We start from the raw sequence: 230,686 nt of genomic DNA on the forward strand, positions 1-230,686 counted from the left end.
CTTTTCTTACGTAATGGGAAGCGACTTTTTGTATGTCCATATTGACGCCAAAAGAATTTATTGCGGTACGCAGCTGTTTTCCGATGTAGCAGTGTCGTTTATTTTCAATGTGTTTTTTGCGGTAAGAAAATCATCAAATTGAAAGGGGATGAAAATTAATAGTTGACTCAAGCAACTGTTTCGATTACGATTGAAAAAAGTTGCTTATGTCAATCTTTTGGAGGAGGTTCATCAATTTGGAAACAAAACGTGTTTTGGCATTCAGACAATTTAATAGATTTTATACAGATATTTTGGGTTTTCTAAATGAACATATTTATGACAGTCCATTCTCTTTAACGGAAACCAGGATTTTATACGAAATTTATAATACGCCCGATTGTACAGCAAAAATCATTCAAGAAAGGTTAGACCTTGACAGAGGATATGTAAGCAGAATTATCAGAAAATTCGAAGAAGAAGGCTTCATATACAAGCAAAAATGCAGAGAAGACGGACGCAACCATTTCCTTTATGTCACCGAGTCAGGGAAAAGTATTTATAAAAGTCTGGAGAAAAAAGCCAATCAGCAAGTTGAATATATCCTTGAACGCATAGACAAAGAGGAACAAGAAAAACTTGTACATTCAATGGAAACCATTCAAAACATTTTGCAGCATTCTTTTTATGATAAAGAATCTCCGATTTCAATAAGAGACTATTATACTTCAGAGGATGTCAAAAACATAATTGAGAAACAGCGATTATTTTATGCCGAATCCCATGGCTGGAATGAAACATTTTTATCCTATCTTCACGATACGTTTAAAGCGGATATTGAAAAAATATGGGTGGCAGAAAGCGGGAATCAATTTGCGGGTTGTATCGGCTTAGTGAATGACGATGAAAAAACTGGACAGTTAAGGTGGTTCTTAGTCGATCCGTCTTTTCAAAGAAAAGGTGTCGGCAGCCGTCTGATTAAGGCACTTGTTCAATATTGTAAAGAAAATGGATACGAGCGTATATTTCTTTGGACGGTAAGAGACATGTCAACAGCCCGGCCATTGTATAAAAAGAATGGATTCGAAATTACAGAAATTCATGAAGAAAAACGTTTATGGGGATCAAATTTAATAGAAGAGCGTTGGGATTTGGAATTATAAAGTGAGGGGGATAGGATGCGAATAAAATATCACTATGCATGGATCATTGTGTTTGTCACTTTTTTTACCTTTTTAGCAGTTCAAGGCGCGCGTCTTTCATTTGGAGCTTTTGTTGAACCATGGGAAAAAGATTTTTCTATGAATAGAGGAACAATCTCGCTTATTTCCACTCTGAGTTTTATCATATATGGCATATCTCAGCCCATAATAGGGAGGCTGGTTGATAAATTAGGTCCTCGAATGATTTTGTCAGTCAGCACTTTCTTGGTTGGGATTAGCTTTATATTGACTTCTTTTGTGAATCATCCATGGCAGTTATTTATCCTTTACGGAATTGTTATCTCCGTCGGTGTCGGAGGGGCATCCAATGTAGCCGCAACAGTTGTTGTTACAAATTGGTTTAATAAAAAACGCGGACTTGCTTTTGGAATTATGGAAGCAGGGTTTGGCGCGGGTCAGATGCTTCTTGTTCCCGGCTCTCTCATTTTGATTCAATGGTTTAACTGGAAGTTAACTGTAGTGATTTTGGGTCTGCTTTTAATGGTTATTGTGTTTCCTGTCATACTGTTATTTTTACGGAATCATCCCGGCGAGATGGGGTTATCTCCTATGGGCGGTTTTATGAAAGCAGAAGCTGAAAGTGAACAGCATACGGCCCGCTTTTCTGTTTGGACAGTGTTTTGCAAGAAACAATTCTGGTTTTTAATATTACCTTTTGCTATATGCGGTTTTACAACTACAGGGCTGATGGATACTCACCTTATCCCTTTTTCTCATGACCATGGATTTTCAACAAGTGTAACCAGTGCTGCAGTTAGTGTATTGGCGGGATTTAATATTTTGGGGATCATTATTTCAGGAATTGCGGCAGACCGTTGGAGCAGTAAAAAGATGCTTATTCTTTTATATGTCATACGCGCATTATCAATTTGTATCCTGTTATATAGTCATCATCCGGTCATATTACTTATTTTTGCCACCCTGTTTGGACTAGTTGATTTTGCAACTGTAGCTCCTACTCAAATGTTAGCCACGCAATATTTTAAACAATATTCAGTTGGTTTTATTTTAGGATGGTTATTCCTGAGCCATCAGATAGGATCAGCGCTGGGAGCTTATGTACCAGGTTTTCTCTATAGTGAAATGGGTAACTATGATCTTTCTTTTTATTTCTCAATTATTATTTTGTTGGGAGCGGCAATATTTACTTTCTTACTGCCTGAAACGGTGAAAATAAAAAAAGAGCAAAAACCGAAGACCGATTCAGCTTCAAATGAAACAGTATCCCAGCGTGTGAATAACCCGTGAATGTCCGAATCCTCTCAGCCGCATTAAAAATACCAAGGGTTTTGAGTCCCTTGGTATTTTTTGTCATTTTATGACGAAGTAAACTTCTGACTTACTTAGTGGCTGTCGTTCCAGTTTTTCTCTATAAATGTATTCGCAGGCTGTAAGTTGGTTTTGTTCGCAATTTCAATGACAGCGGGAACCACGGAAGGGTCTGTTTTGGAGAAGTTAGGAATCCGCGGATCTAACCGGAAAAAGCGATCTCCCAGCAGATTCGCGCTGACCATGGATTCATAGTAGCCATTTCCGCCGGAGATCATCTGAAGAAATGGCAGTAAAGGTTCATTAGGCGACCTGTCCAAAAGGACTCCCCAATTTGGAGGAAGGTTCTTCAGGTTTTCGGGACGTATGTTATCCGCACTTACCATTCCCCATCCTCTCGTATCTCTTCTTAACCGAGTCGGGGCTTCACCTGTACCGATGGATAGCGCCGCAATTTGATCCAATGGCACGTTGGCTTTACCAACCGCAAACGCGATACTGGCCGTACTGGGGTTCGTTGCCACTACATATCCGTCCACGTAGTTTTGATAGGCTCGCTGCGTCGCGGGGGCACCGCTGCTCCGCAGTATGACATCACTCACTTTCTCATTTAAATAGGGAGAGCCGGGAAAGTTGTGAAATAATACGGGCGTCCAACGATCCAGTGCTGGGGAGTATAATTTGAATGAAGGGACAACAATTCGTTTTCTTAGATCTTTAAGGCGAAGGCCTGGCGGGAAAAAGTTTCGTACCGCTTTAATAAAACCGGAATACGGTAATTGTTGATTGAAAACAGGTCCGCCCGGCCGGGACGTGCTGAATGCGGGCAGGATTTCATCCTCAAAATACTGAAGTGTTTCCTTCGGAGATCTTCCGCTTGCTAATGCAAGGGCAGTAAATGAACCGATTGAATTTCCCGCAAATACATGGGTTCGACTTATTAATGCTGGATTTTCTTCAGCCAGTCTGTTCAATAGTTGTAAACTTAAAGCACCTAAGGTACCGCCCCCGTCAAAGGTCATGATCCGATATTTTGCCAAAGCTGATTTCTCCTTTCTGATGAAAACTATCATCCAGTATATGTTCAAACAGAGTCTATTGTATGGATGAATGAATATCTTCTTATCTTAAATTACCAATCCAGCGAGTCGGGAAAGAATACGTTTTTTATTTAAAGAGGTTTTTTCCGGGAAGAAGGAGAATTATTTAAAAATAAAAGGGGGAAAACACTTGAATACGATTGACCTTATTATTTTAAATTTTGAAGAAGTAAGACGGCGAAGCATCAAGTTATGGACAGCTATACCTGAGGAAAAAATGGACTGGCGCCCGGATTCCGAAGCAATGTCGTGTAAGGAAATGATAAGACATGTATTAGAAGCGGAATTTCTTTATCATCACATTTTACTAAAACAAATGAATGAGTCTTCAGAGGAATCTAAAAACCCGTATGAATCAAAAACGTTTACCACAGTAACCGAAGAATTAGAATTTGCAAAACCGTATCGGGCCGAGTTTTTGACATTCATCAAATCGTTAAACGAAACAGATTTAACAAATATAAAGATTGACAGGTCTGATGTTGGATATATTCGCGAACTAGGAGACATGTTATTAAGAATCGCTTACCATGAGTCCGTACATACCGGTCAGCTTTTAGACTATCTCAGAACTGCTGAAGTGGACAGGCCTTTAATTTGGGACTAGTTAAATGATTGAGTTTTACACAGGAAAGGGAAATAATGGAATATAAACCGATTAATTTCCAAGAGAAATTAGCTGCGTTCCAAGATCAATGGTCTCCAAAAGTAATCGCTGAAATGAATGATTATCAATTTAAACTTGTTAAGGTACAAGGGGATTTTGTTTGGCATAAGCATGACGAAACAGATGAAGTCTTCATTGTCATTAAGGGTAATTTAATCACTGAATTTCGTGATGGAGAAGTAAAATTAAATGAAGGTGAAATGTTTGTCATTCCGAAAAATGTTGAACATAAACCTTATGCAGAATCAGAGTGTAACATTTTGCTTGTGGAACCTAAAGGTGTTGTGAATACCGGGCAGGAATTAACTGATCAAACAGCTGAAAATGATGTCTGGGTCTAGCCTGTAACAAAAAAACGATCAAAACTCCGAAAGATTGAATGACGATTAGAGAAAATGATCAGGAAAACCAATTAAGAATGATTTAAGGTTAAATATTGAAAAAATTTGTTGATATTATAATACATTTTTTGGAAATGTAATCATTTTATAAGGAGTTTTCTAATTGCGTTGGAGTAAATGGTTCAATATTTTTTGCATAGCAGCATTGGGATCAATATATGGCTATAAATTGTTTACTAACCAAGAAGTCAGTACGGCTCGTTTGATCATAGCTGCTGCAATTATCTTGTGGAACATTGTCGGACTTTTTAGCAAAGAACCAGTAAAACAAACACAGCAAGCAAACTAAAAGTCAAAAACACAAAAAATTGGTAGAGAAGGATGCTGCAGCGCGCAGCATCCTTTTTCGCAGTCTCCCTTTTTACGCTGCTTAATATAATCGTCAAAATCATTCAAGCATCCAGAATCTGTTTGTATCGATAAATCAAAATTGCCCTAAAATGTGCCGGTTCATCATAATACCAGTCCAAGCTGCAGTTATTTATTTACATAGTATGTAAAGATTAAAAAATGAGAGAAGGAGTGGCGTAATGTATTATAACGAAGGTGAAGATCAACAGTACGTTCAGAAGAAAAAGCCATACAACGAAGCCTGTGACCTTGGCCATGATTTTGATATGGCGGACGACGAAGCAAGAGCGGAAGCAGCAAGAGAAGCAGAAGCGAGAGCCAGAGCGGAAGAGGCAATAGCAAGAGCGGAAGAAGCAAGAGCCAGAGCAGCAGAAGCGGCAAGAGCAACAGCAGAAGCAAAGGTAAAAGCGGCAAAATTAGCAGCAAAAGCGAAATGTAAAAAACGTCATAAGAAAGAGAAAAAACAGGATTGCAAACGTAAGCACAAGAAGAAAAAATAAGAGCTTTTCATCATGTAAAAGATAAGATTCAATGTGTATTGATGTTATCCGTACAGGGGTGCAAAAACGATAAAGAATAAGATTCTTGTCGGGGAATCAAGCAGAAAGATTGCTCAGCCGGTGTCTCAGCAGAACCACGAATGGCAGGGCAAACATAATGTTCTATGGACTTCCATAGTTTGGTCGGGATATCACGCCCAATAAATGTAAGTGCCTATCATGATAAAAAAGGCAGGAGAGACAAGAGTTTCGGCAGCTTGCCGCTCTTGTCTTTTTTTTTGTTTTTATATCATCTTCGCATATATGTATCTATTTTTAAATTTGCAGAACATCTGTCTAAGAATTTGTCCAATTCCTACATATACTGGTATCGGAATCAAATGCTTATTGGGAGTGAAATAGATGGGATCAGCACAGTTAACGGGACGCGTCATCTTCAAAGGGGACCCCGGCTATACAGAGGCGGTTAAGAATTGGAACCCTTATGTTGATGTCTGTCCGCTTGTCTTTGTTTTTGCACAAAATTCATACGATGTAAGTAATGCTATTAAATGGGCTCGTGAGAAGAATGTGCCTATGCGTGTCAGAAGCGGCCGCCATGCTCTGGATAAAAATCTTTCCACGGTAAGTGATGGGATTGTTATTGATGTGAGCGACATGAATAAAGTTTTCTTAGATGAAAAAAACGCGGTAGCAACCGTTCAAACCGGCATTCACGTCGGCCCGCTTGTAAAAGGTTTAGCTCGGGAAGGTTTTATGGCCCCGTTCGGAGACAGTCCAACCGTCGGAATCGGAGGAATCACAATGGGAGGCGGATTTGGAGTGCTTTCCCGATCGATCGGCCTGATAAGCGATAACCTTCTCGCACTGAAAATGGTAGATGCCAAAGGCAGGATTATTCAAGCAAATCAATCCCGCAATGAAGATTTACTGTGGGCTTCCAGAGGCGGCGGGGGAGGCAATTTCGGATATAACACCCAATATACGTTCAAAGTTCACCGTGCCCCTAAAACCGCAACCGTCTTTAATATTATTTGGCCGTGGGAACAGTTAGAAACGGTATTTAAAGCGTGGCAAAAATGGGCGCCGTTTACAGACGAACGATTAGGATGCTACCTTGAGATTTACAGCAAAGTAAATGGCTTGTGCCATGTGGAAGGATTGTTCCTCGGTTCAAAACCAGAGCTGGTTCAATTATTAAAACCTTTATTAAATGCCGGAACGCCGGCACAAACAGTAATCAAAACACTATACTACCCGGATTGTATAGATTTCTTAGATCCTGACGAACCGATTCCCGGCAGATCTGATCAGAGTGTTAAATTCTCCTCGGCGTGGGCGCTCAATCTTTGGCCGGAAGAACCTATTGCAGTAATGAGACAATTTTTAGAAAAAGCGACCGGGACAGAAACCAATTTCTTTTTTATCAATTGGGGCGGCGCGATAAGCAGAGTTCCAAGCAGTGAAACAGCCTTCTATTGGCGCCGGCCATTGTTTTATACGGAATGGACGGCCAGTTGGAAAAATAAATCACAAGAAGCTTCGAATCTTGCATCAGTTGAAAGAGTGCGTCAGCTGATGAAACCATATGTAACAGGTTCATATGTGAATGTTCCGGATCAAAATATCGAGAACTTCGGGAAAGCATATTATGGCTCAAACTTTGCAAGGCTTCAAAGAATAAAGGCGAAATACGATCCCGAAAATGTATTCCGTTTTCCGCAAAGCATCCCGCCATCGTATAAATAGTTTGATCGTTTTGGGAAACAAAATAAAATGCTGCGTTTGCATTCTGTTGGAACACACCAGAACATTCAGGTGTGTTTTTATTGTTGCTTTCATTTCTGAAATGTGGTTATTCACTTATACCCCAGTGCGGATTCCAAACGATTTCCCATAAGTGTCCATCGGGGTCTTGGAAGTGACCGGCATATCCGCCCCAAACATTATCATGAGCGGGATCAGTTATCGTTGCTCCTGCCTGTTTTGCCTGTTCCATGACTTTATCGACTTCAGCTTTACTGCTGACGTTATGTCCTCATGTAAATTCCGCAGTACTTGGAACAGTTAACGTAACGTTTGATTCATGTGCGATGTTTTTGCGGTCCCAAAGGGCAAGTTTCAGTCCCGTTTGCAAGTCAAAAAAAGCAGCTGCGCCATGTTCAAATTCTGTACAGGCTATTCCTTCTGTAGGCAGACCCAAGCCATCCTGATAGAAGTGCAGCGATTTTTCTAAAGTGTCTGCGCCTAAAGTAATTACTGTAATCCGCGGCTTCATAGCAATCATTGATTAAGAGCAATATAAAGTATTGGACATTTTCATCGAAAATATTTTGACATTTCAGTAAAGAACCTATATATTCATATATGAGCACATAATCATATACAGTTATTTTTGTGTCCATGTTAGAATGCTTCATAACAGAAAAGAAATAATAAATGCAGTGTATGAGATAAGGAGGAGATTTGTATGGGTCACAATCACAATCACGCTGGCGGATCCAATAAGAAGGTTTTATTGATCTCTTTTATCGTGATTACAGGTTATATGATAGTAGAAGCGATAGGCGGATTTTTAACCAATAGTTTAGCGCTTTTATCAGATGCAGGCCATATGCTGAGTGATTCAATCTCATTAATGGTTGCTCTGATTGCTTTTAAATTGGCCGAAAAAAAGGCAAGTCATCATAAGACATTCGGCTACAAACGATTTGAGATTCTCGCAGCTGTGATAAACGGTGTTGCATTAATAGTGATTTCCCTTTATATCATTTATGAAGCAATCAAACGTTTCTCTCATCCGCCGGAGGTAGCAACAACCGGCATGCTGACGATTAGTATCATCGGGTTAGCTGTAAATATATTGGTCGCTTGGATTATGCTGAACGGCGGAGATACAAAGAATAACCTGAACATAAGAGGGGCTTACTTACATGTGATAAGTGACATGCTCGGATCTGTAGGTGCCATACTGGCTGCGATCCTTATCATCTTCTTCGGGTGGAGCTGGGCAGATCCAGCGGCCAGTGTCATTGTGGCTATTCTTGTTCTGAGAAGCGGTTACCATGTGACGAAAGACTCCATTCACGTATTAATGGAAGGAGCTCCGGAAAATATCGATGTCACTGACATCATTCATACAATTGAAGAGACAGAAGGAATTCAAAGCATTCATGATTTGCACATATGGTCTATCACAAGCGGATTGAATGCTCTTTCCTGCCACGCTGTTGTTAACGATCAACTGACCATTTCAGAAAGCGAAAGTATTTTACGCAAAATTGAACATGAACTTGGAGATAAAGGCATTACACATGTAACCATTCAAATGGAAACAGCAGCGCATAATCACGACAATACGATTCTTTGTCAGGCTCAAACTGAGAATCCGCGTGACCATCATCATCATTAATAGGGGACTCACTTTGTCTTCTGACAATTAAGATAAAACCGGAGGGGGGATTCATATGTACGACACGATAGTAATCGGAGCTGGTCAGGCAGGAATCTCAGTAGGATATTATCTAAAGAAGTCGAAACAAAAGTTTATCATTTTGGATAAAAGTCATGAAGTGGGAGAAAGCTGGAAAAACCGGTATGACTCATTGGTTTTATTTACTTCTCGAATGTACAGCTCTTTGCCTGGAATGCAGCTTGAAGGAGACAAGCATGGACTCCCTTCAAAAAATGAAATTGCTGCTTATCTGAAAAAATATGTTGAAAGATTTGAAATCCCAATCCAATTACGGACAGAAGTAATAAGTGTCCAAAAATTAAAGAACTATTTCTTAATAAAAACAAACCGGGAAGAATATCAAACGAAGAATCTTGTGATGGCCGCAGGTCCTTTTCATACCCCTAACATTCCATCAATATCAAGGGATGTAGCCGATCATATTCATCAATTACATTCTTCACAATATAAACATTCAAAACAACTGGCGCCTGGGAATGTACTGGTAGTCGGCGGCGGGAATAGCGGAGCTCAGATAGCTGTTGAATTATCCAAAGAAAGAGTTACATATTTGGCTTGCAGTAATAAACCGGTTTATTTCCCTTTATGGATTGGAAAAAGAAGCATCTTTTGGTGGTTTGATAAATTAGGAGTTTTACATGCAAGTCATACATCAATATTAGGCAAGTTCATTCAAAAGAAAGGCGACCCCATATTTGGGTATGAATTAAAACATGCGATAAGACAGAAGAAGATTATCTTAAAACAAAGAGTCATAGCCGGAAAGCAAAATGAAATCATTTTTAAAGACTCATCTTCATTAGAAGTAAACAATATCATTTGGGCAACTGGTTTTAAGAATCCGCTTTGTTGGATGAAAATAGAAGGTGTTTTGGATAAGGAAGGCCGAATTATACATCACCGGGGTGTTTCAGCTGTGGAAGGATTGTACTTTATTGGTTTGCCTTGGCAGCATAGGCGAGGTTCAGCGCTGCTTCAAGGTGTAGGAAATGATGCTGAATACATTGTAAAACAAATGAACGGCGGATAGACTGAGGAGAGCAGTAACTTATGTGTTTACTGCTCTTTTTTGTGTTGGATAAGTCCAGTTATGTGACTGTGTAAAGCCGAAAAAATCTTTTGGCTTAATTAATAAGAAGATCCCTGACTCATTGATTGTGCAACATTCTGACGTACTTCCCGAGCTAACTGCGCGGCACGTAAGGAAGCCTGCCAAATAGCCGGACTCACTGCAGATTGACTGATGGATAATGCCTGTTGTGTGGCTGGAACCATTGGTCTTAGGAGATTTTCCGCCTCGTCTACAGATGACGCGTATTGGTGACCGGCTGCTCTTCGCAGGTCTGCTATCGCTGCGGGGAAGTTTGACCATAGACGAAGTATTGAATTCATGCAGCCAACCATAAGAGGAAAATGAGGAGCCCGGCCTTGTCCGGAGGCGAGAAGCTCTGCCGCGCCTAGAGCGGAATAAACGTGATAGCTCAACGGAGTAAGATATTTCGCGTGTACAATATGAAGTTCTCGTAATCCCCAAGTGTCTGGAAGAAATCTGAATTCTGAACTCATACCGCATCCCAGGGCGAGTGCTCTGCTGACAGCCTGCAAGTGTTTCACTACCGCAGCCATTGATTGTTGAAAGGAGGATGAGTGTATTGGAATTTGTTGAATCGCAGATAAATGGCTTCGCATTTTATGATTTGCCTGACTTAAATCAGGCTGCTGTCTGTAATCATATACATAATACGGATAATAATAATAATACATATCTATACTCCCTTTATGAATGACTTTTAGGAGCAGGATATGCACCCAGATTGTTTTTGATAAGGGCATGTGCCTAAATGAAGCCATTAAATGTTGTTGCGACTGAACTGCACATAGAAAGCGTGCTTCACTCCTCGTTCAGACTCTCTAATTTAATTCTTTCAAGCAAAAGTCGAAATAGCCCAAATAACAAGCCAGAAAACACACTATCTCTTGGTTGTCGGGACTGGTGAGTGCATACCCCGGGCAGGTTCAAGTTTCTCGGCTGCAACAGTGTTATCAAGAGTTGCAGACCTTTGGTATTTTTTATGCAAACGAATTTTGTGGCCAAAACGTTTCTGCTAACTTAAGTCTTTTAGGCTGAACAAGGGAATATCTTAGTGTGGCACACTCTCATTACAAAAAGCATAGGATAATATCACAAAAATTTAAAATTGCGGGGATGAAAAATGTATTATATACCTTTTTCGCATCAATGTTATTATTGTGTGAATGTACCGATGTATAGCGATGGAAGATCTGTTTATTGGACTGTTCCAAATAACTATGATCCTTCATACGAAGATAGAAACCTTCTCTTGAAAGATTATGGACCAAAACCATTTGTCGTGAATATCAATAAAGCCGCAAAACAAAACAATACGTTCCGTACGGCCCTATGGACAGGAAAGCATTTTCAAATTACTTTGATGAGTCTTGGTATTGGAGAAGATATCGGTTTGGAGATCCATCCTCACGTAGATCAATTCTTACGGATTGAGCAAGGCCGAGGGATAGTTAAAATGGGCAAGAGTAAAAATAATTTAAGTTTCCGAAGAAATGTCTATGATGATTATGCCATTGTTGTCCCTGCCGGCACTTGGCACAATGTTATTAATACGGGTAATACGCCGTTAAAACTATATTCAATTTATGCTCCTCCCAACCATCCGTTCGGTACAGTTCATGTGACAAAGGCAGATGCAGCGGCTGCGGAAGATTAGTATAGGATTCCAGAGGACTTTGCTGCTGCAAAGACTATAGAAAAATGATATTGGGACAGCATGATGAAATGGCTGAAACACAAAATATTAACGTTTCAGCTTGTCATAGTGCAGTTGATGCGATGCTTTATTCCACAACTTTTCAACAGCAAATGTGGTTTTTTGTCTGATCATTTTAATTGATTGGCAGTCAGTGAAAATAGACAATCCACAGGGAATATGTAATAAATTTATCCTTGCTCCTCCTAATAAGCGGCTTAACTGCCAAGTTTCTGTTTCTCTTCAAACCATTTGCGAAGCTGATGAATATGAGCTTGATGATATCTATTATGGTCTGCCATATGCCAAATTCCCCATTGAATGGTTGCTTGTTTTTCTGCTTCATAATCTACTGTATGATTCAGCTGATCGTCAGTTAACTGATAACAAACAGACTTAAACATGCTGAATACTTCTTCATAATCAGTGAGAATTTGTTTTAATGAAACACCGGAAATGAAAGGGATCTTATTGTTCTGATCTAACATTGGTCCATACTTCTCTTCAAGCTGCTTTGGTATCGGTTCACCCTTTATTCTGAATATCCAGTTGAGATCAACATATGCTAAGTGTCTTATTAGCTGAGCTGTACTATTGTATGTTTGATTTGGTCCTTTATAATCGATCTCCTGCTGTGACATGTCTGACACAATGGATATTAAGCGGCTGTAATTTTCATTAACGGCAGAATACAGCATTCCCACAAGATGATCCATGTGCATTTCACCTTTTAGATCTAAAATCATTACCCCCACCTCATTAGCACAATTTTTATATTTAGTTTGCCTTATTACTCTTATTTGTCAAGTTATCCGGGGAATGGGCCGCTGTAAGACGAAGCTATGAAGCAGGCTCTCTTTGCCTGCTTTTTTTGTGTGTCGGTCTTTACATCTGACATGTTGAGTTGTCTGAAACTGTACCTTTTTAAATGTCAGACGGTGTTATATGATACTCTGCAGATATTCAAGAATATGTACTTGGAGGACATTCTCATGCGAAATTTTAATGTTGCTATCCCTACGCCTTTTCATGAAGATGAAAGTTTATATTTAGAAGGATTTGATGCTATTGTCGAACATTTGAAAAACAGCGGTATCCATTCGTTACTCATATGCGGCACGACTGGTGAACAGCATTCACTCAGCATAGATGAGCGTCTTCAGATCATTGAGTATGTTAATCAGCGAAAATTTGAAGATGTTGAACTGATGTTCGGTGTTTCAGCCGTAAGAACCAGTGATGCCGTCAAACTGATGAAACACATCGAGAAAACCAATATTGATTCTGTACTGATTGGTTTTCCTCCTTATATAAGACCGACACAGCAGCAAGCCGTTTATTACGTTGACGAACTTCTCAGTCATACCTCTAAAGAGGCTGTGCTTTATAATAACCCAGGACGGACCGGTTTTAATCTGAGTGAGCAAGCGCTTAAAGACTTAATAAGCCGGCATCCCGGCATAAGGGGGCTGAAAGAAGGAGGAGACGTTCTGCGTCATAAACAAACAGAGTTCCCTGATCACTTTATTTTGTTTGCGGCAGGAGACGTTGAATTTCCGAAGATGCTGAGTAACGGGTGTAACGGTCTGTCAAGCATGGCCGGAAATGTCTATCCTGAAGAAATCAGAGAAAGCTTCAGCAGCTTATCAGAAGATAAACCGATTAATCTGGATCGAATAAACGATCTGATTGCTGAAGTGACAAATCATCATACTGTCATGAATATAAAAAATCACTATAAGAAGATTGGGATTCAAGCAGGCAGCTGCCGGTCACCCATTATATAAGAAATGTTCCGTCGCGGATAAGTGAAAAATGTGATCAGCGCGCTTTCTGTACGGGGATTAGGCTTAATAAGCAAGTTATGCAATAGTGTTATTAGCGGGGGCGTAAGCATTGTTTAACTTTACATAAGGGAACCCTTATGGTATGGTGATTATTGCTAATATTGACAAGAAAGAGGTGAAAGCAATGATAACGATTTATGGAATTTTGTATGGCGAAAATGCAAAAATTGGAAACATCTTGGCGGATAAAGGGAGCAGTCTGTCCTTTTTTAAGCCAAATCGCCATATAAAAACAGTTATCGGTGCTTTTTCTCTATGTCAAATAAACGATAATCCAATGACATAATGTCCTTGTTTATTTGTGCATGATGTTATTTAAGCGTAACACCGATAATTGTGTCGGTGTTTTTTTGTGCTTGATTTTAAAAAAGGTTAGATGATCACTCCCTTCTATTTACTCAAACAAACCAGAGTTTTATGGAAGGATGAGAAAACATGCAACAAAAAAACAAGTATATAAGAATTCAAGAGTTCCTGAAGCGAAATAAATTTCCTGATTTTAGAATGAATCAAATCAAAAATGCTGTGTTCAAAGGGAGAATAAATCATTTTAATGAAATAACGGTTCTTCCTAAATCCTTGAGAAAATTGTTAATGAATGAGTTTGGAGAGTCAATTTTAAATATTGCTGCTTTAAAAGTGCAGCATTCTGAGCAAGTAACAAAAGTCTTATTTAAAATTTCAGGAGACGAAAAAATAGAAACGGTCAATATGAAATATAAAGCTGGCTGGGAGTCATTTTGTATATCCTCGCAGTGCGGCTGTCATTTTGGCTGTACATTTTGTGCAACAGGAGATATTGGTTTAAAACGCAGCTTAACATCAGATGAAATGACTGACCAAATTTTGTACTTTCACTTAAAAGGACATTCAATTGATAGTATTTCTTTTATGGGAATGGGAGAAGCATTAGCTAATATACAAGTGTTTGATGCTTTACATGTGCTTACAAATCCGGAGTTGTTTGCTTTAAGCCCTCGCAGGTTATCTATTTCGACCATAGGTATTATTCCGGGCATTAAAAAAATCACTCAGGATTATCCGCAGGTCAACCTGACGTTTTCATTACATTCTCCTTTTAATGAACAGCGAAGCAAGTTAATGCCGATTAATGAACGCTTCCCGTTATTGGAGGTAATGGACACATTAGATGAGCATATACGTGTGACCTCAAGAAAAGTTTATATTGCTTATATTATGCTGCCGGGAGTTAATGATTCTATTGATCATGCGAATGAAGTAGTAAATCTTTTAAGAAGCAGATATAAGAGAGGGAACTTGTTCCATGTAAACATCATTAGATATAACCCGACTGTTAGTTCATCTATGAGATTTGAAGAAGTAAATGAGAAACAAGTTGTAAACTTCTATAAAAAATTAAAGTCAGCAGGAATTAACGTGACCGTCAGAAGTCAATTTGGCATTGATATAGATGCTGCTTGCGGACAATTATATGGAAATTATCAAAAAAATAAGAACCAATAAATCAGGTGCAGAACTCGGTTTGACTTCATATTATTTCATTTGATAACATAAAATGGTTATCATGATTGAAAAAAAGATACCCGTTTTATAAAAAAAGGAGTCATAACGTTGCTGAAAAGGTTTTTTCTTGTTTTTCTTACGCTGATAATGTCTATATTTGCTGTATTCGCGGCTGCTGAAGAGTCTCCCGGCGATCGTGTCATTTCCTTTGACGAGCCTATGATTTTATTGATCTCACTCGGAATCATCTTATGTTTGTTCATTCCGCCATTCGTCATGTCCTTTTTTGGCAGTTTGGTTGTGAGAATCATATCCGGAGTCTATCAATGTTTTATCGTCCTCACGTTTGCGGGGCTCATTCCGATTGGATTTCTGATTCCCAATGGCTTTTTGACAATTCTTGCTGCCGTCCTGGGAACTTTGGTCAGTTCAGCGAGTGTGGCCGTGACCTTATTCGTTGGCAGGACAGAGAACACAAGTAAACTTTCATAAGCGGTTTTGACAACAATAACCCGCGTTCCAAAAACACCAAGTGTCACAAACCCTTGGTGTTTTTTAATTCCGGAAGAAAAGAAGGTATAATGGGCGGGGAAGAGGTGTCAACCAATGAAAATAACCAGAGAAACATTAGAAAAACAGCAAATTTGGATATATGGTGTGACTCTTGTGATCGGAGGAATAGCGGGGATCGCCGGGAAAGATTCAGGACTTCGCTGGGGATGGACGATATCACCGCTTATCGCTGTTCTCATGTATGCCATGTTTGCCCAAATCCCATTCTTGAAGCTGAGGGAAGCCATGTCAAACCTCAAGTTTATGGCGGCTTTACTGATCGGTAATTTCTTAGCTGTACCTGTCGTCGTCTGGGGATTGACTGCCATTTTTCCTCAACCTCGTCCTATATTATTAGGAGTTTGTTTGGTATTGCTCACACCTTGTATTGATTACGTCATCGTCTTCACTCAGCTCGGCAAAGGAAATGAGAGATTAGTACTGGCTTCCACGCCGGTTTTGTTCGCCGTTCAGATGGTATTGCTTCCGTTATATTTGTGGCTGTTTATCGGGAAAGAAGTGATAGGGGCTGTTCATGCGGGACCGTTTCTGGAAGCATTCTTATGTTTAATAGTGGGACCGCTGCTGGCGGCAGTGATGACACAATTGTGGGCTGATAAGAAGCCGGCTGGAGAAAAGATGTTAGAGTGGACGGCGTGGCTGCCTGTTCCTTTTATGGCTCTGGTCTTACTGGCGGTCGTCGCCACACAAATCGGCAAGGTCATCAGTGATGCTGGCATCATTATACGTGTGATTCCGATCTATCTGTTATTCCTGCTCATTATGCCGTTTGTCTCCCGGTTTATCGCATATGCGTTCCGTCTGGATACAGGCGAAGGAAGAGCATTGATCTTCAGCACGGGCACAAGAAATTCTCTCGCAGTCCTTCCGTTAGCACTGGCCTTGCCGGATGCTTGGGCCTCATTAGCCGCCGCTGTTATCGTCACACAGACGATCGTTGAATTGATAGGCGAGTTGGTTTATATAAAAGCGGTGCCCGGCTGGCTGCTGAAATAAAAAATAATCTGAACAGAAAAAAACATACCAATAGATATTGGTATGTTTTTTATGTGAATTATAAAGTTGAAATATCAATGACAAAACGGTAGCGGACATCGCTTTGGAGAACCCGTTCGTACGCTTCGTCGACTTGATTGGCGGGTATCACTTCAATTTTAGGAGCAATGCCGTGCTCGGCGGCGAAATCAAGCATCTCCTGAGTCTGCGGAATACCGCCGACGAGTGAACCCGCAATGCTGCGGCGGCCCGTGATTAAGGAGAACACACTGTATGAGTCCGGCTTGGCTGGCGCTCCCACATTTACCAATGTACCGTCAATTCGAAGCAGAGATAAGTAGGCATCTACGTCAAGGTTCGCGGATACTGTATTTAAAATAAGATCAAATCGTCCGGCCAGCTCAGTAAATGTATCCGGATCGCTTGTTGCAAAGTAGTGATCGGCTCCAAATTCAAGCGCTTCGTCTTTTTTGTTCATTGAGCGGCTGAGGACGGTGACCTCTGCGCCTAAAGCGTGCGCAAATTGAACGGCTAAATGTCCGAGCCCGCCCATTCCGACAATCGCCACTTTTTTGCCGGGGCCGGCATTCCAGTGTTTCAGCGGAGAATAGGTGGTAATGCCCGCGCACAATAGCGGGCTGGCAGCATCCAAATCCAGCTGATCCGGAATCCGGACAACGAATCTGTCAGTGACAACTATTTTCTGGCTGTAGCCGCCGTACGTAGGGTTTCCGTCGTAGTCCAGGTTATTATAAGTTTGAACAACGCCTTTTGTGCAATATTGTTCGTCTCCGTTAAGGCAGTATTCACATTCCCCGCAGGAGTCTACAAAACAGCCGACACCCACACGGTCGCCGACGGCAAATGTGGTGACTTCTTCACCCACGGCTTCCACAACTCCGGCAATTTCGTGCCCGGGAACCATCGGAAAGATTCCGCCGCCCCATTCATCGAATGCGCTGTGGATGTCTGAGTGACAAATCCCGCTGTACTTAATATCAATCAGGATATCGTGCGGCCGTAATGCTCTTCTTTCAATCGTCGTTCGCTCAAATTTAGCTTTTGCATGCGGAGCGCTTAATACACGAGTCGGATGATTATTACACATGGTTATCTTCCTTTCCAAGATAAAATGATGAATCCTCTGTTCGATTTTACTTTAAATGTTAAAGCGGACTTTAAGTCAAGGAGTTTGGTTTATTTTTTTATGAAATGATATTCTATAATGGCACGCTTATGAAAGGTTTGAAGGACGGGTGATAAGAATATGAAGATTGCGCAGGCTGCAAAGCAGGTTGAGTTATCAGCCGCAACGCTTAGGTATTATGAAAGTATAGGACTGATTCCTCCGGTAAAACGCGATGAAAGCGGCATCCGCGATTATGACGAAGATGATGTGAATTGGATTCAATTTATAAAATGCATGAGAAGTGCCGGGCTGTCGATTGAGGCGCTGATTGAATATACCGCTTTATTTATTGAAGGAGCCGATCATACGATTGAACCCCGAAAAAACATCCTGATAAATGAAAGGAAAAGGCTGACGGAGAAACAGAGGGAAATTGATGAAACCATAAAACGATTAAACAGGAAGATTGAGGATTACGAAGATATCCTTGAAAATGAAGCGAAACTTAAAAACAGATTGAAAGCTGAATGTATTTCTGAATGAAGAGAAGGTGTCCCGGACGCCGGGCCGCATGAAATGTACCAAGGGAAACGAGCCTTGGTTTTTTTATTTTCTAAAGAGAGGAAACAAAACAGCTTTTTCTATCATATCAATCATTACTTATCCTTTTTTCAGCTTGACTTTTTTACTGCAGACTTTTAAAGTGTGAAATGTTGCTTAGACTGTGATTAGCGACTTTAATGCTGAAAAGAGGTGGTTTACCCAGATGAACAATAAAAAGAACCCTTGGGCGTTATTGCCTTTAGTCTTATTCGTAGGGCTTTTTGTCGGCTCTGGTCTGGTGACCGGAGATTTTTATAAATTGCCGATCTTGATTGCCGCGATCATTGCGTCAGCTTTTGCGCTGTTATTTAACCGGAAGAAATCGCTCAATCAAAAAATAGAATGGTTCGCTTCCGGTGCGGGACATCCTGATATTATCATTATGGTTATGATTTTTATATTGGCAGGTGCCTTTGCTTCAGCGGCTGAAGCGATGGGGGCGGTGCATTCAACTGTCAATCTTGCTTTGAGCGTTATTCCGCAGCAGTTTTTGCTGCCGGGGCTGTTTATCATTGCTTGTTTTATTTCTATATCGATGGGAACATCAATGGGCACGATTGCGGCGGTTGCGCCGATCAGCGCGGGTTTGAGCGGCGAGCTTGGCATCTCCGCCGCGATTCCGATTGCGGCTGTGGTCGGCGGAGCTATGTTCGGAGATAATCTTTCTTTTATTTCCGATACGACCATCGCGGCAGTCCGGACGCAAAAAACACAAATGATGGATAAATTCAAAACGAACTTTCTGATTGTTTTGCCCGCTGCCATTGTGACTGTTATTATCTTATTTTTTATTCCGGCAGGCCACGCCGTCCATACGGGTGCTGAATCTTACAACTGGATTAAGGTGCTTCCTTATATCGCCGTGTTGGTTTTTGCGTTAATCGGTATTAATGTGATGGCTGTCATATTCGGCGGATTGATTTTGACGGGAATCATAGGGTTAGCGTGCGGCAGCCTGACGTTTGATTCTTATTTTAAGGCGATTACGGATGGAATTGCCGGAATGAGCGATCTGATCATCCTGTCCATGCTGATCGGCGGGATGGTCGGCGTGATGAAACAAAACGGCGGGATCGACTTTTTACTGGAGTTCATCACGAAACGAATCCGTTCGAAAAAAGGAGCCGAAGCCGGCATTGCCGGACTGGTCAGCGTGACGAATCTGGCTGCGGCCAATAATACGATCTCGATTATCGCAGCCGGGCCGATTGCAAAGAATATCGCTGATAAATTCAACATCGACAACAGAAAATCGGCAAGTATTCTGGATATTTTTTCGTGTATGATTCAAGGATTGATTCCTTACGGCGCGCAGCTGTTATCAGCCGGGAAATTCGGGAATATTTCACCCGTCAGCATCCTGCCATACTCTTTTTATCCCGTTTTAATCGGAATCTGCGGTATCGCCGCCATCATATTTGGACTGCCGAAATTCACAAGAAATACGAAATAAAAAAAGGCGCCGTTCGGCGCCTTTTTTCTTTCATGACAGCCAAGCATTTCTCAAAAGCTGTACGCCCTGTGTGATCTGATCCGTATCGAGATGGGCGAAACCTAGCTTTATGATCGGCGGTTCGGGTTTTTCGGCAACGAAATAAACGGCGGTAGGATATACCTTCACTCCGTACTGAAAAGCGCGTTCGATTAATGTTTCTTCTGTATAATTCAGGTGAACTCTCACCAATATATACAATCCCGACTGCTCGCCGATGATCGTCACATGATCGCCGAACTGCTGCTTTACATGTGAAATCAAGTGCTGCATTTTTCGCCTGTAAACAATGCGCATGCGCTTAATATGGCGGGTCCATTCACCGGCCTTCATCAATTCAGCCATGGTCAGCTGGTTAAGCGAAGAAGCGGTGCTTTCGAAATGAATAAACCGTTTTTTATACCGGTGCAAAAGGCGCTGCGGCAAAATCATATAGCTTATGCGGATGCCCGGAAGAAAGGATTTTGAGAAATTCCCTAAATAAATCACCCGGTCTGATTGAATGGAAGCAAGAGCGGGAAACGGCTGCTGTGTATAACGGAATTCACTGTCATAATCATCCTCAAGAATATAACCCTCTCTATGATTCACCCAATTGATCAGAGTTTGGCGCTGCTGAATGGACATGCTTACGCCGTAAGGGCTGTGATGGGATGGGGTCACATAGATTAATTTTTCCTTCATTGCATGTAATTGAGAAAAATCAGCTCCGTTTTCATAGACAGGCATCGTTTCCAGAGAAAGCCCGTGAAATTGAAATGCCGCTCTGGCACCGTCAAATCCGGGGTCTTCAACGATCATTCCCGAAAAATCCTCTTTCAGAATCCGGCTGAGATATATCAGCATCTGCTGGGTGCTGCTGCCGATGATAATGGAATCCGCATCTGTTTTCACTCCGCGGGATTCCAAGAGATAAGCGGCAATTTGTTCACGCAGGTCTCTCTCGCCGAACGGTTCACCGTACAGAAAGCTTTTCTCTGATGTCAAAACTTGATTGTATAATTTTCTCCATGTTTTCAGAGGAAAATGCTTTTGATCGACGGCCCCGGCGCGAAAATCAATCAGGACCGGCTGAGTTGATTCGGTTTTTTCAGCGTAAACAACATCGTTTTCTTTTTGAAATATAGAAGGTTCTACTTCATTTGCAAAATAACCTTTGCGTGTTTCTCCGCGAATGTATCCCTCCGCTAAAAGAAGATCATAAGCCATCAGCGTTGTATTGCGGCTTACCCGCAGAGAATCTGCCAGCTCCCGAATTGAAGGCAGCCGCTCATCTGCCTGAATATTTCCCTGCTCAATCAATGTTTTAAATTGCTCGTAAATTTGTTTGTATTTCGGGGTGTCGCTCCCGAAAGCGAAAATCATATTTTTCATCAGATGTTCTCCTCTGACATGTATATTTATTGGAAACTGTACCTTTTTAAATGTCAGTTGATATCTTATTATAGCGGAAAGCGCTTTATCAATCCATGTTCAGAGAGGAGAGTTTTGTATGTATATTCCCGCTCCATTTCAGCTGAGTGAAGCTGAAGCGTGCGATGTAATCAAAGAGTATGGTTTCGCAGCATTGTTTTCAACGGCGGAAGGCATGCCGTATGCAACCCACCTGCCATTGATGATGAGTAAGAATAACGAATGCTTATACGGTCATTTTGCATTGCCGAACCCCCAATGGAAAGAGATTGATGGCCAAAACGTGTTAGCCGTTTTTCAAGGGCCTCATTGTTATATCTCGCCTAAATGGTATGAGACGAATCAGGCTGTTCCCACTTGGAATTATGTGGCGGTTCATGTTTACGGAGAGGCGGAACTTTTGGATGAGGAAGAAACCGTGCAGTCGATGAGTGATCTCGTATTGAAATACGAAAGCCCCGACAGCCCGTACAAATTAGAGGATGTCGATGCGAAATTGCTGGCAGGCATGAACAAAGGGGTAAAAGGCTTTAAAATCAAAGTCAGCAAAATAGAGGGGAAAGCAAAGCTGAGTCAAAATCATTCAGCTGCAAGACAAGGGCTGGTCGTACAACAGCTCAAACAGATTCCTCATACAAACGAACAGCTCATTTCCGGCTTGATGGAAGAAAACATCAAACGGATCACTGCGAACAACTGACAAGCATATTAAAAACATACCGGCAGCATGCGGTATGTTTTTTCAGGTTATGAAGCTTTTCTCAGGATGAATAACGACTCAAACAGCACATAAATCAACGGCGCCATTAAAATGAAGAAAGAATGAAAAATAGCATACGGTATGAGTAAGTAAACGATAAGTTTCAATAGAATGGTAGACGGTTTATTGAATGTCCAACGGTTCTTCAAGATATCAGTCATACAAGCTAAAACAAGGCCGACCGTCAAATATCCGGCTGCTATGTACAGATAAATAAAAAGGTAAAACGGGTAAGAAGACAACGGCGGTGTGTCCTCTTGTGTCATTTTTAAACTCACGTAAAAGACTAATAAAAAGCAAACGGACGAAACGAGAGCTAACAAAAGGTGTTTATATAAATACTTCTTCATGTGTTCACCTGCCTATGGCGCAATTATTTCTTAACATATTATGACATGGTTTTACCGCTGCTGAAAGAATTGGAAGTCCGGCTATTTTGAGCGAGGCGTAAAGAATCAATATCATCTTTTCATGAATCCGGATTTATTGTTCGGATGGATGTAAAGAAGAATACACCAAAAAAAGCTGTCAGCTTGGTCCTGACGGCTTATTTTTGGTGAAAGGCTTATTTCTCCGTGGTGAAATAAAGCAATGCTATGACCGGAAAAGCGATTCCAATCCATAATGTGATACTCCACCCGCCTGAGGCGTATGCCCATCCTCCGATTGATGATCCTATAGCACCGCCCAGAAAGAAGATTGCCATAAATAATCCGTTTAATCGGCTGCGAAATTCAGGTGCCAACGAAAAAATGGCACGCTGACTGAGTACGAGATTGGCAGATACCCCCATATCCAACAGGATAGCTGCGGCCACCAGAACTGCTATTCCGACGGGGGAGCTGCTCTGAATCATGAGCGGGAGTAATAAAGAAACGATGACAACACCGAGAGCGATTCCGGTGGCAAGCCGGGTCAAGCCGCGATCAGCCAGACGGCCGCCTATCGGTGCAGCCGCTGCACCCGCAATGCCCGCTAATGCATACAGCGCGATTGCCTTTTGAGAAAAATGAAAAGCAGGGCCGGACAATAATAAAGGTACAGTCGTCCAGAACAAGCTGAAAGCTCCAAATACAAACGCATGATAAATGGCACGGCGGCGTAGGACCGGTGTTGTGCGCAGCAGCTTCCACATTGAACCGAGTAAGACGGTGTAGCTTGTGTTTGCTGTTGGTTTTCTGGCAGGAAGCACTTTTGATAAGACGATTGCCAGGACAACACTTAACGCGGCGGATAAAGCAAATATGGCATTCCACCCCCATATATCAGCGACCAGGCTGGATATCGGACGTGAAAGCATAATACCGAGCAGCAGGCCGCTCATCACATTGCCGACAACCCGGCCGCGTGCGGCGTCTGGCGCAAGGTATGATGCGAACGGAACTAGCACTTGGGCTGCAATTGATCCCAGTCCGATGAAAAACGCAGCAGCTAAAAACAGTGTTCCATGCTTTGCAAATGCTGTCAGTGTCAAAGCGGCTGCGCTTAGAAGGAGCGATACAACGACAAGTTTTTTGTTTTCGATAATGTCTCCCAAAGGGACGAGAAACAGTAAGCCGGCAACGTATCCGATTTGAGTCAGCGTGACAATCAATCCGGCGCTGCTTGGAGAAAGCCCGATTGCCGCACTAATGAATCCTGCCAAGGGCTGTGCATAATATAGATTAGCGACAATGATACCGCATGCCGTTGCGAGAAGAAGGGTTAAACCAGGTGAAATTCCCTGATCTGCTGTTTGTTTGTTTTCTTTAGCCATATGAATGAACTCCTTTTTAAGTGGTTTTTAAGATGCTTGATAAATGATTTGCTGATTCATCTCCTTTACGCAGAGGCTTTTGGAGTCTGCATTTCAACAAGACTTCCCTTAAGTCATTTTATAAACTAAACGTTTAGTTTTCCTATAAGCAAATAATATACTAAACGTTCAGTTTTGTAAATGGGTTTCTGTTTTCTTTTTTATACAGGTTAAGTATACTGAACGTATCGTTTATAATTCGGGAAGGAATGATTCATGTGCAGAGTAAACGAGGACGGCCGCGCGATGAAGGAACACATAAGGCAATTCTTTCTGCAGCGTATGACCTATTGTTGGAAAGTGGCTTTGACGCGGTGACAGTCGATAAAATTGCTGAGCGTGCCAAAGTGAGTAAGGCAACGATTTATAAATGGTGGTCAAACAAGGCTGCCGTTATCATGGACAGCTTTCTTTCGACCGCTACGGACAGACTGCCTGTGCCCGATACAGGATCAACAGTGCAAGATATATTGACCCACGCCACGAATTTAGCAAGGTTTTTGACGAGCCGGGAAGGAACCGTTATTAAGGAATTAATCGGTGCGGGGCAGCTGGATGCAAAATTGGCGGAAGAATATCGCACGCGATTTTTCCAGCCCCGCCGCCTCCAAGCGAAAGGCCTTCTGGAAAAGGGAATTCAAAAAGGTGAATTAAGAGAGAATCTTGATATTGACGTTAGCATCGATCTCATTTACGGACCGATTTTCTATCGCCTGTTGATCACAGGTGATGAGGTGAATGATTCTTATGTGCATGATCTGGTGATGAGTGCGTTTAAGGGAGTTCAGCCTGCCTGAAAAATACCCGGATCATGTGAAAGAGATGCAGACTTTTGCTGCCTATGGGCGGAATATAATGAAAAGGCCGAACAAGTCATTGTTCGGCCTTTTCTGATTGATTTGTGAACTGCCGGGCGGCCGCCACGCAAGCGATAACGCCGGCATTCACCGCCGCAAGTTCCCATCCTGCTTTTTCATGGAGAATCATGGCGGCCAGTAACAGTCCGAAGAAAGGCTGCAGAAGCTGCAGCTGTCCGACCGCGGCGATGCCTCCCTGGGCGAGTCCGCGATACCAGAATACGAAGCCGATCAGCATGCTGAATATTGAGACATATGCAAGACTGAGCAGTGCGGGCGCGCCGATGTTTGACCATGAGTCCGGCATGAAGCAGAAAGACAGGATGAACATAAGAGGAAGCGATAAAACGAGTGCCCAAGAGATCACCTGCCAGTTGCCAAGCCGCCGGGAGAGGCGGGCGCCTTCGGCATAACCGAGACCGCACACGATAATCGAAGCGATCATGTACGTATCACCGAGCGGAGAGGATTCTCCTCCTTGCAGCAGAGCATATCCGGCTACGAGGATGCTGCCGGCAGCCGAGAAAATCCAAAAGACCGGCCTGGGCCGTTCGCCTCCTCGCAGTACGCCGAAGATCGCCGTCGCAAGCGGGAGAAGCCCGATGTAGACAATGGCATGAGCGGATGTGACATGCTGAAGCGCTAAGGCTGTAAGCAGCGGGAAACCGATCACGACGCCGAGCGCTACTGTTATTAGTGAAATGATGTCGCTTTTGGCAGGGCGTTTCTCCTGAAAAATGAGGAGCAGAACGCCTGCCAATATACCGGCTATCGCGGCGCGGCATACGGTGAGAAATACCGGGTCAAAGTCCGCTACAGCCAAGCGGGTCGCGGGAAGCGAGCCGCTGAAAATGAGCACGCCGATAAATCCGTTAATCCAGCCGTTTGCGGCTTTATTCATTCCAATCACTCCAATATATATTTCTAAACCCATTTTCAAAGTTTATAATGACTATAAACTGAAATTGACCTTATACAAATGGCCAGTTTTTATAAAAAGAAGAATGCCAGTTTGGAGGGAGTAAAAATGGATATCACGCCATTTTTAAATAGAGATCTGGATATTCCGCTTTATCAGCAGCTTTATCGGCATTTTAAGGAAAATATGCATCAGGGCCGTATTCCTAAAGGACTGAAGCTTCCTTCAAAAAGGCTTTTGTCAAGTCAGCTTTCCGTCAGTCAGACGACTGTGGAGCGTGCCTATGAACAGCTTGCCGCCGAAGGCTATATTGTCAGTAAGCCGAGAAGCGGATGGTTTGCCGATTATGACTCGGACGCCGTCTATGTGAAAAAGCCGGGCGCTTCGCCTGTTCAAACAAAGGCGAAGGAAGACCGCCATTGGATTGATTTTCACTACGGCACTGTGGATGCCGCTCATTTTCCTTTTTCGGCATGGCGCAAAAGCATGGTTGCAAGCTTAGATCAATACGGGCATGAGCTGTATCGGCCCGGGGATGATTTGGGCGAGCTTGAGCTGAGAACGCTCATTTCAGAGTACTTATATCAGTCGTGCGGCGTGAATTGCCGTCCTGAACAAGTGATAGTCGGCGCCGGGAACCCTGCTCTTTTGCAAATGCTGTGCAAAATATTTGAAGCAAATCTATCCATCGGGTATGAAGATCCGGGTTATCCGAGAGCGAGGGAGATTTTTAAAGCCAATCACATGAAGATCATTCCGATACCCGTCGATGATGAGGGAGTCTGTATCCGGAAGCTGAATGAAGAGCGGCCGCGTCTTGTATATGTCACGCCTTCTCATCAATTTACGTTAGGAACGATTATGCCGGTAAACAGAAGGATTCAGCTGCTGAAATGGGCGGAGGAACATCAATCGTTCATTATAGAAGATGATTATGACGGTGAATTCCGATACACCGGCCAGCCGATCCCATCATTGCAGGGGCTTGATCAGCATCACCGTGTCATTTATATGGGGACGTTTTCCCAATCTCTGCTTCCTTCGCTGCGCATCAGCTATATGATTCTTCCTTTGCCGCTTATCGAAAAAGGAAGGGAAATCGCTTCTTTATATAAACAAACCGTCTCCTGCCACAGTCAGCTGACGCTGGCTCAATTTATCAAAAGCGGAGAGTGGCAGAAACATATTAACAGAATGAGAAAGCTGTACCGGAAAAAAAGAGCGGTATTATTAGAGGCCGTGCGGCGCGAGCTGGGACAATACGTCGGGATTCGCGGAGAAAATTCCGTGCTGCGGATTTTACTTGACGTTCATCTGCCTTTCAGCGAAAAAGAGCTGATTGGAAAGGCGGAGGAACAAGGCGTCAAAATCTATCCCGTGTCTCTTACCTATCAAAAACAGGTCCCTGAAAAAACAGTTTCCCTCGGATTCGCGGGGGTTTCTGAAACCGATATACAAGAAGGCATAAAAAAACTGAGAGCCGCCTGGGCGCTGTAAAAGGCAGCTCTCAGTTTGAAATACTGAAGCTTGAGCAAGGGGTGCTGTCTCAGCATCAAAACGATTTATAGGACGGGCAGGCGGAGCGCCGTATCAATATTTTGCAAATTGAGATGGGCTTGTTCATTTGTGTTCCACGGGTGATACCAGCCTTTTTCCATCATATAGCGTGAGATTTGCTCGTGCATGTCAAGGGCTTCTTCTAAGTGCCGGGTGAGGATCGCTTTCACTTCAGGCGTTCCGGCTTCCGTCGCCGCCATCGCATAGTTTCTGACACCGCTTTTTGCCGAATTCAATAAATCCATTGCGACAATTTGGTCTGTCAGTGCATTCATTCCCGTCAAGTATTCAATAATCGGATTCATTCGTCATTCATCTCCTCATTCATGCTGTGCATCAGATAAAATTGAGGCAAATTCCTGCAATTGCCTTGTTGATGTATCCACATCCTGCCGCATGATTTCTTTCAGCTGCGGATCGGATACGAGCGCTTTCATGGTTTTAGATTTCGTCAGACAAAGTGACTTAAAAGAAGCCATCTCCTGAATTTCAAGTAATTCATGTAAGGCGCTGGTCATTTCTGTAGCCTCCGTTCTCTAAGGTTTGAGTACAACTTTAATACAATCATCTGTTTTCGTGTCAAACATCTCATAGCCGTGCTTCGCTTCACTAAGCGGAATGACATGGCTTACAACATCGCCCGGATCAATTTTGCCGGTTGACACCAGTTCAAACATATACGGCATATAGTGGATGACCGGAGCTTGTCCTGATCGGATATTGACGTTTCGCTGCATGATATCGCCAAGGGGAAACCCGTTGTATCTGCCGCCGTACACACCCGTAATCTGGATCGTTCCGCCTTTTCGCACCGCTTGGGACGCGATGACCAATGCGCTCATCGCCCCGCCCTGAAGTTTTAATCCGCTGGCGAGGAACTCAAGATCCGTCATTTTTCCGTCCATGCCGACGGCGTCAATGACCACGTCGGCGCCGCCTTTGGTGATTTCCTTCAGGTAGCTGCCCGTATTTTCGTGGTCTTCGAAGTTCACGATTTCCACTTTATTCGTCCGTTTCGCATGCTGGAGACGGTAGTTGATATAGTCTACGGCTATTACGCGTTTTGCTCCCTTTAACCAGCAGAATTTTTGAGCGAAAAGGCCCACGGGCCCGCAGCCGAGAACGATAACTGTATCGCCTTCTTTTACGCCGGCATTGTCAACGCTCCAAAAGCCGGTTGTCATCGCATCGGAAATAACACTCAGTTTCTCATCCGGTTCTTCGCATGTTTCGGGAACTTTAAAATGAGTAAAGTTCGCAAATGGAACGCGCAAATACTCCGCCTGGCCTCCCGGATAGCCGCCGGCATTTCCTGAATAGCCGAAATAAGCGCCTATATCGCCGTTCTCATTTGATTGATCACATTGGCTTTCCAGGTGATTTTTACAATAAACGCATTCTCCGCAGGCGATATTAAAAGGAATAATGACGCGGTCGCCTTTTTTGACTTTCGTCACGCCGGGACCGGTTTCTTCCACGATGCCCATCGGTTCATGGCCGATGATGTAGTCTTCCTGCAAATTCGGGATGAGTCCGTGGATTAAATGTAAATCTGATCCGCAAATTGCCGTACTTGTGACTTTTATAATCATGTCATCGTGTTTTTCAATCTTCGGATCAGGCACGTCTTTGACAACGACGTTTTTCACTCCTTGATACGTTACGGCCTTCATGCTGTAATACCTCCAGTGTTAGTGTTCATCAGGTGTGCGGTCAAACATCCCTTTTCTGTTTGTTTCAACGGGAAACAGGTTCATATTTCCGACCATGAGGGTATTTTTCGCAGAGAGCTGATCCAATTTATACTGTTCGCTCAGATCATGCGGGTGAAACCACTTTTTGCTGACCATCAAGTCTGTTATCTCCTGATGCATCGTGATTCCCTGCATGAGCTGTTTGCGCAGCAAAGCTCTTACATCAGGTGAAGCGGTTTCTGTTAAAGCAACGGCGGTATTTCTGACGCCTTCTTTGGCGCGTATGAGAAAATCCATTGCGAATGTCATATCCGCAAGTTCAGGGACATGTAATGAATTGATCGGATCTAAATGGTCATGATTCAATGATGCTTACCTTCCTTTCAATTGATGATCGAAGTCGGCCGGTTTTGAGGAACGGGAGCCTGAAACGTTGCCCGTTCATAAACCGCTTGCAGATCAGCCAGGTCTTGAGAGGCTTGCTGAACGTCTTTTTCCATTAACGTTTTCAGATCCTGATCAAACACAAGCCCTTGCATGAGCTTGGATTTCGCGACACAAAGCGTCTTGAAGTTAATGATTTCATGTAAGTCCAACGACTCGTGATCCGCTAATTCACGCTTATCCATAATCGTCTGAAACCTCCCTTTGTAGAAATACGTAGTTAATTTCCCCTGAGAAAAGAGGTCTAGTCTTACAAATTTTGTTTATCAGAAAAGCGGATAAAAAGCCTGACGGTGCATCAAAAAAAGGAGGAAGCACAATCGCTTCCTCTTGTTCACATGGAATGGCTGTTGGTGTCATGAACGTTTTTCTGATGCGGGCGGCTTTGCCGCGCGGGAGACGAGACCGCTGAAACCCGGGAAAGATCATAAAAAAGATATGAACAAAAGCAGCTTGCGCACAATCCCGCAGGCTGTTTTTTCTTTCACCCGTCATGCAGGAACAGAAGGGGAAGGTGAGAAGAAGGCACTTATGGTATGATGACAAATAGAATAAAACCTCGTGAGGCCGGTCGGCTAAAAGGAAGTGGACAGAGATTGTTTGGTACAAAACATCAAGAAGACTATGTCTCCCGTGACAGACGCTCATTGCATATGCTTGCGCTTCGGGTGCCCGGTCTGGCGTTTATTTTTATGGTATATGCCGCATCAGTCTCTTTGCAGTACATTTATGAAAGCTGGACGGTTTTTTTGCTGCTGTTATTCACGATATTGATCGTCATTTTTACCGTGCTGCACTGGCATTCCCATCGTTGGGTGAAGAAAAAAACGTTTCTTTATTTCATCATACAGGGATTTATCATATATACATCGGCTAACTTGATGACCGGCGGCTATATCGCGGCGGTCATCGGTCTCTATGCCTTTTTAATCGGGCAGATTATCGGAATGGCAGATAAGGGAAAAACGCTGCTCATACTCTATCTTTTCATTTTAATGTCCATAGCAGCCCTGCACCAGGAGCATCCGCATCATCTGCTACGTTTCATCGTTATCGCCGCTCCCATCATGATCGTGATTATCACGTATGCGGCAACATTTTTCGCGCAAGTTGATGAAAAAATAAAAACACAGATGACGCTTGAAAAATTAGAGCTCGCTCACCGGCAAGTGAAACAGCTGACGCTTCAAAACGAAAGGCAGCGGATGGCGAGAGACTTGCACGATACGCTTGCCCAAGGATTGGTCAGCTTGCATATGCAGCTTGAAGCGGTGCAAGTTCATCTTTCGAAAGATAACACTGACAGAGCGAAAGACATCATCAGCCAGTCAATGGACAGAGTGAAGGGCACATTGGCTGATGCGCGCTCGACCATTGACAACCTTCGCAGCAAATCAGAAGAGATCGGCTTCTTAAAAGAAAGCATCACTGAACAAATCAACCATTTTACAGAAGCCTCCGGGCTGTCTTGTTTTTTAGAGTACAGCGTGCATCATGTGCTTGACGTTCATACGGCGGAGAATTGCCATTACATGATCGGAGAAGGCCTGACAAACGCCGCCAAGCATGCAGAAGCAAAGAATGTCTGGGTATCCGTTCAGGAAGAAGAGGGACAGATCCGCATAACCGTCAAAGATGACGGGAAAGGCTTTGATGCCGGAACAGAAATGAGAAAAAGCGGACATTACGGGCTGCTTGGGATACAAGAACGCGTCAATATGATGAACGGCATTTTCCGTATAACAAGCGCCAGATCAGCGGGAACTCAAATTGAGATCATCATACCAATTCAAGGAGAAGCGGAACATGTATAAAGTGTTAATAGCAGATGACCATCTTGTCGTCAGAGAAGGTCTGAAGCTTTTGATAGAAACAAATGACCATTACACCGTAACGGGAGAAGCGGAAAACGGGAAAACCGCCGTCCGGCTCGCAGAGGAACTAAAGCTCGATGTCATTCTCATGGATCTGTACATGCCGGAAATGAGCGGGCTGGAAGCCATTAAACAGATAAAAGAGCATTCTGATGTGCCGATCATTATTCTGACGACCTATAATGAAGATCATCTGATGATAGAAGGCATCGAATCAGGCGCAAACAGTTATCTGCTGAAGGACACAAGCTCAGAAACCTTATTTCATACGATGGATGCGGCGGTCAGGGGAGAAGTGCTTCTGCAGCCGGACATCTTGCGGCGTTTCCGGGAAAAGAAAATGGAACGGGCAAATGCCAATGAAACACAGCTGACGGACAAGGAAATCATAGTTCTAGAAGCCGTTGCGAAAGGACATAAAAGCAAAGCGATCGCCTTCGATTTAGGAATCTCAGAGCGGACGGTAAAAGCGAGATTAACATCGATTTATAACAAATTAGGCGCTGATTCGCGGACGGAAGCCGTCACCATTGCTATGCAAAAAGGCATTCTGAAACTGAATATATAATGAAAAACTGCCCAAACGTACATGCCCCTATGTACGTTTTTTTTATGTGAATGTGAACTACAATTAGGCAGAAAGTAATGATTGGAGAGGAGTATTCGATGTCTGGTTTTTTATATAAATTAGGGGGATGGTCTGCCCGCAATCGATTAAAAATGATCAGTGCGTGGCTCGTGATACTGATCGCTTCGATTGTGATCGCCATCTCGTTAAAACCTGCTTTTTCTGAGGATATGTCAATTCCCGACACACCTTCTGAAAAGGCAATGGATATGATTCAAAAAGAATTTTCAAAGGGTCCCGATAAAGGAAGCATACGGGTGATTTTCGGTGCTGAAGATGGGAAAAAAATGACGTCAAAATCAGAAAAACAAGCGATCGAAGATACTTTAAAGAAGATCAAAACAGATCATTCAGTCGCTTCGATTGCAAATCCTTTTGAAACAGGAACCATTTCTAAAGACGGATCAGTGGCATATGCCGATATTACGTATAAAAAAGCGGCGGATGACATTTCGGCCGCGTCTGTTTCACATATCAAACACAGTCTGTCTGCCGCAGGAGACAAGGGCCTGCAGACGGAGCTCAGCGGTGATGTGCCGGGGGCCGGTGTTGAAGTCGGCGGTGTATCAGAAATTATCGGCGTTGTGCTGGCATTCGTCGTACTGGCTATTACGTTTGGTTCATTAGTCATAGCGGGGCTGCCGATTGTCACGGCCCTGATTGGGTTGGGCGTAAGCGTCGGACTGACGTTAATCGGAACACAGGTCTTTACGATAGCTTCGGTCAGCCTCTCATTATCCGGAATGATCGGCCTGGCCGTCGGGATTGATTATGCGCTGTTTATCTTTACGAAGCATCGTCAGTTTTTGGGCGAAGGTGTACAAAAAAATGAATCGATCGCGAAAGCCGCGGGAACGGCAGGCAGCGCCGTCGTTTTTGCGGGACTGACCGTGATCGTCGCGCTTTGCGGATTGACCGTTGTGGGCATTCCGTTCATGTCTGCCATGGGGTTGACTGCGGCACTCAGTGTGCTGATGGCTGTATCGGCTTCTGTTACGCTGGTTCCTGCGGTGTTGTCAATCGCAGGAAAACGGATGATTCCGAAATCATACAAGAAGAAAGAAAAGAAAAGCGCCGACACGAATGCCTGGGGGCGCTTCGTTACAAAGAAGCCTATTCTGTTAAGCATGTTCAGCATGATTCTTTTAGCTGTCATCAGTCTGCCGGCCATGCATTTAGAGCTGGGGCTGCCTGATGCGGGAATGAAAGCGAAAGACAGCCCGGATCGCCGCGCCTATGATCTGTTGTCTAAAGGATTCGGCGAAGGCTTTAACGGCAAGCTGACAATTGTTGCCGATGCAAAAGATGTTAAGGGCAATAAAAATGAAGCATTCCAAGACGCCGTGAAAGAAATGAAGGACTTGCATAATGTGGCGAGCGTCACCCCTGCCATGCCGAACGAAAAAGGGGACTATGCCATCATTACGGCAGTGCCTGAAACCGGACCGAATGATAAGGCAACGAAAGAGTTAGTGCAGGATATACGGAAACTGTCAGACAAAAACGGCATCCGTCTGCTCGTCACCGGGTCAACCGCGGTGAACATTGATATTTCAGATCGGTTAAACGATGCCATTCCGGAATTCGCCATTCTTATTGTCGGGTTTGCATTTGTATTGCTGACCGTCGTTTTCCGTTCTCTTCTCGTGCCGCTTGCGGCCGTTCTTGGCTTTTTGCTGACAATGACCGCAACACTCGGGTTATCGGTATTCGTCCTGCAGGATGGACATTTCACCGGCTTGCTGAGCATTCCGGAAAAAGGCCCGATTCTTGCCTTCCTGCCTATTTTAGCAATCGGTATTCTTTTCGGACTGGCGATGGATTATCAAGTATTCCTTGTCAGCAGAATGAGAGAAGAATATGTCAAAACAAAAAATCCGGTACAAGCCATCCATGCCGGATTGAAGCATAGCGGGCCTGTCGTAACAGCGGCGGGGCTGATCATGATTTTCGTCTTTGCGGGATTCATCTTTGCGGGAGAAGCTACGATCAAATCCATGGGCTTGGCAATGACCTTCGGTGTTCTTTTCGATGCGTTCATTGTAAGAATGACCATCATTCCGAGTGTCATGAAGCTGATGGGACATGCGGCCTGGTACTTGCCGAAGTGGCTGGATAAAATCATTCCGAACGTGGATATCGAAGGCCATAAGCTGACACAAGGCAAAACACCGGAGAAACCGGAAGAATAAAATGAAAAAGCAGATCGTTTTGATCTGCTTTTTTTATGTGCTGACCGCATTCATGAAAAGAGAAAAAAGCTTTTTCATGTCTTCATGTTTTTTTGTCAGCATTTCGGGATGCCATTGCACGCCAACGACAAATAATTCACCCGTCCGTTCAATCGCTTCAATGGCCCCGTCTTTCGCATAAGCCGCGGCTTTAAACGAAGGCGCCGTCTCTTTTATGATCTGGTGATGGAATGAATTCACCCGCGCTGAATCGCCAAACAAAGAATGGAGACGTGTCCCTTTTTCAAAAGAAACATGATGAGTTTTTAATGGCGGATCTTTTTCTTGATCATGCTTAATGTCAGCAAACGAAGCGTGTGTCAGGTCTTGATATAAAGTTCCCCCGTAAGTGACGTTTAACATATGCATCCCCCGGCAGATGGCCAGAATCGGCTTTTCTAAAGCAACCGCCGTGAGAATCAGCTCCTTCTCGTAGGCGTCCCGATCAGGAAAGGTCTTTCTTAAAGCCTGTAAAGGTTCTTCGCCGTAAAACAGCGGGTCTATATCCTGGCCGCCGGACAGAATGATCCCGTCAACATGAGAGACCTGTTCCTTTAAAAGCGCCGTCTCTTGAATCACCGGCAATATAAACGGCACACCGCCGGCCTCAGAAACAGACTGAATATAATCATTATTGACATATGCCCGATTATAACCCGGGAAAGGGCCGGATTGATCAGCCATAATGTTTCCCGTAATTCCAATGCGTTTGGCCATTCTTCGCCCCCCTGAACCATGCTCATAATTAATCTGAACGTAGGTTGTACAAATCAGTTTGAAATTATTCTTCATGATACGTGAGCTTTCCAAAACAAAACCCGTGACAATCACGGGTTTTTACATTCATTTCAATTTCTTGATTTCTTCCGTCAGCTCTTTGAATTTTTGATCAAGCTCACGATATTGTTTATCAGCCGGAGTCATGAAGCTGAGTTTTCCGAGGACTTCCTGCCGTTCGGTTTCAAGCTTTAATCGCAGTTCTTCAGCATCATCCCTGACGGAGGGAGATTCTTTCCATTGTTTTCGGACGCTGCCGTTTGAGATATCAAGCCGGATGTCCGTCGTCTTTTCGACAAAGTAACGATCATGAGATACGATGATGAGCGTTCCGTCGTATCGGGCCAAAGTGTCTTCAAGCTGCTCGCGTGACGGCAGATCAAGGTGGTTTGTCGGCTCATCCAGAATCAGCACATCTTTCTCCTCCAGAATAAACGCCATCAGTTTGCATTTGACCCGCTCTCCCATGCTCATCTTGCCGATGGGTTCCGTCCATTGCGCTGCGGTAAATCCTAAGTGCTTCATGAGGGATTGAACATTTCCCCTTGCTTCGAACGTTTCTTTGTAAAAAAGCTGTTCGGGGGTTTTATCAAGCGGAAGGTCGAATACTTCCTGGGTTAAATATCCGACATTTGCAGACGGAGAAATCCATATGCCGCCCTGCGCTTTTTCCTGACCGAGGATGACCTTCAATAATGTTGTTTTCCCGCTGCCGTTCGGACCTGTAATCGCAATCTTTTCACCGTGCATCACAGTGAAATTCACGTTTTTGAAAAGCGTTCGTCCGTCATATGACTTTGAGACATCCCTTACTTCTAAAAAACGCTTTCCCGCTTTTTTGCGGTGCTCAATGGAAAAACGGACTTCATACTCCGCTTCAACCGGTTCTGCTTTCGCTTTTTCAAGCTCTTTTTCAAGACGCTTCTGCTTTGATTTAATCTGGGCGTCCGTGCGTTTTGCTTTTACGCGATGGTATTCTTTAAATCCTTCTATTTTCGTTGATTGGGCATGGGCTTTTTTTGACCAGGCGCTCAGCTCGTTCATTTGAGCTTCAATCCGTCTGATCATATGCTGCTGATTCTCATATTCCCGCTGCTGTGTCAGCCTTCTCTGTTTGCGGACCTCCATATAGCTTGAATAATTCCCTTTATGCTCAATGAGTTTCTTTCCTTCGATGGCCCAGATTTTTGTCGCCGCTGCATCTATAAAAGCACGATCATGCGAAACAAAAATAATGGTGCCTTTGTAATTCTTGATCTGATTTAGCAGTATTTCTAAACTGTGCTGATCGAGGTGGTTCGTCGGCTCATCTAATAACAAAAGGCTGCTTGAGGAGGAGAAACCTTTGGCAAGACGGGCTTTCAGTTTTTCTCCGCCGCTCAATTGCGAAAAGGCGCGTGCGGGCACGTTCCACTTTTCTAACAAGGCTGCCTCCGCAGGCTCCGGATGGCCGGAATCATAAGCTTCCGTTTCTTGTTCCACCATATATACGTTCACATCTTGCATCATCTGGATCTGTCCTTGTGACGGCGCTTTTTGATTGCAGATCAATTGCAGCAACAAAGATTTGCCAGCGCCGTTTTTACCGATAACGCCGATGATGTCACCTTGCTGAACGCTCGCGCTGATCTGTTCAAAAAGGGGAACGCTGTTGATTTCATAACTGATGCCGCTTAACTTTAACATTTCTTTCATATGTCAATCCCTCGCTTTAAAGGGAGGACAAAAAAATCCTCCCAATTGATTTGGAAGGATTAGCCGTACCTGTGCATGATCAAATAAGCTATTTTCACATAGCTTTCGTATCGTATAGAAAATGGGCAGACTAATCCTATTTTTTCTGATTTGAAATATTTGATTTCAAACTGTCAAAATAAGATTAGTTAATCATTGTCCACCCATCATCCCTTCATATTTGTTACGAACAGTGTAGCACACACTTATCTGTAAAAGCAAAGGGTATAAGCCTTTTTATTCCAGATTGGAGACTTCCCACTCTTCTTCTAAAACGGCATAATAATATTCATCCCACCATTCATTATCATGGGGGATGCATTTTTTAAAAAAGCCTTCCCGCCTCATCCCGATCTTTTCCATCACCCGGTGCGAAGCCGTGTTTTCCGGCTGACATGTCGCAATGATCCGGTGTAATTTCATCTTGTTAAACCCGAATGCCAGCACGGCTCGCGCCGCCTCTGAAGCATATCCTTTGCCCTGATATTCCGGGCGAAACACCCAGCCGATTTCATACGTATGATCGCCAAAATACTGAAAAAAAACAATGTGGCCAATGACCGTTTTCTCATCCTTCAATAAAACGGGAAACTTCCCGGCATGTTCACCGCTGTTTTCAGTAACGAATTTCCTGGCATCATCTTCGGTAAAGACACCCTCTGGTATATATTTCATGACATTTGGATTTGATGTGTACGCATAGACATCCTGCCAATCTTCCGGTTCAAATGTGCGAATTACGAGCCTGTCAGTTTTGATATTCATTTTTTATGTTCCTCCATCAAAAAAGGTTTCATTTACTACTTCGATTGAAAGATGTAAAAACCTTTGAGCGGGGAAGAGCCGAATAAAAAAAGCCTGCAGCTATACACTGCAGGCGGTTATTTTTCATTTGCGGCGGCGGGCAGGTTTGTAAACCCGAATTGCCCTCCGACAGCTTCTTTTACTTCATGAATAACGATAAATGATTTAGGATCAATTTTTTGAACATGTTTTTTGATTTTCAACAATTCGTTCTTTTTAATGACAACATAGATAATGCGCTTGTCTTTGCTGCCGTAATACCCGTATCCGTAAAAAATCGTCGCCGCGTTGCCGTACTCGGAGGTGATGGCTTTGGCGATTTCTTCGTATTGGTCAGACATAATGGTGAGGGCTTTTTTATTATGGAAACCCTCAATGACAATATCGACGATTTTGGCGCACAGATAAACGAATATAAACGTATACAGCATATGATTGAGGCCGATCGCTAAAACGGATGCGAAAATGATGACACAATCCATATAAAACATGCTTTTCGAGATGTTAAAGCCCTTTGTGTAATTTAATAAATACGCCAAAAGCGTGGTTCCGCCGGTAGATCCGTCAGCGATAAAGATCAATGCCAGCCCCGCTCCCATTAGCAGAGCGCCGAATACAATCCCGAGCACCATGTCGTGCACGCCGAACGGAATAAAGCTGACGATGCTGAGAAAAACAGAAGTCATTCCCGTCCCGAGTATCGTGTATAAAATCGTTTTTTTCGTTAAAAATTTATAAGCAAGCCCGATAAAAATCAAATTTACAACCAGAGTCGTAATACTTGCAGGTATATGGAAAAGATAATATAACACCAGAGCGATTCCCACGGTGCTGCCGTCCCCTAAATGATTCGGGATGACGAAAAATTCCACGGACGCCGCAATAAGAAAGGCTCCGGCCATAATCATCAGTATATCCTTGCAAATGTTCTTCATGTGCAAACCTCCTCCGCAGTCAAAAATATATATAAAACAAAAACGCCTCAAAAATTATCCAGAAGAACTAAATAATTTTTAAGACGAATCATTCACAATCTCGTTTGTTCATTCAGTAAAGAATGATCAGCTTCAATATCGAAGATTATATAGACACCTTCACATCTTGTCAATGCCGTGAAAATTGATTTTTCTGCAGTGTATATGAGGTTTAAATCAAGTTAAAACGAGGAATTATATCAGAAGAGTTTTCATTTCTGCTCTATTAATAAGAGAAATGTAATGAGAGACAACGAAGAAGGGATGATGACATTGGAACGAATTTTTATCAGTCCGGCCAAATACGTGCAGGGAAAAAACGCCATTAAAACGATCGGCGGACATCTGGAGGGCGTTGGTGAAAAAGCCGTCGTCATCGCGGACAAAACCGTATGGGATATCGCGGGCCACAAGGTGACGGCTGAATTAAAGAAAAGCAATATCTCTTCTGAAGAGGCGGTTTTCAACGGCGAAGCCTCCCAGGAAGAAATGAAAAGAATTGCCGGCATCGCAGAAAAAGCAGGCGCGACTATTGTCATCGGAGTCGGCGGCGGTAAAACGCTTGATACGGCCAAAGCCGTATCAGATGAAATAAACGGCTATACCGTTATCGTGCCGACGGCCGCTTCAACGGATGCTCCGACAAGCGGGCTGTCTGTCGTGTATTCTGAACAAGGCGCGTTCGAAAACTATCGTTTCTATCATAAGAATCCTGACCTGGTTCTGGTCGATACGAAAATCGTCGCGGAAGCTCCGCCGCGCTTTTTAGCATCAGGGATTGCCGATGCGATGGCGACGTGGATAGAGGCGCGCAGTGTCATCGCCAATGGCGGTAAAACGATGGCAGGCGGAATTCCGACAATCGCCGGAGAGGCTATCGCGGAAAAATGTGAAGCGGTATTATTCAAATACGGCCATCTCGCTTATGAGTCTGTGAAAGCGAAAGCCGTTACGCCCGCATTGGAAGCGGTGGTTGAAGCCAATACACTTCTGAGCGGACTGGGATTTGAAAGCGGCGGCTTAGCTGCGGCGCATGCCATTCATAACGGATTTACCGCGCTTGAAGGTGAAATCCATCACTTGACCCACGGTGAAAAAGTGGCATTCGGCACGCTCGTTCAATTGGCGCTGGAAAAACGTTCGCTTGAGGAAATTGAGCGGTATATCGCGTTTTATATCAGCTTGGGGCTGCCTGTCACACTTGAAGACATCAAATTGAAAGACGCATCTAAAGAGGACATTATGAAAGTGGCAGAAGCCGCGACGATTGAAGAAGAAACAATTCATGCCGCTTTTGACGTGACGGCTGACGACGTGGCGGATGCCATTATAGCGGCTGATCAATACGCAAAAGCATTTAAAGAAAAACACGCATAAAACCTTTTACCGCGTGACCCGGACCCAAGGGCTGTTACAGCCCTTGGTTTTTTTGTGCCCTTTGAAAACTTTTAAAAATAAAGAAAAAATTATGATACAATATACAAATGTTTTGAGAGATTGAAAAGGAAAGGTGGGAACGATATGCTGCATAATCCGACCGGTAAGGAGCGGCTTGCGCTGGCTTTTCTTCTCGGAATGCTTGCGATACTGGGGCCGCTCAATATAGATATGTATCTGCCGAGTTTCCCTGAAATCGCTGAAGATTTAAGCGCCCGCGCATCGCTTGTCCAGCTCAGTTTAACCGCATGTCTGATCGGACTGACAATCGGACAGGTTGTTGTCGGCCCGTTAAGTGACGCGAAGGGAAGAAGAAAACCGTTATTACTATGTATTTTTTTATTTGCGTTGTTTTCTCTGTTTTGCGCACTTGCACCGAACATTGTAACACTAGTGATTGCCCGTTTTCTTCAAGGATTCACCGCTTCGGCAGGACTCGTTTTATCCCGTGCAATCGTCAGAGATGTGTTTACGGGAAGAGAGCTTTCTAAATTTTTCTCGCTGCTGATGGTCATTACCGCCGTAGCGCCGATGGTGGCGCCGATGACGGGAGGCGCGATTTTACTGCTTCCGTTTGCATCATGGCATACGATTTTTCTCTTTTTAACGTTTATCGGTTTTTTGCTTGTGCTCATCATTGCGCTCAAGCTGACAGAAACCCTGCCGCCGGAAAAGCGGATTCCGAGCTCCATCGGAAATTCCGTGCGGACAATGGGAAGTCTGCTGAAGGATCGGTCATTTATCGGCTATGCGCTGACGGTCGGTTTTATTCACGGCGGGAGCTTTGCGTATGTCTCCGGAACGCCTTTCGTGTATCAGGATATTTACGGAGTATCGCCTCAGGTATTCAGTGTTTTATTCGGCATAAACGGTCTGGCGATCATTACCGGAAGCTTTATCATCGGGCGTTTCGGCGGGATCATTCACGAAAAAAGCCTGCTGAGAATCGGCGTGATTACAGCGATGACGGCGACTGCCGTTCTGCTCGTCATGACGATCATTCACGGGCCGCTGGCGGCACTGGTGATTTCAATTTTTATTTATATGATTACGATCGGCATGACGCTGACAAGCACCTTTACATTGGCGATGGAAAAGCAGGGACACCGCGCGGGAAGCGCAAGCGCACTGCTCGGCATGCTTCCGCTTCTTCTCGGTTCCATCGTGTCGCCGCTTGTGGGGATGAATGAAGCGACGGCCGTCCCGATGGGGGCAATTATGTTCACGACATCCGTTATCGGTTCCATCGCTTTTTTCGCCTTAACAACAAAACCGGAGAAAGCAAAAAAGGAGTGAAATGATTCACTCCTTTTTTTGATGCCCGCTATTCATATTTCTTCAGCACGATCGCCGAATTATGCCCGCCAAAGCCGAATGAGTTGGAAAGGCCGATCGTTAACGATTGATGGCGGGGTCCTTCTGAGACATAGTCCAAATCACATGCCGAATCAGGGTGCTGCAGATTGATCGTCGGCGGAATGATGCCGTGTCGCAGGCTTTCTGTCAGAGCGATGGCTTCAACTCCGCCTGCCGCGCCAAGCATGTGGCCGAGCATTGATTTGTTGGCCGTAACCGGAATGTCATACGCAAGCTCCCCGAATAATGTCTTGATGGCCAACGTTTCAGAAAGATCTCCGGCTTTTGTGCTTGTCGCATGGGCGCTTACGACATCAATGTCTTCCGCTGAAACGTTCGCCTTTTTCAAAGCGTTTTTCATCGCCAGGTATGCGCCCGTTCCTTCCGGATGGGAGGCCACCATATGATAGGCGTCAGAGCTTGCGCCGTAGCCGAGCACCTCACAAAGGATCGGGGCGTTTCGGCTGATTGCGCTATCCAATGATTCCAATACTAAGATGCCCGCGCCTTCACTCATGACAAATCCATCGCGATCCGCGTCAAACGGACGGCTTGCCGCGGCGGGGTCTTCGTTTCTCGCTGACAGCGCGTGGGCATTGCCGAAGCTGGCTAATGACAAATTCGTAATCGCCGCTTCCGCTCCCCCGGCAAACATGATATCTGCGTCATCATTCCGAATGGCGTTGAATGCTTCCCCGATCGACGTATTGCCGATGGAACACGCGGTGACGGGAGAAAGTGAGGGGCCGAGCGCGCCTAATCTGATGCTGATTTGAGCGGCGGCCGCGTTTGAGATCATCATGGGGACAAGGCTTGGGCTCACTTTTCGCGCTCCCCGTTCATTTAAAGTATGAACGTTATCAATCAAAGTCGTGATGCCGCCGATTCCCGAGCCGACGTACACGCCGAGGCGTTCACGGTCAATCTGATCGAGCTGAATCCCGGAGCTTTCAAGCGCCTGTTCCGCTGCCGCTAGAGCAAACTGGCTGAAACGGTCAAGCCGTCTCGCTTCTTTTCTGCCCCATCTTTCTTCTGCGTCAAAATCACGGACGGTACCGGCTATTTTTGTCTTTGAGCCGGAGACATCAAACGAATCGATGAAAGAGATTCCCGATTTTCCTTCCGTCAGGTGTTTCCAAAATGTATGCACATCATTGCCGAGAGGTGAAATCACTCCCATTCCGGTGATCACAACTCTTTTCATGGTCATTCCTCCTTCGGTATGTATTTATTGTAACTCGCAATTATCCTATTACAAGTTGTAGATTATCCTAGTATAATGAATACCAGGGTAAGAGAGGAGAGATTCGGTATGATACCAGAAGGAAGATTGCAGGCGCTCTCAGAGTTTTTAAAAACGCAGCGGGCCAAAATATCTCCGCAGATGGCCGGGCTGCCGATGGGCACACGGAGAAGAACGCCCGGACTCCGAAGAGAAGAGGTCGCGCAATTAGCCGGCGTAAGCACCACGTGGTATACGTGGCTGGAGCAGGGCAGAGACATTAAAGTGTCCGCATCCGTATTGGACGCCGTTTCCGATGCGCTGCAGCTCAACAAAGATGAGAGAAATTATTTATACGCGCTTGCCATTGAGGAGGGCGTGAAGCAGCCGTTTACCGCGGAGGAAGAAGCGGTTATCAGCCCGTCGCTTTCAAAAATCCTGCAGGAGCTCCGTTATTGTCCCACCATTATCTCGGACAGGCGGTGTCATATCGTGGGATGGAACCAGGCCGCGGCTCACGTGTTTTTAGATTTTGAACAAATTCCTCCTGAAAAACGGAATCTCATAGAGCTATTGTTTTCCAGAAAAGAATTAAGAAGTTTAGCCGTGAACTGGGAGCACTTTGTGAAAGGATTCATCGCCATTTTCAGAACGTATTACGGCCAGTATGTAGCTGATACGTGGTATTCTCAGTTTATAGAAGAAATGGAGAAAACGTATTCGGAATTTCATACGCTGTGGAATGAGAGCGAAGTCAGCTCGGCACCCGAAGTATTAATTGAGTTCCGCCATGCGAAGGCGGGAAAAATGGTCTTTAACCTGACTTCATTTCAGGTTCAGGGCAACAGTGATCTGCGCTGCAGTGTGTATACGCCGGTAGATCATACCGAAACGGAAGCAAAGCTGAAAAAGCTCTTCGAAAACAGGTGAAGAACAGAAAAAAACGGGAGGCGGCCGCCTCCCGTTTCAGTTTAAAATAAAAGCATGAGACCGGCGATGGCCGGTGTTAAAAAGATGGCTGATTTCAGAATGACTTTCGGCACGAGGTTGGTGAATTTCGCTCCGACATATGCGCCGCACATCGTTCCGATCAGCACTTTGACCAACAGCATATAATCGACAAATCCTTCCGTCACATAACCGAGTCCTCCGCCGACCGCAAGCGGAATAATGACAAGCATGGTGGTGCCGACCGACTGGCGGATGGATAAGCGTAAAAGAATCATTAAGCCGATCTGGATAAAAGGGGCAGAGCCGATGCCGAACGTTCCGGACAAGATTCCTGCGATGACACCGAGTACAACGGCTTTCACCCATATATTCAGATTGCTTTGCTGTCCGGAATCTTCTTGTGTTTCTTTTACAATAAATAACCGGACTAAAATAAGCAGAGCAGATAAAAACAGCATGCCCGCCGTCAAGTAATGCAGCAAATCTGCGGGGATAAGGGAAGTAAGCCTTGCCCCGAAAAACGAACCGAATGCCGCAAAAACGCCGACGATGAGGCCGATCTTTATCTGAATATTGCCTTCACGGTAGTGGCTGAAAGCCCCCGATAAACTTGTGAAAGCCATTCCGGCAAGGGAGGTGCCTAAAGCCGTATGAATCGGTACGTGAAACAGTATAGTTAAAAGTGCAATGACAAAACCGGCTCCCCCGGCGCCGATAAACCCGAGAATAATCCCGAGAAGAAACATAACGAGTATAATAAGCACAATCTTCTCCTCCATTTAGATGCCTGATCACCATGTTCCGCTCCGCTGTATCAGGTTCTAATAATCGACCGTAGTCCGTCGACCGTCGTCTAATATCTTTATGTTACCTCAAATTTAAGGTATTGGCAAGAAGCCGAATCGCTTTTATACAGAGGGTTTACAGCTCTTTCACCATCACTTTTTCCCCGTTTGAGTCCAGCTCTCCATTGAATAAGAAGCCGAATTTTTGATAAAGCCGCAATGCGTGCACGTTATCTTCAAACAGGCTTAAATAAATCCGTCTGCAATCATATATTCGAACGAGATGGCGGATAAGGGCATCAAGCAACAGCTTGCCCAATCCCCGTCCCTGATAACGTTCATCAATAAAAAAACGATCAAGCCACACTCTGCCGTTTTCATTTTCCTCATCATATTCCGGAAACCATCCGTACATGGCAAAGCCGACTAATTCCCCGTTAACATAAAGACCGGCCGGCTGATAATGCCGGCAATCCTCAGCATCTTGTAAGCACTCTTCCGGGGTTTCAATAAATGAAGTCTGGCTTTCTCTTACATGAAGCGCCAGTATATCGGCACGGTTTTCTTCCGTGACTGCTCTGATTTCAATCGTCATACTTGATACTCCTCTTCCGCTTTTTTTGAGACGGTAAAGCTTTCATTGCGTAAGCCATTTGTGAATCAGCCTTCTCTCGGATACAATGATCATCATAAAGGATATGGTTACCGTATAGTCAAGGAGGCATTATGAGCGAAGACGTCAGAAAATACTTCACAACGGGTGAATTTGCAAAACTGTGCCGCGTAAAAAAACAAACCCTGTTCCATTATGACGAGATCGGCCTGCTTTCTCCGGAAATCAAAAAAGCGAATGGATACAGATACTATTCCTATCATCAATTCGAACTGTTCCAGGTCATCGGTCTGTTTAAGGAGGCCGGCGTGCCCTTGAAGCAGATCAAACCGCTCTTAACAGACAAAACCCCTGAGGGTATCATCACGCTTTTAAAAGAGAAATCATCAGAAATCGAAAGCAAAATCAAAAAGCTGGAGCACCTGCAAAGGATGATTCAGACAAAGGTGAAGCTGACCGAACAAGCCTTGGAGACAGACTTTTCCTCCGTCTCATTGCAGCGATTAGATGAAGAGACACTTATGATAGGACGACCCGAACTCCATTTGCCAGAACGGCAATATACTGCCGCCATTTCCGAATTGATCCGCTATATGCGGGTACATGAACTCGATCAGGGGCATCCGGTCGGCGGACTGTTTGCGCGGGAGCAGATTCTGAAAAAAGAATTCTACAACTACACCCATTTTTATATGAAGACAGATGAAGGAATAGAGAATAGAGACCTCCATATCAAGCCGAAAGGGCTTTATGCCGTCGGGTACCAAATAGGGGATGAAGCGGAAGCGGCTTACCGCAGCATCATGCAGTTTATTGAAGAGTATGGGCTGGAAATGGGCGATTATGCATATGAAGAATATATGCTTGATGAGGTTGTGGCGGACGGGTTTGACAATCAGATCACAAGAATCCAGCTGCAAGTCCGCAATCCATAAAGCCGATGCCGCCGTTCATTTACGTCTTTTAACAAACCTTGTATAATGAGAAAAATCAGATTGCAATTGAGGTGAAAAACGATATGTTTCTAGCGCCCTTATTTGAACATGATGTACCGGCAGCACTTCCCCGCCCTTAATGGAGGAAAGTGACTGCGCTTCTCTCCGTTAGGGCATATGACGTGACCTAATATGATAACGGAGGGTGCATCAAGTTGAAAAATACATTGTTCGGTTCGATTTATTTGGCATTGGCCGCCAGTATCTGGGGCGGTATGTATGTCGTTGTAAAAGTTGTGGTAGCGGTCATTCCGCCGCTTGAACTGGTATGGCTGAGATATGCGGTGGCGCTTCTTTCGCTTTTGATTCTCAGTTTGTTTACACGCCAATCCTGGAAAGTTCATAAACGTGATTTATTACTGATCGCTGCGATCGGATTGATCGGCAACACGATTTCGATCGTCACGCAGGAAATCGGCACGAAATTATCAACCGCGCAGATGGGTGCGATTATTACGGCATCCACTCCCGCATTTATGGTTGTATTTGCCCGGCTCATGTTGAAAGAGCGGTTAACGCTGAAAAAAGGAATATCGACAGGGCTGGCGACGATCGGAGTATTGCTCATTGTGGGGAACGGAGATCTCAATATGTCGAGCCAGCTCGGCGGTCTCTCGCTTCTGGCTGCGGCGCTGACATGGGCTTTGATGTCCGTGCTGATGAAACGGGTTCCCGGCCATTACTCACCGCTTGTCGTCACAACGTATTCCATTTGCGTCGCATTTGTCATCCTGACCCCGTTTACAGCGGGCCCGCTTCAGGAGATTCCTTTGTCTCAGCTTGCCCGGCCTGAGATATGGGGCGGACTTTTATATTTGGGTGTGATCTCAACCGCCTGCGCGTTCATGCTTTGGAATCGCGGATTGCAATTGCTGAATGCGGCAAGCGGCGGTCTGTTTTTCTTCTTTCAGCCGCTTTCCGGAACATTGCTCGGCTGGCTGCTGCTGGGAGAGACGATCGGAGGAACCTTCTGGATCGGAGCGGCTCTTATTGTTTCAGGCGTCGTTCTTGTCATGAAAGAAAAATAGAAAATGAAAAAAAGCCATTCAGCAAATGAATGGCTTTTTTCTGTTTTCCCGGCAGGATTCGCCCCTCCATAAACAGAAAACAAGGAGCAGAAACGGATCATGGGCACCGGTACTCTCAAGGTGCAATACCCGGACCCTCAGGGTTTCGTCAATTAACATAACGGGCGGTGAAAAAATGGAGCCAAAATGGCTAGATTGGGCAAAACAGCTTCAATCCATGGCGCAAGCGGGGCTGGCTTATTCCAAAGACATATATGATATTGAGAGATTTGAAGAAATAAGAAAAATAAGCGTGGATATCATGGCGCATTATACCGGCATCGACAAAAGAATCATTAAAGACGTATTCGCCGGTGACATGGGCTACCCCACTCCGAAAGTTGATATCAGAGCGGCAGTTTTTAAAGATCAGAGCATATTAATGGTAAGAGAGAAAAGCGACGGCAGATGGGCGCTGCCTGGCGGATGGGCTGATATCGGGATTTCTCCGGGCGAGACCGCTGTCAAAGAAGTAAAAGAGGAGTCGGGAATCGACGTAAAGCCCGTTAAACTGTTAGCTGTAATGGATAAGAAATGCCATTCGCATCCGCCGTCCGCCGTCCACGTTTACAAAGTGTTTATCAAATGCGAGATCATCGGCGGCCGGCTCAGGGAGGGAACGGAAACAAGCGCGGCAGGCTTTTTTGCGGAGACGGAACTGCCGCCGCTATCTGAAGCCCGCAATACGGAAAGTCAGATTGAAAGGATGTTTGCATATCTCAAACATCCGGACGAACCCGTTTATTTTGATTAAGGCAGCAAGTAGGAAAAAGAGAGGAACTGGTTCAGAACCATTTCACTTATGAATGATCCGGCCTGTGATAGAGAAGGTAAATCATTAGGCCAGGTTTTAAGAGTCTGCCTGTCTCGGTGTGGTGCGCCCCTTAAAAAACCGTTTTTGAAAAATCGATAATCCTGCGGGCAGCTTCTGTCGGTTTTTCCTCGGGGACGTAATGGCCGCAGCCTTTTATCTCATATCCGCTGACTTCACGAATTGATTCTCTCCATGTGCCAAGCACGGGAAGACCGGCTAAGTTCCCTTTTTCTCCCCACAGCAAAAGCGTGGGAACATCCAGTTTTTTCTGTGATTCCTTTTCTGAACGATATCTCGGCAAATCAATTTGATAAGCGGCTCTGTAGTCATTAAGCGCAGCTTGAACAGCGCCGGGCTGCTTCCAGGAAGCTAAGTACCGTTCCCAGGCGCCGTCTGATGTCAGCAGGTCAAAAAGCCCGTCGCCTCTGCTTAATAAAAATCTAAGATATTCCTCTTCTTTTCCTTGTATTAATTCTTCCGGCAGATGGGGAACGACCTGAAATGTCCAGTGCCAGTATTTTTTTGCCGCTTCAGCTGCCGTCAGAGAATCATAGACGTATTCAGTCGGCATAATGTCAATGAGCACAAGGCCTGCTACCAGTTCCGGCGCATCTAAAGCGAGCCGCCTTGCTACCCTTGCGCCTCTGTCATGCCCGGCAATTAACGCTTTTTGTATATGCAGGCGGCGCATCAGACCTTGTATATCGCTTGCCATCGTTTTGTTATCATAGCCGTTTATGCCGCTCGGCTTTTCAGAATCGCCGTAGCCCCTCAGATCAACCGCGATGACTCTATGAGAAGCGGCAAGCGTCGGAATCACATAACGCCACGTCACCCAGCTTTGCGGAAAGCCGTGCAGGAGAATGACGGGGGGAGCATCCTCCTTTCCCGTAAAGACGTAATGAAGGCGGATGCCATTTACCTCAATTGAATCATGGGTCACATGCTTTTCAAATTGTTCACGAAAAGAATCCATCTTCTCTCTCCTCATAAAATGTTATTTTTTTATTTGAGAAATAATAGCGGAAGTGACGTCTTCCGTTGAATGTTTTCCGCCGACATCAGGAGTCAGAATGCCGCTGTTTGTGACCGTTTCAATAGATTGTAAGAGGAGATGGCCCAGTTCCTCTTCTCCGAATGAATCGAGCATTAATTTCGCCGTCCATATTTGGCCTATAGGATTGGCAATTCCTTTTCCGACAATATCCGGGGCGGAGCCGTGAACAGGCTCAAACATGGAAGGATATTTGCCGTTTACATTGATGTTGGCTGCGGGAGCGATTCCGACGCTTCCCATAATCGCCGCGCCGATATCTGTCAGCACATCTCCGAACAGATTCGAAGCGACAATGACATCAAAGCGTTCCGGCTGCGTGACAAAGAAGGCCGCCAGTGCATCGATGTGCTGGGAATCCGTCTCAATCCCGGCGAACTCACGGCTGACCTCTTTGAAGATGTCATCCCAGAACGGCATCGAGTGAACAATACCGTTTGATTTCGTCGCGCTTGTGACGTGTTTCCGCCGACTTGCCGCCAGTTCGAAAGCATACCGCATCACTCTTTCCGTACCCCGGCGGGAAAAGATCGCGTTTTGTATGGCGATTTCGTCCTCACCCTGATAGATTCTGCCGCCGACAGAGCTGTACTCGCCCTCACTGTTTTCGCGGACGACTATCAGATCAAAATCCTTCGGGTTAACGAGGGGGGAAGTGATTCCCGGCAGGAGCTTCGCCGGCCGCACATTAATCACCTGTTCAAATTCCCGGCGTATCTTGATGAGCAGCCCCCACAGCGAAACATGATCGGGGACGAGTTTTTGATTCCCCACCGCTCCCAAAAACAAAGCATCAAAGTGCTGTAACCTTTCTAATCCATCATCCGGCATCATCGTCCCGTGCTCCAAATAATACTCGCAACTCCACGGAAAAGAAGTGAAATCAAAGGTAATGCCTCCATGTAATTCGGCGATCGCGTTCAACACCCGCTCCGCTTGCGGGACTACTTCTTTCCCCACACCGTCCCCCGGTATGCTGGCAATCTTGTATGTTTTCATGTTTCCGTCACCTCTGAATGAATTGTTTTCGGTTTACGGAAGACCGTCGACCGTCGTTCATCATAATTCCATATTACGCCACATCCGATATGCTGACAAGCTCGGGAATGTTGCTTCCATAGTTAAACTGTTATATGATCTTGGTAACAATAAGGCCTAAATTGTATGAAGAGGTAGGAAAGATGGATAATTTTAAATTAGATAAGCCAATCCCGTATTATCTGCAATTTTATTCCCAATTGAAAAAAATGATATTTGACGGGATTTTTAAACCGGGTGAACGGCTGAATGAGACTCAGCTGGCCAAGGATTTCGGAGTCAGCCGGTCGCCGGTCAGAGAAGCCATGCGGCTCCTTGAAAAGGACGGGCTTCTGACGGCAGACGATCGAAACGGCTTTGTCATTTATTCTTTGTCTGTTAAGGATGTTGAAGAGATTTATAAAATCAGAATGTCACTTGAATCACTGGCGGTCGAACTGGTTATTGATGAAGCGGCTGAGAGTGAAATTGACCTCATTGAAAAACAGCTGCGGGAGACGGAAGAAGCCATCAATAAAGGCGTCAAAGAGACTGAGATTATTTCCTTAAACGAGTCGTTTCATCGGCTCCTTGTGGATTTCAGCCGCAACAGCCGGCTGGCCATGCTGCTTGAGCATGTCAATGTGCTGATTCATTTTTGCAGAGTTCTTAATTTTAAAGGCGATGACCGTGCGGAGGTTATCCTGCATGAGCACCGGAAAGTCTTTGAAGAAATAAAAAAGGGCGATAAAACAAAAGCCGTGCAATATATGACGGAGCATCTCAAGCATGATGAAGAACATCTGAAAGGCGTGCTCAAAGCGGGAGAAACAGACGAATCATCACGATAGACAAGGTGAAAAGCCTTGTCTTTTTTTTTGCCGATGTCATCGAACCGTCATAAAGACCTGACGGATGTTCCTTGCATGATTTTTTCCGCGTCATTTATGATGGATATGGAAGAGACGCAAAAAAGGTAAAGGAGTTTGAAAAATGGCGAAACATATTCTGATGATCAATTTTCCCGCAGAAGGACACGTAAACCCGACTTTGGGTATGACAAAGGCCTTCAGCGAACGGGGCGATCACGTTCATTATATCTCAACGGAAAAATACAAAAGCAGACTGGAAGGAGTAGGGGCGAAAGTTCATCTTCACAGCGATCTGCTCAGAATGACACCTATTGATCCCGGCAGTCCGTCCGGCATACTTGCATTTTTAAAGGTTCATATCAAAACGTCACTGGAGATTTTACATATTGTGCAGCGGCTGGCAGAGGACATTCAATTCGACGCCGTCTATTATGATAAATTCGGTGCGGGAGAGCTGGTGCGGGATTATCTCAACATTCCCGGCATCTCTTCTTCAGCATCCTTCCTGTTCAATGAAGACCGTCTGAAAATACTGCCGCTCCATCCGGAATCGGGCGTGCCGTTTCAGCCGGACAGGGAATGTGAAGAGCTGTTGGCCGAGATGAAAGACAAATACGGTGTCGCCCCTGACAGCATGGTTCAATTTATGAACAACACAGGTGAATTGAACGTCGTCTATACAAGCAGATATTTTCAGCCCGAAAGTGAGACATTCGGAGATGAGTATTTATTTATCGGTCCGAGTTTTCCGAAGAGAAAAGGGCGCGTCGACTTCCCGATTGACTCATTAAAGAATCAAAAAGTCATTTATATCTCAATGGGAACGGTGCTCGGGGACACAGAAGCGTTTTTCAATCTGTGCATAGACGCGTTTTCAGATTTTGAAGGAAAAGTAGTCATTGCCGCCGGGGAAAAAGCCGATCTGTCGAAAATCAAACAGGCGCCGGAAAACTTTATCATCGCTCCGTACGTGCCGCAGCTTGAAGTGCTGGAGCAGGCCGACGTGTTTGTCACGCATGGCGGAATGAACAGTGTAAATGAAGGCATTCATTATCAAGTGCCGCTGGTCGTCATCCCGCACGATAAAGACCAGCCGATGGTTGCGCGCCGCCTGACTGAATTGGATGCAGGCTATACAGTGCAAAAAGATGAAGTAAGCGCTGAAAAGGTAAAGCTTGCCGCGGAAGAAGTGCTGCATAACGGAAAATACAAACAAGGCATTCAAGTCATTAATGAAAGCTTTAAAGAATGTACGGACATGAAGGATGTTCTGGCCCGGATCGACCGGTTTATTGAACAAAAACATGCTCAATAATACATGGAAAAAGCCTGTTTCCTCTGCCAAAGGGAAACAGGCTTTTTATAATGGCTTTTAGATGATGTGATGTTCTTCATTTGCAAGTTTCACAAGAGTCAGAAGAGATTCTGCCTCACGTGCTTCGAGTGTTTTTGCCAGACGGTCTTTTTCAAAGATCTGCTGGCCGAAGACATTCACTGACGCCTGGTCAACCGCCGTGTGCCAGTCCTTTTGTGAATGATTCTCAGAAAAAGAGAAAACGAACACGGCAAAGACCGCTATAAGCATCGCCATGACCCAAAATTTTTGCCGATTTCCTGCTGCTGACATAGGCCGCCTCCTAAACATTTTACTGGTATTAGATCATATATGAGCTGTTTTTAACAGAGTAAAGAAGTCATTTTTTCATGTAGTCCAAATGAAACGGAGCACAGCCGAAAGCCCGCCGGTCAGGACGATGAGCCAATTCATATTTTGTTCATATTTTATTAAAAGTTTATCCAAGCTTGTCCTTTACAGTAGATATAACCACAAAATGCTGCTGAAAGGAGCCTTTAAAAAATGCATATTCATATGATCAACAAAAACCAGTTTGAGAGTGACTTGGAGGCGGCCGGCTTCAGCCGTCAGGCAGATGATATTATCGGCAAAATGAAAGAGTACGTAACGGAATACGCGGCTTCATCCGAACGGTTCCTGATTGAAATTCAAACCGTCATGAACGAATACAAAGCCGTCGTCTGCGCGATGTTTTCGACCATGGAAATTGCCGGTGCAAATAAAGACGAGAAGCATGTTGAATTTGAAGCCTGCACAGTATTGTGTGAATGAAAGACATTCATCAAACCTCCGCGGCTGCCTGAACGGCAGTATACTGACTGGTGTTTCGAGAAGGAAAAATATTGAAACTTCTAAAGCGGCCGTTCGTATAAAAGAGTAAATCAGCTTGTATATGGAGGTTCGTGAAATGATCGATAAGAAAAAACAAGCGTTTGAACAGCTTTTCAGCACTTTAGACGAAAGACATGAAATAAACGGCGCTGCATTGGCAGCGGAAAACGGCCGCATCTTATACCAGGGTTCATTCGGCGCTGCAGAACTGAAAACAAAGAGGATGCTGAATGACCAATCGGTCTTTGAATTGGCCTCAGTATCGAAGCCGTTTACAGCTTTGGGCGTTATCATTTTAGAGCAGCAAGGGAAGCTGCGTTATGACGATATGATAGAGCGGTGGCTTCCTGATTTTCCTTATCCGGGCATTACCATTCGGCATTTACTCCATCATACGTCAGGATTGCCGGACTATATGGAGTTGTTCTTAACACATTGGGACCGGGACAGAATTGCCGTTAATCAAGATGTGATCAATATGCTTAAGCAGCATAAACCGGATGCTTATTTCCCGCCGGGCAAGGAGTGGCTTTACAGTAATACGGGGTATGTGGTGTTAGCGGTTATTATAGAAATTGTATCAGGCATGAGTTTTGCTGAATTTATGAAACAAGCCGTATTTCATCCGCTTCGTATGCACGATACGCGGATTTATAACAGAAGGCTGAGTAAAGAAAACATTCCGAACTATGCATATGGCTATGTGTATGATGTTCATTCCGGAGAATATGTGCTGCCGGATGAACTTGAGGAAACCGATTATGTCGTCTTTCTTGATGGGATTCAAGGTGACGGAACCGTTAACTCCGCTATAAGAGATTTATATCTGTTTGATCAGGCTCTTTATACGGAAGAAATCATCAGCAAAGAGTCTAAAGATCAAGCGTTTACACCGGGCTATTGGAATGAAGAAGAGCAATTCGGATACGGATTTGGCTGGATGATTCAAAACAGCCGGCAAAAAGGGAAGGTTATCAGTCACGACGGAGGCTGGCCTGGCTATTCAACTCTGATGATCCGGTATATTGACCAGAATAAAACATTGATTTATCTCAGCAATATGGAACAATCGTATCAATTTGAACAAGCTGTAATTGCCGCGGCTGTAAACATCTTATTTGATCAGCCATACGTGATTCCGAAACGTCCGGCAGATCAGAAAAAAGCAGATATCGATCCTGCGATTTACAGCAGATTTACCGGCAATTACTCATTTCAGGATGACACACATGCATCGGTGGCGGTAAAAGAAAACCGATTGTATCTTACAATAGACGGGCAGACACCATTCGAATTATTCCCAATGACGGAAACCCGTTATTTTGTCAGGGCGCTGCCGCTTGAAATTGAATTTGCAGGTGATAAAGCACAAACTGCCCCGCATTTTGTTTTATATCAGGACGGCACAGAAGAAACGGCTGTGCGGATAGATTGAGTGACATGCAAAACAAAACCGCCGTCCTGAGAAGACGGCGGTAATAGAAAGGTCAAACCCCTTTGATGACGCGAAATTTTCTTTTCGGCTCTGACATAAATATAGAAGAAAAAATCATAGCTCCGAGCATTGTGATGTATTCCATATAAAGCGAAACTTCTGCCAAAACCAACCCCGCAATCATTAAAACAGCGCCCAATACCACCGCAAAAACCTTCGTTTTCATGATGAGTTCCCCCTATTATCTGATAATTGAATTATACTGCATCTCCATTAATGTGTACATTTTGTGAACAATTTCACCTGATGAAAGGCAATAAAGAGAGATTTGAAGAATTAGGAGAAATGACAGGCCATCTTTTTGTTTTACTGAAGAAACGAAAGGGAAATTGAAAAATCAAAAAGGCAAAGGAGTTCTTGAAATGAAAGCGAGACTATTTTTATTCAGCATGTTTCTCCTGATCCCCGTTCTGGCGCTTGCCGGATGCAACAGCCAATCTTCAGGAGGAAGCGAAAAAGCGAAAGACAAAGAAACGCACTCTCACGAAGACATGAATCACTCAGGTTCATCCGAGGTGCCGAAAGGTTTAAAGAAGGCCGAAAATCCGACTTATAAAGTCGGCAGTGACGTCATGATTTTAGCTTCTCATATGCAAGGCATGAAAAATGCGCAAGGAACCGTAAAAGGTGCTTATGATACAACGGTTTACAGTGTATCTTACACTCCGGAAACGGGAGGAAAGCGCGTCGAAGATCATAAATGGGTCATTCAGGAAGAGCTGAAGGGCGCCGGTGATAAAACGTTAAAACCGGGTGACAAGGCTGTGATCGAGGCATCCCATATGAAAGGCATGAAGGGCGCCGAAGCCGTTATTGATTCAGCCAAAAAGACAACCGTTTATATGGTCGACTATACACCGACTGACGGCGGCCAAAAAGTAACCAATCATAAATGGGTGACAGAAGACGAGCTTGCTGCCGCAAAATAAAAAGACCGCAAAAGCCGAAGGAACTCCTTTGGCTTTTTTGCGGTCTCACATTTATGCGGATTTTCTTTTCAGAGCAGGTCTCGTTAAAGAGAAAACAGCTAACGCGACAGCGATAATGACAATCAAACCGCCGCACCAGGCTGTTGCTGTGACAGAACCGGTTTGTCCGATCACGCCGCCGCCGATGGCTGACCCGAGCGCGATGCCGATCTGCAAAGCGGACGTGTTGAAGCTTTGCTGAATATCGGAAGACTCAGGCGCAATTTTGATTAAATAGCTTTGCTGCGCCGGCGCAAGGCTCCAGCTGAGCAGTCCCCAGATCACCATCGCAGGCAGGAAAATGATTAAAGAAACCGTTGTCAGCGGAAGAATAAACAGGATCAGAGCGAAAGAAACGGTCACAAGCATGATGCTTTTAAATGCTCCTAAGCGGTCATACAGCCAGCCTCCGAACGGGCCGCCGCATACTGCTGACAGACCGAACAAAAAGTAGCATACACTGACCCAAACGGAACTCAAATGAAGCGTTCTTTCCAAAAAAGGCGCAAAGTAGGCATAGAGTGTGTAATGCCCCGCCAATGTAAACAAGGTGACAAGATGTGCGCTGGCAATTTTGGCGGTCCCGATCGTCTTGATCTGCTCACGAAACGGAATCATTTTTTCAGCAGGTATTTTTTCGAAAAAGACGCTGATAATCAGCATGGAAATGAGAGATAATACGCCGATTCCCAAGAACAGAACGCGCCATCCGAAGGCATTGCTGATGATAATACCGACAGGCACGCCTAAAGCGATTGCGGAGCTGAACCCCATGAAAATGATGCCGATCGCCCGCGCTCTGTATTCAGGTGCCACGATTTTAGGAGCAATCGTTAAAGAAAGGACGACAATCAGCCCTGTGCTCATGGAAGCGAGCACCCGTGACACCATAAGTACGGCGAAATTGGGACTGAAATAAGCGACCAGATTACTTAGGAAGAAAATAAACAGTGCGATTAAATAAAGCCGCTTTCGTTCAGCCTTTGCCGTCATTGCCAAAAGCAGCGGGCCGGATACCGCATAACCGAGCGCAAACACGCTGATCAGCTGCCCTGCGCTGACGATGGATATATCTAAGTCGGAAGCGATTTGCGGAAGAATACCGCCCACAATTAATTCAACCAATCCGACTGCGATGGTAGATGCTGCAAGCAGAAATACTTTGAAATTCATGTACAGATACTCCTTTTTTTATTTTTTAGAAAATAAAAAATCCTGATTACAAAAAGTGTACGGGACAATTTTTGTAATCAGGATTTTACGGTTCCTGGTAGACACCCTCAAACCATATCATTGAGGTTATACAATGTATGCAATATTCGGTTGTGTCCGTTTCTGCAAAAATTCTACCATAATAGTGAGGGAGATTCCATAGAAAATTCGAGGAAATCCTTTCAATTTCAATATCGGCGGCTGTAACGTCATTGATGAAGCAGGGAAAAAAATTTATGATAACCGTAAGGAGTCTATACAGATCAAACATTATACAGCCGGAGGAAACCGATGAATAAGTACGAAAAAATCGCCAACGAAATGAGAAAGAGGATTAAAAGCAGTGTATATGACATAGATCAGCCGATCCCGGATGAAAAGACGCTCGCTGCGGAGTTCGGGTGCAGCCGGATGACGATGAAGCGGGCGCTTGATACACTTGCGGCTGAAGGGATGCTTTTCAGAAAAAGAGGGCACGGCACGTTTATCATTCAATCAGCCATGCAGGATGAGCACGTTCACGTGGTCAGCAACGAAATTCTCGGCCTGAGCAATTTGTTAAAAGGAAAGAATATCAAGAGCAAGGTCATCCGGTTTGAAGTGCAGTTTCCGTCTCAAGATGTCGCCGCACATTTGGCCATCGATGAAAAGACTCCCGTCTATTATGTAGTAAGGCTCAGAATTGTTGAAGGCGAACCGTATGTTCTTGAAAAAACGTACATGCCGGCGAGCCTTATACCCGGCATTAATGACGAGGTGCTCAACCATTCCATCTACGATCATATTACGCGGGAACTCCAGCTCAAAATCGCAGGCTCACACAGAAAAATCAGAGCGTGCAAGTCGGATGATATGGATCAGCAATATCTCGGCTGCCGGCCGGATGACCCGATACTTGAAGTCGAGCATGTAGGCTTTTTGGACAACGGCACTCCCTTTGAATATTCATTTTCCCGCCACCGTCATGACAAGTTTGTCGTGACCTCAGTCAATATAAAACGTTCATAAAAGCGCCGAAGAGTGAGAGAAAAACTCACTCTTTTTTTGTTGCCGCTGATTTACATCTCCGCTTCTTTTATGTTATATTACCCAATGATAGAATCATCCTACAAATTTCAGAGGTGTTTTGATGGAGATATCCAAAACAAGCAGACTCTCGCTCGTAGAACAAGTGGTGACGCAAATTGAATCGTTAATTCAATCGGATAAATGGCCGGTCGGGACGCGCATTCCCCCTGAGCTGGATTTAATGAAGCAATTTGATGTGAGCCGAAACACATTGCGTGAGGCCATTCGGGCGCTCGTACATGCCGGCCTGCTTCAGACAAGGCAGGGGAGCGGTACGTATGTCAGCTCATCCAGTGTTCTCGGCGCGGCATTTTACCGCCATATTAAAAAATCAAATTTGCTTGAAACATTAGAAGTCAGATACGCACTCGAAAGAGAAGCTGCACGATTGGCGGCGGAAAGGCGTAATGACGAAGACCTGAAAGCACTGAAGGCATGCTTGGATGAATGTGAAGCGGCCTTGCAAAATGAAGATCGAAAACGGTATGCCGAAGCCGACATTAAGCTGCACAAAACCATTGTACAGGCGGCCCATAACAACATGCTTTCTGATCTATACGAGCATATGACGGAGGCGCTTTGTGCGTCAGTCCATAACCTGTTGGAAATCACCCCTGCTATCCGGATCCACACCCAGCTTGCCGCCGCGATTATCGGACAGAAACCGGATCAGGCCATGGAGGCCGTCAACCAATACATCACAGTATTTAAAGATACAATACACATGGAGGATGAACATGAAAATTAAAGACGAACATCAAATTCTGCAAGCAAGTCAGCGTAAAAAACTGATATTGCTGGTCATCGGAGTCATATTGATAGGGGCCAACCTCAGAGCGCCTCTGACATCGGTCGGGCCGCTCGTTTCCTCAATTCGGGACAGCCTCGGCATGACCAATGCGGCTGCCGGCACCATTACGACAGTGCCGCTTTTGGCCTTTGCATGTCTGTCACCGTTTGTTCCTTTATTGTCCCGGCGCTTCGGGACCGAGATTGTCTTACTGTCATCATTAATTGTCCTGACAGCCGGAACTCTGCTGCGCTCCATCGCCGGAATCGGCACTCTCTTTTTCGGAACGATCCTGTTGGGATTGTCGATCGCCGTATGCAATGTCCTGCTGCCGAGTCTCATTAAACATAAGTTTCCCGGAAATTTAGGCATCATGACCGGCGTCTACTCGGTTTCTATGAATCTGTGCGGCGCGATTGCATCCGGCATCAGCGTGCCGATCGCCTCTTCAGCGGGGTTAGGCTGGAAAGGCGCGCTCGGCTGCTGGGCTATCCTTTCTTTCATTGCGTTCGTTATGTGGATTCCGCAAATGCGAGGACGCGAACTGCCTGTCCGCACGACTGGGACAAACGGAGAGAAGAAAAGCAGTCTGCTGCGGTCTCCGCTTGCTTGGAAGGTGACGATGTTCATGGGGCTGCAATCCCTTATTTTTTACACCGTCATCGCTTGGCTGCCGGAAATTCTTCAGCAGAATGGACTCAGCTCAAGTAAGGCGGGATGGATGCTTTCATTAATGCAATTCTCAGTCCTGCCGATTACTTTTATCGTGCCGATTGCTGCCGCTAAAATGAAAAATCAGCGCGCACTCGCCGGACTGACAGCTTTATTTTTCCTTATCGGCATTGCCGGCGTTCTTTTCGGAAGCCCGGCTCTCACTCCGCTATGGGTCATTTTGATCGGAATTGCGGGAGGATGTGCGTTCAGCTTGGCGATGATGTTCTTCAGCCTGCGGACCCGGCATGTTCATGAAGCCGCGGCGCTTTCCGGCATGGCCCAGTCATTCGGATACCTGCTTGCCGCGTTCGGGCCGCTCGTATTCGGTTTGCTGCATGACATCACGCACGGCTGGACGGTTCCGTTATTCATGCTGATCGCAGTCTCCGTTCTGATCTTTATTTTCGGAGTCGGAGCGGGAAAAGCGGAACAGATCAAAACAGCATAAAAAAACAAAGGGCCCGCTTAGGGTCCTTTGTTTTTTATTTAAAAAGCTGTCTCAGGCCGTCACGCTGTCAGTTTTAAGCCGATGACACCGATGAGGATAAGCCCCAGAGACACCAATTGTGACAGATTGAATTTTTCTTTAAACCAAAGTATGCCCACGGCCGAAACGCCGATGCTTCCCATGCCGGTCCAAGCCGCATACGCGACACCTGTGGGAAGAACCTGCATCGCTCCGGAAAGGCAAAAGAATGAAAGCATAAAGCCTGTTACCATGACAATCAGCGGCCACTTTTTTTTAAAACCGTCAATATGTTTCATGGCAACGGCCGCTACAACTTCCTCCGCTCCGGCAATAAATAACAGCAGCCATGCCATTAATGTTCACCCCTTGTTTCAGTTTCTTTCGTAAATACCTTCATTCCTAAAATGCCGCACAACAGCAAAGCCAAAAAGAATATTTGCCCGATTGAAAACGATTCGCCTAAAATGACGCCCGTTACATATGTGCCGACGGTGCCTATTCCGACAAAAACGGTATATGCGGCAGCCATCGGAATTTTTTTATAAGAGCGGATCAGCATCAGAAAGCTGACGGCAATCAGAAGGAAAATACCAATCCAATCAAAGAGCGAATCCGCATGCTTCAGGGCGGACGCCCAAACTACTTCTAACAGTCCGGCTATCAATACAAGCAGCCAATACATGATACAGTCACCTCAGTTATGAATGAATGTCAGTCATTTTTACGGCGGTCAAAAATGATCGGTCTCCGCCAATCATTTCTGCAAGCTTCTTTTGAGAAAGCTGAATATTTCTTTTTTATATACTTCAAGATCGACATCCTGTTCACAGCCGATATAAAACCGTTCAGCCGCGTTCTCGACAACGTTGATAATCGTTCTGGCCGTCCATCTGACATGAATGCCGCTGTGGACCTCACCTTGTTCAATGGCCGTATTGATCACGCCTTCCAGCCAGGAATAATAAGGCTGATAAATGGCTTCCCATTTCTCCATTGAATGATCGATGGCAAGACCGGAATAACAGAGAACGATAATATCTTTATGAAGCCGGGTGATGTGAAATGTCTCATCTACCAAAATGTCCAGCAACGTCCAAAAATCTTCAGAACCGTCCGTTTTCCCTTTTATCCTGTCCAGCGTAGTGTCGAGCAGGTTTTCTGCAATCGCGGATATCAGTGCGTTTTTAGAAGAAAAATATAAGTAAAACGTCCCTTGGGCCGTTCCGGCTTTTTTGACGATTTCTGAAATGGATGCTTTGTCTAATCCTTTTTCAGAAATGACTTCAATCGCGGCATGCAGGATCTTTTCGTATTTTCCCGAGCTTTGTTTTGCCAATAGAGGGGTTCCTCCTTTTATGAATGACTGTCATTCATTTTATCGCACATTCGCTTTTTTGTCATCCCTTAAAATAAAAATACCGGAAAGAAGACCATACTTCTTTCCGGCATTCGTCATTTATCACTGTCGATCATAGCCTTCGGCAGGCCCGTATATTTTGCCCAATAATAAATACCGAGCGAACCGACGGCGATCAGAATCAGGTCAAGCGGATTACTGATAATGCCCATTCCGTGGCCGAACGAGCCGAGATAGGAGAAAATCAGCATCATGACATAAAAGCCGACGATCCACCATGCTGATTTCAGCTGCTGGCGTATGCTGACATCCTCTTTGGGAGCATATTTACTGAAACAAAGATAGATCAGAAACATGACAATTTGAGAACCGAGAAGCCAGGATACGGTGCGCCATCCGGACCAATATACAATATAAGAGGTAAAAATAAACGACAGCGGTCCGATGATGCTCATCCCTTTTAAATAAAACGGTCTGTTAATATTCTTCGCGTTAACTCTCAGCGCCGCAGAAGAAATCGGCGCAATCGCATAAGACAGAATCAATGCGACGGAGCATACGTTGACAAGAGCGTTCCAAGAAGGGAACGGAAGCGTCCAAAAAACAGCAAGACCGAACGAAAGCCAAAGGGAGGCACGCGGTGTCCCGGTTTCTTTATTGACTTTAGAAAAAATGCTGAATAATGTTCCGTTTCTGGCCCAGGCATAGACGAGACGTGAAGTCGTATTCATAAAGATATTTCCGTTACCGCCCGGTGATAAGATCGCATCTAAAATGACCAATGTCGCCAGCCACCCCAAACCGAGCAAAACGGCGATATCTTTGAACGGAAGGGAGAATTCAGTCCCGATAGCCGGCCATCCGTGCTTCAGAGTATCCGCCGGGATCGCCCCGATAAAAGTGAGCTGAAGCACGGTGTAAATAATAGTAGAAACGATAATACAGACAATCAATGCGATCGGAATGTTCCGCTTCGGATTCTGCACTTCACTCGCGACAGCCACAATCGGATGCAGCCCAAGATATGCAAACATGACGCCGCCTGTGGAAATCGCGGCCTGAATTCCGGTGAAACCAAAAGGCGCGAATCCGTGAACGGTCATATTGCCCGGGTGAAAATGAAAAATCAGTACCACAATTACCGTAATCGGTACGACATATTTAAAAATCGAAATAATGAAGTTTGCTTTCGCAAAGGTTTTGACACTCCAGTAATTGAGGAGGAAGAACAGGCAGAGCAGCGCAAATTGCAATATCCACCCGGCAATTGTCGGCGAATCAGAGCCTTTTACGGTCAAACCGGGAAACCAATACGCCACGTATTGGCGGACGGCCGTGACTTCTATAGAAATAAGACTCGTGTATGCCACAATGGTGACAAAGGAAATTAAATATCCGACCAGGTGTCCGTGTGAATATACGGGATACCGGATAATTCCCCCGGTCCGCGGCAGCGCGGCACCCAGTTCCGCATAAACCAAGCCGATCAATAAGATGATTCCCCCGCCGATCAGCCAGGAAAAAACGCCTGATGGGCCCGCTTTAGAGGCGACGTTACTGACGGCAAACAGCCATGCCGAACCGAATATGGCTCCCATGCCGATTAAAATAAGATCAAAAAGTGACATAGTTTTCTGGAAGTTTCCTTGCTTAGACATTCGCTGCCTCCTTAGAAAAGACATTGTTCTCTTTACATAATTCCCATTATCATTCAAACATACCCAGCCGGCCGGCTGGAAAATTAGGACAACTTTCGAAACGAAGTATGTACAGCAATGTGCTCACATTATAATAACGGCCGTATGGCAAGATCTCCCGGCTTATATTCCCCGTTTTAAACACATTCAAACCTCATATTCAGAAAAACAAAAAACGCCCGAAACAGGCGTTTTTTGTTACAAGTTCATATCTTTCAGTCCGGGGCTGTGCTCATTCGGAAGTTCAGGAAGTTCCGGCACGGGGAAACCTTTAGGAGGCTCGGACACACTTAATTCGCCGCCGTTTCGGCTCGGCGTCGTTCCCTGCAGAATTTCTCCGATCCGTGTCGGATCCAGTCTGAAATTAAATTGGGTATTATGATAACCCATCTCAACGAATTTCCGGCATTCCGGGTATTTTTCAATATCATAATTCGGCACGGGAAATAATTTGCCCCATTCGACACCCAGTGTTTCCAACGCTTTTGTAAATGCATTTTGATGGGCGTTGTCACGGACGATCAGAAAACCGAGTGTTTCTCTGAACGTCTGATTTGAACTCATTTCATAAATGCGCGTCTTTTGCAGCACGCCGGTTGATTCCAGCACGACATTGTCCAATAAATCGGAAATCAGGTTCCCGTGGTTGTATACCCAAGACCCGTTCCATGGATTGCCGCCGGCGTCTACAGGAAGAGAACTTTGCGCCCCGATGATAAAATGGTGCGGATTGGCGTGTTTAACTGCTTCGTCAAGCGGCGCCTGATCTGCTGCCTGATTTCCGGGACCCTCAGCGCCGCTTTCGTCGAGCAGCGCATTAATCGTATGCTGGACAAGCTCAACGTGTGCGATCTCTTCTAAAAATACACCGCGAAGCAGGTCACGGAACTGTTTTTCTTTTCCTCTGAAATTAGAGCTTTGGAAAAAGTATTGCATCATCGTCCGCATTTCTCCGTAGTGCCCGCCTAAAATTTCCTGAAGCACCTTGGCCGCGGCCGGGTCCGGCTTGTCCGGTTTAATGATATTGATCAGCTCTTCTTTGTAATAATACATAAACAGCGCCCCCTCAAAGAAGTTTTCGGTTCTTCTGTTAGTGTCTTTGCAAAGTCAGTTTTTATGTATCGGCATCAAAAAAAGGACGGAAACCGTGTCCGTCCTTTTGTGTTAAGCCTCAACCGCCCCGCGAAGTTTCGTGTTGACAAGCCCGTTCCATCCTTGATCCATCGTACTGTGAATCTCGGAGCTTTTCCGATTGACTTTATTGATAACGGCTTCCGGCTCTTTCCATCCGCCGTGAATGAGAGTGAATTCCGTATCTCCGCTTTCCGTTTCCTTTAAGACAAAAGAAACGATCCAGCCTTCTGTATCCCACGAAAAAGAAAGGCGGTACGGCGCTTCAATATCCAGCAGCTTGCACGGAGACGGACCGAACGGAGATTCCAGCTGAAACTCACTGTCTTCTTGAGGTGTGAAATTATTCGGCATAAACCAGAGAGACAGGCCGTCCGCAGTGGAGACTGTATCCCAGACAACTTGTATCGGCGCCTTGAAAACGGCGGTATGAATAATGTCCGGTAATGGCTGATTGCCGCTGTTGTTGTTTTTGTTATCTTTGTTTTGTTTATCAGACATGATGCGTAACCACTCTTTCGCTGTTTTTACTTTTGATCATACTACACGGGGCAGGACATTTGAAATCAAATCAAACTTATTCTATGCTTTTCCAAAGCCATTCAATTCATTTTAAGGAGATGTAGTGATGACAGATCAATTTAAAGCGTTAGTAGTCGATCAGCGTGAAGACCGGTTTTCAGTCAGCGTACGGGAGCTGGCGGTTCAAGACCTTCCCGAGGGTGAAGTGCTGATTAAGGTTTGCTACTCAGGGGTGAATTATAAAGACAGCTTGGCTGCCATTCCTGACGGCAAGATTGTAACGTCGTATCCTTTCGTGCCGGGAATTGATTTAGCGGGAATCGTCGTTTCCTCAGATGACGCCCGTTTCAAAGAGGGGGATAAAGTCATTGCGACAAGCTACGGCATAGGTGTTTCCCGTTTTGGCGGTTATAGCGGGATGGCCCGCATTCCGGCAGATTGGATTGTGCCGCTGCCTGAAGGTCTGACACTTAAAGAAGCCATGACGATCGGAACCGCCGGCTTCACTGCCGCATTGTCCGTCCAGCGTCTTGAAGAAAACCATGCCGCTCCTGAAAAAGGGAAGGTGCTGGTGACAGGAGCAACAGGCGGCGTCGGAAGCTTTGCCGTCTCCATTCTTTCAACCTTAGGTTACGAGGTCGAGGCCAGTACGGGAAAAGAAGAAGAAAACGGCTATTTGAAGAGCCTCGGAGCAAAGACGGTCATTCACCGTGACGAAGTGTATAACGGCACGTTAAAACCGATGCAAAAACAAAAATGGGCAGCGGCCGTCGATCCGGTCGGAGGTGAGCCGCTTGCTTCAGTTCTCAGCCAGATTCAGTACGGCGGATCAGTTGCTGTGAGCGGACTGACAGCGGGAACGAAACTCCCGGCTACAGTCTTTCCGTTTATATTGCGCGGCGTCAGTCTCTTGGGAATCGATTCCGTATTCTGTCCGATGGAGACTAGAAAGAAAACATGGCAGCGTTTAGCTGATGACTTCAAGCCTGCAGATCTGGAGGCCTTTATTCAAAAGGAAATTACACTTGAAGAGCTGCCGGATACGCTTCCTGCCCTTTTAAAAGGAGAAGCGAGAGGAAGAACGATCGTTACAATAAACGAAGAATAAATCAAAAACCCCCAACTGCTGATTGGGGGTTTTCAATATATAATCAATTATTTGTTGAAAGGAGATTAACTATTGGATATATAGTGAAAATTAATTGATTAAAAACATAAATTGATTACAAATAGGTAATATAAAGGTAATTTATAAAATTTTATGAAATATTTATTGACTGAAAGCGCTTTTAAAATTATGATAATAACATAAGTACCAATAATATCATTATAACTTTACTACAAAGTAACTATAAAGTAACAATTTGGCGAGAGGGGAGAGCGAATAATCACTATAAAAGATAACGCTTTCGGAGCATTTTCTTCTTATATAACTGTTTTGGACGGTCAGAACTTGTATGCAGACGTTATAGGTGTAAATATTGATAACTGAATATTCTGATATTATCTCTGTGTAAAAACTAGGAGGATTTGAAGATGAATAAAAATAGCAGCCAGCATTCATTTTTGAGAACCATCATTTTAGTATCGACGTTCGGGGGTCTACTTTTCGGCTACGATACCGGTGTAATTAATGGGGCGCTGCCGTTTATGGCGGAAGCTGACCAGCTTAATCTTACCGCTTTGACTGAAGGGATGGTGGCGAGCTCCCTGCTCTTGGGGGCTGCGATCGGCGCGGTTTTCGGTGGGAGATTGTCGGACTATAACGGCAGACGTAAAAATATCCTTATTCTTGCCGTTTTGTTCTTTGCAGCGACGCTTGGATGTACACTGGCGCCTAACGTATCGGTTATGATCATCTCCCGTTTTCTGCTGGGGCTTGCCGTCGGGGGAGCATCTGTAACCGTTCCGGCATATTTGGCTGAAATGTCGCCGGCGGAAAGCCGAGGGAGAATGGTTACCCAAAATGAATTGATGATTGTAACGGGCCAGCTGCTTGCCTTCACGTGTAATGCTATCATCGGCAATGTGCTTGGTGATACCTCTCACGCTTGGCGTTATATGCTCGTTATCGCGGCCCTTCCGGCGTTATTCTTGTTTTTTGGTATGCTGAAAGTTCCTGAAAGTCCGCGCTGGCTGGTTTCTAAAGGAAGAAAAGAAGATGCTCTGCACGTTCTCCGGCGAATAAGGAATGAAGAGAAAGCGAAGTCTGAGCTCGCTGAGATTGAATCTGCCTTTCATAAGGAAGCTGAGATGGAGCAGGCGACCTTTAAGGATCTTGCCGTTCCATGGGTGCGCCGCATTGTGTTTATTGGGATCGGAATTGCGGTAGTGCAGCAGGTCACCGGCGTGAATTCAATTATGTATTATGGAACTCAAATTTTAAAAGATGCCGGTTTCGAGACAAAAGCCGCATTAATCGGCAATATCGCTAACGGTGTGATTTCGGTGCTCGCGACTTTTGTGGGAATATGGCTTCTCGGCAAAGTCGGCCGCCGCCCGATGCTGATGACGGGGCTGATCGGAACGACTGCGGTTCTGCTTTTGATCGGAGTTCTGTCTGTCGTGCTGAAAGGGTCGCCTGCTCTTCCTTATGTGGTTCTTTCATTAACAGTCACTTTCCTTGCGTTTCAGCAGGGGGCTGTCTCTCCGGTGACCTGGCTGATGCTGTCGGAGATATTCCCGCTGCGATTGCGGGGGCTTGGTATGGGGGTCACTGTCTTCTGCCTCTGGATCGTGAACTTCATTGTTGGTTTAACTTTTCCGGTCCTGCTCGCAAACATCGGATTGTCTGCAACCTTCTTCATTTTTGTCCTGTTAGGGATAGCGTCCGTTATATTTGTGAAAAGGTTCCTTCCGGAAACGAAAGGTCTGTCGCTCGAACAGCTTGAACAAAACTTCCGTGCCTATGAAAAAACAGATCGTAATAGCGCAGAAGCCGAGGTGAGCGGGTAATCTGAATAGACGCGGGGTTCCTAGGAATCCTGCTTTTTTATTTATTATATAGAAGGGAATAATAAGTGAGAAAAAAGTTTCGTAAAAGTGTTGACCTAATTTGAAGTGCATGGTATATTATTAAACGTCGCTGATGAACAAAGCGATAACGACAAATGAGAAAATGATCTTTTGAAAAAAGACTTTACAAATTCTCAAAAGCGTGTATAATAAATGAGGTCGAGAAAAAGACTTCGAAAAGAAATAAAAAACACTTGACATCATAACTGATTGGTAGTATGATAGTTAAGTCGCCTGATAAGCGCCCGTAGCTCAATTGGATAGAGCGTTTGACTACGGATCAAAAGGTTAGGGGTTCGACTCCTCTCGGGCGCGCCAATTCAAATGCGGGTGTAGTTTAGTGGTAAAACCTCAGCCTTCCAAGCTGATGTCGTGAGTTCGATTCTCATCACCCGCTCCATTATAATGATCTTTGAAAACTAAACAAGACAAAACGTACCTGTTAATTCAAAGTTTTAAATAAATCGCACAGCGATGTGCGTAGTCAGTCAAACTACTTTATCGGAGAGTTTGATCCTGGCTCAGGACGAACGCTGGCGGCGTGCCTAATACATGCAAGTCGAGCGGACAGATGGGAGCTTGCTCCCTGATGTTAGCGGCGGACGGGTGAGTAACACGTGGGTAACCTGCCTGTAAGACTGGGATAACTCCGGGAAACCGGGGCTAATACCGGATGGTTGTTTGAACCGCATGGTTCAGACATAAAAGGTGGCTTCGGCTACCACTTACAGATGGACCCGCGGCGCATTAGCTAGTTGGTGAGGTAACGGCTCACCAAGGCGACGATGCGTAGCCGACCTGAGAGGGTGATCGGCCACACTGGGACTGAGACACGGCCCAGACTCCTACGGGAGGCAGCAGTAGGGAATCTTCCGCAATGGACGAAAGTCTGACGGAGCAACGCCGCGTGAGTGATGAAGGTTTTCGGATCGTAAAGCTCTGTTGTTAGGGAAGAACAAGTGCCGTTCAAATAGGGCGGCACCTTGACGGTACCTAACCAGAAAGCCACGGCTAACTACGTGCCAGCAGCCGCGGTAATACGTAGGTGGCAAGCGTTGTCCGGAATTATTGGGCGTAAAGGGCTCGCAGGCGGTTTCTTAAGTCTGATGTGAAAGCCCCCGGCTCAACCGGGGAGGGTCATTGGAAACTGGGGAACTTGAGTGCAGAAGAGGAGAGTGGAATTCCACGTGTAGCGGTGAAATGCGTAGAGATGTGGAGGAACACCAGTGGCGAAGGCGACTCTCTGGTCTGTAACTGACGCTGAGGAGCGAAAGCGTGGGGAGCGAACAGGATTAGATACCCTGGTAGTCCACGCCGTAAACGATGAGTGCTAAGTGTTAGGGGGTTTCCGCCCCTTAGTGCTGCAGCTAACGCATTAAGCACTCCGCCTGGGGAGTACGGTCGCAAGACTGAAACTCAAAGGAATTGACGGGGGCCCGCACAAGCGGTGGAGCATGTGGTTTAATTCGAAGCAACGCGAAGAACCTTACCAGGTCTTGACATCCTCTGACAATCCTAGAGATAGGACGTCCCCTTCGGGGGCAGAGTGACAGGTGGTGCATGGTTGTCGTCAGCTCGTGTCGTGAGATGTTGGGTTAAGTCCCGCAACGAGCGCAACCCTTGATCTTAGTTGCCAGCATTCAGTTGGGCACTCTAAGGTGACTGCCGGTGACAAACCGGAGGAAGGTGGGGATGACGTCAAATCATCATGCCCCTTATGACCTGGGCTACACACGTGCTACAATGGACAGAACAAAGGGCAGCGAAACCGCGAGGTTAAGCCAATCCCACAAATCTGTTCTCAGTTCGGATCGCAGTCTGCAACTCGACTGCGTGAAGCTGGAATCGCTAGTAATCGCGGATCAGCATGCCGCGGTGAATACGTTCCCGGGCCTTGTACACACCGCCCGTCACACCACGAGAGTTTGTAACACCCGAAGTCGGTGAGGTAACCTTTTAGGAGCCAGCCGCCGAAGGTGGGACAGATGATTGGGGTGAAGTCGTAACAAGGTAGCCGTATCGGAAGGTGCGGCTGGATCACCTCCTTTCTAAGGATTTTAACGGAATATAAGACCTTGGGTCTTATAAACAGAACGTTCCCTGTCTTGTTTAGTTTTGAAGGATCATTCGATTCTTCGAGATGTTGTTCTTTGAAAACTAGATAACAGAAGTAATTCACATTCAATTAGTAATGCAAGATATCACGTAGTGATTCTTTTTAACGGTTAAGTTAGAAAGGGCGCACGGTGGATGCCTTGGCACTAGGAGCCGATGAAGGACGGGACGAACACCGATATGCTTCGGGGAGCTGTAAGCAAGCTTTGATCCGGAGATTTCCGAATGGGGAAACCCACCACTCGTAATGGAGTGGTATCCATATCTGAATACATAGGATATGAGAAGGCAGACCCGGGGAACTGAAACATCTAAGTACCCGGAGGAAGAGAAAGCAAATGCGATTCCCTGAGTAGCGGCGAGCGAAACGGGACCAGCCCAAACCAAGAGGCTTGCCTCTTGGGGTTGTAGGACACTCTGTACGGAGTTACAAAGGAACGAGGTAGATGAAGAGGTCTGGAAAGGCCCGCCATAGAAGGTAACAGCCCTGTAGTCAAAACTTCGTTCTCTCCTGAGTGGATCCTGAGTACGGCGGAACACGTGAAATTCCGTCGGAATCCGGGAGGACCATCTCCCAAGGCTAAATACTCCCTAGTGACCGATAGTGAACCAGTACCGTGAGGGAAAGGTGAAAAGCACCCCGGAAGGGGAGTGAAAGAGATCCTGAAACCGTGTGCCTACAAGTAGTCAGAGCCCGTTAACGGGTGATGGCGTGCCTTTTGTAGAATGAACCGGCGAGTTACGATCCCGTGCAAGGTTAAGCAGAAGATGCGGAGCCGCAGCGAAAGCGAGTCTGAATAGGGCGAATTGAGTACGTGGTCGTAGACCCGAAACCAGGTGATCTACCCATGTCCAGGGTGAAGTTCAGGTAACACTGAATGGAGGCCCGAACCCACGCACGTTGAAAAGTGCGGGGATGAGGTGTGGGTAGGGGTGAAATGCCAATCGAACCTGGAGATAGCTGGTTCTCTCCGAAATAGCTTTAGGGCTAGCCTCAAGGTAAGAGTCTCGGAGGTAGAGCACTGATTGGACTAGGGGCCCCTACCGGGTTACCGAATTCAGTCAAACTCCGAATGCCGATGACTTATCCTTGGGAGTCAGACTGCGAGTGATAAGATCCGTAGTCGAAAGGGAAACAGCCCAGACCGCCAGCTAAGGTCCCAAAGTATACGTTAAGTGGAAAAGGATGTGGAGTTGCTTAGACAACCAGGATGTTGGCTTAGAAGCAGCCACCATTTAAAGAGTGCGTAATAGCTCACTGGTCGAGTGACTCTGCGCCGAAAATGTACCGGGGCTAAACGTATCACCGAAGCTGCGGACTGTTCTTCGAACAGTGGTAGGAGAGCGTTCTAAGGGCTGTGAAGCAAGACCGGAAGGACTTGTGGAGCGCTTAGAAGTGAGAATGCCGGTATGAGTAGCGAAAGAGGGGTGAGAATCCCCTCCACCGAATGCCTAAGGTTTCCTGAGGAAGGCTCGTCCGCTCAGGGTTAGTCGGGACCTAAGCCGAGGCCGAAAGGCGTAGGCGATGGATAACAGGTTGATATTCCTGTACCACCTCCTCACCATTTGAGCAATGGGGGGACGCAGGAGGATAGGGTAAGCGCGGTATTGGATATCCGCGTCCAAGCAGTTAGGCTGGGAAATAGGCAAATCCGTTTCCCGTGAAGGCTGAGCTGTGATGGCGAGCGAATTATAGTAGCGAAGTTCCTGATTCCACACTGCCAAGAAAAGCCTCTAGCGAGGTGAGAGGTGCCCGTACCGCAAACCGACACAGGTAGGCGAGGAGAGAATCCTAAGGTGATCGAGAGAACTCTCGTTAAGGAACTCGGCAAAATGACCCCGTAACTTCGGGAGAAGGGGTGCTCTGTTAGGGTGCAAGCCCGAGAGAGCCGCAGTGAATAGGCCCAGGCGACTGTTTAGCAAAAACACAGGTCTCTGCGAAGCCGTAAGGCGAAGTATAGGGGCTGACGCCTGCCCGGTGCTGGAAGGTTAAGAGGAGCGCTTAGCGTAAGCGAAGGTGCGAATTGAAGCCCCAGTAAACGGCGGCCGTAACTATAACGGTCCTAAGGTAGCGAAATTCCTTGTCGGGTAAGTTCCGACCCGCACGAAAGGCGCAACGATCTGGGCACTGTCTCAACGAGAGACTCGGTGAAATTATAGTACCTGTGAAGATGCAGGTTACCCGCGACAGGACGGAAAGACCCCGTGGAGCTTTACTGCAGCCTGATATTGAATGTTGGTACAGCTTGTACAGGATAGGTAGGAGCCTTGGAAACCGGAGCGCCAGCTTCGGTGGAGGCATCGGTGGGATACTACCCTGGCTGTATTGACCTTCTAACCCGCCGCCCTTATCGGGCGGGGAGACAGTGTCAGGTGGGCAGTTTGACTGGGGCGGTCGCCTCCTAAAAGGTAACGGAGGCGCCCAAAGGTTCCCTCAGAATGGTTGGAAATCATTCGCAGAGTGTAAAGGCACAAGGGAGCTTGACTGCGAGACCTACAAGTCGAGCAGGGACGAAAGTCGGGCTTAGTGATCCGGTGGTTCCGCATGGAAGGGCCATCGCTCAACGGATAAAAGCTACCCCGGGGATAACAGGCTTATCTCCCCCAAGAGTCCACATCGACGGGGAGGTTTGGCACCTCGATGTCGGCTCATCGCATCCTGGGGCTGTAGTCGGTCCCAAGGGTTGGGCTGTTCGCCCATTAAAGCGGTACGCGAGCTGGGTTCAGAACGTCGTGAGACAGTTCGGTCCCTATCCGTCGCGGGCGCAGGAAATTTGAGAGGAGCTGTCCTTAGTACGAGAGGACCGGGATGGACGCACCGCTGGTGTACCAGTTGTTCTGCCAAGGGCATCGCTGGGTAGCTATGTGCGGACGGGATAAGTGCTGAAAGCATCTAAGCATGAAGCCCCCCTCAAGATGAGATTTCCCATTCCGCAAGGAAGTAAGATCCCTGAAAGATGATCAGGTTGATAGGTCTGAGGTGGAAGTGTGGCGACACATGGAGCTGACAGATACTAATCGATCGAGGACTTAACCAATTTGAATGTATGCTTACTGTTATCTAGTTTTGAGAGAACACTCTCAATGGTTTGGTGGCGATAGCGAAGAGGTCACACCCGTTCCCATGCCGAACACGGAAGTTAAGCTCTTCAGCGCCGATGGTAGTCGGGGGTTTCCCCCTGTGAGAGTAGGACGCCGCCAAGCTTTTCTAAAATTTTATCATCGCGGGGTGGAGCAGTTCGGTAGCTCGTCGGGCTCATAACCCGAAGGTCGCAGGTTCAAATCCTGCCCCCGCAACCAAAAAAATGGTCCGGTAGTTCAGTTGGTTAGAATGCCTGCCTGTCACGCAGGAGGTCGCGGGTTCGAGTCCCGTCCGGACCGCCATTTTTATTGTAAACGAAACGATCATGTTTTCGTTTTTTTTTGTGTTTTCTTTTAAATGCTGGCAGCTTGGTTAGATACCAAGCTTTCTTTTATATCGTTAAAGTCTTGGATATTGAAACATAATCCGATACACTAGAAAGAGCTGTATTTCACAAGAGCGTCAGAAAGGGAGACGGGAGATATATGGATGAGTTTGATTTGATTCACAGTATTACGCCGCATTCGCATTATCATCCTTCTGTCGATGTAGGGATCGGTGATGATGGTGCGGTTTATACAGCGTCACCCCATATGCAGCAAATTGTCTGCCTTGATACAATGGTGGAGAATGTCCATTTTAAATTAGAGTATTCCTCTCCTCATGATATCGGTTATAAGGCGCTTGCTGTTAACATTAGTGATGTGGCGGCGATGGGAGGCATTCCGAAGTTTTATTTGGTGTCTCTAGCGGTTCCTTCTTGCTGGCAGAAAGCTGACGTCCAGGCAATGTATGAAGGAATGGCGGAACTGGCGAAACTATATCAAATGGATTTGATCGGGGGAGATACCGTCTCCGCTTCCGGTCAAGCCGTAATTACCGTTACTGTCATCGGAGAAGTTGAGAAGGATCGCGCTTGTCTGCGAAGCTCGGCAAGACCCGGGGATGTTGTGTTTGTTACGGGGGATATCGGCTCGTCTGCAGCAGGACTGTCTCTTTTGTTGGGAGAAACACTTCCTTCTGCTTTTCACACGAGTGATTATTTTATCCGGAAACATAAACGGCCCGTTCCGAGAGTTCAGGTCGGCCGCTTCTGCTCTCAGCTTCAGCGCGCGGCTCTGAATGATATCAGTGACGGATTGGCCAGTGAGCTGCATGAAATAGCTGCGGCAAGTTCAGTTACGATAGAAATTGAAGAACAACTTCTGCCGGTGCATCCGGATTTGCCTGAGGCAGATTCTGAGTGGAGAAAATGGGTGTTATTCGGCGGTGAAGATTTTGAATTGGTTGGAACGGTTTCTCAGCAAGAGTGGATTTCTTTGCTTGATTACTGCACTCAATCGGGCATTCCGATTGCGAAGATAGGAGCGGTATCTGAACGGAAGGAAGCCTGTGTTCTTTTGACAGCCAATGATCAGAGACAAATCGTCCTTGAGAAAAAAGGATACAATCATTTTAAATAAGACGGGTGACTCACTTTGAAGACATTACAATGGAGAACGAAAAACCCCGAAGAAACGAAAGCCGTAGCCAAGCTTGCCGCTTCTTTGGCAAAGCCGGGAGACATTTTGACACTGGAAGGCGACTTAGGCGCGGGAAAAACGACTTTTACAAAGGGTTTTGCCGAAGGACTGGGAATCACGAGAGTGGTAAACAGCCCGACTTTTACAATTATAAAAGAATACCATGACGGTTCGCTTCCACTATATCATATGGATGTGTATCGTATGGAGGATGAAAGCGAAGACTTAGGGCTTGAAGAATATTTTGAGGGACAAGGCGTCTGTTTAATTGAATGGGCTCATTTAATTCAGGATCAGCTGCCTGCTGAACGGCTGCAGATCGTCATCACAAGAGCCGGTGATGAGGCAAGGGACATTACCTTTACGGCTTGCGGAAAACGGTATGAAACGCTTTGTGAGGAGATAAATAAACATGACAATACTGGCAATTGATACGTCAAATTACACGTTGGGTGCCGCGCTCGTTCGTGACAAAACGGTGATGGCGGAGTATATTACATATTTAAAAAAGAATCATTCCGTGCGGGCCATGCCTGCTGTCAATTCATTGCTGGAGGATTGCGGCCTAACACCGCAGGACCTTACGAAAATAGCGGTGGCGAAAGGACCGGGATCGTACACAGGTGTCAGAATCGGTGTGACGCTGGCAAAAACATTGGCATGGTCGCTGAAGCTTCCGGTTTCCGCTGTCTCGAGTCTGGAGGTGCTGGCGGCTAACGGACGGCACTTTCAAGGACTGATCTGCCCGTTATTTGATGCCCGGCGCGGACAGGTATATACGGGACTTTATGAATATCAGGACGGCCGATTACAATCCGTTCTTCCAGATCAGAATGTTCTTTTGACTGATTGGCTCGGCATGCTGAAAGAAAAAGCGTCTCCGGTTTTATTTTTAGGACACGATACAGCCATTCATGAAGAAACCATTCTGCATGAGCTGACATCTCAAGCAGTGATTGGAACGGCTGCACAGCATAATCCGCGGCCGTCAGAGCTGGCGTTTTTAGGCTTGGAAAAAGAAGAAGCGGATGTCCACAGCCTTGTTCCGGATTATTTGCGTCTGGCAGAGGCTGAAGCGAAATGGATGGAATCTCAAAAATAGGGTGATAGGGATGAAAACGAAAACGGCGATTCGAAGCATGCGTCCGGAAGATATTGATCAAATTTATGAAATTGAAACAGCATCCTTTACTTCTCCGTGGACGAAGGATTCATTTTATCATGAGCTTTTGGAAAATCCGTATGCCCACTACCTTGTCATTGAAAAGGACGGCTGTCTGGCGGGGTATTGCGGAATCTGGATTATTATAGATGACGCGCAGATTACGAATATAGCCATTAAGCCGGAATATCGGGGCCAATCATTGGGAGAAGCGCTGTTTCGCTCTGCGATAGAATTGTGCAGAGAAAAAAAGGCAAGAAGGCTCTCTCTCGAAGTCAGGGTCTCAAATCATCCCGCCCAATCCTTATATAAAAAATTCGGTCTTCAGGCCGGAGGAATCAGAAAACAATACTATACAGATAACGGGGAAGATGCGTTATTAATGTGGGTGACATTACATGAGTGAAAAACAAGATATTTATGTATTAGGAATCGAAACAAGCTGTGATGAAACAGCGGCCTCAGTCGTAAAAAACGGGAATGAAATTATTTCAAACGTTGTCGCTTCTCAAATTGAAAGCCATAAACGTTTCGGCGGGGTCGTGCCTGAAATAGCGTCCAGACATCATGTGGAGCAGATTACCCTTGTGATTGAGGAAGCTCTTTCAAAAGCGGAGATGGGCTTTGATGATCTTGATGCGATTGCCGTAACGGAAGGACCCGGACTTGTCGGAGCCTTGTTAATCGGAGTCAATGCGGCAAAGGCGTTAAGCTTTGCCCATCAAATACCGCTAGTCGGTGTCCATCACATCGCGGGCCATATTTATGCAAACAGGCTGATAGGAGAGCTTCACTTCCCGGCGCTTGCTTTGGTTGTGTCAGGCGGACATACGGAATTGGTTTATATGAAAGAGCACGGTTCATTCGAGGTTATCGGTGAAACGCTGGATGATGCCGCAGGCGAAGCTTACGACAAAGTGGCAAGAACGATGGGGCTTCCTTATCCGGGAGGGCCGCAGATTGATAAGCTGGCTGCTGTGGGAACGGATTCCATTCCGCTTCCGCGTGCGTGGCTGGAAGAAGGGTCTTACAATTTCAGCTTCAGCGGCCTGAAGTCAGCCGTGATTAACACGCTTCATAACGCCTCGCAAAAAAATGAGGTGATTCCTCCGGAGGATCTTGCCGCAAGCTTTCAGCAGAGTGTCATTGATGTACTGACGGCAAAAACCTCTAAGGCCGCGAAAGAATACGGGGTTAAACAAGTGCTGCTGGCAGGGGGCGTAGCCGCTAACAAAGGGCTGAGAGCCGCACTGCAGCAGGAATTCAGTCATTCGGGAGATCCCGAGCTTATCATCCCGCCGCTTTCTTTATGCACGGACAATGCAGCGATGATTGCGGCTGCCGGAACCGTTGCTTTTGAAAAGGGGATCAGGGGTTCATATGATATGAACGGACAGCCCGGTTTGGAATTAACATCTTTTGATCGTCTCACGTTGTAAAACGTGAGGCTTTTTTTCACTTATTAACAGACAATTCTAACATATCCACAGGATTGTGAATATATTCAGAAATCCAGGCTGGATAAGGGGCTATAAGTTGTTAGTAAAGTGGATAAAGTCAGAAAATTTTGTGGATAGTGTGTATAAAACGCTTACTTCCATGGCTGACATGGAGGATAGCTGTGGATAAAAAAGCACCCCTTAAAGAGGTGCTTGACTTTTTCTATTCTTCTGAGGAGAGTTCCTCCCATTCTGCTAATAAGTTTTCGAGCTCTTGATTCAGAGCTTCATTCTCCGCGTGAATGGTCTGTACCTTTTCATGATCTTGATACACGTCAGGGTCGCACAGCAGCTCCTCATTGGCGCTGATTTTCTCTTCGGCGGATGAGACGGCCGCTTCGATTTCTTCAATGCGTCTCAGGCGCTGCCGTTCTTTCTTCTTCCATTCTTTTTCTTCCTCGTAAGTTCTTTTCGTATCCTGTTTGACCTTGCCGGCAGGCTGAGCCTGCTCCTTTTCCTGCCGCTTCATTTCTTCCAGTTCCAGTTGCTGGGCTTTTTTCTCGGTGTAATAGTCATAGTCTCCCAAATATTCTTCTGCATGATCAGGTGACAGCTCCAGCACTCTTGTGGCGATCCTGTTAATAAAGTAGCGGTCATGCGATACAAATAACAGTGTTCCCGGGTAGTCGATCAGGGCGTTTTCCAGCACCTCTTTACTGTCCAGGTCAAGGTGGTTTGTCGGTTCATCTAGGATGAGAAAGTTTGCTTTTTGAAGCATCAGCTTGGCAAGCGCGACTCTTGCTTTCTCCCCGCCGCTTAACGAGCGGACCGGTTTCAGGACATCGTCTCCGCTGAACAGGAAGTTGCCGAGGCATGTCCTGATCTCTTTTTCCGGCATGTCCGGATATTCATCCCACAGCTCGTCCAGCACGCGTTTGGACGAGGTCAGTTCAGCCTGCTCCTGATCGTAATAGCCGATTGTGACATTGGAACCGTACGTGATCGATCCGGATTCGGGAGTGATTGTATTCATAATCGTTTTCAGCAAGGTTGATTTGCCGATTCCGTTCGGTCCGACGAGGGCGGCGCTTTCGCCTCTTGTAATGCCGAAGGTCAGGTTTTTCAAGAGCGGAGGCTGGCCGTCATAGCTGATGGAAACATCCTGTACGCGCAGGACGTCGTTTCCGCTCTGTTTTGTAATGTCAAAACGGAAGGCGGCTGATTTTTCATCCCCGAGCGGCTTTGCCATGACGTCCATCCGTTCAAGCTGTTTTCGTCTGCTTTGAGCTCTTTTCGTTGTAGAAGCTCTGGCCAGATTGCGGTCGACAAAATCTTGGAGCTTGGCGATTTCGTCCTGCTGTTTTTCATACAGCTTCAGGTCTTTCTCATACTGCTCAGCTTTTTGTTCTAAATAGGCGCTGTAGTTGCCGAGGTATTTTTTGCTTTCTGTCCGTGAGACCTCGTACACTTGGCTGACGACTTTATCAAGAAAGTATCTGTCGTGGGAAACGATCAGGATTGCGCCTGAATATCCCTGTAAATAATGCTCAAGCCATGTAAGCGTGTCGATGTCGAGATGGTTCGTCGGTTCATCCAGAATAAGCAGATCAGGCTGGGTCAGCAGCAGCTTTCCGAGCGCAAGCCTTGTTTTCTGACCGCCGCTCAGGCTTTGCACTTTCACGGAATCGTCAAATTTTCCGAAGCCGAGGCCGTGAAGGATAGATCGGACGTCCGCTTCATATTGATAGCCGCCTTTATCCTTGAAATCCTGCTGAAGCCTGTCATAGGTTTTCATCAGCGTCTCAAGCTCCGCGGGGGCGGCTGTGGCCATCTTTTCTTCAATAGAGCGCATCTCTTTTTCCATTGCTTTCAGGAAATCAAAAACGCTCAGCAGTTCTTCTTTTATGGTAAGCTGGGATTCCAAGCCTGTGTGCTGGGCAAGATATCCCATCGTTAATTCTTTCGGTTTGATTAATTCACCCTTTTCATATGAAAGGTGACCTGCGATAATTTTAAGGAGAGTTGATTTGCCGGCTCCGTTTCTGCCTACTATGGCGATGCGATCCCGAGATCTGACTTCAAGCTTTATATTGTTTAAAATAGGATCAGCGCCAAAAGATTTGGATAGCTGATTAATTTGTAAGATCATCATATTATTTCACCTCTGTTATAATAAGTTAAGTGTAGCTTATCAACCTGCTGTCAGCAAACAATACATCAGAATTGGAACATTATAGGATAAGACATCAGGGAGAAAATAGTGTATGATCAGAAGTAAGGAGAGTTTAAATATGAATGGATTTTCTCATTTTAATGAAGAAGGCCGTGCCCGCATGGTGGATATAAGCGATAAATCTTCAACAGTCCGTACTGCCGCTGCGATATCCAGCGTACACATGAAGCATGACGTGTACAGCAGAATCAAAAACCGCGAGATCGGAAAAGGAGACGTGCTGGCTGTCGCACAGGTGGCAGGAATTATGGCCGCAAAACAGACGTCAGCGATTATCCCGATGTGCCACCCGCTTTCTTTAAGCAGCGTCGACATTTCATTCGGCTGGGAGGAAAAGGATTCCGAAGCCGTTCTTCATATACAGGCAAGCGTAAAAACGAAAGGGAGTACAGGTGTGGAAATGGAAGCGCTAACTTCCGCTTCAGTCTGCGCTTTGACTGTTTATGATATGTGCAAGGCGCTGGATAAAGGAATGGTCATCGGCCCGACCTGCCTCATGGAAAAAACAGGAGGCAAAAACGGTGATTTTAAAAGAGATGCATCTGAGTATAAAGTGGAGGACCAATCATGAACAAGGATCAATCAAAAATTCCACAGGCGACGGCAAAACGGCTGCCGCTTTATTATCGCTTTTTAAAGAATTTACACGCGTCAGGAAAGCAGCGCGTTTCATCAGCTGAACTGAGCGACGCGGTAAAAGTCGATTCGGCCACGATCCGCCGGGATTTTTCCTATTTCGGGGCGCTCGGCAAAAAAGGATACGGCTATAATGTGGATTACCTGCTGTCATTTTTCAGAAAAACACTGGATCAGGATGAAACGACGAACGTCATTTTGATCGGTGTCGGGAATTTAGGGACGGCGTTTCTTCACTATAATTTCACAAAAAATAATAACACAAAAATATCTATGGCTTTTGATGTGAATCAGAGTAAAATAGGAACTGAGGTAGGCGGTGTGCCTGTCTTTGATCTTAATGATTTAGAGCTTCACATTAAGGATGAACCCGTGGCGATTCTTACCGTTCCGGCGGTTGCCGCCCAGTCAATCACCGACCGGCTCGTGTCGCTCGGAATCAAGGGAATCCTTAACTTTACGCCGGCCCGTTTGAATGTGCCGGATCACATTCGAATTCATCATATAGATTTAGCTGTAGAGCTTCAATCATTGGTTTATTTCTTAAAGCATTATTCTGTTTTGGAAGAAATTGAATAGCGAAAGGAGGAGCTGCACATGATTGGTCCTGGAAGCCTGGCGGTTATCGGTGTGGTGGCGGTGATTATTTTCGGTCCGAAGAAGCTTCCCGAATTAGGAAAAGCGGCGGGGGACACGCTTCGTGAATTTAAGAACGCTACTAAGGGATTAGCCGGTGAAGAAGAGGAAAAAAAGAAAGAAGAACAGTAAGATAGGATGACGCGTATGAGAGTGAATCAAATGACGCTTGTGGAGCATATTGCCGAACTTCGGAAACGATTGCTGATTGTGGCGTTATCCTTTACGGTTTTCTTTATTGCCGGCTTTTTTCTGGCAAAACCTATCATTGTGTATCTTCAAAAAGCCGATGAAGTAAAAGAGCTCACCCTTAATGCTTTTAACCTGACGGATCCGCTGTTTATCTTTTTGCAGTTCGCGTTTATCATCGGCATCATTTTGACTTCGCCGATTATTCTCTATCAGATTTGGGCGTTTGTCAGCCCGGGTCTGTATGAGAAGGAGCGCAAAGTAACACTCAGCTATATTCCGATTTCGATCGTGCTGTTTGTCGGCGGTGTGTCGTTTTCTTATTATATTTTATTTCCGCTGGTCGTTGATTTTATGAAGCGGGTCTCGAATGACCTCGATGTCAACCAGGTGATCGGGATCACCGAGTACTTTCATTTTCTGCTGCAGCTGACGATTCCGTTCGGACTGCTGTTTCAGATGCCGGTGCTGATCATGTTTTTAACGAGACTCGGTGTTATCACGCCGAGGTTTTTATCGAAGATCAGGAAGTACGCATATTTTGTGCTGCTTGTGATCGCCGCGATGATTGCGCCGCCTGAGCTGCTGTCTCACTTGATGATTACCATTCCGCTTTGCATTTTATACGAGATCAGTATCCTGATTTCAAAAGCGGCGTATCGGAAAAGGCAGACCGGCAGTGAATCTGACCAGGACGTATCAGCATAAAAAAAGCCATTTCTCAATGATGAGAAATGGCTTTTCTTTTATTTTTGATTTTTTTTCACTTTAAATGAGAAGGCGAACATTTTAAACGAGATGCTGATATTATAAGCGGCGAAAACCATCAGCAGTATGGAATAAAAAGACCACATGCTTCCCGGAGAGCTTGCGGCCAAATACGTAAAGATACAGCCGACTGCGAAATAAATCAAGCCCCAAGTCATTGGGTTCCTCATACAAACAATCCTCCAATAATTAATTGCATTTGCTCACTATGCTGTTCAATATATTTTTGGGCGGGGCCGAGCTGCATGACCACGACAATGGTATTCATCATGACATGGGCGAATATCGGCACAATAATCCGTTTCGTCTGCACATACAAGAACGCAAAGGTAAAGCCCATGGCCGTATACAGCAGCAGGTGCGTGAGGTCTTGATGCACAATGCCGAAAATGACGGAACTGATCAGTCCGGCGATAAAGAAATTCGTTTTTTCATATAATACACCGAAGATGATCTTCCGGAAAATGATTTCTTCAAGAATCGGCCCGACGATAGAAGAAACGATAATCATGAGCGGCATGGCTTTAATAATGTTGAGAATGGCTTTCGTGTTTTCGGAACCGCTGCCCACATGAAAGACATACTGCTCAATCATCCCGGCGATTCCCTGAGAAAATAAAGCGAGCCATATTCCCGCGACCGCCCAGAGAACGGACATGCCGGCGGATGCTTTCTTCCCGTTTCTTAATGTCTGCTTCGGCGCGGTTCTCAAAATCAAGAGAACGATAATCAGGCAGATAAAAAAGCTTACGACGGAATAAACCCCCTGAGCCATGGTGAGATTCGCATTCGTAGGGTGCCCGCCCGCATAGCCGAATTTGTACATTAAAGGAATGCCGATCAATGCGGAAAGCTGCATGATAACATATGTCAAAATGATATACCAATACTGTTTTCTCAAATGATATGTACTCCTTTATCCTATAAAATCAACTTATTTGTTCTTATTGTAACACAAGTGAACTTGACGTGAAAAAAGGAGAAAATCAGTGCGAGAGAGAATCATGTAAGCGTGAAAATTTTTTATTCTTATGACTTGAAATTGGAAGTGAGATTCTTTATTATAATAACTGTGTTAGCACTCTTTAGAGCTGAGTGCTAAAATTACATATTCATACTATTGAGGAGGTTATTACATTGTTAAAGCCATTAGGTGATCGCGTTGTCATTGAACTCGTAGAATCTGAAGAAAAAACTGCCAGCGGAATCGTATTACCGGATTCTGCAAAAGAAAAGCCGCAAGAAGGCAAAATCGTGGCAGCCGGTTCAGGTCGCGTGTTGGAAAGCGGAGAGCGCGTTGCTTTAGAAGTGAAAGAGGGCGACCGCATTATCTTCTCAAAATACGCCGGTACTGAAGTGAAATACGAAGGTACTGAATACTTAATCTTACGTGAAAGCGACATTTTAGCTGTAATCGGCTAAGCAAATAAATATTTTTAAAAATTTGAGGAGGTTTCGTTAACATGGCAAAAGATATTAAGTTTAGTGAAGAAGCACGCCGCGCTATGCTTCGCGGTGTCGATGCGCTTGCTGACGCTGTAAAAGTAACTTTAGGGCCAAAAGGACGCAACGTGGTTCTGGAGAAAAAATTCGGTTCTCCGTTAATTACAAATGACGGTGTGACAATCGCAAAAGAAATTGAACTTGAAGATGCGTTTGAAAACATGGGTGCGAAGCTTGTAGCTGAAGTAGCCAGCAAAACAAACGACGTTGCCGGTGACGGTACGACGACTGCGACTGTACTTGCGCAGGCTATGATCCGCGAAGGCCTTAAAAACGTAACTGCGGGGGCTAACCCTGTCGGCGTGCGTAAAGGTATGGAACAAGCCGTGACTGTAGCAATCGAAAACTTAAAAGAAATTTCTAAGCCGATCGAAGGCAAAGAGTCTATCGCTCAGGTTGCTGCGATCTCTGCTGCTGATGAGGAAGTCGGAAGCCTTATCGCTGAAGCAATGGAGCGCGTAGGAAACGACGGCGTCATCACAATCGAAGAGTCTAAAGGATTCACAACTGAGCTTGAAGTTGTTGAAGGTATGCAATTCGACCGCGGATATGCGTCTCCTTACATGGTGACTGACTCTGATAAGATGGAAGCGGTTCTTGACAATCCTTACATCTTAATCACAGACAAAAAAATCACAAACATTCAAGAAATCCTTCCTGTGCTTGAGCAAGTTGTACAGCAAGGCAAACCATTGCTTCTGATCGCTGAAGATGTTGAAGGGGAAGCTCTTGCTACACTCGTTGTCAACAAACTTCGCGGCACATTCAACGCTGTTGCCGTTAAAGCTCCTGGCTTCGGTGACCGCCGTAAAGCAATGCTTGAAGACATCTCTGTTCTTACAGGCGGAGAAGTAATCACAGAAGACTTAGGCCTTGACCTGAAATCTACTGAAATCGGACAATTGGGACGCGCTTCTAAAGTTGTGGTAACGAAAGAAAACACAACAATCGTAGAAGGCGCCGGCGACACTGAAAAAATCGCTGCACGCGTCAACCAAATCCGCGCTCAAGTGGAAGAAACAACTTCTGAATTCGACAGAGAAAAATTACAAGAGCGTCTTGCGAAACTTGCCGGCGGCGTAGCTGTCATCAAAGTCGGCGCTGCGACTGAAACTGAGCTGAAAGAGCGTAAACTTCGCATCGAAGACGCCCTCAACTCAACTCGCGCAGCTGTTGAAGAAGGCATCGTATCCGGCGGTGGTACAGCGCTTGTCAACGTATACAACAAAGTCGCTGCAGTGGAAGCTGAAGGCGATGCGCAAACAGGTATCAACATTGTGCTTCGCGCGCTTGAAGAGCCGATCCGTCAAATCGCACACAATGCAGGCCTTGAAGGATCTGTCATCGTTGAGCGCCTGAAAAACGAAAAAATCGGCGTAGGCTTCAACGCTGCAACCGGCGAATGGGTAAACATGATCGAAAAAGGTATCGTTGACCCGACAAAAGTTACACGTTCTGCTCTGCAAAACGCAGCTTCTGTAGCAGCAATGCTCTTAACAACTGAAGCTGTTGTCGCTGACAAACCGGAAGAAAACGCCGGCGGCGCAGGAATGCCTGACATGGGCGGCATGGGCGGTATGGGCGGAATGATGTAAACCGACAAAAAACCCTTGATTTACAAGGGTTTGTCGGCAACGGACGTCATTTTTAATGCCCTCTTGATGCCATTTAACTTTTCGAGGCTTCTCATGAGTTCACCGAACTTGTGAGAAGCTTCTTTTTTGTCTTTTGTAGTTTGATTTTTTTAGCATTGTTTTGTTATATATCGATTTTTCAATAGTTTGATAATCCCGATATGAACTATTCAATTGACCAAAATACAAAATTCCACCGGCTCAGGTTCCTGTTTACGTCCTCTTTGACAAACGCCTTACGATAACTTCAGTAAACTGCATTTCTGTTATAATAAAAAGGGTTTGAAAATTATTTGTCAAAACCTCTGTTATATATCTCTCTATTGCAGACAGAACCTCTCATACGACAAAAAAAGCTACAGTTATCTAAATAAACAGTGTCACCAACTCTCTTAGACGGAAATGTCTATTTGTGTTGCTTTTTTTAGCTACTAAACGACGATGTTTTCCTTTTTAGAAACTAGTCTTTTATGTTAAAGCAACAGAATAATGATATCCGATCCCAAAAATTCACTGTCGATGGAGTTAGATTCTTGATGAAATCCGTCCCAACTCTATGGAGACAGACAATCCAATTATCAACTCTATCAAGGAGGACTTAAAAGTGCATTTTTCAGGAATTATAGATCGTTTGGCTTTATATGATTTACATAGAAAAAGAAGCAAAGATACACATTTTTCGTCTGCTTTTACAGCTAATGCAGATGATAGAGAGGAATTTTACAGTGCAAATATAGCTGATGTTTCAATTGATTTGAATGAATCTAAAAAATTTTATAGAGTTGGAACATTTAGTTATGAATCCTTAATTCAATCTGGAAATCCTGTTAATGATACTTTAAAAGGGGAGATTTTTTTAAATGAAAATGATATAGAGCCACCCAATGTCATCTTTGTACACGGCTGGCGCATGGATTCGTACAATAGGATCAAAAAAATATTTCATAATCGTATAATGAACGATTTAGGATGGAACATGTATTATTATTCTCTTCCATACCATTTTGAAAGAGAACCGGAAAATTCACTGTATAGTGGCGAGTTGATGATTAGTGCAAATATTAATCGTACAATTGAGTCGACAAGACAGGCCATTGTAGATTTACGGGCGTTAATTCACTGGATAAAAGCAAATAAAAAAGGCCCTGTTATCATAGTGGGAGTAAGCTTAGGGGGATGGGTCACTAATCTAATTGCTACCCTAGAATCTCAAATTGATGTAGTCGTATCCATCTTTTATGCCAATCGCCTTTCTTATTCGATATGGAACACGATCCCAGGTAAATACATAAGAGAAGAATTAGAACAAAATGGTGTGACCTATGAAGATTTAATAAAATATTGGAATATCACAGATCCTAGTCAAACCTTGCCGAAAGTAAAAAAAGACAACATTCTGTTGATTTCTGCTAAACATGATCAATATATTGACTTAAAAGATGCAGATTATTTATGGGAAAGTTGGGGGAAACCCACAAGATACGTCTACAATTGTGGTCATTCAGGCATTGTTCTTTGTCGTAATAAGCTGGCAAATGATACGCTTTCCTTTATACGAGAAAGAATACATACGGGAAAACCTGGTTCAATACATTTGTAGAACTTAATAAGAAACGAAAGGCCAACTGCGACTTCAATTGGCCTTTCCTATTTATAATGAAGAAACTGAGTGAGATTGCTGACAGAACTACTATGCGTACTAGTCGTTTTCTTTAATCATCTTTTCCAGCTGTTCCACCTCACCCCGAATCCCAATCCCAGGCTCCCACGAATCAATCAGACGAATCGCCTTCTGATTCGATTCCATCGCTTTCTTATTTTCTCCTTTACGATACAAGAGCTGTGCCATTCCGTAATAGTAATAGATCAACTCAACTTGATTGGCGTTATGTTTGTCATAGAGCATTTGTTCAAAGGCTTTTTCCCCTTTTTCGAGTTGATCACACTTTACGTAAGCCATGCCCAGGTTGAAATAGGCTTCTATTGTTTTTTCGCCGCCGTATGCGGCGCTGGTTGTGTTTGCCGCTTCATATAATGTGATGGCTTCTTCGTAGTGAGAGCGGGCGAAACTCAGGTCGCCGCGAACCAGAAGAACTCTGTGGCGGATAATGGGGGAGACGGGCTGATCTTTGATGCCGTCCAGCATTGCTGCCGCTTTTTTCGGTTCTCCGATTTTTAACAGCAGCCTCGATTGCAGGGCGGTTCCCCATACTTTCAAGTCGTCGTGATCCGGCGCGCCTGATTGTTCGAGTATCTTCAGGCCGGCTTCTATTTGCCTGAGAGCTCCGTCTGAATCGTTGACTTCCATCAGCGCCCAGCCTGCCGTGTCGATCCGAAAGTAAGCTTCCCGCGTGTGTTCGCCTGATTGACGGGCGGCATCGGCGGCTTTTAATCCGTATTCGATTCGCAGGGGCAGGTTGATTCTGCTAAGAAAATGGCTGATGCGGATGATGAGTTTAATCAGTATGTCATGTTGTCCGGTTTCGCTCGACCACTCGATGACCTTTAGGATGTTCGGCCATTCCTTTTTCATTTGCTCTAAATTACGTCCCAGCAGATAGCTCCAATAGACAGAATTGGGCTGTTCCCGCTTTATATGGGTTTCCGCATAATCAATATAATAATGCGCCCAGCGGCTGCGGGCTTCTTTTGCAAATTCGTGATTTTCGGATAAGTGCTGTTCTCCGTAAGCGACAACGGTTTGATGGGCAGCGTATTGAATTCTTCCTGCGCTTCGTTCCGGCTGTATTAAAGCATATGACCGCATTTGCTCAATCGCGTAATGAAACCGCCGGACGTCTAATCCGGCCGCTTGAGCCAAGCTTTTTTCATCAGGAGGCTTAGCGAAAAAGCAAAGCGTCTGCCATAGTTTTCGTGTGTCTTCATGACATCTGTCCCATGTGCGGCCAAAGAGAACCTCAAACAATTCCAATAGTGAATAGCCTGCCTGCTTAAGCTCTTGAATGAGCTGCGGAGCGGGGATGTCGTCGTCTGACATGTATGCAATGCTCAGTGCCATGGCCTTCGGGTTGCCGGCGGCTGCCGAGACGAATTCATTCTTAAGGCCAGGTGATAGCTGCAACAGCTGCTCCAGCTTTTCCCGTTTATGCGGGAGGTTGCATGTTTGCAGACAGCGGTGCACTTCTTGATGGAAAAATTCAAGGGCATCCGTTTGTTCAAGGCCGCTCAGCTGGATGGCCGCCAGTTCCCCGAGGCCGTCCCGGTATGTCTGTTTTACGTTTTCCCGTGCCGTAAGGAGGACTTTTACACCTTGCGGAAGGCCGATGATAAATTCGTGAATGTCACGTTCCGCTGTATCAATGCTGTCAACGATCAGCAATACCGGCGTTTCATTTGAATGAGCGGCTAATGCATTGCGGACGACGAACCGTTTTTCGTTGATTGATTTGTCGATTTGTTCGGTGCGTCCGAGCTGATAGGCGATCGTGTTTAAAAAATCGCTGAAGCTCAATCCTTTCCAGTCAGCGCTGATCCAGATGATGCTGTTGAATGCCGGCCAATCTGGTGAACCACCGGCACAAAGGTAGGCTGCTTCAAGAGCAATCGTTGTTTTCCCCATGCCGGCCCAGCCTGTGATTAAACAGACCGGTGACGGAGACAGCATCCATTGCCGGATTGCTTCCATATCAAAGCCGCGTCCGATAAAGTTCCCCGTCCGGCGTGACGGTAAGTTATGCGTGCCGGACTTTCTTGTAAGCGCATTCGTTTCGTGGCTTGGTCTGTCATGAAACAGCCGCTTTACTGCTTTTTCAACATCTTCATCACTCGGCTCTCCGAATGATCCGTCTTTCCGGAGTATTTTTGCTTTTTTTAGACAAGACGCCGTCCAAACGGGCAATGCGGGTTTGATGACGGGAATGGTTGTGGTTTCCAGAAGGCCGGTCAGCCATTCAGGATCCATATCAGTCTTTTCTATAATGATCCAGATCATGCCGAACAACTTTCCGTCGTCAATTCGTCCGGGAATGTAGTTTGCGCCCATCTGTCCGATCCAGCTTTTGATCGTGTTAGAGGAAACGCCTAATCGGAGTGCGATTTGATCTATATAAGACTGTCCGGATTTTACGTTCTTTGTCCTTTTAATTTTGAAATCAGGATGATGTTTCAGCGATTTGACGGCAGGTGCCAGCAGTTCTGCAAATTGTGCCCGGTTTTCAAGTTCAGCCATTAGCCTGCACCTCCTATTAGTACTATTTTATCAATTCAGTGTTTTTTGTATATGAAAAAATAAAAAGTACAGTGCGGCTGTCCTTTTATACAGCAGGAAAGGCTGTTGAACGTATGGAAAAGCAGATAAAATAGGGGAAGTAATAGAGAAAACAAAAATGTATGCACTTACATTTCAGAGCAGAGAAAGGATTTTGCCAAATGACTCACACAGTGCCTCAAAACATGAAAGCGGCGGTTATGCACAACACGAAAGAAATCAAAATCGAAACATTGCCCGTGCCTGACATCAATCATGATGAAGTGTTGATTAAGGTGATGGCTGTCGGAATTTGCGGATCTGATCTGCATTACTATACAAATGGCAGAATAGGCAATTATGTAGTGGAAAAACCATTTATCCTCGGTCATGAATGCGCGGGGGAAATTGCCGCCGTCGGATCATCTGTCGATCAATTTAAAATAGGAGACCGGGTCGCCGTCGAACCCGGTGTCACATGCGGGCGCTGTGAAGCGTGCAAAGAAGGGCGTTATAATCTTTGCCCGGATGTACAGTTTTTGGCGACACCGCCGGTTGACGGCGCGTTTGTCCAATATATCAAAATGCGCCAGGACTTTGTTTTTTCGATTCCGGATTCACTTTCCTATGAAGATGCGGCTTTGATCGAACCGTTTTCTGTCGGCATTCATGCGGCCGCGAGAACGAAGCTTCAGCCCGGTTCCACGGTTGCGATCATGGGCATGGGTCCTGTGGGGCTGATGGCCGTTGCGGCAGCGAAAGCATACGGGGCAGGCACAATCATTGTGACCGACTTGGAGCCGCTGCGGTTAGATGCCGCGAAAAAAATGGGCGCGACGCATGTCATCAATGTCCGGGAACAGGATGCCGGTGAAGAAATCAAAACGATCACGAATGGCAGAGGCGTTGATGCTGCTTGGGAAACAGCGGGGAATCCGGCGGCATTGCAATCCGCACTGGCTTCCGTGCGCCGGGGCGGAAAACTGGCGATTGTCGGTTTGCCTTCTCAGAACGAGATTCCGCTCAATGTGCCGTTTATTGCAGATAACGAGATTGATATATACGGAATCTTCCGTTATGCGAATACGTATCCGAAGGGAATTGAATTTCTCGCTTCCGGCATAGTGGACACGAAGCACCTTATAACGGACCAATACCCGCTGGAGAAGACGCAAGAGGCGATGGAACGGGCCTTTCAATACAAAAATGAATGCTTAAAAGTGATGGTGTATCCAAATCGCTGATTGAACAGGGAGGATCATCTTTGCATTCTCCCTCTTGCTTATCAAAAATGAAAACGGATTCTTGGGGTGGGAAATGATGATTGAAACAGAAAAAGCAGCGGCAGTAAAGACGAAACATCGCGGCCTGTCCTGGATGGAACGGATCGGCTACGGATTCGGTGATATGTCGTATAATATTATCTTTCAGTTTGTAAACGCATACTTATTATTTTACTATACAGACGTCGGCGGCATTAAGCCTGCGGTCATCGCAGCTTTGTTTCTTATCGTAAGGGTGCTGGACGCTATTTTTGATCCGATTATGGGCGTGATTTTAGACAAGACGAATACAAGATGGGGAAAGGCAAGGCCGTATCTTTTGTGGGTGGCGTTTCCTTTTGCGCTATTTACGTTCTTATGCTTCACGACCCCCCATTTCGGCGAGACGGGGAATATGGTTTATGCGTACATCACTTATATTCTGCTTGGGATGTCCTTCAGCATGCAGACGATTCCGGTCAACAGCTTAACGGGGCGGATGACGAATTCCGTGGAGGAACGGACGGTTCTGACCACGACCCGGATGATTTTGGTTTATATCGGAATTCTGTTATCGATTTCCTGTGCGACACCGCTTGCGGACGCCATCGGCGGGAAAGATCAGGCGTTTGGATTCCAGATGACGGCGCTTATCTATGCGGCGGTGAGCATCGCATTGAATCTGTTCAGTTTCTTTACTGTGCGGGAGCGGATTCAGCCTGAAAAAAGAAAAAAACAAGGAATGAAAAAAACGTTGTCTGTTTTGTTCCGAAACAAGCCTTTGCTCATTTTGGTTTCTGCATTTTTGGCGTTTGCGATTGGGTTTAACATTAAGCTCAGTACGATGGTGTACTATTTTACATATAACGTCAGCCATAAGGAATTTGTGTTTTTAGGAACCGTGTTGTTTTTCGGCGCAGCGCTGATCAGCAACCTGTTTATTCCTTTCTTTTCTGAGAAGCGGGGCCGGAAGCAAGTCATGATCATCACGGCGGCGCTATCGCTGATTTCTTATGCGGGCCTTCAGTTTACATCGTATTCTTCGCTGCCGCTTATTTTCTTTTGGCTTTTCGTTTCGGGATTTTTTACGACGCCTTTAAATACGCTTGCTTGGGGAATGGTTGCCGATTGTGTTGATTATGCGGAATGGAAAACCGGAGTCCGGGCTGATGGCGTGGTGATTTCGAGCATGAGTTTCATCAATAAGCTCGGAGTTGCGTTAGCCGGGTCATTTTCGGCCGTTTATCTCGGAATCGCCGGATATGCCGCGAATACCGATCAGACGGCCTCGGCATTGAATGCGATTAAAAATATGAATGCGCTCATTCCGGGATTGTTCATTCTGCTGTCTATTATTCTTATTTCTTTTTATCCTTTAACTGAAAAAAAATATCAGCAGGTGATGTCTGATCTGGAGCAAAGAGCTGCAAGATGAGTATACGTAAAATTTAAAATATTCTATGTAAACGGTTGTATTTATGACAGAAAGCACTATACTGAAACTATAATCGAGAATTGATAAATGAGTGTGATAATGTGGGAAGCCAATCTGTTATTTGTATTGGAGAATTGTTAATTGATTTCTTTTGTACCGATGTGGATGTTGATTTGACGGAAGGGCGCAATTTCTTAAAAAGTGCCGGCGGCGCACCGGCGAATGTGTCGGCAGCCATTGCTAAGCTGGGCGGAGACGCGGCTTTCAGCGGGAAAACAGGCAAAGATCCGTTCGGGTACTTTCTGAAGCAGACATTGGACGCCGTACATGTCGATACCTCTATGCTCGTCATGGATGAGAAAGCGCCTACAACGCTTGCGTTTGTTTCATTAAAACAAAACGGGGAGCGCGACTTTGTGTTTAACAGAGGAGCGGACGCTTTGTTTACGCTTGATGATATTGATGTGGAAAAGGTAAACGATGCGAAAATCCTTCATTTCGGATCAGCGACGGCATTGTTATCTGATCCGTTTTGCTCGGCCTATTTACGGCTGATGTCGATTGCGAAAGACAATGGACAGTTTATTTCCTTCGATCCTAACTACCGTGAGGATTTATGGAAAGGAAGAGTTTCAGAGTTTATAAACACCGCAAAAAAAGCCATTGCCGTAAGTGATTTTGTGAAAGTCAGTGACGAAGAGCTTGAGATCATCAGCGGTGCGAAGGATCATAAAGAAGGTGTTGCGGTTCTTCATGAGCTCGGGGCCGGTATTGTGGCGGTGACACTCGGGAAAAGCGGGACCCTTCTTTCAAATGGGAAGGATATTGACATCATTCCGAGCATTCCGGTGACATCAATAGACTCAACGGGAGCGGGAGATGCGTTTGTCGGCGCGGCGCTGTATCAGCTGGCACGTACCGATGAGATTCAGACGGCAGCCGATGATTTTGCAAAGCTGCGTGATATTGTCTCATTTGCCAATAAGGTAGGGGCGCTCGTGTGCACCAAAATCGGTGCGATCGATGCTTTGCCGAGCTTAAAAGAGGTTGAAGTGACTCTGTAAAATATCGAGGATGTTTCTTGAAAGTCATCGGACTTCGGGAAGCATCCTCTTTATTTAGGCCTGAAACCCTTTTCGATATACGGTATACTTTAGAAAGGCATCCAGTAAATTGAACCGCTGTGAAGTACATACAATAACTTTTTTATCAGTTCTGAGTAAAACCAAGTTTCTGCTGCTGCCGTCATGTATAGTGTGACGGCCTGTGATATTGAACCGCGGAGGAATGTTTTTCATGAAACATGTTTTTCTTATTGTGCAATGCGCGTTTTCTGTTTTTTGTTTTCTTTGTCTCGCCGCTGTCAATTGGTATCAGGGGAGTGAGCTTGTTTCTGATTCGTTTGATTGGAATTATACGGCTAAATTCTCAAAGCTTTTGAATGGGACGGATACGATTACAAGTCCGGAACAGATTTCCCAGCTGGATTTCTTTGTGTATGCGGCGAAGCATTATCCGTTAGTGAGCTGGTTGATGATCGGGCTTTTTATTTATTTTTTGTTCTCACTGTATCTGGTCGTGAAGAATTTCCGCCGGCACAAATGGGCTGAATGAGACTATTTTCATATAAAAATACATAAATTCATGAGAAAATGAAACTTTTTTCGAAAAAAACAGTATATATAACTATGAACTTGTTACTATTTAATTTTGGGAGGAAAATGAAAAATGAGTATTTTAGGAAGATTTAAAGACATCATGTCAAGTAATATCAATGCGCTGCTGGATAAAGCTGAAAACCCTGAAAAAATGGTTGATCAATATTTGCGGAATCTGAACAATGATTTAGGAAAAGTGAAAGCGGAGACGGCTTCTGTCATGGCTGAGGAACAGCGGGCGAAAAGAGCGTTAACAGAATGCCAGGCTGATGCCGAAAAGATGGAAAGTTATGCGATGAAAGCGTTGCAGGCCGGCAATGAAGCCGATGCGCGGACGTTTTTGGAAAGGAAAGCGGCTGTTGAATCAAGACTGACTGAGCTGCAGACGGCTTATCAGCTCGCTTCTTCCAACGCGTCTCAAATGCGCAAAATGCATGACAAGCTTGTCGCTGATATCGGAGAGCTTGAGTCGCGCCGAAATGCCATCAAAGCGAAGTGGTCTGTGGCAAAGACGCAGGAGAGAATGAACAAATTGGGGTCCTCTGTGTCAAATGCGGGCCAATCGATGACAGCTTTCGGCAGAATGGAAGACAAGGTCAACCAAGCGCTTGATCATGCCAATGCGATGGCTGAGCTGAACGCGTCTCCGAAAGACGATATTGACGATCTGACGGCTAAATATGACAGCAATCAAAGCAGTGTCGATGATGAATTGGCGGCGCTCAAGCAGAAAATGCTTTTCAGTAAAGATCAATAGACAGCGGGCTGCAGCTTTGTCCGATATAAAGAGAAAGTGAGAGAAACAGAATGATCATTTCTTATAAATGCCCGAACTGCGGCGATGATATGGTCTTTGACAGTTCATCCGGCATGCTGACATGTCACAGCTGCGGGCGGCAGGATCAGATTGAGAGCCTGCCAAAAGAGTATATAACGACGAGATTTTCCGAAAATGAGGCGAACGAGTACCGCTGTGAGAACTGCGGCGCAGTATTAATGACTGAGGCGGAAACGACGGCCACGACGTGCGGGTTTTGCGGAGGAGCCGCCGTTCTCGCCGACCGATTATCGGGAAATCTCGCGCCTTCGATGGTGATTCCTTTTACGATCAGTAAAGAAGAAGCCATGAGCGCTTTTAAAAAGTGGTGCCGAAACGGCCGTCTGACACCGAAAGGATTTATGTCTGCCGATCGGGTGAAGAGCATAACGGGCATGTACGTGCCATTTTGGATGTTTGATTTAAACAGCAAGGTTCAGGTCAATGCCGTTTGTACGAGAGTGCATCACTATGATGATGGAGAATACCGGGTGACGGAGACCGAGTATTACAACGCGTACCGCGATATCAATCTTGATTATCTCAAAATTCCGGTCGACGCTTCAGAAAAAATGAGTGATGAATTAATGGACAAATTGGAGCCTTACTCATACAGTGAGCTGAAGGAGTTTAATACGGCCTATTTAGCGGGATATATAGCGGAAAAGTACAATTATACCGATGACGATCTCTTTCCGCGGGCGAAGGATAAAATCAGCCATTATATTGATTCTTATATCAGATCCACCTTCTCCGGATATACGACGGCTGACATTACGGATGAGCAGATTCAGACCGATAAAATCAGCAGCTTTTACGTACTGCTTCCGGTCTGGATGGTCAGCTACGACTATGAGCGGGCTGAACACATTTTTGCGATGAACGGGCAGACGGGCAAGGTTGTCGGCAAACCGCCCATCAGTGCCGGAAAAGTGGCCGCGTGGTTCGGCGGCATAACCGCCGGTGCGTTTTTAGCATTAAGACTCGTCTCACTTATGATAGGAGGCGGTTTTTGATGAAAGTATTGATAAAAAAAGCGTGTCTCTTCTGCTTCGTCCTTTTTCTGATGCTGTCTTTTTCTTTACATACATCGGCGTCTGCCGCGGAACAGAAGCAATATGTTTATGACAATGCTCATTTATTAACGAAGGATGAAACGAAGAAACTTGAGGAATTGGCCGGGAAGCTCGGGGCAAAGCGCCATACCGATTTTATCATTCTTACCGCAAACGGAACGGGCGGTAAGGATATCGAGCAGTACGCCGGTGATTTTTATGACAGTCATTTTAGCGGAAGCACGGCGATTTTGACCATTGATATGAAAAATCGGGAAGTATTTATCTCCGGATATAAAAAGGCGGAGACGTATTTGAATAACAGCCGGCTGAATACGATCAGAAATACGATCTCGTCAGATATTTCCGCAGGCCATTATGAAAAGGCGTTTCAGACCTACATCAAGTTGGCTTATAAAGATATGGGGAAAAGCCCGGACGACAAGGCTGACAATCTGCTGCTCACATGGTGGTTTCAGCTCATTATTGCCGCAGCCGCGGCCGGAATCGCCGTCACTGTGATGGTGTACAATTCCGGCGGCAAGGTCACCGTCACCGGCAGCACGTATATGGATCACGATACGTCTGAAGTACTGAGCCAGCACGACACATATATCCGAACCGACGTTACAAGAGAAAAAAAGCCTGATAAAGATAATGACAATGACGGCGGAGTCACGAGGGGCGGCACGAGTTACAGCGGAAGCAAGGGTAGTTTTTAAATTATATGTAAAGGATTTGAGCATACATGGGTTTTTTCAGAAATCAGTTAGCAAATGTGGTGGAATGGGAAGAATTCAGAGACGACATGGTTTTCTATAAATGGAACAACCGTGAAATTAAAAAAGGCAGCCGTCTGATCATCCGGCCGGGGCAGGATGCCATCTTTTTATACAACGGGAAAATTGAAGGGATTTTCCGTGATGACGGCGATTATGATATCGAATCAGAAATCATTCCGTTTCTATCTACACTAAAAGGGTTTAAGTTTGGCTTTAACAGCGGCATGCGGGCTGAAGTGCTGTTTGTGAATACGAAGGAGTTCACCGTGAAGTGGGGCACAAAAAACGCCATCAACATTCCGGCGGCAGGTATGCCGGGCGGTATGCCGATCCGCGCAAACGGCACATTTAACTTCAAGGTCATTGACTACATCGGATTGATTGATAAGATTGCGGGTGTCAAAGACAGCTATTTAGTGGAGGACATTAAAATCCGGATTACGTCTATTCTCGATCAGCTTTTGATGAAATGGATCACCAGAGAAGGAAAAGACATGTTCAATCTGCAGTCGAATTCCTTTGAAATCGGAAAAGGGATTCAAGAAGATCTTGATATGCAGCTGATCGGAGACGGCATGTCGATTACGGGCTTCAATATTATGAGCTTTAACTATCCGCAGGAAGTTCAGGATATGATTACGAAAAATGCTTCTTACGGTATGGTGGGCGATGTGAACCGCTATCAGCAGATTTCCATGACGGACGGAATGTCATCCGGCAAAATGAACGGAAGCGGCGCCGCCTCAGACATGGCGGGCATGATGATGGGAATGAATGTGGCAAATCAAATGATGAACCAAATGAACCAAAATCAGCAGAACCAGCCGCAGCAAGATCAAAGTCAGCAGGATCAGGGGACGGCACCGGCAAACGGCTCGGAAGGAGCGGCTAAGCCGAAATTCTGTCCGAACTGCGGAACGAAAACGGAAGGCGCGAATTTTTGTCCGAATTGCGGACAGAAACTTGCGTGACGATATACGAAAAAGAGGCCTTTTTTGGGCCTCTTTTTTTTGTCATGGTTTCATTGTTTGAACGATGAGGGATGTCAGCGCTTTTGATCCCTCAGGTATGAGATGGACGCCGTCCGGTGTGAAATATTCAGGGTGCTGCAATGCTTTTGCGTGCCAATCGACAAGCGTCACATTTTTGCGTGACTCGGCCTGCCGGCGCAATGACTCGTTTACTTTGCTTTCCCACTGCCGCGGCACACGTGTGTTGACAAGATAGATATCGGCTTTTGAAAAGGAGCTGATCAGTGATTCAATTTGGCTGTTTGTGAAATAGCCGTTCGTCCCTAACTCGATGATGACCGCTTTGTCCGGCTGATTAAATGACGCATATTCCGAAGTGAGCTGGAGTGCTTGAGAGACTTGTCTTCCTACCTTTCCGTCGATGGTGACATGAGGGAGGGACTGCCGCAGGTATGACGCAATGTCCAGCATCACCGAGTCACCGATGGCCAGTACGTCTTGCTGAGGCTGTGTTTGTTTTGAATCAGCCGTTTTTTGAGATGACCGTTCCTTTTTCTCTTCATTTTTCTTTGTTTTTGATTTGTCTGCTGGTTCTTTCTTGTTTTTGTCTGACGCGGTATCCGTTTTTTCGCCGCTGTGTTTTTTCTTGCTGTCTTCTTCTTTTGCAGGCTGATCGTGATCGGCCGTTTTGTGCGAAGAGGCGGCGGTTTCTTGCTGATCATTTTGCGCGTACGTCCATTGCGGCTGTTTTTTCTCTTCGGCTATTCCTGACAGCCCGCCCGCAAATACGAGAATGGCGGCAAGAATAAGGCCGAGCGACATTCGGCTGATGACAGAAGATGTCTTCCATTCCAGAAAGCGGTTCAGAAACACGCGGCGTAAAAATGGCCGGAAGCCCGCAGTGCGGATCGGCTGTTCAATGAAATGGTAAGATAGCTCGGCAAGAATGAAAGTGGCGCCGATTCTGACGGCGCAGTGCCAATAAACCGGATTTCCGATTTCCTGCACGGGTGTGCTCAGTACGAAAACCGGGTAATGCCAAAGGTAGATTCCGTATGATCTCGTTCCGATCCAGCGAAGCGGCTTCCATGAAAGGACATGTCCCAAAAAGCTGCTCGGATGGCATAAACATGCGACAAGAACCGCTGCGGTGATGCTGATCAAAAGCATGCCGCCCTTGTACAAGAAGGGTTCATATTCATCCGTGTAAAAGACGCAAAGCAGCAGCGCGGCAAAAGCGGCAAGCTCCGTCCCATGAAGCAGGTGTTTCATGCTGCTCGGCAGCCGTTTGGAAGATAATCGTTTCATCGGCCACACTAAAGCTAAAGCGCAGCCGATCAGCAATTCAAATGAGCGGGTATCCGTCCCGTAATAAACGCGGCTCGGATCTCCGCCGGGCACATACATCATACTCATTACGACTGCAGAACATAACGCGAGGAACATGACCGCGGCCGCAAGCCGGGCCCGTGTTTTACATATGTACATTCCCGCAAGCAGCAGGAACGGCCATATGATATAAAACTGTTCTTCAATCGCCAGCGACCAAAGGTTTTTTAATGGCGAAGGGGAGCCGAAGCTGTCGAAATAAGAAAGTTGATGAAAGATAAACCACCAATTGCTTATGTAAAAAAGTGAGGAGACCGCATCCCCGCGTACGGTATGCAGGAGCTCGCTGTTAAACAATACGACCCAAATGACCGTCGTGATAATCATGAGATAAGCCGCCGGCAGAAGCCGCCTGATCCGGCGCACCCAAAAATCACGCAAATCAAGGGTAATGGCATTGCCTTGGGCAGGCAATATAATAGATGTAATTAAATACCCCGATAAAACAAAAAAGATATCAACACCAATGAAACCGCCGTCGGCCCAGTTGAAATTCAGATGATATGCGATAACTGCGAGGACGGCAAAGGCGCGAAGTCCATCCAGTCCGGGAATATAGCGGTGATGCAGTGACTTGTCTGACATGGTATTCCTCCAATAATGTGTGCGGAAATTCTCGCTGTTTTGCGGATGGCTATGGCAGATTTCTGTACAGTCTTCCATTTGTTCCGTTAATTAGACGCATTCGGAAGGGGATTTTGTTTCAGAAAAAATGAATGAAATGCTGTGATTTTCTTAAACTTTTCAGCCCCCGTCCGGCGTCTGTTATATGAAAAGGGTCCCTTATGCATCTTGGCTGTTGCGGGACGAAAGAAAAAATCCATGATCTGCAGATATCATGGATTTTTTTCTTTCTTTATCTGATGTAGCGGTCTCCGACAAGCAGCTTGGAGATGACGGAGGTCGGTATTGTAAACTCTGTAACGCCCATATATCCGGGTGCCGCTTCGTATTCATCAAATGAAATAACAAGTTTGTGCTTATCTGTAATATAAAAATTCTGGTCGGCGCGGATGGCTTTAAAAGGCTCCGTCATATCATCATCTTCGACCCAGTATATTTTATTCGGATCTTCTTTCATCTGTTTTTTCATTTGTTCTTTAATATTTTGGCTGATGACTTTAATATAACGGTCATCTTTAAATAAACTCTTTAATGTAAGCACGGCCTCATTCTTTTTATCAATCGTGATGTAACGGCTTTGCGTATAAGATGAAGCTTGTGTTTTTTCGATATCACGGCGGATTGAGATCAAATCCGCTGTGTCAGTAACGGTTTCATAATCGCTGTAAATACTGAGGTGGCCTTTTTTGCTTTTTGAGGTCGCCTTCATAAATTCCTGATACAGCTCTTTGCTTTCTTTCATATAATGCCGGTTGATGCTGTCTTCGAGTTTATGATCGGAAAGTCCGGACAGAGCGGGCGTTTTCACATCAATGCTTGATTGATTCTTTTCTTCCTTCATCTCCGTGAATGTGATGGCTTGGACGACTTTGCCGATGACGGGGATTTTAGACATGGCTTGTGCGGCATCCGGATTGATATTGACAACGGCGGTAAATAAGACGGCCGCAGCGACTGCCGCGGATGTCGGCCACATCACGATTCGTTTTTTCTTCGGTTTCTGCTGAAGGGCTTTTTCGACAATGCTGTCCAGTTCCTTAGGAATGGGCACACTTTTATACTCTTCTCTTAATTGTTCTAATCTCTTTTCCATTAAGAAAGATCCTCCTTCGTCAGCTGAATGCGCATGAGCTTCAGCCCCCTGTAAAGGCGTGTTTTGACGGTGTTGATGTTTTCCCCCGTGATGTCCGCGATTTCTTCTAATTTCAGGTCTTCAAAGAAACGCAGAATGATAATGGTTTTATATTGATGCGGCAGGTCATCAAGCGCTTCGTGAAGGTCCGTGTCTTTGTAGTGATCTTCCTTTCCGCGGCTTAAAAACTCGATCGTTTCATCGTCCATCACTTTCAGTTTTTTCTGTTTGCGGAGAAAATCAATGGCCGTGCGCACTAAAATTTTATAAAACCAGCTTTTGATCACATCGGGGTTTTTGACGGATTCGACCGATGTCAGCGCTTTTTGAATTGATTCCTGAACAATATCTAACGCGTCATCCTTGTTCTTTACGTAACTGTACGCAAGCCGGTAAAAGTCTTCTTTGCGCTCAGTTATGCACGTCACAAGCGACGCTTTGGCTGTTTCGTTCTTCATTGCTTCAAAGGGCTCCTTTTTTAAAAATACGTATCATAGGCTGCTGCCTAAGGATAGACGGGACAGGGTGAAAAATAGTTTGCGCAGAGGGGATCATTTTTAAAAGGAAAAGGAAGGAAAGACGAAGAGATGAAAAAAAGAGCCGGAACGGCTCTTTTTCGGATGTGTCTGATATTCAGCTGAACGGTTTAGTTCGGTTTGACTAAGATTTTCACTTGGTTTTTCTCTTTGATTAAAGCGCCGAAGCCTTCTTCAATCAGATCGTCGAGCACGATTTTTTTCGTGACGAGCTTATCTGCTGAGAAGTAGCCCTCTTTCATCAGTGCAAGAACGGAAGGGAAGATGTCACGGTATCCGATAATGCCTTTTACGGTCCGTTCTTTGATGACGATATCGTTCGGATGAATTTCCGCTCCTTTTTCCCAGATGCTGACGATAACCGTTTCACCGGCAATGTTTGTTGACTGGATCGCCTGGCGGAGAACGACAGGAACGCCTGTTACTTCATAAGAAACATCAACGCCGCCGTTTGTGCGTTTAGCGATTTCTTCAACGACATCGTCCGTTTTTGACGGATCAATGATGATAGCGCCGAGTTCTTTCGCTTTTTCCTGACGTTCCGGTGAAAGTTCAACCGCGTAAATATCTGTGGCGCCGGCCGCTTTCAGGGCTTCAATCACAAGCAGCCCGATCGGTCCGCAGCCAAAAACTGCCGCCTTGTCGCCCGCTTTTAATTTGCTTTGGCGGACGGCGTAAAGCGCTACCGCTGACGGCTCAACAAGCGCGCCCTGTTCGTAAGAAAGCTCTTCAGGAAGCTTAAACAGCAATTCTTCGTCAACGGATACATATTCAGAAAATCCGCCGCCGCCTCCGGCTAAGCCTAAGAATCCCATTTGTTCATCAAGGTTATAGGCTCCCTGATGTCCGTGTGTGGCAAAAATCGGTTCCACGACGACACGGTCGCCGACGCTGTAATTTTTGACGCCTTCGCCCACTTCCACGACTTCTCCTGAGAATTCGTGACCCATCGTGACGGGCGCCATTTCGTTTGTTAACGGATGAGGTTTGCCGACCGGAATAAAGATCGGGCCTCCCAAATATTCATGAAGGTCGCTTCCGCAAATCCCGCACCATTTGACTTTAATTTTGACTTTACCCGGTTCTGCTTTAGGTTCATCAATGTTTTCGATTCGAATGTCTTTTTGATTGTGCCATCTTGCCGCTTTCATTGATTATCACTCCTAGTCTGATTGAAACGAGTATAGGTACATGATCAATATGAACCACGGTTAAAAGGAATAAAGTGCTTGCTTCCTAAAGCCTGATTTCTCAAAAAATATCATATTATGCAACTATCAATAGGCCTTATAAAAAGTCCATATTGAATGCAGAAATACTCTATGAATATTATAACGCTAATGAATTAAATTTTGTAGTATAATTTACCATGGAATTATATAGAACGGGGAATTGTGTCTTCGTTGTGTGCATGTCTCATCACGTTGTAATGAACATGTAAAGTGATTGAAATATTATAATCGTCTTCTTGGTGTATAATTTTGCCTAGAATAAAGAATCAGGAGGACGAAAGCTTGAAGAAGTTATTCTTAGCCTTATTGATTTTAGCAGGAAGCACGCTGGGAGCGATCAGTTACTCTTCTGATGCAAGTGCTAAAAAAGTGAACGGAAATATTACATGGTATAATGGAGTCGGTAAAAAAGGATCGTCCGGTAAAAAACTGGGACACTGGGATTGCGCGACAAAATTAGGATTTGACGTTCCGAGAAACGGAACGAAAATCAGAGCTTATGCAAAAGCAAAACCGAAAAAGGTTATCACCGTATACAAAAATGATGTAGGCCGTATGCCGAATGCCGTATTGGATGTCAGCCCGAAAGCGTTCAAAGCGCTCGGATATCCGTTAAGCAAAGGAAAAGTATCCGGACACTACAGCTATTAAAATAGACCATCTTAAAAAGCAAGGACACTGATTCTTGCTTTTTCTGATTGACGGAGAGATTGATAATGAAGAAGAAACGATGGATCTGGGTGTTGCTGGCCGCCGTTTTGGCGGCGGTCATCGCGTCCGTTTTACTGATTAAAGGAAAAAGCGACGGCGGCGGAAAAGCCGTTGTCTCCGGCGGCCATGACAAGCTGCTTGTTTCCATTACAGACAAAGATCTGATGACGAAATATTACGAAGACAGCCGCGTGCTGTACGAGGAAAAGCTTTCGGCATATCCGGCGTTTGCGCTGGATGACGCCCATCAGGTGCTCTATTTTGTCGGGAATAATGACCAAAATGAGATGCGTCTGTATAAGCTTGATCTGAAGACGAAAAAGAAGACGGTGCTTTATAAAGGAACGGCAAGCGCTGACAGTCTGTTTTTATCAAAGGATTTGACGCACATTTATTTCCGTCTCGGAAAAGCGGATGAAGATATTTTCCGTCTCGCATCTTTTGATTTGAAAACGAAACGTTATGAAAATCTGTATCCCGCCGCCGATGAGAAAGACGACAGTGTGAGCAGCTTCTTTTATAACCGCAGCCAAAACGATTTTGCGCTTCTGCATTATTCCGTGAAAGAGGATTATCAAAAAACGGATGAGGCAAATGAGAAGGGGATTGACCCTGAACCGACGAATATCCGGTTTGCAGCAGGAGCGGGCGAACATCTTCAGGATCTGACAAACCTTGAGCAGTTTATCAGCGACGTGGCGGTGTCACCGGACGGAAAGAACCTTGTCTTTACATCTTATACCCAAAAAGGGACGGAACAAAAAGCGTCCATCCGTCTGATGAATGTCAAAACGAAAAAAGACGAAACGATTATCTCAAACGGTAAGGACTTCGCTCCGCTGATTGATGCCCAGCCTCAGTTTTCTAAAGACGGCAGCATCATTTATTTCATGGCGGAAGCAAAAGGCGCTAAGCGTCTGAAGGATGAAACGGGGCGGAATGCGAAGGTCCGGACCATTTATGCTTATCATTTGGATACGAAAAAATGCGAAAAAGTCTGGGAAAATGACAACGGCATTATCAACAGTTTTTCCGTCATCCAATCATGAAAAAAACACTCAGCGCCCGCTGGGTGTTTTTTAATGAACAAAGCTGGCTGCGGCTGAGGCGAGCCATTTGAAAAAACGGAGAATCGGAACGGCAAAATGGAGCGTTTCGATGAATGACTGTGCGGCACGGTTCATTTTCCGCCGTTTTGCCATTTCCTTCAGATCTTTCTGCTGCCGATCGTTTTTCATGTTCATTGCTCCTTTGCATCATAAAAGGACATGATAACGCAAAGGCCTCTCATGAGACATGGAGGCCTTCTCTATGTTGAGACTCGTAAAAGGGAGGTCTAACTTGATGCCGTTTGATTATTGTTTTGGAGATTTACCAACGAACGGACGCCGTCGATCATTTTACTGCCGCAAAGGGGGCAAGTCGGGGTATCACTGCCGGCAAAATTCTTTCTGCTCCAGCCGATACAGTCCTCTTTTGTGCATTCCCACGTACTGACATCTTCTTTAGGCAGCGGTTCCTGATTACGTTTGTTGTAGTAAGACATAAAGTCACTTCTTCCCTTATGAATTTTCGTGCACTCCTTCATTGTCTCATACTTTTCCCTAATCTCCTAATTCCTTTTTCTATCCAGATTTCCAATGAGGGTGCACCGTCTTCCTGTTATTACAGTATATGCAAATAAGTGTCTTCTTATTTTTTCTTTTTGGATAAATAAAAAATCCCCTCTCAGAAAAGGGGGGATATTTGTTTACTGCTTATCCGTGACGTCCATCGGTCTCATCATGTCGTAATCTTCGTGCTCTAAAATATGACAGTGCCATACGTAGCGTCCGCTGTAAGGAGCGAAAGTCGCCGCGATTCTGATGACCTCTCCCGAGTGCGCCTGCACGGTGTCTTTCCAGCCTTTTTCACTTGGAGGAGGCGGGACGGCGGGGCCTGTATACACAATGTCGCCGAATTTGTTATAACGCTCTAAGTCAAAAGGACGCCGGTCAAGGATTTGGAAGGAAACAAGGTGCAGGTGTATCGGATGGGTTCCCCCCATCGGATTGATAATCGACCAGATTTCCGTTGTACCGAGCTTCGGCGCTTCTGTCACAGGATCATGCCATCGCTTGTTATTCAGCGTCAAAACGGGCCGGCCGTATTTGTCTTGCGTATTTGTGAGTTTAAGCGTCCTGATATTGTGTATTCTCTTTGATGTCACATTAGGCATTGTTGAAAGATATTTAGGCTTCCGGCTTGTGTCTTCTCCCTTCAGCGGTTTTGTGACGCGGAATTGCATCACATTGGCGTCTGTATCCGGATCGGCGTCGCCCCCGCAGCCGGTGCCGTTCGTTAAAATGATATGTTCTCCGTCAAAGGCGGAGAAATCGATGAGCACATCATACCGCTCTGCCGGGGCTAAGCTGATAGATTGTGTTTTGACAGAGCGGGGAAGCAGTCCGCCGTCAGAACCGATTTGGATAAACTTGCCGCCGTTATTGAGCGAGAGAGAAAATGTTCTCGTATTGGAGGCATTAAGGATGCGGAAACGATATGTCCGCGGTTCAACTTCCATATACGGCCACGCTTTACCATTGACGAGAATGGTATTTCCGCAAAAAAACGGGACGATGGAAGGGTCGGGCAGCGTTTCGGAAGGGTTAGCAGGTCCGCTCGGATAAGACAAGGAACCGTCGTCATTTAACGTGCGGTCCAAAATCATAAGCGGTACGTCATACTCTCCGGAGGGAAGCTTCAGCTGCTTTTCTTTTCGCTCGCGAATGATATACATCCCGGCAAGCCCGGCGTACACATTGAGCCTCGTAATCGCCATGGCGTGATCGTGATACCATAACAGAGCCCCGCGCTGTTTGTTTGGATAATGGTATACCTCTTTCTCAAAATAAGGACCCGTTTCCTTAAAATCCTTTGTGAACCATGCTTCCGGGTAGCCGTCGCTGTCCGGCGGGGTTGCTCCTCCGTGTAAATGGACGACGGTTTTGACATCGGGTTCTTGATGGCCGCTTTCTGAATGGTGAATGGTATGATCCACGGGCAGAAAATGCTTATCCGGCAGGTCATTCATCCATTTAATATAGACGTTTTCATCTTTGTTCACGTCGATCGTCGGACCGGGAAATAAACCGTTATACCCCCACAGCCGGGTCGGCGGGAGATCGCGGTGCAGCTTGTGAAAGCATTCCTTCATGGTGACTTCATAATACGTGCTGCCGTCTGATTTCTTCTGCGGCTGGAGTGTTTCGATAATCGGCAGTTCATCTGCAAATTTTTCTAGTGCCATTTTTCATCCTGTCCTTATCAATTATTGAAATCCTGTACTACAGTTAATGCTGCCTTGAACAGGTTGGTTAAAAAAACACCCGCCCTTTTTTGAGGGGGGGTGTTTGCGGTTATTGCGCAACCCGGCTTTCGGAAGCGCTCTCTTTCGGTTTTTGTTTTTTGCGGAATACATATGAGGCAAGTACCAGCAGAGTAATAAATCCTGTCAGCAGAAATTCAGACCGCATTGAACTGATAAACAGCATAGATAACAAGATGGCGCAAATGGCGATGATCGTCAGGTAGGTTAAGTACGGATAGAACCACATTTTGATTTTAAGAGATTCAGGGTTTGTCCGTTCGATTTTCTTTCTCATTCTCAGATGTGAGACGGCGATGACGAGATAAACGAGCAGTGCGATCGCCCCTGATGAATTGACCAGAAATAAGAATACGGAGTCGGGAGAAAAGTAGTTCATAACAACGGCAATATAGGAGAAAAAGGTGCCGGCGATAATGGCTTGAACCGGTACGCCTCTTTTACTCAGTTTCATAAAACGCCGCGGCGCTTCATTTCGCTCTGCCAGTGAATACAGCATCCGTGACGTCGTATAAAGCCCGGAGTTCAGGCAGGACAGAACGGCTGTCAGGACGATGAAATTCATGATTTGAGCGGCTGCGGGAACCCCGATATGGCTCAAAACGGCAACGAAGGGGCTTTCCAAAATATTGGCTGAATCCCACGGCAGCAGTGTGACCACAACCGCAATGGAGCCGACGTAAAAAATAATGATCCGCCAAACGACTGAGCGGGTCGCCTTCGTGACGGATTCGACCGGATTTGACGTTTCTCCCGCTGCGATTGCGACGATTTCAGATCCCATGAAAGAAAAAATGACAACGACGATGCCGAGCAGAACGGAACTTGGACCTTTAGGGAAAAATCCGCCGTTTCCCGCCAGATTTTCCAGCCCGACCGGTTTGCTGCCGGGGACGATTCCGAAAATGAATGCAAATCCCGCGATTAAGAAGACAACGATCGTCGCTACCTTCACTAAGGAAAGCCAGTATTCAAATTCGCCGAACGATTTAACTGAATAAATATTCGTCAGTGTTAACAGCACGGTCAGAAGCAGACTCGTCAGCCATAACGGAATGCCCGGGAACCAATACTGTATGATTCCGGCGCCTGCAATGGCTTCAATGGCAATGACGATGACCCAGAAAAACCAATACAGCCACCCGATCGTAAAACCGGCCCAAGGACCGATGGCGTCATGCGCGTACTGTGAAAACGAACCGCTTGTCGGGTTGACGGAGGACATTTCCCCCAGCATTCTCATAATAAAAATCACTAATAGTCCTGCTAATGCGTAGGAGACAATCGCTCCGGGTCCGGTGGAATGAATGACGGATCCGCTTCCGACAAATAATCCGGCGCCGATCACGCCGGCAATTGAAATCATAGTCATATGCCGGGTTTTTAATCCCTTTGATAAAGAGTTAGGCTGATTCATTCTTTGCCTCCTTTTGGTTTGTTTATGCTGAATATTCCGACAAGTATTATTCTATCATAAATGCCACAGACAGTTGAAAATGATGTAAGAAAATATGACATTTTTTCTCGTCCGTACAGCAGAAGGTGCCGGGAGGAAAAGAAATAATTTTCTGTTATTTTTGTGTTTTAATGGTTTTGAAAATAATTCCATGAAAACAGGATGGCAAGAAGCCTTGGTGCGATTGGGATGAGAGGGTTTTCGTGAATAAAAGTAAGTTTCCTGAGTGCATAAATGTTCCATGCTTACTATTTTTCTGTGGAAAGTGAATCATGTTTCTATAGACCCACTGTGTCTTCGCTTTGTATGATAATGAAGGAAAAATTGAACGGGAAGGAGGATTTTAAGTGGAGAGATATCATGAATTGAAAAAAGGCGAAACCGGAGCGATTGTCAGTATTGGCGCATATGCGGCATTGTCGGCTGTGAAGCTTGTGATCGGTTATTTGTTTCACTCAGAAGCGCTTCAGGCCGACGGTTTAAATAATACGACTGATATCGTGGCATCTGCAGCTGTTTTCATCGGTTTGCGCATCTCTCAGAAACCTCCTGACGAAGATCATCCTTACGGCCATTTTCGGGCGGAGACCGTCGCGTCCCTTATCGCGTCCATTATTATGATGCTTGTCGGAATGCAAGTGCTGTTCAGCGCCGCGCAATCTATTTTTTCCGTTAAAGAGGAAACACCGGATATGATAGCCGCCTGGACGGCCGCGGGGAGCGCCGTCGTGATGCTGATGGTCTGCCGCTATACGAAAGGGCTTGCCAAAAAGGTAAACAGCCAGGCCCTTTCAGCTGCGGCCGCTGATAATAAATCAGATGCGCTCGTCAGTATCGGCACGTTTATCGGAATTTTTGCTTCACAGTTCCATTTGGCTTGGGTGGATACGGTTACCGCGTTTATCATCGGATTGATCATCTGCAAAACCGCGTGGGATATTTTTAAGGAATCCTCTCATTCGCTGACTGACGGTTTTGATGTCAAACATATTTCTGACTATAAAAAGACGATTGAACAGATTGCGGGCGTCAGCCGTTTAAAAGATATTAAAGCGAGATATCTGGGCAGCTCCGTTCATATTGATGTCGTCATTGAAGTGCCGTCAGATCTGAACATTAAAGAGAGTCATGAGATCGCAAATGAGGTAGAACGCAAGATGAAAGAGGAACATGCCATTGACCGTTCACACGTTCATATGGAGCCTCTCCAGCTGAAATAAAGCTTCCTTTCTAAAGGGAGCTTTTTTCCTTTTTTAGACTGGAAACAATTTGCTGGAAACGTTTTTTTATACTGTTTATATTTTGTGGTAAAGTTAGGTTACGATAATTGAAATTTGAGAGATGACTAGGAGGAGAAGAATGGCTTATAAAGAAGAGCTGCATCCGCTGCTGGAGAAAGCCGTTGAGCATATTGAAAACATCATCATAGGAAAACGGGATATCGCCATACTCAGTCTGGCCGCCATTCTCGCAAAAGGGCATGTGCTGCTGGAAGACGTGCCGGGAGTCGGAAAAACGATGATGGTCCGCGCTTTGGCCAAGCTGATCGGAGCTGACTTTAAGAGGATTCAGTTCACGCCGGATCTTCTGCCGTCAGATGTGACGGGTGTCTCTATTTATAATACGAAAACGATGGAATTTGAATACCGCCCGGGACCGATCATGGGGAATATCGTGCTGGCTGATGAAATTAACAGAACCTCTCCGAAAACACAGTCTTCTCTGCTTGAGGCAATGGAGGAAGGGAATGTCACGATTGACGGAAAGACAATGCGGCTGGCTGAGCCGTTTTTCGTCATGGCCACACAAAACCCGGTTGAATATGAAGGAACGTATCCGCTTCCCGAAGCCCAGCTTGACCGGTTTTTATTTAAGCTGCGCATGGGCTATCCGACTGCCGAGGAAGAGCTTCGGGTTCTGTCTTTGCAGGAAGGGCGCAATCCGCTTGAAACAATCGAGCCCGTCATTTCTAAAGAACAGTTTATCAGCCTTCAGCAAAAACTGGAGCAGGTGCGGGTGGATGATGGAATAAAAGCGTATATCGTCGGCATTACTCAGCATACCCGCCGGCATCCGTCCGTACATCTGGGCGTAAGTCCGCGCGGTTCAATCTCATTAATGAAAGCCGCGCAGGCGTACGCGCTGCTTCATGACCGCGATTACGTCATTCCTGATGACGTCCAGTATTTGGCTCCGTATACGCTGCCGCACAGAATGATCCTGACCGCCGAGGCGAAATTTAACGATGTGACGCCGGAAGCGGTTATAGAAGACATCATGCAAACGGAAAAAGTCCCGGTCCAAAGGATGTCGGTCCGCTAATGAGAAAGAAGATGCATTGGCTTCTATATGGCTGGAAGCTGCTTATGTTGGCCGTACTGACGGCGGCTGTCTTTTCTTATGCCATGTTTCAGGGCGGATTTGTGAGCTGGTTTTTATTTTATGCGTTTTTGCCGTTTACCGTTTACGCCGGGCTGGTCGCTGTGTACCCGCTGCGGGCGTTTCAGGTGACGCGTGACGTGTCCTCCGCCCAGTTAACCTCAGGCGACAGGCTGTCTGTCACCATCAGGCTGGCGAGGCGCCTGCCGTTTCCGCTGACATATATGGTCATTGAAGATGTGATGCCGGAAACGCTTGGCGAGAGGCGCAGTGCGAAACAGCTCGTGTTTCCGTGGTTTCAAAGGAAGCTGACGTTACAATATGAGCTGCCGCAGGTGCCGCGCGGAGAGCATCATTTACATACGATAAGAGTTCGGACGGGAGATGTTCTCGGGCTTTTGGACAAGACGGCGTTGTTTTCCGTTACGGATACGGTTCTGGTTTTCCCGGCGTACGGGTCTGTTCACTATAAGCCGCAGGCTGCCTCCGGGGAAGAGGGTGCGTCTGCCGGCGCTCCGTTTCAGGTACACCGCTCCGCAATGGCTGCGAGCGTCAGAAATTATCAGCCGGGCGACCGGTTTTCCGCACTTGACTGGAAAACATCGGCGCGGCGAAATGAGCTGATGACGAAGGAATTTGACCCGCTGCAGAGTGTGAATATGATTCTCCTTTTGGACTGCAGGCCGTCCCCATCGTTTGAAGCCGCGGTATCAGCTTCGGCATCCCTGCTTTACACGGCGCTTGTGAAGGGCTCTCCCGCAGGATTTATTTCATTGGGGAGCGACCGGACCGTATTTCCCGTCCGGGAGGGAGAACGGCATTTCAGAAAGATGCTGCGTTACCTGGCATCAGCTTCAGAATCGGAAGAAGCCGATGCGGGCGGGCGTTTAGGAAAAGAGCTGGCGGATCCGCGCGTCCGCAAAGCTTCCATTGCCGTCGTGACGGGCAGTCTTACAGAAGACCTTCTCAAACAGGCTGAGCCCGGCCGTGCTGACATGACGGTGTTTTTGGCGAAAGAAACGAATGCCGCGCTTTCGGAGAAAGAACGGAAACTCGCTCTCATCTTCGCTCAAAAAAATATTAAGGTGCAAATGATCAGGGACAAACGGGTGTCCCATGTTGTTTAGAAAGAGAGGTGGCGCGCCATGCCGCATGACGAGAACCAGGGAAGCAGGCTGAGTCTGCTGCTGTTTTATTTTCTCGCTTTTTTATTGTTATGGGAATGGCTCAGGCCGCTGCACAATTTTACGGATTCAAAACATACAGGTTTTTTCATCGTTTTTATCGGTTTGGCATTTCTGCTGTCATTCTTCCGGATGAGGTGGTACGTCACCGTGCCGTCCTGCATTCTGTTTACGTTGATCAGTATTCACATCCTGTTTTATAAAGGTTCGGTTTTTCAGCCGGAATGGCTCGTTTCTTTTTTGCGGGACGTGATGCAAAATGCCCGCCACATCGGGTCCGGAAGATGGAATGATATGAATCCGTCGTTCCGCACGTTGCTGTTTTTTGTGCTTTTATGGCTGCTCGTGTATTTGCTGCATTACTGGGTGATCTATCAGCGGAAAATATTATTCTTTTTTATCATGACGGTGGCGTATATCACCGTGCTTGATACGTTTACTCCTTATGATGCCGCGTACGCCGTCATCCGGATCGTCTTTATCGGCTTTTTGATGATGGGGCTTTTGTATATGGAGCGCATCCGGCTTACGGAACACATAGCGTTTAAAAAAAGATTGATACTCAAATGGTTTCTGCCGCTGATGCTGTTTATCTGCGCTTCCGTCGTGTTCGGTCTGGCGGCTCCGAAATCAGACCCGAACTGGCCGGACCCCGTGCCGTTTCTTAAAAAAATAACAAACCACAAAGAAGTGCCCGCCGCCGAAAGCAAAATCGGCTACGGCAATCATGATGAAACATTGGGCGGCCCTTTTCAGGAGGATGATACGCCGGTTTTTACATGGAAGGGAAAAGAACGGGCGTACTTCCGGGTGGAAACGAAGGATACATACACGGGGAAAGGCTGGGTGGAGACCGATCAGGGCATGTCCTATAAACTGAACGGCGGCAACGTGGAAGATATATGGTTTGACCGGAGTGTGCAGACGAGACGGTATACGGCACAGGTGTCCATTGATGAGAATTATCTCTATAATCACGTCATGTATCCGATCGGCGTCTCCAATATTAAACCCCCGAAGCACTCGATTCAGCTTGAAATGAACGGAAACACCGAGCAAATTACGCCGGTCAGTGAACAAGTGGGCAACATCCGCAATATGGGACGGTACACGGTGACTTTTCAGGCGCCCGTCTTTAAGCTGAATGATCTCAGAAAAGAGAAAGTGAAACGATACCGTGAGCAGAATCAATTCAATGACCGGTATTTACAGGTCCCCGACAGCCTTCCGAAAAGAGTGAGACAGCTTGCGGACAGACTGACGCGGGATCATCATAATATGTTCGATAAAGCGAAGGCGATCGAGGATTATCTCGGATCTTCCGCATTTTCGTATAATACACAGGATGTCGCGGTTCCGGAGCACAATCAGGATTATGTCGATCAATTCCTGTTTGAAACGAAAAGAGGATATTGTGATAACTTTTCATCGGCAATGGCCGTGCTGCTCCGCTCTGCGGGAATTCCCGCCCGTTGGGTGAAGGGCTATACATCCGGCGAGTATAAAGACGCAGGCGACCATAACGGCCACATTTATGAAGTCACAAACAACAACGCCCATTCGTGGGTAGAAGTGTATTTTCCCGATCAGGGCTGGGTGACGTTTGAGCCGACAAAAGGCTTCACCAATCCGACGGAGTTTACGTCAGAGCAAAATCATACCGCGGCAAAAGACAGCGGAGGCTCAGCGGGGAATTCGGATTCACCGTCTGACAAGCAGCATCAGGAAACAAAACCGGAAAAAGAAGAAACACCGAAAAAGCGGGATCACAGCGCGGCACCGCAGCCTGTGATCCGCAACAAAACCGCGGCACACCTGTGGCCGTATGCAGCTATTGTCATCGTGATTTCAGCCGCGGCGGCACTCGCCTGGCTGTTCCGGGCGCGCTGGATTCCGCACGTTACAGCAGCCAGATTGAAGCGGCGAACGGATGAAGACGTCTTTTTCGATGCATATGCCGCGCTGCTCCGCCAGCTGAAACGAAAAGGATTCAGCAGGGGAGACGGAGAAACACTGCGCGATTTTGCCGCGAGGATTGACGAGGCGCACCATACAAACGACATGTCCGAGCTGACGCTGCGCTATGAGCGGGCCTTATACCGCAGGGATAATGCCGCAAAGCTTTGGAATGAATCGGGACAGTTGTGGGAAAATATAATTAAAACAAGATAGTCTTGACCGCATATCGTCCTGTTGTTAGAATAAATGAATGTTAAATGGGAGCCCGGGAGCGTTAAAAAGCCGGGCTTCCGTACAAGTCTTGCGCGACAGAGGGCTGAACGTTTGTCCTCCGTTTTTTCTGTGTCAAAAACTTAGAGGAGATTAGGTGACAACCATGACGAAGTTAGTGAATGAAATGATTCTTGTTCTTGATTTCGGCAGTCAGTATAACCAGCTGATTACCCGCCGGATCCGTGAATTTGGCGTATATAGCGAGCTGCACCCCCATACGTTGACAGCTGAGGAAATCAAAGAAATGAATCCAAAAGGAATTATCCTTTCAGGCGGACCGAACAGTGTATATGATGAAGGATCTTTCCGCTGTGACGAAAAAATCTTTGAACTCGATATTCCTGTATTAGGCATCTGCTACGGCATGCAGCTGATGACTCATTACCTCGGAGGGAAAGTCGAGGCGGCAAGCCAGCGCGAATACGGAAAAGCGAACATTCAGATTCAAGGAACTCCTGACTTGTTCAAAGATCTTCCGGAAGAACAGGTTGTGTGGATGAGCCACGGCGATTTGGTTGTAGAAGTTCCTGAAGGCTTCACTGTTGACGCAACAAGCCATCACTGCCCGAATTCAGCGATGAGCAAAGCGGACAAGAATTGGTACGGCGTTCAGTTCCACCCGGAAGTGCGCCACTCTGAATACGGCAATGATCTTCTGAAAAACTTTGTATTCGGCGTTTGCGATTGTGAAGGCAAATGGTCAATGGAAAACTTTATAGAAATCGAAATGCAAAAAATCCGTGAAACAGTCGGAGACAAACAGGTTCTTTGCGCGCTAAGCGGCGGTGTTGATTCCTCTGTTGTGGCTGCTTTAATTCATAAAGCGATCGGCGACCAGCTGACTTGTATTTTCGTCGATCACGGCCTGCTTCGTAAAGGCGAAGCTGAAGGCGTCATGAAAACGTTCAGCGAAGGCTTTAATATGAATGTCATTAAAGTTGATGCGAAAGACAGATTCTTAAACAAGCTGAAAGGTATTTCTGATCCTGAGCAAAAACGCAAAATCATCGGCAACGAATTCATTTACGTGTTTGATGATGAAGCGGACAAGCTGAAAGGCATCGATTACCTTGCGCAAGGAACGCTTTACACGGATATTATCGAGAGCGGTACTGCAACGGCGCAAACGATCAAATCGCACCACAATGTAGGCGGACTTCCTGAAGATATGCAGTTTGAACTGATCGAGCCGCTGAACACCCTTTTTAAAGACGAAGTGCGCGCGCTTGGCACAGAGCTCGGCCTTCCGGATGATATCGTATGGCGTCAGCCGTTCCCGGGCCCTGGACTTGGCATCCGCGTACTCGGTGAAGTAACGGAAGAAAAGCTTGAGATCGTTCGTGAATCAGACGCGATTCTTCGTGAAGAAGTGGCGAACCACGGCCTAGAGCGCGACATCTGGCAGTACTTCACGGTTCTTCCCGATATCCGCAGCGTCGGCGTCATGGGAGATGCGAGAACGTATGATTACACAATCGGTATCCGTGCCGTAACATCAATCGACGGCATGACATCTGACTGGGCGCGTATCCCTTGGGATGTGCTTGAAGTGATTTCGACACGGATCGTCAACGAAGTGAAACACATCAACCGCGTCGTGTATGACATTACGAGCAAGCCGCCTGCAACGATTGAGTGGGAATAGTCAAAAGAAGCTTAGAATCCTTGGTTTATAAGGGTTCTAAGCTCTTTTTTCTTTTATAGCAACAATTGATCCAATATTATTAATTGAACCGTGAATTTTAAAGAAAAAGTATTCCACAATGGGATAATAATTAATGTTGTTTTAGAATAAAGTTTGTTCAAATTAAGCAAATTAAAGAAACCCTCTATTCAAATACAACCATTTCTCCGACATCTATAAATCCAAATCGCTTATAGATATTTTTTCCATCCTCTGAAGCCTGTAATACAACTGGTTTTTGTTTATCCTTTGTTTGATTTAGAAGAAATTGAAACATTTCACTGCCAATTCCTTTACCTCTAAATGTTTCTTTTGTCATCACATCATAAATACCATAGCTATCTTTGCTTTCTATTAATAAACCGGTAGTTACAGGCACCTCATCTATGCATCCAGTAAACATTTGAACTTCTGAACCTAATTTTATTTGTGAAAACGTATTAAAATAACTTTCTAATGCATCTTTTTCTGGTGTACCTTCAAATAAGCTCATGAATACGTCTATATATTTTAAAAGTTCTTCATCATTTTTCACAGCAGTAATCATAAGCTGATGGGAAATTCTTTGCCCAACATTAAGAGTATTTTCAAGTTTCATCATTACATTACGTTCCGCTTCTTTTAGATCATATTCTTGTATAAGTTTTGTCCAATCCTCAGTTAAATACTGAGCATCAATCCAAATACTAAAGGGATATTTTTTATATGAAAAATTATCGATTCCATGTCTAATCTTAACTGTATTTTTGATATTTGGAGATTTCGGCAATACTACATTAAATGTATCAGTAGGAATTTTTGTATTTGCTATGATGAAATCTTCTTCCTTTGTAAAGTCTCCGCTAACTGTATGAGTAAATGATTTTAATTTTTCTTCCAAATTGTTTATGACTAATTGTTGATTTGTAATCATGTTTTTGCACCTTTCAATTCAATTTAGTGCGCTTTTTTTATTATAAGGTCAACTAAAACACTAAATATACAGTGTTCACAGTATTTACACCCTCCCATAATATTCAGAAGACATTGAAGTGATTTGTTTTCTTTTCTAAATAATCTGGCCCGTTTGTTGCACAAGTAGGAAACGGAGTATTCTTAGATTTTATAAAACAACAACCAGGAGGAGCAATATTTTTAACGGTAACTTCTACATCAAGGAACTACAAACAACCCAAAAGATTTGCTATTCAATAAATTGATTCTTATACTGTTTAGAATAAATCAATAAAAAACGTCTCTTTTTAAAAAAGAGGCGTTTTTTTTCATCTTTTTGAAACCGTTTTGCCCCGATTCATATCTAACAGCATAGGAGGTGGATAAGGTGAAGGAAGAACGATTGATCAAAAAGGCGAAAAAAGGTGATGCCGCAGCCTTTGAAAAACTGATCACAGCACACCAGGATACTTTATATAAAACAGCTTATCTCTATTTGCATCACAAGGAAGATACACTGGACGCTGTTCAGGAAACGGCTTACAAGGCTTTTCTTTATATCGCACAGCTGAAGGAGCCGAAATATTTTAAAACGTGGCTGATCCGGATTTTGCTTCATACGGTTTTTGCGATGAGGAAAAAGCACGGAGACGTCATTCCGTTTGAGCCGCAACATGATACGCGCGCGGAGAATAAGAACATTGAAGAATACATAGATCTTCGGAATGCTCTGGAAACCCTTGATGAACATATACAGCTGACCATTCAGCTTTATTATTTTCAAGATTTCTCGATTGCTATGATCGCTGAACAGACCGGTATGGCGGAAGGCACTGTAAAAACGCATCTCCACAGGGCGAGAAAAGCATTGAAGCAGGAGTTGGAAAAGGAGGATAAACAAATATGGAAAAGCATCAAATGAAGCAATTGTATCAGGACATTGACGTGCCGAAAGCTGAATTGAAAAACGTGATACATAGCGCCGCTGCCCGTGCCGGAAAAGAAGGCGCCGTCAGACGGAGATGGGGACGAAAAGTGATAAACGGCCTCGCGGTTGCTGCTGCTTTGTTTATTCTGTATTTGTCCTCAGGCTTATTCATGCCCTCCGTTAATACGGCTATGGGAAACATTCCTGTTGCCGGACAAATTTACAGTCTGTTTCAGGATAAGGCAGGTTCTGCGCTGTTTAAAAGCAATTTGGTGACAAAACTGAATGAGAAAGCAGAATCACGCGGAATCACGGTTACAGTGAAAAGTGTGTATTACGACAGCGGACAGCTCGTTTACAATTTTACCGTTGACAATTTGAAATCAGATGAGGAGAGCATCTCTTTTCAAGTTGATTATAAAGATCCACGGAATATGTTAGCAGAGGATTATGACAGCAGTGATATGAAAAAAATGAAAGACGGGCGGTACGCGGGGCAGGTTCGCCTGTTCACGGACGGCTCAAAGCTGAAAGACGGTGATAAGCTTCCGCTTGTCATTACACAAATTAAGGATATCCCCGGAAACTGGCGCTTTACACTCCCGATTAAAAAACAAAAGTCCGTTTCTCTTGAAGGAACGAAAGCTGTGAATGTAAATCACGGATTATACCGCTTTTTCGATATCCGGGCGGAAAACGGAACGATGGGATCGGCTCTCCTGTATTCAGTCGACTTCTCTGATGCAGCCAAAAATGATGCCATCTCGATTTACGAGGCATCGGATGATGCTGGAAACCATTATGAAATGACGATGTCGAATATTGAACTTGGCAGCAGAAAGAACCTTCCCGGCGGCGGGAAAAGAATACGCGGCCAAACTCAATTCAGCAAACCGATAGACCCGAAAGCGAAAACACTTTTCATAAAGGGTGATATAAAATCAGAATCAGAGCCTGGAGAAGTTGTCCCTTTGAAAACAAAACTGCCCGTCAGCTATGAAACGAAACATCATCATGTCGGCATCACCATCAAAAAAATCAAACAGCAAGGCAGACGGGTGATCGTCGATTATCAATTCACAGGAATTAATTACAGCAAAGCGGATAAAGATCAGCTGATCAATGTCGGTGAGTCAATCGGTCTCGGCAATACGAAAAAAATGAAAACCTGGTCATCGCTTAATGAGTATGAAAAAGGCTATTATCTGAAAGGGAATAAGGCGAAAGTCACGAACCTTAAAACGGGTGAAATGGAATCTGTTTTTGAATTAGATGATTCATCCAATAAAGACTATTCGTTGCGCGATTTCTCATTCGATTCATACGCTTTGTACGTCAATCAAACGGTTATGAACTTGCTGGCGGATGACAAGGGGATCACATTCGCGGTGCCGGTTCGGCCTGCTGACGGAAAATGATGTCGGGAAGGCGGCTTTTGCCGTCTTCCATTTTTGGTCAATTAACGAATAAACCGAATTTTTTTAACGGGATTGTTCGTTTTTTTTATTGAGTTTTCAAAATTGAATTGATACAATAGACTCAGAAATCAAATATGCAGATATCGTATAATGGCGGGGATATGGCCCGCAAGTTTCTACCAAGCTACCGTAAATGGCTTGACTACGGATCAATCTCAATCGTTTGATATAAATAATCCATTCTTATTTATTCAGACTGAACGTATGTAGTCAAGCGTCCCAAATGTATTTGGGGCGTTTTTTATTTGGCGGATATCGGGCAGAATAAATGGGAGAGAATGAAGGAGGCAATTGGCTTGAAGCAATTTTTTCAGTTTGATGAGCTGGGGACAAGCTATCGTAATGAAATCATCGGCGGTTTAACGACCTTTTTGTCAATGGCGTACATTCTGTTCGTCAATCCGCTGACATTGTCTTTAAACGGTGTGAAGGGATTTCCCGAAGCATTAAAAATTGATCAGGGCGCGGTGTTCACCGCTACAGCCTTGGCATCTGCGGCCGGCTGTATTTTAATGGGACTGATAGCAAAGTATCCGATCGCGATTGCGCCGGGTATGGGATTAAATGCGTTTTTTGCTTTCTCTGTCGTACTCGGCATGGGAATTTCTTGGCAGGCTGCGCTTTCCGGCGTCTTGATTTCCGGAATTATCTTCGTGGCGCTTTCGCTGACGGGATTGCGGGAAAAAATCATTAATGCGATTCCGCCTGAGCTGAAATTGGCGGTCGGCGCGGGTATCGGTTTGTTTATCACATTTGTCGGTTTGCAGGGTTCGGGCATTATTGAAGCGAACTCATCGACTTTGGTGTCTATCGGCAATATTCACAGCGGCCCTGTGCTGCTGACGGTTTTCGGTGTTATTGCGACGGTCATTCTGATGGTGCTTCGCGTAAACGGCGGCGTATTTATCGGAATGCTTCTGACGGCGGTTGCCGGCATGGTCTGCGGACTGATTCCGGTTCCGACGCACATTGTCGGCAGCGTGCCGAGTCTTGCGCCGACTTTCGGACAGGCGTGGATGCATCTTCCGGATATCTTCTCCGTACAAATGCTGATTGTCATTTTAACGTTCCTGTTCGTCGGGTTTTTCGATACGGCCGGAACGCTGGTGGCTGTAGCGACACAGGCCGGACTGATGAAGGAAAATAAACTTCCGCGTGCGGGAAGAGCGCTTCTGGCGGATTCGACATCAATCGTTATCGGAGCCGTACTCGGTACGTCTACAACGACTTCTTATGTTGAATCAAGCTCAGGCGTTGCGGCGGGGGCGCGCTCCGGCTTCGCGGCTGTTGTGACGGGCATCCTCTTTTTGCTGGCGATGTTTTTCTCGCCGCTTCTGTCAGTTGTTACTACGAATGTGACGGCTCCGGCTTTAATTATTGTCGGCGCGCTGATGGTGGCGCCGCTCGGTAAGATCGCCTGGGATAAATTCGAGGTGGCTGTGCCGGCATTCTTAACGATGATTATGATGCCGCTGACGTACAGCATTGCGACGGGGATTGCGATCGGTTTTATTTTCTACCCGATTACAATGATCTGCAAAGGAAAAGGAAAAAGCGTTCACCCGATTATGTACGGGCTGTTCGTCATCTTTATCCTGTATTTTATCTTCTTGAAATAACGGAAAAACCGGCTGAGTTAAGCCGGTTTTTTGTTTTTGTCCTATTCCGTAAAACCAATACATACTATAAAACGTCATGTGGGTGTCCGGGTGAAGAAAACCGCTTGACTGTTTAAGGACGCTTCGGTACCTTATATAAGTGTTTTATTTTCTTGCTTAACAAATTCCGCCGTATTTTTTTGATAGGAGTTGCTGACATGACGGAAGAAAGAAAAGAAACGTTGGAAGAAGAAAAACAGCATCAGGGAACTGATGAAGAACCGCTCTCGAGAATGTCCAGAAAAGCGGGACGTTATCAAAAGCAAAAGAAGAAAGAAAAGGAACGGCGCCCGGCTCCGGCTTTTACGGAAAAACTCGCTTCTGTATGGGCCGCGGTCAAACGTTATTGCCGTTTCGCGCTGCGCATTTTGACATCACCGGTGAAGGTCGTTGGGGAAGACGGCTTTTCTCGCTTTAAATATGCTCTTATTTCAATGCTTGTGTTCAGTATCTTTTTCTCAATCGGAAATTGGTTTCAGCTGAGGGCAAGCCAGCAAAGGCCTCTCGGATACGGAGAGCGGCATCATACGTTTTTTGACGGCTTTACCGTCGTTCTCGTGTATACGCTCGTCTTTTTTGCCGCTGCGGCCGGGGCGGTCTGGCTTGTATCACGTTATATGATGAAACAGAAAATCACGATGCGGGATGCGGCCGCGGGGGTCGGATCGCTTTTGGTTCCGGCTGTCGCCTGCTCTATCGTGTGGATGATTTTCGCGATATTGAATCTGCCGGTCGTCACCGTGGTGTTTACGGCGCTGACCTTGTTTCTGGCCGCCTCGGCGATGGTGCAGTTTGTGCAGATTCTTTACAAATCGGCTGAAAAGCCTGCGGCTGACGTGATGTACTGTATTTCCGCAGCGGTCATCATCATGCTCATTTTTACGGCTGTGACATGGCCGCTCATTTCAGAGTACTTTACTGCTTCGCTGATCCCTTTATAAGTCGAAATTTGTCTTTCACAATGTTTACAAATTTTTCTAATAAAGCGTGTTGTTTTGAAGACCCGGCCGAGATATGATGAGAGCAACAGCAATTCGAAAGCGGCACTACTCTTTATGATTCGGAAAGGGATGATGAAGATGGCCCCGTTGTTGCGAGAAGCCATTAATCGGAAAAAACAGCACCTGAGGACAAAACTGATCCGCTCAGGGTTTTATCAAGACCATGTTCAGGAACTGTCCGGATACACGCTGAGTGAGCTTGAAAAGGAATATGAAGCCGTCAAACGATTGAAAAAAGCCGAGCTTCACTGATAAGAGCTTGAAAGTCTGCCTTGCGGGGCGGGCTTTTTTTTCTTTTGAAAATGATCAAAAGAGGGTAAACTATCCTTAATTGAAAGATTGGCCTTTCAAATTATCAGAGGAGGGGGAATCAATGATGCAGACGATTTTATCCAACAGTATAGGTATGGTTCTCATTATTCTCATCATTAACATTATATATGTCTCTTTCTTTACGATCAGGATGATTCTGACATTAAAGGGACAGCGCTATTTCGCCGCAGGCATCAGTACAATTGAAATCCTTGTGTATGTGACCGGCCTGAGTCTCGTGCTCGGCAATCTGAATCAAATTCAAAACGTCATTGCCTATGCACTCGGCTACGGTCTCGGCGTCATAGTGGGAATGAAAATTGAAGAAAAACTGGCGCTCGGCTATATTACAGTCAACGTCATTACGAAGGAGCTCGATCTGGACCTGCCGAAACAGCTCCGGGAAAAAGGATACGGGGTTACAAGCTGGGTTGCGGGAGGACTTGAAGGAGACCGGACCGCCATGCAGATACTGACACCGCGCAAATATGAGCTTCAGCTTTATGATACGATTAAAACGCTTGATGAAAAAGCGTTTATGATCGCCTTTGAGCCGAAAACGATCCATGGCGGATTCTGGGTGAAAGCAGTGAAGAAGAGGAGAATTAAGGAATGACAAAGCCAAAAAAGAAACGGTTTGAAGTAACGGAAGACGAAACGATTGACACCATTCTCACTTTAATGAAGGAAGAGGGCTATATGCCCGTCCGGCGGATGGAAGAGCCGATCTTTACAGAAAAGAAAGAAAATGGATCAATTCAAGTCGTTCCTTGCGGGAAAAAAATCGTATTTGAAGGGAAATTGATCTAAACACGAACATTAAAAGAAAGAATTTTTATATCGTTCGATAATGTCGTTGACATTATCCAAGTCCGTTGTTAAGATAAACATGAAATCAAAACACGACCTCATATAATCTTGGGAATATGGCCCATAAGTTTCTACCCGGCTGCCGTTAACGGCCGGACTATGCAGGAAAGTGATAAACAGCTGACATGGATATCGCAGAAGCGAACGACTGACGATACGCGCGCCATGCCCGGTTTGTATTGCTTCCTCATAGTTGCAATATAAGCCGGGCTTTTTTTTCTGAAAAACAAAGCATGAGAAGGTGGGAACAGAATGCAGCCGCTAGCAGGAATCATCATGGGAAGCACTTCCGATTGGGAGACAATGAAACATGCATGCGACATACTTGACGAACTTCACATTCCTTATGAAAAACAGGTGGTATCCGCGCACCGGACGCCTGATTTGATGTTTGAATATGCAGAAAGCGCAAGAGACAGGGGTTTAAAAGTCATTATTGCCGGAGCCGGAGGAGCGGCGCATCTGCCGGGAATGACGGCGGCCAAAACGACGCTGCCGGTGATCGGCGTACCGGTTCAGACGAAATCGCTTAACGGGCTTGATTCTCTTCTGTCTATCGTACAGATGCCCGGCGGCGTGCCGGTCGCGACGACGGCGATCGGGAAAGCGGGCGCAGTGAACGCGGGTCTGTTAGCCGCGCAAATTTTGTCGGCATTTGACGATGACATTGCGGATAAACTAGAGGCGAGAAGAAATGCGACAAAACAAACGGTGCTGGAAAGCAGTGATCAGCTTGTCTGATAAAAAAACGATTTTTCCCGGCGCCGTCATCGGCATTATCGGAGGCGGACAGCTCGGAAAAATGATGGCTGTCGCCGCAAAACAGATGGGCTATAAAGTCGCTGTCGTCGATCCCGTGAAAGACTCGCCATGCGGACAGATCGCCGATATTGAGATTACCGCCCAGTACAATGACCGTGAAGCGATTCAAAAATTGGCCGGAGTCAGTGACATCATTACCTACGAATTTGAAAATATCGATTACGAGGCGCTCAACTGGCTCAAAGAACATGCATATCTTCCCCAGGGAAGCGAGCTGCTGCTCATCACCCAAAACAGGGAAACGGAAAAAAAGGCGATCCAGTCAGCAGGCTGTCAAGTCGCTCCTTATCGGATCGTAAACAGCGGACGGGAGCTTGAGGAAGCCGTTCAGGCACTGGGGCTCCCGGCGGTGCTGAAAACATGCCGCGGCGGATATGACGGCAAAGGCCAATTTGTCATTAAGGAAGAAGGACAGACAGATGAAGCGGCTGCGCTGTTAGAAAACGGCACGTGCATACTTGAAAGCTGGGTATCGTTCCGGATGGAGCTTTCCGTTATCGTGACGAGATCGGTGCACGGTGAGATTTCAACCTTTCCGGCTGCTGAAAATATCCACAAAAATAATATTCTGTTCCAAAGCATCGTGCCCGCGAGAGCGGAGGAAACGGTTCAAAAGCGTGCAGAGGCGCTTGCCGTTCAGCTCGCGGAGAAATTGGAACTTGTCGGGCCGCTTGCGGTGGAAATGTTCGTCACGGAAGACGGAGACCTTTTGATTAATGAACTGGCGCCGCGTCCTCACAATTCCGGGCATTATACGCTCGACCTTTGTGAAACGAGCCAATTCGAACAGCACATCAGAGCGGTCTGCGGACTTCCTCTCGGCAGAACCGATCTTCTCAAACCGGGAATGATGGTGAATCTGCTCGGTGATGAAGTGAAGCTTGCGGAGGAGCATACGGAGCTTTTAAAGGAAGCCAAACTGTACCTGTATGGGAAACATGAGATAAAAAAAGGCCGCAAAATGGGACATATGACATTTTTGCGGAAGCCTGATGAAACATGGATTAAGGACATCACGAACATATGGATGAAAAGAGACGGAGGACGAGCATAATGATCGAACGTTATTCAAGACCTGAAATGTCCGCGATCTGGACGGACGAAAACAGATACCAGGCATGGCTGGAAGTCGAGATTTTAGCCTGTGAAGCCTGGGCTGAGCTTGGCGTCATTCCGAAAGAAGACGTCAAGGTCATGCGTGAAAACGCGTCTTTCGATATCAACCGCATTTTGGAAATCGAGCAGGATACGCGCCATGACGTCGTTGCATTCACCCGTGCGGTTTCAGAATCATTAGGCGAAGAAAGAAAATGGGTTCACTACGGCCTGACGTCAACAGATGTCGTGGATACCGCTCTTTCCTATCTATTAAAACAGGCGAATGAGATCTTGCTCAAGGACATTGAGAGATTTGTTGACATTATAAAAGAAAAAGCGAAAGAACATAAATACACGGTCATGATGGGCCGCACGCACGGCGTACACGCGGAACCGACGACATTCGGCCTGAAACTCGCGCTTTGGCATGAAGAAATGAAACGCAACCTTGAACGTTTCAAGCAGGCAAAAGAAGGGATCGAGGTCGGGAAGCTTTCCGGCGCGGTCGGCACATATGCGAATATTGATCCGTTCGTAGAGCAGTATGTCTGTGAAAAACTCGGCCTGAAAGCGGCGCCGATTTCCACTCAGACATTACAGCGCGACCGACATGCGGATTACATGGCGGCACTGGCTTTGATCGCGACGAGCATTGAAAAATTCGCAGTGGAAATCCGCGGTCTGCAAAAGAGTGAAACACGTGAAGTGGAAGAGTTTTTTGCTAAAGGACAAAAAGGTTCATCGGCTATGCCTCATAAACGGAATCCGATCGGGTCGGAAAATATGACGGGCATGGCGCGCGTGATCCGCGGGTATATGCTGACGGCATACGAAAATGTACCGTTATGGCATGAGCGTGATATTTCTCATTCATCAGCTGAGCGCATCATTCTTCCTGACGCGACAATCGCGCTGAATTACATGCTGAACCGATTCAGCAATATCGTCAAAAACTTAACGGTATTCCCGGAAAATATGAAACGCAACATGGACCGCACACTCGGTTTGATCTATTCTCAGCGCGTGCTGCTTGCTTTAATCGACACGGGTCTGCCTCGTGAAGAAGCATATGACACGGTTCAGCCGAAAGCGATGGAAGCGTGGGAAAAACAAGTGCCGTTCCGCCAGCTTGTCGAAGCGGAGGAAAAAATCACGTCCCGTCTCACACCGGAACAGATTGCCGATTGCTTTGACTACAATTATCATCTGAAAAACGTCGACTTGATCTTTGAGCGTTTAGGTTTATAGAAGAAGCCAGCCGGAGGCGGCTTCTTCAGCCGCCATAGATTGAATATTCCCAACATTCGGGTTAGGAGGCCTTCCGTGAATATTGTGAACAATAATCTTCTTTATGAAGGAAAAGCGAAACGAATTTATCAAACAGAAGACGAACAGATTCTCCGCGTGGTCTACAAGGATTCCGCAACAGCCTTTAACGGTGAGAAAAAAGCGGAGATCAGCGGAAAGGGCCGTCTGAACAATGAAATTTCAAGCCTGATTTTCAAACATCTGCACGCCAAAGGAATTGACAACCACTTTGTGGAGCGTGTTTCAGAATCAGAGCAGCTTATCAAAAAAGTGAGCATCATTCCGCTTGAAGTCGTGGTCAGAAACATTGCCGCCGGAAGCATGTCGAAACGTCTCGGCATCCCGGAAGGAACTGAGCTTCCGCAGCCGATTATCGAATTTTACTACAAGGATGACGCGCTGGGTGATCCGCTCATCACAGAAGATCATATCTGGCTCTTGAAAGCGGCGGCTCCTGAGCAGGTCAAAACGATCAAATCGATTACAAAACAGGTGAATCAAGAGCTGCAGCATATTTTTGAAGACTGCGGCGTCAGATTAATAGATTTTAAGCTGGAATTCGGCTTAGACGCAGAGGGACGGGTGCTTTTAGCGGATGAAATTTCTCCTGACACGTGCCGTCTCTGGGACAAAGACACAAACGAAAAGCTCGATAAAGATTTGTTCAGACGGAACCTGGGAAGCTTAACCGACGCATATGAAGAGATTTTCAAAAGACTGGGAGGCATTTCATAATGTATAAAGTGAAAGTTTATGTCAGCTTAAAAGAAAGTGTGCTCGATCCTCAAGGAAGCGCGGTGCAGCATGCATTGCACAGCATGACCTACAATGAAGTGCAGGATGTGCGCATCGGAAAATACATGGAGCTGACGATTGAAAAATCTGACCGCGATCTTGACGCGCTCGTGAAAGAAATGTGTGAAAAGCTCCTTGCCAATACAGTCATTGAAGACTACCGATATGAAGTTGAGGAGGTTGTCGCACAGTGAAATTTGCGGTGATTGTGTTACCCGGCTCCAACTGTGATATTGATATGTTCCACGCCGTAAAGGACGAACTCGGCGAAGAAGTCGAGTATGTCTGGCACGAGGAAACAAGCCTTGACGGATTTGACGGCGTGCTCATCCCCGGCGGGTTTTCATACGGCGACTACTTGAGATGCGGCGCCATCGCCAGATTCGCAAACATCATGCCGGCCGTAAAAAAAGCGGCTGCCGAAGGAAAACCGGTTCTCGGCGTCTGTAACGGATTCCAGATTCTGCAGGAGCTCGGACTTCTACCAGGCGCGATGAGACGCAACAAAGATTTAAAGTTCATCTGCCGCCCGGTTGAATTAATCGTGCAGAACGGCGATACGTTATTCACATCTTCATATGAAAATGGACAATCGATTACGATTCCGGTTGCCCACGGCGAAGGCAATTTCTACTGTGATGATGAAACGCTTGAAAGATTAAAAGAAAACAATCAAATCGCCTTCACATACGGCGGCGATATTAACGGAAGCGTCAGCGGCATTGCCGGTGTCGTGAATGAGAAAGGCAACGTATTAGGCATGATGCCTCACCCTGAGCGCGCAGTCGATGAACTGCTCGGCAGCGCAGACGGTCTTACATTGTTCCGGTCTATCGTGAAAAATTGGAGGGAAACTCATGTCGCTACTGCTTGAACCAAGTAAAGAACAAATAAAAGAAGAGAAACTCTATCAGCAAATGGGTGTCAGTGATGACGAGTTCGCACTCATTGAATCTATTATCGGAAGATTGCCGAACTACACGGAAATCGGGATTTTTTCCGTCATGTGGTCAGAGCACTGCAGCTATAAAAACTCAAAACCGGTTTTACGCAAATTCCCGACTAGCGGCGAACGCGTGCTGCAGGGTCCCGGAGAAGGCGCGGGAATCGTTGACATCGGTGACAATCAGGCGGTCGTGTTCAAAATTGAATCTCATAACCATCCGTCAGCGCTTGAGCCATACCAAGGTGCTGCGACGGGAGTGGGCGGCATCATCCGTGACGTTTTCTCAATGGGCGCCCGTCCGATAGCTGTATTAAACTCTCTTCGATTTGGTGAGCTCACTTCACCTCGTGTGAAGTACTTGTTTGAAGAAGTAGTGGCGGGAATCGCGGGATACGGAAACTGTATCGGAATTCCGACGGTCGGCGGAGAAGTGCAGTTTGACGCAAGCTATGAGGGCAATCCGCTTGTCAATGCAATGTGCGTCGGCTTAATTGATCATAAAGATATTAAAAAAGGCCAGGCGAAAGGTGTCGGCAACACGGTCATGTACGTCGGCGCTAAAACGGGCCGCGACGGCATACACGGCGCTACTTTCGCATCAGAAGAAATGTCAGATTCATCTGAAGAAAAACGTTCCGCGGTGCAGGTCGGCGATCCTTTCATGGAAAAACTTCTCCTGGAAGCATGCCTTGAAGTCATCCAATGCGACGCCTTAGTCGGCATTCAGGATATGGGGGCGGCCGGTCTGACAAGTTCGAGTGCTGAAATGGCAAGCAAAGCCGGCTCAGGCATTGAAATGAACCTTGATCTCATTCCGCAGCGGGAAACAGGTATGACCGCTTACGAAATGATGCTTTCTGAGTCTCAGGAACGCATGCTTCTCGTCATTGAACGCGGACGTGAACAGGAAATTGTCGATATTTTTGATAAATATGATCTTGAAGCGGTTTCCGTAGGTCATGTTACGGATGATAAAATGCTCCGCCTCCGCCATAACGGAGAGGTTGTTTGCGAGCTTCCGGTCGACGCGCTGGCGGAAGAAGCGCCTGTATACCACAAGCCGTCAGCAGAACCCGCGTACTACCGCGAGTTTCAGGAAACGGAAGTTCCCGCGCCTGAAGTAAAAGATGCGACAGAGACGCTTTTTGCCCTGCTGCAGCAGCCGACAATCGCCAGCAAAGAGTGGGTGTACGATCAATATGACTACATGGTGCGCACAAATACGGTGGTCGCCCCGGGATCTGACGCGGGAGTGCTCAGAATCCGCGGCACGAAAAAAGCGCTGGCGATGACGACGGATTGTAACGCCCGTTATTTATATCTTGATCCTGAAGAAGGCGGGAAAATCGCCGTTGCCGAAGCGGCGCGCAACATCGTATGCTCAGGAGCCGAACCGCTTGCGGTCACGGATAATCTGAATTTCGGAAACCCGGAAAAACCTGAAATTTTCTGGCAGATCGAAAAAGCGGCCGACGGCATCAGCGAGGCGTGCAATGTTCTCAGCACACCCGTCATCGGCGGAAACGTATCACTTTATAATGAATCGAACGGAACGGCGATCTACCCGACGCCTGTTATCGGCATGGTCGGCTTAATTGAAGATACCGCTCATATTACGACACAGCATTTCAAACAAGCGGGGGATCTTGTATACGTGATCGGCGAAACAAAACCTGAGTTTGCCGGAAGCGAACTGCAAAAAATGACAGAAGGCCGCATTTACGGCAAAGCGCCGCAAATCGATCTTGATATAGAGCTGTCACGTCAAAAAGCATTGCTTGACGCGATTAAAAAAGGCTTCGTTCAATCAGCGCATGACGTATCAGAAGGCGGCTTAGGCGTAGCGGTTGCAGAAAGCGTCATGACGACGGAAAACCTTGGCGCCAACGTGACTGTAGAAGGGGAAGCGGCATTATTATTCTCTGAATCTCAATCCCGCTTCGTCGTTTCGGTGAAAAAAGAATACCAAGCGGCGTTTGAAGCGGCTGTGGCTGATGCGGTTCATATCGGCGAGGTAACGGCTGACGGACTTCTGGCGATTCAAAACCAGGACGGACAACAATTGGTTCACGCGCAAACGAAAGAACTTGAGCGCGCGTGGAAAGGAGCTATTCCATGCTTGCTGAAATCAAAGGCCTGAATGAAGAATGCGGTGTGTTTGGCATCTGGGGACATGAAGAAGCTCCGCAGATCACATATTACGGCCTGCACAGCCTCCAGCACAGAGGACAGGAAGGCGCGGGAATTGTCGCAACTGACGGTGAAAAACTGACGGCGCATAAAGGACAGGGGCTTATTACCGAGGTTTTTCAAAACGGCGAACTGAGCAAAGTGAAGGGAAAAGGCGCGATCGGGCACGTCCGTTATGCGACGGCAGGCGGAGGCGGATATGAAAATGTTCAGCCGCTCCTGTTCCGTTCGCAAAACAACGGCAGCCTCGCGCTCGCCCATAACGGCAACTTGGTCAACGCCACACAGTTGAAGCAGCAGCTTGAAAACCAAGGGAGCATCTTTCAGACTTCCTCCGATACGGAAGTACTGGCTCACCTGATTAAACGCAGCGGACACTTTTCGCTGAAGGATCAAATCAAAAATTCGCTGTCCATGCTGAAAGGCGCCTACGCGTTCCTGATTATGACTGAAACAGAAATGATCGTAGCGCTTGACCCGAACGGACTCAGACCGCTGTCAATCGGCATGATGGGTGATGCTTACGTCGTCGCTTCAGAAACGTGCGCATTCGATGTGGTCGGTGCGACATACCTTCGCGAGGTAGAGCCGGGCGAAATGCTGATCATCAATGATGAAGGCATGAAATCAGAGCGTTTCTCCATGAATATCAACCGTTCCATCTGCAGCATGGAGTACATTTATTTCTCAAGACCTGACAGCAATATCGACGGCATTAACGTGCACAGCGCCCGGAAAAACCTCGGAAAAATGCTTGCTCAGGAGTCCGCGGTTGAAGCGGATGTCGTCACAGGCGTGCCTGATTCCAGTATTTCTGCGGCCATCGGCTATGCCGAGGCAACGGGCATCCCGTACGAACTCGGTCTCATTAAAAATCGTTATGTCGGCAGAACGTTTATCCAGCCGTCACAGGCTCTCCGTGAGCAAGGCGTGAGAATGAAGCTGTCCGCCGTCCGCGGTGTTGTTGAAGGAAAACGGGTCGTCATGGTTGATGATTCCATCGTGCGCGGGACGACAAGCCGCCGGATTGTCACAATGCTCAGAGAAGCGGGAGCGACAGAGGTGCACGTCAAGATCAGTTCACCGCCGATCGCTCATCCGTGCTTCTACGGCATCGACACATCAACACATGAGGAGCTGATCGCTTCCTCTCATTCTGTGGAAGAAATCCGCCAGATCATCGGTGCCGACACGCTTTCTTTCTTAAGTGTAGACGGATTGTTAAAAGGAGTCGGCCGAAAATTTGAAGACACCAACTGCGGACAATGCCTCGCTTGTTTTACGGGCAAATATCCGACGGAAATTTATCAGGATACAGTGCTTCCTCACGTAAAAGAAGCGGTGCTGACAAAATAAAATGTGAAAATGACATAAAGGCAGCGGGAATTCAGGCTGCCTTTCTCTTTCTGCCTTTTAAGGAGAAACGAATTGACAAGGAGTGATAGGGATGTCTGATGCTTATAAAAATGCCGGAGTTGACATCGAAGCCGGATACGAAGCCGTCAAACGAATGAAAAAACACGTGGAGCGCACGAAAAGGCTCGGCGTTATGGGAAGCCTGGGCGGTTTTGGCGGAATGTTTGATCTGTCAGAGCTTCCGTATCAAAAGCCTGTTTTAATTTCCGGAACAGACGGTGTCGGCACCAAATTGAAACTCGCATTTTCAATGGATAAGCATGACACGATCGGCGTCGATGCGGTCGCGATGTGTGTAAATGATGTGCTTGCCCAAGGAGCGGAGCCGCTGTTTTTCCTTGATTATTTAGCGGTCGGTAAGGCTGATCCGGTAAAAATTGAGCAGATCGTTCAGGGCGTGGCGGACGGATGCGAGCAGTCAGGATCAGCGCTTATCGGCGGTGAGACGGCGGAAATGCCGGGGCTGTATACGGCTGATGAATACGATATTGCGGGCTTTTCAGTCGGCGTCGCGGAAAAAGACGAAATCGTCACCGGTGAACATATCGAAGAGGGGCATCTCTTAATCGGACTTACTTCAAGCGGCCTTCACAGCAACGGATTTTCCCTTGTGAGAAAAGTGCTTCTTGATGACGGCGGACTTGATTTGGATACTGTCTATGAACCGTTTGCGCGTCCTCTCGGAGAAGAATTGCTGGAACCGACGAGAATATATGTGAAGCCGGTGCTCAAGGCGGTGAAAAGCGGTAAGGTGGACGGCATGGCGCATGTGACAGGCGGAGGATTCATCGAGAACATCCCGCGGATGCTGCCGGACGGATTGAGCGCGGAAATTGATCACGGATCATGGCCGATCCCGCCGATTTTTCCGTTTCTGCAGGAGCACGGCAAGCTGAAAGAAGAAGAAATGTTCAATGTCTTTAATATGGGCATCGGTTTTGTCCTTGCCGTTAAAGAAGAAAACCTGACAGACGTCATCGACACGCTTGAAGCTCAGGGCGAGAAGGCTTATCTGATCGGCCGGGTCAAGCGGGGCGAAGGCATTTCTTTCGGCGGTGCGGCTCTTTCATGAAAAAGTTTGCGGTATTTGCTTCAGGAAACGGATCGAACTTCGAGGCCATTGCCAAACGCATGAGAGAAGAGAAGTGGGATGCGGAGCTCTCGCTTCTCGTGACGGATAAGCCTCAGGCAAAGGCGGTGGAAAGGGCGGAGGCTTTACATATTCCGTCATTCGCCTTTCAACCGTCATCTTTTGAAAACAAAGCGGCCTTTGAACGGGCCGTTATTGAACAGCTGCGCCTGCACGGGGCGGAATTAATCGTTCTCGCCGGCTATATGAGACTGATTGGAGATACGCTGCTTGAAGCATACGGGGGCCGCATTATTAATATACATCCCTCGCTTCTTCCGGCATTCCCCGGGATTGACGCTGTCGGACAGGCGTATCGGGCCGGTGTGAAAGTGGCGGGCATTACCGTTCATTACGTCGACGAAGGCATGGACACCGGACCGATTATCGCGCAAAAAGCATTCGAAATACAGGAAAACGATACGCTTGAAGACATAGAGCATACAATACACGAGCTTGAGCACAAATGGTATCCGAGCGTTGTGAAACAGCTGCTGGGACTAAATAACAGAGGTGAAAAGGCATGACAATCAAACGCGCACTAATCAGTGTTTCTGATAAAACAAATCTCGTCCCTTTCGTAAAGGAACTGACAGAGCTCGGAGTCGAAGTCATTTCGACCGGAGGAACAAAAAAACTTCTTCAGGAAAACGGTGTGGATGTCATCGGCATTTCAGAAGTGACCGGATTTCCTGAAATTATGGACGGACGGTTAAAAACCCTCCATCCTAATATTCACGGCGGCCTGCTTGCCGTAAGAGACAATGAAGAGCATATGGCGCAGATCAATGAGCACGGCATTGCACCGATTGATCTTGTGGTTGTCAACCTTTATCCGTTTAAAGAAACGATTTCAAAAGAAGACGTAACATACGATGAAGCGATAGAAAACATTGATATCGGCGGCCCCGGCATGCTGCGCGCCGCATCGAAAAACCATCAGGATGTGACGGTCATCACAGATCCGGCCGATTACAGCTCCGTGCTCAATGAGATTAAAGAACACGGCGGCGTTTCTCTTAAAAGAAAACGCGAGCTTGCGGCCAAAGTATTCCGCCATACTGCGGCATACGACGCATTAATCGCTGATTACTTAACACGCGAGGCCGGTGAGAAAGATCCTGAGCAATTCACCGTTACATTTGAGAAAAAACAATCGCTCCGCTATGGTGAAAACCCTCACCAAGAGGCGGTTTTCTACCAAAGCGCACTTCCCGTCTCCGGTTCCATCGCGGCGGCAAAACAGCTTCACGGCAAAGAGCTTTCTTACAACAACATTAAGGACGCAGATGCGGCCGTTCAAATCGTCCGGGAATTTACAGAACCCGCAACTGTTGCCGTTAAACATATGAACCCGTGCGGAGTCGGTACGGGAGCTTCAATTGAGGAAGCATTCAATAAAGCGTATGAAGCTGATAAAACCTCCATTTTCGGCGGCATCATCGCGCTGAACCGTGAAGTTGATCAGGCAACGGCTGAAGCCCTTCACGGCATCTTTTTAGAAATCATTATCGCCCCTTCTTTCAGTGAAGAAGCGCTGAACGTACTGACGGCGAAGAAAAACCTTCGTCTGCTCACGCTTGACGTGACCGCATCAGGGAAGAAAGAAAAACAGCTGACATCCGTACAGGGCGGTCTTTTGATTCAAGATTTAGACGTCCATGGATTTGATGACGCCGACATCAGCATCCCGACAAAAAGAGAGCCGAGCGAGCAGGAATGGGAAGATTTGAAGCTGGCCTGGAAAGTCGTCAAACATGTGAAATCCAACGCGATCGTTCTTGCAAAAGACCATATGACGGTCGGTGTGGGAGCGGGGCAGATGAATCGCGTCGGTTCAGCTAAAATCGCCATTGAGCAGGCCGGAGAAAAAGCAAAAGGCAGCGCGCTCGGATCAGACGCGTTTTTCCCGATGCCGGATACAGTCGAAGAAGCCGCAAAAGCCGGTGTCACGGCGATTATCCAGCCAGGCGGATCGGTCCGCGATGAAGATTCGATTAAAAAAGCGGATGAATACGGAATCGCCATGGTATTCACCGGCATCAGACATTTCAAACATTAAGAGGGGGAACGAAGCGTGAATGTATTGATTATCGGAAAAGGCGGCAGAGAGCATACATTGGCTTGGAAAGCGGCGCAAAGCCCGCTTGTTGATACGGTGTACGCCGCGCCCGGAAATGACGGTATGGCAGACTGCGCGACGCTGGTCAACATTGAAGAAAGCGATCATGCCGCACTCATTGCGTTTGCGAAAGAACATCATGTCGGGCTGACGATTATCGGCCCCGAAGTTCCTCTGATTGAAGGGATAGCCGACGAGTTTGAAAAAGCCGGACTTCTTGTTTTCGGACCGTCTGAAAAAGCGGCAATCATTGAAGGGAGCAAACAGTTTGCCAAGGATTTAATGAAAAAATACGGCATTCCGACGGCGGAGTATGAGGCGTTTACTTCATTTGAAGAGGCGAAAGCATATGTGCAGCAAAAAGGTGCGCCGATTGTCATTAAAGCGGACGGGCTTGCCGCCGGAAAAGGTGTCACGGTCGCGATGACGGAAGAAGAAGCGATTGAATGCCTGCACGATTTTCTTGAGGATGAGAAATTCGGGGAGGCGAGCGCATCTGTGGTCATTGAAGAGTTCCTCGCCGGCGAAGAATTTTCTTTAATGGCGTTTGTAAAAGGGGAGACCGTCTATCCGATGGTGATCGCTCAAGATCATAAACGCGCCTTCGATGGAGACAAAGGGCCGAATACGGGCGGAATGGGCGCCTACTCGCCGGTGCCGCACATTTCCGATGATATCGTCAGAAGCGCAGTCGAAACGATTGTGAAGCCGGCGGCAAAAGCAATGGTAAAAGAGGGACGTTCCTTCACGGGCGTGCTGTACGCGGGGCTGATTCTGACGGAAAACGGATCAAAAGTCATTGAATTTAACGCGCGCTTCGGAGATCCGGAAACACAGGTTGTCGTGCCGAGAATGGAATCTGACCTCATCCAGGTGCTTTTGGATCTGCTGCATGAGAAGGATGTTGACCTAAGGTGGAAGGATACGGCCGCTGTCAGCGTTGTACTGGCTTCTGAGGGCTATCCGGAAAGCTATGCGAAAGGCACTCCGATCGGCAGTTTGACGTCCGCTGAAGACGGGATCGCCGTTTTTCATGCCGGAACGAAAAAAGACGGCGGACAATTTGTTACAAACGGCGGCCGGGTCGCCAATGTCACGGCATTTGCTGAGACATTTGAAGCGGCGAGAGATAAAGTGTACAGCGCCGTTTCAGGGCTGACAAAACCCGGACTGTTTTACAGAAGCGACATCGGCGCCCGTGCGCTGAAAGCATCGCAGCGATAAAGAGGAAAACCCCGTGTTATGTAAAATGCGGGGTTTTTTACGTAATGTGAGGACGGCCTAGGTTGTCGGCTTGCCAGTCATCGATGAAGTCTTCCGGCGTATAGACGGATTCTTCTCAGACTCGCGGGACAGGGGAAAATAAATAACAAGCCGAAACGGCTTGTTATTTTTCTTGCTGATGGCTGTCATGCTGATTCATTCCGGTTTGGAACATATATGTCACCGGACAGAAGCGGAGGATGCCGGACGCCGCTTTCATCGCGCCCATTATCATACAGAAGAGATGCATCTTGCACCAAGGTTTTCTCGTGTATTTCGCTGACGCAGCAGACAAAATGGTGAGGCCGCAAGTGATGCGCATAACGGCATTTAATAAACTGATATTCGGTTTCATCATTTCAGCTCCCTTAGAAAAAGTTTTTCATTCATCTTCAATAATTTGTAACGTTTTAGCCGTGCGATAATTGTGCGGATGTGATACGATGGGTCTAATATAAGCGAAGGAGAGTATGTGAATGTCCGAACGTACCTTTAACTGGAAAAATAAAGACATCAGATCACAGGCGGATGTTGTAGACTCAAAGCTGCTTCCAACGCTACTTTTACGGGATGCTCTCGTATTAAATCCTTTTTTAAAACAATGGCTGAAAAAGAATGTCTGGATTTATGGAGACCGCATTGTATATGTTGGTCATGAGCTTCCTGATGCAGCAGAGCACATTCATACCATAAATTGTGAAGGAAAATACATTGTGCCAGGTTACATTGAACCGCATACACATCCTTTTCAAATATATAATCCCCAAACGCTCGCCGAATATGTGTCTCAATTCGGAACAACGACGTTTGTTAATGATAACTTGTTTTTTCTTTTGCACAGCGGTAAAAAGAAAGCGCTTACTATATTAGAGGAACTGAAAAAACAGCCGGTGCAATACTTCTGGTGGTCCAGATATGATCTGCAGACTGAAGTGCTGAATGAGGATCAGCTTCTTTCTTTTGATGTCCGCAAGCAATGGATGGAGCACCCGGATGTCATTCAAGGCGGAGAATTGACCGGATGGCCGCGCCTCATGGACGGCGATGACCTGATGCTTCATTGCATGCAGGCGACAAAGAAACTGCGCAAGCGGATAGAAGGGCATTTTCCCGGAGCCTCTGAAAAAACACTGACGAAGATGAAGCTGTTCGGAGCGGATTCCGACCACGAGGCGATGAATGGCGGCGAGGTGATGAGACGGCTTGAATTGGGCTACTATGTTTCGCTCAGACATTCATCCATCCGCCCTGATTTGAGAACGATTTTGCAGGATCTCCATCAAAAAGGCTTCCGGCATTATGATCATTTTTTCTACACGACGGATGGAGCGACGCCGCATTTTTATAAAGGCGGCATGACGAATGAATTGATCAAAATCGCTTTGGAGGAAGGGGTTCCGGCGATCGATGCCTACAATATGGCCTCCTTTAATATCGCGAAGTATTATCAGATGGACGACTTTCTCGGTGTGGTCGGTCCGGGCCGGCTTGCTTCATTGAACATTCTCGATGACCCGATGAATCCGGACCCGGTCACGGTGATCTCCAAAGGCATCCTGCTGAGGGAAGACGGCCGAAATATGAATGCGTTTACAGAAACGGATTGGAAAAAGGGCGGTCTTGTCCCTCTCGAGCTTTCATATGATATGACGATGGATGATTTACAGTTTTCAATGCCGATGGGTGTGACCATGCGCAACGCGGTCATTATGGAGCCGTATATGATTGCGATTGATAATTCTGTTGACCAGCTTTCTTTTGATCATGATGAATGCTATCTCACGCTTCTCGATAAGCATGGAAAATGGCGGGTCAATACAATGCTGAAAGGTTTTGCCGATCGGGTGCAGGGCTTTGTCAGTTCCTACACGACAACCGGAGATATTATCGCTGCCGGAAAAAATAAGGAAGATATCCTGCTCGCTTTCTCACGGATGAAAGAAATCGGCGGCGGAATCGTGCTTGCCGAAAACGGGAAGATTCTTCATGAGATTCCCCTCGCCTTAAACGGTTCTGCATCCGCGGAGAAGTATGAAGAAGTGCTTGAGAAAGAGCAAAAACTGAGGACGCTGCTGGAGGAGCGGGGCTACCGATTCTGCGATCCGATCTATACGCTGCTCTTTTTGCAGAGCACACACCTGCCTTATATCCGCATTACGCCGAGAGGAATATTCGACGTGATGAAAAAAACTGTACTCTTTCCATCGATAATGCGTTAAAATATAAAAGCAGGGAGCCGACATATGAAAAGATGGAAAGCCGTTTGTATGCTTTGTTTTGCGTTTTTGTTGCTTGCCGCCTGCCGGCAGAACAATGCCGATCAGGTGCAGCCGAAAGAAGCGGAAGCTCCTTTAACAGGGCTGAAAACTGAGCAGAAGCTTGCAGAACGCCGTCCGATTGCAGTTGCAGTGAACAATCATCCGAAGGCGAGGCCCCAATCCGGGCTGTCAAAGGCGGATGTTGTCATCGAAGCGCTCGCGGAGGGCCGGATTACGCGGTTTCTCGCGATTTTTCAAAGTGAGATGCCGGAAACGGTCGGGCCTGTGCGGAGCGCGAGGGAATATTTTGTCACGCTCAGCAGCGGGTTTAACAGCATATTTGTCCATCATGGCTGGAGTCCCGGCGCAAAAAAGCAGCTGGAGTCCGGAGCTTACGATTATATAAACGGTTTGGATTTTGACGGAAGCCTGTTTTGGAGAGCCGATTTCAGCAAGCCGCCCCACAATTCCTACACGTCGTATGACAATATCAGGAAGGCGGCGGAACAAAAAGGATACAAGCTGAACGGAAAAACAGAACCGCTCCCATTTCAGACATCAGATGCAAAACCAGGAAATGAAACCTACAATATTCGGATAGATTATGGAACACAAAACGTTACAAATCTTGTCGAATACGATTATGATAAAAAAGCTGATACTTATACAAGAAGCTCTGATGGTGTGAAAGCGACAGACCGGGAGACCGGAAAGCCTTTAGCCATGCACAACATTTTTATTGTTGAAGCCGGCCATCGCATGACAGACAAAGATGGAAGGCGGGCCATCGATATTCAGTCAGGGGGGAAGGGCCTCCTGCTTCAGCACGGCGATGTTATGGAGTCAGACTGGGAATATAAAGACGGCCGTATTCTGCCCGTAAAAGGCGGTGAGATTCTTCCGTTTGTGCCAGGAAAGACATGGATTAATATCGTGCCTGATCTCGATGCAGCTTCCATTAGTAAAGGAGAAGGTGTTTGACGATGCAAATCGATAAATTACGCGGAAAAGAACTGGACCAGTTATTTTTATCTATTTTATCGCTGAAAGATCTGGAGGAATGCTATCGTTTCTTTGATGATCTTTGTACGATTAATGAAATCCAATCGCTGGCGCAGCGTTTGGAAGTGGCAAGAATGCTCCGCGAAGGAAATACGTATCACAAAATTGAAAGCGAAACGGGTGCTTCCACAGCGACGATTTCCCGGGTGAAGAGATGCTTAAATTACGGTAACGACGCCTATGAAATGGCGCTTGACCGCGTAAACGAAGGAGAATCCTCCTCAGCTACGTAAAAAACCGCTCTGCCGATGACGGCAGGCGGTTTTTTTTATGCGTGCTGATTCAAAAGGCCGGGAAGTTCCCTCAGGGTTCCGTCTTCCTCCCGGTATACGATGTGTTCAGCTGAGAAATGAATCGGCGAGCTGATGCCCGCCGCCGCGGCGAGGTGAAACAGCCCTTCACGCAACGAGAGCACGTAGTTGCAGACGCGGTGCTGTTTATCCTCGATACTGAGCGCGCGTTGAAGTTTTGGATCGGTTGTCGCCACTCCGACAGGACAATGATTGGTGTGGCATACTTGAGCGCGGATACAGCCGACTGAAAACATCATTCCCCGGGCAATATTGACAAAATCCGCCCCTAACGCGAGGGCAACGGCAATCTTATCCGGAGTGAGCAGCTTTCCGGATGCGAATATTTTCAGCTTATCTCTTATCCCGTATGTCTTCAAAAGGCCGTCAACAAGGGGAAGGCCGGTCAGAATCGGCAGGCCGACGGAATCTGCCAGCTCATGGAAAGAAGCTCCCGTTCCCCCTTCACTGCCGTCAATCGTAATAAAGTCGGGAAGTTTGCCTGAGGAACTCATACAGGAAATAAGGTCTTCAAGGTCTTTGCGGCTTCCCGGGACAATTTTGATGCCGACCGGTTTTTCGCCGACAGTCCTTAATTTCTCAATGAAATCAAGCATGTCGGGAACATTTGAGAATTCGTTGAAGCGGTTTGGGCTGTCAATGGATTGACCGGGCTGTACATTTCTGATGGCGGCAATTTCTTCGGTCACCTTTGAACCGTCAATATGCCCGCCTCTTGCTTTCGCCCCTTGCGCAAGCTTTAATTCAAAGGCTTTAATCTGCTCGAGGCGGCTTTTTTTCTTAAACTCTTCCCACGAAAATTCTCCATCTTCAGTGCGGACGCCGAACAGCCCGGGGCCGATTTGGCAGATAATATCTGCGCCGCCTTTCAGGTGATACTCAGACAGGCCGCCTTCGCCTGTATTCATCCATGTGCCGCCGGCCTGGTGCAGCCCTTTTGACAGGGCGGTAATTGCCCGGTCGCCAAGTGAGCCGTAGCTCATCGCTGATTGTCCGATTAACCCTTTCACATAAAACGGCTTCTTGCATGTGTCGCGGCCGATCACTTGCACATCGTCCGGATGCAGGTAATAAGGGTCCGCCTTTGCTTTTTCGCGGTGTTCGCTGCGTTTCAGCAGGTTGTCTTTGTCAATTTTGTATACCATCGTGTCGATCTTCGGCGTCTGATCTGCGCGCAGCTCCTCCCTTTGTTTCGGGAAGAGGGCGTTACGGATATAATAGCCCGGCTGATCGAAATCCCGTTCTGAGCCGAAGCCCATCATTCTGCTTTTATACTTTCCCGACATGACCGTCTGTTCATATTCTCTCCGTGAAAACGGCTGTTCTTCGTTATCATTGCTGAATAAATACTGCCGCAGCTCAGGTCCGATTTTTTCAAATATATAGCGCAGTTTTCCCGCTACGGGATAATTGCGCAGCACTGAATGTTCTTCCTGCTTTTCGTCTCTTATGTATATCCAGAGAAACAATACGGCGGGAACTAAAATAATAAAAATCAATATACAAATCAGTACGATAATGGCTTGTTCCATTCAGATCAGACTCCTTGTCTTTTTTCTCTTTGACATTCCACATATTGTCTGTTTTCAAACATAGCCGTTTCCCGTCCGGCGGAGCGCAATCTTTTTTTGTGAATCAGGTGAATGACGTCTTTTTCCGTTTTTCCGGGCCAAACGAATTTGTTATAATGTTTAAATGGCAAGAAACGAATGGAGGAACGAAAACGCATGTACGATGTTAACGAGTGGAAGCATGTTTTTAAACTCGATCCGAATAAAGATTTACCGGATGAACAGCTGGAACGGCTTTGTGAATCAGGGACTGACGCCATTGTGATCGGAGGAAGCGACAATATCACCGAGGACAATGTGCTGAGACTGATGTCAAAGGTGCGGCGGTTTTTAGTGCCGTGCGTACTTGAGGTGTCGACGATTGATTCCATTGTGCCCGGGTTTGATCTTTATTTCATTCCGAGTGTGCTCAACAGCAAAAAGGCGGACTGGATTGTCGGCATGCATCATCAGGCGATGAAAGAATACGGAGAGCTCATGTCAATGGAGGAAATCGTGACGGAGGGCTACTGCATCGTCAACCCTGATTGTAAGGCGGCCGCTTTGACGGAGGCGGATACACATATAGAAACAGAAGATATTCTCGCCTATGCGCGGGTCGCGGAACATTTGCTTCATCTCCCGATTTTTTATCTGGAATACAGCGGGATGCTGGCGGACATAGAAACGGTGGAGAAAACGAAAGCTGTGCTGGACAAGTCCGTCCTGTTTTACGGAGGCGGCATTAAAGACGCGGAAACGGCGGAACGGTTCGGCCGTCATGCCGATGTCATCGTTGTCGGAAATGCCGTATATGAAGATTTTGATCAGGCGCTTAAAACGGTGGCGGCTGTAAAGACAAAGTAGCCAAGCGGACGAAATTGATTTATGATAGAACATATGTTTGATAGGCGGTGAACGGATATGAATTACATTAGCAATCAATTATTAAGCGGATTAAATCCCGTTCAGCAGGAAGCAGTCAAGACGACGGACGGTCCGCTGCTTCTGATGGCAGGCGCGGGAAGCGGAAAAACACGTGTGCTGACGCACAGAATCGCATACTTAATGGCGGAAAAACACGTGGCGCCATGGAACATTCTGGCGATTACATTTACAAATAAAGCCGCCAGAGAAATGAAGGAGCGGGTAGAGAGCATTCTCGGACCCGGCGCGGATGAAATCTGGATATCCACCTTCCACAGCATGTGCGTGCGGATTCTGCGCAGGGATATTGACAGAATCGGCATCAACCGAAATTTCTCCATTCTTGATACGGCCGATCAGCTTTCCGTTATTAAAGGGATTCTGAAAGAGCGGAATATCGACCCGAAAAAGTTTGATCCGAGAAGTATTTTAGGCTCCATCAGCAGCGCAAAAAACGAGCTGATCGAACCTGAGGAATTCGCAAAAACGGCCGGCGGCTACTACGATCAGGTCACGAGTGACGTGTATACCGATTATCAGAAAAAACTGCTGAAAAACCAATCGCTCGATTTTGATGATTTAATCATGACGACGATTAAGCTTTTCGAGCGTGTGCCGGAAGTGCTTGAGTTTTATCAGCGCAAATTCCAATACATTCACGTAGACGAGTATCAGGATACGAACAGGGCGCAATACCTGCTTGTGAAGCAGCTTGCGGCCCGTCTTGAAAATATCTGCGTCGTCGGTGACTCCGACCAGTCCATTTACAGATGGCGCGGGGCGGATATCGCGAATATCCTTTCCTTTGAAAAAGATTATCCGAGCGCAAACGTGATTCTGCTCGAGCAAAACTACCGCTCAACAAAGCGGATTCTGCAAGCGGCTAACGAAGTGATCAAAAACAACTCAAACCGCAAGCCGAAAAACCTGTGGACGGAAAATGACGAAGGCATCAAGCTTTCTTATTACAGCGGCGACAATGAATTCGGCGAAGGCCAATTCGTCGCGGGCAAAATTTATGAGCTGCACAGCTCGGGCCGGCGGAAGCTTTCCGATATCGCGATTTTATACCGGACAAACGCCCAGTCGCGCGTCATTGAGGAAACCCTTTTAAAATCCGGTCTGAACTACAATATCGTCGGCGGAACCAAGTTCTACGACAGGAAAGAAATTAAAGACATTCTCGCATACCTGCGCCTTGTGTCAAACCCGGACGACGACATCAGTTTTACGCGGATCGTCAATGTACCGAAGCGGGGCGTCGGCGCAACTTCACTAGAAAAAATCGCTTCATATGCGGCGATGAACGGAATGTCAATGTTCCAGGCGATCAAACAGGTTGATTTCATCGGCGTCAGCGCGAAAGCGGCAAACGCGCTTGACGGCTTTGGCGCGATGATTGAAAATCTGACGAACATGCAGGATTACCTGTCCATTACGGAACTCACTGAAGAAATTCTCGAGAAAACGGAATACAGAGAAATGCTGAAGGCCGAAAAATCAATCGAAGCCCAAAGCCGCCTTGAAAATATCGACGAGTTTCTTTCCGTGACGAAAAACTTCGAACAAAAAAGCGAAGACAAGTCTCTCGTCGCGTTTCTGACTGATTTGGCGCTGATTGCGGATATTGACCAGCTTGACCAGAAGGAAGAAGAATCAGGCGGAAAGGATGCTGTCACTTTAATGACACTGCACGCCGCTAAGGGGCTTGAATTTCCTGTCGTGTTCTTAATGGGCATGGAAGAAGGCGTGTTCCCGCACAGCCGCTCCCTGATGGAAGAAGCCGAGATGGAAGAAGAACGCAGGCTCGCATATGTAGGCATTACGAGGGCGGAAGAAGAACTGTATTTAACAAATGCCAAAATGCGCACCTTATTCGGCCGCACCAATATGAATCCGGAATCCCGCTTTATCAGGGAAATACCTGGCGATCTATTGGAGAACCTAAATGAGAAGAAAACACCTCGCATGCAGCCGGGAAGAAAAGTGCAGCCGAAACGCGGGCCCGTACCCCGTCCCGTTTCCTATGCGAACAAAACAGGCGGCGACTCGCTCAGCTGGGCGGTCGGCGATAAAGCGGGCCATAAAAAATGGGGCACCGGAACGGTTGTCAGCGTAAAAGGAGAAGGCGAAAGCACCGAGCTTGATATCGCATTCCCGAGCCCAGTCGGCGTGAAGCGTCTGCTTGCCGCTTTTGCGCCGATTGAAAAGCAGTAACCTGAAGAGGAAAGGAAGAACATGATGGACAAAGAAACAGCGAAACACCGGGCAGAAGAATTGCGCCGCACCATCGATCAGTACAGTTATGAATATTACACCTTAGATGAACCGAGCGTGCCGGATTCCGAGTACGACAGACTGATGCAGGAGCTGATTGCCATAGAGGAGGAGCACCCGGAGCTCAGAACGCCTGATTCGCCCACACAGCGGGTCGGGGGAGCGGTGCTTGAATCGTTTCAAAAGGTGCAGCACGGCACGCCGATGCTCAGTCTCGGCAACGCATTTAACGATGATGATCTCCGCGATTTTGACCGCCGCGTCCGTCAGGCTGTCGGTGACGGCGTCGCTTATAATGTGGAGCTGAAAATAGACGGTCTTGCTGTTTCTCTCCGTTATGAAGACGGCTATTTCGTCAGAGGCGCGACAAGAGGAGACGGAACGACGGGCGAAGATATCACGGAAAACTTAAAAACGATCCGCAACATTCCGCTGAAAATGAAACGGAATCTTTCCATAGAAGTGCGCGGAGAGGCGTACATGCCGAAACAGTCATTTGAAGCCCTCAATGAAGAAAGGCTGAAACATGAAGAGGAGCCGTTCGCCAATCCCCGGAACGCGGCTGCGGGCTCACTCAGACAGCTTGATCCGAAAATTGCAGCGAAACGAAATCTTGACATCTTCGTCTACAGTATAGCGGAGCTTGACGAAATGGGTGTGGAAACACAGAGTCAGGGCCTGGATTTTCTGGATGAGCTCGGTTTTAAAACAAACCAGGAACGGAAAAAATGCGCCACGATAGATGAAGTCATTGAAATGATCGAAGAGCTGCAGGCGAAGCGGGCCGATCTCCCGTATGAAATTGACGGAATCGTCATCAAAGTCGATTCGCTCGACCAGCAGGAAGAGCTCGGGTATACGGCAAAAAGCCCGCGCTGGGCGATTGCTTATAAATTCCCGGCGGAAGAGGTCGTGACAAAACTTCTCGATATCGAACTGAATGTCGGAAGAACGGGCGTGATTACGCCGACCGCCGTTCTGGAACCGGTAAAAGTCGCGGGAACGACGGTCTCAAGAGCATCCCTTCATAACGAAGATTTAATTAAAGAAAAGGATATCCGCATTCTCGATAAAGTGGTCGTCAAAAAAGCGGGCGACATCATCCCTGAGGTCGTCAATGTCTTAATCGAACAGCGGACCGGGGAAGAAAAAGAATTCAATATGCCGACCAGCTGCCCTGAGTGCGAAAGCGAACTAGTGCGCATCGAAGGAGAGGTCGCGCTGCGCTGCATCAATCCGGAATGTCCGGCGCAGATCAGAGAAGGCCTGATTCACTTTGTCTCACGCAACGCGATGAATATTGACGGACTCGGAGAACGTGTCATCACACAGCTTTTCCGTGAACATCTCGTCCGTAATGTCGCTGATTTGTATAAGCTGACGAAAGAGCAGGTCATCCGGCTTGAGCGGATGGGGGAAAAATCAACTGACAATCTGATCAGCTCCATCCAAAAGTCAAAAGAGAATTCGCTGGAACGCCTGCTGTTCGGTCTCGGCATCCGTTTCATCGGCTCAAAAGCGGCCAAAACACTCGCCATGCATTTTGAAAGCCTGGAAAATCTGAAACAAGCCACGGAAGAAGAGCTGCTTGCGGTAGATGAAATCGGCGAAAAGATGGCCGATGCCGTTGTCACCTATTTCCGCAAAGAAGAAATGCTTGAGCTTTTGAATGAACTTGAGGAACTCGGTGTGAACACACTCTACAAAGGCCCGAAAAAAGTAAAAGCGGAGGACAGCGACTCTTATTTTGCCGGCAAAACCATCGTGTTAACCGGAAAGCTTGAAGAGCTGTCCAGAAATGAAGCCAAGGCGCAGATTGAAGCGCTCGGCGGAAAGCTGACGGGATCTGTCAGCAAAAAAACAGACTTGCTGATTGCCGGAGAAGCGGCCGGAAGCAAGCTGACAAAAGCGCAGGAATTAAACATTGAAGTATGGAATGAAGCACAGCTATTGGGAGAGCTAAAGAAATAAGAGGAGTGTTTTCTATTGAAAAAGATGTTGGCATTGGCGGCGACGGCAACGGCGGCAGTACTCATGCTTTCGGCCTGTTCGCCGAGTTTCGGGGGGAACAAAGAGGAAGAGATCACGCAGAAAACGGCAAAGTCTTCTGAAAAAGCGATCATACCGAAATATAATATCTCTGATTCCTACTATAAAATGGTGCTTCCGTTTAAGGCCGGAAAAGCGCGCGGCCTGACCGCGGACCGGCTGAACACGAGGCTGGACATCGATGAATTCGAGACGGGTCTGATGCGGCTCGCTCAAGACACGTTCCCGACGGATGACTATTTGTATCAGGAAGGCCAGTATTTAGATGAGGACACGGTACTCAGCTGGCTTGACCGCAAAAAAGAGGGCAGTGATCTCAAAAAGGCGAAAAAGGCAGATGCCAATTTTCAGAATCTCGGCTTAAACCCTGTGCTGCCAAGCTCGGGATCGGCAAAAGAGAAAAATGAAAACAGCCCGATTTACTTAGCGTCCATGCTTGAGCAGGATTACTTAGTAAGAAAAGATAAAAATTCCATCCAGCTTGGCGGTGTCATGATCGGTCTCGCTCTCAACTCTGTATACTATTACCGCGAAAACACAGGTGATCCGCAGCAGGAAGTGGAGCTCAGTGACAAAACGATCCGCAGCCACGGTGAAGAAATCGCCCAGGAAGTCGTTAACCGCCTTCGGAAAATGGATAACCTGAAAAATGTGCCGATTACCGTCGCCCTTTATAAACAAGCGCCGAAAACATCAATCGTACCGGGGAATTACATTGCGAAAACAGAAGTCAAGGCCGGCTCATCCACCATTTCAAACTGGGATGATGTCAAAGAAAAGTACGTCTTCTATCCGGCGGATACAGACACGGCAAAGAAATACCCAGATGATTCCGAAGTATTTAAACGCTTCAAAAACGCCATCGACAGCTACTTCCCGAATTACACCGGAGTCGTCGGAACGGCAATGTACGAAAACGATGAAATGAGAAAAATGAAGATTGAAATCCCGATGCAATTTTACGGGAAAAGCGAAGTCATCGCCTTCACCCAATACTTAACAGGTGAGCTGATGGATTATTATTCAAAAGGCTCAGTTGATGTCGAAATTAACATTACCTCGTCTGACGGCCAGGAAGCGCTGATCGTCCGCAATGCGGGTGACAAAGAACCGACCGTCCATATTTACGATTAACCAAGATGCCCTTGTTCATTTCTGTATGAGCAAGGGTTTTTTATTGTGAATATCGTTGGAGAGAGGGATGAGGTATGTTAAGATATTTGTATAAATAGGAATTAACAGGAAAACGCATTTTATTTCTAAGCGGATGTTACTAATCTGCTGTGAAAAAAGAAGGGCAGGAATGTTGATGAATGACATTTGCTGAGTACACACACCGCCTACAAACGTTATGAAAAGGGTGAATCAGCATGCATAAAGATATTAAAGCGATTTTTGAGGAAGATAAGGTACTGGCTGAGGCCGGTGAAATATACGGCTTTACCAAGTTTCAATTTATTGCGGACGCAGAGAACTACGTATACGAAATTGTGAAAGATAACGAACCGTATATCTTAAAAATTACGCATACGATCAGAAGAACACCGGAATATATTCTCGGAGAAATGGAATGGCTTCATCATCTGGCAAAGGGAGGGCTTTCAGCAGCAAAGCCGATTCCTTCATTAAATGGCAGAGATGTCGAAGAAGTGCCGGATGGAAAAGGCGGAGCGTTTTTAGTAAGAGTCTATGAAAAAGCGCCCGGACGCAAAGTGGAGGAATCAGACTGGAACGGAACTCTGTTTTATGAGCTTGGAAAGTACACGGGGAACATGCACCGGCTGACAAAAAGCTACCGTCTGAGCGACCCGGCATATAAAAGGCAGGAATGGGATGAAGAGGAGCAGCTGAAGCTGAGAAAATACGTGCCCGCAGATCAGCATCTCGTATTTGAGCGGGCGGATGCTCTAATGGAAAAACTGCGCCGTTTGCCGAAGAATCCTGAAAACTACGGCCTTGTGCACGCCGATCTGCATCATGGCAATTTCAATTGGGACAACGGAAAAATCACTGCATTTGATTTTGATGATAGCGGCTACAATTGGTTTGTGAATGATATCAGTATTCTGCTGTACAACATGTTGTGGTATCCGGTCATCCCGTATGAAGACAAGGCCGCGTTTACGGGTGAGTTCATGACACACTTTATGAAAGGCTACAGGGAAGAAAATGACCTTGACCCCGCCTGGCTTGAACACATCCCGGATTTTCTCCGGCTGCGCCATATGCTGATCTACGGATTATTGCATCAGGCGTTTGACCTCAATTCACTCGGGGACGAGGAACTTGAGATGCTGAAAGCCTTCAGGCGCGATATCGAAAACGAAACCCCGATTACGGAGTATAACTTTTCTGCATTCGTATAAATAGAAAAACGCCGGCTGAATCCAGCCCGGCGTTTTTTTATAACGTATCACACTTCACTCCGACGACACCTTGAATTTCTTTAATATCATAATAGACGTCAGTGGTGTAGCGGTTTTTGTGAACACTGACTTTCACTTCCATAATCGGAAATTCTTTTTCGCGCAGATCATCAATCCGGACGGAGTGAATGCGGAGCCGTTTGCTTTTCATTTCTTTTAGAATCTCGGTCATTTTGTCTTTATCGGAAAGAGACATTCTCACGCGGATATCCTTTTCCTTCAAGCGGTTGGGACCGATTTTTCTGATCAGCCACGGAAGAAATTCGACACTGATCAGGATAAACAAGAGGCTTGCGAACGCCTCTTTATAAAAGCCGGCGCCTGTAGCCAGACCGAGCCCGGCTGCGCCCCAGATGATGGCCGATGTCGTCAGGCCGGATATGACGTCATTGCTTTTACGCAGGATCACGCCCGCGCCGATAAAACCGACGCCGGAAATGATTTGGGCGGGGAGGCGGAGCGGATCCATCATGATACGGTAATATTTTGGGAAATGATATGCCGCATTAATGCTGACGATCGTCAGCATACAGGAGCTGACGGCGATGACGATACAGGTTTTCAGTCCGAGCGGTTTGTTTTTCAGCTCGCGTTCAAGACCGATGATCATGCCGATCAGCGTGGCAATGCCCAGCTTTAATAAAATGTCTGGTTCGATAGGCCAGCTCAATTTGCACAGCACCTCCGCAATTTTTCTTATAATAAATTGATATGATTTTCTCACAGTATTTATAGCAGGACAAGTGCGGAAGAAAAAAGCCGTCAGGGATAAAATCTGACGGCTTTTTGTCTATTTCTTGTTTTTCAAAAGAGCTTCCATCCGGCTGAACAGCTGATAAGAAGCATCGGCCGGTTTTTTGGTCAGCAGGCTGACGGCAATACCGGCAATCAGACTGAGGAAGAACCCCGGAATGATTTCGTATACGCCGGTTGAAGCGGCAAGCCCTGTGGTGATCCAGATTAAAACGGCCGCGGCCCCGGTAATCATCGCCGCAAGCGCTCCCCATTCATTCATCCGTTTCCAGTACAGACTGAGCAAGAGCGCCGGGCCGATAGCCGAACCGAAGCCTGCCCACGCATATCCGACCAGATCAAGAATGGTGCTGTTCGGATTCATGGAAAGCAGGATGGCAATAACGGCCACGATCAATACCGACAGGCGTCCGGTCATGACCAATTCTTTATCGCTCGCTTCCCGTCTGAAAAAGGCACGGTATAAATCTTCCGTAATGGCGCTTGCCGTTACGAGAAGCTGTGAGGAAATGGAACTCATGATCGCCGCTAAAATCGCGGACAGCAAGAAGCCCGTAATCAGCGGATGGAACAAGATTTTAGAAAAAATAATGAAAATCGTTTCCGGATCTTTTACGGAGACTCCGAAGTGATGAGAATACGCAACCCCGATAATCCCGGTCAGCAATGAACCGACAACTGAAATAACCATCCAGCTCATCCCGATTCTGCGGGCGGGTTTTAAATCTTTCACTTCTTTAATCGCCATAAATCGTACGATGATATGAGGCTGGCCGTAATAGCCGAGTCCCCATGCCAAATAAGAAATAATGCTAATGACGCTCGCGCCTTTAAAGATATCCAATAGTTTCGGGTTAACGGCGTTGATCGAATCAATCGTCGTTGAAACGCTCCCGAGCTGGGTAAAAGCAACGATCGGCACAAGCACTAATGCCGCAAACATGATCGCTCCCTGCACAAAGTCAGTCAGACTGACAGCGAGGAAACCGCCAAACAGCGTGTAAAGCACAACAACACCGGCCGTTAAAAACAAACCGAATTTGTAGTCGGCGCCGAATGCCGATTCAAATAACCTGCCTCCGGATACCATCCCGGACGATGTGTACAGTGTGAAAAAGATCATAATAATCACGGCGGAAACAATTTTCAGCAATGATGACGAGTGGCGGAACCGTTTATCGAAAAAATCGGGAATCGTAATCGCATCATCCGCAACTTCCGTGTAAGCGCGCAGCCTCGGAGCAAGCAGCAGATAATTTGAATACGCGCCGATCGTCAAACCGAGCGCCAGCCATAAGGTCGATAACCCCGTTGCGAACATTGCGCCGGGAACTCCCATCAGCATCCATGCGCTCATATCGGCCGCACCTGCGGACAGCGCCGTTACGAACGGGCCGAGTCCTCTTCCGCCCAGCATGTAATCATTAATATTCGTTGTCTTCCTGAATGCGTACCAGCCGATTAACAGCATGGCAGCAAAGTAAATGCCAAGAGATATAATTAGTTCAATACTCACGTTTTTGGACCCTCTCTTCTTTCATGTAAATGTTGCATCACCTCTGTAGATTAGTAGTGCCGGAATATGCGCCGGCGATCCAGCCTTTAGTCATCATCCATGCGGATCGCATGATTTAGTGCTGGCTATGGTTACTAAACCTAACAAAGTATCCCCGATCAATCAACTCTCGAAACCTGGCCCGCTCAAGGAAAAAATCCCCGCCAACATAGAACAGCTTAGAGATGAAAACGCTACCAATAGATTATAAAAGTAAAAATTTTCTGACATATAATTCGTTTCTCTTTCTCCCCGATTTAGGATAAAATAGAGAGGGTTTCATCATGCCTCAGAAGGCGGCGTTTTGTTGCTTTAGAGGGCTCGTTTTTGATATGATCAGTATTATATGACGAAACGGAGAATTATGCGGAGGTGGATCTTATGTCACGAATTTCTATAGAAGAAGTAAAGCATGTCGCTCATTTGGCGAGACTCGCCATTACGGATGAAGAAGCTGAAATGTTCACAGAACAGCTTGACAGCATCATCTCGTTTGCCGAGGAGCTTAATGAAGTGGACACGGATAACGTGGAACCGACAACACACGTGCTGAAAATGAAAAACGTAATGAGAGAAGATGAAGCGGGTAAAGGCCTTCCGGTCGAGGATGTCATGAAAAATGCTCCCGATCATAAAGACGGCTATGTCCGTGTGCCATCTATTCTGGATTAAAGGAGGGAGACAGTATGTCATTATTTGATCACAAAATCACAGAACTGAAACAAATGATACATAAAAAAGAAATCAAGATTTCCGATCTTGTCGATGAATCTTACAAACGGATCGCATCCGTGGATGATAAGGTGCAGGCGTTTTTACAGCTTGATGAAGAAAGAGCCCGCGCTTACGCGAAAGAACTTGACGAAGCGGTTGACGGACGGTCTGAACACGGTCTTCTCTTCGGAATGCCGATCGGCGTCAAAGACAACATCGTGACCAAAGGGCTTCGCACAACATGCTCAAGCAAAATCCTCGAAAACTTCGATCCGATTTACGATGCGACGGTCGTGGAGCGCCTTCAAGCCGCTGAAGCCGTCACGATCGGAAAGCTGAATATGGATGAGTTCGCGATGGGTTCTTCTACTGAAAACTCCGCGTACAAAGCGACGAAAAACCCTTGGAATCTCGATACGGTTCCCGGCGGATCAAGCGGCGGTTCCGCAGCTGCGGTTGCCGCGGGCGAAGTGCCGTTTTCACTCGGATCTGATACGGGCGGCTCCATCCGCCAGCCGGCTTCTTTCTGCGGCGTCGTCGGATTAAAGCCTACATACGGACGCGTGTCACGTTACGGTTTGGTCGCTTTTGCGTCTTCATTAGACCAGATCGGACCGATCACAAGAAACGTAGAAGATAACGCATTCCTGCTTCAGGCGATTTCAGGCCCGGACAAAATGGACTCTACGAGCGCCAATGTCGAAGTGCCGGACTTTCTTTCTTCATTAACTGGCGATATTAAAGGCTTAAAAATCGCCGTACCGAAAGAATATCTCGGAGAAGGCGTCGGCAAAGAAGCGAAAGAATCGGTTTTAGCCGCTTTAAAAGTGCTTGAAGACCTCGGAGCGACATGGGAAGAAGTATCTCTGCCGCACAGCAAATACGCGCTTGCGACCTATTATCTGCTGTCTTCTTCCGAAGCGTCTGCAAACCTTGCGCGCTTTGACGGCATCCGCTACGGCTACCGCTCAGACAATGCGGACAACCTGATCGACCTTTATAAACAGACACGCTCTGAAGGATTCGGCAATGAAGTGAAGCGCCGCATCATGCTCGGCACCTTCGCGCTCAGCTCCGGCTACTATGACGCGTATTACAAAAAAGCGCAAAAAGTGCGCACGCTTATTAAGAAAGATTTTGAAGACGTATTTGAGAAATACGATGTCATCGTCGGACCGACAACGCCGACACCGGCATTCAAAATCGGCGAAAAAACCAGCGATCCGCTCACAATGTACGCCAACGATATTTTAACGATCCCTGTCAACCTCGCGGGTGTGCCGGGAATCAGCGTGCCGTGCGGATTTGCGGACGGACTGCCGCTCGGACTGCAAATCATCGGAAAACACTTCGATGAAGGCACTGTATACCGCGTCGCTCATGCTTTTGAGCAGGCAACAGATCATCATAAAGCGAAACCTGAACTGTAAGGGGTGAAATGAAGTGAACTTTGAAACGGTAATCGGACTTGAAGTCCATGTGGAATTAAAAACAAAATCTAAAATTTTCTCAAGCTCACCGACGCCATTCGGCGCTGAAGCGAATACCCAAACGAGCGTCATCGACCTCGGCTATCCCGGCGTGCTGCCCGTTTTGAACAAAGAAGCGGTCGAATTCGCGATGAAAGCCGCAATGGCTTTGAACTGTGAAATCGCAACGGATACGAAGTTTGACCGGAAAAACTATTTCTACCCGGACAACCCGAAGGCATATCAAATTTCTCAATTTGACAAGCCGATCGGCGAAAACGGCTGGATCGAAATCGAAGTCGGCGGAAAAACGAAAAAAATCGGCATTACCCGTCTTCACCTTGAAGAAGATGCGGGAAAACTGACGCATACGGGCGACGGCTATTCCCTCGTTGACTTCAACCGCCAGGGCACGCCGCTTGTCGAGATTGTATCTGAGCCGGATATCCGCACACCGGAGGAAGCTTACGCATATCTCGAAAAGCTGAAATCAATTATCCAATACACAGGCGTTTCCGACTGTAAAATGGAAGAAGGTTCACTGCGCTGTGACGCCAACATTTCCCTCCGTCCGATCGGCCAGGAGAAATTCGGCACAAAAACGGAGCTGAAAAACCTGAACTCTTTCGCGTTCGTGCAAAAAGGACTTGAGCATGAAGAAAAACGCCAAGAGCAGGTGCTTCTGTCAGGCGGAGTCATTCAGCAGGAGACGCGCCGCTATGATGAAGCGACGAAAAAAACCATTTTGATGCGTGTCAAAGAAGGTTCTGACGACTATCGTTATTTCCCTGAGCCTGACCTTGTCGAGCTCTACATTGATGACGAATGGAAAGAACGCGTAAGAGCAACCATTCCTGAGCTTCCGGACGAGCGCCGCAAGCGTTATATCGAAGAGCTCGGTCTGCCTGCTTATGACGCAATGGTTCTGACGCTGACGAAAGAAATGGCTGATTTCTTCGAAGAAACGGTCAATAAAGGCGCAGAAGCCAAGCAGGCATCAAACTGGCTGATGGGTGAAGTCTCAGCTTACCTGAACGCCGAACAAAAAGAGCTTGAGGATGTCGCGCTGACTCCTGAAGGCCTTGCCGGCATGATTAAGCTGATTGAAAAAGGAACCATCTCGTCCAAAATCGCGAAGAAAGTCTTTAAAGAATTAATTGAAAAAGGCGGCGACGCAGAAAAAATCGTCAAAGAAAAAGGCCTCGTGCAGATTTCTGACGAAAGCGTGCTTCTGAAGCTGGTAACAGATGCGCTTGACAGCAACCCGCAGTCAATTGAAGACTTCAAAAACGGAAAAGACCGCGCGATCGGCTTCCTTGTCGGGCAGATTATGAAAGCTTCAAAAGGACAGGCCAACCCGCCGATGGTCAACAAGATCTTACTTGAAGAAATCAAAAAACGATAAAAAAAGCAGCCGCCTCTAAGGGCGCTGCTGACTCGGAGACCGGTAAGCGCCGGTCTCTTTTTTATAAGCTGAAATAGGTTTCAATGGAAGCCCGCAGCGTTTCAATCTGTTCATTTCCGCTGCCTGCCAAGTTGGACAGCATTCCTTTAATAATCGGTTTTCGCGGCTCTTCCTTTGCGCATTCCTCTTCAATGACTTCAAGCGATACGAGGACGTCCTCAGGCAGCCCCTGCTGTGCTTTTATCTTTTGAATATCCGCAAGCAGTCTTTCTCTGTCCGCCGCGGGCTGAGTGAAGATATCCTCAGGCAGCAGCGGATCGGGGTTGTCTTTTATCAGTCCCGTAATCAGATCATCGATTCTGGCAATCAGAAAGGCCGCCACGTTTTCCGTCCGGAATGCCGTATGTTCATTAAAAATCAAGAAATGAATATAGGAGCTTACAATTCCTTGCGCCATAACGGACGCATCCGCTAAAAACGGTGTGACGGCATCTCCGTAAACGGAGAGCAACGCATCCCGATACAGCATGTTAAATTGAATATTGGCCTCATGAAAATACTGTTTGACCTTTTGATTTTCAGGAATGACCTTTTCGCTCAGCAAGAGAATGATAAAGTCCTTGTGCTCCATAAATTCCTGGAATTGATAAGCGATTTGTTTTCGGAATACGTCCTTAGGCGGTTTATGCTGATGTTCTGTTTTGATTTTCTTTATTTCTTCCATAGACATGCCGATGTAATACTCACATGCTGACAGCAAAAGGTCTTCTTTTGATTTGAAATGGAGATAGAAGGCTCCTTTTGAAATTCCGCATTCACCGGCGATTTCCTGAATGGTTGTTGAAGAAAACCCTTTTTTGGCAAATAAATGGATGCCTGTTTTTATGATTTTCTCTTTTTTTTCGTTCATGACGTGCTTCCCCTTAATCCTGAAAAATTTAGAAAAATTTACTGCCTTATTAGTTGACGATGTTGAGTTATACCGTTTAGTATTATATAGAATGACCAGTCAGTCAATAAAAATTAACGGAGGACATGATGAACCACATTATTAACTTTGTACTGAAGAACAAATTCGCAGTTTGGCTGATGACGATTATCGTTACTGTAGCAGGGCTGTATGCCGGTATGAATATGAAGCAGGAATCCATACCGGACGTCAACATGCCTTACCTTTCAGTAAATACGACTTATCCCGGAGCTGCTCCAAGTCAAGTTGCGGATGACGTGACAAAACCGATCGAGCAGGCGGTCCAGAATTTAGAAGGAGTGAGCGTCGTAACGTCCACATCCTCTGAAAACGTCTCATCGGTTATGATTGAATATGATTACAGCAAGGATATGGACAAGGCGAAAACCGAAGTCGCTGAAGCGCTGGACAGTGTCAGCCTTCCTGACGACGCGAAAAAACCTGACATTTCCCGTTACAGCCTCAACTCTTTCCCGATTTTGACGCTCAGTGTGACAAGCGGCAAAAGCTCGCTTGAAGATCTGACCAAAAATGTGGAAAACACTCTCGTTCCTAAGCTTGAAGGCATTCAGGGCGTTGCGTCTGTGCAAGTTTCCGGACAGCAGGAAGAGCAGGTGGAATTCTCTTTCAAAGACAAAAAAATGAAAGAGTACGGACTTGATGAAGATACCGTCAAGAAAGTGATCCAAGGCTCTGACGTCAATACGCCGCTTGGATTGTACACATTCGGCAACAAAGAAAAATCAGTTGTCGTTAACGGAAATATTACGTCAATTAAAGATCTGAAAGATATGAGAATTCCGGTCACATCTTCTTCTGCCGCTCAAGGTCAAGCGGGCGGAGCCGGTGCGGCATCTGCGGCGGACGCTCAGGCTATGCAGCAGGCACAGCAAAGCGCGGCAGCAGGGGTGCCGACAGTCAAGCTTTCTGACATTGCCGACATTAAAGATGTGAAAAAAGCTGAATCCATTTCCCGCACGAACGGAAAGGACAGCATCGGAATTAATATCGTAAAAGCCAATGACGCCAACACGGTAGAAGTGGCCGATGCGATTAAAGATGAACTGAATCAATACAAAAAAGACCATAAAGGGTTCAAGTACAGCTCGACTCTTGATATGGCAGAGCCGATTACAGAGTCGGTGGATACGATGTTAAGCAAAGCGATTTTCGGCGCGATTTTTGCGGTCGTGATCATTCTCTTATTCTTAAGAGATATTAAATCAACGATGATTTCTATCATTTCCATCCCGCTGTCACTGCTGATTGCGCTTCTTGTGCTGAATCAGCTTGATGTCACATTAAACATAATGACGCTCGGTGCGATGACGGTCGCCATCGGACGGGTAGTCGACGACTCGATTGTCGTGATCGAAAACATTTACCGCCGTATGAGGCTGAAAGATGAACCTTTACGCGGGAAGCAATTGGTGCGTGAAGCGACGAAAGAAATGTTTAAACCGATCATGTCATCAACGATCGTAACCATTGCCGTATTCCTGCCGCTTGCCATGGTCGGCGGACAGATCGGCGAACTGTTTATGCCGTTTGCATTAACAATCGTCTTCGCGCTTGCCGCATCGCTGTTGATTTCGATCACACTGGTGCCGATGCTTGCGCACAGCTTATTCAAAAAATCGCTCACAGGCGCGCCTGTTAAAGCGAAAGAGCATAAGCCGGGCAGATTGGCCAATTTCTATAAAAAAGTGCTGAATTGGTCATTAAGACATAAATGGATTACATCTATCATCGCGGTTCTGATGCTTGTCGGCAGTTTGTTCCTCGTACCTCTGATCGGCGCGAGCTACCTGCCTGCGCAAGCGGACAAAACGATGCAGCTCACATACACGCCTGAACCGGGCGAAACGAAAAGCGAAGCTGAAAAAGCTGCGCAAAAAGCGGAAGACATGCTGCTTAAACGCAAACATGTCGATACCGTTCAGTATTCTTTAGGTTCGCAAAGTCCGCTCGGCGGAAGCTCAAACGGCGCATTGTTCTACGTGAAATACGAGGATGACACGCCTGATTTTGACAAAGAAAAAGACAATGTCTTAAAAGAAATCAAAAAAACATCCAGCCGCGGCGAATGGAAATCCCAAAATTTCAGCTCGTCAGGCAACAACAACGAATTAACGTACTATGTGTACGGAGATTCAGAGTCTGATATTAAAGGCACGGTCAAAGACATCGAAGGCATCATGAAAAAGCAGAAGGATCTGAAAGACATCAACTCAGGCCTTTCCAGCACATATGATGAGTACACGTTCACCGCTGACCAGGAGAAACTCAGCAAGCAGGGCCTGACGGCTTCGCAAATCTCCCAAGCCCTGATGTCCCAAACGTCACAGTCTCCTTTGACAACGGTGAAAAAGGACGGCAAAGAGCTTGACGTCAACATCAAAACAGAAAAAGACCAGTATAAGAGTGTAAAAGAATTAGAGGATAAAACCATCACATCGCCTGCAGGCCAAGAAGTAAAAATCGGCGATGTGGCGAAAGTGAAAAACGGCACGACATCCGATACCATTTCCAAACGCGACGGCAAAGTGTACGCTGACGTAACGGCAACCGTCACTTCTGACAACGTCACGAAGGTGTCATCAGCCGTTCAAAAGAAAGTTGACAAACTGGATAAGCCGGACAATGTATCCATTGATACCGGCGGTGTATCAGCGGATATTGCTGATTCCTTTACGAAACTCGGCTTAGCGATGCTTGCCGCAATCGCCATCGTATACCTCGTTCTTGTGATCACGTTCGGCGGAGCATTAGCGCCGTTTGCGATTCTGTTCTCGCTTCCGTTTACAGTCATCGGCGCATTAGCCGGCCTGTATGTATCCGGAGAGACGATCAGTCTGAATGCCATGATCGGTATGCTGATGCTGATCGGAATCGTCGTCACAAACGCGATTGTCTTAATTGACCGCGTCATCCATAAAGAAGCGGAAGGCTTATCGACGAGAGAAGCGCTCCTGGAGGCGGGTTCTACGAGATTGCGTCCGATTCTGATGACGGCGATCGCGACAATCGGTGCCCTGCTTCCATTGGCATTGGGCTTCGAAGGCGGCAGCCAGGTCATTTCTAAAGGACTCGGTGTCACCGTTATCGGCGGTTTAATCAGTTCGACTCTGCTTACCCTTCTGATTGTGCCGATCGTATATGAAGTATTGGCGAAATTCCGTAAGAAAAAACCTGGAACGGAAGAAGAGTAAGACAGCGGGCCTTGGCTCCTTAAACGGAGCCAGGGCCTTTTTTCTTCTGGCAATTCCTGTACATATTGTTGCGATTTTCTCAAGTCATAGTATAATTAAAGGTTGTTAGTGTTAATAATGGATCGGATACTCTTAAGTAGGATGATGAGATAATGAAACGTGCACGCATAATATACAATCCGACTTCAGGACGGGAGCTTTTTAAGAAAAATCTTGCCCAGGTCCTGCAAAAATTTGAACAAGCCGGTTATGAAACCTCCACCCATGCCACCACATGCGCGGGGGATGCCACCCACGCCGCAACAGAAGCCGCTTTGCGGGAGTTTGACCTGATTATCGCTGCCGGCGGAGACGGAACGATTAATGAAGTCGTCAACGGCCTTGCGCCGTTAGACAAACGCCCGACACTCGGCATCATTCCGGTCGGCACGACAAATGATTTCGCCAGAGCGCTGGGCATTCCGAGAGAGAATATACTGAATGCCGCTGATACCGTCATTAACGGCGTGGCCCGCCCGATCGACATCGGACAGGTGAACGGTCAGTACTTTATCAACATCGCCGGCGGAGGCCGTCTGACGGAGCTGACGTATGATGTGCCAAGCAAACTGAAAACGATGCTCGGCCAGCTTGCTTATTATTTAAAGGGAATGGAAATGCTGCCTTCACTTCGACCGACAGAAGTCGAGATTGAATATGACGGCAAGCTGTTTCAAGGCGAAATTATGCTGTTTTTAGTGACGCTGACCAACTCGGTCGGCGGATTCGAGAAGCTGGCCCCTGATTCCAGCCTGAATGACGGCATGTTTGATTTAATTATTTTGAAAAAAGCCAATCTCGCGGAGTTTATCAGAGTCGCGAGCATGGCGCTCAGAGGCGATCATATTAACGATCAGCACATTATTTACACAAAAGCGAACCGTGTGAAAGTCAATGTATCAGAAAAGATGCAGCTGAACCTGGACGGCGAATACGGCGGCATGCTGCCGGGTGAATTCGTGAATTTGTACCGGCATATTCACGTCATCATGCCGAAGGAGAAAGCGGAACAGCTGGATGATTAATACGCGGACAAAATCCTAAAACAGTATTCGTTTTAGGATTTTGTCATCTTTTCAGCGTGATCGGAAACCTTTGAAGGCTGACATTGAATTTGAAGGTTTGCCAGCACGCTGAAACAAGGCTATTGGTAAAACTAGAGGTGATTATAGATGAAAATGAAACCCCCGATAGAAAAAAATGAATACTATGATGTGATATTTGAGGATTTGACGCACGAAGGAGCGGGCGTCGCAAAGGTTCAGGGCTTCCCGATCTTCGTGCCGAACGCCCTGCCTGAGGAAAAAGCGCAAATCAAAGTGACACGCGTCAAAAAAGGCTTCGCTTTCGGCCGCTTAATCGAGCTGAAGGAAGTAAGCCCGCACAGAACGGATGCCCCGTGCCCGATCTACAAACAATGCGGCGGCTGCCAGCTTCAGCACATGACCTATGAAGGCCAGCTTTTGTTTAAACAGAAACAAGTCAAAGACATCTTAGAACGGATCGGCAAGCTGGACCTCTCAAAAGTCACCGTGCACCCGACGCTCGGCATGGAAGATCCGTGGAACTACAGAAACAAAGCGCAGGTGCCGGTAGGAGAAAGAGAAGGCGGACTCGTCGCCGGATTCTATCAGCAAAGAAGCCATGACATCATCGACATGAGCGCCTGTCTGATCCAGCAATCCAAAAATGACGAAGCCGTCCAAGCCGTCAAAGACATCTGCGCAGCATACGGTGTCAAAGCTTACAACGAAGAACGCCACAAAGGCTGGCTCCGTCACATTACGGTCAGATACGGCGTCGTCACAGGCGAAATGATGATCGTCTTCATCACAAGAACAAACGACTTTCCGCACAAAGCGAAGATCATCGAAGACATTACGGCGCAATTCCCACATGTGAAATCCATCGTGCAGAACATCAACCCAAACAAAACAAACGTGATCTTTGGGAACGAAACAAACGTCATCTGGGGCGAAGAATACATCTACGACCTCATCGGAGACGTCAAATTCGCCATCTCCGCCAGATCGTTCTATCAGGTCAACCCGGAACAGACAAAAGTGCTCTACGACAAAGCGCTTGAGTACGCGGAGCTGCAAGAGGAAGAAACCGTCATCGACGCCTACTGCGGCATCGGGACGATTTCTCTATTTCTGGCGAAGCAGGCGAAAAAAGTGTACGGCGTCGAAATCGTGCCGGAAGCCATCGAGGATGCAAAACGCAACGCTGAGCTGAATGGCATCAAAAACGCAGAATTCGCCGTCGGAGAAGCGGAAACAGTCATTCCGAAATGGTACGAAGAAGGCATCACGGCCGACACCCTCGTCGTCGACCCGCCAAGAAAAGGCTGCGACGAAGCCCTCCTGCGGACAATCATCGACATGAAACCGAAGCGGGTGGTGTACGTGTCCTGCAATCCAGGAACGCTTGCAAGAGACCTGCGGGTGCTTGAGGATGGCGGATATCAGACGCTAGAAGTGCAGCCGGTGGATATGTTCCCGCATACGAATCATGTGGAGTGTGTGGCTGTGCTTTATTCTAAGGGTGCAGTTCATTAACTGTTACTAAGAAGAAGGAGTAAAGATAATAAATATCTTTACTCCTCTCATTTAAGAAAGTTGGTATTTTTTAATCCTGAAGTTATACATGTAGCAGCCCTCGTTTAATTCCGTTCACAACTGCTCCAACTCTTGAGTTGGCGTCCATTTTTTGAATAATAGAAGAAATATGACGTTCTACAGTTCGTTTACTTAACTTTAATGCAGAACTGATTTCCATATTTGTTTTATCCTCTGCTATCAACTTCAGTACCTCCAGTTCCTTATGAGTAAGGCGATCAACAGAAAGGTTTACAGCATGTTGAGGAAATACATGGTTTCCTGCAAAAGTTTGTTTGACTGCAGTTATTAGTTCATTAATTGAATTTTCTTTCCTTACATAAGCAGCCGCTCCGGCATTGTATGCTGCATATATATATTCATCATACTCATAACCGGATAATATTACAATTTTTAACTCCGGAAATGTTTTCTTAATGTTTCTTGTCAAGGAGATTCCGTTAAAAGATTTCATCCTAATATCAATAATTAGAATATTGGGACGATGGTGGTCAATTTCATCATATATCTCTGCAGGATTTGATAAAGTGCTAACTACTTCAACGACTCTGTCGTGTTCTAGCAATTGTTTAATACCTTGTACCATCATCATATGATCATCTAACAGCAATACTTTGATTTTCAACTGATTTACTCCATTCATTGGAAAAGTAGTTGTAACAATAATATGTTAAAACGTTTTTCTCTTTGGTTATAATTTAAAACAGAAAAGGATCGAATATAAGATATCTGCTTTGGGCTTTAGTCATTTCTAAAATGATTTAGATACTGATCATTGGGAAGAAGGTTTATAAACTTTTTAAATAGATATATGTCTATAATATGGTCATTATGGAAATTATATCATTTCCCTTGTTTTTAATCTAGATAAAAGTATAATATACTACCCCTTTTTTGTTACATATTTCTTAATAATTCATATTTTTAATTACTCAAATTTCCTAAATTGATAATCGCCTCAAAAAAACCTGCAATTAACAATAATAAGATGGCGACATCGCGCCAGGTCTTTGGCGGGATTTACGGATTTCATCTGAGTCAATATTTTGATATTTTTATGTAGAGAAGAAAATATTGGTTAAATAGAGGCAGAATATACTATTTTCAACTGATGTTGTTTTTTGATACACCTCAAAAAATACTGTGATGCACTCCAGCTAAGGTGTAGACAGAGTAAACTTTTTAAAGAGTTACAGAGTCAGGATTTAATCTTGAGATGGGACAAAGGGAGGGGTAATAATGTTTAAAGTAAAGATCTTAGAAACCGAAGAAGAGAAAAAAGAACTATATGCAACGAGATATAAAATCTTTGTTGAACAGGAAAAATCAGTACCTGCTGAAAATTATAAGGACGGTTTATTAAAGGACCATTCTGATGATCATGCTTACCAAATCGGTTGTTATGAAGGCAGTTTATTAGTTGGATTTATGACTTTAATTGTAAAAAAAGATGATGAATTATTAGAGGTTGAACAAACTCATAATTTGAAACCGCAAGTGAATGAAAAATATGCAGAAGTCATGAGATTAGTCGTGTTAGAAACATCTTTTACTAAAACGATTTCAATGAAAGGTAAAGTAATGAACCTTCTATTTGATACAGTGAAAGATATTATTATCTCTGAAAATATTACTCATCTTCTCTTGCAGAGCAGAGAGAAATCTAAAAAAATGTACGAAAAAATAGGGTTTAAACAAATCGGTGATTTTAAATTATACAGAGAAAAATCATACCAATGTCCTATGAAACTTGACGTAATGAAAGTAAGCGAAAAGGTAGTAAATATATCGGAATTTATTTAATGAAAGGGATGGAGCAAATGAGCCTGGAAACATTAATTAGTGTAGAAAAAAAAGAAAAGCTAATGGGAATGATCGCGGAAATCTTGGAAGTGGAACCAGAAGAAATAAAGGATGATACAGATCTGGTTGAAGAATTAGATGCTGACTCAATGATGGCTTTAGAAATCTTAGCCTGTGTCGAAAAGGAGTTTCAAATAAAAATACCGGAAGAAGAGTTACAAAACTTCACCACAGTAAATAATATTATTTCAATTATTGAAGAAAGAATAAAGGAAAAATAATATGAATTCATTGTCGCATGATGAGGTTTTAGAGAAATTACCGCAGAGATACCCTTTTGTAATGATAGATCGAGTGATCGAGGCTAATGAAACTTACATAACAGCTATGAAAAATGTATCAGGAAATGAACCGTGCTTCCAAGGGCATTTCCCTGAAAAGAAAATATTTCCGGGTGTGTATATTACAGAAGCGATTGCTCAAACAGCTATTCTTTTGTTTTCACAGAACGAAAATTCTGCAGAAACAAAACAAACTCTTCCTCTCCTTTACCACACAAATGTGAAATTTAAAAAGCCAATTGTACCTGGAGATCAAATGATTATTACATTAAATATAATAAAGAAAATTAGTAAGGCTGCAATTGTGAAAGCTGAAGTGAAAGTAGATGATTCTAAATGCGCATCGGGAGAATTGACCTTTACACTTGTGGGAGATGAATAATTTGAAAAGAGTTGTAGTAACCGGTACAGGAGCTATTACTTCAATAGGCCTTAATTCAAAAGATTTTTGGAGATCTTGTTTGAGTGGAGAGTCCGGCATTTCACCTATTCAAAAAGACGGACTTCAATTATTGGATCCTAAATATGGCGGTCAAATTCATAACTTCAATGCTTCTGAATGGATTAAAGTTAACGATTATAAGTCAATTGGAAGAGGTTCTCAATTATTAATTGCAAGTATGTATGATGCAATCAAAAATGCTGAATTGAAGCCTGAAACTTATAAAATGGCAGATTTATATGTTGGAACCACTATGGGTGAAATATCCATTGAAAAAACTGACTATAATCGTCATTTGGAAGAAGTTAGCCCTCAGCATCTTTTAGACCAAGGATTCTTGCATACGTTATTAGCAAATGCCTGCAGAGAATTTGAGTTGCAGGGAGAGACAATGCTTGTTGCAAATGCTTGTTCTGCAGGTAATTATGCAATTATTCAAGGTTATGAAAAGATAAGAAATGGAGAACAATCTATCTGTTTTACAGCAGGAGAAGATCCTTTCTCGACTATTGCTTATTACGGGTTTAACCGATTAAAGGCTATTGCAGCAAAAGAATGTAAACCATTTGATGCTCACAGAGATGGAATGCTTGTTGCTGAAGGAGCGGGCTGTTTAGTATTAGAAGAATTAGAACACGCCCAACAAAGAGGGGCTAATATCCTGGCAGAAGTTAAAGGGTATGGAGTTTCATGTGATGCCTATCATATCACTGCGCCGCATCCTAATTCGACAGGGATAATACAAGCCATGGAAAAAGCTATAAAAAAGGCTGGTATTACAACTGATGATGTAGATTACATCAGCGCTCATGGTACAGGTACTCAAGCCAATGATAAAGCGGAGTCGTTTGCAGTTAACCAATTATTTAATAAAAAAGTGCCGATGAGTTCAATTAAGTCCATGATAGGTCATTCTATGGGGGCTGCAAGTCTTCTTGAAGCGATTGTATGTTGTAACGCTGTAAAAGAAGACGTTGCACCTCCAACAATAAACTTTGAACTAAAAGATATAAATTGTGATGTTGATTGTATTCCAAATAATAAACGGTCATTTCCTATTGAGTATGCTATGAATAATTCTTACGCTTTTGGCGGCGCCAATTCCAGCATCATTTTTAAGAAATTCAGAGACAATTGCTAAAAATGGAGATGAGTAAAAATGAATATTATTGGAAGAGGTAAAGTCCTTTCTGAAACAATAAGCGTGGAGAGCATAAGAAATAACGTAGAGATAGACGGTATCCTTGAACCTGAGAATTTTGATATAAAACAGTATGTTAAATATAAAGGACTCCGTTCATTAACAAAAGCAACTAATTTAGCAATTGCATCAATAAGTGAGGCAATTACAGATGCGGGAAGCAGATACAGTGAACATTCTCCAGAAAGAATCGGTGTTTTTGTGGGAAGTACATTAAACCCTTTGGATGCCGCTTATCATTTTATGACAGATGTCTATGAAGCTTCTCCGGATTTTGTGAGTCCGGTTAAATTCTCTAGTTCCGTATTAAATAATATTTCCGGATGGGCTTCCATTGTTTACGGGATAACAGGCTTAAACTCAACTGTAATTTCAGGAAATCTTTCTGGAATAGACGCTTTGAAAATGGCAGCTTCATACATAAATAATAATGTTATTGATGTTGCCATTGTGACTGCTGTTGAGGGAAACGAAGCAGGATCCATTTATCAACAAGGGAACCTTCAAAAAAAAGTAAATGCTGTTACAGGTGCAATTTCGTTTATTATAGAAAAAGATGAAAATAACTATCCAAATATAGAAAATATAAATAGTTTCCAACATACTGAAGATAATAGAGATAAAATCATTATGAACTTAGAAAAAGATTTAAATGACGGAATAACAAAAAATTTAATTTATGGTTCAAATAATTGCAATGATGAAATCATTTTTAACTATTTAAAAAGTAAAAAATTTGACGATGAATTAAATGTATTGGATATATCTCGAAGCTCCGGGATGTCCAATGCTTTATCCGGGTTTTTGAAGTTGCTGGTATCAATGGACATGGAAGGTGAAACATTAGTGATCGAGACGAATGAAGTTGGAAACGATAGCATCATTAAAATAAATTCAAAAATTAGTTGAGGATCAGATTATGAAAAAAATAGCCATTATAACGGGTGGTACCGGAGATTTAGGACAATCACTTATTGATAAATTTCATCATAATAATTATATTGTTTATTTTACGTATCTTGGAAATGTCGAGAGAGCTAAAATGATTGAAGAAAAATTCCCTGGAACAAAAGCTATAAAGGTCGATGTCAGAGAATACAGCCTTGTGAAAGAATTTATCGAGCAAATATATAACACGCATGAACGAATAGATTGTCTGATTAATAATGCCGGAATTAATAAAGATAAAACAATTTCCTTTATGAATCAAAAGTCTTGGTCAGAAGTGGTCGATACAAATCTGAACGGTACTTTCAATTGTTGTAAATTCGTCTCGAAATATATGATCAATCAAGGTTATGGTTCAATTATTAATATGTCCTCGGTTTCAGGTATAAAAGGTATTGAAGGTCAGACTAATTATGGTGCGGCAAAAGCAGGGGTTAACGGGCTAACAAAAACATTAGCGAAAGAGTTGGCAAAGTATAATGTTAGGGTCAATTCCGTTTGCCCAGGCTTTATAGAATCAGACATGACAAGTAATTTGGACGAGGATAGGATGATTAATCTTATCCCAATGCAGTATGTAGGAAGTCCGGATGATGTAAGTGAATTATCACTTTTTTTGGCGGAAAATAGATCCAAATACATTACTGGGCAAATGATTGCAGTTGACGGAGGACTAACAATCTAGCATAATTTAGTAATCTTACTTTTCGAGGTGAACAGAATGGGAGAAGAACAAGACATTATAACAGTAACGGATCTGCGCAAAAAATATGGATCATTTGAAGCAGTGAAAGGGGTATCCTTTTCTGTCAAACGCGGCGAGCTGTTTGCATTTCTGGGAACGAACGGTGCAGGGAAATCGACCACTATAGATATTCTCTGTACGCTGATTAAAAAGACATCCGGAAAAGTGGTAATAGACGGTTATACACTTGGTGAGGGGAAAGAGAATAATCATATCCGCAAAAAGATCGGAGTCGTTTTCCAAGAGAGCATTTTGGATGAACGATTGACCGTTTATGAAAATATCATGAACCGCGGACAATATTATCATTTAAGCAAGGCACAAGTGCAAGAGAACTATCAGTTTGTAACAGACTATTTAAAATTGGATGATATTAAGGAGAAAAAATACAGCGATTTGTCAGGCGGACAAAGAAGAAGAGCGGATATTGCCCGTGCCATCATCCATAAACCGACTATATTATTTTTAGATGAGCCTACTACAGGTCTTGATCCGCAAACGAGAGTTTTTGTTTGGAATGCGATTAAAAGGCTGCAGGAAGAAACAAACATGACGATCTTTTTAACGACCCATTACATGGAGGAGGCCGCTGTGGCTGATAACGTTGTGGTCATCAAAGAAGGACGTCTGATCGCAGAGGGTACACCGAGTCAGCTGAAAGATCAATATGCGTTTGACAGTCTGCATATGATGTTTAAGCAAGGCGTTGATCCGGCTGCATGGTTTGAAAATAAACAACTGGATTTTACGGTTAAAAACTCTATTTATTCCCTTCGTGTAGAGTCCACTCTCCAAGCGTTTGACATTTTGAAAGGTCTTGAAGGAAAAATTGAATCTTTCGAGGTGATTAAAGGGAATATGGATGATGTGTTTATCCATATTATCGAAGAACAAGGAAGCAGTTTGCCAGTAAAGGGGAGCATTGCATAAATGAAGTCTTTATCCAGTTTAATCAGCAGAAATATAAAAATATACTTCCGTGATCGAACGCTTTTGCTTCTTTCTTTGCTGTCAGTATTTATCGTCATTCTGTTATATGCCGTGTTCTTACAGCAGACACAGCTGGACGCTATTAAGGCCTTGGTCGGTTCGACAGATGATTCCAAAGCAATGGTGAACGAATGGATGGTGGCGGGATTGCTGTCCATTACAGCTGTGACAACGACTTTAGGCGCTTTCGGAATTATGGTGAAAGATAAAGAAAGCAAGAGAACGTATGACTTTTTAACAGCTCCTTTATCAAGGGCGACCATCCAATTGAGCTATGTCATTCATTCATTTGTCATCGGCTTGATCTTTTCTTTCATCGCCTTTTTAGGCTGTGAAATTTTTCTCGTTTCAACAGGCAGCAAGCTTTTAAGCGGAACAGATATACTTGAAGTATTGGGGATCATTATTCTTTCAGTTGCACTGTCAAGTTCCATAAATTTATTTTTAACGCTGTTTATTCACACACAAAATGCATTTTCGACGTTAAGTACGATTGTCGGAACAGCCATCGGTTTTTTATGCGGAGTATATGTGCCGATCGGCGGCGTACCGGTGTTTGTGCAGAAGATTATTATGTACTTCCCTATCAGCCACACCGCCGTTCTGTTCAGAAAAGCGTTTATGACAGACTCAGTTGATAAAGTATTTAAACATGCCTCTGCGGACCAAATACAGGAATATGAAAAGCATTACGGGATCGTCTACAAGTTAAACGGCCATTTTATCAGTACGGCAGCAAGCTTGTGGATCATTGTCATTACAGCCATCATATTTACCGTCATATCTATTTTCATATTTAAAAAACAAAATAAATGACCTCTTCAGACGATACATAACGATGTAACAGGCAGCATCCGTTTACTGGATGCTGCCTGTTTTGTTTATCATTATTCTTTTTGTGCTTAATTCTTAATTCCTCAAAGAGTTCTCGGATTTCTCTTGAAAAAGTGTTGAAGATATCTTTATTTACACTGTATCGGGCAGGTATATCTTGCGAATAAATCAGTTGACGTTTTTCTGGTGTCTTGAAGTGAAAGAGAACCATGGTAGAGTCATCTAATACTTCTGCATAAAGATATATTTTTGTCCATTCACAAGGTATGATGTCATTTAATTTATCACCAATAATCTGGTACAGATCTTGCATTTTCTTATTTTCCAACCTTTCACCTTCAATCGTCGAGAAATCCTAGTTATCAAAAATAGCCCAGCAGATAAGCGCTGAGCCATTATTGATTTATAGACCGAAGTAGCTTATTACAAATTCTTTATCGTTCTCATCTTCAGGCAAAATCCCCAAGTTTTGATATTCCCATACCACTTGCCGTTGTGTTCCGTTTAAGTCTGAGGCGATGACATCGGTGTAATCGTAGTCAATTGAGAATTTACCGCTTCGTTCGAGATGCAAAGTGAGGTTTGTCCATAAGTCCTCGTTGTTTGTTTTAAATTCATCCCGTAACTCTTCAAAGTAATCATGCAATTCATATAGAAGTTCGTCATATATATCTTCATCAACATTAAAATGTTCAGGAATATCGTGTGAATATATATATTCCTGATTTTGTGGAGTAGTAAAGAAGAAGTAAACTTCTGAAGAATCATCTAAAATTTCGGCATAAAGAGCAACCTTCTCCCACTCAGAGGGGATGATTTCATTTATTTGCTCAGCGATTTTTTGATATAGTTCGCCCATTTTTTCAGTTTCCACAATATCAGAATCCTTTTTAATTTTTTTTAGCCGTTTGAAAGCTTATTATATGTTTAGATACTCTTCTATGAATTTTCTATCGTCCTCATCTTTAGGCAAAATCCCTAAATTTTGATATTTCCAAACATCTCGTCTTTGAAGGTCATCAAGTTCAGACAATAAAACATCATCATCATTATAATCAATTGAAAACTTTCCGGTGTTTTCTAATTTTAAAGTGAGATTTGTCCAAATATCTTGATTGCCTAGTTTAAATTCTTCTTTTAGTTCTTCAAAAAGCTCTTGAAGTTCAATTAGCAGTTGATCGTAAATCTCTTCGCTCACATCAAAATGTTCAGGTATATTATGAGAAAATAAATAATCACTGTTATTTGGTGTTGTAAAATAAAAGTATATATCCGCTGAGTCATCAAGTATTTCAGCATATAAAACGATCTTTTCCCATTGAAATGGAATCATTTCATTTAGATGTTCAGCAATCTTTTGATATAGTTCGCCCATTTTTTGAGTTTCCATTGATGATCCTCTACCTTTGAATTGTTGATGGCATTATTTAATATTTAGATAATCCTTAACAAATTCTTTGTCCTCTTCGTCTTCAGGGAAAATCCCCAAGTTATTGAATTCCCAAATCATTTGTCTTTCGTATTCGTCCAAATCAGATTCAATAACATCTTCATAATCATAATTAATTGAGAACGTTCCATCGCTTTCAAGATTCAGTGTCAAATTTGTCCATGCTTCGGGGTTATTTTCTTTAAATTCAGTGTGTAACTGCATAAACAACTCTTGGAGGTCTAGTAGTAGTCCGGTATAAATTTTTTTACTGACCTGAAATTGTTCTGGAATGTCATGAGAGTATATATATTCATCGTTTTCGGGTGTTTGAAAGAAAAAATAAACTTCTCTGGAACCGTCTAGTATTTCTGCATACAGAACAACTTTGCTCCATTCGGAAGGAATTATTTTTCCTATGGCATCAGTTATTTTTAGATAAGCTTTTTCTAACATCATTATCCCAACTTTATTAAATTGGATTTTCAGGATATTCTTCTAAATATTTTTTTATTAATTTTTGTAATGATGGATCCTTAGGTTCTTCCCCTAAATATTTAAATTTCCAGATGATAAGCTGATCACTGAAACTATAATCTGTCTTAAACCAATCTGTATAATCAAAGTTGACAGTTAATTTTCCTGATCTTTCTAGGCTAAGAGTGAAAGAATAAAATAATTCTTGATCATGATCTTTGAAAACATCTCTCATTTTTTCGCTTAGTTTAAATAATTCCATCTCATACTGATCGAATTCATTTTCGTCAATATCAAATTCAAACGGAATTTCAAGACTGTACTTAAAAAGATTAGGTTCATTTTGAGAATTATAAAAAAAGTAAGTGCCTCCGCCTGTCTCTGAAACCTGAGCATAGAACAAAAATTTCTCCCATGGTTCAGGTATCATTTCGTTAACGGTTTCAGCTATGCTTCTATATAATGCATTTAATTCATTTTCCAAAAAGAATCAACCTCCAGCTTGATTTTTTATAAATTTCTTAAATAATCCTTTGCCTTCAATTCTGTAAATAACCTCAAAGGAGTCTGGCCTTAGAGAGTCTCCTAAATATTTCGGTCGAATTCTTACTGAGACTTTCCTCGGTGGTTCCTCTTTTAGAGCCGCCGCCCATTCGGTCTCCATTTTGTACCATTCTCCGCCAGAACGGTTAATTTGACTATTTTGAGCAACTAGGTTATCTAGTTCTCCAGAACCTCTGAATTGTGATCCTATCAAATGCCCGCCATCGTCATCAGGTAATCGATCTTGAGGCTTTCCAGCGTTTGATTGCGCATATTGATTTCGTTTTGCTTCTCCTAATTGTAAATCAGCTTCAACTTTTGTAATTCTACCATAGTTGTCTGTATTGTACGTGTAGCCTTCTTTTGTTTTGTAGATGACATTCGGCTTCAATACTTTCTTTCTGGTCCATTTCGCAAAATGCTCGCCGTATTTAACCGTTACCGGCGGTACATGCGGTGCCGGTGTCCGCCTGCCGCTTGCGGAGGTTCCGTACGGTTTCGGCAGGATGACCTTGGCGAATTTCTGAAGTCCTTCTTTAAGTGTGACCCCGTTGACTGCGTTGTAAGGAACGCCCGCCGGCACTAAGTCGTGACGCGGATGATACGGGAGAATATCAGCCAGGGTGAGATCTCCCATTTGATTTAACTTGGTTTTGACGCGTTTTTTTGATACTTCCATGCCTGTGTTTACTTTTTGTTTGATGTGATCAACGGTTTGTTTTGAGACCGTTATCGCTTTTTGTGCTGTGGCGGATTTGCTTGCTGCTGTTTTGACTTTGGTTGTCACTTTGGCGGCTGTGCCTGTTTTTGAGACGGCGCCGACGCCTTTTGTGCCGACAACTGATGTCACAACGGTGCCCACTGCATATGACATCCATCTTGCTCTGGAGTAGGTGTCGCCATTCACCATGTCTTTTTGGTACGATTCTTCGATTGCCGCTGAAATGGCTTCATACGTTTTGATCGGGTGAGCCACCGCTCCTGTAATGGCTTCAACCGTTCCGCCCGGATCTGTGACCATATCCCACAGGCCTGTGACCGCGTCTTTTCCGGAATCATAAAGGCCGACGGCAACGCCTTTGAAACCGTCTGTAAGTTCACGCGTGTTTTCAATTTGAGTGAAGTAGCGCTGCTGTTCTTTTGTCAGGTTTTTATAACCGATTGTTTTGGCCATTGAGTAGAATTCATCGGCATTCGCATAATCATAGTTTTTCAGTCTTTCTTTCAGTTTTTCAATCTCCCGCTCTTTCGCTTCTTCCTTTTTAATCGTCAAATAAGCATCCGAATGTCTTGCGATATTGCCTTTTTTCTTATGGATGTCGCTTTCTCGGTACGCTTTGGCGTTGTAGTGAAGCGGCGTGGCGCCTTTTCCTTTGCCTGTTGCGTTTTGGAGTTGCTGAAAATCGGCCTGGATGAACTGTTCGTTCGCTTCGGTTTCTGCGTATTCTTTCGTTAGATCGTGATCGAGCTTGCCGAGCTTTTGTATAGTTTCGCTTCTTTTTTTGTCAGCTGAAGAAAGCTTTTGATCTGTGCTTTCGGTTGAAAACAGATCAAGCGAGATGATGTCTTCGATCTCTCCGAGGATGGAGCGCATGTCCTTTTTTTGTCCTTCCATAATGGCCTTTGATTTACTGAGGGCGTGGGTGAGCTCATGCTCCAGAAATGATTCTTCCACATGCGAATTGGAAAGTCCGGCGTCTTCGACCTTGCCGGGAAGGCTTGTGAGAAATGCGATTTTCATGTCGATCAGATCAAGCCAGCTGTCTGTGACGCCTGCTTGGTCCTTGAAAAAAGCTTTGATATTATTTGCGCCTCGGCCTGAGAAATCATTGTCACCGAGATCAGCCATGCCTTGAAACGCTTTTTTCAGATTGACCATCTGGCCGCGGAGTTCTTTATATTCACTCGCGCGCTGTTTGGCGGCGGCGAGGAGGGTGGTTGCTTCGAAAACTTTCATGACCATATCCTTTCTTTTGTTCGATATCAAAATTTTACCACGTGAGTCAGGATATACAGTGTAGGAAATAGGTAATAAGAATAAAATGAATCTTTTGGCTTGCGACTTCCTTCCTGTATGAAGGGAGGCTTTTTATGTTTTGTACAATAACCCTCAAATTCGGCTTACTGCGCTCCGGTGATTTTAAGCGTGCCTGTTTTTTCTAATGTCTTACACTCGAAACAACCCAACCGCTGAGGTATAATAGAAGCAGAGTATTTATCATACAGATTCAATTCGTGAAAGAGAGTGGAACAAAATGGGCCGTAAGTGGAACAACATTAAAGAAAAGAAAGCATCAAAGGACGCAAATACGAGCCGGATTTACGCGAAGTTCGGCCGTGAGATTTATGTGGCGGCAAAACAAGGCGAGCCAGATCCGGAATCGAACCAGGCGTTAAAAGTGGTGCTTGAGCGCGCGAAGACGTACAGTGTGCCGAAAAATATTATTGAGCGTGCGATTGAAAAGGCGAAAGGCGGCGCGGAGGAGAACTTTGACGAGCTGCGTTACGAAGGTTTCGGGCCGAACGGTTCAATGATCATCGTTGATGCGTTAACGAATAATGTAAACCGCACGGCGCCTGAAGTGCGCGCCGCATTCGGGAAAAACGGCGGAAATATGGGTGTGAGCGGGTCTGTCGCTTACATGTTCGATGCGACTGCCGTTATCGGCGTTGAAGGCAAGACGGCGGATGAAGCGCTGGAATTGCTGATGGAAGCTGATGTGGACGTGCGCGATATTTTAGAAGAGGATGACAGTGTTATCGTATATGCCGAGCCTGATCAATTCCATGCGGTACAGGAGGCATTCAAAAATGCCGGCGTTGAAGAGTTCACGGTTGCGGAGCTGACGATGCTTGCGCAAAATGAAGTCGAGCTTCCGGAAGATGCGAAAGCTCAATTTGAAAAGCTGATCGATGTGCTGGAAGATCTGGAAGACGTACAGCAGGTTTATCACAATGTAGATTTAGGCGAATAAAGACAAAAAGGCCGGGGCGGCATAAGTTCCGGCCTTTTTATTTTGCTTATGCGGCCGGCCTGTATCGAATTTCTCCGTAAGCAATTATTGATTATTTCGCCAAAACTGGGCGGATGCCCATACGTTTCCTTCCGGATGTCATAAACTGGACTGTAACCTATGTGAAGGAGCGATAAATCATGAATGAAAGAAGACCGATTTACGGCGGAGGCTTTGGCGGCGGCTATGGAGGCTTCGGAGGCTACCCGGGGTACGGTTTTGGCGGCTACGGAGGCTACGGAGGATATCCGGGACATGGTTTCGGCGGAGGCTACGGATACCCGGGATACGGTTTTGGCGGTTACGGCGGTTACGGCGGTTATGGCGGCTACGGCGGCTACGGAGGCTTCGGGGGATATCCGGGGTACGGTTTCGGCGGCTATGGCGGAGGCTACGGCGGCTACCCGTTCCATCATCATCATCGGGACAGCCAATATATCTGATCATTCGGGAAAAAGCACTCTTGGAACAGCAAGAGTGCTCTTCTCATGTTATTGCAGCTGTGTTACGATTGGAGCAAAATCATCAAGTACATAGGACTTTTCTGTAAATCATGCAAGCCCACAACCTTTTCTTTCTGTTGTTTATAAACTGATGATCTGTATAAAATCTCTTTATCGGGAGGTTTTACATGTGAGAAGTGAAGACGAAATGATGAAATTGATTCTTGATATTGCGATGAAGGACGAGAGAATCCGTCTTGTCACTTTAGAGGGATCAAGAACCAATAAAAATGTACCGAGAGACAAATTTCAAGACTATGATATTTCTTATTTTGTGACCGATATGGACTCTTTCACATCTGACGAAAGCTGGCTGGATCAGTTTGGCGAAAGATTGATGATGCAAAAACCTGAAGATATGGAACTTTTCCCTCCGGAGCTCGGAGACTGGTTCTCCTATCTAATGCTATTTAAAGATCATCATAAAATCGACTTAACTTTGATCCCTCTGAGTCAAACAGAGGATTATTTTACACAGAGTGATGGTTTGGCGGAAATAGTATTAGACAAGGATGACCGAATCAATAGTAAGATTATTGCGAGTGATGAACAATATCATATAAAGAAACCGACCCCCAGAGAGTTTGATGATTGCTGCAATGAATTTTGGATGGTTTCAACCTATGTGATTAAAGGATTAATGCGTAAAGAAATACTGTTTGCGCTGGATCATATGAATGACATTTTAAGGCCTAATGTTTTGCGTATGATTGCGTGGAATATCGGGATAGAGGATCAGTTTTCATTAAGTGTAGGGAAGAATTATAAGTATATTCAACATTACATGAATGCGAAAGATTGGGAAATCCTGCTGAATACTTATGTCGGCAATACTTATGAAAGCGTGTGGAAGGCATTGTTTGACTGCCAAGGTCTCTTTAGAGCATATTCAAAGTCAGTGGCTGATTTATTGAGATATGAATATCCTGAATATGATCAACAAATTACGGAATATACATTGAAACATTATCAGCGTTTTCAAGCAGATTTTTAAATTATGGTTTTTTACTTCAAATTCCAGATGAGTTGCATTGAGTCCGTTTTTAACGGGCTTTTTTATTTTCTTACAGGGCATAAATGCCGATACAGATTCATACCTATTAAGGTCATGTGTTTAGGAAAGGAGGATCGTAATGAAAGAAAATCAGCCGTTTACACCGGTCAAATCCTATAAACCCTTCCACAGCCGGTTTGATCCCTGCCCGCCGATCGGGAGAAAATACTACAGAACGCCGCCGCATCTTTATATGCGGTTTCAGCCGTATCACTTGGAGCAGTTTTCTCCGATGGAGGCATTGAGAAAAGGGACCCTTTGGAAGGATCTTTACGATTTCTATGATAATCCTTATCGGGGGGGAATCGAATATGGCGAAAAAGATTGATGATGAATACTATCGGCTGCTGGAGCAAATCCAGGCGGCGGACTTTGTCTTGGTGGAGCTGACGCTTTATCTGGATACGCATCCCCATGACCGTCTCGCGCTTCAGCAGTTTCATGAATATTCCCGGTACTCAAGACAGCTGAGAAAGCGGTTTGAGCCTGAGTACGGACCGCTTCTGCAATTCGGCGTGAGTCAGGTCGGCGCTCAATGGGACTGGGGCCGCGGTCCTTGGCCATGGCAAGTATAAGGAGGGATCTGTAAATGTGGGTATATGAAAAAAAGCTGCAGTATCCGGTTAAAGTCAGTACATGCAACCCGATGCTGGCTAAGTTTCTCATTGAACAATACGGCGGGGCGGACGGCGAATTGGCCGCAGCGCTCCGGTACTTAAACCAGCGCTACACGATTCCTGACAAGGTGATCGGCCTGCTGACGGATATCGGCACGGAGGAGTTTGCGCATTTAGAAATGATTGCGACGATGATTTATAAGCTGACAAAAGATGCGACCCCGGAGCAGCTGCGTGATGCAGGGCTCAGTGATCATTACGTCAACCATGACAGCGCGCTGTTTTATCACAATGCGGCCGGAGTTCCGTTCACAGCGTCTTACATACAGGCGAAGGGAGATCCGATCGCTGATTTATATGAGGATATTGCGGCTGAAGAAAAGGCGAGAGCGACGTATCAATGGATTATTGATATTTCCGATGATCCTGACCTGAATGATTCACTCCGTTTTCTGCGTGAGCGTGAAATCGTCCACTCTATGCGTTTCAGGGAAGCGGTTGAGATTTTAAAAGAAGAACGTGATAAGAAGAAAATTTTTTAAACGGCCCTCAAATACGACGGCTGTTTTTTTCCTTTCTGCGTTTGGTCTATAATAAAGGTGTCGAATATTCTGATTACAGGAGGGTTTTATGACACCATTTACGATCACGGAGGAGAAGGCGGGGGCATTCCGGGTCACCTCCGCCCGGAAGGATGATGAAGAAGAGGTCATGGATCTGCTCGTACAAGCGGCAGAATGGCTTCGCGATAAAGGGTCGAACCAGTGGAGCGGCCTTCTAGAAGGGGAAGATACCCACAATATGCGGGAGGCGATCGCCCAAGGGTATGTTTTTTTATTCAGGCAGAATGAAGAGCTGGCCGGCGTCGTCATGCTGCTTCCCGAAGCAAGCGGGTGGGACAGACGTCTATGGGGCGATGAAGGACATGAGGAGTCCGTATATCTCCACCGGCTGGCGATTAACAGGCGGTTTGCAGGGGCGGGGCTCGGCCGGACGATCATGACTTGGGCGGAGACGGGTGTGTCTTGTCCGGGAAAAACGAAAATCCGGCTCGATTGCGTGTCCGAAAACAAGGCGCTTCAGTCGTTTTACAGCGGAATGGGGTACGAATCAAAAGGACTCGCGCCGGGTTATCATTTGTTTGAAAAAAAGGTGAGTAAATAAAAAGCTTCTCATGACGGAGGTAAAAGACATGGGGTTTTTTTATCTGATCTGTCTGGCCGCATTTTGTCTTAACTTTGCCGTATCGGCTGTGCTCCGCAAGAATTGGCCGAAAAAGATGTGGCCTGAGTGCCTTTTGGCAGTGCTGGGCCTGACTGCTTTCGGTACGGTTGTTTACAGCATTTTCGGTGTCGGCGGCTGGGAAGGAATGGGCTTGGGGCTTGCCGCGATGTTTGCGGGTTCCGGAGCGGCCGCCGGTTATGCCGCTGAGGTGTGCTTACGGGTCGTCAGATCGAATCAAAAACAGTAAGCAGAAGTGAAAAAACGCGGCCTCGGCTGCGTTTTTTTGTGTGTTGCCGGCCGCTGTATAGAAAACAGGCGAATGTCCATAATGGTAATGACTTTTAAGAAGAAGGTGCGAATATGGGACATTTACTTACAGTGGCTTGGGAGTTAGTATGCGGTTTGGGTATTTTATTTGTGATTTTAAAATTGCTTGGAAAAACTCAATTCTCGCAAATTACGCCGTTTGATTTTATTTCCGCGCTCATCCTCGGCGAACTGGTCGGAAATGCGGTGTATGATAAAGGCGTCAGGATTTTTGAAATCATTTTTGCCTCTCTGTTATGGGGGATTTTAATTTATCTCATCGAACTGATTACGCAGAAAGTAAAAAGCTCCAGAAAGCTGTTGGAAGGCGAGCCGAGTATTATCATACATAAAGGAAAACTGAAATATGATGTGCTGAAAAAGAATAAACTGGACATTAATCAATTGCAAAGCCTTCTCAGACAGGCGAATTGCTTTTCCATACAGGAAGCGGAGTACGCGATTTTAGAAACAAACGGGATGGTCAGTGTCCTGCCGAAATTTCAATATGACACGACGAAAAACGGCGACATGCAAATAAAGCCGAAGCAGGTCTCTTTGCCGGTCACACTGATTATTGACGGCGAAGTGCTGTATGAAAATCTGAAAGAAGCCGGGCTGGAAGAAAAGCAGCTGACTCAGGAGCTGAAAAAGCTGAACATCAAAAAAACGGAGGACGTGCTGTATGCGGAATGGAAGCCCGATAAACCGCTGTTTGTCCTGCCGTATGAGGAGAAAAAATAAAAAGAGCATTGCCCTGGGGCAAATGCTCTTTATTATTTTTCGTGTACGCCTGTTTTAACGGCTCTGACATGATACATACCGACATCCGTTCCAAGCATATAATCAGGTTTCGGCTTGCCTTGGTTTGCTTTGTGGGCCGCGATGTGGTCTTCGCTTTTTTCCCATTGTTTCCAATGGTCTTCTGACTCCCAGCGGATTAACACGACGACTTCTTCATCACCGCGGCGGACTTTTTTTTCCAGGACTGTTACGTCTATCAAACCTTCCTGCTTTTCAATCACGCCTTCTGAACTGAAGCGTTCGATTACTTTGTCGGCATGTCCTTCTTTTACGGTCATTTTTCTGATTTGCACAAACATCTGGCAACTCTCCAATCCTTTTCACGCTTTATCCAACATTTTAAATGAAAATGATTCTCAAAGTCAATTGGGATGCCTGACGGATTACGATTTCAGGAGAAAGACATGACCATCCTCATCTTTAAATTGCACGAAGCTGCCCCATTCCATTTGTTTCGGTTCATCTAAAAAGGTGATGCCGTTCTTTTTCATCTGTTCGTATGCGGCAAAGACATCTTCACACTCAAATACGATAGAAGCCTTCATATGCTCGGCCCCTTTCATCATCGCCTTCGGATAAATAACCAAATGAGTGGCGGCTCCTTTGGGCGCTACCTCAAGCCAGAAGGCGCCCGGGCCCATCGGATGCTCGGCGACGGTTTCAAACCCTGCTTTTTCCGTCCAGAATGTTTTCGCTTTTTGCTGATCATCAGTGTATACGGCGACTGTCGCGATTTTTTTGATCATCATACTGACCTCCTGTTTCATTTCTTTTATAGTGTATCCTCCTGCCGAAAAAAGCAATCAAAAGCTTTAATGTGCAGGTTTTTTTAATTTCTCTAGTGCGATCGGCGATTCCGATTTATAATTTAGACAAAAGTACATATTCTTGAAAGAGGAGAAGGCAGTGAACAAAGACCAATTACTTCATGATTATATTATTACACATTCGGCAGAGCTGACGGAAAAATGGCTCAAGCTGAGACGGAAGCTGAGAGGGCGTTTTTATTCTGCGGATCAATTAAGTGAGGAAATGAAACGGCTGCTGATCGAGCAGCATACCTTTACAAACACGGTCATCGCAAGCGCTTTTTTGGAAGATCCGGCCGTTTTTCAGCATAACAAAGAAAAATGGGCCGCACAGGTAGCGAAAAGCAGAGTGGAGCAAGACGCGGAGGTTCATGAGGTCGTTGAGGCGATCGGCAATTCAAGAACCGTCTTTTGGGAGGCGGTCACCCGTTTTATGGATGAGCATCAGGACATCGTAACAAACGAGGATGCCCGCCGCTGGAATCACCTTGTCAACGGCTCGTTTGATCAGCTGATGACGGATTTTACTGAACAGTTTCAGAAATTAATGATCGCGAGGCTGTCATCTCAGCAGGAGCTTATTTCCGAATTGAGCTGTCCGGTTATTTTGATCGCGGATACGATCGGCACTCTGCCGCTCATCGGATCGATTGATACGAGACGGGCGCGCGTGATTTTGGAGTCGGTGCCGGAAAACTGTGTCGCCAAACGGATCACAAATCTTGTGATTGATCTGTCCGGTGTACCCATTGTCGATACGATGGTGGCGCAGCAATTGTATATGCTGTCGAAAACGTTATTTCTCCTCGGCATCAGAACCGTGTTTTCCGGCATTCGGCCTGATGTGGCACAGACTTCTATCCAATTGGGGCTTGATTTTTCAGAGTATCAAACCTACGGCTCCCTGGAGCAGGCGCTCGCCAGCATGGGTGTCACATGTGTGATCGAGGAAGCAAAAGCATAGAAAAAAAGGTGCTCCGGCCAGAGGCGGGGCGCTTTTTTTGTCAGCGGAAAACAACGTAAATATGTCGGAACGTGAAGATTGCGTTCTTAAAATCAGCTATATGACGCCTTGGGGGCGGGCGTCGGCGACACGGTTTATGTCAAAGCGAAGGAAGTGAAAGTATTCGCAAAGAAAACATATCCAAAAATTGTGTAAATGTTATTGATTTCTGAATGAAAACATAATAGTATAATTATATATTTCTTATCAGAATAGTATGAATTAAAACACTCATTGTCAAAAGACGAACGGCCAGACATAAAGGGGGAGCATGATGACGTCCAAAGGAAACGTAGATCCGCATGTGATCGAAAAGATTATCAGTGCGCTGGAAACGCTCGATTTCGGGACTGTTCAGATTACGGTTCATAATTCCCAAGTGACACAAATTGATAAGGTGGAGAAATATCGATTTTCCCTGAAGAGCAAAGAAGTAAAACAATCTTAAAAAACAGCCAATGACAGGAGGCGGTACATATGAAGCATTCAACTGTTCCTTTCCGGGAGAGCCGGTATCTGCACCTGCCCGAAGTGCGCTTTCTGCATTGGTGCACGAAGCAATACGGCATTAACAAAGGCGTGCTCAATACAATTGACGGCTGGTTTTATGATGCGGGCGTCATTCCGATTCCCGTCAGGCGTCTTTATGTGCTGGCATTTCTCGATTTCGCGAAAACGCCGGGGCAGAAGGGGAATATTCGATTCGGGCACGGCGGATTGACGAAAAAACTGCATGATTTCATGGATATGCAGGAGTGCGCAGCAAAACGTCAGGCCTGACATCCTTAAAATCTTCTTAAAATCATACAAATTTCTCCCATTTTATTTATAATAGACCTATCACGATCATTTTTTGGGAGGACTTTTGACATGCAAACTGCTGCTTATGAGAGCAAACAATCTATTATGCAGCGCATTATAACGGTATTTGTGTTTACACTGTTAGTTGCGACAATCGGCCTGTATACGGGCCAGTTCATTCCGCCGGCATTGATGCTGCCGCTGTCGGTCTTAGAGGTCGCCATGATCATCGCCGCATTTTGGCTGCGCCGAAAAAAAGCCGTCGGATATGTGTTTGTGTTTTCATTCGCTTTCATTTCCGGAATGACGCTGTTTCCGATTATCAGCCATTATGCGTCCGCAGCGGGGGCCTATGTCGTATTCGAGGCATTCGGTTCATCGTTTGTGATTTTTGCGGTGCTCGGCACGATCGGCGCTAAGACGAAAAAGGACTTGTCGTTTTTATGGTCCTTCTTGCTTGTCGCTGTTATCGCGCTTCTCGCAGTGGGGATCTTTAATATTTTCAGCCCGCTGAATTCAGCCGCCATGATGGCGTATTCCGTCATCGGAACGATTGTGTTTTCAATGTACATCTTATACGATCTGAACCAGATCAAGCACCGGGACATCACGGCTGACTTGATTCCTTTGATGGCATTGACGCTTTATATCGACTTTATTAACTTGTTTATCAACCTGCTACGGTTTTTCGGAATTTTAAACAGTGATGATTAACCGCGCGAAAAAGGCGCCCTGCTGAGAGGGGCGCCTTTTTATGTTCTGCCGCCGGAAAACAGCAGAAGCTTATCAAATAATACTTCAAGCATTTTTGTCAATTCCGCTTTTTGTTCAGCGGTGAAGCTTTCCATGACTCCTGAAATATTGGAGAAGTGGCCGGGAAGAAACAGCATCAGCTTTTCTTTTCCTTCCCTTGTGAGTTCGATGCTGATTTTTCGTCTGTCGCCGGTATGCGGGCTGCGGTTTACAAAGCCGTCCCGTGCGAGTCCGTCGATCAATCCGGTGATGGTCGCTTTGGTGACATTGGATTTTTTTGCCAGCTCTGTCGGACTCAGGCTGTGGCCGGGTGCGTCAAACAGAAACATCAAAATTTTGAATTTCCCTTCGGACAATCCGTGACTTGAGAAATAATGCTCCATGACCTGATTCATTTTTTTAGACATATCAAATAACGTCAAAAATGTTTTCAATGATTCAGCATCCATATCGGCGTAAATCTCAGCGCGTCCGGCAATCTGCGAGTAATCCGGCAAATGTCTCAACTCCATTTTTGTAAGCCTCCGTACCATTTTAGTGATTCAAAGTATAAGCTTGCCGGATTCAAAAGGCAACCTATAAAGATTGACAGTTTTTCAGCCTATATAGTAAGGTGGCTAATAGTTAATGAATGATAAATAAAAATAGATAAGGCGGTATCGTGATGAACCATGAAGTGAAAAAGATCATCATAGCGGGCGGAGGGATCGGCGGCCTGTCCGCAGCGATTTCTCTCGGCAGAGCGGGTTTTGAAGTGACCCTTTGCGAGGCGGCGTCCGACATGCGAAAAAGCGGAGCGGGCATTCTCCAGCCTCAAAATGCGCTGCGGGTGCTTCGGGAAATCGGTGTGTATGATGAATGCTGTCAACACGGCTTTCAAACGGAATGGCTGAAGCAGCATGATGAAAACGGAACGCTGCAGTTTAAAGTGAGTGAGGCGTTTTTAGATGATTCATTGCCGGGACGGAATAATATGTTGCGGCAAACGTTAAACGTTATCCTCAAAAAGCATGCTGAAGCGGCGGGGGTCACGATTCTGCTCGGTAAAAAAGTCGTGTCTTACGAAGAAACGGCAGATGACATAACGGTGCATTGTGCAGACGGAACCGCGATGACGGCTGACATTCTCGCCGGCTTTGACGGCATCCGCTCCGCTGTCCGCGATCAAATGCTGCAAAGAGAAGTGAAAACGGAGTATCTCGGCATGGGAGCGCACAGATTTTACATTTCTTTTCCCGAGCCGGTTTTTCATGATTCGACACTGATGTATAAAAAAGGGCAGACGCAGGTCGGAGTCGTGCCGCTCTCTGAAAAAACAGGATACGTATTTATCATCCGGCCGTATGACGCTGACTTCAGGGATGATGAGGACACGCGTTTTGAACGGGTGAGAGACTTGCTGCGCGGAATTCCGGGAGTGAAGTTTGTGACAGAGAATATGTCAAAGGAATATCCCGTTTTGTTTCATAAGATTGAGCAGATGGCGGTTAAAGAACCGTGGCACAGAGGCCGCGTCGTTCTGGGCGGGGATGCCGTCCATGCAGGAGCGCCGACATTGGCGCAGGGAGCGGCGATGGCGATTGAAGACGCGATTGTGCTTAGTGAAGAACTGCAAAAACACGAAAACCATGAAATTGCATGTCATGCATACTTCGAAAGACGGGCGGAGCGGGCATTACAGGTGCAGAATCTCTCATCTGAAATCGTCCGCCGCGAGATAAAGAGAACGCCCGGCGTCCAAGACATCATCAGTGAATGCTATCGATTGCTCAAAGAGCCTTATTAAATAAAGAAAGTCCAGAACATGGCGTCTGGACTTTTGTCAGTCTTGTTCAGATTTATTCCGTATCCGCTCAATCACCTCATGCAGCCCCTCAGGCTTGTGAAACTCCACCGGCGAACTGCCTTTTTCAAACGAGATCGTCTCCGCCTCAATGAGCGCGACATAGCGCCCGTTCACTTTTGCGAGATGGATGGATTCGCCGAAATCAGCCAGTAATCCTTTAATCTCTGTTTCTCCGACTTTCATTTTCAGCTCGGCTTCCGGCGTGTGTTCAATGATTTGCGCGGATGCCTCGATGACTTGATGGGTGTCGAGGCGCTCCTGAATTTCCCGCTTTTCACTCGCTTCCCAAATTTCAATGTCATGCTCAAACTGCTGAAGCTCTTCGCTGTTTTCTTCAAACGTTTCATACACGTGTTCCTGCACCATGTTCATGACTTGGCTTTTCATGATTTCCGGCATCGATTCGCCGTATTCGACAAATTTGAGAAAATCTTCGAAATAACGGGCGTGCGAGGCCTGGTGGATTTTCAGCTCATGCTCCTCCGTCATGCCTTCTTCCGGCATATACGGATATTGAATGCTTTTCATGTTTTTTGTCGTGATGGCCATTTCGACCTTTTTAATAAGAGACGAGGCGTCTGAGATGCGGGCGACTTTCGGCTCGAAATCGCATTTCATCATAAAGACGAATTTGTCTTCAAAATACTTGCGCGGAACGGCCGATGCCACGATAAAGACACCGCCGCGCACGGCGCTCGTGTCAAGGTAAGTGCGGACGAACTGCTCGCTTGCCTCGATAAATGCTTCCTTCGTATCCGCAAGTCTGGCGCGGTTGAAAAGGTTGTAATTCGGATTTGAATCAAGCTCATGGCCCGGCTCCGTGATAAAATGGCCGATTTTTGTGGGGACCTGCTCAGATTGCGGATGCCGTTCGGCTTTCCGTTTGACGATTTTCTTCAATTCCCCGTCAAGAAAATCCTTCAGCTCGCTTTCTTCAAATTCTTCCGTGTCAAGCGTCTGGAAATGTTTGAACTGTTTGTTTGCCTGTTCGTCTTTTCCTTCCACTTGAATGACATAAAACGATAAAAACTTGATTTCAAAATCCATATGTGAACTCACCTTATTTCTGTATTTAACAAGCCTCTCCAGTATAGAAAAAACCGTTATCGATCGTCAATCCGATGATTGATCCGTGACGGCGGATAATCGGCCGGTGAAAAGGGCAATGTAGTTGGAAGGAACGCATCAACGTGTTAGAAAGGGTGTTATTCATGAAGGAAACAGGTCCGATTCCGCAGCCGAAGACATTCGGCCCGCTCGGCAATCTTCCTTTGCTTGATAAAGACAAGCCTACAATGTCGCTTATCAAACTGGCAAACGAGCAGGGGCCTATTTTTCAGCTGCATACGCCGGCGGGCGCCATTATCGTCGTGTCCGGCCATGAACTGGTGAAAGAGGTTTGTGATGAAGAGCGGTTCGATAAAAGCATTGAAGGGGCTTTGGAGAAAGTCCGGGCGTTTTCCGGCGACGGGCTGTTTACAAGCTGGACGCATGAGCCTAACTGGCGAAAGGCGCATAATATTCTGATGCCGACCTTCAGCCAGCGCGCGATGAAAGATTACCATTCGATGATGACTGATATCGCGGTGCAGCTGATTCAAAAATGGGCTAGGCTGAACCCGGATGAGGCCGTCGATGTGCCTGCTGATATGACCCGTCTGACGCTCGATACGATCGGGCTTTGCGGCTTTAACTATCGGTTTAACAGCTATTACAGGGAAACGCCTCATCCGTTTATCAACAGCATGGTGCGCGCCCTTGATGAAGCGATGCACCAAATGCAGCGCCTTGATGTTCAGGATAAGCTTATGATCAGGACGAAGCGCCAATTTCATCATGACATTCAGGCGATGTTTTCGTTAGTAGACAGTATTATCGCAGAGCGCCGGTCAGGCGGCCGGGATGAAAAGGATCTGCTGGCCAGAATGCTGAATGTGGAAGACCCGGAAACGGGCGAAAAACTTGATGATGAAAATATTCGGTTTCAAATCATCACGTTTTTAATTGCCGGCCACGAAACGACCAGCGGCCTGCTTTCCTTTGCCATCTACTTTCTGCTGAAACATCCCCATGTTTTGGAAAAAGCCTATGAAGAAGCCGATCGGGTTTTGACCGATCCCGTTCCTTCTTATAAACAAGTGCTAGAGCTTAGTTATATCCGAATGATTTTGCAGGAGTCATTGCGCTTATGGCCGACCGCGCCTGCGTTCAGCCTTTATGCGAAAGAGGATACGGTGATCGGCGGGAAATATCCGATCACGCCGAAAGACAGAATTTCCGTCTTAATTCCCCAGCTTCACCGTGATAAAGACGCGTGGGGAGACAATGCGGAGGAATTTTATCCGGAGCGGTTTGAACATCCTGATCAAGTGCCTCACCATGCGTATAAGCCGTTTGGAAACGGTCAGAGGGCGTGTATCGGTATGCAGTTCGCCCTGCATGAAGCAACCCTTGTTCTGGGGATGATTCTGCAGCATTTTACCTTTATCGATCACACCGATTATGAGCTCGATATTAAACAGACACTAACGATCAAGCCCGGCGACTTTCATATCCGGGTGCGGCCGAGAAACAAAGAAGCCGTTGCGGCTGCTCTCCCGGCGGCTGAAAAAGCGGCGGAAGACGTCGGAAAAGAAAAACGGGAAACAAAAGGCGCATCCATTATCGGGCTTGATAACCGACCGCTTCTGATTCTGTACGGCTCAGATACGGGAACCGCAGAAGGCGTGGCGCGGGAGCTTGCCGATACTGCCGGGATGCACGGCGTCCGGACTGAAACGGCGCCTTTAAATGACCGGATCGGAAAACTGCCGAAAGAAGGAGCTCTCTTGATCATTACGTCCTCTTATAACGGAAAGCCTCCGAGCAACGCGGCACAATTCGTTCAATGGCTTGAAGAAGTCAAACCGGGGGAACTGGAAGGCGTCCGATATGCCGTCTTCGGCTGCGGTGATCATAACTGGGCGGCGACATATCAGGCTGTACCGAGGCTTATTGATGAGAAGCTTGCCGAAAAAGGGGCGGAACGCTTTTCCTCCCGGGGCGAAGGGGACGTCAGCGGCGATTTTGAAGGAAAGCTTGATGAATGGAAAAAAAGCATGTGGACGGACGCCATGAAGGTATTCGGTCTCAAGCTGAATGAAAATGCCGAAAAAGAGCGAAGTGCGCTGGGCCTTCAATTTGTCAGCGGGCTTGGCGGGTCTCCTTTGGCACAGACGTATGAAGCGGTTTACGCATCCGTTGCGGAAAACAGGGAACTTCAGGCGCCGGAAAGCGGCCGGAGCACAAGGCATATCGAAATCACTCTGCCGAAAGAGGCTGCCTATCATGAGGGGGATCATCTCGGCGTGCTGCCGGTAAACAGCAAAGAGCAGGTCAGCCGTGTTCTCCGCCGGTTCAATCTGAACGGGAATGATCAAGTTCTGCTGACGGCCAGCGGGCAGAGCGCGGCTCATCTCCCGCTCGATCGGCCGGTCAGGCTGCATGATCTTCTGAGCAGCTGTGTCGAATTGCAGGAAGCGGCATCAAGAGCTCAAATCCGGGAAATGGCCGCTTATACGGCCTGTCCGCCGCACAAACGGGAATTGGAAGATTTTCTTGAGGAGGGCGTCTATCAGGAGGAAATCTTAACATCGCGCGTCTCAATGCTCGATCTTCTTGAAAAATATGAAGCGTGTGAACTTCCGTTTGAGCGATTTCTGGAGCTTTTGCGTCCGCTGAAGCCGCGGTATTATTCGATTTCAAGTTCGCCTCGGAAACATCCCGGGCAGGCCTCAATTACCGTCGGCGTCGTTCGCGGCCCCGCCCGGAGCGGTTTGGGTGAGTATCGCGGAGTCGCTTCGAATTATTTAGCGGACCGCGGCCCTGAGGATGGTATCGTGATGTTTGTCCGCACTCCGGAAACACGATTCCGGCTGCCGGAAGATCCGGAAAAACCGATTATTATGGTCGGTCCCGGCACAGGAGTCGCCCCGTTCCGCGGATTTCTGCAAGCCCGGGCGGCGTTAAAAAAAGAAGGAAAAGAGCTGGGGGAGGCTCATCTGTATTTCGGATGCAGAAACGATCATGATTTTATTTACCGTGATGAGCTTGAAGCTTATGAAAAAGACGGAATCGTGACGCTTCATACGGCTTTCTCCCGCAAAGAAGGCGTACCGAAAACGTATGTGCAGCACTTAATGGCGAAAGACGCCGGCGCTTTAATTTCCATCCTCGGCCGGGGAGGGCACCTCTACGTATGCGGCGACGGCAGCAAAATGGCGCCCGATGTAGAGACAACGCTGCAAAAAGCGTATCAGTCGGTCCACGAAACAGACGAGCGGCAAGCGCAAGAATGGCTTTTGGACCTCCAGACAAAAGGCATTTACGCAAAAGATGTTTGGGCGGGGATTTGACCGATTTGATGAAAAGGACTGGATGACTCCAGTCCTTTTTCCTTCAATAAAATGAATTGCTTTCCAATCGATATATATTCGGTTTGTCCAGCCGCCTGGTCAAGATGTCTTCCCTGCTTGACTCCCGGACCTTCTATTTTGGTCATTTCTAAAACCTGCAGAAATTGTCATCAGAAGTGTGTCTTTAAAAGCTTTACCGTATGTTCCTCCGTTAATTTAGAAATTCAGACAGCCATTGCATGCTATTAATTGATCATTTCATTTTGGTTGGAGATAAGCTTGCTTTGTTATTTTTTATTAGCATGTTTATATAAAGGACGTCTCGGCTGTATTGGAGGCATACCGGCGCAAGAAGTCCCATCTGCTGTTTCCAAGACTAAATAGTTGCGCCTATTTTGGATAAAACCTCTTTACAAATATATGGAATTAGAATATACTCTGTTTCACAAAGTACTTTGCAAAAGAGGAGCCTGTCTTATGTCAAATCAGAATTTTCGTGAAACAGAGATAGCCGAAAACTTATCTCATATCAAGGTCTTGACGAATTACAAGACTGAGTACTCAAGGCAAACCAGTCCATATTTCATTATTTGGGGCTGTATATGGATTATTGCGTATTCCGTTTCTTTATGTAAGGTACCTTCTGTAGTCCTCGCTTGTGTCTGGTTTATACTGGCAATAGTAGGGTGGATACTGACTTTGAAGACATATCTTAAGCAGAAACAATTTGATCCTATGCCCACTTTTTTAAAGAATCAATTAAAATATGCATGGATTGGATTCAGCTTCATGGTATTCATTTTTGTTTTCCTGATTTTAATGGGATTATTGCCGCGAACAGGAGAATTTCTATCATTTTTGATTGTTTTGATGGTGTCTATTATGTACATATTCTTAGGCATCGTGTTAACAAAAGAGATTTTTGTTATGGGGTTTTGGCTGAGCATACTCGGTATGCTTACATTCTGTTTATTTCCTGAGGCAATGAATATTGTTTTTGCATATATTGGCGGAGGCAGCCTATTACTTACAGGAATGATTTTGAAAAGAAAAGGGCAAGGAAATGAGTAATGTTAACAATATCAATGATTTAATACATGCCAAAGTACGGTTGGGAATTATGAGTTTACTGATGACTTATGATCAATGTGATTTTACTTTCCTGAAAAAGTCATTAGACATCACAGATGGGAATTTAGGTTCGCATCTGAAAAAGTTAGAAGATGCAGCTTATATAGAACTAACCAAGAAGTTCGTATCCAAAAAGCCGAAGACTATTGTTCAGATTACGAAAGAAGGGAAAGCAGCCTACAAGGAGTACATTAATACGATTGAATCCATATTTAAAATAAATAACAGTGGGGGAATGGTGTAAATGCTGCAAGTTGAACATATAAGTAAGCGCTATGGCACGACTCTGGCTTTGGACAATGTTGCTTTAACAATTCCGAAAGGAGTCTGCTATGGACTTGTTGGACCGAACGGATCCGGCAAATCTACCTTAATTAAGATCATCTCGCGCATCATCCGGGAATATGACGGTAAGGTTGAATTTGTTGGTAATGAAAATGGCAGATTGGGTTATGTTCCACAGGATATCAGCCTTGAAGAAAAATTAACCGCAAAGACCAACATGGAATTTTTCGGAAAGGTGCATGGACTGAATGGCTTAAAACTAAAGCAAACAACAAAAAAACTGTTAGAAGATATCGGGTTGTCAGAAAGGACAAACGACGTTGTGGAGAACTTTTCTGGGGGAATGAAGCGCCGTTTAAATATCGGGTGTGCATTAATGCACGATCCAGACTTAATTATTCTAGATGAGCCGACGGTAGGCGTGGATCCGCAATCACGCCGATACATTTTTAACATCGTAAATCGACTCAAAAAAGCCGGTAAAACCATTATTTATGTGAGTCATTACATGGAAGAGATTGAAACTCTTTGTGACTATGTAGCTTTTATCGACAGAGGGCAGATTATCGATGAAGGAGAAATAAATGAACTGCTTAAACGACATGAAGAATCATCTATTATGTTTAACTCCTCATTGTCTCATGAATTAATAAAGAGCCATGGTTTTGAGTTTTCAGTCGTTAATTCAGGGCTGATAATAAAAACCAAAAAACCTTTAGAAACCATGGAGCGCTTAATTAGGGTCAGTAAGGAAAACAATATTGTGCCTCATCAGTTGTTTTTATATAAACCAAAATTAGAAGATGTATTCTTTAAACTTACCGGCACTGATTTGCGTGATGAAGAATAAAGGGGGAATTTATCATGTTACCGCTCGCTCAAATTGAAACGCTAAAACAGTTAAAGGATAAGTCTCTGTTTTTTTGGACAATTATATTACCCATTGTGTCCATCATATTGCTGATTGAGCTATTTACGACAGACAGTACAAACAAAACTTTAGTAGCTTCACAATCTGTAACCGGTATGAGCGTATTCTTTTCTACATTCATTATTATCTCCATCGTTATAAGTTTTGTAAAGGATCGGGAAAAAGGAATTGTATCAAGACTGGCAAGTACCCCTTTAAAGCCTTATAACTTCTTCTTAGGAAAAAGCATTCCTTTTTTAGTCATAACTTTTATGCAAATTCTTCTCCTTTCTGTTTTAGGAATATTTCTGTATGATATTGAAATTAATAATTTTCCGGCGTATATGTGGGTTGTTGTATTGATATCTTTACTGGTTACATCCTGGGGAGTTGCCATTTCAGTCTTTGCAAAGACTGAAAATACCGGCTTGGTCATGACAAATGTGATTGCATTAGGTACCGCTGTTGTATGTGGTTTATGGACCCCTTATGATCAATTACCAAGCTATCTTCAAACTATTGGAATGCTCTTTCCTCAGTACTGGGCGCATCAAGGGTTAATTCAATCGGTCTCGACGATATCGGGAGGAGAAAGTCTAATATGGGTAACTCTTGTTGTACTGAGCTATACAATACTGGGATTTATAGTTTCTCTAATTGGATACCGGCATTACATTAAAATGGCAAGAAATTAGACCGCTGAAGAATGGGTCATTAAAACGCAGCTGGGACTAAAAGGAGAGCGGGAAATGATAAGTGAAAAACTAAAACTGTATGTCGAGGGAAAAAAACTCGTTATTGAACAGAAAAAAACGGAGCTAATTCCTTTATTGGCGGGTTTGATGAAACCAGTTCACAATTTTTTTCGCTAATGAGAAACAGAAATTTGCAAGACGCGTTAAGGTCCAGTGTTGGGGAACAGTTTAAGCATTCACAAATGCCAGCTCTGCTGCATGGTTGGATTATAAAAAACAAAAGGTATACGTGAAGAAAGTATATCTTTAGGGTCTAAGCGATAATTTGACAGGTAAAGGACTGGATGACTCCAGTCTTTTTTTTACATCAGCCAAAAAAACCTTCAAGTTTTTCAGCCCCTTTGCATACAATAACTTCAGCCCGCCTGTTGGGCGGCTGTCTTTGATATTCATTTTTCGTTTTTAGAAGTTTGTGTTATTCTTATATTTGGTATCTCCTATTTTCAGACCGGGTCTGAATACGGTACCTTTTAATGCCAGAAAAAAATGTGAAACGAAGAACGGATATCCTGCGTCTAATGGCTGGCGGGATAAGATGTTCAATGGGCATGACACGAATGATAAATATATCGTTTTTTTAAATGGTGTGTTTATGGGGCTGTGTGATGCTTTCGTTTTGCTCGGAAAGCAGGAATTGAAGCAAAAAGTAAGAATACAGATTTAAAGTGTTTAGGAAAGTAGAGGTTGCCATGAAGAAATTATTTTCTTACAGACTTAGTTTTTTTGTACTGGCTATTATTTTGTTTTGGGCCAAAACGTATTTAGCCTATCATGCTGAATTCAACCTTGGGGTGAAGGGTCCGACGCAGCAGTTTCTGCTTGTGATCAATCCGTTCTCAAGCGCCATTTTCTTTTTAGGACTGGCATTGTTTGCGAAAGGCCGCAAATCAGCGATTATCATGGTGATTATTGATTTCATCATGACGTTTATTTTGTATGCAAATATCCTATTCTATCGATTCTTCGATGATTTCTTGACATTCCCTAACTTAAAGCAATCCGGTAATGTCGGAAATATGGGAGACGGCATCTTCAGCATTATGTCCGGCCATGATATTTTATACTTTGTTGATATTATTATTTTAATCGCGCTTCTGGTGTGGAGACGTGAGCTGAAGGAATTCAAGCTGAAAAAACGGTATACGTCATTAATTATCGTGACGGGTATTGTTTTGTTCTTCGTGAACCTGGCGATTGCCGAAGAGGACCGCCCGGAGCTGCTGACAAGAACGTTTGACCGTAATTACATTGTAAAATACTTAGGCCTTTATAATTACACGATTTATGACGGCGTACAGACGGCGCAGACGGAATCACAGCGGGCATATGCCAGCAGCGATGACCTGACGAGCGTTGAAAACTACACATCGTCGCATTATGCGAAGCCGAACGCCGAGTATTTCGGCAAGGCCAAAGGCAAAAACATTATTAAGATTCACTTGGAAAGTTTCCAATCGTTTTTGATCAACTACAAACTTGACGGAAAAGAAGTCACGCCGTTCCTGAATAAACTCGCACGCGGCGGAGAGGACATGACGTACTTTGATAACTTTTTCCACCAAACGGGCCAAGGTAAAACATCTGACGCCGAGCTGATGATGGATAACAGCCTGTTCGGACTGCCTGAAGGATCAGCCTTCGTGACAAAAGGGGAAAACACGTATCAATCGCTTCCTGCCATCCTTGACCAAAGTGAGGGCTATACAAGCGCCGTTTTACACGGTGACTACAAATCATTCTGGAACCGTGACCAGATTTACAAACATATCGGCTACGATAAATTCTTTGACGCCAGCACATACGATATGTCTGATGACAACCTTGTCAATATGGGACTGAAGGATAAACCATTCTTCAAAGAATCCATTCCGAAGCTTCAATCGCTGAAACAGCCGTTCTACGCGCATTTGCTCACGCTGACGAACCATTATCCGTTTACGCTTGATGAAAAAGACGCAACGATCGAAAAAGCGAAAACGGGCGACGCGACTGTGGATGACTATTTCCAGACGGCGCGTTATCTTGACGAAGCGCTTGAACAGTTCTTTAAAGATCTGAAGTCATCCGGTTTATATGACAACTCGGTGATTATGCTTTACGGAGACCATTACGGAATCTCTGAAAACCATAACCGCGCGATGAAAGAAATTCTCGGCAAAGAAATTACGCCTTATCAAAACGCGCAGAATCAGCGTGTGCCGCTTATGCTTCGCATCCCCGGCAAAAAAGGCGGGGTGAACCATACGTACGGCGGTGAAATGGACGTTGTGCCGACGATCCTTCACTTGGAAGGCATCGATTCTAAGAAATATATTAATTTCGGCACCGATCTCTTCTCGAAAGACCATGATGATACGGTGACGTTCCGCAACGGAGATTACGTCACGCCGAAATATACTTCCATCTCCAATGTCGTATACGATACGAAGACAGGGAAAGAACTGAAAGGCAATCAGGAAACGAAAAACCTGAAAGCCAGAGTCACAGAGCAGCTGAAGCTGTCTGACAGCGTGATGTACAAAGACCTGCTCAGATTCCACAAATTGAGCGACTTTACGCCGGTTGATCCGTCTAAATATCATTACGGCAAAGAAAAGCTGAATCAGGATAATAAATAATAGAAAGAGCCTTACGGAATTTCCGTGAGGCTCTTTTTTTTTGTGTATCTTCACCAATCTGAAAAAAGAGAGAGCTTTTGGTCACAAAGGGCGCCAATCTCTCATATCTTACAGTAGATTTTGAAACCGGTGGTAGAGAATCGGACAAATTATCGGGTTGGTTTCTCTTATACGGGCGGTTTCGAATCCAATATTCACAGAGAAGAGGGGTAGAGATGAAAGCAGTCATTCTCTGCGGCGGAAAAGGAACGAGAATGAGCGAAATCACCAATGAACGTCCCAAACCGCTCGCCATGATAGGCGGCAAACCGATTCTATGGCATATTATGAAACTCTATCAATACTATGGCGTGAACGAATTTATCCTGCTTCTTGGTTTCAAAGGAGAGATGATTAAGGAATATTTCTTAGATTATGACTGGAAGAATCACAGCATGACGCTGGACAGCTCTACCGGAGAAGTGCGGATATTGGGAAAATCCGAGCCGTGGAAAATCACTTTTTTAGACACGGGGGAACACACGCAGACAGCGGGGCGGCTTTTACAGGCGAAGGACATCATCGGTGATGAAACCTTTCTTATGACGTACGGGGACGGACTGGCGAACATCAACCTGTTTCATCTGATCAGCTATCATCAATCAAAAGGGGCTGCGGCGACCGTCACCGGTATAGAAAAGACCTCGCAATTCGGAACGCTGACGGTTGAAGACGGTATGGCGAAAAGCTTTTCTGAAAAAACCTCAAGTGACGGCATCATCAACGGCGGATTTTTCGTGCTCAGCCCGAAGGTATTTGATTATCTGCCGAAAGACAGGGACGTCATGTTTGAAGAAGAACCGCTGAAGGAGCTGGCGAAAGACGGCGAATTGGCGGTATACCGGCATCACGGTTTCTGGACGGCGATCGATACGTATAAAAATCTGCTGGAAATCAACAACATGTGGGACCGGGGACAACATGTATGGAAGGTATGGTGATCAAGTTTGAGTTTCTGGAAAAATAAAAATGTGTTTGTGACGGGATGTACAGGTCTTTTAGGAAGCTGCTTGGTGAAGGAACTGATCGATCAGGGGGCCAATGTGACGGGACTTGTCCGTGACACTGTGCCCAAGTCGAACCTGTATCAGGGAGAACAAGTGAAGCAAATGAATATCGTGCAGGGCGTGCTTGAGGATCTGGATGTGATTGAACGGGCGCTGGGCGAATATGAAATTGACACGGTCTTTCATTTAGCCGCTCAGGCGATTGTCGGCGTCGCAAACCGCAATCCGATTTCCACATTTGAAGCCAATATTCTCGGCACATGGAACATCCTTGAAGCGTGCCGCAGGCATCCGCTCATCAAGCGGGTGATCGTCGCGTCCAGTGATAAAGCGTACGGCGACCAGCCGGTACTGCCGTACGATGAAAACATGCCTCTTCAGGGCAAACATCCGTATGACGTATCAAAAAGCTGTGCCGATTTATTAAGCCACACATATTTTAATACGTACGGACTTCCGGTCTGTATTACGCGCTGCGGCAACTTGTACGGCGGCGGAGATTTGAACTTCAATCGGATTATTCCGCAGACGATTCAGCTCGTGCTGAACGGTGAAGCGCCGGAAATCCGCAGCGACGGCACATTTATCCGTGATTATTTTTACATCGAGGATGCGGTCGAGGCATACCTTTTGCTGGCGGAAAAGATGGAGGAGCTCAATCTTGCGGGAGAAGCGTTCAACTTCAGCAATGAGATTCAGCTGACGGTGCTGGAGCTTGTAGAAAAAATTCTTAAGGCCATGGACAGTGACCTCAAGCCGAAAGTGCTCAACCAGGGGAGCCACGAAATCAAGCACCAATATTTATCGGCGGAAAAGGCGAGGAAGCTTCTGAATTGGATGCCCGCGCATACCATTGATGAAGGATTGGAAAAAACGATCGAATGGTATAAAGCCTTTTTTCAAAAGTAACAGAAACAGAGGTGAGAGAAGACGTGACAAGCGCATATTGCACAGTTTTATCAAAAGGAAGGCTGTATCAGGCCATCGCTTTGTTCGGCTCATTGAAAGCGGTTCAGGCGGACGCCCCCATTTTTACTTTGTGTATGGATCAAGACACCTATGACGTGCTTCAGGCAATGCGGCAGGATAATGTCACCTTGATTCAGGTGTCCGCACTGGAAAATGAGGAGCTCCTTGAACTGAAGCGGACGAGGGATCAGAGCGAATATTGCTGGACGGTGAAGCCGGTATTTCTCGAATTCGTGCTGGACGGACATCCGGAATTAGAGCGTGTCACGTACATTGATGCCGATTTGTTTTTCTTCGCTGATCCGCGCGCGATTTTTGACAATCAGCCGGATTGTTCGGTGCTTCTGTCACGGGGCGATATCGTCATTCCCTCATTTGAAAAACAGGAAATCGACATGCTGCAGCGTCTTTTAGGCCGGTATAATTCCGGTTTTCTCAGCTTCAAAACCGACAGTGCCGGCACAGATTGTCTCAGATGGTGGAAAGAACGCTGCCTGGAAGAATGCAAAAATGCGCCGGGCGAAGGAAAATTCGGAGATCAAGGCTACTTGGATTACATGTCCGGCCTGTTCCCGAATGTGTGTGACATCACCACGCCCGGCGTGAATATCGGCCATTGGAATTACGGCCGCCACACATTTTCATGGAAGGACGGACGTCTTGTGCTTGAAGACGGAAGTCCGCTGATTTTCTATCATTTCAGCGGATACCGGATCGTTACAGCCGGCGACATTCGGCAGATTCATGAGACGGACCGGACCGACCTGCCGTTTGTCCATCAGCTTTATCAGGACATTCTGAAGCGGGTGATCGGGACGGTCAGCGCCGTCTGCCCGGAGTTCAGCGGCTTTGCATCTGAGGATGATAACAAATAAATGATCATATACAGGAAGTGAACGAAAAGTGAAGGCAAGCGTCATTGTTCCCGCATATAATTCCAAGGAGAGGCTTTATAACAGCCTGCTGTCCCTGAATGAACAGGAATGCACAGAGCCGTTCGAAGTGATTGTGGCTGACAACGGTTCGGAAGACGGAACCTTATCCATGCTTGAATCATTCAGCGCGAATTTTCCGCTGATTTTTGTGAGAATTAAAGAAAACAGAGGGATCGCTTACGGCCGGAATCAGGCGGTCCGCAATGCCAGAGGCGATATTTTGATCTTCCATGACAGCGATATGCTTGCTGAAAAAGATTTGGTGGCGAAGCATATCAAGGCTCATGAGAACCGGGACGATCTTGTCGTATGCGGTATGTTCTGGAAGCGGATTTACAGCTTTTATTATGACCGTTTTGAAAAAGAGCATAAGGAAAAACTCGCCGAACTGTATGAAGAGCTGCCGGGCGATAAAGAGCCGCTCCTCGATGAAAGTGACATCAGAGACGGAAGTTTTCTTGACCAATGCTTTGATTTAGATACCGACTTTATCCGTGTGCTGAAAAGCATTTTGGAAAAATACGGAGATGATTTGAACGGCTACCGTCTGCCGTGGCGTTTTTTCATTACGAACAATTCGTCAGTCAAGAGACAGCACGTGGCAGATCTCGGCCTGTTTGATGAAGGCATTGTCAGATACGGCTTTGAAGATTATGATCTCGGCATCAGGCTTCATCAGTCGGGAATGAGATTTCAGCTGCGGCGCGATATCATGAGCGTCCATCAGGAGCATCCGAGCAACTGCGCTTCCGTTGATGATATCAGGGCGAATATCGCGTACATGTGCGACAAGTACAATGACATTCATTCGCTTGACGTGCACCTCGCGTTTAACGGCCCGTTTGACGCGGAGTTAACCAACAGCATGATGGCAGACATCGAAGTGCTGCTTGATTATGAGAAATATGAAAGTCTGCTGCACATTTTTCTCGAGCTGCTGCACGCGGTTAAAGACCGCAACCTCGACCCGGACTGGAAGACGAAAAGCCCGCGTATCACGGCGAACAGCTTCAATCTGCCGGAGGTCGGAAAGCTTTTGGCAAAAGCGGAAAAAAAGCTGGGCGTCACGCACTTTGCAAGGGCGTTCAAAGCGCTGGCTGCTGATTTACTGCATGTGGATCTTAAATAAATTGGATGTGATATGGTGAGTAAATATCATTTTTCAACCATTGTTTCCAGAACGCATATCTTTAAACTGATGCCGATGATTCATTCTCTCCATGAGCATTGCCGGGATTTTCATCTGTATGTGCTGTGTGTCGACCAGAAAGCGTACGAACTGCTTCAGCAGGTGCCGTGGGAACATGTCACGGCGGTTCAGCTCCATGAAATGGAGGACCCGGAGCTGCTTGAAGCAAAGGGCGGCCGGACGTTTCATGAATATTGCTGGACGCTGAAGCCGGCATTTCTGTTCCATGTGATGACAGAGTATGATGAAGCTGAATATTTTGCCCACTTGGACACCGATCTCTTTTTCTTCTCAGATGCGGGCGAGCTGTTTGCGGAAAAGCCGGGTGCTTCCCTTTTTCTGACGGATCACCGCAATTCAGAACGGTTTGCGTCTTATTACAAGCTGACGGGGCAGTACAACACCGGGTTTGTCGGCGCGCGGAATACCGGGGAAGCGTATCGGGCGGTCTGGCAGTGGAGACAGGATTGCATCTCCTATTGTACGGTGGAGATGAATGAAGAAAAAAAGACATACGGTGACCAAAGGTATGTTGAAAAGTGGCCCGCGCAGTTTGACGTTCATGTCACGGAGTCGATCGGCGCGAATGCGGCGCTGTGGAATATTGAGCAATATGACGTCAGCCTGCGCGACGGGGCTGTATATGTCAATGACACCCCGCTGATTTTTTATCATTTTTCAGGCTTTACGCTCGTCACGGAGAACGAATTCAATCTGTGCTGGTACTATCACATTGATGACGAGGCGACAGTCAATATAATTTACGTGCCGTACATCAAAAACGTAAAAAAATGGATTGATGAAATTCAAAAAGCGTTTCCTGATTTCAGAGACGGATTTATTCCGAAATATGCGGTTCCTGACACTCATTTTTATACGGTTGAAACATAAAATCCCTGCCGAAAAGGCAGGGATTATTTTTATGAATGCCATTCTTTTAATGTTTTGTCGCTCGGCAGGACAAAGGCGAGCAGACCTAAAACGGGCAGAAAGGCGACGGCTGTCATGGTCGGCGTCAATCCCGCTGAATCAATAAGAGCTCCGAGCGCAACGGCTCCGATCGCGCCCATTCCGAAGGCGAGCCCGACCGTAAGCCCTGACATCGTTCCGATTTTGCCTGGAACAAGCTCCTGCGCGTAGACAACCGTCACAGAGAAGCTGGACATCAGAACAACGCCGATCAGCGCCAGTACGCCATAGGCGATGACAGGTCCTGCAAACGGAAGGAAAATCGTCAATGGAGCCGATGCTATCATCGAAACGATGATGACGTTCCGCTTTCCGAAACGATCTGCAAGCGGCCCGCCGAGAAACGTTCCGACAGCTCCAAAAAATAAAAAGACGAAGATATAGCTCTGTGCCTGCTGAATGCTGACATGATAGGCATTCATCGCATAGAACGTATAAAAGTTGCCGATCGCGCTCACATACCAGGAGCGCGCGAAAATTAAGAAGATAATCATGATAAGGGCGAGAATAATCGGTTTTGTAATCACGGTCTGCACAGCGGAGGCCGGTGATTTTTTACTTACGGCGCGCAAATGAATAAGGCGGCCTTTATACCATTTGGCGATATAAATGAGAAACAGCACAGCGACTGCGGCGACAAGCGTAAACCAGACAGAGCCGAATTGACCGAGCGGAACGAGAATCAGCGCGGTAATCAAGGGCGCCATCGCCTGGCCGGTATTCCCTCCGACTTGGTAAATCGATTGCGCCAAGCCGCGCTTTTCGCCGGCGGCCATGTAGGCGACACGCGATCCTTCAGGATGAAAGACGGCGGAGCCAAGGCCGATAAAAAAGACACAGCATAAAATCGTCAGAAAAGACGGGGCGAACGCGAGACCTAAAATGCCGAGCATGCTTGCGGTGAGTCCGAGCGGCAAAGCATACGGCATCGGGCGTTTATCCGTATACCAGCCGATGACGGGCTGCATCACGGAAGACACCATATTCAGCGTAAAGGCGATAATTCCGAGCTGCGTAAATGTAAGATTCATGGAACGTTCCAAAATCGGAAACATCGCCGGAATCACCGCTTGCAGTGAATCGTTCAGCAGATGACAGATCCCGATAATGAACAAAATAGAATACATGGTTGTCTCGGGACGATGGACAGGTTTTTCTTTAAGCGGGGCGGCAATTGCCAAAGTGATTCTCCTCCTTTTTATGTAAACGAAGCATACACCATATTATTCATAAGGTGAATGAATTATCAAGTGCAAAAAAGGCTCTTCTTTCTCCAACAGAAAAAAGAGCCTCCCTTTTTATTTATTTAACAAACTGTGTTTTCTCGAATACATCATATAAACGACGATCCCGGCGGCGATCCAGATGACAAAGGCGAGCCATGTCACGCCCGGCAGGCTGCTTGCGAGATACAGGCATAAGCATGCGCTGATGATCGGCACAACAGGCACGAAAGGAACACGGAAGGAAGATTTGATCTCCGGATGTTTCTTTCTCAAAACGATGACGGCGATCGCAATGACCGTAAAGGCCGCCAAGGTTCCCATATTGACGAGATGCGCCAAGGTTCCCAGATCAATAAAACCTGCGATCCCGGCGGCAACGATCCCCGTCACCCATGTGTTTTGAAACGGTGTTTTAAAACGCGGGTGAACCTTGGAAAACATGCGTGGCAAAAGGCCGTCTCTGCTCATCGCAAATGTAAGGCGCACCTGAGCGTAAAGCAGAGCGAGCATCACCGTTGTAATCCCGATAATCGCGCCGACGGAAATAATGCCTGCTATCTTGTTCTGGCCGACAAATTGGAGTGCGAAAGATACCGGATCTCCGACATTCAGCTTGGTGTACGAAAGCATTCCTGTCAGGACGAGCGATACCGTAATGTAAAGGATGGTGCAGATGGCAAGCGCGCCGATGATTCCGACCGGCATTGATTTCTGCGGGTTTTTCACTTCTTCCGACGCGTTTGACACGGCATCAAATCCGAGATACGCGAAGAAAACGGTCGCGGCGCTCGTGATGACGCCTTTCATTCCGAACGGCATAAACGGCGACCAGTTTTCCGGTTTCACGTAGCCGAAACCTACGATGATAAACAGCAGAATGATCGCAATTTTCATCAATACAATGACATTGTTAAAGCGAGTGCTTTCTTTCACGCCCCTTGAAACAATCGCGGTGATGACCAAAATAATGATAACGGCCGGCAGGTTGAACACGGCACCCGTTTTGCTGCCGGGTGCGGCGGTCAGCGCCTCCGGAAGATGCAGCCCGAAGCCCGCAAGAAGCGACTGGAAATAGGATGACCAGCCGGTTGCGACGGCGGCGAGCGCGATGACATATTCAAGCATTAAGTCCCATCCGATTAAAAACGCGAGACACTCCCCGAGAGTGACATATGAATACGTATATACGCTGCCTGAAATCGGAATCGATGAAGAAAATTCCGCATAACAAAACGCGGCGAGCGCGCAGGCAAGGCCCGCGAGCACAAACGACAGAATCAAAGCCGGTCCTGCGCCTGTCGCGGCCACAGTCCCGGTAATCACAAAAATCCCCGTGCCGACAACACAGCCGATTCCGAGCAAAACCAAGTCAAAAGCGCTTAACGAGCGGGACAGGCTGGTCTGTGTGCTCTGGGCCTTTAAGTCGGCCAGCGGCTTTTTCCGAAATAGTAAAGACATATGGGTCCTCCTGAAAATTCATAATATTCTTATCATTATATACACTGACGTTTGTATTATATTGTCGAAATTTCTCGCAGTCAATTAAAGAATTTTCCACTTTAAAAGGACAAAGCTAAAAAGCGTCGATGCACGGAAGGAACGGGAATTTTATTGTGAAATAGTTCAATTTTCTCACCTTAAGACCGATACAAAAGATGACTCATCAACTAATTTCAAGTTTCGGTGAAAGGGAGATGTTTACATGTTTCAATATGAAGAACTAAATAAGCAGTTTATCGGCGGCCGATGGAGGGATGGAAGCAGCCGGAACGTATTGGAAAACAGAAATCCTTATACTCAAAAAGTCATCACCTCATTCCAAAAAGCGACGTCTGATGACGTGGATGCGGCATATCGCGCCGCGGCTCTTGCGAAACAAGAATGGGACAAAGTAAACCCTTTTAAAAAGCGGGCCATTTTGGAAAAGGCCGTTTCTTTCATTGAAGAGCACGAAGAAGCGATTATTTACTTAATCATGGAGGAGCTTGGCGGAACACGGCTGAAGGCTGAGTTTGAAATCGGACTTGTCAAAAATATGATAAAAGAAGCCGCAACATTTCCGGTGCGGATGGAAGGGAAAATTCTCCCGTCCACGATTGACGGAAAAGAAAACAGGCTGTACAGAATACCCGCCGGAGTCGTGGGGGTGATCAGCCCGTTTAATTTCCCGTTTTTCCTTTCGATGAAATCTGTTGCGCCGGCACTCGGCGCGGGGAACGGCGTTGTGCTGAAGCCTCATGAAGAAACACCGATCTGCGGCGGAACGCTTATCGCGAAAATTTTTGAAGCGGCCGGCGTACCGGACGGGCTGCTCAATGTTATCGTGACGGATATCGGGGAGATCGGCGACAGCTTTGTCGAGCATCCCGTGCCGCGGATTATCTCATTTACAGGCTCAACCGGAGTGGGCAGCTATATCGGACAGCTTGCGGTCAAACACTTTAAAAAACCGCTGTTGGAGCTTGGCGGAAACAGCGCGCTGATCGTGCTTGAGGATGCTGATCTTGAATACGCCGTCAATGCGGCCGTATTCAGCCGGTTTACGCATCAAGGCCAGATCTGTATGTCGGCGAACCGCGTGCTCGTTCACACATCTGTATATGACAAATTTACAGAGCTTTACGAAGCGAAAGTGTCATCGCTGAAAGTCGGCGATCCGATGGACCCTGATACGGTTATCGGCCCTTTAATCAATGAGAGACAGGCGGAAGGTCTGAGACGGTCTGTCGAAAAAGCGATAGAAGAGGGAGCGGTTCCGGTGCTGTCCGGCCGATTCAGCGGAACGGTCGCTGAGCCCGTCATTTTAAAAGATGTGAAACCTGAGATGAGCATCGCGAAGGAGGAGCTGTTCGGACCGGCCGTCTGCATCATGCCGTTTGAAACGGAGGATGAAGCGGTAAGCATCGCAAACGCGACACCGTTCGGTTTAAGCGGAGCCGTGCATACGGCAAACGTTGAGCGCGGCGTTGAGTTTGCTAAGCGGATCGAAACCGGCATGATTCACGTCAACGATACGACCATTAATGATGAACCGAACGTCGCGTTCGGCGGCGAGAAACAATCAGGTCTCGGCAGGCTGAACGGCGAATGGAGCCTTGAAGAATTCACCACGCTGAAATGGATTTCGGTTCAGCATGAAAAACGGCAATTCCCATATTAAGAAGGAGTGAAAGAAATGAGTATACAGACGGAGCAGCAAACGCACAGCCTGCTTGACGCTTTTGTCAAAGTTGCGCCTTTTTTAAACAGCCTGATCCAAGATGACATCACCATCGGAATTTATGATACAGAAAAATTAATCGTGAATATTCCGGCTAAAACGTTTTCTCTTAATGTAAAGCCGGGAGACCCGCTGCAAAAAGGGGACATCATTACAGACGCGATCCGCATGAATCAGAAGAAGACAAGCATGGTGCCGAAAGAGCTGTTCGGATTTCCGCTGATCGCCAGAGCGATTCCGCTTCACGATGAAAACGGAAAAGTCATCGGCGGCGTCGGTCTCGGCACCAGCCTTGAAAAATCAGCCAAGCTTCACGATGTCGCTGAGAGCCTGTCCGCCGTCGTGGAACAGACCGCTTCGGCCATCGCGGATATCTCAGAATCCATCAGCGGTTTCTCAGCACAGATGACCGGGATTTCCACTCAGGCGAAACAAGTCAGTGAAAGCGCGGGAGAAATCGCCGACATTTCCGTCACTGTCAAGGGCATCTCGGATCAAAGCAATCTGCTCGGTTTGAATGCGGCCATTGAAGCCGCGAGAGCAGGAGAATCCGGCAAGGGCTTTTCCGTGGTGGCGGATGAGATCCGCAAGCTTGCCACTCATTCAAAAGACAACGTCGGCCAAATTGACCAGATTACGAAAAAAATCCACAGCCTGCTGAAAGGGCTGGAGGACTCAATTGAATCCATCAACCAGAACACAAACGGCCAAGCGGCGGCGGTTGAACAAATTTCTGCCACGATGCAGGAAATTTCGGGAAGCGCCCAGCATTTAGCGAAAATGGCTGAAAACGTACTCGGAGAGTCATAAAAAAAGGGAGCTTACGGGCTCCTTTTTTGTTTTCCCTTTATCAATCGGAAACTGCACTTACACGTTTGATCCGTCATGCTCAGGGGTACACATACGAATACATCACCAATGATAAAGGAGAGTCTTGTATGTCTGATGCAAATCTGCACAACCCGCTGACGAAATATGATCATGATGAATTTCCAAAACAATATCAAGAACCGCCCGGTTTGCAAAAAGAGATGAAGCCTGTGCCGGATTGCGGTGAAACAAGCTATAAAGGAGCCGGCAAGCTGAAGGGGAGAAAAGCCCTCGTCACCGGCGGCGATTCAGGTATCGGCCGGGCCGCCGCGATTGCTTATGCCCGGGAAGGGGCGGATGTGGCGATTAACTATCTGCCTGAGGAACAGCCGGATGCTGAAGAAGTGAAAGCGTTAATTGAAAAAGAGGGAAGAAAAGCCGTTCTGCTGCCGGGAGATTTAAGCGATGAAGCGTTTTGCGGAGAATTGGCGGAAAAAGCGTATCAAGAGCTTGGCGGTCTTGACACGCTCGCTCTTGTCGCCGGGAAACAGCAGGCAGTGGATGATATCAGCGATCTTACTACAGAACAAATCTATCAAACATTTGAAGTCAACGTATTCTCGCTGTATTGGCTCGTCAAAGCCGCACTTCCGTATCTGCCGGAAGGCGCGTCTATTATCACGACAACGTCCGTAGAAGGGTATAATCCAAGCCCGATGCTGTTGGATTATGCCGCGACGAAACATGCCATTATCGGTTTTACCGTCGGCTTAGGAAAACAGCTGGCGAATAAAGGAATCAGAGTCAACTCGGTAGCGCCGGGGCCGATCTGGACGCCGCTGCAGATTTCGGGAGGACAGCCAGGTGAAAACATTCCGAAATTCGGCAAGGAAACACCGGCCGTTCCATTAAAGCGCGCCGGACAGCCGGCGGAGCTAGCAGGGATTTATGTCTTTTTGGCCTCAGAAGAATCGAGCTATGTGACATCCCAGATTTACAGTGTAAGCGGAGGAATTCCGACAGCGTAATCAATAAGGAGCTGCCCTTCATACGGGGGCAGCTCTTTTTTTTGATGTTATGTGCCGAGCACGTTTTGATTATACAGGACACTCGGATGTGACGGATGATAGGAGGCAGCTTTGTCGTTATGAATCTTCGCTTTTTCTCTGTCGCCGAGCTGCCAGTGGCAGACGCAGAGCTGCAGATGGGGATACCAGGTGGAATATTCGAGCTGGGTAAAGCCTGCATCACTGCTTTTGGCGGATAGGGCGAGCTCATACCAAAACACGCCCTGCCGGTATTGCCGTTTCTCCGCAAAATAGTCGCCGAGCCTGCAGCAGAACTCCGGCCGCGGACAATCGATCAGAAATGATTTTAAGAGAGACGTCATGGCGGCCTCTTCATGGCCGACCGCCCTGTAGCAATCGGATAGATATTGGCACGTTCTGATCTCGTCTTCGATCCAGCACTGTTTTGTGGAAAGAAAATGGTGATAATACGTGATGGCGCGCTGATACTGGCCGTGATCCTTTAATTCATTCGCGAAGTAAAACAAATCGCGCGGTGTCATCGTTTCACTGTTTTCCGCCATTTTCTCATAAATCTTCAAGTTGCGGTCTGAGGGAGGCGAGTGCTTTTTCTCGGATTTCCGGTGTGTGACGGCAATATCGGTTTCTATGATGTTTCCGTATACTTCAAGATACTCATGCACGGCTCCGATCCAGCGGAACCCTTTTTCACGCTTGACGAGTCGGTTGCGGCGGTATCTGAAGCTGACCTCTCCCCGGGCATCAAAGCCGACGTGATAATACATGGATACCGCGTCCACCTCTTTTGAAAGCGACGCCTTCAGTTCAATCAGCTTTTCACGGTCCTTTTCCGTCAGTATATCGTCGGCGTCCAGCCACAGAATATAATCCATTTCCGCTTTCGAAAACACAAAATTACGGGCGGCCGCAAAGTGATCGATCCATTCAAAATCATAAATCTTATCCGTATAACGGGCCGCAATTTCTTTCGTCCGGTCGGTCGAGCCCGTATCAGCAATCACAATTTCATCCGCAATGTCTTTGACGGAATCAAGACAGCCCGCAAGCACTTCCTCTTCATTTTTCACGATAACGCACAAACTGACGCTGATCATGTCATCACCTCTTCCCCTCCAGTGTATAAAAGGAGAGGCGGAAACATTCTTCGGACAAAATGATCTCTTCCAAGAAATTTGTCTGTCCTTTTACTAGTTTTATTCCAGCGCCTGATTTAAAATGAACACATGAACTTACGTGAGGATTGATAGGGACCATGAGCATCATAAAAGCGGAAAACCTTTATAAAACATACGGAGATAAGACATTATTCGACCATATCTCCTTTCATATTGAAGAGAATGAAAGAATCGGTTTAATCGGCCCGAACGGAACGGGGAAGTCTACGCTTCTGAAAACCATTGCCGGCCTTGAATCAACGGAGGAAGGCGAGATTACGGCTTCAGGAAGCGTGCATATTGAGTTTTTGCATCAGGACCCTGAGCTTCCGGCCGGACAAACCGTACTTGAGCATATTTATTCCGGCGGATCAGCCGTCATGAGAACGATGAGAGAATACGAAAAAGCGCTTCAGGCGCTGAATGAAGAACCGGAAAATGACCAGCGCCAGAAACAGCTGCTTGATGCGCAGGCCCGAATGGACGCGAATGATGCGTGGGAGGCGAATACGTTAGCCAAAACGGTTTTAACCAAACTTGGCGTCACCGATCTGATGAAGGATGTCAGCGAGCTGTCCGGCGGCCAGAGAAAGCGCGTCGCGATTGCGAAAAACGTCATCCAGCCGGCTGACCTGCTCATTTTGGATGAACCGACAAACCACTTGGACAATGAAACGATTGAATGGCTGGAAGGCTACTTATCGCAATACCCGGGCGCCGTTATGCTTGTCACGCACGACAGATATTTTCTGAACAGGGTGACGAACAGAATTTACGAGCTTGAGAGAGGCAGCCTTTATACGTATAAAGGAAACTATGAAGTATTCTTGGAAAAACGGGCCGAACGGGAAGCGCTGGCGGAGCAGAAAGAAACAAAACGTCAAAACCTCCTGCGCCGCGAATTGGCGTGGCTCAGAAGAGGGGCGAAAGCGCGCTCGACGAAACAAAAAGCGAGAGTGGACAGAGCGGAGGCGCTCAAGGAGCAAAAAGGGCCGGCAGTCTCCGGATCACTCGATTTCGCGATCGGCTCCCACCGTCTCGGAAAACAGGTGATCGAAGCCGATAACGTCACCATTACCTATAACGGCCAAGCGCTGATCAGCCAGTTTAATGAGCTTGTCATCCCGGGGGAAAGAATCGGCATCATCGGGCCGAACGGAATCGGGAAAACGACACTTTTAAACAGCCTCGCCGGCAGAATTCAGCCTGACAGCGGCAATATCACCATCGGGCAGACGGTCCGGATCGGCTACTACACCCAGGACCACAGCGAAATGAACGGTGATATGAAAGTCATTGAATATATAAAAGAGACGGCTGAAATCGTCAAAACGGCGGAAGGCGATGTCATCACTGCGGAACAAATGCTTGAGCGTTTTCTGTTCCCGCGTCCGATGCAGCAGACATATATCAGAAAGCTGTCGGGCGGGGAAAAGCGCCGTCTGTACTTGCTGAATGTACTGATGCAGGAGCCGAACGTGCTGTTTTTAGATGAGCCGACCAATGATCTGGACACGGAAACATTAAGCGTGCTCGAAGATTATATCGAACAGTTCCCAGGCGTCGTCATCACCGTATCCCATGACCGCTATTTCCTTGACCGCGTCATTGACCGCCTGATCGTATTTGAAGGACAAGGTGTCATTTCCCGTTTCCAAGGTTCGTACAGTGAATACATGGAACACGCAAAAGCGAAGAAGACGGCGGTAAAACAGCCGGCCGAAGAGAAAAAGGCGGAAGAAGAGCCGAAGAAAAAGCGCAAAAAGCTTTCATATAAGGATCAGATCGAATGGGACGGCATCGAAGACAAAATCGCCGGCCTTGAAGAAAAGCATCAGCGTTTGGAAGCGGAAATCGCTGAAGCGGGAAGTGATTTCGGAAAGATTCAAGAACTGATGGCCGAACAGGCAAAAACGGCTGAAGAGCTTGAAGCGGCGATGGAGCGCTGGACCGAATTGTCACTGATGATTGAAGAACTTGAGAATTAAGAAAAGCCGGTACGGCCCCCGAGAAGATGGCGGGTCATACCGGCTTTTTTTATCTTGCACAGATGTTTCCCGGCGCTTTAAAGACAAACGTTTTGTCCAAACCAAGTTTATCAGGCATAAAAAGTTTACGTTTACGTTAAGGTTCAAATGGTGTATAATAGAAACAGATACGACAAGAGGGGGATTCACCTTGGAATGGATGAAGATTGATCAAGTTGCCAAGCGAAGCGGATTGACAAAACGAACCATTCGTTTTTACGAGGAGATTGGTTTGATTCCTGCTCCTAAACGGACAGAAGGCGGCGTCCGGCTTTACTCTGAAGATGATATGGAGGAGCTCGAAAAAGTAACCAGCACAAAAGAAGTGCTCGGTTTTTCCCTTCAGGAGCTTCAGCAGTTTATGGAGATGAGCCGTCAGCTGGAATTAAACAAAGAGGGGTACTTGTTGTCACTGGATCCGAAGGAACGGAAAGAAAAGCTGGAAGAGATTCAGCAGGCTTTGAACCACCAGCTTGAGATGATTGATGAGAAGATCAGCACATTTCAGCATTTTAAAACGCGCCTTAACGGAATGAAAGAAAAAGCTGAACGCGCCATTCAATCAATCGAATGATTTTGCTGTAAACGCTATGGATATAGCGTTTCTTTTAATGGATGAAACAGGAGGTCTGGTCAAATGGATACATCATCACAACAGAAAACAGGCTTATTCAGCCAGCCGAAAGCCGTTTGGGCGGTTGCGTTTGCCTGTGTTATTTCCTTTATGGGAATCGGTCTTGTCGATCCGATTCTTCCGGCGATCGCCGCACAATTACATGCTTCACCTAGTGAAGTATCTCTGTTATTTACAAGTTATTTGCTCGTTACCGGTTTTATGATGTTTTTCTCCGGCGCGATTTCAAGCCGGATCGGCGCAAAATGGACGCTGCTTCTCGGACTTATTTTTATCATCGTGTTTGCCGCTCTCGGCGGAAGCTCAAGTTCAATCGCTCAGCTTGTCGGCTATCGCGGCGGCTGGGGGCTTGGGAATGCTCTCTTTATTTCAACCGCGCTTGCCGTCATTGTCGGGGTATCTGTCGGCGGCAGCGCCAAAGCCATTATTTTGTATGAGGCTGCACTCGGCTTGGGGATTTCCGTCGGGCCGCTTGCAGGCGGAGAGCTTGGCAGCATTTCATGGCGCGCTCCGTTCTTCGGAGTGTCTGTCCTCATGTTCATAGCGCTTTGCGCGATTTCACTCATGCTGCCGAAGCTGCCGAAACCGGCAAAACGCGTCGGTGTGTTTGATGCGATGAAGGCGCTCAAATATAAAGGCCTTTTGACAATGGCAGTATCTGCATTCTTATACAACTTTGGATTTTTTATTTTGCTTGCTTATTCTCCGTTCGTGCTGGATTTAGATGAACACGGCCTTGGATACGTCTTCTTCGGCTGGGGGTTATTGCTGGCAATTACGTCAGTCTTTACGGCACCGCTCGTGCACAAAGCGCTGGGAACAGTGCGTTCGCTCGTCGTTCTCTTTATCGCTTTTGCGGTCATTCTCATCGTCATGGGGATCTGGACTGACCATCAGACGTTGATCATTACGTGTATCGTTGTCGCCGGTGCTGTTCTCGGTATGGTGAATACGATCATGACAACCGCTGTGATGGGTTCTGCGCCGGTTGAACGTTCAATCGCGTCTTCAGCCTACAGCTCAGTCCGTTTTATCGGCGGTGCGCTCGCTCCGTGGATTGCGGGAATGCTGTCAGAACACTTCACCGCAAGCACACCATATACAGTAGGCGGGATCGTCGTTTTTGTCGGCATGCTTGTCCTTCTCATGGGACGCAAACATCTCGCCGGAATAAAAGCCGGACATTAAGAAAAAAAGGAACTTCCGCACAGGCGGGAGTTCCTTTTTGTGTTTACAGCACTTTCGTCGTCCAAGATTCACAATTCCATGTTTCCGTCGCGATATCCATGTAGAACTCGGGTTCGTGGGAAATCAGCAGAATGGAGCCTTTGTATTCTTTCAGCGCGCGTTTCAGCTCTTCTTTCGCATCGACATCCAGGTGGTTTGTCGGTTCGTCAAGCACGAGCAGGTTTGTTTCTGAATTGATCAGCTTGCACAGTCTGACCTTCGCTTTTTCTCCTCCGCTGAGAACGGAGACGCGGCTTTCAATGTGTTTGGTCGTCAGGCCGCATTTGGCGAGGGCGGCGCGGATTTCGTACTGGGTAAAGGAAGGAAATTCGCTCCACACTTCTTCGATGCACGTATTGTTATTGGTTTCTTTCACTTCCTGCTCGAAATAGCCCGTGTATTGATGCTCGCCCCGTTCCACCGTGCCTTCCAGCGGCTGGATTTCACCGAGCAGGCTTTTTAACAGCGTCGTTTTCCCGATGCCGTTTGCGCCGTACAGGGCGACTTTCTGCCCGCGCTCCATTCTGAGATTGAGCGGGCGTGACAGCGGAGTATCGTAGCCGATGACTAAGTCCTTCGTTTCAAAAATGAGCTTGCCTGACGTTCTCGCAGGCTTGAAATGGAATTCCGGTTTCGGTTTTTCGGCCGCCAGTTCGATCATATCCATCTTATCAAGCTTTTTCTGGCGGGACATCGCCATATTTCTCGTGCTGACCCGCGCTTTGTTGCGGGCGACGAAATCTTTCAGCTCAGCCACTTCCTGCTGCTGTTTTTTGTAGGCGGCTTCGAGCTGCTGTTTTTTCACTTCGTAGACTTCCATAAACTGATGGTAGTCGCCGACATAACGCGTCAGTTCCTGATTTTCTACATGATAAATCAAATTGATCACGCTGTTTAAAAACGGAATGTCGTGAGAAATTAAGATGAACGCATTTTCATATTCCTGCAAATAGCGTTTCAGCCATTCAATATGCTGTTCATCAAGGTAGTTGGTCGGTTCGTCCAACAGAAGGATTTCCGGTTTTTCCAAAAGCAGTTTGGCGAGCAGCACTTTCGTCCGCTGTCCGCCGCTTAAGTCTGTGACGTCGCGGTCAAGTCCGACATCCTGCAGGCCGAGGCCGCGGGCGATTTCTTCAACTTTGCTGTCAATCACGTAGAAATCATTGTTTGTCAGGGCGTCTTGAATGACACCGACATCTTCAAGCAGCTGCTCAAGCTCATCAGGGTCCGCTTCGCCCATTTTGTTGTAAATCTCATTCATTTCCTCTTCCATTGCAAATAAGTAATGGAACGCATCTTTCAGCACGTCGCGGATCGTTTTTCCTTTTTCAAGCACGGTATGCTGATCGAGGTAGCCGACACGCACGTTTTTCGCCCATTCAACTTTACCCTCATCAGGCTCAAGCTTTCCGGTAATAATATTCATAAACGTTGATTTACCTTCGCCGTTTGCTCCGATTAAGCCGACGTGTTCCCCTTTTAAAAGACGGAACGATACATTGTTAAAAAGCGCACGATCACCGAAGCCGTGGCTTAAATCTTTTACGGATAAAATACTCATCATTACACCTCTATCGTTATCAGACACGCTTTATTTATCATGTGTCTTTCTCATTTATGATTATAAAGGAGGAGACCGTTTGTTAAAAGGCTTGGAAGGAAAAAGAAAATTGCGTTTGGCGCGTGCATTTGAGATACTATGGAGTAGATTTTAAGAATTGAGGAGAACGACATGACCCAAACATGGCCATTTTTACAGCATACACAACCATTTATCGCCGAAAACTGGGAGGCCTCAGGTTTTCAGGAGCCGACCGTCATTCAGGAAAAAGCCGCTCAGGTGATTATGGAAGGGAAAGACGTCATCGCCGAATCCCCGACGGGAACGGGAAAAACATTGGCGTACACGCTTCCGGTTCTGGAGCGGATCAACCCGGAACAGAAACATCCGCAAGTGATCATTTTAGCGCCGTCCCGCGAGCTTGTGATGCAGATTTTTCAAGTGATTCAGGATTGGAAAAAAGGCTCCGATCTTCGCGCTTTGTCTTTGATCGGCGGAGCAAACGTGAAAAAGCAGGTGGAAAAGCTCAAAAATAAACCGCATATCATTGCGGGCACACCGGGCAGGGTGCTCGAATTGATTCAGGCGAAAAAGCTGAAAATGCATGAAGTCAAGACGATCGTTCTTGATGAAGCGGATCAGCTCGTGACACAGGAACACCGCGAAACGATGAAAAAAATCATTAAAACGACGCTGAAAGACCGACAGCTTTTAAGCTTTTCCGCTACGCTGCAGCCGGAAACAGAACAGGTGCTGAATACCATCGCGCACGAACCGGCCGTTTTGAAAGTGGAGCGGAATACGGCGGAAAAAGCGCGCGTCACACATCAATATCTCGTCTGCGATCAGCGGGATAAAGTAAAGCTATTGCAAAAGCTGTCACGGCTGAACGGCATGCAGGCGCTCGTGTTCGTCAGAGATATCGGAAATTTAAGCGTCTATGCGGAAAAACTTGCCTATCATCACGTGGACCTCGGCATCCTGCACGGAGAAGCGAAAAAAATGGAGCGGGCAAAGATATTATCAGCGTTTGAGCGGGGAGAATTTCCGCTGCTTCTGGCGACTGACATAGCGGCGCGCGGACTCGATATCGATGATCTTCCGTACGTCATTCACGCGGACATACCGAATGAAGCCGGATATATCCACAGATCCGGCCGGACGGGGCGGGCCGGTAAAGAAGGAACCGTACTCAGCCTTGTCACGCCGATGGAAGAATCCAAACTGAAAAAAATGGCCAAATCACTCGGAATTGAGCTGAAAGAGGCCGTTTATTCAGGCGGAAAATTATCTGAGAAATAAGAAACGGAGGGCGGGAAGCCCTTCTTTTTTTATTGTGAAATAATAGAAAAGGTTCAGGCGGGGGCGGGAAGATGGTTTCAATAGACAGATTTCAAATATTGAAGGAACCTGAGCTGAAAATAATTGAACACTGGTTTAAGAACGATAATATCAGACGGAGAATGGATGCGATGCTGCCATTAGATGCGTGGTATGCACGATTGATTAAAGATGAAAACGATACTGTCATGATGGGCAGCTTCCGGCAGGCATGGTCTCTATAGAGTTTGTGGAGGAGCGGGCGTATATCGGATTGATCGTCAATCCTTTGTACCAGCTTCAAGGGTACGGAAAACAGATCTTGCAAAAACTGCTGACTGATCCTGGGTTTACCAGCGTGCGGGAATGGGCGGCAAGCATCGAAAAAGACAATCAAATCAGTTTAGCCTGCTTTCAAGCAGCGGGATTCACTTTGGAAGATACGGAGCCGGATGAAGACGGCTTTCTTACTTTGATTCTTCGCGGCTGATCCCAAATAAACAGAAAAGGAGGGGACAAAGCCCTCCTTTTTTCATCATCATGTTAACTTAGATCACTGACTTTGATGATCTGTTTGCCTTTGTTTTCTCCTTTAAACAGGCCGAGGAACGCGTCAGGAATATTGCTGAATCCTTCCGTAATCGTTTCTTCATAATGAAGCTTTCCGTCCTTAAGCCATTCGGCCAATTGTTTCGCACCTTCGGAAAAGCGGTCAGCATAATCACTGACGATGAATCCCTGCATCAGCGCTTTTGTTTTGATCAGCTTCGGCTGGACGCGGGGGCCCATGTCTTCGTCTTCACGTTCGGTATTGTACGATGAGATCGCTCCGCATACCGGAATGCGGGCGAATTCATTCAGCAGGTTTATCACCGCATCTGAAATCGGTCCGCCGACATTGTCAAAATAGACATCGACGCCGTCAGGACATGCCTGTTCCAGCGCTTTTTGAATATCATCCGCCGTTTTGTAATTAATGGCTTCATCAAATTGAAGCTCCTCTTTCAAATACGCGATTTTTTCATCAGATCCGGCGATGCCGACAACCCGCGCGCCTTTGATTTTGGCAATCTGTCCGACTGTTGAGCCGACGGCGCCCGCCGCGCCTGAAACGACGACGGTTTCGCCTTTTTTCGGACGGCCGATATCGAGCAGCCCGAAGTAAGCGGTCAGTCCGGTCATCCCTAAAATGCCGAGATACGCCTGGGCGGGTGCGATATCCGTATCCAACTTGCGGAGGGCGGACTCATTGACGGCTGAATATTCCTGCCACGCGAGATTTCCGATCACAACATCTCCTTTTTTCAGCTTATCGCCGTCTGTCAGAACCTCGGCAATCACTCCGCCTGTTATGGCTTCATCTAAAGCGAACGGCTCTACATATGATTTTGTATCCTGCATCCGTCCGCGCATGTACGGATCAACGGACACATAACTCGTTTTCACAAGCACTTCGCCGTCTTTCGGTTCGGGAACGGCAATCGTTTCAAAGCGGAAATCGTCATAGGCGGGAACGCCTTTGGGGCGTCTTGCCAATTGAATTTGCTGCTGATGATTCGGCATACTGAATCCTCCTTCAAGATAAGTGGTTGTTCCAAATGTAACACGAACCATTTCCCGATTACAAAATCAAACCGTCAGCGGCCATAAAAAAAGAAGGGCCAGGGCCCTTCTTTTTTTATATGCATATTTAATAGAATAACCGGTACACATCGGTGTTTTTCTCATGTTCCAAATATTCATAGGCATTCGTTTTTGAAGAATGAAGCATGTCTGCGGTAACGACGGGCTGAAGCGCGGTCAGATAAGAACCCAGCCTATTTTCAATTTCTTTCGGCAGAACGGATTCGATATCACCGATATTGATAATGATAGAGAAAACGAAATCGATATTAATATGAAAAGTATCTTCAGCAAAGGCCGTAAGCTCTTTTATTCCATCCGGGCAGCGGGTATGCCGGCGGAATACCTGCTTCACTAAATCACTGACAACCCAAGCGTTAAATCGCTGTTCCGGTGAAAAGTAATGAATAGGAACCACCTCCCTGCTTAATCGGCTCATGAAGATTTTTATTTTTCTGATAAATGTAGCTTCCTCTACTGTAACATGTCCCGCAAGAAAATATCCACCGACAACCTGCCCGTTTTTTCACGGAACTCTCTTTCTTTTGTTTGATCCTTGATTGAGCGGGTAAACATCAAATATACAAAAACAAAAGGGAGGACTTATCAATGAAACCGGTAGTAAGAGAATATACAAATGATCAAAAACTGATGCAGGACGTAAAAGAGCTTCAGCAGCTGGGTGTTGCAAAAGAGGACGTATATGTGCTTTCACATGATGACGACAGAACGGACCGCCTGGCCGATAATACTGATGTCAATACCATCGGAGCGAAAGAAACGGGCATTAAACACGCGGTCGGCAATATGTTTAATAAAAAAGGCGACGAGCTCCGCAACAAAATTCACGAAATCGGCTTTTCAGAAGAGGAAGCGTCACAATTTGAAAAGCGCTTAGATGAAGGAAAAGTTCTTCTGTTTGTCACGGATAATGAAAAAGTGAAATCATGGGCGTAAGCTGAACAGATCCCAAGGGGTTTTCGGTCCCTTGGGATTTTTTTGCGGTTTCCGCAATAAAACCGAAAGGCACATTCTGTACATTTTCGGTGCTGTTTCTCAACTGATTTGATACAATTCTGTTGTAATAAATTGGAATCGAAAATCAGGAGGAGCACAATTCATGAAAAAAATGTTATTTATGCTGGCGGTTTGTTTATGTATGATCCCTGCGGACGTCTATGCCGCTGATCTGGGACGGCAGACCTTAGGAACAAATGACGGCTGGGGAGCCGCTTCCGGCGGGACAACCGGCGGCGCGAAAGCCTCTTCATCGAATGTATACACCGTATCAAACAGACAGCAGCTCGTTTCCGCATTAGGGGGAAGCGCCAACAGCACGCCGAAGATTATTTACATACAAGGCACAATCAATATGAATACGGACGACCGCAATAAAACACTCGGCTTTAATGATTATAAAGATCCGGCATATGATCTCAACGCTTATCTGAAGGCGTACGACCCGGACAAATGGGGAAAAAAAGCGCCGTCAGGCACCCAGGAAGACGCCAGACAGCGATCGCAAAAAAACCAGAAGGCACGGGTCGTGATTGACATTCCTTCAAATACGACGATCATCGGCTCGGGTTCAAATGCCAAAGTGACAGGCGGAAGTTTTAATATAAAGAACGGCATCGACAATGTCATCATCCGCAACATTGAATTTCAAGACGCTTACGACTATTTTCCGCAATGGGACCCGACGGACGGCAGCAGCGGCAACTGGAACTCGGAATATGACAATATCACCATTAACGGCGCGACGCACATCTGGATCGATCATTGCACCTTTAATGACGGATCGAATCCCGACAGCGGTTTTCCCTACTATTACGGGAGAAAATATCAGCACCATGACGGCCAGACGGATATAGCCAACGGGGCGAATTATATTACATTGTCCTATAATAAATATCATGACCATGACAAAGGCTCCGTCATCGGAAACAGCGACAGCAAGACGTCGGATGAAGGAAAACTGAAGGTGACCCTTCACCATAACTATTACCAGAACATCGTCCAGCGCGCGCCGCGGGTCCGGTACGGGCAGGTTCATATTTATAATAATTTTTACGCAGGCTCTAAAAGCGCCGCATACCCGTTCAGCTATGCGTGGGGCGTGGGCCACGCGTCGAAAATATATGCCCAGAATAATGTTTTTGAAGTGCCGGGACTGGCTGCTGATAAAGTCATCAGCGTCTTCAGCGGCGGAAAAGCGCTTCATGAAGACGGCACTCTTTTAAACGGCTCCTCCATTAACGCGTCAGCCGCCAACGGATTAAGTCAGTCCGTCGGCTGGACACCGTCATTGCACGGTTCCATCGGCTCATCATCAAATGTAAAATCAGATGTTATATCTAAAGCCGGGTCGGGTATATTAAAATAATAAACAAGAAGCACAAAGGAAAATATTCCTTTGTGTTTTTTAATTAACAAAAACGTTTATTAACTTAGTTAAGTAGTAAAATGGGATAGGGGATGGAAGACAACAAAATAGGAGGAGACCTGTAATGGCTTCAGAAAAAGACGCAAAAAAACAGCAGGCGGTAAAAATTATTCCTTTGCTTATTACCGTTGCTGTGGGATTAATCATTTGGTTTATTCCCGCGCCGTCCGGACTTGAACCTAAAGCATGGCATTTGTTCGCTATTTTTGTCGCAACAATTATCGGCTTTATCTCCAAGCCCTTGCCAATGGGCGCAATTGCAATTTTTGCATTGGCAGTCACCGCGTTAACGGGAACGCTATCTATTGAAAATACGTTAAGCGGATTTGGAAACAAGACAATCTGGCTGATTGTCATCGCCTTTTTTATTTCCCGGGGATTTATCAAAACCGGGCTCGGCGCCAGGATTTCTTACGTATTCGTACAACGGTTCGGGAAGAAAACACTCGGCCTTTCTTATTCACTGCTGTTCAGTGATTTAATTTTATCACCTGCCATTCCGAGCAACACGGCACGGGCGGGCGGCATTATTTTTCCTATTATCAGATCATTATCCGAAACTTTCGGATCAACGCCGGCAGACGGAACAGAGCGGAAAATCGGCGCTTTCTTATTAAAAACCGGTTTTCAAGGAAACTTGATTACGTCTGCGATGTTTTTGACGGCAATGGCGGCGAACCCGCTGATCGCCAAGCTGGCCCACGATGTCGCAGGGGTGGACATCACATGGACAAGCTGGGCAATCGCGGCCATTGTACCGGGATTGGCGAGCTTAATCATTACGCCGCTCGTCATTTATAAGCTGTATCCGCCGGAAATTAAAGAAACACCGGATGCGGCTAAAATCGCAACGGAAAAATTGAAAGAAATGGGTCCGTTTAAAAAATCCGAACTCTCCATGGTCATCGTCTTTTTATTAGTGCTTGCGCTGTGGATTTTCGGAGGAAGCTTAAATATTGACGCAACGACGACGGCCCTGATCGGATTATCCGTTTTGCTTTTGTCACAGGTATTAACATGGGAGGACATCAAAAAGGAACAAGGTGCATGGGATACGCTGACTTGGTTCGCGGCGCTTGTGATGCTGGCGAATTTCCTGAATGAGCTCGGTATGGTGTCTTGGTTCAGCAATATGATGAAATCTTCTGTTTCCGGTTTTTCATGGATTGTGGCATTTATGATTCTGATTGTCGTGTATTATTACACGCATTACTTCTTTGCGAGCGCAACCGCGCATATCAGCGCCATGTATGCGGCATTTCTCGCCGTCATCGTGGCGGCAGGCGCTCCGCCGCTGTTGGCGGCGCTCAGCCTGGCGTTTTTCAGCAACCTTTTCGGTTCGACGACGCATTACGGCTCGGGAGCGGCTCCGGTCTTTTTCGGAGCGGGCTATATATCGCAAAGCAAATGGTGGTCCATCGGCTTTATCCTGTCAATCGTCCATATTGTGACATGGCTTGTGATCGGCGGATTATGGTGGAAAGTATTAGGATTATGGTAGAAGAAAAAGGCAGACTCAGGTCTGCCTTTTTTTTATTTCTGTAAGGAAGGGGAAGGGCCTGCACATGATGACTCCAGTGCGAATAGAATATGGCCGGGGTGATAATATGAGCAGCGGCCGTAATCAATACATGATATTGAAACAGAAACCTTACAAATATATGAGCAGACATATGAAACGCCGGTATGAACAATTACCATGTGAACTTGAAAGACCGGAAACAGGGACGGAAAAACGGTTTTCGTCTTCAGATGAAAATCGATCTGCCTTGTGCGTACCCGGGCTGCGAGGTCCCGAAGGCAAAAGAGGACCCGCCGGCTCCCGCGGTCCGCAAGGGGAGGCGGGTCCGCCCGGTCCCCCGGGGCCTGAGGGTCCGCCGGGAGCGGTTCCTGCGGTAGCTTTTCAAAATATAGCAGACCAGATGATGATTCCGTTAGAAGGAACACCGATAAATGTGTTAAGCGCAGTGATAGCCGCGCCGACAGATCAATTTGTGAAAACGGATGCCGTCATACAAGTAAACGTGGAATTAGATCCGCTCGCGTCTCATTTCTCATTGGTCTTAGCTGTCGATCTGCAAAGAAATGGCGTATCGATACAAACACAGAGACAAGAGCGGAACCTCTTTTCTTCAGGCGGACAAATCATAGGAATTCCTTTTACGTACATCGACGAAATGAAGGCGGATGAAACAGCCGCGTACCAGCTCTATTTATCCGTCCTTTCTTCGAATTACGTAACACAAGTCACAACGGCAAACCGCTCCCTCATTGCGACGGGATTCCCCATTCAAGGATCGGATTAAGGTGATGAAAAGAAATCACCTTTTTTATTTAGGTTGTCAAAACACAGCCCGTATTAATATGCTGTCTTAATAAGTAAGACGGTCAACAACGGGAAGGAGAGGGAAAAAGATTGAATGAATAATCCGATTATAAACGGAAGCTTTGAAACCGGCACATTAGCGGGGTGGAGTTCGGCAAATACCCAGATTAACAGTTTGTTTGCACATTCAGGGAGATATTCTGCGCAATTTATTGGAGCTCAGCCATATGCTTATCTCAGTCAAATCGTTCCAATTTCAGCCAAGTCAGTGACTCTATTCGTATCACTCGCAACGCTCGGAAATGAGCCAAGTCCCCAAGTAACTCTCCAGATCATCTATGTCAGCGCAGCAGGTGAACAAATCAGTTCCATTCAAGAAAATATTACACCCGGAAATTTGCCGAACGTGCTCTTCCACACATGGTCTGAAATCTATAAAACAAGCAGTGTGCCTTCTGGCGCGGCCTCTGCCGTCATTGTATTAAGTAAAGTTTCTACCGGCACGGTTTTAATAGACGATGTTTCATTGGCGCAAACCGGGGGTGAACCTGGCGTAACAGGAATTACAGGTCCCACAGGAGTGACGGGCCCCACAGGAGTGACCGGAGCAAGAGGAGCGACCGGAGTAACTGGTGTAACGGGATCAACTGGTTCAACCGGGGCAACAGGAGCGACTGGGTCAACGGGTGCACCTGGGGTTACAGGCCCAACTGGCGCAACAGGTTCAACCGGTTCAACTGGAGTGACTGGGGTAACCGGAATAACGGGAGCCACCGGAGCAACAGGAGCGACCGGAGCAACGGGATCGACAGGAGCAATCGGTTCAACTGGCGCCACAGGTCCAACGGGTGCAACCGGGCCAACAGGAGGAACTGGTTCAACTGGAATAACAGGAGCAACTGGTGTAACGGGGACAACTGGGGTAACAGGAGTAACAGGAGTAACAGGAGCGACAGGCCCAACGGGTGCAACAGGAGTAACAGGCATAACTGGTGTAACAGGATCGACTGGCTCAGCTGGTGCAACCGGCCCGACTGGAGTAACCGGGTCAACGGGAGTAACGGGCACAATCGGTTTAACCGGAGTAACGGGTCCAACGGGTTTAACCGGATCAACAGGAGAAACGGGGTCAACTGGAGTGACTGGGGCAACGGGGATAACGGGAGCCACAGGGGTTACTGGCCCGATCGGCCCAACAGGAGCGACCGGAATAACAGGTCCGACCGGGGATACAGGAGCGACTGGTGTAACGGGGACAACCGGGGTAACAGGTTCAACCGGAGTAACAGGCCCAACTGGTATAACCGGAGTGACTGGTCCAACTGGATTGACAGGCTCAACTGGTGCGACGGGATTAACTGGAGCAACGGGGTCAACTGGAGTAACAGGCCCAACTGGTATAACCGGAGTAACTGGTCCAACTGGAGAAAGCGGGTCAACAGGATCAACGGGAGAAACCGGCTCAACTGGTGCAACAGGGGCGACTGGAGAAACCGGCCCAACTGGTGTAACTGGTTCAACCGGAGAAACTGGCTCAACAGGAGTAACAGGAGCAACCGGTCCAACCGGAGTGACTGGGGTAACTGGTGTAACTGGGCCAACTGGAGCAACCGGCTTAACGGGTGCAACGGGATCGACAGGATCGACTGGGGTCACGGGTGTAACCGGGAGAACGGGAACAACCGGATCAACGGGATTAACAGGAGTGACTGGGGCAACGGGGATAACAGGAGCAACAGGAACAACAGGCCCAACTGGTGTAACAGGATCAACCGGTGCAACTGGAGTAACTGGTTCAACGGGAGAAACTGGCCCAACAGGAGCAGCAGGGCCAACTGGTATAACCGGAGAAACCGGGCCAACCGGGGATACAGGATCGACGGGTGTAACTGGTCCAACGGGAGTAACTGGAGCGACTGGATCAACGGGCTCAACTGGAGTAACAGGAGCAACGGGAATAACTGGTGTGACTGGCCCAACTGGGGCGAGTGGTGTAACTGGTCCAACTGGAGAAAGCGGGTCAACAGGAATAACAGGCGCAACCGGCCCAACAGGCCCAACCGGTTTAACCGGAGTAACTGGAGAAATCGGCCCAACGGGAGTAACAGGAGCGACTGGCTCAACTGGAGTAACAGGAGCCACCGGCTCAACGGGTGCAACGGGATCGACAGGAGCAACCGGTTCAACTGGAGTGACTGGGGTAACAGGGTCAACCGGAGTAACAGGTTCAACGGGAGTAACCGGTCCAATCGGAATAACAGGAGTTACTGGCCCGACTGGTGTAACGGGATCAACTGGAGTAACAGGATCAACAGGTCCAACAGGAGCAACGGGCTCAACAGGAGTTACCGGGCCCACGGGAGAGATCGTCCCAACTGGAGTAACGGGATCAACAGGAGAAACGGGGTCAACTGGAGTGACTGGGGCAACGGGGATAACGGGAGCCACAGGGGTTACTGGCCCGATCGGCCCAACCGGAGTAACCGGAGTAACCGGATCGACAGGAGAAACGGGATCAACTGGTGCGACCGGAGTAACTGGCTCAACCGGCCCAACGGGAGAAAACGGTCCAACAGGAGAAACCGGAGAAACGGGTGCAACGGGAGTAACAGGAGCGACAGGAGCAACCGGTCCAACTGGTGTAACGGGATCAACTGGTGTAACTGGCTCAACTGGTTCAACGGGAGTAACTGGCCCAACAGGAGCAGCAGGGCCAACTGGTATAACAGGAGAAACCGGGCCAACCGGGGATACAGGATCGACGGGTGTAACTGGTCCAACGGGAGTAACTGGAGCGACTGGCTCAACTGGAGTAACAGGAGCCACCGGCTCAACTGGAGTGACTGGGGTAACAGGGTCAACCGGAGCAACGGGATCAACCGGAGCAACGGGTTCAACTGGAGAAACCGGATCGACAGGTGCATCCGGCGCAACGGGCGCCACTGGAATAACTGGAGCAACAGGAACAACAGGCCCAACTGGTGTAACAGGATCAACCGGTGCAACTGGAGTAACTGGGGCAACGGGAGAAACTGGCCCAACAGGAGTAACTGGGGCAACAGGATCAACAGGAGAAACGGGTTCAACGGGAGTGACTGGGGCAATCGGCCCAGCAGGACCAACAGGCGCAACCGGACCAACAGGCGCAACCGGAGCAACGGGTGCAATCGGCCCAACAGGAGAAACCGGATCAACCGGTCCAACTGGTGTAACTGGCTCAACTGGTGTAACTGGCTCAACTGGTTCAACGGGAGTAACTGGCCCAACAGGAGCAGCAGGGCCAACTGGTATAACAGGAGAAACCGGGCCAACCGGGGATACAGGATCGACGGGTGTAACTGGTCCAACGGGAGTAACTGGAGCGACTGGCTCAACTGGAGTAACAGGAGCAACAGGGTCAACCGGAGAAACCGGATCGACAGGAGAAACTGGAGCGACGGGTGCATCCGGAGCAACGGGAATAACTGGAGAAATCGGGCCAACCGGAGTAACTGGTTCAACGGGAGAAACTGGCCCAACAGGAGTAACTGGGGCAACAGGATCAACAGGAGAAACGGGTTCAACGGGAGTGACTGGGGCAATCGGCCCAGCAGGACCAACAGGCGCAACCGGACCAACAGGCGCAACCGGAGCAACGGGTGCAATCGGCCCAACAGGAGCAGCAGGGCCAACTGGTATAACAGGAGAAACCGGGCCAACCGGGGATACAGGATCGACGGGTGTAACTGGTCCAACAGGAGCAACAGGAACAACAGGCCCAACTGGGGTAACAGGATCAACCGGTGCAACTGGAGTAACTGGTTCAACGGGAGAAACTGGCCCAACCGGAGAAACTGGTCCAACTGGTGTAACGGGATCAACAGGAGCAACGGGCTCAACTGGTGTAACTGGTTCAACAGGGATTACTGGCTCAACAGGTGATACCGGTGCAACTGGAGTGACTGGAGCAACAGGTGTAACTGGATCAAGCGGTGCAACCGGAGTTACTGGCGCAACCGGAGAAACTGGCTCGACCGGGGATACCGGAGCTACAGGAGAAACCGGCCCAGCAGGAGTAACGGGAACAACCGGCGCAACGGGGGTAACTGGAGAAACCGGTCCAACAGGAACAACCGGTGCAACAGGAACAACCGGCGCAACGGGCGCCACTGGAATAACTGGAGCAACTGGAACAACTGGAGAAACGGGGTCAACCGGTTCAACTGGGGAGACTGGTCCAACTGGTGTAACCGGATCAACAGGAGAAACGGGATCAACGGGAGTGACTGGGGCAATCGGCCCAGCAGGACCAACAGGCTCAACCGGAGCAACGGGTGCAATCGGCCCAACAGGAGAAATCGGAGCGACCGGTGTAACTGGGGCAACAGGGATAACCGGCGCAGCAGGACCAACCGGCGCAACCGGTTTAACCGGAGTAACCGGTCCAACTGGAGTTACTGGTGCAGCAGGCTCAACTGGACCCACGGGAGAGATCGGCCCAACAGGAGCAACCGGCCCAACCGGAATTACAGGAACAACCGGAGCAACTGGAGTGACTGGAACAACAGGTGTAACAGGCCCAACTGGCTCAACCGGAGTAATAGGCTCGACCGGCCCAACAGGAGTAGCCGGATCGACAGGAGAAACCGGAGCGACTGGATTAACTGGAGCGACCGGAGTAACAGGCTCAACTGGTGTAACAGGTTCAACCGGAGCAACTGGAGTGACTGGGTCAACGGGGATAACGGGAGCCACAGGGGCTACTGGCCCGATCGGCCCAACAGGAGCGACCGGAATAACAGGTCCGACAGGGGATACAGGAGCGACTGGTGTAACGGGGACAACCGGGGTAACAGGTTCAACCGGAGTGACTGGAGCAATAGGTGAAACAGGAGCAACGGGGCTGACTGGGCCAACGGGGTTCACCGGAGTAACAGGCCCAACGGGAGAAACAGGAGCCACAGGTTCAACTGGAGAAATCGGTTCAACCGGATCAACAGGCGCAACTGGTGTAACCGGAATAACAGGCCCAACCGGAGAAACAGGGGCGACTGGCTCAACAGGAGCAACCGGGGGAACAGGTCCAACGGGTGTAACAGGAGCAACCGGCCCAACAGGAATCACGGGTCCAACAGGAGTAACCGGGGCAACAGGAGCCACGGGAGTAACTGGTTCAACTGGAACAACCGGAGAGACCGGTCCAACTGGCCCAACAGGTGTAACAGGAGAAACCGGAGCAACGGGTATAACAGGCGCAACAGGAGCGACCGGAATAACGGGCTCAACCGGAGCAACAGGCGCAACTGGTGTAACCGGGCTAACTGGAATAACAGGCGCGACAGGCCCAACCGGTGTGACTGGATCAACAGGAGAAACCGGTTTAACGGGATCGACAGGCCCAACCGGTACAACCGGAATAACAGGCCCAACCGGAATCACGGGTCCAACAGGAGCAACAGGAGAAACCGGCGCAACCGGAGTAACAGGTTCAACCGGAGCAACTGGTGTAACGGGAATAACTGGTGTAACAGGACCAACTGGAGCAACGGGAGCAACAGGTTCAACCGGCGCAACCGGAGTAACGGGATCAACAGGTGCAACTGGAGTGACTGGGGCAACGGGGATAACAGGAGCAACAGGAATAACCGGCTCAACGGGATCGACCGGGGATACAGGAGTGACTGGTGCAACAGGCTCGACAGGCCCAACCGGAGCGACTGGTGTAACTGGTCCAACGGGAGAAACCGGTGCAACCGGAGTAACGGGCGCAACTGGCTTAACAGGCTCAACAGGGTCGACCGGAGTGACTGGTGCAACAGGATCAACCGGTCCAACCGGAGCGACTGGTGTAACTGGTCCAACGGGATCGACAGGCCCAACCGGTTTAACCGGAGAAACCGGCCCAGCAGGATCAACAGGCCCAACCGGCGCAACAGGGCCAACAGGAGAAACCGGAACCACGGGCTCAACCGGCTCGACTGGTGTAACCGGGGCAATGGGAGTAACAGGCTCAACTGGTGTAACTGGTGCAACGGGAGAAACCGGCCCAACCGGAATTACAGGAGCAACAGGAACAACCGGATCAACTGGAGTAACAGGCCCAACTGGAGTAACAGGAGCAACCGGCCCAACCGGAGCGACAGGTACAACAGGCCTAACTGGTGTAACTGGTCCAACTGGAGTGACTGGTGCAACGGGGATAACAGGAGCAACGGGATCGACAGGAGCGACTGGGGGAACGGGAACAACAGGCTCGACTGGTGCAACAGGATCAACTGGAGCAACCGGATCAACCGGATCAACTGGAGTAACAGGCCCAACTGGTGTAACTGGTTCAACAGGATCGACAGGACCAACAGGACCAACAGGTTTAACAGGAATAACGGGCCCAACAGGATCGACAGGAACAACAGGCTTGACTGGTGTAACCGGAGCAACGGGAGCAACGGGAGTAACCGGGGCAACGGGAGTAACCGGAGCAACGGGTGTGACTGGAGCAACGGGAGTAACCGGGGCAACGGGAGTAACCGGAGCAACGGGTGTGACTGGAGCAACGGGAGTAACCGGAGCAACGGGAGTAACAGGATCAACAGGAGTAACAGGGGCAACGGGCCCAACCGGCGCCACAGGCAGTACACCGGCCTTGCTCTTCACAAGAACCAACGGGCCGCTTACTGTTTACCCGCCGTTAAATACAGAAGTTCCCGTTGCTACGCTGGCAATCCCAGTTAATGCTTTGCAGAATGTAAAGCTTGATTATGCCCTCAGTGTCGCGATAACATCTGCAGCCAATTCAAACTTTGTTTTTGAGGTGAGATTATATAGGGGAACAGTACAAATTCATACAAGAACTCTGTCGCGAACTAATACTACCGCAGCTACGGAAAGTTTTTCGATTGCGGACACAACAGTGGATACTGCCCCGACCGCAGGAACAAACACGTACCAGCTGAGGATTGTTTTCACAACTGCTAATAATTTAACGGCAGCAACTGCTCTCAATATCGATTTTAACAGCATAAGTTTCCCGACAACCTAATGACAACAGCAGACTGATATTTTAAAGATGAAAGACCTGACTTATCCACAGTTAGGTCTTTTTTCTGTAAAAGCTGTGCATGATGCAGCCTTAAAGACCATTCGAAAATTTGCCCAATAGAAGTGGGATTTTGCCACACCTTTTTTTCTTGTGGAAATATTATGCGAATAGAGGTGGTGTAATGAGAAAAGGAGATACTTGGTATAACAGATACGACTCTTGGGATTACGACTGCCGGAATTGCAATGATTGTTGCTGTCATTTTCAACATAAAAGAAGAAACCAAAGGCGCAGTTATCAAAATCGGGCACATTGCTGTGAAGGATTCTGTTGCGAAAACTCTTGCTGCCATGAAAAATGGTGTCCATGCTGTCATCCAAATCATTTTCATGTAAGAGGATTCACCGGAGCAACGGGGTGCACCGGAGCAACGGGGCTGACCGGAGCAACGGGATTCACTGGAGCAACGGGATTCACTGGAGCAACGGGGTTTACCGGAGCAACGGGGTTTACCGGAGCAACGGGATTTACCGGAGCTACAGGCTCGACTGGGAATACCGGAGCGACTGGGGTAACCGGCGTCACTGGAGATCCCGGCGCGACTGGAGCCACCGGCGCCACAGGAGTAACGGGAGCAACGGGAGTAACAGGCTCGACCGGAGTAACCGGTGCCACCGGGGTAACGGGAGTGACTGGAATAACGGGCACGACTGGAGCCACCGGAGATCCCGGCGCTACTGGAGTAACAGGTGCCACAGGAGTAACGGGAGCCACAGGAGTAACAGGCTCGACCGGAGTAACCGGCGCTACTGGAGTAACGGGAGCAACCGGGCTCACCGGCGCCACTGGAGTAACCGGAGCGACCGGAGTAACAGGCGCAACTGGGATAACGGGAGCAACCGGGCTCACCGGTGAAACTGGAGTAACCGGACTGACCGGAGTAACCGGTGCAACTGGGGTAACGGGAACAACCGGAATAACCGGAGATACTGGAGCAACCGGAATAACTGGAGCCACTGGAGTAACCGGAGTAACTGGAGAAACCGGGATAACGGGAGCCACGGGAGCGACCGGTGTAACCGGGGATACTGGAGTAACCGGCGCAACCGGAGTAACCGGAGTAACCGGCTCGACTGGAGCAACCGGCTCAAATGGGATAACGGGAGCCACCGGAGTAACCGGCGCAACTGGAATAACGGGTGCCACCGGAGTAACGGGAGTAACCGGAGCGACCGGAGTAACCGGCTCGACTGGAGCAACCGGCTCAAATGGGATAACGGGAGCCACCGGAGTAACCGGCGCAACTGGAATAACGGGAGCCACCGGAGTAACGGGAGTAACCGGAGCGACCGGAGTAACAGGTGCAACTGGGATAACGGGGACAACCGGAGTAACCGGAGCAACGGGAAGCACTGGAGCAACCGGACTCACCGGAGCCACTGGAGTAACCGGCGCAACCGGAGTAACGGGATCGACCGGAGTAACGGGAGCAACCGGGGTAACGGGAGTAACGGGGGCAACAGGAGCAACCGGGCTCACCGGAGCGACCGGAATAACAGGAGCAACCGGGCTCACCGGCTCAACCGGAGTAACAGGCTCGACCGGAGTAACCGGCGCAACTGGGATAACGGGAGCAACCGGGCTCACCGGAGCGACCGGAGTAACAGGTACAACTGGGGTAACGGGAACAACCGGAGTAACCGGCGCAACTGGGCTCACCGGCTCAACCGGAGTAACCGGCGGCACCGGGGTAACGGGAGCAACAGGTATTACCGGCGCCACCGGGGCAACTGGAGCCACCGGCCTCACCGGAGCGATCGGAGTAACCGGCGCCACCGGGATTACCGGGGCCACCGGGGTAACGGGAGTAACAGGCTCGACCGGGCTCACCGGCGCCACCGGAGTTACAGGAGCGACCGGAATAACTGGAGCGACCGGAATAACTGGAGCCACCGGAGTAACCGGCGCCACCGGGGTAACAGGAGCAACAGGGATTACCGGCGCCACCGGAGTAACAGGCTCAACCGGAGTAACGGGGGTAACCGGGGATACTGGAGCCACTGGGATAACGGGAGCCACCGGAGTAACCGGATCAACCGGGGCAACTGGAGCGACCGGTGTAACCGGAGCGACAGGGATAACTGGAGCCACCGGAGTAACCGGAGCAGGCGCGATCATTCCTTATGCTTCAGGTCTTCCAACTGCCGTGACGACCATTGCCGGCGGATTAATCGGAACGGTGAGCCTTGTCGGATTCGGCAATTCTGTGACGGGCGTCAATGTCGGAGGGGGAGGTGCAATTGATCTTACCGGGGCTGGAGGAACTCTGCTGAACTTTGCTTTTTCTGCTCCGAGAAGCGGAACCATTACATCAATTGCCGCTTATTTCAGTACAACCGCAGCATTGTCGCTTGTCGGCTCGACTGTTACGATAACCGCACAATTATACAGTTCCACAGTGCCGAACAATACGTTCACGCCGATCCCCGGAGCATCCGTCACTTTAGCTCCTCCCCTCACCGGCATATTGTCAATCGGCAGCATCAGCAACGGAATCACGACAGGGCTGAACATTGCGGTAACTCCTCAAACCCGGCTGTTAATGGTATTCTCTGCCACTGCGACAGGCCTTTCGCTTATTAATACAGTGGCGGGATATGCAAGCGCGGGAGTTACGATTTCTTAAGTGAAAACGGCCAGACTGGTGCGGATCATCTAAGCTTGGAGAAGATATCACTTTTTCTTCAAGCTTTTTTGTTTTTACTTTTTGGGTAAATAAAGGCTGACGGAAATTCCCCGACAGCCGGCAGAAGTATTTACATGCCTTCGGTAGTTAATCAGTATCTTAATGAAGACGTTTTTAGTGAGTTCGAATCATCCGTTGTGCCGGGAGTGTGAATCATCATCGAAACAGCGGTGCCCTCATCCGGAGTGCTGGTGATCGTCAATTCGCTTCCGCAAAAATGTTTCAGCCGCCGATTGATATTTTTCAGGCCGACACTGCGATTAACATCAGAAGACAAAATATCTTTCTGTATGTCCGGCATGATGCCGGTTCCATTATCCTCCACTTTGATAAAATACGTGTTTTCGCCTTGTTTTTTCGCTGTCAGCTTTATCCGTCCGCCGCCTCTTTTCTTACTGATCCCGTGATGAACGGCGTTTTCCACCAATGGCTGTATCATTAAAGGCGGAAGGGGGAAGTCAATGTCCTGCTCAATATCAAAAAGGATATCAATCCGTTTGCCGAAGCGTGTTTTTTCTATAGAAAGATATGACGTAATGATAGAAAGTTCGTTTCTGAATGAGCTGATGTCCGAAGTGTTTTGAAAATCAAAACTCATCCTTAAATAGTTTGTAAATGCAGCAGTCGTTTCCCTTGCTTTTTCAATATCCAAATGGCTGAGCGCGATGATCGTATTTAATACATTGTAAAGAAAATGAGGCTTAATCTGCGACTGAAGAAACGCCATTTCTAAATTTGTGGCTTGGTGAGCCGTATGCTTCATCAAAATTAAATTTTTAATACGCGCGGTGAATTCAGAGTAATGATAAGGCTTCTGTAAGATGTCGTTTGCTCCGGCATGAAACGCCTTGTATTTGTCATGGCTGATAATGGCTGCCGTAACGATAAGAACCGGCAGATCGACCATGCTGAATCTTTCGCGGATGTTTGTGCAGACTTCAAAACCCGTCATGTCGGGCATCATCAAGTCTAATATGACCAAGTCAAGCTTCGAGGAAGAGACAGCTTGAAGCGCCTCTTTTCCGCTTTTTACTGCGATTACGTTATAAGGAACACCTTCCAGCATATCAGTTAAAATTTTCAAACTCTCGATGTTATCGTCGACGATCAGAATCGTCGGAGCATCGATTTTTTTTGAGTGATAAGGCGTGACCAGCGAAATATCCGACATTCTCTGTCCGGGCTGTGATTTAGGAAGTTCGGTCTTTGCTTCCGGTAAAGAATCAATTTGAGCGGCGGGTAACGTAAAATGAAAGGCTGATCCTTGCGCCGCCGCTGACTCCGCCCAGATGTCCCCGTTTTGGAGCTTGACGAGCTGTTTCACAATACTTAAACCTAAACCCGTTCCATCTTCTTCCGTCCCTCCCGCTTGCTGAAAAGAATCAAAAATGGTTTCAAGATCAGCCGCAGGAATGCCGCTGCCGGTATCGGCCACCGTGATTTGAATCATTTTGTCATTCAGGCTTTCAGCAGAAAGAATAATGTTCCCCTCGGATGTGTACTTGATTGCGTTTTCAATAAGATTGGTTAAGATTTGCCGGAATCGGTTTTCATCTGCAAGCACCAAAGGGAGGCCGTCCGGCACATGGTTAAGAATGGCAAGTTTTTTATGTTTGGATAAAAGCCGGTAGAAGTTCATCTCACTGCATATGACGGCATGCACATCGACGGGAACCGGACGAATCTGCAGCATACCCTGCTTCATTTTTTCCAAATCAAGAATATCATTTACGAGATCAGAAAGTCTGTAGCCCATACGGATGATCAGCTGCATATTTTCTTTCTCTTCCTCTATCGTCTTCTTTTTTCTGCCGGCTACAAGGGTTTGGCATATATTAATAATGCTGTTCAGCGGCGTCTTGAATTCGTGTGAAGTTTTGGCGATAAATTCATCTTTCAGTTGGTCGATTTTGACTAATTTCCGTGAGAGGACTTCATTGTCCCGGAAAGCTCCTGCGAATTGCTGCGCCATCAGAAGAACCACCGCCAATAAAGCGATGACTGTCGGCAATGAATAGAGCGAATTAAAAGAAAAAGCCGTTTTGCCGCTGTAAGCTGAAATGGTCGTAAGAATCACAAAAGCGCTCATCGAGACGGATGCGAGTGTAAGGTACGTGCTTCCTTTTATTTTTCTTATGGCGGCAATCGTAAAAATATATGTAATATAAAACAGAGTCGTAACGGCAAGCACAGAATGTAAAATGTATGAGAGATGGTCAATGAAACTTCCGGACATAAAATCAGTGATCAAGATGGTCCCGGATAAAGCGGTTAAAATGGTGATCGTCGTTTTTGAGACAATTTCTCTGTATGCATAAAAGAGATAAAGAAAAACCGCCATGCTGACAAGCACGGTTGAGATGATACGCAAGGAATTCAGCAATGAAAATGAAATAGACGGAAAGAGGAGAAAGATAATTCTTTCTTTCCCGATCATAAGAATAATGGCAGAAAAAAGCAGACACATCACGGAAAAGAACAATAAATGTTTATCCTTTGTCCGTTGCAGAAAAAAGCCGAGAAAATATAAACCGGTAATGAAAAAAGCCGTAATCATAATGGAAT

211 protein-coding genes, 4 tRNA genes, 3 rRNA genes, 6 pseudogenes and 3 riboswitches (1 of these 227 cut by a window edge) are annotated in these 230,686 nt (G+C 46.4%); of the genes and pseudogenes, 154 read left to right on the forward strand and 70 right to left on the reverse strand.

All coding sequences use genetic code 11. The annotated features are described in order from the left end of the window. The first annotated feature begins 206 nt into the window (after nucleotides 1-206). Nucleotides 207-1,142, forward strand: coding sequence for a bifunctional helix-turn-helix transcriptional regulator/GNAT family N-acetyltransferase (locus tag MY7_RS01680; protein ID WP_007609645.1), 936 nt, complete (start codon nucleotides 207-209; stop codon nucleotides 1,140-1,142). A 15-nt stretch (nucleotides 1,143-1,157) separates the two neighbouring features. Then, nucleotides 1,158-2,450, forward strand: coding sequence for an MFS transporter (locus MY7_RS01685; protein WP_007609646.1), 1,293 nt, complete (start codon nucleotides 1,158-1,160; stop codon nucleotides 2,448-2,450). Nucleotides 2,451-2,545: 95 nt separating this feature from the next. Here MY7_RS01685 and cotR read toward each other — a convergent pair whose 3' ends face one another. Beyond that, entirely contained in the window at nucleotides 2,546-3,511 is a 966-nt protein-coding gene (gene cotR / locus MY7_RS01690) for a sporulation hydrolase CotR (RefSeq protein WP_007609647.1), read from the reverse strand. A 190-nt stretch (nucleotides 3,512-3,701) separates the two neighbouring features. On the opposite strand from cotR, the gene MY7_RS01695 reads away from it, so the two are divergent. From MY7_RS01695 to MY7_RS01715, 5 genes are all read left to right on the forward strand, one after another. Next, the gene (locus tag MY7_RS01695) at nucleotides 3,702-4,178 is read left to right on the forward strand and encodes a DinB family protein (protein WP_007609648.1); all 477 of its coding nucleotides are present in this window, start codon (nucleotides 3,702-3,704) and stop codon (nucleotides 4,176-4,178) included. Nucleotides 4,179-4,213: 35 nt separating this feature from the next. Then, a complete protein-coding gene (locus tag MY7_RS01700; protein ID WP_007609649.1) occupies nucleotides 4,214-4,579 on the forward strand; it encodes a cupin domain-containing protein in 366 nt (121 codons plus the stop codon). 163 nt (nucleotides 4,580-4,742) lie between these two features. Continuing rightward, nucleotides 4,743-4,928: a hypothetical protein gene (locus tag MY7_RS01705; protein ID WP_017419203.1), complete on the forward strand. Its 186-nt coding sequence runs from the start codon at nucleotides 4,743-4,745 to the stop codon at nucleotides 4,926-4,928. Between the two features lie 241 nt (nucleotides 4,929-5,169). Further along, nucleotides 5,170-5,490, forward strand: a complete 321-nt coding sequence (locus tag MY7_RS01710; RefSeq protein WP_007609654.1) for a hypothetical protein — start codon at nucleotides 5,170-5,172, stop codon at nucleotides 5,488-5,490. Between the two features lie 402 nt (nucleotides 5,491-5,892). After that, nucleotides 5,893-7,239, forward strand: a complete 1,347-nt coding sequence (locus MY7_RS01715; RefSeq protein WP_007609656.1) for an FAD-binding oxidoreductase — start codon at nucleotides 5,893-5,895, stop codon at nucleotides 7,237-7,239. A gap of 106 nt (nucleotides 7,240-7,345) precedes the next feature. Here the strand turns inward: MY7_RS01715 and MY7_RS18980 are convergent. Further along, nucleotides 7,346-7,768, reverse strand: a pseudogene (locus MY7_RS18980) (VOC family protein). A 192-nt stretch (nucleotides 7,769-7,960) separates the two neighbouring features. Here MY7_RS18980 and MY7_RS01720 point away from each other — a divergent pair. Beyond that, nucleotides 7,961-8,902 (forward strand): cation diffusion facilitator family transporter, encoded by a 942-nt coding sequence (locus tag MY7_RS01720; protein ID WP_007609658.1) that lies wholly within the window; start codon nucleotides 7,961-7,963, stop codon nucleotides 8,900-8,902. 55 nt (nucleotides 8,903-8,957) lie between these two features. Further along, complete coding sequence (locus MY7_RS01725) at nucleotides 8,958-9,995, forward strand: flavin-containing monooxygenase (protein WP_007609659.1); 1,038 nt, start codon at nucleotides 8,958-8,960, stop codon at nucleotides 9,993-9,995. Between the two features lie 98 nt (nucleotides 9,996-10,093). Here MY7_RS01725 and MY7_RS01730 read toward each other — a convergent pair whose 3' ends face one another. Further along, entirely contained in the window at nucleotides 10,094-10,729 is a 636-nt protein-coding gene (locus tag MY7_RS01730) for a hypothetical protein (RefSeq protein ID WP_029326206.1), read from the reverse strand. Nucleotides 10,730-11,178: 449 nt separating this feature from the next. On the opposite strand from MY7_RS01730, the gene MY7_RS01735 reads away from it, so the two are divergent. Then, nucleotides 11,179-11,712 carry a cupin domain-containing protein gene (locus tag MY7_RS01735; RefSeq protein ID WP_029326205.1) on the forward strand — a complete coding sequence of 178 codons (534 nt, stop codon included), beginning with the start codon at nucleotides 11,179-11,181 and terminating at the stop codon, nucleotides 11,710-11,712. Between the two features lie 257 nt (nucleotides 11,713-11,969). On the opposite strand, the gene MY7_RS01740 is transcribed toward MY7_RS01735, so the two are convergent. Continuing rightward, complete coding sequence (locus MY7_RS01740; protein ID WP_007609669.1) at nucleotides 11,970-12,497, reverse strand: DinB family protein; 528 nt, start codon at nucleotides 12,495-12,497, stop codon at nucleotides 11,970-11,972. A gap of 246 nt (nucleotides 12,498-12,743) precedes the next feature. On the opposite strand from MY7_RS01740, the gene MY7_RS01745 reads away from it, so the two are divergent. From MY7_RS01745 to MY7_RS01765, 5 genes are all read left to right on the forward strand, one after another. Continuing rightward, nucleotides 12,744-13,538 carry a dihydrodipicolinate synthase family protein gene (locus MY7_RS01745; protein WP_029326204.1) on the forward strand — a complete coding sequence of 265 codons (795 nt, stop codon included), beginning with the start codon at nucleotides 12,744-12,746 and terminating at the stop codon, nucleotides 13,536-13,538. A gap of 142 nt (nucleotides 13,539-13,680) precedes the next feature. Further along, complete coding sequence (locus MY7_RS01750; protein WP_007609673.1) at nucleotides 13,681-13,884, forward strand: hypothetical protein; 204 nt, start codon at nucleotides 13,681-13,683, stop codon at nucleotides 13,882-13,884. Nucleotides 13,885-14,033: 149 nt separating this feature from the next. After that, entirely contained in the window at nucleotides 14,034-15,083 is a 1,050-nt protein-coding gene (locus MY7_RS01755; protein ID WP_007609674.1) for a Cfr family 23S rRNA (adenine(2503)-C(8))-methyltransferase, read from the forward strand. A 108-nt stretch (nucleotides 15,084-15,191) separates the two neighbouring features. Next, complete coding sequence (locus MY7_RS01760; RefSeq protein ID WP_029326203.1) at nucleotides 15,192-15,575, forward strand: hypothetical protein; 384 nt, start codon at nucleotides 15,192-15,194, stop codon at nucleotides 15,573-15,575. 114 nt (nucleotides 15,576-15,689) lie between these two features. After that, entirely contained in the window at nucleotides 15,690-16,652 is a 963-nt protein-coding gene (locus tag MY7_RS01765; RefSeq protein WP_007609679.1) for an arsenic resistance protein, read from the forward strand. 58 nt (nucleotides 16,653-16,710) lie between these two features. On the opposite strand, the gene MY7_RS01770 is transcribed toward MY7_RS01765, so the two are convergent. Further along, complete coding sequence (locus tag MY7_RS01770) at nucleotides 16,711-17,760, reverse strand: NAD(P)-dependent alcohol dehydrogenase (RefSeq protein WP_007609682.1); 1,050 nt, start codon at nucleotides 17,758-17,760, stop codon at nucleotides 16,711-16,713. Between the two features lie 159 nt (nucleotides 17,761-17,919). On the opposite strand from MY7_RS01770, the gene MY7_RS01775 reads away from it, so the two are divergent. Further along, a complete protein-coding gene (locus MY7_RS01775; RefSeq protein ID WP_007409338.1) occupies nucleotides 17,920-18,324 on the forward strand; it encodes a MerR family transcriptional regulator in 405 nt (134 codons plus the stop codon). Nucleotides 18,325-18,547: 223 nt separating this feature from the next. Next, nucleotides 18,548-19,837, forward strand: a complete 1,290-nt coding sequence (locus MY7_RS01780) for a Na+/H+ antiporter NhaC family protein (RefSeq protein WP_029326202.1) — start codon at nucleotides 18,548-18,550, stop codon at nucleotides 19,835-19,837. A 30-nt stretch (nucleotides 19,838-19,867) separates the two neighbouring features. On the opposite strand, the gene pdxR (MY7_RS01785) is transcribed toward MY7_RS01780, so the two are convergent. After that, nucleotides 19,868-21,250: a MocR-like pyridoxine biosynthesis transcription factor PdxR gene (pdxR, locus tag MY7_RS01785; protein WP_007609691.1), complete on the reverse strand. Its 1,383-nt coding sequence runs from the start codon at nucleotides 21,248-21,250 to the stop codon at nucleotides 19,868-19,870. A gap of 118 nt (nucleotides 21,251-21,368) precedes the next feature. On the opposite strand from pdxR (MY7_RS01785), the gene MY7_RS01790 reads away from it, so the two are divergent. Beyond that, on the forward strand, nucleotides 21,369-21,989 hold the full coding sequence (locus MY7_RS01790) for an FMN-binding negative transcriptional regulator (protein ID WP_007609692.1): 621 nt from the start codon (nucleotides 21,369-21,371) through the stop codon (nucleotides 21,987-21,989). Between the two features lie 47 nt (nucleotides 21,990-22,036). Here MY7_RS01790 and MY7_RS20070 read toward each other — a convergent pair whose 3' ends face one another. Next, nucleotides 22,037-22,399 carry a hypothetical protein gene (locus tag MY7_RS20070; protein ID WP_007609693.1) on the reverse strand — a complete coding sequence of 121 codons (363 nt, stop codon included), beginning with the start codon at nucleotides 22,397-22,399 and terminating at the stop codon, nucleotides 22,037-22,039. Nucleotides 22,400-22,614: 215 nt separating this feature from the next. Next, nucleotides 22,615-23,805, reverse strand: coding sequence for an MFS transporter (locus MY7_RS01800; protein WP_007609694.1), 1,191 nt, complete (start codon nucleotides 23,803-23,805; stop codon nucleotides 22,615-22,617). A 257-nt stretch (nucleotides 23,806-24,062) separates the two neighbouring features. Here MY7_RS01800 and MY7_RS01805 point away from each other — a divergent pair, with 257 nt between their 5' ends. Beyond that, on the forward strand, nucleotides 24,063-24,641 hold the full coding sequence (locus tag MY7_RS01805; protein ID WP_029326201.1) for a TetR/AcrR family transcriptional regulator: 579 nt from the start codon (nucleotides 24,063-24,065) through the stop codon (nucleotides 24,639-24,641). 76 nt (nucleotides 24,642-24,717) lie between these two features. On the opposite strand, the gene MY7_RS01810 is transcribed toward MY7_RS01805, so the two are convergent. Then, nucleotides 24,718-25,602: a DMT family transporter gene (locus MY7_RS01810; protein ID WP_029326200.1), complete on the reverse strand. Its 885-nt coding sequence runs from the start codon at nucleotides 25,600-25,602 to the stop codon at nucleotides 24,718-24,720. Between the two features lie 126 nt (nucleotides 25,603-25,728). Here MY7_RS01810 and pdxR (MY7_RS01815) point away from each other — a divergent pair, with 126 nt between their 5' ends. Beyond that, nucleotides 25,729-27,117, forward strand: a complete 1,389-nt coding sequence (pdxR, locus tag MY7_RS01815; RefSeq protein ID WP_029326199.1) for a MocR-like pyridoxine biosynthesis transcription factor PdxR — start codon at nucleotides 25,729-25,731, stop codon at nucleotides 27,115-27,117. 65 nt (nucleotides 27,118-27,182) lie between these two features. On the opposite strand, the gene MY7_RS01820 is transcribed toward pdxR (MY7_RS01815), so the two are convergent. From MY7_RS01820 to MY7_RS01840, 5 genes are read right to left on the reverse strand one after another with little or no spacing between them, the layout of a single operon-like run. Then, on the reverse strand, nucleotides 27,183-27,482 hold the full coding sequence (locus tag MY7_RS01820; protein ID WP_007609702.1) for a spore coat protein: 300 nt from the start codon (nucleotides 27,480-27,482) through the stop codon (nucleotides 27,183-27,185). 15 nt (nucleotides 27,483-27,497) lie between these two features. Then, complete coding sequence (locus tag MY7_RS01825; RefSeq protein ID WP_007609703.1) at nucleotides 27,498-27,695, reverse strand: hypothetical protein; 198 nt, start codon at nucleotides 27,693-27,695, stop codon at nucleotides 27,498-27,500. 18 nt (nucleotides 27,696-27,713) lie between these two features. After that, nucleotides 27,714-28,850 carry a zinc-dependent alcohol dehydrogenase gene (locus MY7_RS01830; protein ID WP_007609704.1) on the reverse strand — a complete coding sequence of 379 codons (1,137 nt, stop codon included), beginning with the start codon at nucleotides 28,848-28,850 and terminating at the stop codon, nucleotides 27,714-27,716. 18 nt (nucleotides 28,851-28,868) lie between these two features. Then, on the reverse strand, nucleotides 28,869-29,237 hold the full coding sequence (locus MY7_RS01835; protein WP_015416918.1) for a spore coat protein: 369 nt from the start codon (nucleotides 29,235-29,237) through the stop codon (nucleotides 28,869-28,871). A 17-nt stretch (nucleotides 29,238-29,254) separates the two neighbouring features. After that, the gene (locus MY7_RS01840; protein ID WP_007609706.1) at nucleotides 29,255-29,500 is read right to left on the reverse strand and encodes a hypothetical protein; all 246 of its coding nucleotides are present in this window, start codon (nucleotides 29,498-29,500) and stop codon (nucleotides 29,255-29,257) included. Nucleotides 29,501-29,911: 411 nt separating this feature from the next. Here MY7_RS01840 and MY7_RS01850 point away from each other — a divergent pair, with 411 nt between their 5' ends. The 3 genes from MY7_RS01850 (at nucleotide 29,912) to MY7_RS01860 (ending at nucleotide 34,009) form a co-directional block, all read left to right on the forward strand. Beyond that, entirely contained in the window at nucleotides 29,912-31,129 is a 1,218-nt protein-coding gene (locus MY7_RS01850) for a sensor histidine kinase (RefSeq protein ID WP_032864652.1), read from the forward strand. Continuing rightward, a complete protein-coding gene (locus MY7_RS01855; protein ID WP_007609712.1) occupies nucleotides 31,122-31,757 on the forward strand; it encodes a response regulator transcription factor in 636 nt (211 codons plus the stop codon). Before MY7_RS01850 ends, MY7_RS01855 begins: the two co-directional genes overlap by 8 nt. 98 nt (nucleotides 31,758-31,855) lie before the next feature. Next, on the forward strand, nucleotides 31,856-34,009 hold the full coding sequence (locus MY7_RS01860; protein WP_029326196.1) for an MMPL family transporter: 2,154 nt from the start codon (nucleotides 31,856-31,858) through the stop codon (nucleotides 34,007-34,009). A 33-nt stretch (nucleotides 34,010-34,042) separates the two neighbouring features. On the opposite strand, the gene MY7_RS01865 is transcribed toward MY7_RS01860, so the two are convergent. The 4 genes from MY7_RS01865 to MY7_RS01880 all read right to left on the reverse strand — a co-directional run bounded on the left by MY7_RS01865 (nucleotide 34,043) and on the right by MY7_RS01880 (nucleotide 38,298). Continuing rightward, the gene (locus MY7_RS01865) at nucleotides 34,043-34,765 is read right to left on the reverse strand and encodes a gamma-glutamyl-gamma-aminobutyrate hydrolase family protein (RefSeq protein WP_029326195.1); all 723 of its coding nucleotides are present in this window, start codon (nucleotides 34,763-34,765) and stop codon (nucleotides 34,043-34,045) included. A gap of 126 nt (nucleotides 34,766-34,891) precedes the next feature. Beyond that, nucleotides 34,892-36,520 carry a ribosomal protection-like ABC-F family protein gene (abc-f, locus tag MY7_RS01870; RefSeq protein ID WP_007609715.1) on the reverse strand — a complete coding sequence of 543 codons (1,629 nt, stop codon included), beginning with the start codon at nucleotides 36,518-36,520 and terminating at the stop codon, nucleotides 34,892-34,894. 276 nt (nucleotides 36,521-36,796) lie between these two features. Beyond that, nucleotides 36,797-37,324, reverse strand: coding sequence for a GNAT family N-acetyltransferase (locus tag MY7_RS01875; protein ID WP_007609717.1), 528 nt, complete (start codon nucleotides 37,322-37,324; stop codon nucleotides 36,797-36,799). Between the two features lie 116 nt (nucleotides 37,325-37,440). Next, the gene (locus tag MY7_RS01880; RefSeq protein WP_007609718.1) at nucleotides 37,441-38,298 is read right to left on the reverse strand and encodes a YitT family protein; all 858 of its coding nucleotides are present in this window, start codon (nucleotides 38,296-38,298) and stop codon (nucleotides 37,441-37,443) included. Between the two features lie 282 nt (nucleotides 38,299-38,580). Here MY7_RS01880 and MY7_RS01885 point away from each other — a divergent pair, with 282 nt between their 5' ends. Together MY7_RS01885 and MY7_RS01890 are read left to right on the forward strand one after the other, a co-directional pair. Continuing rightward, nucleotides 38,581-39,714: a glycerol dehydrogenase gene (locus MY7_RS01885; protein WP_007609719.1), complete on the forward strand. Its 1,134-nt coding sequence runs from the start codon at nucleotides 38,581-38,583 to the stop codon at nucleotides 39,712-39,714. A gap of 144 nt (nucleotides 39,715-39,858) precedes the next feature. Then, on the forward strand, nucleotides 39,859-41,070 hold the full coding sequence (locus MY7_RS01890) for a Bcr/CflA family efflux MFS transporter (RefSeq protein ID WP_007609720.1): 1,212 nt from the start codon (nucleotides 39,859-39,861) through the stop codon (nucleotides 41,068-41,070). A gap of 28 nt (nucleotides 41,071-41,098) precedes the next feature. Here the strand turns inward: MY7_RS01890 and fabF are convergent, their stop codons facing one another. Further along, on the reverse strand, nucleotides 41,099-42,334 hold the full coding sequence (gene fabF / locus MY7_RS01895) for a beta-ketoacyl-ACP synthase II (protein WP_007609722.1): 1,236 nt from the start codon (nucleotides 42,332-42,334) through the stop codon (nucleotides 41,099-41,101). 108 nt (nucleotides 42,335-42,442) lie between these two features. Here fabF and MY7_RS01900 point away from each other — a divergent pair, with 108 nt between their 5' ends. Beyond that, nucleotides 42,443-43,282 (forward strand): helix-turn-helix transcriptional regulator, encoded by an 840-nt coding sequence (locus MY7_RS01900; protein ID WP_029326194.1) that lies wholly within the window; start codon nucleotides 42,443-42,445, stop codon nucleotides 43,280-43,282. 41 nt (nucleotides 43,283-43,323) lie between these two features. Here MY7_RS01900 and MY7_RS01905 read toward each other — a convergent pair whose 3' ends face one another. Both MY7_RS01905 and MY7_RS01910 read right to left on the reverse strand, forming a co-directional pair. Then, nucleotides 43,324-44,067 carry a sulfite exporter TauE/SafE family protein gene (locus MY7_RS01905; RefSeq protein WP_029326193.1) on the reverse strand — a complete coding sequence of 248 codons (744 nt, stop codon included), beginning with the start codon at nucleotides 44,065-44,067 and terminating at the stop codon, nucleotides 43,324-43,326. A 157-nt stretch (nucleotides 44,068-44,224) separates the two neighbouring features. Next, complete coding sequence (locus MY7_RS01910) at nucleotides 44,225-44,683, reverse strand: GNAT family N-acetyltransferase (protein ID WP_007609731.1); 459 nt, start codon at nucleotides 44,681-44,683, stop codon at nucleotides 44,225-44,227. A 131-nt stretch (nucleotides 44,684-44,814) separates the two neighbouring features. On the opposite strand from MY7_RS01910, the gene MY7_RS01915 reads away from it, so the two are divergent. The 3 genes from MY7_RS01915 to MY7_RS01925 all read left to right on the forward strand — a co-directional run bounded on the left by MY7_RS01915 (nucleotide 44,815) and on the right by MY7_RS01925 (nucleotide 47,517). Further along, on the forward strand, nucleotides 44,815-45,636 hold the full coding sequence (locus MY7_RS01915; protein ID WP_007609733.1) for a MerR family transcriptional regulator: 822 nt from the start codon (nucleotides 44,815-44,817) through the stop codon (nucleotides 45,634-45,636). A gap of 215 nt (nucleotides 45,637-45,851) precedes the next feature. Beyond that, nucleotides 45,852-46,724: a DMT family transporter gene (locus MY7_RS01920; RefSeq protein WP_007609735.1), complete on the forward strand. Its 873-nt coding sequence runs from the start codon at nucleotides 45,852-45,854 to the stop codon at nucleotides 46,722-46,724. 175 nt (nucleotides 46,725-46,899) lie between these two features. After that, nucleotides 46,900-47,517, forward strand: coding sequence for an NUDIX hydrolase (locus MY7_RS01925; RefSeq protein WP_007609737.1), 618 nt, complete (start codon nucleotides 46,900-46,902; stop codon nucleotides 47,515-47,517). 130 nt (nucleotides 47,518-47,647) lie between these two features. Here the strand turns inward: MY7_RS01925 and MY7_RS01930 are convergent, their stop codons facing one another. Together MY7_RS01930 and MY7_RS01935 are read right to left on the reverse strand one after the other, a co-directional pair. Further along, a complete protein-coding gene (locus MY7_RS01930; protein WP_007609748.1) occupies nucleotides 47,648-48,553 on the reverse strand; it encodes an alpha/beta fold hydrolase in 906 nt (301 codons plus the stop codon). Nucleotides 48,554-48,574: 21 nt separating this feature from the next. Continuing rightward, nucleotides 48,575-49,630: a tartrate dehydrogenase gene (locus tag MY7_RS01935; protein WP_007609749.1), complete on the reverse strand. Its 1,056-nt coding sequence runs from the start codon at nucleotides 49,628-49,630 to the stop codon at nucleotides 48,575-48,577. A gap of 182 nt (nucleotides 49,631-49,812) precedes the next feature. On the opposite strand from MY7_RS01935, the gene MY7_RS01940 reads away from it, so the two are divergent. Further along, nucleotides 49,813-50,499 carry a GntR family transcriptional regulator gene (locus MY7_RS01940; RefSeq protein ID WP_022552677.1) on the forward strand — a complete coding sequence of 229 codons (687 nt, stop codon included), beginning with the start codon at nucleotides 49,813-49,815 and terminating at the stop codon, nucleotides 50,497-50,499. Between the two features lie 142 nt (nucleotides 50,500-50,641). Further along, nucleotides 50,642-51,835: a macrolide family glycosyltransferase gene (locus MY7_RS01945; RefSeq protein WP_007609752.1), complete on the forward strand. Its 1,194-nt coding sequence runs from the start codon at nucleotides 50,642-50,644 to the stop codon at nucleotides 51,833-51,835. Between the two features lie 57 nt (nucleotides 51,836-51,892). Here MY7_RS01945 and MY7_RS01950 read toward each other — a convergent pair whose 3' ends face one another. Further along, entirely contained in the window at nucleotides 51,893-52,147 is a 255-nt protein-coding gene (locus tag MY7_RS01950) for a hypothetical protein (RefSeq protein WP_007609753.1), read from the reverse strand. 231 nt (nucleotides 52,148-52,378) lie between these two features. Between MY7_RS01950 and MY7_RS01955 the strand changes: the two genes are divergently transcribed. Next, complete coding sequence (locus MY7_RS01955; protein WP_007409303.1) at nucleotides 52,379-52,648, forward strand: hypothetical protein; 270 nt, start codon at nucleotides 52,379-52,381, stop codon at nucleotides 52,646-52,648. 136 nt (nucleotides 52,649-52,784) lie between these two features. Continuing rightward, the gene (locus tag MY7_RS01960) at nucleotides 52,785-54,143 is read left to right on the forward strand and encodes a serine hydrolase (protein WP_029326192.1); all 1,359 of its coding nucleotides are present in this window, start codon (nucleotides 52,785-52,787) and stop codon (nucleotides 54,141-54,143) included. 52 nt (nucleotides 54,144-54,195) lie between these two features. Here MY7_RS01960 and MY7_RS19690 read toward each other — a convergent pair whose 3' ends face one another. Then, on the reverse strand, nucleotides 54,196-54,369 hold the full coding sequence (locus MY7_RS19690) for a hypothetical protein (RefSeq protein WP_007409301.1): 174 nt from the start codon (nucleotides 54,367-54,369) through the stop codon (nucleotides 54,196-54,198). A gap of 196 nt (nucleotides 54,370-54,565) precedes the next feature. On the opposite strand from MY7_RS19690, the gene MY7_RS01965 reads away from it, so the two are divergent. After that, nucleotides 54,566-55,132, forward strand: a complete 567-nt coding sequence (locus MY7_RS01965) for a YdhK family protein (RefSeq protein WP_029326191.1) — start codon at nucleotides 54,566-54,568, stop codon at nucleotides 55,130-55,132. Between the two features lie 51 nt (nucleotides 55,133-55,183). On the opposite strand, the gene MY7_RS01970 is transcribed toward MY7_RS01965, so the two are convergent. After that, a complete protein-coding gene (locus MY7_RS01970; RefSeq protein ID WP_007609764.1) occupies nucleotides 55,184-56,344 on the reverse strand; it encodes an MFS transporter in 1,161 nt (386 codons plus the stop codon). Between the two features lie 54 nt (nucleotides 56,345-56,398). Beyond that, a riboswitch (purine riboswitch) is annotated at nucleotides 56,399-56,498 on the reverse strand. Between the two features lie 176 nt (nucleotides 56,499-56,674). On the opposite strand from MY7_RS01970, the gene MY7_RS01975 reads away from it, so the two are divergent. From MY7_RS01975 to MY7_RS01985, 3 genes are all read left to right on the forward strand, one after another. After that, on the forward strand, nucleotides 56,675-57,391 hold the full coding sequence (locus MY7_RS01975; protein WP_007409298.1) for a GntR family transcriptional regulator: 717 nt from the start codon (nucleotides 56,675-56,677) through the stop codon (nucleotides 57,389-57,391). Between the two features lie 121 nt (nucleotides 57,392-57,512). After that, nucleotides 57,513-58,199, forward strand: a complete 687-nt coding sequence (locus MY7_RS01980; RefSeq protein ID WP_007609773.1) for a FadR/GntR family transcriptional regulator — start codon at nucleotides 57,513-57,515, stop codon at nucleotides 58,197-58,199. After that, on the forward strand, nucleotides 58,189-59,403 hold the full coding sequence (locus tag MY7_RS01985; RefSeq protein WP_012116961.1) for a CynX/NimT family MFS transporter: 1,215 nt from the start codon (nucleotides 58,189-58,191) through the stop codon (nucleotides 59,401-59,403). The genes MY7_RS01980 and MY7_RS01985 overlap by 11 nt, the downstream gene beginning before the upstream one ends. 59 nt (nucleotides 59,404-59,462) lie before the next feature. Here MY7_RS01985 and MY7_RS01990 read toward each other — a convergent pair whose 3' ends face one another. The 6 genes from MY7_RS01990 to MY7_RS02015 all read right to left on the reverse strand — a co-directional run bounded on the left by MY7_RS01990 (nucleotide 59,463) and on the right by MY7_RS02015 (nucleotide 64,110). After that, entirely contained in the window at nucleotides 59,463-59,777 is a 315-nt protein-coding gene (locus MY7_RS01990) for a DMT family transporter (protein ID WP_003156024.1), read from the reverse strand. Next, entirely contained in the window at nucleotides 59,777-60,106 is a 330-nt protein-coding gene (locus tag MY7_RS01995) for a DMT family transporter (protein ID WP_007609775.1), read from the reverse strand. Before MY7_RS01995 ends, MY7_RS01990 begins: the two co-directional genes overlap by 1 nt. 72 nt (nucleotides 60,107-60,178) lie before the next feature. Then, nucleotides 60,179-60,760 carry a TetR family transcriptional regulator gene (locus MY7_RS02000; RefSeq protein ID WP_007609776.1) on the reverse strand — a complete coding sequence of 194 codons (582 nt, stop codon included), beginning with the start codon at nucleotides 60,758-60,760 and terminating at the stop codon, nucleotides 60,179-60,181. A gap of 116 nt (nucleotides 60,761-60,876) precedes the next feature. Beyond that, nucleotides 60,877-62,439 (reverse strand): APC family permease, encoded by a 1,563-nt coding sequence (locus tag MY7_RS02005; RefSeq protein ID WP_007609777.1) that lies wholly within the window; start codon nucleotides 62,437-62,439, stop codon nucleotides 60,877-60,879. A 237-nt stretch (nucleotides 62,440-62,676) separates the two neighbouring features. After that, entirely contained in the window at nucleotides 62,677-63,531 is an 855-nt protein-coding gene (locus MY7_RS02010; protein WP_007409292.1) for a manganese catalase family protein, read from the reverse strand. A gap of 111 nt (nucleotides 63,532-63,642) precedes the next feature. After that, a complete protein-coding gene (locus tag MY7_RS02015; RefSeq protein ID WP_007609778.1) occupies nucleotides 63,643-64,110 on the reverse strand; it encodes an SRPBCC family protein in 468 nt (155 codons plus the stop codon). 127 nt (nucleotides 64,111-64,237) lie between these two features. On the opposite strand from MY7_RS02015, the gene MY7_RS02020 reads away from it, so the two are divergent. The 14 genes from MY7_RS02020 to tsaD all read left to right on the forward strand — a co-directional run bounded on the left by MY7_RS02020 (nucleotide 64,238) and on the right by tsaD (nucleotide 76,467). Continuing rightward, the gene (locus tag MY7_RS02020; RefSeq protein ID WP_007609779.1) at nucleotides 64,238-65,239 is read left to right on the forward strand and encodes an NADPH:quinone oxidoreductase family protein; all 1,002 of its coding nucleotides are present in this window, start codon (nucleotides 64,238-64,240) and stop codon (nucleotides 65,237-65,239) included. Between the two features lie 428 nt (nucleotides 65,240-65,667). Continuing rightward, nucleotides 65,668-67,086: a sugar porter family MFS transporter gene (locus tag MY7_RS02025; RefSeq protein WP_007609780.1), complete on the forward strand. Its 1,419-nt coding sequence runs from the start codon at nucleotides 65,668-65,670 to the stop codon at nucleotides 67,084-67,086. 301 nt (nucleotides 67,087-67,387) lie between these two features. Beyond that, nucleotides 67,388-67,464 (forward strand) — tRNA-Arg (locus MY7_RS02030). Between the two features lie 8 nt (nucleotides 67,465-67,472). Further along, nucleotides 67,473-67,546: transfer RNA gene (locus MY7_RS02035), tRNA-Gly, on the forward strand. A 98-nt stretch (nucleotides 67,547-67,644) separates the two neighbouring features. After that, nucleotides 67,645-69,194, forward strand: a 16S ribosomal RNA gene (locus MY7_RS02040). A 175-nt stretch (nucleotides 69,195-69,369) separates the two neighbouring features. Then, nucleotides 69,370-72,299 (forward strand): 23S ribosomal RNA (locus MY7_RS02045). Between the two features lie 50 nt (nucleotides 72,300-72,349). Then, a 5S ribosomal RNA gene (gene rrf, locus MY7_RS02050) occupies nucleotides 72,350-72,465 on the forward strand. Together the 16S, 23S and 5S rRNA genes with 4 tRNA genes alongside form the textbook arrangement of a ribosomal RNA operon. A 19-nt stretch (nucleotides 72,466-72,484) precedes the next feature. Next, nucleotides 72,485-72,561 (forward strand) — tRNA-Met (locus MY7_RS02055). Between the two features lie 7 nt (nucleotides 72,562-72,568). Continuing rightward, nucleotides 72,569-72,645 (forward strand) — tRNA-Asp (locus tag MY7_RS02060). Between the two features lie 183 nt (nucleotides 72,646-72,828). Next, entirely contained in the window at nucleotides 72,829-73,806 is a 978-nt protein-coding gene (gene thiL, locus MY7_RS02065) for a thiamine-phosphate kinase (RefSeq protein ID WP_007609784.1), read from the forward strand. A gap of 15 nt (nucleotides 73,807-73,821) precedes the next feature. Further along, complete coding sequence (gene tsaE, locus MY7_RS02070) at nucleotides 73,822-74,298, forward strand: tRNA (adenosine(37)-N6)-threonylcarbamoyltransferase complex ATPase subunit type 1 TsaE (RefSeq protein WP_007609785.1); 477 nt, start codon at nucleotides 73,822-73,824, stop codon at nucleotides 74,296-74,298. Then, nucleotides 74,279-74,968 carry a tRNA (adenosine(37)-N6)-threonylcarbamoyltransferase complex dimerization subunit type 1 TsaB gene (gene tsaB, locus MY7_RS02075; protein WP_007609786.1) on the forward strand — a complete coding sequence of 230 codons (690 nt, stop codon included), beginning with the start codon at nucleotides 74,279-74,281 and terminating at the stop codon, nucleotides 74,966-74,968. Before tsaE ends, tsaB begins: the two co-directional genes overlap by 20 nt. A 10-nt stretch (nucleotides 74,969-74,978) precedes the next feature. Next, a complete protein-coding gene (gene rimI / locus MY7_RS02080) occupies nucleotides 74,979-75,434 on the forward strand; it encodes a ribosomal protein S18-alanine N-acetyltransferase (RefSeq protein ID WP_003155993.1) in 456 nt (151 codons plus the stop codon). Beyond that, nucleotides 75,427-76,467 carry a tRNA (adenosine(37)-N6)-threonylcarbamoyltransferase complex transferase subunit TsaD gene (gene tsaD, locus MY7_RS02085; protein ID WP_007609788.1) on the forward strand — a complete coding sequence of 347 codons (1,041 nt, stop codon included), beginning with the start codon at nucleotides 75,427-75,429 and terminating at the stop codon, nucleotides 76,465-76,467. The genes rimI and tsaD overlap by 8 nt, the downstream gene beginning before the upstream one ends. Nucleotides 76,468-76,690: 223 nt before the next feature. Here the strand turns inward: tsaD and MY7_RS02090 are convergent, their stop codons facing one another. Next, nucleotides 76,691-78,619 carry an ABC-F family ATP-binding cassette domain-containing protein gene (locus tag MY7_RS02090; RefSeq protein ID WP_007609789.1) on the reverse strand — a complete coding sequence of 643 codons (1,929 nt, stop codon included), beginning with the start codon at nucleotides 78,617-78,619 and terminating at the stop codon, nucleotides 76,691-76,693. A gap of 139 nt (nucleotides 78,620-78,758) precedes the next feature. Between MY7_RS02090 and moaC the strand changes: the two genes are divergently transcribed. Genes moaC through tatC form a run of 4 tightly spaced genes read left to right on the forward strand, consistent with a single transcriptional unit; the run spans nucleotide 78,759 to nucleotide 80,869 of the window. Beyond that, a complete protein-coding gene (gene moaC, locus MY7_RS02095) occupies nucleotides 78,759-79,271 on the forward strand; it encodes a cyclic pyranopterin monophosphate synthase MoaC (RefSeq protein ID WP_003155986.1) in 513 nt (170 codons plus the stop codon). Next, nucleotides 79,268-79,915 (forward strand): redox-sensing transcriptional repressor Rex, encoded by a 648-nt coding sequence (locus tag MY7_RS02100; protein ID WP_003155984.1) that lies wholly within the window; start codon nucleotides 79,268-79,270, stop codon nucleotides 79,913-79,915. The genes moaC and MY7_RS02100 overlap by 4 nt, the downstream gene beginning before the upstream one ends. A gap of 18 nt (nucleotides 79,916-79,933) precedes the next feature. Further along, a complete protein-coding gene (locus MY7_RS02105; protein ID WP_003155981.1) occupies nucleotides 79,934-80,104 on the forward strand; it encodes a twin-arginine translocase TatA/TatE family subunit in 171 nt (56 codons plus the stop codon). 6 nt (nucleotides 80,105-80,110) lie between these two features. Beyond that, a complete protein-coding gene (gene tatC, locus MY7_RS02110; RefSeq protein WP_007609791.1) occupies nucleotides 80,111-80,869 on the forward strand; it encodes a twin-arginine translocase subunit TatC in 759 nt (252 codons plus the stop codon). Nucleotides 80,870-80,907: 38 nt separating this feature from the next. On the opposite strand, the gene MY7_RS02115 is transcribed toward tatC, so the two are convergent. Both MY7_RS02115 and MY7_RS02120 read right to left on the reverse strand, forming a co-directional pair. Beyond that, nucleotides 80,908-81,099 (reverse strand): YdiK family protein, encoded by a 192-nt coding sequence (locus MY7_RS02115; protein ID WP_003155975.1) that lies wholly within the window; start codon nucleotides 81,097-81,099, stop codon nucleotides 80,908-80,910. Next, nucleotides 81,096-81,830 (reverse strand): CPBP family intramembrane glutamic endopeptidase, encoded by a 735-nt coding sequence (locus MY7_RS02120; RefSeq protein ID WP_029326158.1) that lies wholly within the window; start codon nucleotides 81,828-81,830, stop codon nucleotides 81,096-81,098. Before MY7_RS02120 ends, MY7_RS02115 begins: the two co-directional genes overlap by 4 nt. 236 nt (nucleotides 81,831-82,066) lie before the next feature. Here MY7_RS02120 and groES point away from each other — a divergent pair, with 236 nt between their 5' ends. The 4 genes and pseudogenes from groES to MY7_RS20110 all read left to right on the forward strand — a co-directional run bounded on the left by groES (nucleotide 82,067) and on the right by MY7_RS20110 (nucleotide 85,666). After that, nucleotides 82,067-82,351, forward strand: coding sequence for a co-chaperone GroES (gene groES, locus MY7_RS02125; protein WP_003155970.1), 285 nt, complete (start codon nucleotides 82,067-82,069; stop codon nucleotides 82,349-82,351). 41 nt (nucleotides 82,352-82,392) lie between these two features. Continuing rightward, nucleotides 82,393-84,027 (forward strand): chaperonin GroEL, encoded by a 1,635-nt coding sequence (gene groL, locus MY7_RS02130; protein WP_003155941.1) that lies wholly within the window; start codon nucleotides 82,393-82,395, stop codon nucleotides 84,025-84,027. Between the two features lie 528 nt (nucleotides 84,028-84,555). After that, nucleotides 84,556-84,841, forward strand: a pseudogene (locus tag MY7_RS20105) (hypothetical protein); the annotation flags it as partial. 201 nt (nucleotides 84,842-85,042) lie between these two features. Continuing rightward, nucleotides 85,043-85,666: an alpha/beta hydrolase family protein gene (locus MY7_RS20110; protein ID WP_377864231.1), complete on the forward strand. Its 624-nt coding sequence runs from the start codon at nucleotides 85,043-85,045 to the stop codon at nucleotides 85,664-85,666. 99 nt (nucleotides 85,667-85,765) lie between these two features. Here the strand turns inward: MY7_RS20110 and MY7_RS02140 are convergent, their stop codons facing one another. Next, complete coding sequence (locus MY7_RS02140; protein ID WP_007609796.1) at nucleotides 85,766-88,255, reverse strand: tetratricopeptide repeat protein; 2,490 nt, start codon at nucleotides 88,253-88,255, stop codon at nucleotides 85,766-85,768. 200 nt (nucleotides 88,256-88,455) lie between these two features. On the opposite strand from MY7_RS02140, the gene gutB reads away from it, so the two are divergent. The 8 genes from gutB to MY7_RS02180 all read left to right on the forward strand — a co-directional run bounded on the left by gutB (nucleotide 88,456) and on the right by MY7_RS02180 (nucleotide 96,253). Next, entirely contained in the window at nucleotides 88,456-89,517 is a 1,062-nt protein-coding gene (gene gutB / locus MY7_RS02145) for a sorbitol dehydrogenase (RefSeq protein WP_029326160.1), read from the forward strand. Nucleotides 89,518-89,593: 76 nt separating this feature from the next. Next, nucleotides 89,594-90,970, forward strand: coding sequence for an MFS transporter (locus MY7_RS02150; RefSeq protein ID WP_032864650.1), 1,377 nt, complete (start codon nucleotides 89,594-89,596; stop codon nucleotides 90,968-90,970). Between the two features lie 101 nt (nucleotides 90,971-91,071). Then, complete coding sequence (locus tag MY7_RS02155; protein ID WP_007609802.1) at nucleotides 91,072-92,034, forward strand: carbohydrate kinase family protein; 963 nt, start codon at nucleotides 91,072-91,074, stop codon at nucleotides 92,032-92,034. Between the two features lie 232 nt (nucleotides 92,035-92,266). Then, complete coding sequence (locus tag MY7_RS02160) at nucleotides 92,267-92,584, forward strand: YjdJ family protein (RefSeq protein ID WP_029326161.1); 318 nt, start codon at nucleotides 92,267-92,269, stop codon at nucleotides 92,582-92,584. Between the two features lie 114 nt (nucleotides 92,585-92,698). After that, the gene (locus tag MY7_RS02165) at nucleotides 92,699-93,385 is read left to right on the forward strand and encodes a PspA/IM30 family protein (RefSeq protein ID WP_007609806.1); all 687 of its coding nucleotides are present in this window, start codon (nucleotides 92,699-92,701) and stop codon (nucleotides 93,383-93,385) included. 50 nt (nucleotides 93,386-93,435) lie between these two features. After that, the gene (locus tag MY7_RS02170) at nucleotides 93,436-94,461 is read left to right on the forward strand and encodes a TFIIB-type zinc ribbon-containing protein (RefSeq protein ID WP_007609808.1); all 1,026 of its coding nucleotides are present in this window, start codon (nucleotides 93,436-93,438) and stop codon (nucleotides 94,459-94,461) included. Continuing rightward, entirely contained in the window at nucleotides 94,461-95,222 is a 762-nt protein-coding gene (locus tag MY7_RS02175) for a TPM domain-containing protein (protein WP_007609809.1), read from the forward strand. The genes MY7_RS02170 and MY7_RS02175 overlap by 1 nt, the downstream gene beginning before the upstream one ends. A gap of 26 nt (nucleotides 95,223-95,248) precedes the next feature. Then, nucleotides 95,249-96,253 (forward strand): SPFH domain-containing protein, encoded by a 1,005-nt coding sequence (locus tag MY7_RS02180; protein WP_007609810.1) that lies wholly within the window; start codon nucleotides 95,249-95,251, stop codon nucleotides 96,251-96,253. Between the two features lie 42 nt (nucleotides 96,254-96,295). On the opposite strand, the gene MY7_RS02185 is transcribed toward MY7_RS02180, so the two are convergent. The 4 genes from MY7_RS02185 to MY7_RS02200 all read right to left on the reverse strand — a co-directional run bounded on the left by MY7_RS02185 (nucleotide 96,296) and on the right by MY7_RS02200 (nucleotide 101,085). Continuing rightward, entirely contained in the window at nucleotides 96,296-98,227 is a 1,932-nt protein-coding gene (locus MY7_RS02185; RefSeq protein ID WP_007609811.1) for an acyltransferase family protein, read from the reverse strand. Nucleotides 98,228-98,498: 271 nt separating this feature from the next. Then, complete coding sequence (gene rsiV / locus MY7_RS02190; RefSeq protein WP_007609813.1) at nucleotides 98,499-99,359, reverse strand: anti-sigma-V factor RsiV; 861 nt, start codon at nucleotides 99,357-99,359, stop codon at nucleotides 98,499-98,501. Beyond that, the gene (locus MY7_RS02195; protein WP_003155802.1) at nucleotides 99,359-99,856 is read right to left on the reverse strand and encodes an RNA polymerase sigma factor; all 498 of its coding nucleotides are present in this window, start codon (nucleotides 99,854-99,856) and stop codon (nucleotides 99,359-99,361) included. Before MY7_RS02195 ends, rsiV begins: the two co-directional genes overlap by 1 nt. Nucleotides 99,857-100,044: 188 nt before the next feature. Continuing rightward, the gene (locus MY7_RS02200) at nucleotides 100,045-101,085 is read right to left on the reverse strand and encodes a 2,3-butanediol dehydrogenase (RefSeq protein WP_007408876.1); all 1,041 of its coding nucleotides are present in this window, start codon (nucleotides 101,083-101,085) and stop codon (nucleotides 100,045-100,047) included. 363 nt (nucleotides 101,086-101,448) lie between these two features. On the opposite strand from MY7_RS02200, the gene MY7_RS02205 reads away from it, so the two are divergent. After that, complete coding sequence (locus MY7_RS02205) at nucleotides 101,449-101,817, forward strand: septal ring lytic transglycosylase RlpA family protein (RefSeq protein ID WP_029326162.1); 369 nt, start codon at nucleotides 101,449-101,451, stop codon at nucleotides 101,815-101,817. A 65-nt stretch (nucleotides 101,818-101,882) separates the two neighbouring features. After that, a complete protein-coding gene (locus MY7_RS02210; RefSeq protein WP_007609815.1) occupies nucleotides 101,883-102,926 on the forward strand; it encodes a TolB family protein in 1,044 nt (347 codons plus the stop codon). A 30-nt stretch (nucleotides 102,927-102,956) separates the two neighbouring features. Here the strand turns inward: MY7_RS02210 and MY7_RS19695 are convergent, their stop codons facing one another. From MY7_RS19695 to gabP, 4 genes are all read right to left on the reverse strand, one after another. Beyond that, entirely contained in the window at nucleotides 102,957-103,115 is a 159-nt protein-coding gene (locus MY7_RS19695; protein ID WP_007609816.1) for a hypothetical protein, read from the reverse strand. Between the two features lie 98 nt (nucleotides 103,116-103,213). Beyond that, nucleotides 103,214-103,423 (reverse strand): cold-shock protein, encoded by a 210-nt coding sequence (locus MY7_RS02220; RefSeq protein WP_007408879.1) that lies wholly within the window; start codon nucleotides 103,421-103,423, stop codon nucleotides 103,214-103,216. Nucleotides 103,424-103,627: 204 nt separating this feature from the next. Beyond that, nucleotides 103,628-105,166, reverse strand: a complete 1,539-nt coding sequence (cotA, locus tag MY7_RS02225; protein WP_007609818.1) for an outer spore coat copper-dependent laccase CotA — start codon at nucleotides 105,164-105,166, stop codon at nucleotides 103,628-103,630. Nucleotides 105,167-105,275: 109 nt separating this feature from the next. After that, on the reverse strand, nucleotides 105,276-106,661 hold the full coding sequence (gene gabP / locus MY7_RS02230; RefSeq protein WP_029326163.1) for a GABA permease: 1,386 nt from the start codon (nucleotides 106,659-106,661) through the stop codon (nucleotides 105,276-105,278). A gap of 386 nt (nucleotides 106,662-107,047) precedes the next feature. Here gabP and MY7_RS02235 point away from each other — a divergent pair, with 386 nt between their 5' ends. From MY7_RS02235 to guaA, 5 genes are all read left to right on the forward strand, one after another. Further along, nucleotides 107,048-107,920, forward strand: a complete 873-nt coding sequence (locus tag MY7_RS02235) for a cation diffusion facilitator family transporter (protein ID WP_007609821.1) — start codon at nucleotides 107,048-107,050, stop codon at nucleotides 107,918-107,920. Between the two features lie 139 nt (nucleotides 107,921-108,059). Next, nucleotides 108,060-109,022, forward strand: a complete 963-nt coding sequence (locus MY7_RS02240; RefSeq protein WP_007609822.1) for an AAA family ATPase — start codon at nucleotides 108,060-108,062, stop codon at nucleotides 109,020-109,022. Beyond that, nucleotides 109,022-110,206 (forward strand): DUF58 domain-containing protein, encoded by a 1,185-nt coding sequence (locus MY7_RS02245; RefSeq protein ID WP_007609824.1) that lies wholly within the window; start codon nucleotides 109,022-109,024, stop codon nucleotides 110,204-110,206. Before MY7_RS02240 ends, MY7_RS02245 begins: the two co-directional genes overlap by 1 nt. A gap of 18 nt (nucleotides 110,207-110,224) precedes the next feature. Then, nucleotides 110,225-112,435, forward strand: a complete 2,211-nt coding sequence (locus MY7_RS02250; RefSeq protein ID WP_007609825.1) for a DUF4129 domain-containing transglutaminase family protein — start codon at nucleotides 110,225-110,227, stop codon at nucleotides 112,433-112,435. 163 nt (nucleotides 112,436-112,598) lie between these two features. Continuing rightward, nucleotides 112,599-114,140 carry a glutamine-hydrolyzing GMP synthase gene (gene guaA, locus MY7_RS02255; protein WP_029326164.1) on the forward strand — a complete coding sequence of 514 codons (1,542 nt, stop codon included), beginning with the start codon at nucleotides 112,599-112,601 and terminating at the stop codon, nucleotides 114,138-114,140. A gap of 184 nt (nucleotides 114,141-114,324) precedes the next feature. On the opposite strand, the gene MY7_RS02260 is transcribed toward guaA, so the two are convergent. Next, nucleotides 114,325-115,092 carry a GNAT family N-acetyltransferase gene (locus MY7_RS02260; RefSeq protein WP_007609830.1) on the reverse strand — a complete coding sequence of 256 codons (768 nt, stop codon included), beginning with the start codon at nucleotides 115,090-115,092 and terminating at the stop codon, nucleotides 114,325-114,327. Nucleotides 115,093-115,500: 408 nt separating this feature from the next. Between MY7_RS02260 and MY7_RS02265 the strand changes: the two genes are divergently transcribed. The 19 genes from MY7_RS02265 to purD all read left to right on the forward strand — a co-directional run bounded on the left by MY7_RS02265 (nucleotide 115,501) and on the right by purD (nucleotide 134,409). After that, nucleotides 115,501-116,034 (forward strand): sigma-70 family RNA polymerase sigma factor, encoded by a 534-nt coding sequence (locus MY7_RS02265; protein WP_029326165.1) that lies wholly within the window; start codon nucleotides 115,501-115,503, stop codon nucleotides 116,032-116,034. Further along, nucleotides 116,016-117,458 carry a DUF4179 domain-containing protein gene (locus tag MY7_RS02270; RefSeq protein ID WP_007609832.1) on the forward strand — a complete coding sequence of 481 codons (1,443 nt, stop codon included), beginning with the start codon at nucleotides 116,016-116,018 and terminating at the stop codon, nucleotides 117,456-117,458. The genes MY7_RS02265 and MY7_RS02270 overlap by 19 nt, the downstream gene beginning before the upstream one ends. A 123-nt stretch (nucleotides 117,459-117,581) precedes the next feature. Beyond that, nucleotides 117,582-117,683, forward strand: a riboswitch (purine riboswitch). Nucleotides 117,684-117,814: 131 nt separating this feature from the next. Further along, a complete protein-coding gene (locus tag MY7_RS02275) occupies nucleotides 117,815-119,137 on the forward strand; it encodes an NCS2 family permease (RefSeq protein ID WP_029326166.1) in 1,323 nt (440 codons plus the stop codon). A 197-nt stretch (nucleotides 119,138-119,334) separates the two neighbouring features. Beyond that, nucleotides 119,335-120,117: a hypothetical protein gene (locus tag MY7_RS02280; protein ID WP_007609836.1), complete on the forward strand. Its 783-nt coding sequence runs from the start codon at nucleotides 119,335-119,337 to the stop codon at nucleotides 120,115-120,117. A 138-nt stretch (nucleotides 120,118-120,255) separates the two neighbouring features. After that, nucleotides 120,256-120,429, forward strand: coding sequence for a Fur-regulated basic protein FbpA (locus MY7_RS02285; RefSeq protein WP_003155777.1), 174 nt, complete (start codon nucleotides 120,256-120,258; stop codon nucleotides 120,427-120,429). A 121-nt stretch (nucleotides 120,430-120,550) separates the two neighbouring features. Then, entirely contained in the window at nucleotides 120,551-121,105 is a 555-nt protein-coding gene (locus MY7_RS02290) for a DUF2179 domain-containing protein (protein WP_007609840.1), read from the forward strand. Then, nucleotides 121,102-121,299: an NETI motif-containing protein gene (locus MY7_RS02295; RefSeq protein WP_007609843.1), complete on the forward strand. Its 198-nt coding sequence runs from the start codon at nucleotides 121,102-121,104 to the stop codon at nucleotides 121,297-121,299. Before MY7_RS02290 ends, MY7_RS02295 begins: the two co-directional genes overlap by 4 nt. Nucleotides 121,300-121,377: 78 nt before the next feature. Next, nucleotides 121,378-121,479, forward strand: a riboswitch (purine riboswitch). A 132-nt stretch (nucleotides 121,480-121,611) separates the two neighbouring features. Continuing rightward, on the forward strand, nucleotides 121,612-122,100 hold the full coding sequence (gene purE / locus MY7_RS02300; protein ID WP_007609846.1) for a 5-(carboxyamino)imidazole ribonucleotide mutase: 489 nt from the start codon (nucleotides 121,612-121,614) through the stop codon (nucleotides 122,098-122,100). Further along, nucleotides 122,054-123,235 (forward strand): 5-(carboxyamino)imidazole ribonucleotide synthase, encoded by a 1,182-nt coding sequence (purK, locus tag MY7_RS02305; protein ID WP_050585493.1) that lies wholly within the window; start codon nucleotides 122,054-122,056, stop codon nucleotides 123,233-123,235. The genes purE and purK overlap by 47 nt, the downstream gene beginning before the upstream one ends. Next, nucleotides 123,235-124,527, forward strand: coding sequence for an adenylosuccinate lyase (gene purB / locus MY7_RS02310; protein ID WP_007408896.1), 1,293 nt, complete (start codon nucleotides 123,235-123,237; stop codon nucleotides 124,525-124,527). Before purK ends, purB begins: the two co-directional genes overlap by 1 nt. Nucleotides 124,528-124,602: 75 nt before the next feature. Continuing rightward, a complete protein-coding gene (gene purC / locus MY7_RS02315) occupies nucleotides 124,603-125,322 on the forward strand; it encodes a phosphoribosylaminoimidazolesuccinocarboxamide synthase (protein ID WP_007609852.1) in 720 nt (239 codons plus the stop codon). Continuing rightward, entirely contained in the window at nucleotides 125,322-125,576 is a 255-nt protein-coding gene (gene purS, locus MY7_RS02320; protein ID WP_003155758.1) for a phosphoribosylformylglycinamidine synthase subunit PurS, read from the forward strand. The genes purC and purS overlap by 1 nt, the downstream gene beginning before the upstream one ends. Next, nucleotides 125,573-126,256, forward strand: a complete 684-nt coding sequence (gene purQ / locus MY7_RS02325; RefSeq protein WP_007609853.1) for a phosphoribosylformylglycinamidine synthase subunit PurQ — start codon at nucleotides 125,573-125,575, stop codon at nucleotides 126,254-126,256. Before purS ends, purQ begins: the two co-directional genes overlap by 4 nt. Next, entirely contained in the window at nucleotides 126,240-128,468 is a 2,229-nt protein-coding gene (gene purL, locus MY7_RS02330; RefSeq protein WP_007609855.1) for a phosphoribosylformylglycinamidine synthase subunit PurL, read from the forward strand. Before purQ ends, purL begins: the two co-directional genes overlap by 17 nt. Next, nucleotides 128,444-129,874 carry an amidophosphoribosyltransferase gene (purF, locus tag MY7_RS02335; RefSeq protein ID WP_007609856.1) on the forward strand — a complete coding sequence of 477 codons (1,431 nt, stop codon included), beginning with the start codon at nucleotides 128,444-128,446 and terminating at the stop codon, nucleotides 129,872-129,874. The genes purL and purF overlap by 25 nt, the downstream gene beginning before the upstream one ends. A gap of 91 nt (nucleotides 129,875-129,965) precedes the next feature. Further along, complete coding sequence (purM, locus tag MY7_RS02340) at nucleotides 129,966-131,006, forward strand: phosphoribosylformylglycinamidine cyclo-ligase (RefSeq protein ID WP_007609857.1); 1,041 nt, start codon at nucleotides 129,966-129,968, stop codon at nucleotides 131,004-131,006. Then, nucleotides 131,003-131,590: a phosphoribosylglycinamide formyltransferase gene (gene purN / locus MY7_RS02345; RefSeq protein ID WP_007609858.1), complete on the forward strand. Its 588-nt coding sequence runs from the start codon at nucleotides 131,003-131,005 to the stop codon at nucleotides 131,588-131,590. The genes purM and purN overlap by 4 nt, the downstream gene beginning before the upstream one ends. Then, on the forward strand, nucleotides 131,587-133,125 hold the full coding sequence (gene purH / locus MY7_RS02350; RefSeq protein ID WP_007609859.1) for a bifunctional phosphoribosylaminoimidazolecarboxamide formyltransferase/IMP cyclohydrolase: 1,539 nt from the start codon (nucleotides 131,587-131,589) through the stop codon (nucleotides 133,123-133,125). Before purN ends, purH begins: the two co-directional genes overlap by 4 nt. Nucleotides 133,126-133,140: 15 nt before the next feature. Next, on the forward strand, nucleotides 133,141-134,409 hold the full coding sequence (purD, locus tag MY7_RS02355) for a phosphoribosylamine--glycine ligase (protein WP_007609860.1): 1,269 nt from the start codon (nucleotides 133,141-133,143) through the stop codon (nucleotides 134,407-134,409). Between the two features lie 163 nt (nucleotides 134,410-134,572). Here the strand turns inward: purD and MY7_RS02360 are convergent, their stop codons facing one another. Then, complete coding sequence (locus tag MY7_RS02360) at nucleotides 134,573-134,803, reverse strand: YgaP family membrane protein (protein ID WP_029326168.1); 231 nt, start codon at nucleotides 134,801-134,803, stop codon at nucleotides 134,573-134,575. Nucleotides 134,804-134,924: 121 nt separating this feature from the next. On the opposite strand from MY7_RS02360, the gene MY7_RS02365 reads away from it, so the two are divergent. From MY7_RS02365 to MY7_RS02375, 3 genes are read left to right on the forward strand one after another with little or no spacing between them, the layout of a single operon-like run. Beyond that, nucleotides 134,925-136,667, forward strand: a complete 1,743-nt coding sequence (locus MY7_RS02365) for an adenine deaminase (RefSeq protein ID WP_007609862.1) — start codon at nucleotides 134,925-134,927, stop codon at nucleotides 136,665-136,667. Nucleotides 136,668-136,691: 24 nt separating this feature from the next. Next, on the forward strand, nucleotides 136,692-137,687 hold the full coding sequence (locus MY7_RS02370; protein ID WP_007609863.1) for a DUF3048 domain-containing protein: 996 nt from the start codon (nucleotides 136,692-136,694) through the stop codon (nucleotides 137,685-137,687). 2 nt (nucleotides 137,688-137,689) lie between these two features. Further along, the gene (locus tag MY7_RS02375) at nucleotides 137,690-138,001 is read left to right on the forward strand and encodes a YerC/YecD family TrpR-related protein (protein WP_029326169.1); all 312 of its coding nucleotides are present in this window, start codon (nucleotides 137,690-137,692) and stop codon (nucleotides 137,999-138,001) included. Between the two features lie 35 nt (nucleotides 138,002-138,036). On the opposite strand, the gene MY7_RS02380 is transcribed toward MY7_RS02375, so the two are convergent. Then, nucleotides 138,037-139,611 carry an FMN-binding glutamate synthase family protein gene (locus MY7_RS02380; RefSeq protein WP_007609865.1) on the reverse strand — a complete coding sequence of 525 codons (1,575 nt, stop codon included), beginning with the start codon at nucleotides 139,609-139,611 and terminating at the stop codon, nucleotides 138,037-138,039. Nucleotides 139,612-139,806: 195 nt separating this feature from the next. Between MY7_RS02380 and MY7_RS02390 the strand changes: the two genes are divergently transcribed. The 5 genes from MY7_RS02390 to MY7_RS02410 all read left to right on the forward strand — a co-directional run bounded on the left by MY7_RS02390 (nucleotide 139,807) and on the right by MY7_RS02410 (nucleotide 147,248). Continuing rightward, nucleotides 139,807-140,496 carry a heptaprenylglyceryl phosphate synthase gene (locus MY7_RS02390; RefSeq protein ID WP_003155740.1) on the forward strand — a complete coding sequence of 230 codons (690 nt, stop codon included), beginning with the start codon at nucleotides 139,807-139,809 and terminating at the stop codon, nucleotides 140,494-140,496. Between the two features lie 57 nt (nucleotides 140,497-140,553). Beyond that, nucleotides 140,554-142,773 carry a DNA helicase PcrA gene (gene pcrA, locus MY7_RS02395; RefSeq protein ID WP_007609867.1) on the forward strand — a complete coding sequence of 740 codons (2,220 nt, stop codon included), beginning with the start codon at nucleotides 140,554-140,556 and terminating at the stop codon, nucleotides 142,771-142,773. A 24-nt stretch (nucleotides 142,774-142,797) separates the two neighbouring features. Continuing rightward, nucleotides 142,798-144,804: an NAD-dependent DNA ligase LigA gene (ligA, locus tag MY7_RS02400; RefSeq protein ID WP_029326170.1), complete on the forward strand. Its 2,007-nt coding sequence runs from the start codon at nucleotides 142,798-142,800 to the stop codon at nucleotides 144,802-144,804. 15 nt (nucleotides 144,805-144,819) lie between these two features. Next, entirely contained in the window at nucleotides 144,820-146,016 is a 1,197-nt protein-coding gene (locus MY7_RS02405) for a CamS family sex pheromone protein (protein ID WP_007609871.1), read from the forward strand. A gap of 236 nt (nucleotides 146,017-146,252) precedes the next feature. Next, nucleotides 146,253-147,248, forward strand: a complete 996-nt coding sequence (locus MY7_RS02410; RefSeq protein WP_007609873.1) for a phosphotransferase enzyme family protein — start codon at nucleotides 146,253-146,255, stop codon at nucleotides 147,246-147,248. Nucleotides 147,249-147,285: 37 nt separating this feature from the next. On the opposite strand, the gene MY7_RS02415 is transcribed toward MY7_RS02410, so the two are convergent. Continuing rightward, nucleotides 147,286-147,978 (reverse strand): MgtC/SapB family protein, encoded by a 693-nt coding sequence (locus MY7_RS02415; RefSeq protein ID WP_007609875.1) that lies wholly within the window; start codon nucleotides 147,976-147,978, stop codon nucleotides 147,286-147,288. Between the two features lie 120 nt (nucleotides 147,979-148,098). Beyond that, entirely contained in the window at nucleotides 148,099-149,577 is a 1,479-nt protein-coding gene (putP, locus tag MY7_RS02420) for a sodium/proline symporter PutP (protein ID WP_007408914.1), read from the reverse strand. A gap of 420 nt (nucleotides 149,578-149,997) precedes the next feature. Between putP and gatC the strand changes: the two genes are divergently transcribed. From gatC to gatB, 3 genes are read left to right on the forward strand one after another with little or no spacing between them, the layout of a single operon-like run. After that, nucleotides 149,998-150,288, forward strand: coding sequence for an Asp-tRNA(Asn)/Glu-tRNA(Gln) amidotransferase subunit GatC (gene gatC / locus MY7_RS02425; RefSeq protein ID WP_003155732.1), 291 nt, complete (start codon nucleotides 149,998-150,000; stop codon nucleotides 150,286-150,288). 14 nt (nucleotides 150,289-150,302) lie between these two features. Then, nucleotides 150,303-151,760, forward strand: coding sequence for an Asp-tRNA(Asn)/Glu-tRNA(Gln) amidotransferase subunit GatA (gene gatA, locus MY7_RS02430; protein ID WP_007609878.1), 1,458 nt, complete (start codon nucleotides 150,303-150,305; stop codon nucleotides 151,758-151,760). 13 nt (nucleotides 151,761-151,773) lie between these two features. Further along, nucleotides 151,774-153,204, forward strand: a complete 1,431-nt coding sequence (gatB, locus tag MY7_RS02435) for an Asp-tRNA(Asn)/Glu-tRNA(Gln) amidotransferase subunit GatB (protein WP_003155730.1) — start codon at nucleotides 151,774-151,776, stop codon at nucleotides 153,202-153,204. Between the two features lie 61 nt (nucleotides 153,205-153,265). Here the strand turns inward: gatB and MY7_RS02440 are convergent, their stop codons facing one another. Beyond that, complete coding sequence (locus MY7_RS02440; protein WP_007609880.1) at nucleotides 153,266-154,114, reverse strand: TetR/AcrR family transcriptional regulator; 849 nt, start codon at nucleotides 154,112-154,114, stop codon at nucleotides 153,266-153,268. Nucleotides 154,115-154,242: 128 nt separating this feature from the next. On the opposite strand from MY7_RS02440, the gene MY7_RS02445 reads away from it, so the two are divergent. From MY7_RS02445 to rlmD, 3 genes are all read left to right on the forward strand, one after another. Further along, nucleotides 154,243-157,386 (forward strand): efflux RND transporter permease subunit, encoded by a 3,144-nt coding sequence (locus MY7_RS02445; RefSeq protein ID WP_014417121.1) that lies wholly within the window; start codon nucleotides 154,243-154,245, stop codon nucleotides 157,384-157,386. Nucleotides 157,387-157,538: 152 nt separating this feature from the next. After that, the gene (locus MY7_RS02450) at nucleotides 157,539-158,450 is read left to right on the forward strand and encodes a diacylglycerol kinase (RefSeq protein ID WP_007609891.1); all 912 of its coding nucleotides are present in this window, start codon (nucleotides 157,539-157,541) and stop codon (nucleotides 158,448-158,450) included. A gap of 147 nt (nucleotides 158,451-158,597) precedes the next feature. Further along, nucleotides 158,598-159,986 (forward strand): 23S rRNA (uracil(1939)-C(5))-methyltransferase RlmD, encoded by a 1,389-nt coding sequence (gene rlmD / locus MY7_RS02455; protein WP_007609897.1) that lies wholly within the window; start codon nucleotides 158,598-158,600, stop codon nucleotides 159,984-159,986. Nucleotides 159,987-160,068: 82 nt separating this feature from the next. On the opposite strand, the gene MY7_RS02460 is transcribed toward rlmD, so the two are convergent. Then, nucleotides 160,069-160,671: a response regulator transcription factor gene (locus MY7_RS02460; RefSeq protein WP_029326171.1), complete on the reverse strand. Its 603-nt coding sequence runs from the start codon at nucleotides 160,669-160,671 to the stop codon at nucleotides 160,069-160,071. A 614-nt stretch (nucleotides 160,672-161,285) separates the two neighbouring features. Here MY7_RS02460 and MY7_RS02465 point away from each other — a divergent pair. From MY7_RS02465 to MY7_RS02500, 8 genes are read left to right on the forward strand one after another with little or no spacing between them, the layout of a single operon-like run. Continuing rightward, nucleotides 161,286-161,849, forward strand: coding sequence for an N-acyl amino acid synthase FeeM domain-containing protein (locus MY7_RS02465; RefSeq protein WP_007609900.1), 564 nt, complete (start codon nucleotides 161,286-161,288; stop codon nucleotides 161,847-161,849). A 17-nt stretch (nucleotides 161,850-161,866) separates the two neighbouring features. Then, the gene (locus MY7_RS02470; protein ID WP_029326172.1) at nucleotides 161,867-162,130 is read left to right on the forward strand and encodes an acyl carrier protein; all 264 of its coding nucleotides are present in this window, start codon (nucleotides 161,867-161,869) and stop codon (nucleotides 162,128-162,130) included. Nucleotide 162,131: 1 nt separating this feature from the next. Continuing rightward, nucleotides 162,132-162,572 (forward strand): 3-hydroxyacyl-ACP dehydratase FabZ, encoded by a 441-nt coding sequence (gene fabZ, locus MY7_RS02475; RefSeq protein ID WP_007609902.1) that lies wholly within the window; start codon nucleotides 162,132-162,134, stop codon nucleotides 162,570-162,572. 1 nt (nucleotide 162,573) lies between these two features. Continuing rightward, nucleotides 162,574-163,773, forward strand: a complete 1,200-nt coding sequence (locus tag MY7_RS02480) for a beta-ketoacyl-[acyl-carrier-protein] synthase family protein (RefSeq protein ID WP_029326173.1) — start codon at nucleotides 162,574-162,576, stop codon at nucleotides 163,771-163,773. Nucleotides 163,774-163,791: 18 nt separating this feature from the next. Beyond that, nucleotides 163,792-164,742 carry a beta-ketoacyl synthase N-terminal-like domain-containing protein gene (locus tag MY7_RS02485; RefSeq protein ID WP_007609904.1) on the forward strand — a complete coding sequence of 317 codons (951 nt, stop codon included), beginning with the start codon at nucleotides 163,792-163,794 and terminating at the stop codon, nucleotides 164,740-164,742. Nucleotides 164,743-164,752: 10 nt separating this feature from the next. Further along, nucleotides 164,753-165,466 (forward strand): SDR family oxidoreductase, encoded by a 714-nt coding sequence (locus MY7_RS02490; protein ID WP_007609906.1) that lies wholly within the window; start codon nucleotides 164,753-164,755, stop codon nucleotides 165,464-165,466. A 36-nt stretch (nucleotides 165,467-165,502) separates the two neighbouring features. After that, nucleotides 165,503-166,456, forward strand: coding sequence for an ABC transporter ATP-binding protein (locus MY7_RS02495; RefSeq protein WP_007609908.1), 954 nt, complete (start codon nucleotides 165,503-165,505; stop codon nucleotides 166,454-166,456). Next, nucleotides 166,457-167,332: an ABC transporter permease gene (locus MY7_RS02500; protein ID WP_007609910.1), complete on the forward strand. Its 876-nt coding sequence runs from the start codon at nucleotides 166,457-166,459 to the stop codon at nucleotides 167,330-167,332. A 67-nt stretch (nucleotides 167,333-167,399) separates the two neighbouring features. On the opposite strand, the pseudogene MY7_RS02505 reads toward MY7_RS02500, so the two are convergent. The 6 genes and pseudogenes from MY7_RS02505 to MY7_RS02530 all read right to left on the reverse strand — a co-directional run. Beyond that, nucleotides 167,400-167,678 (reverse strand): annotated as a pseudogene (locus MY7_RS02505) (TIGR01741 family protein); the annotation flags it as partial. 75 nt (nucleotides 167,679-167,753) lie between these two features. Continuing rightward, nucleotides 167,754-168,224, reverse strand: a complete 471-nt coding sequence (locus MY7_RS02510; protein ID WP_029326175.1) for an antitoxin YezG family protein — start codon at nucleotides 168,222-168,224, stop codon at nucleotides 167,754-167,756. A 45-nt stretch (nucleotides 168,225-168,269) separates the two neighbouring features. Beyond that, a complete protein-coding gene (locus tag MY7_RS02515; protein WP_007609914.1) occupies nucleotides 168,270-168,740 on the reverse strand; it encodes an immunity protein YezG family protein in 471 nt (156 codons plus the stop codon). 33 nt (nucleotides 168,741-168,773) lie between these two features. Beyond that, nucleotides 168,774-169,235, reverse strand: coding sequence for an immunity protein YezG family protein (locus MY7_RS02520; protein ID WP_029326176.1), 462 nt, complete (start codon nucleotides 169,233-169,235; stop codon nucleotides 168,774-168,776). Nucleotides 169,236-169,251: 16 nt separating this feature from the next. Further along, entirely contained in the window at nucleotides 169,252-169,740 is a 489-nt protein-coding gene (locus MY7_RS02525; RefSeq protein ID WP_007609918.1) for an immunity protein YezG family protein, read from the reverse strand. Between the two features lie 6 nt (nucleotides 169,741-169,746). Next, complete coding sequence (locus tag MY7_RS02530) at nucleotides 169,747-171,756, reverse strand: T7SS effector LXG polymorphic toxin (protein ID WP_029326177.1); 2,010 nt, start codon at nucleotides 171,754-171,756, stop codon at nucleotides 169,747-169,749. Nucleotides 171,757-172,054: 298 nt separating this feature from the next. Between MY7_RS02530 and MY7_RS02535 the strand changes: the two genes are divergently transcribed. The 9 genes and pseudogenes from MY7_RS02535 (at nucleotide 172,055) to MY7_RS02575 (ending at nucleotide 177,261) form a co-directional block, all read left to right on the forward strand. Continuing rightward, on the forward strand, nucleotides 172,055-172,774 hold the full coding sequence (locus tag MY7_RS02535) for a YebC/PmpR family DNA-binding transcriptional regulator (protein ID WP_003155709.1): 720 nt from the start codon (nucleotides 172,055-172,057) through the stop codon (nucleotides 172,772-172,774). A gap of 323 nt (nucleotides 172,775-173,097) precedes the next feature. Then, nucleotides 173,098-173,211 (forward strand): annotated as a pseudogene (locus tag MY7_RS20115) (hypothetical protein); the annotation flags it as partial. A 235-nt stretch (nucleotides 173,212-173,446) separates the two neighbouring features. Continuing rightward, nucleotides 173,447-174,310: an aminoglycoside 6-adenylyltransferase gene (gene ant(6), locus MY7_RS02545; protein ID WP_029326178.1), complete on the forward strand. Its 864-nt coding sequence runs from the start codon at nucleotides 173,447-173,449 to the stop codon at nucleotides 174,308-174,310. Nucleotides 174,311-174,449: 139 nt separating this feature from the next. Then, nucleotides 174,450-174,698, forward strand: a complete 249-nt coding sequence (gene cotJA / locus MY7_RS02550) for a spore coat-associated protein CotJA (protein WP_003155704.1) — start codon at nucleotides 174,450-174,452, stop codon at nucleotides 174,696-174,698. Next, entirely contained in the window at nucleotides 174,682-174,945 is a 264-nt protein-coding gene (gene cotJB, locus MY7_RS02555) for a spore coat protein CotJB (protein ID WP_007408934.1), read from the forward strand. Before cotJA ends, cotJB begins: the two co-directional genes overlap by 17 nt. A gap of 14 nt (nucleotides 174,946-174,959) precedes the next feature. Next, nucleotides 174,960-175,529 carry a spore coat protein CotJC gene (gene cotJC, locus MY7_RS02560; RefSeq protein WP_003155700.1) on the forward strand — a complete coding sequence of 190 codons (570 nt, stop codon included), beginning with the start codon at nucleotides 174,960-174,962 and terminating at the stop codon, nucleotides 175,527-175,529. 88 nt (nucleotides 175,530-175,617) lie between these two features. Beyond that, on the forward strand, nucleotides 175,618-176,151 hold the full coding sequence (locus MY7_RS02565; protein ID WP_007609923.1) for a GNAT family N-acetyltransferase: 534 nt from the start codon (nucleotides 175,618-175,620) through the stop codon (nucleotides 176,149-176,151). A 28-nt stretch (nucleotides 176,152-176,179) separates the two neighbouring features. Then, nucleotides 176,180-176,458, forward strand: a complete 279-nt coding sequence (locus MY7_RS02570; RefSeq protein ID WP_029326179.1) for a YesK family protein — start codon at nucleotides 176,180-176,182, stop codon at nucleotides 176,456-176,458. A gap of 113 nt (nucleotides 176,459-176,571) precedes the next feature. Further along, a complete protein-coding gene (locus MY7_RS02575) occupies nucleotides 176,572-177,261 on the forward strand; it encodes a YetF domain-containing protein (protein WP_007609925.1) in 690 nt (229 codons plus the stop codon). A gap of 32 nt (nucleotides 177,262-177,293) precedes the next feature. On the opposite strand, the gene hmoA is transcribed toward MY7_RS02575, so the two are convergent. Together hmoA and MY7_RS02585 are read right to left on the reverse strand one after the other, a co-directional pair. Beyond that, nucleotides 177,294-177,620, reverse strand: a complete 327-nt coding sequence (hmoA, locus tag MY7_RS02580; RefSeq protein WP_003155696.1) for a heme-degrading oxygenase HmoA — start codon at nucleotides 177,618-177,620, stop codon at nucleotides 177,294-177,296. Between the two features lie 84 nt (nucleotides 177,621-177,704). After that, on the reverse strand, nucleotides 177,705-178,067 hold the full coding sequence (locus MY7_RS02585) for a VOC family protein (protein WP_029326180.1): 363 nt from the start codon (nucleotides 178,065-178,067) through the stop codon (nucleotides 177,705-177,707). 160 nt (nucleotides 178,068-178,227) lie between these two features. On the opposite strand from MY7_RS02585, the gene MY7_RS02590 reads away from it, so the two are divergent. The 4 genes from MY7_RS02590 (at nucleotide 178,228) to MY7_RS02600 (ending at nucleotide 180,648) form a co-directional block, all read left to right on the forward strand. After that, a complete protein-coding gene (locus MY7_RS02590) occupies nucleotides 178,228-179,094 on the forward strand; it encodes an STAS domain-containing protein (protein ID WP_007408939.1) in 867 nt (288 codons plus the stop codon). 313 nt (nucleotides 179,095-179,407) lie between these two features. Next, nucleotides 179,408-179,581 (forward strand): YezD family protein, encoded by a 174-nt coding sequence (locus MY7_RS18985; protein ID WP_003155693.1) that lies wholly within the window; start codon nucleotides 179,408-179,410, stop codon nucleotides 179,579-179,581. A gap of 29 nt (nucleotides 179,582-179,610) precedes the next feature. Further along, nucleotides 179,611-179,913 (forward strand): hypothetical protein, encoded by a 303-nt coding sequence (locus tag MY7_RS02595; protein WP_007408940.1) that lies wholly within the window; start codon nucleotides 179,611-179,613, stop codon nucleotides 179,911-179,913. A 90-nt stretch (nucleotides 179,914-180,003) separates the two neighbouring features. Then, nucleotides 180,004-180,648, forward strand: a complete 645-nt coding sequence (locus tag MY7_RS02600) for a Bax inhibitor-1/YccA family protein (RefSeq protein WP_007609945.1) — start codon at nucleotides 180,004-180,006, stop codon at nucleotides 180,646-180,648. 38 nt (nucleotides 180,649-180,686) lie between these two features. Here MY7_RS02600 and MY7_RS02605 read toward each other — a convergent pair whose 3' ends face one another. Continuing rightward, on the reverse strand, nucleotides 180,687-181,199 hold the full coding sequence (locus MY7_RS02605; protein WP_007609948.1) for a MarR family winged helix-turn-helix transcriptional regulator: 513 nt from the start codon (nucleotides 181,197-181,199) through the stop codon (nucleotides 180,687-180,689). Between the two features lie 152 nt (nucleotides 181,200-181,351). On the opposite strand from MY7_RS02605, the gene MY7_RS02610 reads away from it, so the two are divergent. Beyond that, nucleotides 181,352-182,473: an FAD-dependent oxidoreductase gene (locus MY7_RS02610; RefSeq protein WP_007609949.1), complete on the forward strand. Its 1,122-nt coding sequence runs from the start codon at nucleotides 181,352-181,354 to the stop codon at nucleotides 182,471-182,473. A 36-nt stretch (nucleotides 182,474-182,509) separates the two neighbouring features. Here the strand turns inward: MY7_RS02610 and MY7_RS02615 are convergent, their stop codons facing one another. Then, nucleotides 182,510-183,580: a DUF3900 domain-containing protein gene (locus MY7_RS02615; protein WP_007609950.1), complete on the reverse strand. Its 1,071-nt coding sequence runs from the start codon at nucleotides 183,578-183,580 to the stop codon at nucleotides 182,510-182,512. Nucleotides 183,581-183,744: 164 nt separating this feature from the next. Between MY7_RS02615 and MY7_RS02620 the strand changes: the two genes are divergently transcribed. The 11 genes from MY7_RS02620 (at nucleotide 183,745) to MY7_RS02670 (ending at nucleotide 197,656) form a co-directional block, all read left to right on the forward strand. After that, nucleotides 183,745-186,927 carry a bifunctional cytochrome P450/NADPH--P450 reductase gene (locus tag MY7_RS02620; RefSeq protein ID WP_007609952.1) on the forward strand — a complete coding sequence of 1,061 codons (3,183 nt, stop codon included), beginning with the start codon at nucleotides 183,745-183,747 and terminating at the stop codon, nucleotides 186,925-186,927. Nucleotides 186,928-187,404: 477 nt separating this feature from the next. After that, on the forward strand, nucleotides 187,405-187,998 hold the full coding sequence (locus MY7_RS02625) for a hypothetical protein (RefSeq protein ID WP_029326182.1): 594 nt from the start codon (nucleotides 187,405-187,407) through the stop codon (nucleotides 187,996-187,998). Next, nucleotides 187,991-188,302: a winged helix-turn-helix domain-containing protein gene (locus MY7_RS02630; protein ID WP_007609957.1), complete on the forward strand. Its 312-nt coding sequence runs from the start codon at nucleotides 187,991-187,993 to the stop codon at nucleotides 188,300-188,302. Before MY7_RS02625 ends, MY7_RS02630 begins: the two co-directional genes overlap by 8 nt. Next, the gene (locus tag MY7_RS02635) at nucleotides 188,303-189,193 is read left to right on the forward strand and encodes an ABC transporter ATP-binding protein (RefSeq protein WP_007609958.1); all 891 of its coding nucleotides are present in this window, start codon (nucleotides 188,303-188,305) and stop codon (nucleotides 189,191-189,193) included. A 14-nt stretch (nucleotides 189,194-189,207) separates the two neighbouring features. Then, entirely contained in the window at nucleotides 189,208-189,948 is a 741-nt protein-coding gene (locus MY7_RS02640; protein WP_007609959.1) for an ABC transporter permease, read from the forward strand. Between the two features lie 749 nt (nucleotides 189,949-190,697). Continuing rightward, nucleotides 190,698-192,626, forward strand: coding sequence for an LTA synthase family protein (locus tag MY7_RS02645; RefSeq protein ID WP_003155677.1), 1,929 nt, complete (start codon nucleotides 190,698-190,700; stop codon nucleotides 192,624-192,626). Nucleotides 192,627-192,841: 215 nt separating this feature from the next. Then, nucleotides 192,842-193,606, forward strand: coding sequence for a glucose-1-phosphate cytidylyltransferase (gene rfbF / locus MY7_RS02650; protein WP_029326183.1), 765 nt, complete (start codon nucleotides 192,842-192,844; stop codon nucleotides 193,604-193,606). Nucleotides 193,607-193,612: 6 nt separating this feature from the next. Next, the gene (locus tag MY7_RS02655; protein WP_007609972.1) at nucleotides 193,613-194,581 is read left to right on the forward strand and encodes a GDP-mannose 4,6-dehydratase; all 969 of its coding nucleotides are present in this window, start codon (nucleotides 193,613-193,615) and stop codon (nucleotides 194,579-194,581) included. 23 nt (nucleotides 194,582-194,604) lie between these two features. Beyond that, nucleotides 194,605-195,516, forward strand: coding sequence for a putative nucleotide-diphospho-sugar transferase (locus tag MY7_RS02660; RefSeq protein WP_015239358.1), 912 nt, complete (start codon nucleotides 194,605-194,607; stop codon nucleotides 195,514-195,516). A 28-nt stretch (nucleotides 195,517-195,544) separates the two neighbouring features. Beyond that, complete coding sequence (locus MY7_RS02665; RefSeq protein ID WP_007408950.1) at nucleotides 195,545-196,705, forward strand: glycosyltransferase family 2 protein; 1,161 nt, start codon at nucleotides 195,545-195,547, stop codon at nucleotides 196,703-196,705. A 15-nt stretch (nucleotides 196,706-196,720) separates the two neighbouring features. Beyond that, the gene (locus MY7_RS02670; protein ID WP_029326185.1) at nucleotides 196,721-197,656 is read left to right on the forward strand and encodes a hypothetical protein; all 936 of its coding nucleotides are present in this window, start codon (nucleotides 196,721-196,723) and stop codon (nucleotides 197,654-197,656) included. Between the two features lie 29 nt (nucleotides 197,657-197,685). Here the strand turns inward: MY7_RS02670 and MY7_RS02675 are convergent, their stop codons facing one another. Further along, nucleotides 197,686-198,915, reverse strand: a complete 1,230-nt coding sequence (locus MY7_RS02675; RefSeq protein ID WP_029326186.1) for an MFS transporter — start codon at nucleotides 198,913-198,915, stop codon at nucleotides 197,686-197,688. Nucleotides 198,916-199,032: 117 nt separating this feature from the next. Continuing rightward, nucleotides 199,033-200,418 (reverse strand): amino acid permease, encoded by a 1,386-nt coding sequence (locus MY7_RS02680; RefSeq protein WP_007609983.1) that lies wholly within the window; start codon nucleotides 200,416-200,418, stop codon nucleotides 199,033-199,035. Between the two features lie 244 nt (nucleotides 200,419-200,662). Here MY7_RS02680 and MY7_RS02685 point away from each other — a divergent pair, with 244 nt between their 5' ends. From MY7_RS02685 to MY7_RS02695, 3 genes are all read left to right on the forward strand, one after another. After that, the gene (locus MY7_RS02685; protein WP_007408954.1) at nucleotides 200,663-202,120 is read left to right on the forward strand and encodes an aldehyde dehydrogenase family protein; all 1,458 of its coding nucleotides are present in this window, start codon (nucleotides 200,663-200,665) and stop codon (nucleotides 202,118-202,120) included. Nucleotides 202,121-202,585: 465 nt separating this feature from the next. Beyond that, the gene (locus tag MY7_RS20120; protein WP_370466150.1) at nucleotides 202,586-202,990 is read left to right on the forward strand and encodes a methyl-accepting chemotaxis protein; all 405 of its coding nucleotides are present in this window, start codon (nucleotides 202,586-202,588) and stop codon (nucleotides 202,988-202,990) included. 128 nt (nucleotides 202,991-203,118) lie between these two features. Further along, nucleotides 203,119-204,018, forward strand: a complete 900-nt coding sequence (locus MY7_RS02695) for an SDR family oxidoreductase (RefSeq protein ID WP_007609985.1) — start codon at nucleotides 203,119-203,121, stop codon at nucleotides 204,016-204,018. 47 nt (nucleotides 204,019-204,065) lie between these two features. Here MY7_RS02695 and MY7_RS02700 read toward each other — a convergent pair whose 3' ends face one another. Then, nucleotides 204,066-205,133 carry a glycosyltransferase gene (locus tag MY7_RS02700; protein ID WP_007609987.1) on the reverse strand — a complete coding sequence of 356 codons (1,068 nt, stop codon included), beginning with the start codon at nucleotides 205,131-205,133 and terminating at the stop codon, nucleotides 204,066-204,068. A gap of 158 nt (nucleotides 205,134-205,291) precedes the next feature. Between MY7_RS02700 and MY7_RS02705 the strand changes: the two genes are divergently transcribed. The 3 genes from MY7_RS02705 to MY7_RS02715 all read left to right on the forward strand — a co-directional run bounded on the left by MY7_RS02705 (nucleotide 205,292) and on the right by MY7_RS02715 (nucleotide 209,042). Beyond that, nucleotides 205,292-207,181 (forward strand): ABC-F family ATP-binding cassette domain-containing protein, encoded by a 1,890-nt coding sequence (locus MY7_RS02705; protein ID WP_007609989.1) that lies wholly within the window; start codon nucleotides 205,292-205,294, stop codon nucleotides 207,179-207,181. A gap of 190 nt (nucleotides 207,182-207,371) precedes the next feature. Next, nucleotides 207,372-207,794 carry a MerR family transcriptional regulator gene (locus tag MY7_RS02710; RefSeq protein ID WP_029326187.1) on the forward strand — a complete coding sequence of 141 codons (423 nt, stop codon included), beginning with the start codon at nucleotides 207,372-207,374 and terminating at the stop codon, nucleotides 207,792-207,794. 63 nt (nucleotides 207,795-207,857) lie between these two features. After that, a complete protein-coding gene (locus MY7_RS02715) occupies nucleotides 207,858-209,042 on the forward strand; it encodes an MFS transporter (RefSeq protein ID WP_007609993.1) in 1,185 nt (394 codons plus the stop codon). Between the two features lie 43 nt (nucleotides 209,043-209,085). Here the strand turns inward: MY7_RS02715 and MY7_RS02720 are convergent, their stop codons facing one another. Continuing rightward, nucleotides 209,086-210,642, reverse strand: coding sequence for an ABC-F family ATP-binding cassette domain-containing protein (locus tag MY7_RS02720; protein ID WP_012117051.1), 1,557 nt, complete (start codon nucleotides 210,640-210,642; stop codon nucleotides 209,086-209,088). A 171-nt stretch (nucleotides 210,643-210,813) separates the two neighbouring features. Between MY7_RS02720 and MY7_RS02725 the strand changes: the two genes are divergently transcribed. Together MY7_RS02725 and MY7_RS02730 are read left to right on the forward strand one after the other, a co-directional pair. Beyond that, nucleotides 210,814-211,944 (forward strand): DEAD/DEAH box helicase, encoded by a 1,131-nt coding sequence (locus tag MY7_RS02725; protein ID WP_007609997.1) that lies wholly within the window; start codon nucleotides 210,814-210,816, stop codon nucleotides 211,942-211,944. A gap of 71 nt (nucleotides 211,945-212,015) precedes the next feature. Then, nucleotides 212,016-212,452 (forward strand): annotated as a pseudogene (locus MY7_RS02730) (GNAT family N-acetyltransferase). 53 nt (nucleotides 212,453-212,505) lie between these two features. Here the strand turns inward: MY7_RS02730 and MY7_RS02735 are convergent. Next, on the reverse strand, nucleotides 212,506-213,525 hold the full coding sequence (locus tag MY7_RS02735; protein WP_029326188.1) for an NADP-dependent oxidoreductase: 1,020 nt from the start codon (nucleotides 213,523-213,525) through the stop codon (nucleotides 212,506-212,508). A 127-nt stretch (nucleotides 213,526-213,652) separates the two neighbouring features. Beyond that, nucleotides 213,653-214,003, reverse strand: a complete 351-nt coding sequence (locus MY7_RS02740) for a DUF3212 family protein (RefSeq protein ID WP_007610002.1) — start codon at nucleotides 214,001-214,003, stop codon at nucleotides 213,653-213,655. Between the two features lie 191 nt (nucleotides 214,004-214,194). Between MY7_RS02740 and MY7_RS02745 the strand changes: the two genes are divergently transcribed. The 5 genes from MY7_RS02745 to MY7_RS20005 all read left to right on the forward strand — a co-directional run bounded on the left by MY7_RS02745 (nucleotide 214,195) and on the right by MY7_RS20005 (nucleotide 225,375). Further along, nucleotides 214,195-214,542, forward strand: a complete 348-nt coding sequence (locus tag MY7_RS02745; RefSeq protein ID WP_003155650.1) for a general stress protein — start codon at nucleotides 214,195-214,197, stop codon at nucleotides 214,540-214,542. 163 nt (nucleotides 214,543-214,705) lie between these two features. Beyond that, the gene (locus tag MY7_RS02750; RefSeq protein ID WP_007610005.1) at nucleotides 214,706-215,971 is read left to right on the forward strand and encodes a pectate lyase family protein; all 1,266 of its coding nucleotides are present in this window, start codon (nucleotides 214,706-214,708) and stop codon (nucleotides 215,969-215,971) included. 124 nt (nucleotides 215,972-216,095) lie between these two features. After that, on the forward strand, nucleotides 216,096-217,532 hold the full coding sequence (locus tag MY7_RS02755; protein ID WP_007408966.1) for an anion permease: 1,437 nt from the start codon (nucleotides 216,096-216,098) through the stop codon (nucleotides 217,530-217,532). Between the two features lie 106 nt (nucleotides 217,533-217,638). Further along, the gene (locus MY7_RS02760) at nucleotides 217,639-218,337 is read left to right on the forward strand and encodes a hypothetical protein (protein ID WP_029326189.1); all 699 of its coding nucleotides are present in this window, start codon (nucleotides 217,639-217,641) and stop codon (nucleotides 218,335-218,337) included. A gap of 114 nt (nucleotides 218,338-218,451) precedes the next feature. Next, nucleotides 218,452-225,375 carry an NTTRR-F1 domain gene (locus tag MY7_RS20005; RefSeq protein ID WP_007610009.1) on the forward strand — a complete coding sequence of 2,308 codons (6,924 nt, stop codon included), beginning with the start codon at nucleotides 218,452-218,454 and terminating at the stop codon, nucleotides 225,373-225,375. On the opposite strand, the gene MY7_RS20010 is transcribed toward MY7_RS20005, so the two are convergent. After that, the gene (locus tag MY7_RS20010; protein WP_228767511.1) at nucleotides 225,347-225,766 is read right to left on the reverse strand and encodes a hypothetical protein; all 420 of its coding nucleotides are present in this window, start codon (nucleotides 225,764-225,766) and stop codon (nucleotides 225,347-225,349) included. The two genes, MY7_RS20005 and MY7_RS20010, sit on opposite strands and share 29 nt — an antisense overlap. A gap of 297 nt (nucleotides 225,767-226,063) precedes the next feature. Here MY7_RS20010 and MY7_RS02785 point away from each other — a divergent pair, with 297 nt between their 5' ends. After that, nucleotides 226,064-228,061 carry an exosporium glycoprotein BclB-related protein gene (locus tag MY7_RS02785; RefSeq protein WP_007610013.1) on the forward strand — a complete coding sequence of 666 codons (1,998 nt, stop codon included), beginning with the start codon at nucleotides 226,064-226,066 and terminating at the stop codon, nucleotides 228,059-228,061. Nucleotides 228,062-228,212: 151 nt separating this feature from the next. On the opposite strand, the gene MY7_RS19855 is transcribed toward MY7_RS02785, so the two are convergent. Both MY7_RS19855 and MY7_RS19860 read right to left on the reverse strand, forming a co-directional pair. Beyond that, nucleotides 228,213-229,292 (reverse strand): response regulator, encoded by a 1,080-nt coding sequence (locus MY7_RS19855; protein WP_267914100.1) that lies wholly within the window; start codon nucleotides 229,290-229,292, stop codon nucleotides 228,213-228,215. A gap of 72 nt (nucleotides 229,293-229,364) precedes the next feature. After that, nucleotides 229,365-230,686 (reverse strand): annotated as a pseudogene (locus MY7_RS19860) (sensor histidine kinase) (its annotated part continues 562 nt past the right edge of the window); the annotation flags it as partial.

This window comes from Bacillus sp. 5B6, assembly GCF_000259405.1.
Lineage (GTDB): Bacteria > Bacillota > Bacilli > Bacillales > Bacillaceae > Bacillus > Bacillus velezensis.

Coding starts and splice junctions, on each gene's coding strand:
- MY7_RS01680 (WP_007609645.1), top strand. CDS start 207: ATGTCAATCTTTTGGAGGAGGTTCATCAATTTGGAAACAAAACGTGTT.
- MY7_RS01685 (WP_007609646.1), top strand. CDS start 1,158: ATGCGAATAAAATATCACTATGCATGGATCATTGTGTTTGTCACTTTT.
- MY7_RS01700 (WP_007609649.1), top strand. CDS start 4,214: ATGGAATATAAACCGATTAATTTCCAAGAGAAATTAGCTGCGTTCCAA.
- MY7_RS01710 (WP_007609654.1), top strand. CDS start 5,170: ATGTATTATAACGAAGGTGAAGATCAACAGTACGTTCAGAAGAAAAAG.
- MY7_RS01715 (WP_007609656.1), top strand. CDS start 5,893: ATGGGATCAGCACAGTTAACGGGACGCGTCATCTTCAAAGGGGACCCC.
- MY7_RS01720 (WP_007609658.1), top strand. CDS start 7,961: ATGGGTCACAATCACAATCACGCTGGCGGATCCAATAAGAAGGTTTTA.
- MY7_RS01725 (WP_007609659.1), top strand. CDS start 8,958: ATGTACGACACGATAGTAATCGGAGCTGGTCAGGCAGGAATCTCAGTA.
- MY7_RS01730 (WP_029326206.1), bottom strand. CDS start 10,729: ATGTATTATTATTATTATCCGTATTATGTATATGATTACAGACAGCAG.
- MY7_RS01735 (WP_029326205.1), top strand. CDS start 11,179: ATGTATTATATACCTTTTTCGCATCAATGTTATTATTGTGTGAATGTA.
- MY7_RS01740 (WP_007609669.1), bottom strand. CDS start 12,497: ATGATTTTAGATCTAAAAGGTGAAATGCACATGGATCATCTTGTGGGA.
- MY7_RS01745 (WP_029326204.1), top strand. CDS start 12,744: ATGCGAAATTTTAATGTTGCTATCCCTACGCCTTTTCATGAAGATGAA.
- MY7_RS01750 (WP_007609673.1), top strand. CDS start 13,681: ATGGTGATTATTGCTAATATTGACAAGAAAGAGGTGAAAGCAATGATA.
- MY7_RS01755 (WP_007609674.1), top strand. CDS start 14,034: ATGCAACAAAAAAACAAGTATATAAGAATTCAAGAGTTCCTGAAGCGA.
- MY7_RS01765 (WP_007609679.1), top strand. CDS start 15,690: ATGAAAATAACCAGAGAAACATTAGAAAAACAGCAAATTTGGATATAT.
- MY7_RS01770 (WP_007609682.1), bottom strand. CDS start 17,760: ATGTGTAATAATCATCCGACTCGTGTATTAAGCGCTCCGCATGCAAAA.
- MY7_RS01775 (WP_007409338.1), top strand. CDS start 17,920: ATGAAGATTGCGCAGGCTGCAAAGCAGGTTGAGTTATCAGCCGCAACG.
- MY7_RS01780 (WP_029326202.1), top strand. CDS start 18,548: ATGAACAATAAAAAGAACCCTTGGGCGTTATTGCCTTTAGTCTTATTC.
- pdxR (WP_007609691.1), bottom strand. CDS start 21,250: ATGAAAAATATGATTTTCGCTTTCGGGAGCGACACCCCGAAATACAAA.
- MY7_RS01790 (WP_007609692.1), top strand. CDS start 21,369: ATGTATATTCCCGCTCCATTTCAGCTGAGTGAAGCTGAAGCGTGCGAT.
- MY7_RS20070 (WP_007609693.1), bottom strand. CDS start 22,399: ATGAAGAAGTATTTATATAAACACCTTTTGTTAGCTCTCGTTTCGTCC.
- MY7_RS01800 (WP_007609694.1), bottom strand. CDS start 23,805: ATGGCTAAAGAAAACAAACAAACAGCAGATCAGGGAATTTCACCTGGT.
- MY7_RS01810 (WP_029326200.1), bottom strand. CDS start 25,602: ATGAATAAAGCCGCAAACGGCTGGATTAACGGATTTATCGGCGTGCTC.
- pdxR (WP_029326199.1), top strand. CDS start 25,729: ATGGATATCACGCCATTTTTAAATAGAGATCTGGATATTCCGCTTTAT.
- MY7_RS01820 (WP_007609702.1), bottom strand. CDS start 27,482: ATGAATCCGATTATTGAATACTTGACGGGAATGAATGCACTGACAGAC.
- MY7_RS01825 (WP_007609703.1), bottom strand. CDS start 27,695: ATGACCAGCGCCTTACATGAATTACTTGAAATTCAGGAGATGGCTTCT.
- MY7_RS01830 (WP_007609704.1), bottom strand. CDS start 28,850: ATGAAGGCCGTAACGTATCAAGGAGTGAAAAACGTCGTTGTCAAAGAC.
- MY7_RS01840 (WP_007609706.1), bottom strand. CDS start 29,500: ATGGATAAGCGTGAATTAGCGGATCACGAGTCGTTGGACTTACATGAA.
- MY7_RS01855 (WP_007609712.1), top strand. CDS start 31,122: ATGTATAAAGTGTTAATAGCAGATGACCATCTTGTCGTCAGAGAAGGT.
- MY7_RS01860 (WP_029326196.1), top strand. CDS start 31,856: ATGTCTGGTTTTTTATATAAATTAGGGGGATGGTCTGCCCGCAATCGA.
- MY7_RS01865 (WP_029326195.1), bottom strand. CDS start 34,765: ATGGCCAAACGCATTGGAATTACGGGAAACATTATGGCTGATCAATCC.
- abc-f (WP_007609715.1), bottom strand. CDS start 36,520: ATGAAAGAAATGTTAAAGTTAAGCGGCATCAGTTATGAAATCAACAGC.
- MY7_RS01875 (WP_007609717.1), bottom strand. CDS start 37,324: ATGAATATCAAAACTGACAGGCTCGTAATTCGCACATTTGAACCGGAA.
- MY7_RS01880 (WP_007609718.1), bottom strand. CDS start 38,298: ATGAAGAACATTTGCAAGGATATACTGATGATTATGGCCGGAGCCTTT.
- MY7_RS01885 (WP_007609719.1), top strand. CDS start 38,581: ATGAGAGACAACGAAGAAGGGATGATGACATTGGAACGAATTTTTATC.
- MY7_RS01890 (WP_007609720.1), top strand. CDS start 39,859: ATGCTGCATAATCCGACCGGTAAGGAGCGGCTTGCGCTGGCTTTTCTT.
- fabF (WP_007609722.1), bottom strand. CDS start 42,334: ATGAAAAGAGTTGTGATCACCGGAATGGGAGTGATTTCACCTCTCGGC.
- MY7_RS01900 (WP_029326194.1), top strand. CDS start 42,443: ATGATACCAGAAGGAAGATTGCAGGCGCTCTCAGAGTTTTTAAAAACG.
- MY7_RS01910 (WP_007609731.1), bottom strand. CDS start 44,683: ATGACGATTGAAATCAGAGCAGTCACGGAAGAAAACCGTGCCGATATA.
- MY7_RS01915 (WP_007609733.1), top strand. CDS start 44,815: ATGAGCGAAGACGTCAGAAAATACTTCACAACGGGTGAATTTGCAAAA.
- MY7_RS01925 (WP_007609737.1), top strand. CDS start 46,900: ATGGAGCCAAAATGGCTAGATTGGGCAAAACAGCTTCAATCCATGGCG.
- MY7_RS01930 (WP_007609748.1), bottom strand. CDS start 48,553: ATGGATTCTTTTCGTGAACAATTTGAAAAGCATGTGACCCATGATTCA.
- MY7_RS01935 (WP_007609749.1), bottom strand. CDS start 49,630: ATGAAAACATACAAGATTGCCAGCATACCGGGGGACGGTGTGGGGAAA.
- MY7_RS01940 (WP_022552677.1), top strand. CDS start 49,813: ATGGATAATTTTAAATTAGATAAGCCAATCCCGTATTATCTGCAATTT.
- MY7_RS01945 (WP_007609752.1), top strand. CDS start 50,642: ATGGCGAAACATATTCTGATGATCAATTTTCCCGCAGAAGGACACGTA.
- MY7_RS01950 (WP_007609753.1), bottom strand. CDS start 52,147: ATGTCAGCAGCAGGAAATCGGCAAAAATTTTGGGTCATGGCGATGCTT.
- MY7_RS01955 (WP_007409303.1), top strand. CDS start 52,379: ATGCATATTCATATGATCAACAAAAACCAGTTTGAGAGTGACTTGGAG.
- MY7_RS01960 (WP_029326192.1), top strand. CDS start 52,785: ATGATCGATAAGAAAAAACAAGCGTTTGAACAGCTTTTCAGCACTTTA.
- MY7_RS19690 (WP_007409301.1), bottom strand. CDS start 54,369: ATGAAAACGAAGGTTTTTGCGGTGGTATTGGGCGCTGTTTTAATGATT.
- MY7_RS01965 (WP_029326191.1), top strand. CDS start 54,566: ATGAAAGCGAGACTATTTTTATTCAGCATGTTTCTCCTGATCCCCGTT.
- MY7_RS01970 (WP_007609764.1), bottom strand. CDS start 56,344: ATGAATTTCAAAGTATTTCTGCTTGCAGCATCTACCATCGCAGTCGGA.
- MY7_RS01975 (WP_007409298.1), top strand. CDS start 56,675: ATGAATAAGTACGAAAAAATCGCCAACGAAATGAGAAAGAGGATTAAA.
- MY7_RS01980 (WP_007609773.1), top strand. CDS start 57,513: ATGGAGATATCCAAAACAAGCAGACTCTCGCTCGTAGAACAAGTGGTG.
- MY7_RS01985 (WP_012116961.1), top strand. CDS start 58,189: ATGAAAATTAAAGACGAACATCAAATTCTGCAAGCAAGTCAGCGTAAA.
- MY7_RS01990 (WP_003156024.1), bottom strand. CDS start 59,777: ATGGCATGGCTGCTGTTATTTATTGCCGGAGCGGAGGAAGTTGTAGCG.
- MY7_RS01995 (WP_007609775.1), bottom strand. CDS start 60,106: ATGTATTGGCTGCTTGTATTGATAGCCGGACTGTTAGAAGTAGTTTGG.
- MY7_RS02005 (WP_007609777.1), bottom strand. CDS start 62,439: ATGTCTAAGCAAGGAAACTTCCAGAAAACTATGTCACTTTTTGATCTT.
- MY7_RS02010 (WP_007409292.1), bottom strand. CDS start 63,531: ATGTATTATTACAAAGAAGAGCTGATCAATATCATTAAACCGGACAAG.
- MY7_RS02015 (WP_007609778.1), bottom strand. CDS start 64,110: ATGTCTGATAAACAAAACAAAGATAACAAAAACAACAACAGCGGCAAT.
- MY7_RS02020 (WP_007609779.1), top strand. CDS start 64,238: ATGACAGATCAATTTAAAGCGTTAGTAGTCGATCAGCGTGAAGACCGG.
- MY7_RS02025 (WP_007609780.1), top strand. CDS start 65,668: ATGAATAAAAATAGCAGCCAGCATTCATTTTTGAGAACCATCATTTTA.
- thiL (WP_007609784.1), top strand. CDS start 72,829: ATGGATGAGTTTGATTTGATTCACAGTATTACGCCGCATTCGCATTAT.
- tsaB (WP_007609786.1), top strand. CDS start 74,279: ATGACAATACTGGCAATTGATACGTCAAATTACACGTTGGGTGCCGCG.
- rimI (WP_003155993.1), top strand. CDS start 74,979: ATGAAAACGAAAACGGCGATTCGAAGCATGCGTCCGGAAGATATTGAT.
- tsaD (WP_007609788.1), top strand. CDS start 75,427: ATGAGTGAAAAACAAGATATTTATGTATTAGGAATCGAAACAAGCTGT.
- MY7_RS02090 (WP_007609789.1), bottom strand. CDS start 78,619: ATGATGATCTTACAAATTAATCAGCTATCCAAATCTTTTGGCGCTGAT.
- moaC (WP_003155986.1), top strand. CDS start 78,759: ATGAATGGATTTTCTCATTTTAATGAAGAAGGCCGTGCCCGCATGGTG.
- MY7_RS02100 (WP_003155984.1), top strand. CDS start 79,268: ATGAACAAGGATCAATCAAAAATTCCACAGGCGACGGCAAAACGGCTG.
- MY7_RS02105 (WP_003155981.1), top strand. CDS start 79,934: ATGATTGGTCCTGGAAGCCTGGCGGTTATCGGTGTGGTGGCGGTGATT.
- tatC (WP_007609791.1), top strand. CDS start 80,111: ATGACGCGTATGAGAGTGAATCAAATGACGCTTGTGGAGCATATTGCC.
- MY7_RS02115 (WP_003155975.1), bottom strand. CDS start 81,099: ATGAGGAACCCAATGACTTGGGGCTTGATTTATTTCGCAGTCGGCTGT.
- groL (WP_003155941.1), top strand. CDS start 82,393: ATGGCAAAAGATATTAAGTTTAGTGAAGAAGCACGCCGCGCTATGCTT.
- MY7_RS20110 (WP_377864231.1), top strand. CDS start 85,043: ATGTATTATTATTCTCTTCCATACCATTTTGAAAGAGAACCGGAAAAT.
- MY7_RS02140 (WP_007609796.1), bottom strand. CDS start 88,255: ATGGCTGAACTTGAAAACCGGGCACAATTTGCAGAACTGCTGGCACCT.
- gutB (WP_029326160.1), top strand. CDS start 88,456: ATGACTCACACAGTGCCTCAAAACATGAAAGCGGCGGTTATGCACAAC.
- MY7_RS02150 (WP_032864650.1), top strand. CDS start 89,594: ATGATTGAAACAGAAAAAGCAGCGGCAGTAAAGACGAAACATCGCGGC.
- MY7_RS02160 (WP_029326161.1), top strand. CDS start 92,267: ATGAAACATGTTTTTCTTATTGTGCAATGCGCGTTTTCTGTTTTTTGT.
- MY7_RS02165 (WP_007609806.1), top strand. CDS start 92,699: ATGAGTATTTTAGGAAGATTTAAAGACATCATGTCAAGTAATATCAAT.
- MY7_RS02170 (WP_007609808.1), top strand. CDS start 93,436: ATGATCATTTCTTATAAATGCCCGAACTGCGGCGATGATATGGTCTTT.
- MY7_RS02175 (WP_007609809.1), top strand. CDS start 94,461: ATGAAAGTATTGATAAAAAAAGCGTGTCTCTTCTGCTTCGTCCTTTTT.
- MY7_RS02180 (WP_007609810.1), top strand. CDS start 95,249: ATGGGTTTTTTCAGAAATCAGTTAGCAAATGTGGTGGAATGGGAAGAA.
- MY7_RS02185 (WP_007609811.1), bottom strand. CDS start 98,227: ATGTCAGACAAGTCACTGCATCACCGCTATATTCCCGGACTGGATGGA.
- rsiV (WP_007609813.1), bottom strand. CDS start 99,359: ATGGAAAAGAGATTAGAACAATTAAGAGAAGAGTATAAAAGTGTGCCC.
- MY7_RS02195 (WP_003155802.1), bottom strand. CDS start 99,856: ATGAAGAACGAAACAGCCAAAGCGTCGCTTGTGACGTGCATAACTGAG.
- MY7_RS02200 (WP_007408876.1), bottom strand. CDS start 101,085: ATGAAAGCGGCAAGATGGCACAATCAAAAAGACATTCGAATCGAAAAC.
- MY7_RS02210 (WP_007609815.1), top strand. CDS start 101,883: ATGAAGAAGAAACGATGGATCTGGGTGTTGCTGGCCGCCGTTTTGGCG.
- MY7_RS19695 (WP_007609816.1), bottom strand. CDS start 103,115: ATGAAAAACGATCGGCAGCAGAAAGATCTGAAGGAAATGGCAAAACGG.
- MY7_RS02220 (WP_007408879.1), bottom strand. CDS start 103,423: ATGTCTTACTACAACAAACGTAATCAGGAACCGCTGCCTAAAGAAGAT.
- cotA (WP_007609818.1), bottom strand. CDS start 105,166: ATGGCACTAGAAAAATTTGCAGATGAACTGCCGATTATCGAAACACTC.
- gabP (WP_029326163.1), bottom strand. CDS start 106,661: ATGAATCAGCCTAACTCTTTATCAAAGGGATTAAAAACCCGGCATATG.
- MY7_RS02240 (WP_007609822.1), top strand. CDS start 108,060: ATGGCTTATAAAGAAGAGCTGCATCCGCTGCTGGAGAAAGCCGTTGAG.
- MY7_RS02245 (WP_007609824.1), top strand. CDS start 109,022: ATGAGAAAGAAGATGCATTGGCTTCTATATGGCTGGAAGCTGCTTATG.
- MY7_RS02250 (WP_007609825.1), top strand. CDS start 110,225: ATGCCGCATGACGAGAACCAGGGAAGCAGGCTGAGTCTGCTGCTGTTT.
- guaA (WP_029326164.1), top strand. CDS start 112,599: ATGACGAAGTTAGTGAATGAAATGATTCTTGTTCTTGATTTCGGCAGT.
- MY7_RS02260 (WP_007609830.1), bottom strand. CDS start 115,092: ATGATTACAAATCAACAATTAGTCATAAACAATTTGGAAGAAAAATTA.
- MY7_RS02270 (WP_007609832.1), top strand. CDS start 116,016: ATGGAAAAGCATCAAATGAAGCAATTGTATCAGGACATTGACGTGCCG.
- MY7_RS02280 (WP_007609836.1), top strand. CDS start 119,335: ATGACGGAAGAAAGAAAAGAAACGTTGGAAGAAGAAAAACAGCATCAG.
- MY7_RS02285 (WP_003155777.1), top strand. CDS start 120,256: ATGGCCCCGTTGTTGCGAGAAGCCATTAATCGGAAAAAACAGCACCTG.
- MY7_RS02290 (WP_007609840.1), top strand. CDS start 120,551: ATGATGCAGACGATTTTATCCAACAGTATAGGTATGGTTCTCATTATT.
- MY7_RS02295 (WP_007609843.1), top strand. CDS start 121,102: ATGACAAAGCCAAAAAAGAAACGGTTTGAAGTAACGGAAGACGAAACG.
- purE (WP_007609846.1), top strand. CDS start 121,612: ATGCAGCCGCTAGCAGGAATCATCATGGGAAGCACTTCCGATTGGGAG.
- purK (WP_050585493.1), top strand. CDS start 122,054: ATGCGACAAAACAAACGGTGCTGGAAAGCAGTGATCAGCTTGTCTGAT.
- purB (WP_007408896.1), top strand. CDS start 123,235: ATGATCGAACGTTATTCAAGACCTGAAATGTCCGCGATCTGGACGGAC.
- purS (WP_003155758.1), top strand. CDS start 125,322: ATGTATAAAGTGAAAGTTTATGTCAGCTTAAAAGAAAGTGTGCTCGAT.
- purL (WP_007609855.1), top strand. CDS start 126,240: ATGTCGCTACTGCTTGAACCAAGTAAAGAACAAATAAAAGAAGAGAAA.
- purF (WP_007609856.1), top strand. CDS start 128,444: ATGCTTGCTGAAATCAAAGGCCTGAATGAAGAATGCGGTGTGTTTGGC.
- purM (WP_007609857.1), top strand. CDS start 129,966: ATGTCTGATGCTTATAAAAATGCCGGAGTTGACATCGAAGCCGGATAC.
- purN (WP_007609858.1), top strand. CDS start 131,003: ATGAAAAAGTTTGCGGTATTTGCTTCAGGAAACGGATCGAACTTCGAG.
- purH (WP_007609859.1), top strand. CDS start 131,587: ATGACAATCAAACGCGCACTAATCAGTGTTTCTGATAAAACAAATCTC.
- MY7_RS02360 (WP_029326168.1), bottom strand. CDS start 134,803: ATGAAACCGAATATCAGTTTATTAAATGCCGTTATGCGCATCACTTGC.
- MY7_RS02365 (WP_007609862.1), top strand. CDS start 134,925: ATGTCCGAACGTACCTTTAACTGGAAAAATAAAGACATCAGATCACAG.
- MY7_RS02370 (WP_007609863.1), top strand. CDS start 136,692: ATGAAAAGATGGAAAGCCGTTTGTATGCTTTGTTTTGCGTTTTTGTTG.
- MY7_RS02375 (WP_029326169.1), top strand. CDS start 137,690: ATGCAAATCGATAAATTACGCGGAAAAGAACTGGACCAGTTATTTTTA.
- MY7_RS02380 (WP_007609865.1), bottom strand. CDS start 139,611: ATGGAACAAGCCATTATCGTACTGATTTGTATATTGATTTTTATTATT.
- MY7_RS02390 (WP_003155740.1), top strand. CDS start 139,807: ATGTACGATGTTAACGAGTGGAAGCATGTTTTTAAACTCGATCCGAAT.
- pcrA (WP_007609867.1), top strand. CDS start 140,554: ATGAATTACATTAGCAATCAATTATTAAGCGGATTAAATCCCGTTCAG.
- ligA (WP_029326170.1), top strand. CDS start 142,798: ATGGACAAAGAAACAGCGAAACACCGGGCAGAAGAATTGCGCCGCACC.
- MY7_RS02410 (WP_007609873.1), top strand. CDS start 146,253: ATGCATAAAGATATTAAAGCGATTTTTGAGGAAGATAAGGTACTGGCT.
- gatC (WP_003155732.1), top strand. CDS start 149,998: ATGTCACGAATTTCTATAGAAGAAGTAAAGCATGTCGCTCATTTGGCG.
- gatA (WP_007609878.1), top strand. CDS start 150,303: ATGTCATTATTTGATCACAAAATCACAGAACTGAAACAAATGATACAT.
- MY7_RS02440 (WP_007609880.1), bottom strand. CDS start 154,114: ATGAACGAAAAAAAAGAGAAAATCATAAAAACAGGCATCCATTTATTT.
- MY7_RS02445 (WP_014417121.1), top strand. CDS start 154,243: ATGAACCACATTATTAACTTTGTACTGAAGAACAAATTCGCAGTTTGG.
- MY7_RS02450 (WP_007609891.1), top strand. CDS start 157,539: ATGAAACGTGCACGCATAATATACAATCCGACTTCAGGACGGGAGCTT.
- rlmD (WP_007609897.1), top strand. CDS start 158,598: ATGAAAATGAAACCCCCGATAGAAAAAAATGAATACTATGATGTGATA.
- MY7_RS02465 (WP_007609900.1), top strand. CDS start 161,286: ATGTTTAAAGTAAAGATCTTAGAAACCGAAGAAGAGAAAAAAGAACTA.
- MY7_RS02470 (WP_029326172.1), top strand. CDS start 161,867: ATGAGCCTGGAAACATTAATTAGTGTAGAAAAAAAAGAAAAGCTAATG.
- fabZ (WP_007609902.1), top strand. CDS start 162,132: ATGAATTCATTGTCGCATGATGAGGTTTTAGAGAAATTACCGCAGAGA.
- MY7_RS02485 (WP_007609904.1), top strand. CDS start 163,792: ATGAATATTATTGGAAGAGGTAAAGTCCTTTCTGAAACAATAAGCGTG.
- MY7_RS02490 (WP_007609906.1), top strand. CDS start 164,753: ATGAAAAAAATAGCCATTATAACGGGTGGTACCGGAGATTTAGGACAA.
- MY7_RS02495 (WP_007609908.1), top strand. CDS start 165,503: ATGGGAGAAGAACAAGACATTATAACAGTAACGGATCTGCGCAAAAAA.
- MY7_RS02500 (WP_007609910.1), top strand. CDS start 166,457: ATGAAGTCTTTATCCAGTTTAATCAGCAGAAATATAAAAATATACTTC.
- MY7_RS02515 (WP_007609914.1), bottom strand. CDS start 168,740: ATGGAAACTCAAAAAATGGGCGAACTATATCAAAAGATTGCTGAACAT.
- MY7_RS02520 (WP_029326176.1), bottom strand. CDS start 169,235: ATGTTAGAAAAAGCTTATCTAAAAATAACTGATGCCATAGGAAAAATA.
- MY7_RS02530 (WP_029326177.1), bottom strand. CDS start 171,756: ATGAAAGTTTTCGAAGCAACCACCCTCCTCGCCGCCGCCAAACAGCGC.
- MY7_RS02535 (WP_003155709.1), top strand. CDS start 172,055: ATGGGCCGTAAGTGGAACAACATTAAAGAAAAGAAAGCATCAAAGGAC.
- cotJA (WP_003155704.1), top strand. CDS start 174,450: ATGAAAGAAAATCAGCCGTTTACACCGGTCAAATCCTATAAACCCTTC.
- cotJB (WP_007408934.1), top strand. CDS start 174,682: ATGGCGAAAAAGATTGATGATGAATACTATCGGCTGCTGGAGCAAATC.
- cotJC (WP_003155700.1), top strand. CDS start 174,960: ATGTGGGTATATGAAAAAAAGCTGCAGTATCCGGTTAAAGTCAGTACA.
- MY7_RS02565 (WP_007609923.1), top strand. CDS start 175,618: ATGACACCATTTACGATCACGGAGGAGAAGGCGGGGGCATTCCGGGTC.
- MY7_RS02570 (WP_029326179.1), top strand. CDS start 176,180: ATGGGGTTTTTTTATCTGATCTGTCTGGCCGCATTTTGTCTTAACTTT.
- MY7_RS02575 (WP_007609925.1), top strand. CDS start 176,572: ATGGGACATTTACTTACAGTGGCTTGGGAGTTAGTATGCGGTTTGGGT.
- hmoA (WP_003155696.1), bottom strand. CDS start 177,620: ATGTTTGTGCAAATCAGAAAAATGACCGTAAAAGAAGGACATGCCGAC.
- MY7_RS02585 (WP_029326180.1), bottom strand. CDS start 178,067: ATGATCAAAAAAATCGCGACAGTCGCCGTATACACTGATGATCAGCAA.
- MY7_RS18985 (WP_003155693.1), top strand. CDS start 179,408: ATGACGTCCAAAGGAAACGTAGATCCGCATGTGATCGAAAAGATTATC.
- MY7_RS02595 (WP_007408940.1), top strand. CDS start 179,611: ATGAAGCATTCAACTGTTCCTTTCCGGGAGAGCCGGTATCTGCACCTG.
- MY7_RS02600 (WP_007609945.1), top strand. CDS start 180,004: ATGCAAACTGCTGCTTATGAGAGCAAACAATCTATTATGCAGCGCATT.
- MY7_RS02605 (WP_007609948.1), bottom strand. CDS start 181,199: ATGGAGTTGAGACATTTGCCGGATTACTCGCAGATTGCCGGACGCGCT.
- MY7_RS02610 (WP_007609949.1), top strand. CDS start 181,352: ATGAACCATGAAGTGAAAAAGATCATCATAGCGGGCGGAGGGATCGGC.
- MY7_RS02615 (WP_007609950.1), bottom strand. CDS start 183,580: ATGGATTTTGAAATCAAGTTTTTATCGTTTTATGTCATTCAAGTGGAA.
- MY7_RS02620 (WP_007609952.1), top strand. CDS start 183,745: ATGAAGGAAACAGGTCCGATTCCGCAGCCGAAGACATTCGGCCCGCTC.
- MY7_RS02625 (WP_029326182.1), top strand. CDS start 187,405: ATGTCAAATCAGAATTTTCGTGAAACAGAGATAGCCGAAAACTTATCT.
- MY7_RS02630 (WP_007609957.1), top strand. CDS start 187,991: ATGAGTAATGTTAACAATATCAATGATTTAATACATGCCAAAGTACGG.
- MY7_RS02635 (WP_007609958.1), top strand. CDS start 188,303: ATGCTGCAAGTTGAACATATAAGTAAGCGCTATGGCACGACTCTGGCT.
- MY7_RS02640 (WP_007609959.1), top strand. CDS start 189,208: ATGTTACCGCTCGCTCAAATTGAAACGCTAAAACAGTTAAAGGATAAG.
- MY7_RS02645 (WP_003155677.1), top strand. CDS start 190,698: ATGAAGAAATTATTTTCTTACAGACTTAGTTTTTTTGTACTGGCTATT.
- rfbF (WP_029326183.1), top strand. CDS start 192,842: ATGAAAGCAGTCATTCTCTGCGGCGGAAAAGGAACGAGAATGAGCGAA.
- MY7_RS02680 (WP_007609983.1), bottom strand. CDS start 200,418: ATGTCTTTACTATTTCGGAAAAAGCCGCTGGCCGACTTAAAGGCCCAG.
- MY7_RS02685 (WP_007408954.1), top strand. CDS start 200,663: ATGTTTCAATATGAAGAACTAAATAAGCAGTTTATCGGCGGCCGATGG.
- MY7_RS20120 (WP_370466150.1), top strand. CDS start 202,586: ATGACCGGGATTTCCACTCAGGCGAAACAAGTCAGTGAAAGCGCGGGA.
- MY7_RS02695 (WP_007609985.1), top strand. CDS start 203,119: ATGTCTGATGCAAATCTGCACAACCCGCTGACGAAATATGATCATGAT.
- MY7_RS02700 (WP_007609987.1), bottom strand. CDS start 205,133: ATGATCAGCGTCAGTTTGTGCGTTATCGTGAAAAATGAAGAGGAAGTG.
- MY7_RS02705 (WP_007609989.1), top strand. CDS start 205,292: ATGAGCATCATAAAAGCGGAAAACCTTTATAAAACATACGGAGATAAG.
- MY7_RS02715 (WP_007609993.1), top strand. CDS start 207,858: ATGGATACATCATCACAACAGAAAACAGGCTTATTCAGCCAGCCGAAA.
- MY7_RS02720 (WP_012117051.1), bottom strand. CDS start 210,642: ATGAGTATTTTATCCGTAAAAGATTTAAGCCACGGCTTCGGTGATCGT.
- MY7_RS02725 (WP_007609997.1), top strand. CDS start 210,814: ATGACCCAAACATGGCCATTTTTACAGCATACACAACCATTTATCGCC.
- MY7_RS02735 (WP_029326188.1), bottom strand. CDS start 213,525: ATGCCGAATCATCAGCAGCAAATTCAATTGGCAAGACGCCCCAAAGGC.
- MY7_RS02745 (WP_003155650.1), top strand. CDS start 214,195: ATGAAACCGGTAGTAAGAGAATATACAAATGATCAAAAACTGATGCAG.
- MY7_RS02750 (WP_007610005.1), top strand. CDS start 214,706: ATGAAAAAAATGTTATTTATGCTGGCGGTTTGTTTATGTATGATCCCT.
- MY7_RS02755 (WP_007408966.1), top strand. CDS start 216,096: ATGGCTTCAGAAAAAGACGCAAAAAAACAGCAGGCGGTAAAAATTATT.
- MY7_RS02760 (WP_029326189.1), top strand. CDS start 217,639: ATGAGCAGCGGCCGTAATCAATACATGATATTGAAACAGAAACCTTAC.
- MY7_RS20005 (WP_007610009.1), top strand. CDS start 218,452: ATGAATAATCCGATTATAAACGGAAGCTTTGAAACCGGCACATTAGCG.
- MY7_RS20010 (WP_228767511.1), bottom strand. CDS start 225,766: ATGAAAATGATTTGGATGACAGCATGGACACCATTTTTCATGGCAGCA.
- MY7_RS19855 (WP_267914100.1), bottom strand. CDS start 229,292: ATGTCGGATATTTCGCTGGTCACGCCTTATCACTCAAAAAAAATCGAT.